The organism is Mycobacterium sp. NGS54 (assembly GCF_059812465.1).
Window position 1 is genome coordinate 168341 of record NZ_JCALCS010000008.1, and the last position, 227065, is coordinate 395405.

The 227065-nt window shown below is 67.5% G+C and carries 218 protein-coding genes and 2 pseudogenes (2 of these 220 cut by a window edge); 115 read left to right on the forward strand and 105 right to left on the reverse strand.

From position 1 onward, the window contains the following. The 5 genes from AC5Y5E_RS25435 to AC5Y5E_RS25455 form a co-directional block, all read left to right on the forward strand. Positions 1-492, forward strand: the 3' portion of a protein-coding gene (locus AC5Y5E_RS25435) for a sigma-70 family RNA polymerase sigma factor (protein WP_499905986.1). It extends 486 nt beyond the left edge of the window; 492 of the gene's 978 nt are visible here — the last part of the coding sequence; the start codon falls outside the window, past its left edge; the stop codon is at positions 490-492. Between the two features lie 11 nt (positions 493-503). Beyond that, a complete protein-coding gene (locus tag AC5Y5E_RS25440) occupies positions 504-1079 on the forward strand; it encodes a TIGR03086 family metal-binding protein (protein WP_499905987.1) in 576 nt (191 codons plus the stop codon). A gap of 94 nt (positions 1080-1173) precedes the next feature. Continuing rightward, complete coding sequence (locus tag AC5Y5E_RS25445; protein ID WP_499905988.1) at positions 1174-3009, forward strand: fatty acyl-AMP ligase; 1836 nt, start codon at positions 1174-1176, stop codon at positions 3007-3009. A gap of 16 nt (positions 3010-3025) precedes the next feature. Continuing rightward, on the forward strand, positions 3026-3700 hold the full coding sequence (locus tag AC5Y5E_RS25450; RefSeq protein WP_499905990.1) for a hypothetical protein: 675 nt from the start codon (positions 3026-3028) through the stop codon (positions 3698-3700). Positions 3701-3745: 45 nt separating this feature from the next. Then, the gene (locus AC5Y5E_RS25455; protein WP_499905991.1) at positions 3746-4114 is read left to right on the forward strand and encodes a SpoIIAA family protein; all 369 of its coding nucleotides are present in this window, start codon (positions 3746-3748) and stop codon (positions 4112-4114) included. A 17-nt stretch (positions 4115-4131) separates the two neighbouring features. On the opposite strand, the gene AC5Y5E_RS25460 is transcribed toward AC5Y5E_RS25455, so the two are convergent. Next, the gene (locus tag AC5Y5E_RS25460) at positions 4132-4611 is read right to left on the reverse strand and encodes an MPT63 family protein (protein ID WP_499905992.1); all 480 of its coding nucleotides are present in this window, start codon (positions 4609-4611) and stop codon (positions 4132-4134) included. Positions 4612-4771: 160 nt separating this feature from the next. On the opposite strand from AC5Y5E_RS25460, the gene AC5Y5E_RS25465 reads away from it, so the two are divergent. Next, on the forward strand, positions 4772-5533 hold the full coding sequence (locus tag AC5Y5E_RS25465; RefSeq protein ID WP_499905993.1) for a YqjF family protein: 762 nt from the start codon (positions 4772-4774) through the stop codon (positions 5531-5533). A gap of 7 nt (positions 5534-5540) precedes the next feature. On the opposite strand, the gene AC5Y5E_RS25470 is transcribed toward AC5Y5E_RS25465, so the two are convergent. Continuing rightward, entirely contained in the window at positions 5541-6308 is a 768-nt protein-coding gene (locus tag AC5Y5E_RS25470; RefSeq protein ID WP_499905995.1) for an SDR family oxidoreductase, read from the reverse strand. A gap of 59 nt (positions 6309-6367) precedes the next feature. On the opposite strand from AC5Y5E_RS25470, the gene AC5Y5E_RS25475 reads away from it, so the two are divergent. The 4 genes from AC5Y5E_RS25475 to AC5Y5E_RS25490 all read left to right on the forward strand — a co-directional run bounded on the left by AC5Y5E_RS25475 (position 6368) and on the right by AC5Y5E_RS25490 (position 10697). Further along, on the forward strand, positions 6368-6844 hold the full coding sequence (locus AC5Y5E_RS25475; protein ID WP_499905996.1) for a nuclear transport factor 2 family protein: 477 nt from the start codon (positions 6368-6370) through the stop codon (positions 6842-6844). Between the two features lie 84 nt (positions 6845-6928). Further along, positions 6929-7411: a nitroreductase family deazaflavin-dependent oxidoreductase gene (locus AC5Y5E_RS25480; RefSeq protein WP_499905998.1), complete on the forward strand. Its 483-nt coding sequence runs from the start codon at positions 6929-6931 to the stop codon at positions 7409-7411. A gap of 192 nt (positions 7412-7603) precedes the next feature. Further along, the gene (locus tag AC5Y5E_RS25485; protein WP_499906379.1) at positions 7604-10006 is read left to right on the forward strand and encodes a plasma-membrane proton-efflux P-type ATPase; all 2403 of its coding nucleotides are present in this window, start codon (positions 7604-7606) and stop codon (positions 10004-10006) included. Beyond that, positions 9927-10697, forward strand: a complete 771-nt coding sequence (locus AC5Y5E_RS25490; protein WP_499906000.1) for a class I SAM-dependent methyltransferase — start codon at positions 9927-9929, stop codon at positions 10695-10697. Before AC5Y5E_RS25485 ends, AC5Y5E_RS25490 begins: the two co-directional genes overlap by 80 nt. Positions 10698-11053: 356 nt before the next feature. Here AC5Y5E_RS25490 and AC5Y5E_RS25495 read toward each other — a convergent pair whose 3' ends face one another. The 5 genes from AC5Y5E_RS25495 to AC5Y5E_RS25515 are packed head-to-tail and all read right to left on the reverse strand — an operon-like array spanning position 11054 to position 14163. Continuing rightward, on the reverse strand, positions 11054-11521 hold the full coding sequence (locus AC5Y5E_RS25495) for an SRPBCC family protein (RefSeq protein ID WP_499906001.1): 468 nt from the start codon (positions 11519-11521) through the stop codon (positions 11054-11056). After that, positions 11518-11832, reverse strand: coding sequence for an ArsR/SmtB family transcription factor (locus AC5Y5E_RS25500; RefSeq protein ID WP_499906003.1), 315 nt, complete (start codon positions 11830-11832; stop codon positions 11518-11520). The genes AC5Y5E_RS25495 and AC5Y5E_RS25500 overlap by 4 nt, the downstream gene beginning before the upstream one ends. Then, entirely contained in the window at positions 11829-12386 is a 558-nt protein-coding gene (locus tag AC5Y5E_RS25505; RefSeq protein ID WP_499906005.1) for a TIGR03086 family metal-binding protein, read from the reverse strand. Before AC5Y5E_RS25505 ends, AC5Y5E_RS25500 begins: the two co-directional genes overlap by 4 nt. Positions 12387-12440: 54 nt before the next feature. Beyond that, positions 12441-13193 (reverse strand): DJ-1/PfpI family protein, encoded by a 753-nt coding sequence (locus tag AC5Y5E_RS25510; RefSeq protein WP_499906007.1) that lies wholly within the window; start codon positions 13191-13193, stop codon positions 12441-12443. A 19-nt stretch (positions 13194-13212) separates the two neighbouring features. Continuing rightward, positions 13213-14163: a GlxA family transcriptional regulator gene (locus AC5Y5E_RS25515; RefSeq protein WP_499906009.1), complete on the reverse strand. Its 951-nt coding sequence runs from the start codon at positions 14161-14163 to the stop codon at positions 13213-13215. A 110-nt stretch (positions 14164-14273) separates the two neighbouring features. On the opposite strand from AC5Y5E_RS25515, the gene tpx reads away from it, so the two are divergent. Then, entirely contained in the window at positions 14274-14768 is a 495-nt protein-coding gene (gene tpx / locus AC5Y5E_RS25520; RefSeq protein WP_499906010.1) for a thiol peroxidase, read from the forward strand. 4 nt (positions 14769-14772) lie between these two features. On the opposite strand, the gene AC5Y5E_RS25525 is transcribed toward tpx, so the two are convergent. The 5 genes from AC5Y5E_RS25525 to AC5Y5E_RS25545 are packed head-to-tail and all read right to left on the reverse strand — an operon-like array spanning position 14773 to position 21204. After that, the gene (locus tag AC5Y5E_RS25525; protein WP_499906011.1) at positions 14773-16386 is read right to left on the reverse strand and encodes an AMP-binding protein; all 1614 of its coding nucleotides are present in this window, start codon (positions 16384-16386) and stop codon (positions 14773-14775) included. Beyond that, complete coding sequence (locus AC5Y5E_RS25530) at positions 16383-17915, reverse strand: acyl-CoA synthetase (protein WP_499906013.1); 1533 nt, start codon at positions 17913-17915, stop codon at positions 16383-16385. The genes AC5Y5E_RS25525 and AC5Y5E_RS25530 overlap by 4 nt, the downstream gene beginning before the upstream one ends. An 8-nt stretch (positions 17916-17923) precedes the next feature. Further along, complete coding sequence (locus AC5Y5E_RS25535) at positions 17924-19015, reverse strand: acyl-CoA dehydrogenase family protein (RefSeq protein ID WP_499906014.1); 1092 nt, start codon at positions 19013-19015, stop codon at positions 17924-17926. Between the two features lies 1 nt (position 19016). Continuing rightward, positions 19017-20246 (reverse strand): acyl-CoA dehydrogenase family protein, encoded by a 1230-nt coding sequence (locus AC5Y5E_RS25540; protein ID WP_499906016.1) that lies wholly within the window; start codon positions 20244-20246, stop codon positions 19017-19019. Positions 20247-20262: 16 nt separating this feature from the next. Further along, positions 20263-21204 (reverse strand): enoyl-CoA hydratase, encoded by a 942-nt coding sequence (locus tag AC5Y5E_RS25545; protein WP_499906018.1) that lies wholly within the window; start codon positions 21202-21204, stop codon positions 20263-20265. Positions 21205-21427: 223 nt separating this feature from the next. On the opposite strand from AC5Y5E_RS25545, the gene AC5Y5E_RS25550 reads away from it, so the two are divergent. The 7 genes from AC5Y5E_RS25550 (at position 21428) to AC5Y5E_RS25580 (ending at position 30049) form a co-directional block, all read left to right on the forward strand. Then, entirely contained in the window at positions 21428-22537 is a 1110-nt protein-coding gene (locus AC5Y5E_RS25550; RefSeq protein ID WP_499906019.1) for an LLM class flavin-dependent oxidoreductase, read from the forward strand. Positions 22538-22539: 2 nt separating this feature from the next. Continuing rightward, entirely contained in the window at positions 22540-25098 is a 2559-nt protein-coding gene (locus AC5Y5E_RS25555; protein WP_499906021.1) for a 2Fe-2S iron-sulfur cluster-binding protein, read from the forward strand. 38 nt (positions 25099-25136) lie between these two features. After that, positions 25137-26207: an alpha/beta fold hydrolase gene (locus AC5Y5E_RS25560; protein WP_499906022.1), complete on the forward strand. Its 1071-nt coding sequence runs from the start codon at positions 25137-25139 to the stop codon at positions 26205-26207. Positions 26208-26217: 10 nt separating this feature from the next. Then, a complete protein-coding gene (locus AC5Y5E_RS25565; protein WP_499906024.1) occupies positions 26218-27291 on the forward strand; it encodes a 3,4-dihydroxy-2-butanone-4-phosphate synthase in 1074 nt (357 codons plus the stop codon). Then, complete coding sequence (locus tag AC5Y5E_RS25570) at positions 27288-28058, forward strand: SDR family oxidoreductase (protein ID WP_499906026.1); 771 nt, start codon at positions 27288-27290, stop codon at positions 28056-28058. The genes AC5Y5E_RS25565 and AC5Y5E_RS25570 overlap by 4 nt, the downstream gene beginning before the upstream one ends. Before the next feature lie 33 nt (positions 28059-28091). Next, positions 28092-28583 carry a pyridoxamine 5'-phosphate oxidase family protein gene (locus AC5Y5E_RS25575; protein ID WP_499906381.1) on the forward strand — a complete coding sequence of 164 codons (492 nt, stop codon included), beginning with the start codon at positions 28092-28094 and terminating at the stop codon, positions 28581-28583. Positions 28584-28684: 101 nt separating this feature from the next. Further along, on the forward strand, positions 28685-30049 hold the full coding sequence (locus AC5Y5E_RS25580) for an HNH endonuclease signature motif containing protein (RefSeq protein ID WP_499906028.1): 1365 nt from the start codon (positions 28685-28687) through the stop codon (positions 30047-30049). A gap of 2 nt (positions 30050-30051) precedes the next feature. Here AC5Y5E_RS25580 and AC5Y5E_RS25585 read toward each other — a convergent pair whose 3' ends face one another. Both AC5Y5E_RS25585 and AC5Y5E_RS25590 read right to left on the reverse strand, forming a co-directional pair. Beyond that, positions 30052-31266 carry a TetR/AcrR family transcriptional regulator gene (locus AC5Y5E_RS25585; RefSeq protein ID WP_499906383.1) on the reverse strand — a complete coding sequence of 405 codons (1215 nt, stop codon included), beginning with the start codon at positions 31264-31266 and terminating at the stop codon, positions 30052-30054. Between the two features lie 21 nt (positions 31267-31287). Beyond that, positions 31288-31680: a nuclear transport factor 2 family protein gene (locus AC5Y5E_RS25590; RefSeq protein ID WP_499906029.1), complete on the reverse strand. Its 393-nt coding sequence runs from the start codon at positions 31678-31680 to the stop codon at positions 31288-31290. A gap of 235 nt (positions 31681-31915) precedes the next feature. On the opposite strand from AC5Y5E_RS25590, the gene AC5Y5E_RS25595 reads away from it, so the two are divergent. Continuing rightward, positions 31916-32317: a hypothetical protein gene (locus tag AC5Y5E_RS25595; RefSeq protein ID WP_499906031.1), complete on the forward strand. Its 402-nt coding sequence runs from the start codon at positions 31916-31918 to the stop codon at positions 32315-32317. A gap of 4 nt (positions 32318-32321) precedes the next feature. Further along, complete coding sequence (locus tag AC5Y5E_RS25600; protein WP_499906032.1) at positions 32322-33845, forward strand: aldehyde dehydrogenase family protein; 1524 nt, start codon at positions 32322-32324, stop codon at positions 33843-33845. 3 nt (positions 33846-33848) lie between these two features. Here the strand turns inward: AC5Y5E_RS25600 and AC5Y5E_RS25605 are convergent, their stop codons facing one another. Beyond that, on the reverse strand, positions 33849-35054 hold the full coding sequence (locus tag AC5Y5E_RS25605) for a LuxR C-terminal-related transcriptional regulator (RefSeq protein WP_499906385.1): 1206 nt from the start codon (positions 35052-35054) through the stop codon (positions 33849-33851). A 125-nt stretch (positions 35055-35179) separates the two neighbouring features. On the opposite strand from AC5Y5E_RS25605, the gene AC5Y5E_RS25610 reads away from it, so the two are divergent. From AC5Y5E_RS25610 to AC5Y5E_RS25685, 16 genes and pseudogenes are all read left to right on the forward strand, one after another. Further along, positions 35180-36448, forward strand: coding sequence for a cytochrome P450 (locus AC5Y5E_RS25610; RefSeq protein WP_499906034.1), 1269 nt, complete (start codon positions 35180-35182; stop codon positions 36446-36448). A 15-nt stretch (positions 36449-36463) separates the two neighbouring features. After that, on the forward strand, positions 36464-36889 hold the full coding sequence (locus AC5Y5E_RS25615; RefSeq protein WP_499906036.1) for a nuclear transport factor 2 family protein: 426 nt from the start codon (positions 36464-36466) through the stop codon (positions 36887-36889). Between the two features lie 7 nt (positions 36890-36896). Further along, positions 36897-37091, forward strand: coding sequence for a ferredoxin (locus tag AC5Y5E_RS25620; protein WP_499906037.1), 195 nt, complete (start codon positions 36897-36899; stop codon positions 37089-37091). A 223-nt stretch (positions 37092-37314) separates the two neighbouring features. Then, the gene (locus AC5Y5E_RS25625; protein WP_499906387.1) at positions 37315-38088 is read left to right on the forward strand and encodes an MlaE family ABC transporter permease; all 774 of its coding nucleotides are present in this window, start codon (positions 37315-37317) and stop codon (positions 38086-38088) included. Between the two features lie 9 nt (positions 38089-38097). Further along, on the forward strand, positions 38098-38949 hold the full coding sequence (locus AC5Y5E_RS25630) for an ABC transporter permease (protein WP_499906038.1): 852 nt from the start codon (positions 38098-38100) through the stop codon (positions 38947-38949). Positions 38950-38955: 6 nt separating this feature from the next. After that, entirely contained in the window at positions 38956-40332 is a 1377-nt protein-coding gene (locus AC5Y5E_RS25635; protein ID WP_499906040.1) for an MCE family protein, read from the forward strand. Then, on the forward strand, positions 40329-41357 hold the full coding sequence (locus AC5Y5E_RS25640; protein ID WP_499906042.1) for a virulence factor Mce family protein: 1029 nt from the start codon (positions 40329-40331) through the stop codon (positions 41355-41357). The genes AC5Y5E_RS25635 and AC5Y5E_RS25640 overlap by 4 nt, the downstream gene beginning before the upstream one ends. Continuing rightward, on the forward strand, positions 41354-42625 hold the full coding sequence (locus AC5Y5E_RS25645) for a virulence factor Mce family protein (protein ID WP_499906043.1): 1272 nt from the start codon (positions 41354-41356) through the stop codon (positions 42623-42625). The genes AC5Y5E_RS25640 and AC5Y5E_RS25645 overlap by 4 nt, the downstream gene beginning before the upstream one ends. Next, positions 42622-43893, forward strand: coding sequence for a virulence factor Mce family protein (locus AC5Y5E_RS25650; RefSeq protein ID WP_499906045.1), 1272 nt, complete (start codon positions 42622-42624; stop codon positions 43891-43893). Before AC5Y5E_RS25645 ends, AC5Y5E_RS25650 begins: the two co-directional genes overlap by 4 nt. A 38-nt stretch (positions 43894-43931) precedes the next feature. Beyond that, positions 43932-45047, forward strand: a complete 1116-nt coding sequence (locus AC5Y5E_RS25655) for a virulence factor Mce family protein (protein ID WP_499906389.1) — start codon at positions 43932-43934, stop codon at positions 45045-45047. After that, positions 45048-46481 (forward strand): MCE family protein, encoded by a 1434-nt coding sequence (locus tag AC5Y5E_RS25660; protein WP_499906046.1) that lies wholly within the window; start codon positions 45048-45050, stop codon positions 46479-46481. Between the two features lie 37 nt (positions 46482-46518). Beyond that, positions 46519-47106 carry an Rv1363c family protein gene (locus AC5Y5E_RS25665; protein ID WP_499906048.1) on the forward strand — a complete coding sequence of 196 codons (588 nt, stop codon included), beginning with the start codon at positions 46519-46521 and terminating at the stop codon, positions 47104-47106. 110 nt (positions 47107-47216) lie between these two features. Beyond that, on the forward strand, positions 47217-47699 hold the full coding sequence (locus tag AC5Y5E_RS25670) for an Rv1363c family protein (RefSeq protein ID WP_499906391.1): 483 nt from the start codon (positions 47217-47219) through the stop codon (positions 47697-47699). A gap of 14 nt (positions 47700-47713) precedes the next feature. After that, positions 47714-48376 (forward strand): CAP domain-containing protein, encoded by a 663-nt coding sequence (locus AC5Y5E_RS25675; RefSeq protein ID WP_499906049.1) that lies wholly within the window; start codon positions 47714-47716, stop codon positions 48374-48376. A 122-nt stretch (positions 48377-48498) separates the two neighbouring features. After that, a pseudogene (locus tag AC5Y5E_RS25680) lies at positions 48499-48588 on the forward strand (DUF732 domain-containing protein); the annotation flags it as partial. 82 nt (positions 48589-48670) lie between these two features. Continuing rightward, the gene (locus AC5Y5E_RS25685) at positions 48671-48976 is read left to right on the forward strand and encodes a DUF4333 domain-containing protein (protein ID WP_499906051.1); all 306 of its coding nucleotides are present in this window, start codon (positions 48671-48673) and stop codon (positions 48974-48976) included. On the opposite strand, the gene AC5Y5E_RS25690 is transcribed toward AC5Y5E_RS25685, so the two are convergent. Continuing rightward, on the reverse strand, positions 48957-49925 hold the full coding sequence (locus AC5Y5E_RS25690; protein WP_499906052.1) for an NAD(P)H-dependent flavin oxidoreductase: 969 nt from the start codon (positions 49923-49925) through the stop codon (positions 48957-48959). The two genes, AC5Y5E_RS25685 and AC5Y5E_RS25690, sit on opposite strands and share 20 nt — an antisense overlap. Beyond that, positions 49925-50302 (reverse strand): NYN domain-containing protein, encoded by a 378-nt coding sequence (locus tag AC5Y5E_RS25695; RefSeq protein ID WP_499906054.1) that lies wholly within the window; start codon positions 50300-50302, stop codon positions 49925-49927. Before AC5Y5E_RS25695 ends, AC5Y5E_RS25690 begins: the two co-directional genes overlap by 1 nt. A gap of 188 nt (positions 50303-50490) precedes the next feature. On the opposite strand from AC5Y5E_RS25695, the gene AC5Y5E_RS25700 reads away from it, so the two are divergent. The 5 genes from AC5Y5E_RS25700 (at position 50491) to AC5Y5E_RS25720 (ending at position 59108) form a co-directional block, all read left to right on the forward strand. Further along, a complete protein-coding gene (locus AC5Y5E_RS25700; protein WP_499906055.1) occupies positions 50491-51675 on the forward strand; it encodes an acyl-CoA dehydrogenase family protein in 1185 nt (394 codons plus the stop codon). Between the two features lie 235 nt (positions 51676-51910). Next, complete coding sequence (locus AC5Y5E_RS25705; RefSeq protein WP_499906056.1) at positions 51911-53368, forward strand: condensation domain-containing protein; 1458 nt, start codon at positions 51911-51913, stop codon at positions 53366-53368. Positions 53369-53388: 20 nt separating this feature from the next. Next, positions 53389-54747: a hypothetical protein gene (locus AC5Y5E_RS25710; RefSeq protein WP_499906058.1), complete on the forward strand. Its 1359-nt coding sequence runs from the start codon at positions 53389-53391 to the stop codon at positions 54745-54747. Positions 54748-54766: 19 nt separating this feature from the next. Beyond that, positions 54767-56173, forward strand: a complete 1407-nt coding sequence (locus tag AC5Y5E_RS25715) for a hypothetical protein (RefSeq protein ID WP_499906060.1) — start codon at positions 54767-54769, stop codon at positions 56171-56173. A gap of 55 nt (positions 56174-56228) precedes the next feature. After that, on the forward strand, positions 56229-59108 hold the full coding sequence (locus AC5Y5E_RS25720) for an MMPL/RND family transporter (protein ID WP_499906062.1): 2880 nt from the start codon (positions 56229-56231) through the stop codon (positions 59106-59108). Here the strand turns inward: AC5Y5E_RS25720 and AC5Y5E_RS25725 are convergent. After that, a complete protein-coding gene (locus tag AC5Y5E_RS25725; RefSeq protein ID WP_499906063.1) occupies positions 59105-59782 on the reverse strand; it encodes a response regulator in 678 nt (225 codons plus the stop codon). The genes AC5Y5E_RS25720 and AC5Y5E_RS25725 overlap by 4 nt on opposite strands. Continuing rightward, positions 59764-61449 (reverse strand): sensor histidine kinase, encoded by a 1686-nt coding sequence (locus AC5Y5E_RS25730; RefSeq protein ID WP_499906065.1) that lies wholly within the window; start codon positions 61447-61449, stop codon positions 59764-59766. The genes AC5Y5E_RS25725 and AC5Y5E_RS25730 overlap by 19 nt, the downstream gene beginning before the upstream one ends. 105 nt (positions 61450-61554) lie before the next feature. On the opposite strand from AC5Y5E_RS25730, the gene AC5Y5E_RS25735 reads away from it, so the two are divergent. Then, positions 61555-62457 (forward strand): NAD-dependent epimerase/dehydratase family protein, encoded by a 903-nt coding sequence (locus AC5Y5E_RS25735; protein WP_499906066.1) that lies wholly within the window; start codon positions 61555-61557, stop codon positions 62455-62457. Between the two features lie 7 nt (positions 62458-62464). On the opposite strand, the gene AC5Y5E_RS25740 is transcribed toward AC5Y5E_RS25735, so the two are convergent. Then, positions 62465-63286, reverse strand: a complete 822-nt coding sequence (locus tag AC5Y5E_RS25740; RefSeq protein ID WP_499906067.1) for an alpha/beta fold hydrolase — start codon at positions 63284-63286, stop codon at positions 62465-62467. Between the two features lie 11 nt (positions 63287-63297). Further along, positions 63298-63876 (reverse strand): TetR/AcrR family transcriptional regulator, encoded by a 579-nt coding sequence (locus tag AC5Y5E_RS25745; RefSeq protein WP_499906069.1) that lies wholly within the window; start codon positions 63874-63876, stop codon positions 63298-63300. A gap of 81 nt (positions 63877-63957) precedes the next feature. Here AC5Y5E_RS25745 and AC5Y5E_RS25750 point away from each other — a divergent pair, with 81 nt between their 5' ends. Genes AC5Y5E_RS25750 through AC5Y5E_RS25765 form a run of 4 tightly spaced genes read left to right on the forward strand, consistent with a single transcriptional unit; the run spans position 63958 to position 66510 of the window. After that, the gene (locus AC5Y5E_RS25750) at positions 63958-64770 is read left to right on the forward strand and encodes a class I SAM-dependent methyltransferase (protein ID WP_499906071.1); all 813 of its coding nucleotides are present in this window, start codon (positions 63958-63960) and stop codon (positions 64768-64770) included. Beyond that, positions 64763-65617: a lysophospholipid acyltransferase family protein gene (locus AC5Y5E_RS25755; protein WP_499906073.1), complete on the forward strand. Its 855-nt coding sequence runs from the start codon at positions 64763-64765 to the stop codon at positions 65615-65617. The genes AC5Y5E_RS25750 and AC5Y5E_RS25755 overlap by 8 nt, the downstream gene beginning before the upstream one ends. A 31-nt stretch (positions 65618-65648) precedes the next feature. After that, entirely contained in the window at positions 65649-66095 is a 447-nt protein-coding gene (locus AC5Y5E_RS25760; protein ID WP_499906074.1) for a helix-turn-helix transcriptional regulator, read from the forward strand. A 4-nt stretch (positions 66096-66099) separates the two neighbouring features. After that, positions 66100-66510 carry a VOC family protein gene (locus AC5Y5E_RS25765; RefSeq protein ID WP_499906076.1) on the forward strand — a complete coding sequence of 137 codons (411 nt, stop codon included), beginning with the start codon at positions 66100-66102 and terminating at the stop codon, positions 66508-66510. 65 nt (positions 66511-66575) lie between these two features. Here the strand turns inward: AC5Y5E_RS25765 and AC5Y5E_RS25770 are convergent, their stop codons facing one another. The 4 genes from AC5Y5E_RS25770 to AC5Y5E_RS25785 all read right to left on the reverse strand — a co-directional run bounded on the left by AC5Y5E_RS25770 (position 66576) and on the right by AC5Y5E_RS25785 (position 69686). After that, positions 66576-66830 carry a hypothetical protein gene (locus tag AC5Y5E_RS25770; protein WP_499906077.1) on the reverse strand — a complete coding sequence of 85 codons (255 nt, stop codon included), beginning with the start codon at positions 66828-66830 and terminating at the stop codon, positions 66576-66578. A 96-nt stretch (positions 66831-66926) separates the two neighbouring features. Further along, a complete protein-coding gene (locus AC5Y5E_RS25775) occupies positions 66927-68342 on the reverse strand; it encodes an amino acid permease (RefSeq protein ID WP_499906079.1) in 1416 nt (471 codons plus the stop codon). A gap of 56 nt (positions 68343-68398) precedes the next feature. Continuing rightward, a complete protein-coding gene (locus AC5Y5E_RS25780; protein WP_499906080.1) occupies positions 68399-68668 on the reverse strand; it encodes an EF-Tu/IF-2/RF-3 family GTPase in 270 nt (89 codons plus the stop codon). Between the two features lie 4 nt (positions 68669-68672). Next, positions 68673-69686: an NADP-dependent oxidoreductase gene (locus tag AC5Y5E_RS25785; RefSeq protein ID WP_499906082.1), complete on the reverse strand. Its 1014-nt coding sequence runs from the start codon at positions 69684-69686 to the stop codon at positions 68673-68675. 77 nt (positions 69687-69763) lie between these two features. On the opposite strand from AC5Y5E_RS25785, the gene AC5Y5E_RS25790 reads away from it, so the two are divergent. From AC5Y5E_RS25790 to AC5Y5E_RS25800, 3 genes are all read left to right on the forward strand, one after another. Continuing rightward, complete coding sequence (locus AC5Y5E_RS25790) at positions 69764-70429, forward strand: hypothetical protein (RefSeq protein ID WP_499906084.1); 666 nt, start codon at positions 69764-69766, stop codon at positions 70427-70429. An 81-nt stretch (positions 70430-70510) separates the two neighbouring features. Further along, the gene (locus tag AC5Y5E_RS25795) at positions 70511-71182 is read left to right on the forward strand and encodes a hypothetical protein (RefSeq protein ID WP_499906085.1); all 672 of its coding nucleotides are present in this window, start codon (positions 70511-70513) and stop codon (positions 71180-71182) included. A gap of 29 nt (positions 71183-71211) precedes the next feature. Continuing rightward, complete coding sequence (locus AC5Y5E_RS25800; protein WP_499906087.1) at positions 71212-72057, forward strand: class I SAM-dependent methyltransferase; 846 nt, start codon at positions 71212-71214, stop codon at positions 72055-72057. 1 nt (position 72058) lies between these two features. On the opposite strand, the gene AC5Y5E_RS25805 is transcribed toward AC5Y5E_RS25800, so the two are convergent. Continuing rightward, positions 72059-72868, reverse strand: coding sequence for a glycoside hydrolase family 16 protein (locus AC5Y5E_RS25805; RefSeq protein WP_499906089.1), 810 nt, complete (start codon positions 72866-72868; stop codon positions 72059-72061). A 583-nt stretch (positions 72869-73451) separates the two neighbouring features. Here AC5Y5E_RS25805 and AC5Y5E_RS25810 point away from each other — a divergent pair. Then, entirely contained in the window at positions 73452-73652 is a 201-nt protein-coding gene (locus tag AC5Y5E_RS25810; RefSeq protein ID WP_499906091.1) for a hypothetical protein, read from the forward strand. 10 nt (positions 73653-73662) lie between these two features. On the opposite strand, the gene AC5Y5E_RS25815 is transcribed toward AC5Y5E_RS25810, so the two are convergent. Next, positions 73663-74304, reverse strand: coding sequence for a cutinase family protein (locus tag AC5Y5E_RS25815; RefSeq protein WP_499906393.1), 642 nt, complete (start codon positions 74302-74304; stop codon positions 73663-73665). Positions 74305-74407: 103 nt separating this feature from the next. Here AC5Y5E_RS25815 and AC5Y5E_RS25820 point away from each other — a divergent pair, with 103 nt between their 5' ends. Then, positions 74408-75082, forward strand: coding sequence for a class I SAM-dependent methyltransferase (locus tag AC5Y5E_RS25820; protein ID WP_499906092.1), 675 nt, complete (start codon positions 74408-74410; stop codon positions 75080-75082). Here the strand turns inward: AC5Y5E_RS25820 and mmpH are convergent. Genes mmpH through manT form a run of 3 tightly spaced genes read right to left on the reverse strand, consistent with a single transcriptional unit; the run spans position 75075 to position 78119 of the window. After that, a complete protein-coding gene (gene mmpH / locus AC5Y5E_RS25825; RefSeq protein ID WP_499906094.1) occupies positions 75075-76139 on the reverse strand; it encodes an MMP endo-(1,4)-3-O-methyl-alpha-D-mannosidase in 1065 nt (354 codons plus the stop codon). The two genes, AC5Y5E_RS25820 and mmpH, sit on opposite strands and share 8 nt — an antisense overlap. Beyond that, a complete protein-coding gene (locus AC5Y5E_RS25830; RefSeq protein ID WP_499906096.1) occupies positions 76126-76896 on the reverse strand; it encodes a class I SAM-dependent methyltransferase in 771 nt (256 codons plus the stop codon). The genes mmpH and AC5Y5E_RS25830 overlap by 14 nt, the downstream gene beginning before the upstream one ends. Continuing rightward, the gene (gene manT / locus AC5Y5E_RS25835) at positions 76890-78119 is read right to left on the reverse strand and encodes an MMP alpha-(1->4)-mannosyltransferase (RefSeq protein WP_499906097.1); all 1230 of its coding nucleotides are present in this window, start codon (positions 78117-78119) and stop codon (positions 76890-76892) included. Before manT ends, AC5Y5E_RS25830 begins: the two co-directional genes overlap by 7 nt. Positions 78120-78391: 272 nt before the next feature. Here manT and AC5Y5E_RS25840 point away from each other — a divergent pair, with 272 nt between their 5' ends. Beyond that, on the forward strand, positions 78392-79192 hold the full coding sequence (locus AC5Y5E_RS25840; protein ID WP_499906395.1) for a DUF1906 domain-containing protein: 801 nt from the start codon (positions 78392-78394) through the stop codon (positions 79190-79192). 7 nt (positions 79193-79199) lie between these two features. Here the strand turns inward: AC5Y5E_RS25840 and AC5Y5E_RS25845 are convergent, their stop codons facing one another. The 4 genes from AC5Y5E_RS25845 to AC5Y5E_RS25860 all read right to left on the reverse strand — a co-directional run bounded on the left by AC5Y5E_RS25845 (position 79200) and on the right by AC5Y5E_RS25860 (position 84285). Next, the gene (locus AC5Y5E_RS25845) at positions 79200-80078 is read right to left on the reverse strand and encodes an alpha/beta fold hydrolase (protein WP_499906099.1); all 879 of its coding nucleotides are present in this window, start codon (positions 80076-80078) and stop codon (positions 79200-79202) included. Positions 80079-80257: 179 nt separating this feature from the next. Continuing rightward, positions 80258-82441 (reverse strand): catalase/peroxidase HPI, encoded by a 2184-nt coding sequence (gene katG / locus AC5Y5E_RS25850; RefSeq protein WP_499906101.1) that lies wholly within the window; start codon positions 82439-82441, stop codon positions 80258-80260. Positions 82442-82489: 48 nt separating this feature from the next. Beyond that, positions 82490-82930, reverse strand: a complete 441-nt coding sequence (locus AC5Y5E_RS25855; RefSeq protein ID WP_499906397.1) for a Fur family transcriptional regulator — start codon at positions 82928-82930, stop codon at positions 82490-82492. A 125-nt stretch (positions 82931-83055) separates the two neighbouring features. After that, positions 83056-84285: a L,D-transpeptidase gene (locus AC5Y5E_RS25860; protein ID WP_499906399.1), complete on the reverse strand. Its 1230-nt coding sequence runs from the start codon at positions 84283-84285 to the stop codon at positions 83056-83058. A gap of 48 nt (positions 84286-84333) precedes the next feature. Between AC5Y5E_RS25860 and AC5Y5E_RS25865 the strand changes: the two genes are divergently transcribed. Both AC5Y5E_RS25865 and AC5Y5E_RS25870 read left to right on the forward strand, forming a co-directional pair. Further along, on the forward strand, positions 84334-85065 hold the full coding sequence (locus tag AC5Y5E_RS25865) for a hypothetical protein (protein ID WP_499906102.1): 732 nt from the start codon (positions 84334-84336) through the stop codon (positions 85063-85065). Positions 85066-85124: 59 nt separating this feature from the next. Further along, positions 85125-86654 (forward strand): FAD-dependent oxidoreductase, encoded by a 1530-nt coding sequence (locus AC5Y5E_RS25870; protein WP_499906104.1) that lies wholly within the window; start codon positions 85125-85127, stop codon positions 86652-86654. A gap of 29 nt (positions 86655-86683) precedes the next feature. On the opposite strand, the gene AC5Y5E_RS25875 is transcribed toward AC5Y5E_RS25870, so the two are convergent. After that, positions 86684-87676 (reverse strand): class I SAM-dependent methyltransferase, encoded by a 993-nt coding sequence (locus tag AC5Y5E_RS25875; protein WP_499906401.1) that lies wholly within the window; start codon positions 87674-87676, stop codon positions 86684-86686. 277 nt (positions 87677-87953) lie between these two features. On the opposite strand from AC5Y5E_RS25875, the gene AC5Y5E_RS25880 reads away from it, so the two are divergent. The 3 genes from AC5Y5E_RS25880 to AC5Y5E_RS25890 all read left to right on the forward strand — a co-directional run bounded on the left by AC5Y5E_RS25880 (position 87954) and on the right by AC5Y5E_RS25890 (position 90794). Then, positions 87954-89303, forward strand: coding sequence for a PPE family protein, SVP subgroup (locus AC5Y5E_RS25880; protein WP_499906106.1), 1350 nt, complete (start codon positions 87954-87956; stop codon positions 89301-89303). A 316-nt stretch (positions 89304-89619) separates the two neighbouring features. Next, positions 89620-89901, forward strand: coding sequence for a DUF732 domain-containing protein (locus tag AC5Y5E_RS25885; protein WP_499906108.1), 282 nt, complete (start codon positions 89620-89622; stop codon positions 89899-89901). Positions 89902-89993: 92 nt separating this feature from the next. Further along, positions 89994-90794: an MOSC domain-containing protein gene (locus tag AC5Y5E_RS25890; protein WP_499906403.1), complete on the forward strand. Its 801-nt coding sequence runs from the start codon at positions 89994-89996 to the stop codon at positions 90792-90794. 6 nt (positions 90795-90800) lie between these two features. On the opposite strand, the gene AC5Y5E_RS25895 is transcribed toward AC5Y5E_RS25890, so the two are convergent. From AC5Y5E_RS25895 to AC5Y5E_RS25930, 8 genes are all read right to left on the reverse strand, one after another. Further along, positions 90801-92069, reverse strand: coding sequence for a cytochrome P450 (locus AC5Y5E_RS25895; RefSeq protein ID WP_499906109.1), 1269 nt, complete (start codon positions 92067-92069; stop codon positions 90801-90803). Positions 92070-92084: 15 nt separating this feature from the next. After that, positions 92085-93470, reverse strand: a complete 1386-nt coding sequence (locus AC5Y5E_RS25900; RefSeq protein ID WP_499906110.1) for an NAD(P)/FAD-dependent oxidoreductase — start codon at positions 93468-93470, stop codon at positions 92085-92087. A 14-nt stretch (positions 93471-93484) separates the two neighbouring features. Further along, positions 93485-93700: a ferredoxin gene (locus AC5Y5E_RS25905; protein ID WP_499906112.1), complete on the reverse strand. Its 216-nt coding sequence runs from the start codon at positions 93698-93700 to the stop codon at positions 93485-93487. 109 nt (positions 93701-93809) lie between these two features. Beyond that, positions 93810-94058, reverse strand: coding sequence for a DUF6480 family protein (locus AC5Y5E_RS25910; protein ID WP_499906113.1), 249 nt, complete (start codon positions 94056-94058; stop codon positions 93810-93812). A 45-nt stretch (positions 94059-94103) separates the two neighbouring features. Next, a complete protein-coding gene (locus AC5Y5E_RS25915) occupies positions 94104-94658 on the reverse strand; it encodes a thioredoxin family protein (protein WP_499906115.1) in 555 nt (184 codons plus the stop codon). 21 nt (positions 94659-94679) lie between these two features. Then, a complete protein-coding gene (locus AC5Y5E_RS25920) occupies positions 94680-95309 on the reverse strand; it encodes a DUF1345 domain-containing protein (RefSeq protein ID WP_499906116.1) in 630 nt (209 codons plus the stop codon). A gap of 15 nt (positions 95310-95324) precedes the next feature. Continuing rightward, positions 95325-95996 (reverse strand): cutinase family protein, encoded by a 672-nt coding sequence (locus AC5Y5E_RS25925; protein WP_499906117.1) that lies wholly within the window; start codon positions 95994-95996, stop codon positions 95325-95327. A gap of 46 nt (positions 95997-96042) precedes the next feature. Continuing rightward, positions 96043-96810, reverse strand: coding sequence for a class I SAM-dependent methyltransferase (locus tag AC5Y5E_RS25930; RefSeq protein ID WP_499906119.1), 768 nt, complete (start codon positions 96808-96810; stop codon positions 96043-96045). 159 nt (positions 96811-96969) lie between these two features. On the opposite strand from AC5Y5E_RS25930, the gene AC5Y5E_RS25935 reads away from it, so the two are divergent. The 4 genes from AC5Y5E_RS25935 (at position 96970) to AC5Y5E_RS25950 (ending at position 101964) form a co-directional block, all read left to right on the forward strand. Continuing rightward, entirely contained in the window at positions 96970-98571 is a 1602-nt protein-coding gene (locus AC5Y5E_RS25935) for a PecA family PE domain-processing aspartic protease (protein ID WP_499906121.1), read from the forward strand. A 156-nt stretch (positions 98572-98727) separates the two neighbouring features. Beyond that, on the forward strand, positions 98728-99687 hold the full coding sequence (locus AC5Y5E_RS25940; RefSeq protein ID WP_499906123.1) for a DMT family transporter: 960 nt from the start codon (positions 98728-98730) through the stop codon (positions 99685-99687). A gap of 62 nt (positions 99688-99749) precedes the next feature. After that, positions 99750-100649, forward strand: coding sequence for a lytic transglycosylase domain-containing protein (locus tag AC5Y5E_RS25945; protein WP_499906125.1), 900 nt, complete (start codon positions 99750-99752; stop codon positions 100647-100649). Positions 100650-100713: 64 nt separating this feature from the next. Continuing rightward, a complete protein-coding gene (locus AC5Y5E_RS25950) occupies positions 100714-101964 on the forward strand; it encodes an HNH endonuclease signature motif containing protein (RefSeq protein ID WP_499906127.1) in 1251 nt (416 codons plus the stop codon). Positions 101965-102009: 45 nt separating this feature from the next. On the opposite strand, the gene AC5Y5E_RS25955 is transcribed toward AC5Y5E_RS25950, so the two are convergent. Then, the gene (locus tag AC5Y5E_RS25955; RefSeq protein ID WP_499906405.1) at positions 102010-103008 is read right to left on the reverse strand and encodes a GGDEF domain-containing protein; all 999 of its coding nucleotides are present in this window, start codon (positions 103006-103008) and stop codon (positions 102010-102012) included. 344 nt (positions 103009-103352) lie between these two features. Here AC5Y5E_RS25955 and AC5Y5E_RS25960 point away from each other — a divergent pair, with 344 nt between their 5' ends. After that, a complete protein-coding gene (locus AC5Y5E_RS25960) occupies positions 103353-104822 on the forward strand; it encodes an FAD-dependent monooxygenase (RefSeq protein ID WP_499906407.1) in 1470 nt (489 codons plus the stop codon). A 3-nt stretch (positions 104823-104825) separates the two neighbouring features. Here AC5Y5E_RS25960 and AC5Y5E_RS25965 read toward each other — a convergent pair whose 3' ends face one another. Then, positions 104826-105011 carry a hypothetical protein gene (locus AC5Y5E_RS25965; protein WP_499906129.1) on the reverse strand — a complete coding sequence of 62 codons (186 nt, stop codon included), beginning with the start codon at positions 105009-105011 and terminating at the stop codon, positions 104826-104828. A gap of 83 nt (positions 105012-105094) precedes the next feature. Between AC5Y5E_RS25965 and zwf the strand changes: the two genes are divergently transcribed. Then, positions 105095-106594, forward strand: coding sequence for a glucose-6-phosphate dehydrogenase (gene zwf / locus AC5Y5E_RS25970; protein WP_499906130.1), 1500 nt, complete (start codon positions 105095-105097; stop codon positions 106592-106594). On the opposite strand, the gene AC5Y5E_RS25975 is transcribed toward zwf, so the two are convergent. Next, the gene (locus AC5Y5E_RS25975) at positions 106591-107826 is read right to left on the reverse strand and encodes an esterase/lipase family protein (RefSeq protein ID WP_499906132.1); all 1236 of its coding nucleotides are present in this window, start codon (positions 107824-107826) and stop codon (positions 106591-106593) included. The two genes, zwf and AC5Y5E_RS25975, sit on opposite strands and share 4 nt — an antisense overlap. A gap of 78 nt (positions 107827-107904) precedes the next feature. On the opposite strand from AC5Y5E_RS25975, the gene AC5Y5E_RS25980 reads away from it, so the two are divergent. Both AC5Y5E_RS25980 and AC5Y5E_RS25985 read left to right on the forward strand, forming a co-directional pair. Continuing rightward, positions 107905-108783, forward strand: coding sequence for an HpcH/HpaI aldolase/citrate lyase family protein (locus tag AC5Y5E_RS25980; RefSeq protein ID WP_499906133.1), 879 nt, complete (start codon positions 107905-107907; stop codon positions 108781-108783). Between the two features lie 86 nt (positions 108784-108869). Then, complete coding sequence (locus tag AC5Y5E_RS25985) at positions 108870-109295, forward strand: hypothetical protein (RefSeq protein ID WP_499906134.1); 426 nt, start codon at positions 108870-108872, stop codon at positions 109293-109295. Positions 109296-109299: 4 nt separating this feature from the next. Here the strand turns inward: AC5Y5E_RS25985 and AC5Y5E_RS25990 are convergent, their stop codons facing one another. Beyond that, complete coding sequence (locus AC5Y5E_RS25990; RefSeq protein ID WP_499906136.1) at positions 109300-109890, reverse strand: cyclic nucleotide-binding domain-containing protein; 591 nt, start codon at positions 109888-109890, stop codon at positions 109300-109302. Positions 109891-110070: 180 nt separating this feature from the next. Here AC5Y5E_RS25990 and AC5Y5E_RS25995 point away from each other — a divergent pair, with 180 nt between their 5' ends. Next, a complete protein-coding gene (locus tag AC5Y5E_RS25995) occupies positions 110071-111306 on the forward strand; it encodes an osmoprotectant NAGGN system M42 family peptidase (RefSeq protein WP_499906137.1) in 1236 nt (411 codons plus the stop codon). 137 nt (positions 111307-111443) lie between these two features. On the opposite strand, the gene AC5Y5E_RS26000 is transcribed toward AC5Y5E_RS25995, so the two are convergent. Next, entirely contained in the window at positions 111444-112649 is a 1206-nt protein-coding gene (locus tag AC5Y5E_RS26000; RefSeq protein WP_499906139.1) for an FAD-dependent oxidoreductase, read from the reverse strand. A 280-nt stretch (positions 112650-112929) separates the two neighbouring features. Here AC5Y5E_RS26000 and AC5Y5E_RS26005 point away from each other — a divergent pair, with 280 nt between their 5' ends. After that, complete coding sequence (locus AC5Y5E_RS26005) at positions 112930-114291, forward strand: FAD-dependent oxidoreductase (RefSeq protein WP_499906141.1); 1362 nt, start codon at positions 112930-112932, stop codon at positions 114289-114291. Here the strand turns inward: AC5Y5E_RS26005 and AC5Y5E_RS26010 are convergent. From AC5Y5E_RS26010 to AC5Y5E_RS26045, 8 genes are all read right to left on the reverse strand, one after another. Further along, positions 114233-114547, reverse strand: a complete 315-nt coding sequence (locus AC5Y5E_RS26010) for a hypothetical protein (protein ID WP_499906143.1) — start codon at positions 114545-114547, stop codon at positions 114233-114235. The genes AC5Y5E_RS26005 and AC5Y5E_RS26010 overlap by 59 nt on opposite strands. 43 nt (positions 114548-114590) lie before the next feature. Further along, positions 114591-117353, reverse strand: a complete 2763-nt coding sequence (locus AC5Y5E_RS26015; protein WP_499906144.1) for a helix-turn-helix transcriptional regulator — start codon at positions 117351-117353, stop codon at positions 114591-114593. A gap of 117 nt (positions 117354-117470) precedes the next feature. Next, entirely contained in the window at positions 117471-118559 is a 1089-nt protein-coding gene (locus AC5Y5E_RS26020; protein WP_499906146.1) for a GGDEF domain-containing protein, read from the reverse strand. A gap of 247 nt (positions 118560-118806) precedes the next feature. Next, positions 118807-119289: an SRPBCC family protein gene (locus AC5Y5E_RS26025; protein ID WP_499906148.1), complete on the reverse strand. Its 483-nt coding sequence runs from the start codon at positions 119287-119289 to the stop codon at positions 118807-118809. Further along, a complete protein-coding gene (locus AC5Y5E_RS26030; RefSeq protein ID WP_499906150.1) occupies positions 119286-119984 on the reverse strand; it encodes a DUF899 domain-containing protein in 699 nt (232 codons plus the stop codon). The genes AC5Y5E_RS26025 and AC5Y5E_RS26030 overlap by 4 nt, the downstream gene beginning before the upstream one ends. 97 nt (positions 119985-120081) lie before the next feature. Further along, on the reverse strand, positions 120082-122844 hold the full coding sequence (locus tag AC5Y5E_RS26035) for an AAA family ATPase (protein ID WP_499906152.1): 2763 nt from the start codon (positions 122842-122844) through the stop codon (positions 120082-120084). A 137-nt stretch (positions 122845-122981) separates the two neighbouring features. Then, the gene (locus AC5Y5E_RS26040; RefSeq protein WP_499906154.1) at positions 122982-123827 is read right to left on the reverse strand and encodes an alpha/beta fold hydrolase; all 846 of its coding nucleotides are present in this window, start codon (positions 123825-123827) and stop codon (positions 122982-122984) included. Positions 123828-123928: 101 nt separating this feature from the next. Next, positions 123929-124378, reverse strand: coding sequence for a YybH family protein (locus AC5Y5E_RS26045; RefSeq protein WP_499906156.1), 450 nt, complete (start codon positions 124376-124378; stop codon positions 123929-123931). Between the two features lie 92 nt (positions 124379-124470). Here AC5Y5E_RS26045 and AC5Y5E_RS26050 point away from each other — a divergent pair, with 92 nt between their 5' ends. Beyond that, positions 124471-124860 (forward strand): hypothetical protein, encoded by a 390-nt coding sequence (locus AC5Y5E_RS26050; RefSeq protein ID WP_499906157.1) that lies wholly within the window; start codon positions 124471-124473, stop codon positions 124858-124860. Positions 124861-124986: 126 nt separating this feature from the next. Beyond that, a complete protein-coding gene (locus AC5Y5E_RS26055) occupies positions 124987-125217 on the forward strand; it encodes a DUF167 domain-containing protein (RefSeq protein WP_499906159.1) in 231 nt (76 codons plus the stop codon). A 65-nt stretch (positions 125218-125282) separates the two neighbouring features. Here AC5Y5E_RS26055 and AC5Y5E_RS26060 read toward each other — a convergent pair whose 3' ends face one another. Then, positions 125283-125486: a cold-shock protein gene (locus AC5Y5E_RS26060; RefSeq protein WP_499906161.1), complete on the reverse strand. Its 204-nt coding sequence runs from the start codon at positions 125484-125486 to the stop codon at positions 125283-125285. A gap of 111 nt (positions 125487-125597) precedes the next feature. After that, a complete protein-coding gene (locus tag AC5Y5E_RS26065) occupies positions 125598-126155 on the reverse strand; it encodes an FKBP-type peptidyl-prolyl cis-trans isomerase (RefSeq protein ID WP_499906162.1) in 558 nt (185 codons plus the stop codon). A 54-nt stretch (positions 126156-126209) separates the two neighbouring features. Here AC5Y5E_RS26065 and AC5Y5E_RS26070 point away from each other — a divergent pair, with 54 nt between their 5' ends. Continuing rightward, positions 126210-126395 carry a hypothetical protein gene (locus AC5Y5E_RS26070; protein ID WP_499906164.1) on the forward strand — a complete coding sequence of 62 codons (186 nt, stop codon included), beginning with the start codon at positions 126210-126212 and terminating at the stop codon, positions 126393-126395. On the opposite strand, the gene AC5Y5E_RS26075 is transcribed toward AC5Y5E_RS26070, so the two are convergent. Together AC5Y5E_RS26075 and AC5Y5E_RS26080 are read right to left on the reverse strand one after the other, a co-directional pair. Next, positions 126379-127578, reverse strand: coding sequence for a serine hydrolase domain-containing protein (locus tag AC5Y5E_RS26075; protein WP_499906165.1), 1200 nt, complete (start codon positions 127576-127578; stop codon positions 126379-126381). The genes AC5Y5E_RS26070 and AC5Y5E_RS26075 overlap by 17 nt on opposite strands. Continuing rightward, positions 127575-129041, reverse strand: coding sequence for a biotin carboxylase (locus tag AC5Y5E_RS26080; RefSeq protein ID WP_499906167.1), 1467 nt, complete (start codon positions 129039-129041; stop codon positions 127575-127577). The genes AC5Y5E_RS26075 and AC5Y5E_RS26080 overlap by 4 nt, the downstream gene beginning before the upstream one ends. Positions 129042-129317: 276 nt before the next feature. Between AC5Y5E_RS26080 and AC5Y5E_RS26085 the strand changes: the two genes are divergently transcribed. From AC5Y5E_RS26085 to AC5Y5E_RS26110, 6 genes are all read left to right on the forward strand, one after another. Then, positions 129318-130931 (forward strand): MFS transporter, encoded by a 1614-nt coding sequence (locus tag AC5Y5E_RS26085; RefSeq protein ID WP_499906168.1) that lies wholly within the window; start codon positions 129318-129320, stop codon positions 130929-130931. A gap of 119 nt (positions 130932-131050) precedes the next feature. Further along, positions 131051-131479 (forward strand): cellulose-binding domain-containing protein, encoded by a 429-nt coding sequence (locus AC5Y5E_RS26090; RefSeq protein ID WP_499906170.1) that lies wholly within the window; start codon positions 131051-131053, stop codon positions 131477-131479. Between the two features lie 154 nt (positions 131480-131633). Beyond that, entirely contained in the window at positions 131634-132884 is a 1251-nt protein-coding gene (locus AC5Y5E_RS26095) for a sensor domain-containing phosphodiesterase (RefSeq protein WP_499906409.1), read from the forward strand. Then, positions 132847-134130, forward strand: a complete 1284-nt coding sequence (locus AC5Y5E_RS26100; RefSeq protein WP_499906172.1) for a GGDEF domain-containing protein — start codon at positions 132847-132849, stop codon at positions 134128-134130. The genes AC5Y5E_RS26095 and AC5Y5E_RS26100 overlap by 38 nt, the downstream gene beginning before the upstream one ends. Positions 134131-134199: 69 nt before the next feature. Beyond that, entirely contained in the window at positions 134200-134622 is a 423-nt protein-coding gene (locus AC5Y5E_RS26105) for a nuclear transport factor 2 family protein (protein WP_499906174.1), read from the forward strand. Positions 134623-134836: 214 nt separating this feature from the next. Further along, positions 134837-135847: a zinc-binding dehydrogenase gene (locus tag AC5Y5E_RS26110; RefSeq protein ID WP_499906175.1), complete on the forward strand. Its 1011-nt coding sequence runs from the start codon at positions 134837-134839 to the stop codon at positions 135845-135847. Positions 135848-135858: 11 nt separating this feature from the next. Here AC5Y5E_RS26110 and AC5Y5E_RS26115 read toward each other — a convergent pair whose 3' ends face one another. Together AC5Y5E_RS26115 and AC5Y5E_RS26120 are read right to left on the reverse strand one after the other, a co-directional pair. Further along, positions 135859-136425 carry a dihydrofolate reductase family protein gene (locus AC5Y5E_RS26115; RefSeq protein WP_499906177.1) on the reverse strand — a complete coding sequence of 189 codons (567 nt, stop codon included), beginning with the start codon at positions 136423-136425 and terminating at the stop codon, positions 135859-135861. Positions 136426-136460: 35 nt separating this feature from the next. Continuing rightward, positions 136461-137279, reverse strand: coding sequence for an alpha/beta fold hydrolase (locus tag AC5Y5E_RS26120; protein WP_499906178.1), 819 nt, complete (start codon positions 137277-137279; stop codon positions 136461-136463). 385 nt (positions 137280-137664) lie between these two features. Here AC5Y5E_RS26120 and AC5Y5E_RS26125 point away from each other — a divergent pair, with 385 nt between their 5' ends. The 3 genes from AC5Y5E_RS26125 (at position 137665) to AC5Y5E_RS26135 (ending at position 140633) form a co-directional block, all read left to right on the forward strand. Further along, complete coding sequence (locus AC5Y5E_RS26125) at positions 137665-139938, forward strand: putative bifunctional diguanylate cyclase/phosphodiesterase (RefSeq protein WP_499906179.1); 2274 nt, start codon at positions 137665-137667, stop codon at positions 139936-139938. A 290-nt stretch (positions 139939-140228) separates the two neighbouring features. Continuing rightward, positions 140229-140474, forward strand: a complete 246-nt coding sequence (locus tag AC5Y5E_RS26130) for a hypothetical protein (protein ID WP_499906181.1) — start codon at positions 140229-140231, stop codon at positions 140472-140474. A gap of 18 nt (positions 140475-140492) precedes the next feature. Further along, positions 140493-140633 carry a hypothetical protein gene (locus AC5Y5E_RS26135; RefSeq protein ID WP_499906411.1) on the forward strand — a complete coding sequence of 47 codons (141 nt, stop codon included), beginning with the start codon at positions 140493-140495 and terminating at the stop codon, positions 140631-140633. A 313-nt stretch (positions 140634-140946) separates the two neighbouring features. On the opposite strand, the gene AC5Y5E_RS26140 is transcribed toward AC5Y5E_RS26135, so the two are convergent. Then, the gene (locus AC5Y5E_RS26140; RefSeq protein ID WP_499906182.1) at positions 140947-142107 is read right to left on the reverse strand and encodes a cytochrome P450; all 1161 of its coding nucleotides are present in this window, start codon (positions 142105-142107) and stop codon (positions 140947-140949) included. Positions 142108-142969: 862 nt separating this feature from the next. Between AC5Y5E_RS26140 and AC5Y5E_RS26145 the strand changes: the two genes are divergently transcribed. Further along, the gene (locus AC5Y5E_RS26145; protein ID WP_499906184.1) at positions 142970-143653 is read left to right on the forward strand and encodes a class I SAM-dependent methyltransferase; all 684 of its coding nucleotides are present in this window, start codon (positions 142970-142972) and stop codon (positions 143651-143653) included. A gap of 192 nt (positions 143654-143845) precedes the next feature. Here the strand turns inward: AC5Y5E_RS26145 and AC5Y5E_RS26150 are convergent, their stop codons facing one another. Then, entirely contained in the window at positions 143846-144439 is a 594-nt protein-coding gene (locus AC5Y5E_RS26150) for a helix-turn-helix domain-containing protein (protein ID WP_499906186.1), read from the reverse strand. Positions 144440-144519: 80 nt separating this feature from the next. Here AC5Y5E_RS26150 and AC5Y5E_RS26155 point away from each other — a divergent pair, with 80 nt between their 5' ends. Beyond that, positions 144520-145539, forward strand: a complete 1020-nt coding sequence (locus AC5Y5E_RS26155; RefSeq protein ID WP_499906188.1) for an NAD(P)/FAD-dependent oxidoreductase — start codon at positions 144520-144522, stop codon at positions 145537-145539. 257 nt (positions 145540-145796) lie between these two features. Here the strand turns inward: AC5Y5E_RS26155 and AC5Y5E_RS26160 are convergent, their stop codons facing one another. Continuing rightward, entirely contained in the window at positions 145797-147353 is a 1557-nt protein-coding gene (locus AC5Y5E_RS26160; protein ID WP_499906189.1) for a GMC family oxidoreductase, read from the reverse strand. 198 nt (positions 147354-147551) lie between these two features. Beyond that, the gene (locus AC5Y5E_RS26165) at positions 147552-147851 is read right to left on the reverse strand and encodes an SbtR family transcriptional regulator (RefSeq protein WP_499906191.1); all 300 of its coding nucleotides are present in this window, start codon (positions 147849-147851) and stop codon (positions 147552-147554) included. 6 nt (positions 147852-147857) lie between these two features. Between AC5Y5E_RS26165 and AC5Y5E_RS26170 the strand changes: the two genes are divergently transcribed. Both AC5Y5E_RS26170 and AC5Y5E_RS26175 read left to right on the forward strand, forming a co-directional pair. After that, positions 147858-148187 (forward strand): hypothetical protein, encoded by a 330-nt coding sequence (locus AC5Y5E_RS26170; RefSeq protein ID WP_499906193.1) that lies wholly within the window; start codon positions 147858-147860, stop codon positions 148185-148187. 192 nt (positions 148188-148379) lie between these two features. Continuing rightward, positions 148380-150611 carry a molybdopterin-dependent oxidoreductase gene (locus AC5Y5E_RS26175; protein ID WP_499906194.1) on the forward strand — a complete coding sequence of 744 codons (2232 nt, stop codon included), beginning with the start codon at positions 148380-148382 and terminating at the stop codon, positions 150609-150611. A gap of 35 nt (positions 150612-150646) precedes the next feature. Here AC5Y5E_RS26175 and AC5Y5E_RS26180 read toward each other — a convergent pair whose 3' ends face one another. Continuing rightward, entirely contained in the window at positions 150647-151270 is a 624-nt protein-coding gene (locus AC5Y5E_RS26180; protein ID WP_499906196.1) for a TetR/AcrR family transcriptional regulator, read from the reverse strand. 107 nt (positions 151271-151377) lie between these two features. Between AC5Y5E_RS26180 and AC5Y5E_RS26185 the strand changes: the two genes are divergently transcribed. Further along, a complete protein-coding gene (locus AC5Y5E_RS26185; RefSeq protein WP_499906198.1) occupies positions 151378-152241 on the forward strand; it encodes an SAM-dependent methyltransferase in 864 nt (287 codons plus the stop codon). Positions 152242-152269: 28 nt separating this feature from the next. Beyond that, positions 152270-152557, forward strand: coding sequence for a hypothetical protein (locus tag AC5Y5E_RS26190; RefSeq protein ID WP_499906200.1), 288 nt, complete (start codon positions 152270-152272; stop codon positions 152555-152557). A 12-nt stretch (positions 152558-152569) separates the two neighbouring features. Here the strand turns inward: AC5Y5E_RS26190 and AC5Y5E_RS26195 are convergent, their stop codons facing one another. The 3 genes and pseudogenes from AC5Y5E_RS26195 to AC5Y5E_RS26205 all read right to left on the reverse strand — a co-directional run bounded on the left by AC5Y5E_RS26195 (position 152570) and on the right by AC5Y5E_RS26205 (position 154484). Next, entirely contained in the window at positions 152570-153235 is a 666-nt protein-coding gene (locus AC5Y5E_RS26195; protein WP_499906201.1) for a nitroreductase family protein, read from the reverse strand. A gap of 23 nt (positions 153236-153258) precedes the next feature. Then, positions 153259-153972: pseudogene (locus AC5Y5E_RS26200) on the reverse strand (2OG-Fe(II) oxygenase). After that, positions 153972-154484 (reverse strand): methylated-DNA--[protein]-cysteine S-methyltransferase, encoded by a 513-nt coding sequence (locus AC5Y5E_RS26205; RefSeq protein WP_499906203.1) that lies wholly within the window; start codon positions 154482-154484, stop codon positions 153972-153974. Before AC5Y5E_RS26205 ends, AC5Y5E_RS26200 begins: the two are co-directional and overlap by 1 nt. 146 nt (positions 154485-154630) lie before the next feature. Between AC5Y5E_RS26205 and AC5Y5E_RS26210 the strand changes: the two genes are divergently transcribed. After that, complete coding sequence (locus tag AC5Y5E_RS26210; protein ID WP_499906205.1) at positions 154631-155137, forward strand: RNA polymerase sigma factor; 507 nt, start codon at positions 154631-154633, stop codon at positions 155135-155137. Beyond that, entirely contained in the window at positions 155134-155757 is a 624-nt protein-coding gene (locus AC5Y5E_RS26215) for a methylated-DNA--[protein]-cysteine S-methyltransferase (RefSeq protein ID WP_499906207.1), read from the forward strand. Before AC5Y5E_RS26210 ends, AC5Y5E_RS26215 begins: the two co-directional genes overlap by 4 nt. Before the next feature lie 49 nt (positions 155758-155806). Here AC5Y5E_RS26215 and AC5Y5E_RS26220 read toward each other — a convergent pair whose 3' ends face one another. Continuing rightward, positions 155807-157135, reverse strand: coding sequence for an aldehyde dehydrogenase family protein (locus tag AC5Y5E_RS26220; RefSeq protein ID WP_499906413.1), 1329 nt, complete (start codon positions 157133-157135; stop codon positions 155807-155809). A gap of 110 nt (positions 157136-157245) precedes the next feature. Here AC5Y5E_RS26220 and AC5Y5E_RS26225 point away from each other — a divergent pair, with 110 nt between their 5' ends. The 4 genes from AC5Y5E_RS26225 to AC5Y5E_RS26240 all read left to right on the forward strand — a co-directional run bounded on the left by AC5Y5E_RS26225 (position 157246) and on the right by AC5Y5E_RS26240 (position 162414). Next, on the forward strand, positions 157246-158175 hold the full coding sequence (locus AC5Y5E_RS26225) for an alpha/beta hydrolase (RefSeq protein ID WP_499906209.1): 930 nt from the start codon (positions 157246-157248) through the stop codon (positions 158173-158175). A 59-nt stretch (positions 158176-158234) separates the two neighbouring features. Further along, positions 158235-158849: a TetR family transcriptional regulator gene (locus AC5Y5E_RS26230; RefSeq protein ID WP_499906415.1), complete on the forward strand. Its 615-nt coding sequence runs from the start codon at positions 158235-158237 to the stop codon at positions 158847-158849. 242 nt (positions 158850-159091) lie between these two features. After that, on the forward strand, positions 159092-159523 hold the full coding sequence (locus AC5Y5E_RS26235) for an MmpS family transport accessory protein (protein ID WP_499906211.1): 432 nt from the start codon (positions 159092-159094) through the stop codon (positions 159521-159523). Continuing rightward, on the forward strand, positions 159520-162414 hold the full coding sequence (locus AC5Y5E_RS26240; RefSeq protein ID WP_499906213.1) for an MMPL/RND family transporter: 2895 nt from the start codon (positions 159520-159522) through the stop codon (positions 162412-162414). Before AC5Y5E_RS26235 ends, AC5Y5E_RS26240 begins: the two co-directional genes overlap by 4 nt. A 33-nt stretch (positions 162415-162447) precedes the next feature. Here AC5Y5E_RS26240 and AC5Y5E_RS26245 read toward each other — a convergent pair whose 3' ends face one another. The 6 genes from AC5Y5E_RS26245 to AC5Y5E_RS26270 all read right to left on the reverse strand — a co-directional run bounded on the left by AC5Y5E_RS26245 (position 162448) and on the right by AC5Y5E_RS26270 (position 167510). After that, on the reverse strand, positions 162448-163230 hold the full coding sequence (locus tag AC5Y5E_RS26245) for an SDR family oxidoreductase (RefSeq protein ID WP_499906215.1): 783 nt from the start codon (positions 163228-163230) through the stop codon (positions 162448-162450). An 82-nt stretch (positions 163231-163312) separates the two neighbouring features. Continuing rightward, positions 163313-163717: a DUF732 domain-containing protein gene (locus tag AC5Y5E_RS26250; protein WP_499906217.1), complete on the reverse strand. Its 405-nt coding sequence runs from the start codon at positions 163715-163717 to the stop codon at positions 163313-163315. 156 nt (positions 163718-163873) lie between these two features. Next, positions 163874-164761: a hypothetical protein gene (locus AC5Y5E_RS26255; RefSeq protein WP_499906219.1), complete on the reverse strand. Its 888-nt coding sequence runs from the start codon at positions 164759-164761 to the stop codon at positions 163874-163876. After that, a complete protein-coding gene (locus AC5Y5E_RS26260; protein ID WP_499906221.1) occupies positions 164758-166005 on the reverse strand; it encodes an acyl-CoA dehydrogenase family protein in 1248 nt (415 codons plus the stop codon). The genes AC5Y5E_RS26255 and AC5Y5E_RS26260 overlap by 4 nt, the downstream gene beginning before the upstream one ends. A gap of 91 nt (positions 166006-166096) precedes the next feature. Then, positions 166097-166462: a DUF1801 domain-containing protein gene (locus AC5Y5E_RS26265; protein ID WP_499906223.1), complete on the reverse strand. Its 366-nt coding sequence runs from the start codon at positions 166460-166462 to the stop codon at positions 166097-166099. A gap of 28 nt (positions 166463-166490) precedes the next feature. Continuing rightward, positions 166491-167510, reverse strand: coding sequence for a zinc-dependent alcohol dehydrogenase family protein (locus AC5Y5E_RS26270; protein ID WP_499906225.1), 1020 nt, complete (start codon positions 167508-167510; stop codon positions 166491-166493). A gap of 158 nt (positions 167511-167668) precedes the next feature. On the opposite strand from AC5Y5E_RS26270, the gene AC5Y5E_RS26275 reads away from it, so the two are divergent. Genes AC5Y5E_RS26275 through AC5Y5E_RS26285 form a run of 3 tightly spaced genes read left to right on the forward strand, consistent with a single transcriptional unit; the run spans position 167669 to position 170136 of the window. Further along, complete coding sequence (locus tag AC5Y5E_RS26275; RefSeq protein ID WP_499906227.1) at positions 167669-168475, forward strand: acyl-CoA thioesterase; 807 nt, start codon at positions 167669-167671, stop codon at positions 168473-168475. Positions 168476-168515: 40 nt separating this feature from the next. Continuing rightward, positions 168516-169034: a nuclear transport factor 2 family protein gene (locus AC5Y5E_RS26280; protein WP_499906228.1), complete on the forward strand. Its 519-nt coding sequence runs from the start codon at positions 168516-168518 to the stop codon at positions 169032-169034. Positions 169035-169041: 7 nt separating this feature from the next. Then, the gene (locus AC5Y5E_RS26285) at positions 169042-170136 is read left to right on the forward strand and encodes an NAD-dependent epimerase/dehydratase family protein (protein WP_499906230.1); all 1095 of its coding nucleotides are present in this window, start codon (positions 169042-169044) and stop codon (positions 170134-170136) included. Between the two features lie 35 nt (positions 170137-170171). Here AC5Y5E_RS26285 and AC5Y5E_RS26290 read toward each other — a convergent pair whose 3' ends face one another. Then, positions 170172-171143, reverse strand: a complete 972-nt coding sequence (locus AC5Y5E_RS26290; RefSeq protein WP_499906232.1) for an aldo/keto reductase — start codon at positions 171141-171143, stop codon at positions 170172-170174. A 45-nt stretch (positions 171144-171188) separates the two neighbouring features. On the opposite strand from AC5Y5E_RS26290, the gene AC5Y5E_RS26295 reads away from it, so the two are divergent. The 12 genes from AC5Y5E_RS26295 to AC5Y5E_RS26350 all read left to right on the forward strand — a co-directional run bounded on the left by AC5Y5E_RS26295 (position 171189) and on the right by AC5Y5E_RS26350 (position 184933). Continuing rightward, positions 171189-172538 (forward strand): acyltransferase family protein, encoded by a 1350-nt coding sequence (locus AC5Y5E_RS26295; protein WP_499906234.1) that lies wholly within the window; start codon positions 171189-171191, stop codon positions 172536-172538. Positions 172539-172691: 153 nt separating this feature from the next. Continuing rightward, positions 172692-173012 carry a hypothetical protein gene (locus tag AC5Y5E_RS26300; RefSeq protein ID WP_499906236.1) on the forward strand — a complete coding sequence of 107 codons (321 nt, stop codon included), beginning with the start codon at positions 172692-172694 and terminating at the stop codon, positions 173010-173012. A gap of 78 nt (positions 173013-173090) precedes the next feature. Then, positions 173091-173762: a TetR/AcrR family transcriptional regulator gene (locus tag AC5Y5E_RS26305; RefSeq protein ID WP_499906238.1), complete on the forward strand. Its 672-nt coding sequence runs from the start codon at positions 173091-173093 to the stop codon at positions 173760-173762. Between the two features lie 637 nt (positions 173763-174399). Next, positions 174400-175113, forward strand: coding sequence for an MlaE family ABC transporter permease (locus tag AC5Y5E_RS26310; RefSeq protein ID WP_369830390.1), 714 nt, complete (start codon positions 174400-174402; stop codon positions 175111-175113). Beyond that, positions 175113-175988 carry an ABC transporter permease gene (locus AC5Y5E_RS26315; RefSeq protein ID WP_499906240.1) on the forward strand — a complete coding sequence of 292 codons (876 nt, stop codon included), beginning with the start codon at positions 175113-175115 and terminating at the stop codon, positions 175986-175988. Before AC5Y5E_RS26310 ends, AC5Y5E_RS26315 begins: the two co-directional genes overlap by 1 nt. A gap of 5 nt (positions 175989-175993) precedes the next feature. After that, the gene (locus AC5Y5E_RS26320; protein WP_499906242.1) at positions 175994-177310 is read left to right on the forward strand and encodes an MCE family protein; all 1317 of its coding nucleotides are present in this window, start codon (positions 175994-175996) and stop codon (positions 177308-177310) included. Further along, entirely contained in the window at positions 177307-178347 is a 1041-nt protein-coding gene (locus AC5Y5E_RS26325) for a virulence factor Mce family protein (RefSeq protein WP_499906243.1), read from the forward strand. Before AC5Y5E_RS26320 ends, AC5Y5E_RS26325 begins: the two co-directional genes overlap by 4 nt. Further along, positions 178344-179903, forward strand: a complete 1560-nt coding sequence (locus AC5Y5E_RS26330; protein ID WP_499906245.1) for a virulence factor Mce family protein — start codon at positions 178344-178346, stop codon at positions 179901-179903. Before AC5Y5E_RS26325 ends, AC5Y5E_RS26330 begins: the two co-directional genes overlap by 4 nt. Beyond that, a complete protein-coding gene (locus AC5Y5E_RS26335) occupies positions 179900-181468 on the forward strand; it encodes a virulence factor Mce family protein (protein WP_499906247.1) in 1569 nt (522 codons plus the stop codon). Before AC5Y5E_RS26330 ends, AC5Y5E_RS26335 begins: the two co-directional genes overlap by 4 nt. Then, positions 181465-182643: a virulence factor Mce family protein gene (locus AC5Y5E_RS26340; RefSeq protein WP_499906249.1), complete on the forward strand. Its 1179-nt coding sequence runs from the start codon at positions 181465-181467 to the stop codon at positions 182641-182643. Before AC5Y5E_RS26335 ends, AC5Y5E_RS26340 begins: the two co-directional genes overlap by 4 nt. Continuing rightward, the gene (locus tag AC5Y5E_RS26345; protein WP_499906251.1) at positions 182637-184187 is read left to right on the forward strand and encodes a virulence factor Mce family protein; all 1551 of its coding nucleotides are present in this window, start codon (positions 182637-182639) and stop codon (positions 184185-184187) included. Before AC5Y5E_RS26340 ends, AC5Y5E_RS26345 begins: the two co-directional genes overlap by 7 nt. 254 nt (positions 184188-184441) lie before the next feature. Beyond that, positions 184442-184933: a type II toxin-antitoxin system Phd/YefM family antitoxin gene (locus AC5Y5E_RS26350; RefSeq protein WP_499906253.1), complete on the forward strand. Its 492-nt coding sequence runs from the start codon at positions 184442-184444 to the stop codon at positions 184931-184933. A gap of 22 nt (positions 184934-184955) precedes the next feature. Here the strand turns inward: AC5Y5E_RS26350 and AC5Y5E_RS26355 are convergent, their stop codons facing one another. Further along, positions 184956-185600 carry a TetR/AcrR family transcriptional regulator gene (locus AC5Y5E_RS26355; RefSeq protein WP_499906255.1) on the reverse strand — a complete coding sequence of 215 codons (645 nt, stop codon included), beginning with the start codon at positions 185598-185600 and terminating at the stop codon, positions 184956-184958. A gap of 108 nt (positions 185601-185708) precedes the next feature. On the opposite strand from AC5Y5E_RS26355, the gene AC5Y5E_RS26360 reads away from it, so the two are divergent. Genes AC5Y5E_RS26360 through mhpA form a run of 3 tightly spaced genes read left to right on the forward strand, consistent with a single transcriptional unit; the run spans position 185709 to position 189291 of the window. Continuing rightward, positions 185709-186836 (forward strand): VOC family protein, encoded by a 1128-nt coding sequence (locus AC5Y5E_RS26360; RefSeq protein WP_499906257.1) that lies wholly within the window; start codon positions 185709-185711, stop codon positions 186834-186836. Continuing rightward, a complete protein-coding gene (locus tag AC5Y5E_RS26365) occupies positions 186833-187768 on the forward strand; it encodes a fumarylacetoacetate hydrolase family protein (RefSeq protein WP_499906259.1) in 936 nt (311 codons plus the stop codon). Before AC5Y5E_RS26360 ends, AC5Y5E_RS26365 begins: the two co-directional genes overlap by 4 nt. After that, positions 187765-189291 (forward strand): bifunctional 3-(3-hydroxy-phenyl)propionate/3-hydroxycinnamic acid hydroxylase MhpA, encoded by a 1527-nt coding sequence (gene mhpA / locus AC5Y5E_RS26370; protein ID WP_499906261.1) that lies wholly within the window; start codon positions 187765-187767, stop codon positions 189289-189291. Before AC5Y5E_RS26365 ends, mhpA begins: the two co-directional genes overlap by 4 nt. A gap of 78 nt (positions 189292-189369) precedes the next feature. On the opposite strand, the gene AC5Y5E_RS26375 is transcribed toward mhpA, so the two are convergent. The 8 genes from AC5Y5E_RS26375 to AC5Y5E_RS26410 form a co-directional block, all read right to left on the reverse strand. After that, positions 189370-190254 (reverse strand): universal stress protein, encoded by an 885-nt coding sequence (locus AC5Y5E_RS26375; RefSeq protein WP_499906263.1) that lies wholly within the window; start codon positions 190252-190254, stop codon positions 189370-189372. 165 nt (positions 190255-190419) lie between these two features. Continuing rightward, positions 190420-191322 (reverse strand): formate/nitrite transporter family protein, encoded by a 903-nt coding sequence (locus tag AC5Y5E_RS26380; protein WP_499906265.1) that lies wholly within the window; start codon positions 191320-191322, stop codon positions 190420-190422. Next, complete coding sequence (locus tag AC5Y5E_RS26385) at positions 191319-191588, reverse strand: hypothetical protein (RefSeq protein ID WP_499906267.1); 270 nt, start codon at positions 191586-191588, stop codon at positions 191319-191321. Before AC5Y5E_RS26385 ends, AC5Y5E_RS26380 begins: the two co-directional genes overlap by 4 nt. Next, positions 191585-192208 (reverse strand): RNA polymerase sigma factor, encoded by a 624-nt coding sequence (locus tag AC5Y5E_RS26390; protein WP_499906269.1) that lies wholly within the window; start codon positions 192206-192208, stop codon positions 191585-191587. The genes AC5Y5E_RS26385 and AC5Y5E_RS26390 overlap by 4 nt, the downstream gene beginning before the upstream one ends. A 10-nt stretch (positions 192209-192218) precedes the next feature. Beyond that, positions 192219-193286 (reverse strand): acyl-CoA dehydrogenase family protein, encoded by a 1068-nt coding sequence (locus AC5Y5E_RS26395; RefSeq protein ID WP_499906271.1) that lies wholly within the window; start codon positions 193284-193286, stop codon positions 192219-192221. Then, positions 193283-193768 (reverse strand): cyanase, encoded by a 486-nt coding sequence (gene cynS, locus AC5Y5E_RS26400; protein ID WP_499906273.1) that lies wholly within the window; start codon positions 193766-193768, stop codon positions 193283-193285. Before cynS ends, AC5Y5E_RS26395 begins: the two co-directional genes overlap by 4 nt. 21 nt (positions 193769-193789) lie before the next feature. Next, positions 193790-194314 (reverse strand): OsmC family protein, encoded by a 525-nt coding sequence (locus AC5Y5E_RS26405; RefSeq protein WP_499906275.1) that lies wholly within the window; start codon positions 194312-194314, stop codon positions 193790-193792. A gap of 328 nt (positions 194315-194642) precedes the next feature. Next, a complete protein-coding gene (locus AC5Y5E_RS26410; RefSeq protein WP_499906277.1) occupies positions 194643-195479 on the reverse strand; it encodes a DUF3097 domain-containing protein in 837 nt (278 codons plus the stop codon). Between the two features lie 212 nt (positions 195480-195691). On the opposite strand from AC5Y5E_RS26410, the gene AC5Y5E_RS26415 reads away from it, so the two are divergent. Then, positions 195692-195979: a DUF3349 domain-containing protein gene (locus AC5Y5E_RS26415; protein ID WP_499906417.1), complete on the forward strand. Its 288-nt coding sequence runs from the start codon at positions 195692-195694 to the stop codon at positions 195977-195979. 4 nt (positions 195980-195983) lie between these two features. Here AC5Y5E_RS26415 and AC5Y5E_RS26420 read toward each other — a convergent pair whose 3' ends face one another. Genes AC5Y5E_RS26420 through AC5Y5E_RS26440 form a run of 5 tightly spaced genes read right to left on the reverse strand, consistent with a single transcriptional unit; the run spans position 195984 to position 201053 of the window. Continuing rightward, positions 195984-197054 carry an ABC transporter ATP-binding protein gene (locus AC5Y5E_RS26420; RefSeq protein WP_499906279.1) on the reverse strand — a complete coding sequence of 357 codons (1071 nt, stop codon included), beginning with the start codon at positions 197052-197054 and terminating at the stop codon, positions 195984-195986. A gap of 2 nt (positions 197055-197056) precedes the next feature. Then, entirely contained in the window at positions 197057-197899 is an 843-nt protein-coding gene (locus tag AC5Y5E_RS26425) for a carbohydrate ABC transporter permease (RefSeq protein WP_499906281.1), read from the reverse strand. Continuing rightward, positions 197886-198812 (reverse strand): carbohydrate ABC transporter permease, encoded by a 927-nt coding sequence (locus AC5Y5E_RS26430; RefSeq protein WP_499906283.1) that lies wholly within the window; start codon positions 198810-198812, stop codon positions 197886-197888. Before AC5Y5E_RS26430 ends, AC5Y5E_RS26425 begins: the two co-directional genes overlap by 14 nt. After that, the gene (locus AC5Y5E_RS26435) at positions 198809-200131 is read right to left on the reverse strand and encodes an ABC transporter substrate-binding protein (protein WP_499906285.1); all 1323 of its coding nucleotides are present in this window, start codon (positions 200129-200131) and stop codon (positions 198809-198811) included. Before AC5Y5E_RS26435 ends, AC5Y5E_RS26430 begins: the two co-directional genes overlap by 4 nt. Next, the gene (locus tag AC5Y5E_RS26440) at positions 200121-201053 is read right to left on the reverse strand and encodes a sigma-70 family RNA polymerase sigma factor (protein ID WP_499906287.1); all 933 of its coding nucleotides are present in this window, start codon (positions 201051-201053) and stop codon (positions 200121-200123) included. The genes AC5Y5E_RS26435 and AC5Y5E_RS26440 overlap by 11 nt, the downstream gene beginning before the upstream one ends. Positions 201054-201221: 168 nt before the next feature. Between AC5Y5E_RS26440 and AC5Y5E_RS26445 the strand changes: the two genes are divergently transcribed. After that, positions 201222-201572 carry a DoxX family protein gene (locus AC5Y5E_RS26445; protein ID WP_499906289.1) on the forward strand — a complete coding sequence of 117 codons (351 nt, stop codon included), beginning with the start codon at positions 201222-201224 and terminating at the stop codon, positions 201570-201572. A 6-nt stretch (positions 201573-201578) separates the two neighbouring features. On the opposite strand, the gene AC5Y5E_RS26450 is transcribed toward AC5Y5E_RS26445, so the two are convergent. The 3 genes from AC5Y5E_RS26450 to pncA all read right to left on the reverse strand — a co-directional run bounded on the left by AC5Y5E_RS26450 (position 201579) and on the right by pncA (position 203689). Continuing rightward, positions 201579-202217 carry a hypothetical protein gene (locus tag AC5Y5E_RS26450; protein ID WP_499906291.1) on the reverse strand — a complete coding sequence of 213 codons (639 nt, stop codon included), beginning with the start codon at positions 202215-202217 and terminating at the stop codon, positions 201579-201581. A 111-nt stretch (positions 202218-202328) separates the two neighbouring features. After that, positions 202329-203129: a ketosteroid isomerase family protein gene (locus AC5Y5E_RS26455; protein ID WP_499906293.1), complete on the reverse strand. Its 801-nt coding sequence runs from the start codon at positions 203127-203129 to the stop codon at positions 202329-202331. Beyond that, positions 203129-203689, reverse strand: coding sequence for a pyrazinamidase PncA (gene pncA, locus AC5Y5E_RS26460; RefSeq protein ID WP_499906295.1), 561 nt, complete (start codon positions 203687-203689; stop codon positions 203129-203131). The genes AC5Y5E_RS26455 and pncA overlap by 1 nt, the downstream gene beginning before the upstream one ends. Positions 203690-203785: 96 nt before the next feature. On the opposite strand from pncA, the gene AC5Y5E_RS26465 reads away from it, so the two are divergent. Beyond that, positions 203786-204772: a DoxX family membrane protein gene (locus tag AC5Y5E_RS26465; protein ID WP_499906297.1), complete on the forward strand. Its 987-nt coding sequence runs from the start codon at positions 203786-203788 to the stop codon at positions 204770-204772. Positions 204773-204780: 8 nt separating this feature from the next. On the opposite strand, the gene AC5Y5E_RS26470 is transcribed toward AC5Y5E_RS26465, so the two are convergent. From AC5Y5E_RS26470 to AC5Y5E_RS26490, 5 genes are read right to left on the reverse strand one after another with little or no spacing between them, the layout of a single operon-like run. Continuing rightward, positions 204781-205359 (reverse strand): ATPase, encoded by a 579-nt coding sequence (locus AC5Y5E_RS26470; protein ID WP_499906299.1) that lies wholly within the window; start codon positions 205357-205359, stop codon positions 204781-204783. Between the two features lie 12 nt (positions 205360-205371). Continuing rightward, entirely contained in the window at positions 205372-205761 is a 390-nt protein-coding gene (locus AC5Y5E_RS26475; protein ID WP_499883310.1) for a TA system antitoxin ParD family protein, read from the reverse strand. 48 nt (positions 205762-205809) lie between these two features. After that, positions 205810-206316: a gluconokinase gene (locus AC5Y5E_RS26480; protein ID WP_499906301.1), complete on the reverse strand. Its 507-nt coding sequence runs from the start codon at positions 206314-206316 to the stop codon at positions 205810-205812. After that, positions 206292-208289 carry a DUF7064 domain-containing protein gene (locus AC5Y5E_RS26485; protein ID WP_499906303.1) on the reverse strand — a complete coding sequence of 666 codons (1998 nt, stop codon included), beginning with the start codon at positions 208287-208289 and terminating at the stop codon, positions 206292-206294. The genes AC5Y5E_RS26480 and AC5Y5E_RS26485 overlap by 25 nt, the downstream gene beginning before the upstream one ends. 19 nt (positions 208290-208308) lie before the next feature. Then, complete coding sequence (locus AC5Y5E_RS26490; protein WP_499906305.1) at positions 208309-209814, reverse strand: carboxylesterase/lipase family protein; 1506 nt, start codon at positions 209812-209814, stop codon at positions 208309-208311. An 80-nt stretch (positions 209815-209894) separates the two neighbouring features. Between AC5Y5E_RS26490 and AC5Y5E_RS26495 the strand changes: the two genes are divergently transcribed. Continuing rightward, entirely contained in the window at positions 209895-210584 is a 690-nt protein-coding gene (locus AC5Y5E_RS26495; protein ID WP_499906307.1) for a hypothetical protein, read from the forward strand. Positions 210585-210624: 40 nt separating this feature from the next. After that, on the forward strand, positions 210625-211479 hold the full coding sequence (locus tag AC5Y5E_RS26500) for a hypothetical protein (RefSeq protein ID WP_499906308.1): 855 nt from the start codon (positions 210625-210627) through the stop codon (positions 211477-211479). A 106-nt stretch (positions 211480-211585) separates the two neighbouring features. Here AC5Y5E_RS26500 and AC5Y5E_RS26505 read toward each other — a convergent pair whose 3' ends face one another. Further along, positions 211586-212554 (reverse strand): SDR family NAD(P)-dependent oxidoreductase, encoded by a 969-nt coding sequence (locus AC5Y5E_RS26505; protein ID WP_499906310.1) that lies wholly within the window; start codon positions 212552-212554, stop codon positions 211586-211588. After that, positions 212551-213753 carry a cytochrome P450 gene (locus AC5Y5E_RS26510; protein ID WP_499906312.1) on the reverse strand — a complete coding sequence of 401 codons (1203 nt, stop codon included), beginning with the start codon at positions 213751-213753 and terminating at the stop codon, positions 212551-212553. The genes AC5Y5E_RS26505 and AC5Y5E_RS26510 overlap by 4 nt, the downstream gene beginning before the upstream one ends. 94 nt (positions 213754-213847) lie before the next feature. Here AC5Y5E_RS26510 and AC5Y5E_RS26515 point away from each other — a divergent pair, with 94 nt between their 5' ends. After that, positions 213848-214474, forward strand: a complete 627-nt coding sequence (locus tag AC5Y5E_RS26515) for a TetR/AcrR family transcriptional regulator (protein ID WP_499906314.1) — start codon at positions 213848-213850, stop codon at positions 214472-214474. A gap of 5 nt (positions 214475-214479) precedes the next feature. Here the strand turns inward: AC5Y5E_RS26515 and AC5Y5E_RS26520 are convergent, their stop codons facing one another. From AC5Y5E_RS26520 to AC5Y5E_RS26530, 3 genes are all read right to left on the reverse strand, one after another. Beyond that, positions 214480-215577 carry an NAD(P)H-dependent amine dehydrogenase family protein gene (locus tag AC5Y5E_RS26520; RefSeq protein ID WP_499906316.1) on the reverse strand — a complete coding sequence of 366 codons (1098 nt, stop codon included), beginning with the start codon at positions 215575-215577 and terminating at the stop codon, positions 214480-214482. A gap of 86 nt (positions 215578-215663) precedes the next feature. After that, the gene (locus AC5Y5E_RS26525; protein ID WP_499906318.1) at positions 215664-218246 is read right to left on the reverse strand and encodes a sugar epimerase family protein; all 2583 of its coding nucleotides are present in this window, start codon (positions 218244-218246) and stop codon (positions 215664-215666) included. Positions 218247-218249: 3 nt separating this feature from the next. Next, positions 218250-227065, reverse strand: partial view of a type I polyketide synthase gene (locus tag AC5Y5E_RS26530; RefSeq protein ID WP_499906320.1) — the 3' portion only. It continues 3649 nt past the right edge of the window; the window shows 8816 of its 12465 coding nt (coding positions 3650-12465); its start codon lies beyond the right edge, outside the window — the gene reads right to left on this strand; its stop codon occupies positions 218250-218252.

The following is a 227065-nucleotide window of genomic DNA, read 5'->3' on the forward strand; positions in this document are numbered from 1 at the left end:
GAAGTCGCCGAGATCTTGGAGACGTCCACGGCGGCGGTCAACAGCGCCTTGCAACGCGCCCGTGCTCGCCTGGCCGAGGCCGGCCCGACGCTGGACGAGCTCGGCGAACCCGCCGAACCCGAGCTGCGCGGCGTGCTCGACCGCTATATGGCCGCCTTCGAGCACGCCGACGTCGACGGGCTGGCCGAACTGCTCCGCGCCGACGTCGAGCTCGAAATGCCGCCCATCCCAACGTGGTTCACCGGGCGGGATGTGGTGCGCGACTTCCTGGCCCGGGTGGTGCTGTACACGCCGGATCAGTGGCGGCTGACCTACACCCGCGCGAACGGCGCGCCGGCGTTCGCCATGTACCGGCGCGGGTCTGACGGTTCTTTCCAGGCTCACGGCCTGGACGTGCTGTCGCTGGTCGACGGTCGCATCTCACGCATCGTCGCCTTCAACGACGCAACGCTGGTCGCCAAGTTCGGGCTGCCCGAGACGCTCGCGGGGTGAGGGCCCGGGCCGTGTCCGATGAACTGCCCGTCCTGGCCGAGGCGACCCGGTATCTGTTCGGCAACCTCCTCTTGGTTCGCGACGCCGACCTGTCGGCGCCGACGCCCTGCGCGGACTGGGACCTGCGTCGCCTGCTCTGGCACGTGCGCACCTCGCTGGCCGACGTCGCCGACGTGCTGGCGGCCCGCGACCCCGACCGGGGGTCCGAGCGGGCGGCCGCCGACGCGGATGCGTCCGACCCCGTCGGCGCGTTGCGGGTCGGCATCGTCGACCTTCTGCTCGCGTGCACCACGACACCGACCGCGGGCCGGCCGTGTGTGATCCGCGGCCACGCGATTCCCGTCAAAGTCGTTGTCTACGTGGGGGCGATCGAGATGGTGCTGCACGCGTGGGATATCGCCCAGGCGTGCAACACCGATCGGCCCATTCCCCCGGGAGTCGCCTCGGCGCTGCTGTGGGTTTCGCCACCCCTCGCCGAGGCGGGACTGGCCGGGCACGTGTTCGCCGCGCCGCTGGCGGCGCCCCCGAACGCCACCCCAAGTGACCAGCTACTCGCCCTGTTCGGCCGCCGAGCCGGCCCCGGTTAGACGCGAACGGGGTTCGCGGCGGCGCCGCGCGGCGCCCCGCGCGTGGCCGACCCGGCACCCCGGGTCCGCCCGGCCGGGCCCCTAGACTGCGCTTATGGATTGCGGTACCCGCCACGACGCCGCGGCTCCGAAAGGCCTGCTCCTGATAGAGGACTGCCTGGACGCCGACGGCGGCGTCGCGTTGCCGCCGGGCACGACCCTGATATCGCTCATCGATCGCAACATCGCCAATGTCGGTGACGCCGTGGCGTATCGCTACCTGGACTACGCCCGCTCCGAGGGCCACACCTTCGAAGTGACCTGGACCCAACTGGGGGTCCGGCTGCAGGCCATCGCCGCGCGGGTGCAGCAATTCGCCGCCGAGGGCGATCGGGTGGCGATCCTGGCGCCGCAGGGCATCGATTACGTCGCCGGCTTCTACGCCGCGATCAAAGCCGGCGCCATCGCGGTGCCGCTGTTCGCACCCGAGCTGCCGGGGCACGCCGAACGGCTGCAGACCGCGCTTCGCGACTCCCAACCCGCCGCGGTGCTCACGACGGCGGCGGCGAAAGAGGCGGTCGAGAACTTCCTGGAAAGCCTGCCGGACCTGCGCAAGCCGCAGTTGATCGTCATCGACGGGGTCCCCGATTCGGCGGGGGAGCTGTTCGTCCCCGTCGAGCTGGACATCGACCGCGTGTCGCACCTGCAGTACACCTCGGGTTCGACGCGGCCACCGGTCGGCGTGGAGATCACCCACCGGGCGGTCGGTACCAACCTCGTGCAGATGATCCTCTCGATCGACCTGCTGGACCGAAACACCCACGGCGTCAGTTGGTTACCGCTCTACCACGACATGGGTCTGTCGATGATCGGCTTTCCCGCGGTGTACGGCGGGCACTCGACACTGATGGCGCCGACCGCCTTCGTCCGCAGGCCGCTGCGCTGGATCCACGCCTTGTCCGCCGGGTCGAAGCAGGGCCGGGTGGTGACCGCGGCGCCGAACTTCGCCTACGAGTGGACCGCGCAGCGCGGCTTGCCCCCGCCCGGCGACGACGTCGACCTGCGCAACGTGGTGATGATCATCGGTTCCGAACCGGTCAGCATCGACGCGATCCGGACGTTCAACAAGGCCTTCGCCCCGTACGGATTGCCGCGCACGGCGTTCAAGCCCTCCTACGGCATCGCGGAGGCGACGCTGCTCATCGCCACCATCGATGCCTCCGCCGAGGCATCCGTCGCGTATCTCGACCGCGAACAATTGAGCGCCGGTCACGCGGTGCGCGTCGACGCGGACGCCCCGAACGCCGTGGCGCAGGTGTCCTGCGGCCGGGTCGCCCGCAGCCTGTGGGCGGTGATCGTCGACCCCGACAGCGGATCCGAGCTGCCCGACGGTGAGGTCGGCGAGGTCTGGCTGCAGGGCGACAACGTCGGTCGCGGCTACTGGGGGCAGCCCGAGGAAACCCAGCTGGCCTTCGGCGCCAAGCTGCAGTCGCAGCTGGCCGAGGGCAGCCACGCGGAGGGCTCGTCGGCCGGACGAACCTGGTTGCGGACGGGGGATCTGGCCGTCTACCTCGACGGCGAGATCTACGTGACCGGCCGCATCGCGGACCTGATCACCATCGCGGGGCGCAACCACTATCCGCAAGACATCGAGGCCACCGCCGCGGAAGCCTCGCCGATGGTGCGGCGCGGGTACGTCGGCGCGTTCGCCGTCCCGGCGGACGGCGAGCAACGCCTCGTCCTGATCGCCGAACGCGCCGCCGGCACCAGCCGCGACGATCCGCAGCCGGCGATCGAGGCGATCCAGGACGCGGTGACACACCGTCATGGCGTTTCGGTCTCCGACGTGCGTTTCCTGCCGGCCGGCGCCATCCCGCGCACCACCAGCGGAAAATTAGCCCGGCGGGCCTGCCGCGCCGAATACCTCGGCGGCACACTAGGCGTGCGCTAGCTGGCATCCTGGCGGTGTGGGTTTGCTAATCCGCCTGGCCGAGCTCCTGATCGTGATCCTGCCGCTGACGGGCATGGTCATCGCGGCGGTGCGGGCGTTCGGCGCCAACAGGCGCCGCACCGAACAGCGCCACGAACTCGATCGACCGGCCGAGGCCGCGAGCATGCCGGCCGACCGCATCGTCAATAACCAAGCGGCGCAATGGCGTTCGCTACGACGCATCATTGAGGAGCACGGCCGCACCGACGCCCGATGGCTAGAGTACGAACTCGACGTCGCCAAGCTCCTCGACTTCCCGCTGATGACCGACATGCGCGACCCGCTCACGGTCGGCTTCCACAAAGCCAAGCTGCGGGCGGACTTCTTACGCCCCGTCAAAGCCGAAGACCTGCTCGACGACCGGGAGGCGGCGAGGCTGTATCAAACCGCGGTCGAGGACTACGTGACCGCGTTCAACGTCGCCGAGGCCGAGGCCATGCGCAAACGCCGCAGCGACTTCTCCCGGGAAGCCCAGCAGCGGATCGCGCGCGCCCAGAGCCTGTTACGGGTGGCGTCGGACCCCGCCGCGGCGCCGCAGGAACGCCAGAAGGCGTTCGACCTGGCCCGCAAAGAGCTCGACGGCCTCCTCGTCTTGCCGTCCACGACGCAGGCCAGCATCGAGCGCGGCATCTCCGGTCAGCTGGAGGGATGACTTTCTGCTCTTATCGACGCGCGCGGCCGAGGCGATCATGACTGCATGATCGATCACGAGTTGGACAGCGAGCACAACATCCTGCTGGTGCACCCGGAATCCGCGCTCGACAAGGACGACTTCGTCGAGCTCGCCCAGGCCGTCGACCCCCAGATCGAAGCCAACGGCGACCTCTCCGGCCTGATCATCAGCGCGCCGTCGTTCCCGGGCTGGAACAGTTTCGGGGCGATGGTCACCCACTTCCGCTTCGTGCGGGATCACCAAAAGCACATCAAAAAGGTCGCGGTCGTCACCGACTCGCACGTCGCGGATGTCGCCGAGCACCTCGGCTCACACTTCGTCTCGGCCGAGATCCGGCATTTCCCCGCGGGGCAGGTCGAGCAAGCCCGACAGTGGATCATCGGCGGCGCGTAGGCCGCCGGTCTAACCTATTACGGACCCCAAACCAGCAGATCTTCCATGCCATTGTTCATCGCGACTATGGTCGGCGACGGGCCCGTGACGTCGAAATAGATTTTGCCGGTCGCTTGTGCGCCCTGCGGGATAGTCGCTCCGCTGATCGTATTCGGACCGGCGGCCTGCCACAGGACCCGATAGTTAACGCCGCTGGCGGTCCGCGCATTGAACTGCGAAATGGCGGGGGTGACCGGGCCGCTGATCGCCTTGACGGTCGCGGTGGCTTCCCAGAGCTGGCCCGCCACCGGATAGCTCGGAATGGTGTCGGTGCTGGATTTCAGGTCGCCGACCGTCCAGCCGAGCTGCACCTGCCCCACAGAGTCGGTCATCGTCAATTCGCTACCGAGTTTGCCGGTGACGGGGTAGGCCGACTTCGCAATCGGTGCACTGGTGAAAGCGATCGTCGCCATCCCAACGATTGCCACTGCGGTCGTTATCAGCGTGGTGATCTTCATTTGCGCTCCATTACCCATTTGGGCGACCGGCCATATGAAGTCGGCCGCGTAATGGACACTTTAGGCCGCAAATGACAAAATGCTTCCAGAAAATTGGTCGGCGGACCCGTCGTCGCCGATTCGGGCATTGCTGTCGGCGAACCCATGCAACGATGATCGAATGGCCGCCATACCGGACCTGCCGGACGCGCAATCAGGTCTCGTCGGGTACCCGATCGCGCCGCCCCCGTTGCCCGGGCCCGTCACCTTCGAGCAGCGCTGGGACGACCTCACCTTCATCCATTGGCCGGTGCGGCCCGAGAGCGTCGAACGCTTCTACCCGCCCGGAACCCGACCGGACGTCTTCGCTGGCGGGATGACCTACGTCGGGCTGATCCCGTTCATGTTGAGCAGTACCAAAGTCGGCACCGCGTTCCCGCTGCCGTATTTCGGCGGCTTCGCAGAAACTAACGTCCGGCTGTATTCGATCGACGACGCCGGGCGGCACGGCGTTTTGTTCCGATCGCTGGAGACCTCCCGCCTGGCCGTCGTGCCCGTGATCCGGGCGGCGCTCGGCGTGCCCTACGTCTGGTCGCGGATGCGGGTGAGGCGACGGGGCGAGCAGATCACCTACGACAGCGTGCGCCGCTGGCCGCGGCGCGGCCTGCGCAGCCGGCTGACGGTCACCGTCGGGGAGGCGGTCGAGCCGACGCCGCTGGAGGTGTGGCTGACCGCCCGCTGGGGCGCGCACACCCGCAAGGCCGGCCGGACCTGGTGGGTGCCGAACGAGCATGAGCCATGGCCGTTTCGGCGCGCCGAGATCGTCGAGCTCAGCGACGACCTGCTCGGCGCGAGCGGAGTGCGCCCCGCCGGGGAGCGCCTGCGCCCACTGTTTTCGCCCGGTGTGCGGACCCGGTTCGGTCGCCCGTTCGCCGTCGGCTGAGCCCGCCTCAGGGGCAGCAGTAGCCGCCGTCGATCACGACGTCCGAACCGGTCATGTAGCTGGACGCCTCGCTGGCCAGGTACAGGTACAGGCCGGCGAGTTCGTCGGGCCGGCCCAAGCGGCCCAGCGGTATTTTCGGTTCCCACAGCGCATGGAGCTCGGCGAAGGGCTGGACGAGCTCGGTGAGGATGTAACCCGGGCTGACGGCGTTGACCCGAATCTTGTGGGGGGCGAACTCGACGGCCATGGCCTTGGTCAGATGAATGACCGCCGCCTTGGAGGCGCAGTAGTGACCCACCAGCTGGGGGATATTGATGATGTGGCCCGACATCGACGCGGTGGTGATGATGGACCCGCCCCGCCCTTGGCGCACCATCGCGCGGGCCGCCGCCTGCGCGGTGAGGAAGACGCCGGTCACGTTGGTGTCCTGGATGCGCTGAAACTCTTCCAGCGGCATCTCCAGCATCGGGGTGAGGGTGATGATCCCGGCGTTGCAGACCGCGATGTCGATGCTGCCCAACTCCGAGGTCACCAGGTCGACCATGGCATCGACCTGGTCGGGCCGGGTCACGTCGCAACTGACGGGCACGGCCCGCCCGCCCGCGGCGGCGAGCTCTTCGGCGACTTCCTCCAAAGCGTCTGAATGCCGTGCCGCGATGGCCACTTCCGCGCCGGCCTGAACGTAGGCCATCGCCACCTCCCTGCCGATGCCGCTGGACGCCCCGGTCACCAGAGCCCTCTTGCCGCGCAAATCAAACAGGTCCAGCACACTCATCGCATATCCCCATTCGCCAACCGTCGCCTTCAACAAAAACACGTTCTAGTGTGTCCGGCATGGGCAAATTCAGCAGGGCCGAAATCGAGCAAGCTGTCGAAAATTACACAAAAGTCGCCGAGGGTTGCAGCGCCTCGGGCGACTGGCGCCCGTTCGCCGATCTCTTCACCGAGGACGTCGTCTACACCGAGCATCACTACGGCGTCTTCCACGGCCGCGAGGCGGTGCGCGACTGGATCGTCGCGGTGATGGCCCCGTTCCCGCACATGCGCTTCCCCAGCGACTGGATCGCCTATGACGACGACAACGACGCCGTTGTCATCATGATCAAGAACCTGCTCGACCACCCGACCGACCCGGACGGCGAGCCGTTCTGGTTCCCCAACTGGACGCGGCTCGTGTACGCCGGCAACGGCCTGTTCTCCAGCGAGGAAGACATCTACAACCCCAACCGCGATGCCCCCGGGGTGGTGGGGGCGTGGCTGCAGGCCGGCGGTCAGCTGGCCTCCACGGAGTTCCTGCAGCCCAACGCGTAGCGCGAGACGCACCTACTCACGACAATTGCAATATGCAATAATTGCAATTGTCTATTGTAGTGCGTGCGGTGGAGGTGGCCAATCATGAAGATCGTCAAGAATATTCAGTCACCTACGGGACTGACCCGGTTCCTTTTCCGGGTGCCGATCCACCTTTATCGGCTCGGGCTCGGGTGGCTGTTCGGCAGCCGCCTGCTTCTGCTCAACCACACCGGGCGCGTCTCGGGCAAGCCCCGCCAGACCGTCCTCGAGGTCGCCGAACGCGACGGCGACAACTATGTCGTCGCCTCGGGCTGGGGGCCTGGGGCCGCGTGGTACCGCAACATCCTGCGCAACCCCGACGTCAGCATCCAGGTGGGGACGCGAACGATCCCCGTCACCGCCACACCGCTCGACAGGGACGAAGGGGCGCGAGTCTTTGTCCGCTATGCGTCCAGACATCGCACGGCGGCCAAGTTGGTGCTCCCGCGCGTGCTCGGATTCTCCGTCGACGGATCGGACGCGGACTTCCGCGCCGTCGGCGAAAACCTGCCCTTCGTCCGGTTCGTCCCTCGGGCACAAGTTTGAGGTGAATCGCGACGTCGCCAGGACAGTCACGGCGACGTAGCGATCGAGCGGCGGTAATCAGCATGGCCTCGAACGGCTTTCACACATCGGGCGACGATCCGGCTCGCCAACTTCCGCACTTGGTACCAGAGTGGAATCGGCGTACCGGAGCCGAAGGAATTCGCCGTGCAGACCAATGAGGATTTGGCGAGCATGCCGCTGCCGCAGGCGTTGGGTGAACTAGGCAGCTCGGCGCAGGGATTGACGTCGGCGCAGGCGCGGTCGCGGCTGCAACGCTACGGGCCCAATGAGATCACTGAGCGCCACCGCAATCCGGTGCTGGAGTTCTTGGGTTATTTCTGGGCGCCGATCCCGTGGATGATCGAGGTCGCGCTGGCATTGTCGGTGGCCGCTCGGCATTGGACCGACGCGGTGATCATCGGGGTGCTCTTGGCGATGAACGGGCTGGTGGCTTTCTCCGAGGAGCACCAGGCGGCCAACGCGGTCGCCGCGCTCAAGCAGCGGCTGGCTACCTCGGCGCGGGTGTTGCGCGACGGCGCGTGGGTGACGGTCGCGGCACGCGAGTTGGTGCCCGGCGACGTGGTGCGAGTGCGGCTAGGTGATGTGGTGCCCGCCGATCTGCGGGTGCTCGACGACGTCACGCTCGAGGTCGATCAGTCAGCGCTGACCGGCGAGTCGCTGGCTGTGAGTCGCGGGCTGGGGGAGAGCCTGTATTCCGGCTCAGTGCTGGTGCGCGGTGAGGCCGACGCGCTGGTGTGTACCACCGGCGCGGCCTCGTACATGGGAAAGACCACTGCGCTGGTAGAGACCGCGGGGACGGTCAGCCATTTTCAGCGCGCGGTATTGCGCATTGCCAATTATCTGATCGTGATCGCGGTTTCGTTGGTGACGTTGGTGGTTACGGTCTCGCTGGTCCGGGGCAATCCCGTGCTGCAGACCCTCGAGTTCGCTCTGGTCGTCACGATCGCGTCGATCCCGGTGGCGCTGCCGGCGGTGCTGTCGGTGACCATGGCCATCGGCGCGCGCCAGCTGGCGCGCCAACAGGCCGTGGTCAGCCACCTGCCGGCGGTCGAGGAACTCGGCGGCATCGACCTGTTGTGCTCGGACAAAACCGGCACCCTGACCCAAAACCGTTTGGCGGTCGCCGCCCGCTGGGCCGTCCACGGTTCCTCCGACGACGAGCTGCTGACGGTCGCCGCATTGGCCTCGCGCGCCGAAGACAACGACCTCATCGACCTGGCGGTGATAGCGGCCGCGGGCCGACGACCGCCGGTGCAGGTGGAGGAATTCATTCCCTTCGACCCGGTAAGCAAACGAACCGAAGCGCTCGTGCGCGACGCCGACGATCAGACGTTTAGGGTCAGCAAGGGCGCCCCGCAGGTCATCGCCGCATTGTGCGACGACGTCGCGGCCTCCCAGGTCGCTGACGTCGTCGAACGGTTCGCCGGCCACGGGCACCGGTCCCTGGGTGTGGCCCGGACCGACGGCGACGGTTCCTGGCGGCTGATGGGTGTGCTCGCCTTGGCCGACCCGCCTCGCGAGGACTCCGCGGCCACCATCACCGCTGCGAAAGACCTCGGCATCGACGTCAAGATGGTCACCGGTGACCAGGTCGCCATCGGTCGCGAGATCGCCCGCCAGGTCGGCCTGGGTGAGCAGATACTCGACGCCGCCGTGCTCGACGACGGCGCTGACGACGGCGATTTGGGCACCCGGGTGGAGGCCACCGACGGGTTCGCGCAGGTGTTTCCCGAACACAAATACCGCATCGTGCGGCTGTTGCAGGCGCGCGGGCACATCGTCGGGATGACCGGTGACGGTGTCAACGACGCGCCTGCGCTCAAGCAGGCCGACGCCGGCATCGCGGTGGCCGGAGCCACCGACGCGGCCCGTGCCGCCGCCGACGTGGTGTTGATGGCACCGGGGTTGTCGGTGGTCGTGGCCGCGATCGGCCAGGCCCGTGAAATCTTCGCCCGGCTGACCAGCTATGCCACCTACCGCATCGCCGAAACCGTCCGGGTGCTGCTGCTGATCACCGTGGCGGTGGTGTTGATGAACTTCTTCCCGGTCACCGCCGCGATGATCGTGTTTCTAGCGGTACTCAACGACGGCGCGATCCTGTCCATCGCCTACGACCATGTGCGCGGATCGCCCAAGCCGGTGAAGTGGGACATGCGCAGGGTGCTCACCATCGCCACCGTGCTGGGCCTCATCGGCGTCGTTGCGACTTTCGTGCTTTTCTTCCTCGCCGACAAGGTGTTTGGGCTGAGCCACGACGTGATCCGCACCCTGATCTACCTCAAACTGTCGGTCGCCGGCCAGCTGACCATCTTCCTGACCCGCGCCCGGGGCCCGTTCTGGTCGCGGCCCGCACCCGCACCACTGATGCTCGGCGCGGTCGCGGTAGCGCAAGTCATCGCGACCCTGATCGCCGTCTACGGGGTGGCGATGACCCCAATCGGGTGGCGGTGGGCCGGCCTGGTGTGGGCGTACGCGGTGACATGGTTCCTATTAAATGACCGGATCAAGCTCGCTGCTTATTACTGGCTCGATCACAGCCGATCGCGTGAACCCGCAACACCCGATCGGGGTTGAGTTGACCGACTGGGAGCCAGCGAATCATCACCGCGGCGGGCTTTCGCCGCAAATCGCAGCGCGTGTCTACGACAGAATCGGACGGCTCCAAGACACCCAAAACGCGTTCGAACGATCCGCGCTTGACCGGCTGATAGCCACTGCGCGTTTCGAGACCGCCACCTCGGTCTTCGAATTGGGTCCTGGGACCGGAAGTTTGGCCCGGCGGCTGCTCAACGACCACCTCACGCCAACGTGCGCATACCTCGGCGTGGACGTCAGCTCGCGGATGGTCGAACTCGCCCGCCACCGCCTCGCCGCCTTCACCCATCGGGCCAAGGTCATTCACAGCGACGGAACCCTGCCGCTGCCCGCGCCTGACCGCTCGGCCGACAGGTTCATCGCTGCCTACGTCTTCGATTTGCTCCGACGCGACTACGCAGCACAGGTCGTCGATGAGGCCCACCGTCTGCTTGTCCCCGGCGGACTGGCCTGTCTGACGAGCCTGACGAATGGACGGTCGACCCGTTCACGACTGATATCGCGCGGCTGGCACGGAATTTCGCGAGTCGCCCCCCGGCTCGTTGGCGGATGTCGCCCCATCGATTTGCGACGCCTCTTCGATTCGGCCAGCTGGAATGTCGATGAGGACGTCGTCATCGAGTCCTGGGGCGTTCCCTCCCAGGTCCTTGTCGCCACCGCCCGCGGGTGAGCGCCCGTCTTGCGTCCGTTTATCGACACCTGAAACCTGCTGGGCTGCAACGAATGCCAGGGCCTCGTCCAGCAGCGACGGCCAGGCTTCCCAGGAGTCCGCGCCGATTGAGGCCCATTCGCGAAAGCGACGACCGGACGGCGCGAAGGACTCGGCCGCGCCGGATTGGACGAGTTGGTCGACCCTGGCCGTGGCCAACTTCACGACGAGCGCACTGCTGCGCCGGTCGAATGACGCGAAGAATCGGCCGCCGACCCGCAGGCAGGGGAGGCCCATCATGGTCGACCGCGTGACCGTGGCACCTGTCAACAACGGTTCGGCGACCGCCCAGAAGTCAGCCTCGGTTAGGTTGTCGGTCACCGGGTTAGCTCCTCGCGAGTTGGCACCCGACGGTCGGCCCATGGATCGGCGCCGACGTCTTGCCCCTCGGCGTCGCGGCGAAGCCGGTCGAGGTAGTGAGCCCAACCCCCGTCATGGGCGTCGGCGGCGCCATCCTCGAGACCGCGGTGCACCAGCTTGACAAGTGTTGTGCCATCGGGCTGCGCGATGAGGTCGATCTCGACGGTGGTTGAACCGGGCGGGATCCCGACGTCGGTCCGCTCCCATCCGTAGGTGAAGACGATCCGGCGTGGCGGCTCGACCTCGATGTAGCGACCGGACACCGTGTCACCGTTGGGATGCGTCCAGCGGACGACGCCGCCGGGGATGGCGTCCAGCAGCGCATCCTCGGCCATCCATCGCCCGAATTGCACCGGGTCGGTGAACAATTCGAAGACACGCTGGGGGCTGGCCCGCACCAGTAACTGCTGGACGACCAGCTTCATCGCGATTCGCTTTCCGCCACCGCGCGCAGCCGTTCCAGCGGCGCGGCCCAGAAGTCGTCGAGCAGCGCCGCCACCTCGGCGACCCGAGTCAGGTCGGCGCGATAGAGCCGCCGGGTCGCGTCGACACGGACGTCGATCAATCCGGCGTCCCGCAGGACCTTGAGGTGTTGGCTCGCAGCCGATTTCGACAGACCCGCGGCCTCGGCGAGCGCGGATGCGGGGCGCTCTTGATCCCACACCAAACGCAACATCGTCCTTCGGCCAGGATGCGCCAACGCCCTGATGGCAGCCTCCACAGCCGGCTCGGTCATGTCGTCCGGCCCATCGCCGCCAGCAACCGATCCTGTGACGACGCGCCCTCGCCGAGCATCACCTCGGGACCGACAATCCCGGCTTCCCGCCCGCGCCTTGGCATGTCGGGCAAGAACATCGCGGCGCACGCCTCCACCAACTCCGCATCGAGCCGGTCGTCCTGGCCCGTCGCGCGGGCCAGGTCCCAGGTGTGGATCAGAACATCCATAAACGTGCCGGCGACCGCCTCGGCCACCGACCACTCGAAGCCGAGCGGAGAGACACAAACGCGCTCCATCGCTCCAGGAGATTCCAAGGCGGTCAGGACGCGGTCCACACACGTCCGGTAATTCCTGTCTGACACGGCGAACGGGACTTTCGGCGCACCCGTCGCTGCGGCGAGCAGATATTCCGCGCCGCCGATCAGGTGATCGATCAATTGCCGCACCGACCACTCCGAACAGGGTGTCGGACAGCCCATTTGGTCGTCCCTGACCGCGTCCACGACCGCGCCGGCCCGATCGGTCGCAGCGCGGTACAGAAACAGGGGGTCGGGCGGACCGTTGTTAAGCATCTCCTAAATTTAGGAGTCGCTAAACAAGCCTGTCAAGGGGTAGCGGCATGACGCCTAGCCGGAGGGGACCGTAGCGGCGGGCGTGAGCCGCCTGCGCCGCCGCGACCGCACCGCGGCCAGCGCCTGCTCCCACGCCAGCATCGTGGTGGCCTTGAGGTTGGCCGGCTTGGCGCTGTCCTTCGAGAGCAGCGCCGTGGCGGCGGCTTTTGTGGTGGGCGACGCCTTCGACATGTGGCCGGAGTCGAACGGGGGTTGCGGGTCGTACTCGATCGCGAGCTGGATCGCCTTCGCGCGGCCCTCGCCGCCGATCTGGCCGGCCAGCCAGAACGCCAGGTCAAGCCCGGCGGACACGCCCGCGCTGGTGACGACGTCGCCCTCGTGCACCACCCGCTCGTCGGTGACCGGGATGGCGCCGAATCCCTTCAGCAATGGAATTGCCAGCCAGTGCGACGTCGCGCGCCGACCCTCGAGCAGGCCGGCGGCCGCGAGGATCACCGAGCCCGAACACACCGACGTCGTCCAGGTCGCGGTCCGGTGCGCGCGGCGCAGCCACTCGAGCAGCGCCTCGTCGCGTGCGTGCACCGGGGTGGACGGGCCGCCCGGTACCAGAATGATGTCGGGGGAAGGGGTTTCGGCCAGCGAGTGGGTGGCGCCGATGACCAGCACACCGGAGTCGGCGGTGATCGGTCCGGATTCGTGCCACACGAACCGCACCTCGGCGTCGGGCAGGTTGCGCAGCACCTCGTAGGGGCCGATCATGTCCAGCGCGGTGAATCCGGGATAGGCCACGAATGCGATCTGGGTCATCGCTTCTTTCCTCTCTTGTTTAGGCGAAAGCCTTGCGGTACTGATCCGGCGAGATGCCGATGCGCCGAATGAAGTTGCGCCGCATGGTTTCCGCGGTGCCGAAGCCGCACCGGGTGGCGATGGCCACGACGGTGTCGTCGGTCTCCTCCAACTGGCGGCGCGCGGCCTCGGTGCGGATGCGCTCGACGTACTGCCCGGGCGCCTCGCCCACCTCGTCGGTGAACACCCGGGTGAAATGGCGCGGGCTCATTGCGGCGCGGCGGGCCAGATCGCCGATGCTGTGCTGGCCGCCCGGTTCGGCGTCGATGGCCTCCTGCACCTGGCGGACCGAGGTGCGCTTGGCGCGCGGCATCCACACCGGGGCGGCGAATTGCGTCTGCCCGCCGGGGCGGCGCAAATACAGGACGAGCCAGCGGGCGACGGTCTGGGCGACCTCGGTGCCGTGGTCGTCCTCGACCAGCGAGAGCGCGAGGTCGATGCCGGCGGTGACGCCCGCGGCCGTCCATACCGTGTCCGAGCTACGGACGAAGATCGGGTCGGGGTCGACGTCGACGGCGGGGAACTCGCGGGCCAGTCGCCCGGCGAACGCCCAGTGCGTGGTCGCCCGCCGGCCATCCAACAGCCCCGCCTCGGCGGCGAGGAACGCGCCGGTGCAGACGGTGACGACGCGGCGCGCGTTTCCGGTCACCCGCTTGATCCAGCCCACCAACTCGGAATCGGATCGCGCCGCGTCGACCCCGCCGCCGCCGGGCAGCACCACCGTGTCGATCGGTTCGCTCGGGTCGGGCAGCCGGGTGGTGAGGAAGGCCAGGCCGGTGGCGGTGGTGACGGGCCGGCCGTCCACCGACGCCAGTTCGACGGCGTACCCGCCGGCGGTCAGCGTCGACGCACCGGTGAACACGTCGTGGGGTCCCACGACGTCGAGCGCCTGAACGCCCGGAAAGCCGACGATCACCACCCTGCGAGCCATGGATTCAGTCTCGGCCAGACCGGGTCATGGCGTCTACGCCAGGTATCCCACGAATTAGGACATGCCGACCTGACCCGAGGCGCCCCCACCGGGCTTGGCAGACTGTGCGCATGGCACAGATAACCTTGCGTGGAAACCCGATCAACACCGTCGGCGAGCTGCCGGCCGTCGGATCTTCGGCCCCGGCCTTCAATTTGGTCGGAACGGACTTGGGCGCGATCGGCAACGACCAGTACAGCGGTAAGCCCGTGGTGCTGAACATCTTTCCGTCCATCGACACCCCGGTGTGCGCGACCAGCGTGAGGACCTTCAACGAGCGCGCCGCCGCGACCGGCGCCTCGGTGCTGTGCGTGTCGAACGATCTGCCGTTCGCACAGGCGCGATTCTGCGGCGCGGAGGGCATCGAGAACGTCAAGACGGGCTCGGCGTTCCGGGACAACTTCGGCAAGGACTACGGCGTCAGCATCGTCGACGGCCCGATGGCCGGGCTGCTCGCGCGCGCGGTGGTCGTGATCGGCGCCGACGGCAACGTCGCGTACACCGAGCTGGTGCCGGAGATCGCGCAGGAGCCCGACTACGACGCGGCGCTGGCCGCGGTCGGCTGACTTTCTACAGTCCCAGCAACCGCACCGACTGCGTCCGCATGTCCACCTTGCGGACCTTTCCGGTGGCCGTCATCGGGAATCCGTCAACGATGTGGACATAGCGCGGGATTTTGTGATGCGCGAGTTTTCCGGCGCTGAATGCGCGCACCGCGCGCGCGTCCAGCGGCGGACGGTCCGGCCGCATCTTGATCCACGCGCAAAGCTCCTCGCCGAACGTGTCGTCGGGAACGCCGATCACCTGCACGTCGTCGACGTCGGGGTGGGTGTGCAGGAAGTCCTCGATTTCCCGGGGGTACAGGTTCTCCCCGCCGCGGATGACCATGTCCTTGATGCGCCCGACGATCACGCAGTACCCGTCGTCCCGCATCACCGCGAGATCGCCGGTGTGCATCCAGCCGTCGTCGTCGATGACCTCGCGCGTCCTCTCGTCGTCGTTCCAATAACCCAGCATCACCGAATAGCCGCGAGTGCACAGCTCGCCCGGCCGGCCGCGGCGCACGAGTCCGCCGGTGTCGGGGTCGGCGATCTTCACCTCGACGTGCGGGTGTGCGCGGCCGATCGTGGTGGTTCGCCGCCGCAGGTCGTCGTCGATCAGCGTCTGGCAGGACACCGGCGAGGTCTCGGTCATGCCGTAGGCGATCGACACCTGTGACATGTTCAGCTCGTCGACGCAGCGTTTCATGACCTCCGCCGGGCAGGAAGCACCTGCCATGATCCCGGTCCGTAACGACGACACGTCGCGCCGAGCGATGTCGGGATCCCCGAGGATCGCGATGAACATCGTGGGCACGCCGTAGAGCCCGGTGCAGCGCTCCGTTTCGATCGCCGCCAGCGTCGCGGCGGGATCGAACCCGGGGGCGGGTATCACCATGGTCGCGCCGTGGGACGTACAGCCCAGGTTGCCCATCACCATGCCGAAGCAGTGGTAGAACGGCACCGGGATGCACAAGCGGTCCCCGGGCCCGAGCCCGATGAGCTCGGTGACGAAGAAGCCGTTGTTGAGGATGTTGCGGTGCGAGAGCGTCGCGGCCTTGGGCGAACCGGTTGTGCCCGAGGTGTACTGGATGTTGATCGGGTCCACCGGACTCAGCGCGCCCATTCGGCGACGCAATTCGTCACCCGTTACCTGATCGGCGCGCCGCCGCAATCGCTCCCAGTCGTCCGTGCCCAGAAACACGGCGTCGACCAATTCGGGTACCTCGCAACGGACCTCGTCTACCATCTGGCGGTAGTCGGAGCTCCTGAAGGTAGCCGCGGACACCAACATCCGGGCGCCCGAATCGCGCAGCACATGAGACAACTCGTGCGTTCGATACGCGGGATTGACCGTGACCAGGATCGCGCCGATTTTGGCGGTGGCGTACTGCAGGATCGTCCACTCCGGGCAATTGGGGGACCAGATACCGACCCTGTCCCCGCGCCGGACGCCGGATGCCATCAATGCCCGCGCCAGACAATCGATCTCGGCGTTGAGTTCGGCATAGGTCCAGCGCCGGCCGCCGGTCACGTCGACGAGCGCGTCGAGATCGGGGTATGTCAGCGCGGTGCGCTCGAAGTTGGCCCCGACCGTCTCGTCTAGCAGGGGAGTGTCGACGGGTCCCGCGTCGTAGGAGTTCACGGCGCGTACTCGCGGCGCAGATCGGTCTTGAGCACCTTGCCGCTGCCGTTGCGCGGCAACGCATCCACGACGACGACGCGGCGGGGTCGCTTGTACGGGGCGAGGTGACCGCGGCAGTGCGCCTCGATCTCGTCGTCGGTCGGCGGATCCGTTGGGTCGCGCGGCACGATCACGGCCATCGGGGTCTCGCCCCATTTCGGGTCCGGGACGCCGATGACCGAAACCTCGGCGACCTTGACGTGCGCGGCCACGACGTTCTCCACCTCGGCGCTGTAGATGTTCTCGCCGCCGGAGATGATCATGTCTTTCTTGCGGTCCACGACGTAGATGTATCCGTCGGCGTCCCGCCGGACCAGGTCGCCGGAATGAAACCAGCCGCCGCGGAACGCCTCCGCGGTCTCGGCGGACCTGTTCCAGTACTCCTTCATCACCAGCGGTCCGAGATAGACGATCTCGCCGATTTCGCCCCGCGGGACGTCATTCATCTCGTCGTCGACGATGCGCACTTCGACGTTGAGCATCGGGGTGCCCACGGATCCGATCTTGCGAAGGGCGTCCTCGCCGCGCAGTAGGCAGGTGATGGGGCTGCACTCGGTCTGCCCGAAAGCCGCAACGACCTCGGCGCCCGGAAATGCGTCGAACATTTTGCGCAGCAACGTGGTTGACGCGGGCGCCGCGCCCCACCAAACCCGTCGCAGGCGGCTGAGGTCCAACGAGCCGAGACCCGGCCATGCGCAGACCAGCTGCCACTGCGCCGGCGTCATCCAGCAGGAGGTGACTTTCTGGTCGACGACCGTTCGCATGGCGGCCTCCGGGTCGAAGCCGCCCGACGGCGGGACGACGACCGTGCCGCCGGTCAGGAGCGTGGGGAACATCCCCGACACACCGGCGACGTGGAACAGCGGCGCGTGCGCCAGCCAGCAGTTGTCGTCCCCGCGCAGCCCGAGCGTGGCGATCACGCTCACGGCGTGCACGAACAGGTTGCGGTGGGTGATGACCGCGCCCTTCGGAAAGCCGGTGGTGCCCGAGGTGTACATGATGAACGCGGGGGCCTCGTCCGCAGCCGCGACGCCGGCGGCAGCACCGTCCGCCGCGGCGATTTCGTCCTCGAGACCCCCACCGATCGTGAGGACGGCCCGCACCGATGGCGCGTTGGCGCGGGCCCTCGCGACGGCCGCTGCGCACGGCGGGTCGACGACCACCGCAATCGAACCGCTGTCGGCGAGCACGTAGGCGATCTCGTCGGCGGCGAGCCGGAAGTTGACGGGCACCGCGACAGCCCCCAGACGCAGTGCGGCAAACCAGGCTTCGATCAGCTCAAGACGATTCAGTCCGACCACCGCGACCCGATCACCGTGCCGGACACCGTTCGCCGACAGCACGTTCGCCAGGCGGTCGACCCGCTCGTCGAGTTCGGCGAAGGTGCATCGCCGGCGCGGGTCGACGAATGCGAGGCTGCCGGGCCGGACGCGCGCGTGCCGGGCCAAGACGTCGCTGAGGGTGATGCCACCGCCGGCCCCGTGATCCATTGCGGTTCCTACAGGCCCACTCGGTCGGCGAGCAGCGCCCGGTGCCGCGCGCTGCTGCCGAAGATCGCTTGGGTGGTCTTGGCCCGGCGGAAGTACAGGTGCAGATCGTGTTCCCAGGTAAAGGCGATGCCGCCGTGGATTTGGATGGCGGTGCCGGCGCAGAGCACATAGGTGTCCGCGGCCTGCGCCTTGACCAGCGGAGCCGCGACGTGCAGCTCGTCACCGTGGGTGGCCGTCATCGCGGCGAACATCGTGGCCGCGCGAGTCGCATCGATTTCGATCAGCATGTCGGCGCAGGCGTGTTTGATCGCCTGGAATGATCCGATCGTGCGGTCGAATTGCTTTCGGCTGCGGGCGTATTCGACCGAGAGCTCGAGGCAGGCCTCGGCGCCACCGAGCATCTCGGCGGCCAGCAGCATCCGCGCCACGTCCAGGACCCGTTGGACGTCGTCGGGGGATCCCCCAGCCAAGGCTTCCGCCGGGGCCTGCGTCAGCCGGAGCCTGGCGACGGGACGGGTGATGTCGAACGAGGGCAGCGGGACGACCGTGACCCCGGGGGAGTCGGCGGTCACCACGTGCAGCACCACGGCACCGTCGGCGACCGCCGGAACCACGAACACGCCGGCCGCCTGCCCGTGCAGCACCGGGGCGCACTCCCCGCTGAGCACCGTACGACCGTCGAGTCGATGGGCCCGTACCGTCGCCTCCGCCGGCTCGAGGATGTTGTGGCTACCGGCCGCGAGCGTCCCGATCTTTTCGCCGGTGAGCAGACCGGTGAGCAGGCTCTTGCGCTGCTCCTCGTCGCCCAATGTCAGGATCGCGTCGATCGCAAACGTCGTGGCCGCGAAGGGGACGGGAGCCAGCGTCCGGCCGAGCTCGCCGAAGGCGATCGCGGTTTCGACCAGGGTCGCGCCGAGCCCGCCGTACTCCGGCGGCGTGTGCAGCGCGGGCAGCTCCATCTCGCCGCACAGCCGCCGCCAGAGCCTTCCGTCGTGACCGCCGGAGGCGGCCACGTCACGCAGGCGCCGCGGCTGATCGCGAAGCAATCCGCGCAGCGATGCCCGGAAGTCGTCCTGTTCGGTGCTGTAACGGAAATCCACGTCAGCGCACCGCCTCCCGGCGCGGTTCCCTCGGCAGCCCGAGGAGTTGCTCGCCGATCACGTTCCGCTGGATTTGCGAACTCCCGGCGTAGATGGTCGCGGCGCGCGCGTAGAGCAGCTCGTCCATCCAGCAGGAGGGCGAGTTGGGCGTGCCCGCTTCCGGCACCAGGCGCGCACCGCCGTTTCCGGGCCCCTCGGGGCCGACCGCATCCAGTCCCAGGATTTCGGCGGCAAGGTCGGTATAGCGCCGGAAGTACTCGCTCCAGATGACTTTGGTGATCGCGGCCTCGGCACCGGGCACCCGTCCGTTCAGCGACAGCGTCAATCCGCGGTAGCCGCGGTACCGCATGATCTGTATCCGGGAAAAGCACCACGCCAACCCATCTCGGATGAGCGGATCGGAGCTCAGTCCGCGTTCGCGGGCGAGTTCGCACAGCCGCTGAAGGTCGCGACCGAATTCGATGGCGGCGGTGGTGACTTGGGAGCCGCGTTCGAACCCCAGCAGCGTCATCGCGGTCGGCCATCCGTTTCCGGTCCCGCCCACGACATTGCCGGATGCGCACCGCGCGTCGGTGAAGAAGACCTCGCTGAAGGAGGAGTGTCGGGCCGCGTTGACAATCGGGCGTACTTCGACGCCGGGCTGTTCCATCGGCACCAGCAACAAGGACAGACCCTGGTGCTTGGGCGCGTCGGGATTCGTGCGCGCCAACACGAAGATCCAATTGGCGGTGTGACCGGCCGACGTCCAGATCTTCTGCCCGTTGATCACCCACTCGTCGCCGTCGAGCGCGGCCCTGGTTCGCACCGACGCCAGATCCGAGCCGGCCTCGGGCTCGGAGAATCCCTGGCACCAACGATCCTCACCGGTGAGGATGCGTGGCAAGAAATGCCGCTTTTGCGCCTCCGACCCCAGCGCGATCAGCGTGTTGCCCAGCAAATCGATTCCCAGGAGGTCGTTTTCGGCCCGCTCGGGAGCGCCGGCCCGGGCGAACTCCTCCGCGAGCACTACCTGTTCGAGGGGGGACAGACCGCATCCGCCGTATTCTTTCGGCCAGGAAACGGCGACCAGGCCGCGGGCGGCCAGAGTTTCGCGCCACCGCGACCCGAACGCGTCCCGCTCCTCCGGCGGCAATGCTCCGACCCCCGCCCAGCCGGCCGGGAGGTGTTGCGCCAGGAAGGCGCGGATCCGGTCGCGGAACGCTTCCGCTTCGAGCGGGTAGGTGATGTCCACTGCGGGGCGCCCGGACTCACGGGAGGTGCTTGGTCGCGGGCAGGATCGCCGGCGCGGTGCGCCAGTCGTCGAGCCCGTATTCGACCGTCCCGTAGGACAGCTTCCCGCCGGTGACCTCACCCCAGTGGGCGTGATTGAGCTGGTGGATCTTGAAGCAACCGTCGAGCGCCGTGGTGAAACCCATGGCGTCGACGGTTTGGTTGACCGATTCCTTGATGAGCAACGCGGCCATAGTCGGAACCTTGGCGATCCGGCGGGCGAATTCGATTGTGCTGGTGCCGAGTTGATCGGCGGCGAATACCTTGCTCACCATCCCCAGCGCGTGCGCTTCGTCCGCGCCGATGCAGTCGCCGGTGAGCAGAAGTTCCTTGGCTTTGCGGGGCCCGAACTCCCACGGATGCCCGAAGTACTCGACCCCGCACATGCCGAGGCGGGTGCCCACGACGTCGGCGAACACGGTGTCCTCGCTCGCGACGATCAGGTCGCAGCACCAAGCCAGCATCAAGCCCGCCGACAGGACGGTGCCGTGCACCTGAGCGATCGTGATCTTGCGCAGGTTCCGCCACCTCTTCGTGTTTTCGAAGTAGTAATGCCACTCCTGGCGATTGCGCGATTCGACGCCGCCGTAACTTCCCCCGTTGCACTGGTAGGTGGGGTGCTGATCCGGGCCCGGCGAGCGCTCGCGGACGTCGTCTGCGGACCCCAGGTCGTGTCCGGCGGAGAAGGCGGGGCCCGCCGCCCGCAGGATGACCACCCGGACCGCGTCGTCGGCTTCGGCAAGTTCGAAGGCGGCGCCCAGCTCCACCAGCATTCCGCGTGTCTGCGCGTTGCGTTGTTTCGGGCGATTCAGGGTGATTGCCGCGATCCGACCCTCATCGATCGTCTCGTACTCGATGAAGTCGAAATGCCGCGCGGAACTCTCCCGGCCATCGACCGGATGGAGTCCGGTGACGTTCATGGCGCCTCCTTTTACTGCTCACCGCGCGCTTGCGCGGGTGACCTGTGCGAGGTTACGCGGCGCCAAGCCCGGATGTCCATAGCCAATACGCGCTGTGAAAAAGATGATCGCGACAAAATCCCAAGCAAAATGGCTCTTGTGCGCAGCGAAGTATCTTGCTAGTACTGTGGTATACCTACTTAAGGCAGGCCCGCAGCCACTGCGAAGACCGGAAGGGTTGACCATGGAGATCGGAATATTCCTGATGCCGGCCCATCCACCGGAGCGCACGCTCTACGACGCCACGCAATGGGACCTCGACATCATCGAACTGGCGGACCAACTCGGCTACGTCGAAGCCTGGGTCGGCGAACACTTCACCGTGCCGTGGGAGCCGATCTGCGCGCCCGACCTGCTGCTGGCGCAGGCGCTGCTGCGCACGAAGTCCATCAAGCTCGCGCCCGGGGCGCATCTGCTGCCGTATCACCACCCGGTCGAATTGGCGCACCGTGTGGCCTACTTCGATCACCTCGCGCAGGGCCGATTCATGCTGGGCGTCGGCGCCAGCGGGATCCCGGGCGACTGGGCCCTGTACGACGTGGACGGGAAGAACGGCGAGCACCGGGAGATGACCCGCGAGGCGCTCGAGATCATGTTGCGCATCTGGACCGAGGACGAGCCCTGGGAACATCGCGGAAAGTACTGGAACGCCAACGGAATCGCGCCGATGTTCGAGGGCCTGATGAAGCGCCACATCAAGCCGTTTCAGAAGCCGCATCCTCCGATCGGGGTGACCGGGTTCAGCGCGGGCTCCGAGACCCTCAAGCTCGCGGGTGAGCGGGGTTACCTGCCGATGAGTCTCGACCTCAACACCGAATACGTTGCGACCCACTGGGATGCGGTGCTCGAGGGTGCCGAGCGCAGCGGTCGGACCCCGGATCGCCGCGATTGGCGTTTGGTGCGTGAAGTTTTCGTCGCCGAGACCGACGAGCAGGCGTTCCGTTACGCCGTCGACGGCACGATGGGGCGCGCCATGCGCGAATACGTGCTGCCGACGTTCCGCATGTTCGGCATGACCAAGTTCTACAAGCACAACCCGTCGGTGCCCGACGACGACGTGACGCCGGAGTACCTCGCCGAAAACACCTTCGTGGTCGGCTCGGTGGAGACGGTGGTCGACAAGCTCGAGGCCACCTACGACCAGGTGGGCGGATTCGGCCATCTCCTGGTTCTGGGATTCGACTACATCGACAACCCGGGGCCCTGGAAGGAGTCGCTGCGCCTGCTGGCCGAGGAAGTCATGCCCAGACTCAATGCACGCATCGCCAAGAAGCCCGTCATAGCGGTCGTCTGACGATGGCGGATTGTCAGGTCACCATCGACTATTCGGACGGAACGCGAAAGGCGATGCCGGTCCGGCCGGACCAGACGGTCCTGGATGCCGCCGAAGAACACGGTGTGGCCATCGTCAACGAATGCCAAAGCGGAATCTGCGGCACATGCGTCGCCACCTGCACCGCCGGCCAGTACGAGATGGGACGCACCGAGGGCCTGTCCGACGTGGAGCGCGAGGCCCGCAAGATCCTCACCTGCCAGACGTTCCCCACTTCGGATTGCCGCATCGAACTGCAGTATTCGGCCGACGACAACGCGGCGCTGCTCGTCACTTGTGACGGCGTGGTGACCGGGGTCGAGCTGGTTTCGCCGAGCACCGCCGTGCTGCGAGTGGATGTCGCTACCCACTCCTCGCCGACGGCCGCGCCGTTGACCTACAAGGCCGGGCAGTTCGCCCAGTTGCAGGTTCCGGGCACCACCACATGGCGCAACTACTCCTACGCACATCCCGCCGACGGCGGCGGCGAATTGGAGTTCATCATCCGGCTGCTGCCCGACGGGATGATGTCGAATTACCTGCGCGACCGCGCGAAGCCGGGCGACCATATTGCGCTGCGGTGCGGCAAAGGCAGCTTCTATCTGCGCCCGGTGGTCAGGCCGGTGATCCTGGTGGCCGGCGGCACGGGCCTGTCCGCCATCCTCGCGATGGCCCAGAGCCTGGCCGCCGACACCGCTCAGCCCGTCCGCCTGCTCTACGGCGTCACCTCCACCGAAGACCTGTGCAAGCTCGATGAACTCCACGAGCTCGGGCGCCGCGTCGCCGGCCTCGAGGTGGAGGTCATCGTCGCGCACCCGGACGCCGGATGGGATGGCCGGACGGGCCTGGTCACCGACCTGCTGGACGGGGCGATGCCGGCCGACGGTGACGCCGACGTGTATCTGTGCGGTCCGGCGCCGATGGTCGAGGCCGCCCGAACCTGGCTGGACGCCAACCGGTTTCATCGTGTCGGGTTGTACTACGAGAAGTTCGTCCCGAGCGGGGCGGCGCGGCGGCGCAATCCGGATCGGCTCGACACCGCGGCCCTCGACATCGCCGAGGTGCGCGGCCGCGGTCGCGGTACGGCGGTGGTGATCGGCGGGAGCATCGCGGGCATCGCCGCGGCCAAGGTGCTCACCGAGACCTTCGATCGGGTCATCGTTCTCGAGAAGGACGACCCGCATCGTCGGCGCGAAGGCAGACCGGGTGCGGCGCAGGGCTGGCATCTGCACCATCTACTGACCGCCGGGCAGATCGAGCTGGAGCGCTTCTTTCCCGGCATCGTCGACGACATGGTGCGCGAGGGCGCGTTCAAGGTCGACATGGCGGCCCAATACCGAATCCGGGTGGGTGGAAGCTGGAAGAAGCCCGGCACCAGCGACATCGAGATCGTCTGTGCCGGTAGACCGCTGCTGGAGTGGTGCGTACGGCGGCGCCTCGACGACGAGCCGCGGGTTGACTTCCGCTACGAGGCGGAGGTCGTCGACCTCGTCTTCGACCGCGCGAACAACGCCATCGTCGGGGTTGCCGTCAGCAAGGGCGCGGCGGGGGACGGCGACCTGGAAGTGGTGCCCGCCGAGTTCGTCGTCGACGCGTCGGGCAAGAACACCCGGGTGCCAGAGATATTGGAGCGCATCGGGATTGGGGCTCCGGAGGTAGAGCAGGACATCATCAACTGCTTCTATTCGACGATGCAGCACCGGGTTCCGCCCGACCGGCAGTGGCGGGACAAGGTCATGGTGATCTGCTATGCGTACCGTCCATTCGAGGACACGTACGCGGCGCAGTACTACACGGACAGCTCACGCACCATCCTGTCCACGTCGTTGGTGGCGTACAACTGCTATTCGCCGCCCCGCACCGCGCGGGAGTTCCGCGAATTCGCCGACCTGATGCCGTCACCGGTCATCGGGGAGAATATCGACGGGCTGGAGCCGGCCTCGCCGATCTACAACTTCCGCTATCCGAACATGCTCCGCCTGCACTACGAGAAGAAGCGCAACCTGCCGCGGGCGTTGCTGGCCGTGGGCGATTCCTACACCAGCGCCGATCCGGTATCCGGCCTGGGTATGAGCCTGGCGCTCAAGGAAGTTCGCGAGATGCAGGTGTTATTGGCAAAGTACGGTCCGGGCCACCCGGAGCTGCCGCGCCGCTACTACCGAGTGATCGCCAAGATGGCCGACACGGCCTGGTTCGTGATCCGCGAACAGAATCTGCGTTTCGACTGGATGAAGGATGTGGACAAGAAGCGGCCGTTCTATTTCCGGGCGCTTACCTGGTATATGGACCGGCTGGTCGAGCTGGTACACGACGATCTGGACGCCTATCGCGAGTTCCTCGCCGTCGTCCACCTCGTCAAGCCGCCGTCGGCGCTCATGAAGCCCGGGATCGCCGGCCGGGTGATCGGCAAGTGGGCGCGCACCAGATTGTCGGGGCAGAAGACGCTCATCGCCCGCAACTACGAAAATCACACGGTGCCGGTCGCCGATCCCGCGGAACGGCTGGTGGCCGTTGCCGGTTCGGCGCCGAGCCAAACGCTCTAGGTCAACCACTCCAGGCCTCGACCAGAAAGGCGAAGACGATGTCGCAGGTCCACCGATTCTTGGATTGTCGGGGCACTCGCATTCATGCCGTCGAAGACGGCCCCGAAAGCCCAGGAGCCCCGCTGGTCGTGCTGCTGCACGGGTTCCCGGAGTCCTGGTATTCCTGGCGCCATCAGATTCCCGCGTTGGCGGCCGCGGGCTACCGAGTGGTGGCGATCGACCAGCGCGGCTACGGCCGCTCGTCGAAGTATCGCGTCCAATCGGCCTACCGCATCAAGGAATTGGTCGGCGACGTCCTCGGCGTTGTCGATGCTTACGGTGCCGACAGGGCGATCGTGGTGGGTCACGACTGGGGCGCGCCGGTCGCGTGGACCTTCGCCTGGCTGCACCCGGACAGGTGCGCCGGTGTGGTCGGCATCAGCGTTCCGTTCGCCGGTCGGGGCGTGATCGGCCTGCCGGGCAGCCCCTTCGGCGAGCATCGCCCCAACGACTATCACCTCGAGCTCGCCGGCGAGGGCCGGGTTTGGTACCAGGACTACTTCTCGGCGCAGGACGGGATCATCGCCGAGATCGAGGAAGATGTGCGGGGATGGCTGCTCGGCCTGACCTATACGGTCTCCGGCGAGGGAATGATCGCGGCCACCAAGGCCGCGGTCGACGCGGGCGTCGACCTGGCATCCATGGACCCGATCGACGTGATCCGCGCCGGCCCGCTCTGCATGGCCGAAGGCGCGAAGCTCAAGGACGCCTTCGTCTACCCGGAGACGATGCCGGCGTGGCTCACCGACGCCGACCTCGATTTCTACGCAGGCGAATTCGAGCGTTCCGGCTTCGCGGGTCCGCTGAGCTTCTATCACAACATCGACAACGACTGGCACGACCTGGCCGACCAGGAAGGCAAGCCGCTCACGCCACCGGCGATGTTCATCGGCGGGCAATACGACGTCGGGACGACCTGGGGCGCCGAGGCCATCGAGCACGCACCCGAGGTCATGCCGAACTACCGCGGTACTCAGATGGTTCCCGACGTCGGGCACTGGATCCAACAGGAAGCGCCGGAGGAGACCAACCGGCTGCTGCTGGATTTCCTTGGCGGGCTGGGTCAGTGAGCGCGCGCCGATGAAGACCACCGACGTGCGGGTGCTGCGCGCGATCACCGCGACGGCGGCGGGTAGACCCGTTGTCGTCACCGGTGATTCGGACGGTGACGGCTATCTGGTCTTCGCCGCCGACGCCGCGACCTCGGCGCTGACGGCGTTCATGGTTCGCCATACCTGCGGATACGTGCGAGTCGCCCTGCCGGGGGACGAGTGCGAGCGGCTGAATCTCCCACCGATGTGCCACCGCGACAACGCGCTTCGCGTGTCGGTCGACGTTCGCGGGACCGGGACGGGGATCTCGGCGAGCGACCGCGCCCGCACCATCGCGGCGCTGGGGTCCGCGGGAACCGAGGCTTCGGACTTCCTCCGTCCGGGACATGTGGTTCCGCTGCGGGCCGGAACGGACGGAGTGCTCGGCCGGCGCGGGGCAGCCGAAGCCGCCGTCGACCTCGCCGCCCTCGCGGGACGTCGCCGCGCCGCCGCGCTGTGCGAGATCGTCTCGCGGCGCAACCCGACGCTGATGGCCCGCGGTGCCGAGCTGACCGAATTCGCCGTCGAACATGGGCTGGCTGTCGTGTCGATCGGTGAGCTCGTGGCGTATCGGCGCCGTACCGAGCCCCAGGTGGTCCGGCTGACGGAGACGGTGCTGCCGACGTGGGTAGGCGACTCACGCGTCATCGGCTTCCGCGGCGCGCACGACGGTGGCGAACATCTGGCGGTCATCGTCGGCTCGGCCGGCACCGGAGTGCCGGTGCCGCTTCACATTCACGTCGAGTGCCTGACCGGGGACGTGTTCGGCTCGAAGGCGTGCCGATGCGGAGGGGAACTCAACAGCGCGCTGAACATGATGTCGTCCCGAGGCAGCGGCCTGGTTCTCTATCTGCGTCCTTCGGGACAACCACGGGCCTGTGGCCTCTTTGCCGGACGCGACGCTGCCGTCGACCCGATGGCGGAGACGGTGGCGTGGATCCTGCGCGACCTTGGCGTGTATGCGCTCAAACTTTCCGACGACGTTCCCGGATTGGGGCTTGTCCTTTTCGGTGCCATTCGCGAGCGCGGCATAGGCGCTGAACCGTTGGCGGCGGCGGGTTGAACCACCCAGACCTGGCCGGCAAGGCCGCGATCGTCACCGGGGCCGGCGCCGGGATCGGCCTGGCGGTCGCACAGCGGCTCGCCGTCGAGGGATGTCGCGTGTTGTGCGCGGACATCGACGGTGCCGCGGCCGGTGCTACCGCACTCAAAATCGGTTGCGGCGCAATCGGTCACCGGGTCGACGTCAGCGACGAGCAACAGGTGATCGGCATGGTCGACGCATGCGTCGCGTCGTTCGGGGGCGTGGACAAGCTCGTCGCCAACGCCGGCGTGGTTCACATGGCTTCGCTGATCGAGACGACCGTCGCGGACTTCGATCGTGTCATCGCGGTCAACCTCCGCGGCGCCTGGCTGTGCACCAAGCATGCGGCGCCACGGATGATCGAGCGGGGAGGGGGAGCGATCGTCAACATGTCCTCGCTTGCCGGTCATGTCGCCGTGGGCGGCACGGGGGCGTACGGCATGTCCAAGGCCGGGATCAGCCACCTCAGCCGCATCACCGCCGCGGAGCTGCGCTCGTCCAACATCCGCGCCAACGCGTTGTTGCCCGCATTCGTCGACACCCCAATGCAGCAGACCGCGATGACGATGTTCGACGAGGCCCTCGGACAAGGCGGCGCCGGTGCGATGATCGCCCGCCTGCAGGGCCGCATGGCCACCCCGGAGGAGATGGCCGGAATCGTCGCCTTCCTGTTGTCCGACGACGCGTCGATGATCACCGGAACCACGCAGATCGCCGACGGTGGAACCATCGCCGCGCTGTGGTGAGCGCGCGCGGTGGTTCGTCGTAGGTTGGTGATCGTGACTGGTTGGAAAGAATTCACCGAAGCCGCGCCGCAAATCGCGGCCGTCTTCGCGCGCCGCCACGCTGATGCGGGCAACCTGTGCATGCTCGACACCCTGCGCTCGGACGGATTCCCGCGGATAAGCCCTGTCGAGCCAAGGTTCTTCGAAGATCAGCTGTGGATTTCTGGCATGCCCGGCACCACGAAGTTCAGGGACCTCGCGCGCGATCCGCGCTTCTGTCTACACACCGCGACCGTCGACACCGAGGTCAAAGACGGCGACGCGAAGTTGTGGGGCATCGTCGATGACGTGCAAGACAAGGCCCTGCATCAACGTTTCGCCGAGGACCTGTTCCGCCAAACCGGCTTCGACATCAGGGGGCAAGACTTCGATCACTGTTATCGCGCCGATTTGATTGGCGGTTCTGCGGTGCAGGTCGCTGATGGGCACCTGGACATCACAATCTGGAAGCCGGGCGAGCCGGAGCGCGTTGTGCGGAAGCACTAGCTGGGCCTCGACGCTAGATCTCTGTAATCCCTTGTGTCACTTTGGTTTCAGCGGTCACAAAGCGGCGATTCTTGTCGGTGGGTGTTTCTACGATTCGGGGTATGAGTTCGGGCAGTCGTGAGGAGATCGTCGAGGTTTTCGACGCGCTCGATGGTGCCCTGAAACAGTTGTGCGATTTGTCTTTTGATGTGCTCACCACCCCGGAGCGGTTGCGGGCCCTGGAGCGTCTGGAAGGCGCGGCGCGCCGGCTGCGCGCCCCCCAGCACGAGCTGATCAATCAGCTCGACGCGCAGGCCACTCCGGCAGAACTGGGCGGCAACCTGTGTTGCGCGCTGGCCGACCGGTTGCGGATCACCAAGGCCGAGGCCGGGCGGCGCATCGCCGAGGCCGAGGACCTCGGCGAGCGGCGGGCGCTGACCGGTGAGCCACTGGCCCCGCACCTAGGCGCGACGGCGGCCGCGCAGCGGGAGGGGTTGATCGGGGACGGGCATGTGCGGGTGATCCGCAGCTTTTTCGCCCACCTGCCCGCCGAGGTCGACCCGTCCACCTGGGAGGCCGCCGAGGCCGACCTGGCCGACAAGGCCAGCCACTACCGCCCCGACGAGTTGGCCAAATACGCCCGCCGGATCATGGAGTGGCTGCACCCGGACGGCCAGTTCAGCGACCAACAACGCGCGCGCAGGCGCGGCCTGATCCTCGGGGAGCAGGAATTCGACGGCATGTCACGCCTCAGCGGCCTGGTCACCCCGGAATTGCGCGCGGCGATCGAGGCCCTGTTGGCCAAGCTGGCCGCGCCCGGCGCGTGCAACCCCGACGACGAAACCCCGGTGATCGACGACACACCGGATGAGGACGCGGTGCGCCGCGATACCCGCTCCCAGGCCCAGCGCAACCATGACGCGTTCCTGGCCGCGCTGCGGACCCTGTTCTGCTCCGGGAAACTGGGCAGCCACAACGGACTGCCCGTGTCGATCGTCGCGATGACGACGCTCAAGGAGCTGGAGGCCGCCACCGGCAAGGCCCTCACCGGCGGCGGCACGCTGGTGCCGATGTCGGATGTGATTCGCTGGGCCGGCCACGCGCATCACTACCTCGCGATCTTCGACGAGGCCAAGCCGCTGGCGCTCTATCACACCAAACGCCTGGCCTCACCCGCCCAGCGGATCATGCTCTACGCGCGCGATCGCGGCTGCACCAAACCCGGCTGCGACGCCCCCGCGTATCACAGCCAGGTCCACCACGTCACCGGCTGGAAAACCACCCGCCGCACCGACATCGACGACCTCACCCTGGCCTGCGGCCCCGACAACCGCCTCGCTGAACAAGGATGGACCACCCGCACCAACACCCACGGCGAAACCGAATGGATACCGCCACCGCACTTAGATCGGGGACAACCCCGAACCAACCCCTACCACCACCCCGAACGATTCCACCGCAACTCCGACGACGACGAACCCATTTGACGTCAAGACGGCAGTGGCGCCCGGCTGGTCAGGATCGACAGTGCGATGGCGGTGATCTCGTCGGCGACCCCGGCGTATCGCGTCAGATGCCAAGTGCGAGCGACATCTTCGATGAAACTGATCGCCGCCGCGACCAACAGTCGGCCCTCGGCGGCGGTGGTCGCGGGCACCAGCTTGGTGACCTGCTCGATCCACACCGTCTCGCGATCGGACTGATTTCTCAGGTACCCGTCGCGCACCTCGCCAGAGGCGTGGGAGAGCTCGGTGACGGAAACGGCGACTAGGTCCGGCGCGTCCAAACTGATCCTGACATGGCCCTGGACCAGGCCGCGAAGGCGTAGTGCGGCTGCGGAATTCGCGCGCATCGCTCGGATGCACTCCAGGCTCAACCACTCGTCAAAGCGTCGGACCAAGGCGTCGAGGATCGCTTGCTTGGAGGAGAACGAACGGTACAGGCCGGGACCGGCGATTCCGGCCCCTTTGCCGATCTCGCTGGTGCTGACGGCAGGATAACCCCGCGCCCGGAACAGTCGCGCGCCCGCGGCCAGCAGGGTCTCGTAGCGGGAGAACAGCACGCCTTCGTCGTCGCCGCCGGCGGCCGCGGCCGGGAGGGGCGTCAGCTCGCAGGCCGGAGGTGTCCGCGCCGCTGCCATGCAGGCTTGGAACAGGCGCTCTTTGAGTTCGTCGGCCGGCAGGGTCAGGTTGTGCCTGCCCAAGCTGGTCAGGGTGCTTGACACCGCCCAGGCCCGCAGCTCCGAGTGTTGCGGGCTCAGACCGGGCACCTCGAGCAGGACGTTCTCGCGCATGCCGGCGACGATGGCGTTGATGCGGCGCCGCACCTCGGCGCGGTCGTCGTCGTTGAGGTAACGGGCCTCGCGCTGCCACAACACCGTCAGGGACCGGGATGCGACGGCCGCCGCGATGAGGTCGGGCAGATCGGCGCTCAGCGGCCTCGGCGCGGGTTCCGCCTCGCCATCGGTAAGACGACGCGCGCTCTGGTATTGGTCCTGGCCGGTTCGGATCGCTTCGGCCAGCAGTGCCTGCTTGTTGTCGTAGTGGCGATACAACGCGCGAGCGGTGACCCCCGCCGCCTCGGCGATGTCCTCCAGCTTGACCGAGTGAAAACCGCGGTCGATGAACAGCCCAACGGCCTGGTCCAGAATCTGCTGCTTACGGTCTTTCGGCCGGCGCCGCACGGGTCGGGCGGGGGACTGCATGGTCTCCATTGACTCGACCCCCTATAGCTTCATCCCGCTCTGGCCCTCGAAGTCCGCAAGGTCAAAGTAGTCGCTGAAGCGCGTGATCTTGCCATTCCTCACCTCGAACACGCCGGTCACCGGCAGCACGACCTTTCGGCCGTCGTTCATGGTGAAGTAGTCGATGCGCTCCACGAGTACCCGGCCGGGCTCGGCGGCCAGAGTGACGATGTCGAGCTTGGCGTCGGAGAACGCGTCCAAAAACGCCTGGAATGTCGCGCGGATGCCGGCAATGCCGACGATCGGCTCGACCGGCACATTGTGATAGACGGCGTCGTCGGCGAAGCCGCCGCAGATCGTTTCCAGGCTGCGCGCGGGCCAGGATCCCAGAAAGTCGCGGACGAGCTTCTCACTGGCTTCCTTGGTATCTGTCATCCGCAAACTCCCCTTCTGCTCGGATTAACAAAATACATCAATCCATACATGTGCGCCATTACATGCTGGTTTACCTCTCAATTGGCCCATTCAAGGCATAGCGTTTATGGACATAGCGATGTTTTCGGCGGGCTCGTCGCAGTGGTTCGCCACCCGTTCCTCCCTCCTTCGGGGCACCAAGACTTCCCATTTGGGGTCTGACCGTGGCGTCGCGGCGGTGCTTGCATTGCCAATCATGAGTTTGTTCAGCGACACCAGCGAGATCGACAAATACATCGGCGGAGTCTTTCGGGAGGCGGGAGACCACCCCCAGTCCGGGCCCAAGTTCCGCGCCGCCAACATCGTCATGCGGGTGATCTACACCGACCCCGACTATGAGCTCACCGTCGCCCTGCGCGAGGACTTCCAAGTCATCTGCGGCCCAAGCGATCTCACACCGGACGTCACCATGAGCATGCCGGCCGATGTCGCGGACCGGTTCTGGCGTGGGGACTACAACCTCACCATCGGCCTGGCAAAGGGCCAGGTGAGGGCAAAGGGCCCGATCGGCAAGATCCTGCGCCTCATTCCGCTGACCAAGCCCTTGTTCCCGATGTACCGCGCCAAGATTGCCGACAAAGATCGCGGGGTGGCCTGAATCCATGACCACCACCGCCGTCCCGCACCATCCGATGCTGATCGGCGGCGAACCGGTCGACTCCGCCGGGCGCATGCGCATCATCGACCCGGGCGACGAGCGTCTGGTTGCCACGGTCGCCAAAGGCGATGCGTCCCACGTCGACGCGGCGGTCGCGGCCGCCCAAGCCGCCTTCGAGCGCGGCTCGTGGTCCCGCGCGACCCCGCAGGACCGCGCCGCCGTGATGCGCCGAATCACCGCGGCGGCCCATCAAGCCAGCGACGACCTGATCGAGCTGGAGATGGCGTGCAACGGCGCCACCATTCGGCTGGCCACCGGGTTTCACATCGGCTACGCGCTGAGTCACTTCAGCTATTTCGCCGACCTCGCCGAGAACTATGCGTGGCAACGGGCCGCGCCGGTCGAGACGTTCCCGGTGCTCAGTCAAAGTGTGGTGCACCGCGAGCCGATCGGCGTCGTCGGCGCCATAACACCCTGGAATTTCCCGCTGCTGCTGACCATTTGGAAGATCGGCCCGGCGCTCGCGGCCGGCAACAGCGTCGTCGTCAAGCCGGACGAACACACCCCGCTTTCCATACTCGAGTTCGCCCGCATCGCCGAACGCAACGGCTTGCCGCCGGGGGTGCTCAACGTGGTGCCGGGGGAAGGGCACGAAGCGGGGGCCCGGTTGGCGTCGCATCCCGACGTCGGCAAGATCGCGTTCACCGGTTCCACCGCGGTCGGCCGCGAAATCATGCGGCTCGCGTCGGGCACCGTCAAACAGCTGACGCTGGAGCTCGGCGGCAAGGGGCCATCGCTGGTCCTCGACGATGCCGACCTCGATCTGGCCGTCGACGGCGTGCTCTACGGCTGTTTCGCCTACTCGGGTCAGATCTGTGAATCCGGCACTCGCGCATTGGTTCCCGCGGCGCTGCATGACGAGTTCGTCGATCGCCTCGTGGCGCGGGCGAAGACCATCGTCGTCGGACCCACTCGGGACTGGGACACCGACTTGGGTCCGGTGATCGACGCAGCGCAACGCACCCGCATCCTGCGGTACATCGACGAGGCGCGAGCCGCCGGAGCCAACGTGGCGCTCGGCGGAGAGGCGATCACGGGTGGATCCTTCGACCGGGGATTCTGGGTTGCGCCAACGATTCTCACCGGCGTTGCCAACGACATGACGATCGCCCGTGAGGAGGTCTTCGGCCCGGTGCTGGTAGTCATCCCGTATGACGGCGACGACCAGGCCGTCGCGATCGCCAACGATTCTGACTACGGCCTGGCGGCCAGCATCTGGACGTCCGACAACGCCAGGGGGTTGAGCATGGCCGAACGTATTCGGTCCGGCAGCGTGTGGATCAACGACGCGCACCAGATCAATTGCCGGCTGCCGTTCGGCGGCTACAAGCAGAGCGGAATCGGACGCGAACTGGGTCCCGACGCGCTCGACGCGTACACGGAGGTCAAGACGGTACATCTGGACCTCTCCGGCGGACGCGAGGCCAAGCCCTACGACGTCCTGCTCGGCAACGCCGACAACGCCTGAGCGTCAGGCCAACTCGGGCACGCTGGCCAGCCGCACATACGCCGAAGCCGCCTCCGCGCGATTGGTCGCGTTCAGCTTGCGCAACACCCGCTTGACATGCGACTTGACCGTGCCCGCCGAGATCACGAGCTCATCGGCGATCTGCTGATTGGTGCGCCCGGCCGCCATCAACCGAAGCACCTCGACCTCACGGCGGGTCAGCATGGTCATCACCCGGGTCTGCACCTCGGCCAACGACCGTGCGGCGGGGCTGCGTTCGACCGGCTCGATCTTGCGCAAGTCCAGATCGGCGTCCTGCAGCGCGCGGGCCGCCTCGTCCGCGGACGCCAGCGCGCGAAGAACCTCCGTGTGCTGGCGACGCATGCGCTCCAGTAAAACCGTGCGCTCGTAGGCATACCCGAACCCCTCGGCGAACGCCCACACCGTGTCGCGGTCGATTTCGTCGACGGTGCGCCCGGAATACAGGCGGTCGGCGTGCAGGAACCCGATCACCGTGCCCGTTGGCATTATTGGTGCCGCGACGTACGAATGCGTCAACGAAAAGTCGACGATCGGCCGGTTGACCCGTGGGTCGTTGCGGGCGTCGCGCACGATCGCCGGCGCGTGACGGCGGATCATCTGCGTCTCGATCAGCATGTGGTCCAGCAGCGGCGCCACCGACTGCGCGAAGGCGACCATCTCCTCCGCACCGGCGCTGTCCTCACCGAAATAGGCTGACTCCATGACCATTCGACCCTCGTGCACACGAAACAGCACGGCGCGGTCGAAGCCACACGACTCCACCATCTCGCGCGGTGCCCGGTCGACGATCGTCGCGACGTCGTCCACCGCGCGCAGCTTGCTCAAGGCCTCCTGCACCGCCAGCAGCGCGAAAGTCCGCCGCTTGGCCCCGTCTTCGATCAACTCCCGCTCGAGTGAGCACAGGTCCAGCAGCGATTCCAACGCGTTGAGCGCGCGCTCGTTGCCGTGCGCCTCGAGCGCGTTGCGCACCACGGTCGCCTTGCTGTCGATGGCCTCGGCCACCACCGCCAACGGATCATCGGTGGGGTCGACGCCGCAGTCCTGAAATGCGTCCCGGTAGCGGCGCGCTGCGCCGGTTTCCCGGACCGGACGCGACGCCCAACCCGGGTGGTCGCCGTCGGCCAGGGTGGCGTGCGGGACCGGATCCGGCGCGCCGTAGCGATCTTCGTCAGCGTTGACACCAATCACCCGGCTCACTTTCCTCCCAGAAGGTCGGCGCCGCGGCCGAAAAACGAAATTGCCCTCAAATGGGGGCAGGAGTCCTCCCCAACGGGGGATCGCTTTGCCGCCGCCACCGGCACAGGCTGGTCGACATGTCAACTGAGGCCATCACTGCGACCGGCGCGCAGGCCCTTCCGCCCGTCGAACTTCTGACCACACCCGAAGGTATCGCCAATCCGTATCCGCTGTATGACCAGCTGAGGAAGCTGTCACCCGTTGCGGGGTACCGAGATTGGCCGCCGGGGACCGTTCCCGGCGCCGACGAGCCCGTGACGGCGTGGGCGCTCTTCCGTTACGACCAGGTCTTCGAGGCCGCCAGAGACAGCACCACCTTCTCGTCGCGGGACCCGCTGCAAGAGGCCTCGTCGGCGCCCAGCCTGATGCTGGTCAACACCGACCCGCCCAAGCATGAAGTGGAGCGAAAGCTGGTCAGCCAGGCGTTCTCCCCGCGCCGCGTCAAACGGCTCGAGAGCTGGCTCAACGTGCTGGTCCCGCAGCTGCTCGACGCACTCGATACCGCTGCCGACGGGACCGTCGACGTCATGGAGTTCGCCGCCGAGGTCCCCACCCGGGCGATGGTTCGGCTGCTGGGATTGCCCGACGGTGACCACGTGCGCTTCCGCCGGTGGGCCAACGCGTTCATGCTGTCGTCGTCGCTGACTCCCGAGGAACGCATGGCGAGCAACGAGGAAATGGTGGCGACGTTCGCCACGCGGCTTGCCGAGCACACGGCGCGGCTGGCGCAGCGCTCGGCGGACGAAGACGTCGATGATGCCGAGGACCTCATTTCGGCGCTGTTGCGCGCCGAGGTGGACGGGCAGCGGCTCACCCCCGAGGAAATCGTGCGGTTCTGCGTCACGCTGGTGGTCGCGGGCAGCGAGACGACGACCTTCCTGATCGGCAATCTGTTGCACGCGCTGGCCCGAGAACCCGAGGTCCAGGCGCGCCTTCGCGCCGACCGCACGCTGCTGAACATCTTTGTCGAGGAGACACTTCGGCTCGACGGGCCGCCGCAACGCCTGTTTCGGATCGCCACGCGCGACGTGGAGGTCGACGGCAAGCTGATCCGCAAGGGGGAGTGGGTGGCGTTGTTCTTCGGCTCGGCCAATCGCGATCCCGCGGTGTTCCCCGACCCGGGCAGACTCGACATCGACCGGCCCAACATTCGCCAGCAGCTCTCTTTGGGTCACGGCCTGCACTTCTGCCTCGGCGCCTCGCTCGCCCGGTTAGAGGTGATGGCGGTGCTCAACGCGGTGCTCGATCGTTATCGGACGGTCGCGCTGGCCGACGATCCCGGCACCAAGCAGACGGCCAGCCTGCTGACCCACGCGTATGTCCGCCTGCCCCTTCACCTTTCGTAACCCAGCGGCGCAGCTATGAGCAAAGGCGGAATCACGACCACGCTGAGCGAAGCGCGCAACATCGAGGCGACCAAGGCCATCTATGCCGCGGTTCCGGCGGGCGACCTCGAGACCGCGCTCGCACACCTCGATCCTGACGTGCGCATCACCTACTACGGAACCGAAAAGATTCCGTACACAGGCGATTACCGAGGCATCACCGAGGCGATGACGTTCTTCGGCATCGTCGGGCAGCACATCGAGATCGTCGCGATGCAGCCGTGGAAGTTCATCGCACAGGGCGACGACCTCGCCGTCTGGGGCCGGCAACGCTTCCGGCGACTGGCCACCGGGCACGAATGGGAATCGGAGTTCGCACACATCATCACGCTGCGCGAGGGTCGCTGGCTGTACTTCCGCGATTTCATGAATTCGGCCCTGACCCTGCAGGCCTTCGAATGAGGGCCCGATGAAGGTGACAGCGGACCGCGAGATCTGCATGGCCACGGGCATGTGCGTGATGACCGCGGGCGCTTTCTTCGACCAGGACGACGACGGCATCGTGCTGATCGCCTCCGATGAGGTGCCGGACCGCGAGCGGCGCGCGGTGCACAACGCGGTCAATTTGTGTCCGTCTGGTGCGCTGCGGTTGGTGTCGGAGTGACCGGAACGCGGCGTGGCCCGTCGGGCGCCGCGGCGATACCACCAAAATACATCACTGCTAGCAAGTGGCGTTTGGCGTGGTTATTTACGACAGAGGCATCGTCGCTACAGCGTATCCGCTATGGACATGATGGGCTTGCGCCGCGTACCCTCGCTGATGTCACTCGTCCATTTCGACCTGTCCGGGGGGCCGGCGTGAGCAACTCCAGGTGGTGCGCAGCGCGATGGTGATGGTGGTCGATCAGGCGGCGAAGCCAGTCCGCGCGATGGGCGACTTCTTTGCGATGACACTGGACACGTTCGCGTCGATGTTCCGGCCGCCTTTCGCCTGGCGCGAGTACCTGCTGCAGTGCTGGTTCGTCGCCCGGGTGTCGACGCTGCCGGGGGTGTTGATGACGATCCCGTGGGCGGTGATTTCCGGGTTCCTCTTCAACGTCCTGCTGACCGACATCGGCGCAGCCGATTTCTCCGGCACCGGCTGCGCGATCTTCACCGTCGACCAGAGCGCCCCCATCGTCACGGTTTTGGTGGTTGCGGGCGCGGGTTCTACGGCGATGTGCGCGGATCTGGGCGCCCGAACCATCCGCGAGGAGCTCGACGCGCTGCGGGTCATGGGCATCAATCCGATTCAAGCGCTGGCGGTTCCCCGGGTGCTGGCGGCCACGACGATCTCACTCGCGCTGAGTTCGGTGGTGACCGCGACGGGTCTTATCGGCGCATTCTTTTGCTCCGTATTCCTGATGCACGTCTCGGCGGGCGCGTGGGTGACGGGTCTGACCACGCTCACCCACACGGTCGACGTCATGATCTCGATGATCAAGGCGACGCTGTTCGGCATGATGGCGGGACTGATCGCCTGCTACAAGGGGATGTCGGTGGGCGGTGGCCCCGCCGGCGTCGGCAGGGCGGTCAACGAAACCGTGGTCTTTGCCTTCATCGTCTTGTTCGTCATCAACATCATCGTCACCGCCGTCGGCATGCCGTTCATGGTGTCGTGAGGTGAACCGATGACGATCAGCCTCCCGAGCGGCCCCACCCGAATCCACCGCCTGGCGAACGGCGTTGCGGGCGAATGGAACCGCGTCGGCTCGCAGGTGCGGTTCTACGCCAGCACCGTGGCGGGGATTCCCGACGCCGTGGTGCACTACCGCGGCGAACTGCTGCGGGTGATCGCCCAAATGGGTTTGGGGGTAGGGACTCTCGCCGTGATCGGCGGGACGGTCGTGATCGTCGGGTTCTTGGCCATGACCACCGGCGCCATCGTGGCGGTGCAGGGCTACAACCAGTTCGCCTCCGTCGGCGTCGAAGCGCTAACCGGCTTCGCGTCCGCTTTCTTCAACACCCGGGAAATTCAGCCGGGAACCGTGATGGTCGCGCTGGCGGCCACCGTCGGCGCCGGCGCCACGGCGCAACTGGGCGCGATGCGGATCAACGAGGAAATCGATGCCCTCGAGGTGATCGGCATCCGCAGCATCAGCTATCTGGCGAGCACCCGGGTGCTGGCGGGCGTGGTCGTGGCGGTCCCGCTGTTTTGCGTCGGGCTGATGACGGCTTATCTGGCCGCTCGCGTCGGCACCACGGCCGTCTACGGGCAAGGGTCGGGCGTCTACGACCACTACTTCAACACGTTCCTCCGACCGACCGACGTGCTGTGGTCGTCGGTTGAAGTCGTCATCGTCGCACTGATGATCATGCTGGTTTGTACCTACCACGGGTACAACGCGCGGGGCGGGCCCGCCGGGGTGGGCGAGGCCGTCGGCCGCGCCGTGCGCGCCTCGATGGTCGTCGCGTCGATCGCGATCGTCGTCATGACGCTGGCGATCTATGGACAGTCCCCGAACTTCCACCTGGCGAGCTGAGTGGGCATGAGCCGAGGGCCCGGGAAACAGCGTCTGCACGACGCGTGGTGGACGCTGGTCCTGGTTGCGGCGATCGGCGTGGTCGTCCTCGTGACGGCGGTGTCCTTCAACGGGGCCCTCCGGTCCTACGTGCCGGTCACGCTGGCCGCCGAACGCTCGGGGCTCGTGATGGACACGGGTGCGAAGGTCATGATGCGCGGGGTGCAGGTCGGCCGGGTCAGCCAGATCGCAGACGACCAGAACGGCACCCGCCTGAAACTGGAGATCGACCCCGACCAGATCCGTTATATCCCAGCCAATGTCGAGGCGCAGATCAGTGCCACCACCGCGTTCGGCGCTAAGTTCGTCGAGCTGGTGATGCCGCAGGACCCGAGCCGTGGGCGCCTGGCCGCCGGGGCGGTATTGCATTCGAAGAACGTCAGCACCGAGATCAACACGGTCTTCGAAAACGTTGTCGACCTGCTCAACGTGATCGATCCGCTGAAGCTGAACGCGGTGCTCACCTCCGTGGCCGACGCCGTGCGCGGCCAAGGCGAGCGGATAGGCCAGGCCACGACCGACCTCAACCAGGTGCTGGCGGCCCTCAACGCGCGCAGCGATACCATCCGCCAGGACTGGCGATCGGTCAAGAACTTCGCGGAGACCTATGGCGCTGCCGCGCAAGACATCCTGACCATTCTCAACGCCGCCAGCACGACAAGCGCGACCGTCGTGAATCACACGAAGCAACTGGATGCATTGCTGCTCAACGTGATCGGGTTGTCCAACACGGGAACCAACCTGCTCGGTTACAGCCGGGACAATCTCGTCGCCTCCGTGAACACCCTCGAGCCGACGACCAACCTGCTGCTCAAATACAACCCCGAGTACACCTGCTTCCTGCAGGGCGCCAAGTGGTATCTCGACAACGGGGGCTATTCGGCGTGGGGCGGCGCCGATGGCCGGACGCTGCAGCTGGATGTGGCGCTGTTGCTGGGCAACGACCCCTACGTGTACCCCGACAACCTGCCGCTTGTCGCGGCCAGAGGCGGTCCCGGCGGGAAGCCGGGGTGCGGCTCGCTGCCGGACCCCGCCAAGAACTTCCCGGTGCGCGAGCTCGTCACCAACACCGGATGGGGAACCGGGCTCGACATCCGGCCCAACCCGGGCATCGGGCATCCGTGCTGGGCCGACTTCCTCCCGGTGACCCGCGCCGAGCCCAAGCCGCCCTCGATCCGCCAATGCATTCCCGGGCCGGCGATCGGGCCGAACCCCGGGGGCCCGCCCTACGGCGCGGCGCTGTACGGGCCGGGCGGTGTGCCGCTGTGGCCGGGGGTACCGCCGGCCCCGCCGCCGGAAACCGCTGCGCCTCAACCGGGCCCGCCGCCGGGAGAACGGCCGTGAAGGAGAACCTGAAGGGCGTCGTGGTGCGCCTCGGCTTCTTCCTGGCGGTATGCCTGCTCACCGCGTCCTTGCTGGTAGCCGTGTTCGGCGAGGCGCGGTTCTCCGACGGCAAGACGTACTACGCCGAGTTCACCAACGTGTCCAACCTGCGGGAGGGCAAGCTGGTCCGCATCGCCGGCGTCGAAGTCGGCAAGGTGGAAAAGATCTCCATCAACCCGGACGCGACGGTGCGCGTTGCGTTCACCGCCGACAATTCCGTCACCCTCACCCAGGGGACCCAGGCGGTGATCCGGTACGACAACCTGTTCGGCGACCGCTACCTCGCGCTGGAGGAAGGGGCCGGCGGGCTGGCCGCGCTCAGCCCCGGCCAGACGATTCCCCTGGCCCGGACCAAGCCGGCGCTGGATCTGGATGCCCTGATCGGCGGATTCAAGCCACTGTTTCGCGCGCTGAACCCCGACCAGGTCAACGCGCTCAGCGAGCAGTTGCTGCAGGCGTTTCAGGGGCAGGGCGCGACCATCGGGTCATTCCTGGAACAGGCGGCGGCCGTCACCAACACCCTGGCGGACCGAGACCAACTCATCGGGCAGGTCGTCACCAACCTCAACGTGGTACTGGGTTCGCTTGGGGGCCAGAGCGATCGGTTGGACAAGGCGGTGACGTCGCTGTCGGAGTTGGTGCACGGGCTCGCGGAGCGCAAGACCGACATCTCCAACGCGGTGGCCTACACGAACGCGGCCGCCGGCTCGGTCGCCGACCTACTGTCGCAGGCGCGCGCGCCGTTTTCGAAGGTCGTTCACGAGGCCGACCGCGTCGCGGACATCGCGCTCGCCGACCACGAATACCTCGACAATCTGCTCAACACTCTGCCGGACAAATATCAGGCGCTGGTCCGCCAGGGCATATACGGCGACTTCTTCGCCTTCTATCTCTGCGACATCGTGCTGAAGGTCAACGGCAAGGGCGGCCAGCCCGTCTATATCAAGGTCGCCGGCCAGGCCACCGGGCGGTGCGCGCCCAAATGAAATCATTCGCTGAACGCAACCCGATGATCATCGGCACCGTCGGCATCGTGGCGGTGGCCGGCGTGGTGCTGGGCGCGCTGGAATACCGGAAGCTGCCTTTTTTCGATCAGGGCAACAGCGTCTCCGCCTATTTCGCCGATGCCGGCGGCCTGCGGGCTGACAACACCGTCGAGGTCTCGGGTTACCCGGTGGGCAAAGTGTCCAGCATCGAACTCGACGGGCCTGGCGTCCTGGTGAAGTTCAAGGTGGACAACGACATTCGGCTCGGCGACCGCACCGAGGTGGCGATCAAGACCAAGGGGCTGCTGGGCAGCAAGTTCATCGACGTCATACCCCGGGGCGAGGGCCGGTTACACGGTCCCATTCCGATGGAGCGGACGATGTCGCCCTATCAGCTGCCCGACGCGCTCGGCGACCTGGCCAGCACGATCAGCGGATTGAACACCGACCGGCTGTCCTCCTCGCTGGACACGCTGGCGCGAACCTTTGCCGATACTCCGGCCGATTTCCGGAACGCGATGAAGGGCGTGGCCCGGCTCGCGCAATCCCTCGATGACCGTGACACCCAGCTGCGCAGCCTGCTCGACAACGCGGCCAAAGCGACTGGGGTGCTGGCCAAGCGCACCGATCAGATCGTGAGCCTGGTGCGCGACACCAACGCGCTGTTGGCGCAGCTGCGAACCCAGAGCGCCGCACTCGATCAGATCTGGTCGAATATCTCGGCGGCGTCGCGACAACTGCAGGGCTTCATCGCCGAGAACCGACAGCAGCTGCGCCCGGCGCTCGACAAGCTCAACGGGGTGCTGGCCATCGTCGAAAACCGCAAAGAGCGTGTGCAGAAGGCGATTCCGCTGATCAACAGCTACGTCATGTCGCTGGGCGAGTCGCTGTCGTCCGGGCCTTTTTTCAAGGCGTACGTGGTGAACCTGCTGCCGGGCCAGTTCGTCCAGCCGTTCATCGGTGCGGCGTTCTCCGACCTGGGGCTCGATCCAGCCACGTTGCTCCCGTCGCAGCTGACCGACCCGCAGACGGGTCAGCCCGGCACCCCGCCGCTGCCGATGCCGTACCCGCGGACGGGCCAGAGCGGCCCACCGCGGACGACCCTGCCCGACGCGATCACGGGCAACCCCGGCGATCATCCGTGCGGTTTCCCCAGCGTGCCGCTACCCGGTCCCGGTTGCTATCCCTACCGGGAGCCGCCGCCGGCCCCGCCGCCCGGGGGCCCCCCGCCCGGGCCGCCCGCGCAGCCACCGGGAGATCACCCGTGACCGCGAGACTTCGACGTGCCCGCTCGGTGTTGGCGACCGCGCTTGCCTTGGTGCTCGTCGCTGGCGTGATTGTCGCGATGCGAACCGCCGGAGAGACCCCCCGAATAACCGTGGTCGCCTACTTCGACAACAGCAACGGCGTCTTCGCCGGCGACGACGTGCGCATCCGGGGAGTGCCCGTGGGCAGGGTCCTCAAAATCGAACCGCAACCGCTGCGCTCGAAGATCTCGTTCTCGATCGACCGCAAATACAAGGTGCCCGCCGACGCCAAGGCCGCGATCCTCTCGCCCCAACTGGTGACGGGCCGGGCCATCCAGTTGACGCCGCCCTACGCCGGGGGTCCGGCGATGGTCGACGGCGCGGTCATTCCGCAGGACCGCACCGCGGTACCGGTCGAGTGGGACGACCTGCGGGCGCAACTCCAGCGGCTGACCGACCTGTTGAAACCCACTCAGCCGGGCGGCGTCAGCACGCTGGGTGCGCTCATCAACACCGCCGCCGACAACCTGCGCGGGCAGGGCGCCACCATCCGCGACACCGTCATCAAGTTGTCGCAGGCGGTGTCCGCGCTCGGCGACCACAGCAAGGACATCTTCTCCACGTTGAGGAACCTGTCGACATTGGTGACGGCGCTGCACGACAGCGCGGATCTGCTTGAGCAGTTGAATGGCAACCTGGCCGCGGTGTCGTCGGTGCTGGCCGACGACCCCAACAAGGTCGCCCACGCGACCGAGGACCTCAACGCGGTCGTGGCCGACGTGCAGGGCTTCGCCGCGGAGAACCGCGAGGCGGTCGGCACGGCATCGGACAAGCTCACGTCGATCAGCAAGGTGCTCGTCGCGAGCCTCGACGACATCAAGCAGACCCTGCACATCAGCCCAACGGTGCTGCAGAACTTCAGCAACATTTTCGAACCGGCCAACGGTGCCCTGACCGGAGCCCTGGCGGGGACCAACATGGCCAACCCGATCGCCTTCCTGTGCGGAGCGATCCAGGCCGCGTCGCGGTTGGGCGGCGAGCAAGCGGCGAAACTCTGCGCCCAGTACATGGCGCCGATCGTGAAGAACCGTCAGTACAACTTCCCCCCGATAGGGGAGAACCTCTTCGTCGGGGCACAGGCCAGGCCGAACGAGGTCACCTACAGCGAGGACTGGATGCGGCCCGACTTCGTTCCGCCGGCCGACGGGCCACCCCCACCGCCCCCCTCGACGGTCAGCACCGACCCCGCGGCCGGCCTGCGCGGCCTCATGATGCCGGGAGGTGGCTGATGGTGGGCGGCCGCCGGCGCCGGGCGACGAGCCTGGCGATGATCGTGGTCGTCGCGGGCCTGTCCGGCTGCGGCTGGCACGGGCTGAATTCGCTGCCGCTGCCCGGTACTCAGGGCAACGGGCCGGGGTCCTATGTGATCCAGGCGCAGATGCCGGATGTCAACAACATTCAGCAGAATTCGCGGGTGCGCGTCGCCGACGTGACGGTCGGCCATGTGACGAAAATCGAGCGCCAGGGCTGGCATGCTTTGGTGAGCATGCGCGTCGACGGCAACGTCAACTTACCCGCCAACGCGACGGCCAAGATCGGCACGACCAGCTTGCTGGGTTCTTACCACATCGAGCTCGGCCTGCCGAAAGGCGAAGCGCCGCAAGGCAAGCTGCGCGACGGATCGCTCATACCGCTGTCGCACGGGGGCGCCTACCCGAGCACCGAGCAGACGTTGGCGGCGCTGTCGCTGGTTCTCAACGGCGGCGGGCTGGGTCAGGTACAGGACATCACCGAAGCGTTGAGCACCGCGTTTCGCGGCCGCGAGCAAGACCTGCGCGGCCTGATCGGACAGCTGGACAAATTCACCGCGTACCTCAACGACCAGTCCGGCGACATCATCGCGGCCACCGACAGCCTCAACGGCCTGGTCGGTAGGTTCGCCGCCCAGCAACCGGTCCTGGATCGGGCCCTGGCGACCATCCCCGACGCGCTCGCGGTGCTCAACGACGAACGAGGCGAGCTCGTCGAGGCGGCCGATCAGCTGGGTAAGTTCAGCGCGCTGACCGTCGACTCGGTCAACCAGACAAAAGCGAACCTGGTCAAGGAATTACAACAGGTCGGGCCCGTCCTGGAATCGCTGGCCAACGCCGGTCCCAGCCTCACGCGATCGCTCAGCCTGCTGGCCACCTTCCCCTTCCCGAACGAGACGTTCGAGAATTTTCAGCGCGGCGACTACGCCAACCTGACCGCGATCGTCGACCTCACGCTCAGCCGAATCGATCAGGGATTGTTCACCGGCACGCGGTGGGAGTGCCATCTGACCCAGCTCGAGTTGCAGTGGGGCCGAACCATCGGCCAGTACCCCAGCCCGTGCACCGCGGGCTACCGGGGCACCCCGGGCAATCCGCTGGTCGTCCCCTATCGGCAGGACCAGGGGCCGTAGATGCATCTGCAGCGACGATTCGTCATTCAGCTGGCGGTCTTCACCGTGATCGCGGTGGGGGTGCTGGCAATCACGTTCCTGCACTTCGTGAAACTGCCGGCCATGCTGTTCGGCGTCGGCCGCTACACCGTGCGGATGGAGCTGCCGCAAGCCGCCGGACTGTACGACACCGGCAACGTCACCTATCGCGGTTTCGAAGTGGGCCGGGTCGAATCGGTGCGCCTGACCGACGCCGGCGTCGAAGCGACGCTGTCCCTGAAATCGGGCATCGACATCCCGTCGGACCTGAAAGCGGAAGTGCACAGCCACACGGCGATCGGCGAAACGTACGTCGAGTTGTTGCCCCGCAACGGCACGTCGCGGCCGCTGCGTGACGGCGACGTCATTCCGCTCGCCGATACCTCGGTGCCCCCCGACATCAACGCCCTGCTCGGTGCCGCGAACACCGCGCTCGGGGCGATCCCGCGCGACAACCTGCGGACCGTGATCGACGAGTCGTACACCGCGGTGGGCGGGCTTGGGCCGGAACTCTCCCGGCTCATCACGGGTTCGTCCAACCTCGCGATCGACGCGCGCAAGAACCTCGACCCGCTGGTCGCGCTGATCGACCAGGCGCAGCCGGTGCTCGATTCGCAGACTCACACATCGGACGCGATCACGGGGTGGGCAGCGCACTTGGCCACGGTCACAACGGAATTGCAGACGCATGACGCGGCCGTCGGCGGCGTCATCGACCGGGGCGGTCCGGCTTTGGGGGAGACGCGTCAACTGATCGAGCGCCTGCAACCGACGTTGCCGATCCTGCTGGCGAACCTGGTCAGCGTGGGCCAGGTCGCGTTGACCTACCAGAACGACATCGAACAACTGCTGGTGGTGTTCCCGATGGCCGTCGCCGCCGACCAGGCCGGCATTGTGGCCAACCTGAATACCAAGCAGGCATACCGCGGCCAGTACCTGAGCTTCAACCTCAACCTCAACCTGCCGCCGCCGTGCACGACGGGTTTCCTGCCCGCCCAGCAGCAGCGCATCCCCACGTTTGAGGACTACCCGGGCCGCCCGGCGGGCGACCTGTATTGCCGGGTGCCGCAGGACTCGTGGCTCAACGTTCGCGGCGCCCGCAACACTCCCTGCGAAACCGTGCCCGGCAAGCGGGCACCCACCGTGAAGATGTGCGAGAGCAACGAACAGTACGTTCCGCTCAACGACGGCAACAACTGGAAAGGCGACCCCAACGGGACGCTCTCCGGTCAGGACATCCCGCAACTGCCGCCCGCCGCGCCGCCGCCACCCGTCGCCGCCGCCCAGTACGACCCGGCGACCGGAACCTATACCGGACCCGACGGTCATCAGTACACCCGATCCGATCTGGCGCAAAACGCACCGAAAGACAAGACGTGGCAAGCGATGTTGCTGCCGCCGGGCAGCGGACAGTAACCGCGAACCACACGATCGCGATCGAATGGAGGACGGTATGCCGGTATCCGCGGATTCCGAAGTGGCAGAGGACGAGTCCATCGCCGATGCCGATGCCGATGGCGACGGCGCGGAGGCCGCGCCGTCGGCCGGGCTCGAACCCCGGTCCACACATCGGCGTGCGGCGACATTCGGCCTGGCGGTGGTGGTCACACTCGCCGCGATGGTCGGATGGTTTGGCGTTCGCGTCCACCATTCACAGCAGGTACAGGCTCAGCGAAGTCAATTTCTCCAGGTGGCAAGACGGGGCGCACTCAACTTGACGACGATTGACTGGCAGCGCGCCGACGCCGACGTTCACCGCATCCTGGACGGCGCGACCGGTGACTTCTACAACGACTTCGCCAAGCGCGCACAGCCTTTCATCGAGGTGCTCAAGCAGGCGAAAGCGACCACGGTGGGCACGATTACCGAGGCGGCCCTGGAGTCGCAAGCGAGGGATACGGCCCAGGCGCTGGTGGCGGTGTCCGTTCAGACGTCGACCGCGGGCGAACCGGACCAGGCCCCGCGCGCGTGGCGAATGCGCGTCTCCGTGCAAAGGGTCGGAGACCAAGTCAAAGTCTCCAACGTCGGGTTCGTGTCATGAGCGCGATCATGGCGGCCCGCGCGGACGAGCACGGCGACACCGACACGATAGCGGGAAAGCCAACTGAGCCAACGCAACCCGACGAGGGCGGGGCAACGGCGCGGCGCCGGATCCGGTGGTCGCGCGCAGTAGCGGGCGGGCTGCTGCCCGGGCTGGCGCTGGTACTGGCCTGCGCGGCAGGCTATTTGAAATGGCAGGACGGCTCGGTGGGCGACTCCGGCGCCGCCGGCGCGGAAGCGGTTCGAGCCGCCACCGATGGCACCGTCGCGCTGTTGTCGTACCGGCCTGACACCGTGCAGAAGGACCTCGAGGCCGCGAGTGCCAGGCTGACGGGTTCGTTCCTGGATGCCTACACGAAACTCACCCACGACGTGGTCATTCCGGGTGCAAAGCAGAAGCAGATCTCCGCGGTGGCCACCGTCCCGGCCGCCGCCTCGAAGTCGGCGACCGCCCGCCACGCCGTCGTGCTGCTCTTCGTTAACCAGACGATCATCGTCGGCCAGGACGCACCGACCAGCACCGCATCCAGCCTTCGGGTGACGCTCGACAAGATCGACGGGCGTTGGCTGATCTCGCAATTCGACCCGGTCTAGACAGGGAGATCGACATGCCGCATCGACTGCAAACCGTGTCCGCGCTGGCCGCGGTGTCCGCTGGCGCACTGCTGCCTTCGCCCGCCGCGCACGCCGACAACAAGCGGCTCAACGACGGCGTCGTCGCCAACGTGTACACCGTTCAACATCAGGCGGGCTGCACGAACGACGTGAAGATCAACCCGCAACTGCAACTGGCCGCCCAGTGGCACGCTCTCGACGTGCTGAACAACCGCAACCTGGACGGCGACGTCGGTTCCGATGGGTCCATGCCGCAGGATCGCGCGAACGCCGCGGGCTTCCAAGGCAAGGTCGCCGAAACCGTGGCCATCAACCCGGCCATCGCGATCAGCGGGATCGAGCTGCTCAACCAGTGGTACGACAACCCCGCCGATTTCGCGATCATGTCCAACTGCGCCAACACCCAGATCGGGGTGTGGTCGGAAAACAGCCGGGATCGCACCGTCGTGGTGGCCACCTACGGGCAGCCCAACCAACCGAACCCGGCACCAAAGGCGCCCCAGGCGGGACCGCCACCGGTGGTGGCACTGCAGCAGAACATACCCATCGACCCCAGCCCCGACTACGACGCCAGCGACGAGATCGAATACGGCATCAACTGGCTCCCATGGGTTTTGCGCGGCGTCTACCCACCGCCCGCGATGCCGCCGCAGTAGGGGGCTGCCGGCCATGAAGGGTCACGCCTGGCCCGCCGCCTTGATCGTCGTGGCCGCCGTAGGCGGGATCACACTGGCGCGGGTGCGGCGGGCACATGCCGCACCGGCGCCCGAGGTGGAATCTTGTCTCGTACGCGGTTAATCTGCTGTGCCCCGCGCAGATCTGGCAACTGCGGAATTCGGCCGCGCACTACCGGCCCCCGGCGGGGTAACGACCGCGGACCGCGTTTGCAACGCGCGTGTTAGCCTGACGATCCCATCGCGATCGTCAACCGTTGAAACGGCGGGTGAGCAATGACGAAACTTGTCGCGCGCGCGGCCGCGGGAATGTTCGCAACGGCGGTCGTGCTGACCGCGTGTCACGCGAAGTCGACGGTCAAGCCCGACGGCGCGGCGCAGTCCGTCGTCGACGTCGTCTCGAGCCAGACCGGCTTTCACCCGACCGACGTGCATTGCCCGTCGGGCGTGGAGGCCAAGGTCGGCCAGGAGTTCGACTGTCACTTCACCGGCCCGGAGGGCAAGCCGTACACCGCGCACATGCGCATCACCAAGGTCGACGGCGAGCGGGTCGAGTTCGACGTCAGAAGCCGTCCGTCGTAGCCGGTCCCAGTCGATCGGCCGTGGCGGCCAACACCTGGCGGCACCCGGCCCACATCCGCTTGATGATGTCGGCGGCCGGCGCGATGTCCTCGATCCGGCCGGCCACCTGACCGGTGTTGGCGACGCTGGCGTCCATGTCGCCGTCGAAGTAGAGCCGCTGCACGCGTTGCAGCGCCGCGCCGCCCTCCCCGAAAGACGTTGAAGAATCGATCTTTTCGGCGGCCGGGGTGCGGATCACCCGCATCATCCGTTTGCCGTCGAGGGGCAGCAGCACGGTCGCGGTGTCGTCGGCGCCAACGACCGCCCGCTTGAGGTTGGCGTGCACCGGCGACTCCGCCGAGGCCATCAGCCTCGTGCCCATCTGCACGCCGTCGGCGCCGAGGACCATTGCGGCGGCCATGGAGCGCGCGTCGCAGATCCCGCCCGCGGCCACGATGGGCACGTCGACGTGGGCCGCTACCAGAGGTAGCAGCACCATGGTCGAGGCGCCGAATCGATTCTTGAACCCGCCGCCCTCGACGCCCTCGACCACCAGCCCGTCCACGCCGGCATCGACGGCTTTCCTGGCGGCGGCCAGCGTGCCCACCACGTGGAACACCGTGATGCCCGCGTCGTGGAGGCGATCCGTGAACAGCGCCGGGTCGCCCGCCGAGGTGGTGACGAAGCGGATGTCGTTGGCGACCAAGAGATCCACGACGGCCGGATCGCGGTTGAACAGCAGTGCGATGTTGGCGCCCACCGCGCGATCGGTGAGCTCACGCACGCGTCGCACGTCGGCCCGGCCCTGGTCGGAGGTGGTCTCGATGATGCCCAGCGCGCCGGCGTTGGAGACCGCGGCGGCCAGCTGCGCGCCGGCGATGTAGGTCATGGGCGCCTGGACAATGGGGACGTCGATCCCCGCGAGTTCGCAGACCCGGTTCGGCGCGGGGTCACCGCCCTGAACGGCCATCAGCCGCGCGGGTCGATCAGGTCGCGGAAGCTCGCCGCGGGGTAGGCCGAGGCGCCCAGGGCCGCGATGCGATCGGTCAGCCCCTTGTCCGACGTCACCACCCGAATCTGCTCCGGCCGCGCGTCGGCCTGCACCAGCCGGACGATCTGATCGTCGGCCGAGTTCGCCGCCGCCTTCGGGGCATGGGCGACCTCGATCACCGATGACGTGATGGCGGTCGCCGGCGGTCGCTCGAACACCACGGTCACGTCCTCTCCTCGGACCGATGCCCATCGGTCGAGCCGTTCCACCAGCGCGACCATCGCCCGGCCGCGGTCCTTCCACCAACCGTCGGGGCGACTCCCGATCACGTTCATGCCGTCGACGATCCAGCGCACAGACACACCGTAGGGCACCGCGTTGAGTGTGCGCTCAGGGCGCCGACACGCCGACGCGAGCCGCCCCGGATACACGCGAAAAGCCGTCAGCGCGCACTAATTCCTGACTGCCCGCCCGCAAAGGCGCAGCAATGGTATTAACTACGGTCACTGATATCAGTTTTCTCCGACCGATGATGGGAACGACAATGACGTCGATAGCCGACACGGACGATCGGGTGGTCTCGCTGGCCCGTGGCATGCGCGACCTCGTGCGGGCCGAAGCCGCCGAGTCCGAGCGGGCGCGCACGCTCACCCCGGCGATCGTCGACGAGATGTGGGTCAGCGGGCTGATGTCCTCGTTCAACCCCGTCGAGGCCGGCGGCGTCGAACCCTCGTTCGCGGCGATGATCGAAACCTGGATCGAAATGGGTTGGCAGGACGGGTCGTTCGGGTGGATCGGCATCGCGAACCTGCCCTCGTCGTTCGCGGCCGCGGCGTACCTGCCCGACGAGGGTTTCGCCGAGGTGTTCACGGCCCACGACAACCGCGTCACCCTGGGCGGCCAGTTCTTTCCCAACGGGCAGGGGACCGTGGTCGACGGCGGCTACACCGTGAGCGGGTCGTGGAACTTCGGCTCGGGCATCGGCCACTCGCAGTACGTTGCGGCCGGGTTTTTTCCGATGGACAACGGCGAGATGCGTTGGATCAGCGAGGGCTTCCCGGAGATGCGCGTCGCCGTCATCCCACGCGAGCAGATCAGCTTCAACGACGGCTGGTTCGTGCAGGGGCTCAAGGGAACTGGCTCCTATGACTACAGCGCCGAGAACGTGTTCGTGCCCGACAGCCGCACCTTCGAGCTGTTCGTCCGCCACCCGTACCGGGGCACGTCACCGGCGACCCGGATGGGGCTGATGCCCGTGACGGCCGCCGGTCACGCCTCGTGGGCGTTGGGGGTCTCCAAGAGCATGCTCGACGACGTCCAGGAGCTGGCCGCCACGAAGTTCCGGATGAGCGACATGGCGGCGCTGGCCAGCCGCCCGACGTTCCAGAAGGGGCTGGCGCACCACCGGGCCGCCTGGCGCGCCGCCCGCCTGCTGGTGCTCGACGCGTTCACCACCGCCGAGGCCGCCGTCGCCGCGGGCGACGACCTGACGCCGGCCCTGCGGGCCGACATGCGGGTGGCCGCCGTCTACGCGACCGACACGGCCCGGGCCTGCGCCGAGTGGGCGCACCTGGTGGCGGGCACCAGCTCGATCCGCGAGGGCAGCCGCCTGGAGCGCGCCTTCCGCGACATCTACACCGGAACGCAGCACGCCTTCATCAGCGAGAAGGTGGCCATCGACGTGGCGCAGATCTGGCTGGGCATCATCGAAGATCAGCCGGGGCTGTAGCTCCCGACCTGACCTCTTAACGGGCCGCGCGCCCTGCTGAGCACAATGCGCAAAAGCACGTAATCGTCGCTTATTTCGACTATCGCCCACAACGGCGACAGGGGTCCCGCCGCGCCGTAAGTTCGGTTTCAGCAAACAACCGAATACGCCGCACGAATGCCGCGCAGAAACCCAATCCGCGCTAGCGCGAAGGGAATTCGCCGGAAATCCGCGGCATCACAAAGGGACGGGGAAAATGGTCACACTCGGCGGCATCAACGGATGGCAGCCCGGCGACGGCTCGGTTATCACGTGGACGGCTTCGCCCGCGGCGCGGGCGGCGGCCCGGGACGCGCGGCGCAGCGATCTGGCGCCGACCTACCAGCGCAGCCGCCACCTTCGTGCGGCCTACGAGGCAAAAGCGAAGGCCGTTCGGCTGCCCCGGTTGATGGTGGTGGCCTGGGACATGCCGGGTGTCTGCGACATCCGGACGATGACCGAGACGATCAATGCGCACGTCCGTCGCCACGACGCCTACCACGATTGGTTCGAATTTCGCGACGGCGTCCCGGTCCGCCGGATGATCGACGACCCCGCCGTCATCGACCTGGTGCCGACCGACTTCGGGCCGATGGACACCGAGCAAATACGGGCGCACGCCCTGACGACCACGCCGGAAACGCTTGAGTGGGACTGCTTCACGTTCGGCGTCATCCAGCACGCCGACTACTTCACGTTCTACGCCAGCATCGACCACCTGCACATCGACGGCATGTCCGCCGGCCTGATCTTCTTCGACATCAACCTGATGTACGAGCAGCTGTCCCAGGGCGGCGACGAAGCCACGGAGGCCCCCGTCCTCCCGGGCATCGCGAGCTACCGCAGCTACGCCGCGCGGCAGCGCGAGCAGGTGGCGAGCCTGACCGCGTCCTCCGCGGGGATCCGGGGCTGGATCGAGTTCGCGCAAGACACCCGTGGCGACTGGCCGAGCTTCCCGCTTCCGGTCGGCGACACCGAGGCCGGCAACAAGGGTGCCTTCCTGACGGTCGACCTGCTGGACGCCGCCGCGACGGAGTCCTTCGAATTCGCCTGCGACGCGGCCGGCGCCCGGTTCAGCGGGGGAGTGCTGGCGTGCGCGGCCCTGGCCGAGCACGAGTTCACCGGCACCGAGACCTACCACGGTTTCACGGCGTACGACACGCGGACGGCAGGTGTCGACGCGATGACCGTGGGTTGGTTCGCCAACCTGGTTCCGGTCACCGTGCCGATCGGCGCCACCACGTTCGCCGAGGCGGCGCGGGCGGCCCAGAAGTCATACGACGACGCCAAGCACCTCGCGGGGGTGCCGGTCGAACGAGCGCTGGAGCTGGCGACCCCGCTGGGGATCGCGCCGCCCACCGCGAGCGCAATGATGGTGTCTTTCATGGACTTTCGCAAGATCCCCGCCGCCACCCTGTTCGAGCAGACCAACTTCGGAACCTACGCCGACAGCCTGTCGCACGGCGGAATCAACCTGTGGATCAACCGGCAGACCGACAAGACCACCGCGACGATTTCCTTCCCGGACAACGCGACGGCCCGCAAGTCGGTGCATCGCTACCTCGCGGCACTGACCCAGGCGTTCGCGTACGCCGTCAACACCACCTCGGATTGGGTGGATGCCGTTGCGGAGCACGCCAATTCGAATCACGGCATCCCGGTAATCAGCCTCTAACACAGAAAGGACCAACCGAAATGAGCAACGTACTCGATCTGTTCGACCAGACCGTCTTCCGATTCGAGGAGGCGACCAACGTCACCAGCGTCGGGCAGTGCGTCTGGGTGTACAACCGCGCCGTCGACATCGACGGCCTGCGCCGGTTCCACCGTCACCTCCAGCGGGGGCGGCTGTCGCGCCGCATCGAACGCTCGGCCCTGCCGTTCGGCCGTCACCGTTGGGTGTCGCCCAGCGGCGAGTCCGAGCTCGAGATCGTCGCGACGCCGCGGCCGCGCGAAGAATTCGACGCCTGGCTACGCGAGCAGGCCGCCACGCCGCTGGATGCCCAGCGCGGGCCCGGCTGGCATCTCGCGGTGCTCCCGTTCACCGACGGCGGCGCCGGCGTCAGCCTGGTCGCCCTTCACAGCCTCGCCGACGGCATGGCGGGCTGCCTGGCGGTGGTGGAAGCGGCTTGCGGTTACGACAGCGCCATCGACTGGCCCGCCGCGGGGTCGCGCCGGAGGTGGCGGGCCCTGCGCGAGGACGCCCGCCAAGCCGCCCGCGACGTCCCGAACATCGGGCGCGCGATGGTCGCGGCGGCCGCCGCCGCACGACTCGCGCGGCGCCACCGCTCGGGCGCCGCACCGATCGCGCCGCCCGAACCGCCCGCCGGCGCGGACCAGCCGATCACCATCCCGACGGCGACGATCTTCATCGACGCCGACGAGTGGGACGCCCGCGCGGACGCCCTCGGCGGGACCAGCAACGCGCTGCTCGCCGGCCTCGCCGCCCGACTCGCCCAGCGGGTGGGACGGATCGGCGCGGACGGATCGGTCACCCTGTCGATCCCCGTCAGCGAGCGCACCGCGGACGACACCCGCGCCAACGCCGTCGCCAACGTCGACGTCACGGTCGACCCCGCGCCCGCCGCGACCGACCTGCGCGAGATCCGCGCGGCCATCAAGCACGCGCTGGTCCAGCGTCACGAGGCGCCCGACGAGCGGGAGGCGCTGCTGCCCCTCGTCCCGCTGTTGCCCAAGCGGCTGGCCAAGCGGTGCGTCGGGGTCGCCACCGGCAACGCGACCGGCGTCGTCTCGTCCAACATCGGCGCCGCCCCGGCGCAGGTGAACCGGCCCGACGGCACCGACGCGGACTTCGTCTGGGTGACATCGCTTTACCCGGGCATGACCGAGGCGACGCTGCATCGCGTCGGCGGCGTGCTGGCCCTGCTGTCGGCGCGGGTGAACGGGCAGGTCTTCGTCTCGGTGCAGGCGTACCAGCCGGGCCGGCCCAACTCGAAGGACCTGCTGCGCCAAGCCCTTTCGAGCGTCTTCGACGAGTTCTCGCTCAACCTCATCGAGGACTGGTCGCGTCCCCTCGCGGCCCAAGCGATCTGACCGATAAGGAGTGAAGACAATGAACAACACACTCGACCTGTTCGACCAGACCTTCTCCAGCCTGGACCGGGCGACCGGCGTCCTCGGCCAGCTGCAGTGCGTCTGGGTGTACGACCGGGAGATCGACGTCGACGGCCTGCGGCGATTTCACCGGAACCTGTTGCGGGGCCGGCTGTCGCGGCGCATCGAACGATCGGCCCTGCCGTTCGGCCGCGACCGCTGGGTCTCGACCAGCGGCCGGTCCCGGCTGGAGATCGTCGCCACACCAAGGCCGCGCGCCGAGTTCGACGCCTGGCTGCGCGGTCAGGCGGCGACGCCGCTGGATGCCGAGCGCGGACCCGAGTGGCACCTCGCGATGCTGCCGTTCACCGAGGGCGGCGCGGGCGTCAGCCTGGTCATCCCGCACGCCCTCACCGACGGCATCGGGCTGTGCGACGCGCTGGCGGACGCGGCTTGCGGCCGACCCGATCGCATCAGCTGGCCCGCCGCGGCGTCGCGCGGGCGGTGGCAGGCGCTGCGCGAGGACACCCGCCAAACCGCGCGCGACATCCCGGGCATCGCCCGGGCCCTGGCCGGCGTGGCGCGGCAGGCGCGGGCCGGCGCCGCGCAGGCCGGGCGGCCGCGGGTGCTCCCCGCCGGCCCGGACCGACCCGTCACGCTCCCAACGGAAACCGTCTTCGTCGACGCCGCCGAGTGGGACGCCCGCGCGGCATCGCTCGGCGGGACCAGCAACACCCTGCTCGCGGGGCTGGCCGCCCGGCTGGCCCGGCGCGCGGGACGCGTCACCGACGACGGCCGGGTCACCCTGTCGATCCCCGTCAACGAGCGCACCGCGGGCGACACCCGCGCCAACGCCGTCGCCAACGCCGACGTCGCCGTCGACCCCGCAGCGACCGACCTGCGTGAGATGCGGGCCGCGACCAAGCGCGCGCTGACGCGGCTTCGGGACACGCCCGACCAGCGGCGCGAACTGCTGCCCCTGGTTCCCCTCATGCCGCGGCGGCTGATCCGGCGCATCGTCGGCGTGGCGGCCGGGAGCCCCACCGCCGTCGTCGCCTCCAACATCGGCGACCTCCACCCGGCCGTGTGCCGCCCGGACGGCACGGACGCCGACCACTTCGCGATCAAGGCGCCCCACCCCGACGCGACCACGGCCGTCATGGACCGGTTCGGCGGAATGCTGTCCCTGGCGTCCGGACGGGCGAACGGGCAGGTCTTCGTCTCGGTCGTCGCGTATCAACCGGGCCGCCCAAACTCCAATGACGGTTTGCGCCAGGACCTTTCGGACGCGCTGAGCGACCTCTCGCTCGACGCCAGGATCGGCTTTGCGTGCCCCGCGACGGCGAGCACAACGCGCAAAACCGTGGAATCGCGGCTAATTCCGACTATTGCCGACAAGCGAGACGCGGCCGTCGGGGCGCCATAAATTCGGTTTAACCAGGCGAAAGTCATTCGCGGCCCGACGATGAGGGGGTTTCACCATGACCAACCAGTCCGCTACCGCCACGGCAGGCGCCGGCGTGTTTGGGGCGCTGGGCAGCTTCGCCGTGCGCGTGCCCTGGCTCGTGATCGCCGCCTGGGCCGCCGTGGTGGCCGTGCTGGCCGTGGCGTTCCCCCCGCTGACGAAGGTGGTCGAAGGCCAGACGGTGCAACCGCTGCCCCCCAAGGCGATGGCCGCGGCCGAGCAAATGGCAGAGGACTTCGGGGAATCCGCCCAGAACGTCCTGATCGTCGTGCTGACCGACAACCGGGGGCTGCAGCCGGCCGATGACGACGCCTACCGCCGGCTGGCCGCCACGCTGCGTGACGACACCCGCGACGTGACCGGCGTGCAGGACGTCATGACCACGCCCGCCCTGCGCCCGCTGATGGTCAGCGCGGACAACAAGGCGTACTACCTCGCGGTGATGCTGCGCGCGCCCGCCGGGTCTCCCGAGTCTTCGCGGGCGTACCAACGGATCACGGACAGCGTCAAGCGCTCCAGCGCGGGCACCCAGCTGACGGCGGACGTGACCGGGCAGGCCGCCATGGTCGGTGACATGTCGCTGGTCACCACCCGCGACTTGCACACCACGGAGATCGTCACCGCGTTGTTCGTGCTGATCATCCTGCTGGTGATCTACCGGCGGCCGGTGACCGTCCTGCTGCCGTTGATCACCATCGGCGTCTCGGTGGCGTCGGCCCAGGGCGTGGTGTCCGCGCTGGCGCAGGTCGGGCTCGGCATCTCCGCGCTGACGATCGGGTTGATGACGGCCATGATCTTCGGGGCCGGCACCGACTATGCCGTCTTCCTGATCAGCCGTTACCACGAGTACATCCGGTCCGGCGCCGACTCCGACCTGGCGGTGCGAAAGGCGCTGAGTTCCATCGGGGAGGTGATCGCCGGATCCGCGGCAACCGTGGCCGTCACCTTCCTCGGCATGGTCTTCACCCGCCTGCCCGCGTTCACGAGTATCGGCCCGGCGCTTGCCATTTCGATCGCGATCGCGTTCCTTGCCGCCGTCACGCTATTGCCCGCCATCCTGGTGCTGGCCGGCCGGCGCGGATGGGTGGCGCCGCGGCCGCCGCTGACCGGCCGCCTGTGGCGGCGTTCCGCGGTCCACCTGGTTCGACGGCCCAAAACGCATCTGCTGGTGAGCCTTTCGGTGTTGGTCGCACTGGCCGGCTGCGCGGCCTTTCTTCGCCCCACCTTCAACGACCGCCTGCAATTGCCGCAGTCGGCGCCGAGCAACGTCGGCTTCACCGCGATGGAGAACCACTTTTCAACCAGCGCGCTGCTGCCGCAATACATCTACATCCGCTCGCCGCGTGACCTGCGGACGTCGCGCTCCCTGGCCGACCTGGACCAGATGGCGCAGCGTGTGTCCCAGTTGCCCGACATCGCCGCGGTGCGCGGCATCACGCGGCCCGACGGCCAGCCGCTCGATCAGGCCAAGCTCAGCTCCCAGGCCGGGGCGGTGGGTTCCAAGCTCGAAGACGCCTCGACGCAGATCAGCGACCGGAGCGGCGACCTCGACGCGCTGACCCGCGGCGCCGACCAGCTGGCGGCAAGCCTGGCTCAGGTTCGCGACCAAATCCGCGGCGCCAGCGGGCCCATGGCCCAGCTCACCGCGACGCTGAACAACGCCCAGCAGCAGCTCGGCGCGGCGGCCAACCTCATGGACAACGTGCGCGGGCTCGCGAACGGCTCCGTGTCTACGCTCGCCAACGCCGTCGCCGCAACGGGTTTCGCCGCACCACCCGCGACCCAGGGCGTGCAGGCGGCCGTGCAGGGCATGACCGCGTTGTTGGCGACGGCATCCAACAGCCTGCGGGCCGCCGGCGGCAACACCGCCGGCATGGCGCAGAAGATCGCCCGCCTGCAGGCGGTCGCCGACCAGCTGGCCGACGGCAGCCGGCAGCTGGCCGACGGCGTGCGGACACTGGTCGACCAGACCAAGCGGATGGGCGCCGGGATGAACCAGGCGGCCGACCTGCTGCTGTCGATGAAGCGCGACGCGACGCAGCAGTCCATGGCGGGCATGTACATTCCGCCCCAGGTGCTCACCTCGAACGACTTCAAGAACGCCGCCAAGCTGTTCATCTCGCCCGACGGGCATTCGGCGCGCTACCTCGTCGAAACGAAATTCGACCCGTTCAGCACGGCCGCGATGGATCAGGTCGCGTCGATCCTCGACACGGCGCGCGGCGCACAGCCCAACACCTCGCTGGCGGACGCGTCGATATCGATGGTCGGGACGACCGCGATGTACAGCGCGATCCGCGGCTACTACGACCACGACGTCCGCCTAATCGTGATCATGACGCTGCTCATCGTCTTCGTCATCCTCATCCTGCTGCTGCGCGCGATCGTGGCGCCGCTGTACCTCATTGCATCCGTGGTGATCTCGTTCCTCTCGGCGGTGGGGGTCGGGGTGGTCTTCTTCCAGTTCGTGCTCCACCAGCCGATCTACTGGAACGTGCAGGCGACGGCGTTCATCGTGTTGGTCGCGGTCGGGGCGGACTACAACCTGCTGCTGATCACGCGAATTCGTGAGGAGTCGCGCACGGGCGTGCGCTCGGGCATCATCCGCGCGGTCCGCTCGACGGGCGGCGTCATCACCTCGGCCGGCATCATCTTCGCCGCGTCGATGTCCGGCCTGCTGTTCGGCAGCCTCTCGACCATGGTGCAGACCGGATTCATCATCGGCATGGGCATTTTGATCGACACCTTCGTGGTGCGCACCGTCACGGTGCCGGCCCTGGCCGCGATGATCGGAAAGGCCAACTGGTGGCCCGCCAAGAACCGCCGCGAGCAGACGCAGACTCGCATGAATTCGGCCGCGACAGTGCGAGTTTGCGTCTGCTCGGCCCGGGATTAGCGGCGAATGGGCCGCTTGTCCTTGGCCGCGAACTCCTGCTCCGGGCGTCCCGTGGTGCCGTACCGGAGCCCGACGGAGACGTCGCCGGTGGTGGCCAGGCCCGCCAGATACCGTTGGGCGGTTGCCCGCGATATCCCGATCGCGGCGGACACCTCGGCCGCCGACATCGGTTTCTCCGATGCCAGCAGGGCTTGCAGCACAAGCTGTTTGGTTGAGGACGCCGCGATGGTGGGGGGCACCGCTGGAGCGATCCGCGGGCGCAGCGCATCCAGTGCCGCGTCCACGTCGCTGGAGCTCAGGTTGGGGCTCGCCAGAATCTTGCGGTAGCGCGCGTAGCCGGCCAACCGCGCGGCCAGCTCGGTCGTCGCGAACGGCTTGACAAGATAGCTCAGCGCGCCCGCCGACATGGCGGCGCGGATGGTGGCCGCCTCGGTCGCGGCCGTCAACACCATGCTGTCCCCGGGCAATTCGCGGACGAAGTCGATTCCGGAGCCGTCGGGCAGGTACACGTCGACCAGCGCCAGGTCGACGGCGGGGGCGCCCCGCGCGGCCTCGAGCGTGTTCACGGTGGCGGCCACCGTGAAGCCGGGCAGCGTGTTGACGACCTCGGCGTGCAGATTGGCGACGCGGAAATCGTCGTCGACCACGAGCACCGTCAGGTCTGCGTCGCCCATTGCGCCTCCTCAACCATCACGCCCGGGAGCCGGGCGATGAATTCCGCGCCGCGCAGCGCCAGCTCCGGATTGCCGGGACTGGCCAACCACAGGTCGCCACCGAGGGCGCGGCTGATCTGCCGCGACAACGCCAGCCCGATGCCGCGCCCGCCCGGTATTCCGGAGTCCGGCTTGGTCGACGTGCCCTCGGTGAAAAGGTGCTCGATGAACTCGGGCGCGACGCCGTCGCCGCTGTCGGCGACCGTGATGTGCAGCGTCGTACCCTCTTGCAGCAGTTCGACTTCCACCTGCTTGGTGGTGTTGTCGCTCGTGCGGGCCGCGTCGATGGCGTTGTCGAGCAGGTTGCCGACAACGGTGGTGACGTCGACCGGCAGCACAAGCCGGCCGGACACCCACGTGTTTTCACCGATCGTCAGCGTCACGCCGGCTTCGCGGGCGGCGGCGCCCTTGGCCGCGAGGAACGCCTGCAGGTAGGCGTCGCGGATGGCGTCGATGCCGGGCAGCGCCGAGCCCAGCGGGCCCGACCCGAGGAGCTCTTCGAGATATTGCAGGCCCTCCTCGACGTGACCGCCGTGCAACAGCCCTGTCAGCAGGTGCAGGCGGTTGGCGAACTCATGGCGCTGCGCGCGCAACACCGTGCTCATCACCTGCACCGCGTCGAGCTGGCGGGTCAGCGACTCGACGTCGGTCCGGTCCCGCACCACCAAAACGGTTCCCAGCGGGCGTCCTTCGCGCGACACCGGCCGCGCCGAGACCACGACGATGCGCTCGCCGACCGTCGCCAGCGTTGGGGTCGCATCGGACGCGTCGAGCACGTCGAGCACCCGCGGGGTCAACCCGATCTGGTCGACGGGCCGGCCCGTTTCGTTGCCGATCTCGAGCAGCCGGCACGCCTCGTCGTTGACGAAGGTCGTCCTGCCGGCCGTGTCGGTCGCGAGCACACCCTCGCCGATGCCCTGCAACACCGCCGCCTGACTGCGCACCAGCTCGGTGATCTCGGCCGGCCGCAAACCCAGGGTCAGCCCTCGCCACCGGCGGGCCAATAGCACCGAACCGCCGACCGAGATCAGCAGCAGGGCACCAGCCATCGCGCCCAGCACGACCAGGTTCTTCGAAAACTGCTCGTCGAACGCCTTGGTGGAGAGGCCCACGATGACCACCCCCAGCACCCGATTGGAGCCTGGCTCGAACACCGGGACTTTCGCCACGATCGCGCGCCCGAGAACAGTGTCGTCATGCGACGTCATCTCATGTCCGGCCAGCGACGGGGCGATGTCGGCCTGGACAGGCAGACCCAACCTGTCGCGTTGGGGATCCGCGACCCTGATGCCGCTTGCGTTGGCGATGACGACGAACGCCACATGGGTGCGTTGTTGAACCCGGGTCGCAACGCCTTGGATCGGACCGGTGGCAAGCTCGCCGACCAGTTCCGGGCTCGGGGTCAGCGGCCCAGTGTCGTAACGAGCGATGTTGGTGATCACCGTGGGGGATGAGGCCACCACACGGGCGATATCCGTGGAGTGGACGTGGTATTGACTGTCCAGGCGCGCGCGGTTGAAAACGGCGAACAACACGAACGCGATGATCAACGTCAGCGTCACGACGACGAGCTGCAGCACCAACACCTGCGTGGCGAGTCGCAAGTCGATGCGACCCCGGGCGGCCATGGAAGGACCCTACCGCGCGGGTGAGCACAATGCGCGAAAGTCGGTGATCATGCCGACCCGGTACCCCGTGGGGTAGCAGCACCCGGCCCTTTCTACTATCAGCGCATGCGCGGATCCAAGATCCTGATCACCGGCCCGACCGGTCAACTGGCCACTCCCATCGCCCTGGCGCTCGCGCCCGACAACGAGGTGTGGGGCGTCGCCCGCTTCACCAATCCCGCGGCCCGGGAGGGCCTCGAAAAAGCGGGGGTCCGGTGCGAGACGGTCGATCTGGCAGCCGGCGACTTCACCGGTCTCCCAGACGATTTCGACTACGTCCTCAACCTGGCGGTGGCCAAGAGCGGGGACTGGGACACCGACCTCGGGGCCAACGCGGAGTCGGTCGGACTGTTGATGGCCCACTGCCGCGGGGCGAAGGCCTTCCTGCACTGCTCCTCGGCCGCCGTGTACGACCCGCCCGACGACGAGCCGCGCACCGAGCGAGCCGCCCTGGGCGACAACCACAAGTTCCTGTTCCCCACGTACTCGATCTCCAAGGTCGCGGGGGAGGTCGTCGCCCGGTCGATGGCGCGCATCCTCGACGTGCCCACCGTCATCGCCCGCCTCAACGTCCCATATGGGAACAACGGCGGATGGCCGTTCTACCACATGGAGATGATGCTGGCCGGCATCCCGATCCCGGTGCCGCCCGGCGGGCCGGCCCAATACAACCCGATCCACGAGGACGACATCATCGCGACGCTGCCGAAGCTGCTCGACGCGGCGTCGGTGCCGGCGACCACGGTCAACTGGTGCGGCGACCAGACCGTCAGCCTCCAGGAGTGGTGTGGCTACCTCGGCTCGCTGGTGGGCAAGGAGCCCGTCTTCACCGAGGACGCGCACGCGCTGCGGGGCAATCCCACCGACCTGACCCGCATGCACGCGCTCATCGGCGGCACGGCGGTCGACTGGCAGGACGGCATGCGCCGCCTGGCCGCGAAGTTCCACCCCGAGCTGGTCGACGCTTAGCCCACGATCAGAGGTGCTCCAAGAGCCGTTCGGCGAAGGCCCCCGGATGCTCGCGGTGCATGAAATGCCCGCCGGGGACCTCCTCGACGACGTACTCGCTCTCGAACATGCGCGCGGCGCCCCGGTAGTCGGAGGGCTCGGCGATCGGGTCGTCGAGTCCCGCGAAGACCACCGTCGGCACCTTGATCTTCGCCTTCAGTGACGCGCTGGGGATGGGGGAGAGCTTGCGGTAGTAGCCGAACGCCGCGTTCAGGCTCGCCGGGTTCGCGAAGCTGGCGCGGACGGCGTCGAACTCGCTCGGATCCGGGTTCCAGGTCGGCGACCAGCGCCGGCAAATGGCCGGCAGCGCGGCAAAGTCGTTGCGCGCGAAGCGTTTCGGCGCGCCCGGCAATTTGTACGCCGCGAAGTGACGGACGCCCCACAGCTTCTTAAGCGTCGGCTTGAGCGCCGCCGGGTGCGGAATGCCAACGACGAACAGCTTTTTGAGGCGATCCGGCCCGAGCGCGGCCGCGCCATAGGCCGCCGAGGCTCCCCAGTCGTGCCCGATGACGACGGCGTCGCGGGCGCCGAGCGCCTCGATCAGCGCGAGCGGATCGCGCGCCAGCGTTTCTTGGTCGGGGTCCCGGGCGGGGATCGCGCTGGGGTGGTACCCGCGCATATACGGGCTGACCGCGCGATAGCCCTGGGCGGCCAGCCGCGGGCGCAGATCGTCCCAGGTATGCGGGGTGTCCGGGAACCCGTGCAGCAAGAGGACGAGGGGCCCCGAGCCGTCCTCCAGATACGCGAACCTCAGCCCGTTGGCTTCGACGAAACGGATCTCATCGGCCATGGCCCGAAACACTACGCGCCGGTCGATTTCGGCGTGACGAGGCGGGACGCCGCCTCGACGGCGGCGGCGCGCCGGCGGGCGATCACCGCCGCGTCCGTGGCGGCCGCCGCGGGATCGGGCCAGTGCGCCCACGCCAGGGCGATCGCAAACAGAAGAACCAGCAGCTGCTGCGGATCCCACGTCGGGTCGACATGGCCATCGGCCTGCGCCTGCTCCAGGGCGGCGATGGCCCGCTCGGGCGGGTGCTCCTCGTCGAACTCCGGAATGTCCAGCGGGAAGCCCTCGAGCCGAGCCCAGGTGATCATCCGATCGTGCTCGGGCCGGTTCTGTGCCAGGTCGAAGATGCCGCCGACGAACTCGGGCACCGCGTCGGGGCGCAACTCCACGGCCCGGAAGAACTCGGCGCCGTCGGTGGCGACCACGTCGCGAAACAGGGTCTCCTTGTCGCCGAAATGCGCGTACAGCCGTTCCTTGCTCGCGCTCGCGGCGCGAGCGATGCGGTCGATGCGCGCCCCGGCCAGGCCGTACTGCGCGAACTCCGCGCGGGCGGCCGCGAGTATCTCGCCGCGAAGCTCTGTCTTCGATCTCACAGGAATATCATAAGCAGACGAACTGGTTCGTTTGTTATGGTGGCTCTAGAACGGGCTGACGAAACGAGAAGGAGAGCAGTGATGGCGACGACAGACGCGCTGGACCAGGCGATTGCGACGATGCCGCGGGGTGGCCCCGACGCGTCGTGGCTGGATCGCCGATTCCAGACAGACGCGCTGGAGTACCTCGACCGCGACGACGTCGCCGACGAGGTCAAGCAAAAGGTCATCAGCATGCTCGACCGGATGGGCACGCTGACCAATCAGCACGAGAAGAACGCGCGCACGGCCCTGAACGTCGTCGCCGACATCCCCAATCCGCGCATCCTGGAACTCGGCGCGGGCCACGGAAAGCTCTCGGCCCAGATCCTCAAGCTCCACCCGACGGCCACTGTCACCGTGAGCGACGTGAACCCGCACTCGGTGGCCAACATCGTGGCGGGCGAGCTGGGCAGCCACCCGCGGGCGCGCACCCAGGTGATTGACGCCACGGCGATCGACGCCGCCGACGACAGCTACGACCTGGTCGTGTTCGCGCTGGCGTTTCACCACCTCCCGCCGGCGGTCGCGGCCCGCGCCGTCGCCGAGGCCACCCGCGTGGCCAAGCGATTTCTCGTCATCGACCTGAAGCGGCGAAGCCCGTTGGGCACCTTGCTGTTTCCGGTCGTGACGCTGCCCCTAAACCTGGCGCTGATGCCCTGGTCGTGGATTCAGCCATCGCTACACGACGGGTTCATCAGCGCGCTGCGCGCCTACAGCCCGTCGGCGATGCAGGCGCTGGGCCGCGCCGCAAATCCCGAGATGAGCGTCGAGATGCTGCCAAGCCCGACGCGGTTCGGACCGCCCTCGCTCACCGTCGTGTTCACCCGCCCGAAAGCGGCCCGCCGTGGCTGACAACACCGACTTGGCCGCGATCGTCCAGCCGAGCGCGCGGGTGCGGACATTGCGTCGAGCCCTCGACGGGCTGAGCGACCGGCTGCGCCCGGTCGTCGACCTTTCCCGGCCCTACGTCGACGGCGTCGAAAACCTGCCCGCGGACGGGCGATTCCTGTTGGTGGGCAACCACACTCAGTTCGGCTCCGAGATCTTCTTGATCTCCGATACCGTGCGACGCACGATCGGGACCCGGGTGCGACCACTGGCCGAACGGGCCTTCGGGCGCATGCGTGGGCTGCGCGGCGACCTGATCGCGGCGTACGGCGCCGTGGTCGGCGCACCGGAGACCGCGCGCGAACTCATGCGCAACGACGAGACCATCCTGGTGTTCCCCGGCGGCGGCCGCGAGATCGCCAAGTTCAAGGGCGAGGAGTACCGGCTGCGCTGGCAGGGACGCGCGGGGTTCGCGCGGCTGTCGATCGAGAACGGCTACCCGATCGTGCCGGCCGGTCTCGTCGGCGGTGACGACGTCTATCGCAGCCTGACCACCCGCGACAGCGCCTACGGACGGTTCAGTGAGGCGTTGGGCCGCAGGCTGAATGGGCGCCCGGACATGGCGATGCCATTACTGCGCGGGATCGGGCCCACCCTGATTCCCCGGCCGCAGCGCATGTATCTGCGGTTCGGTTCGCCGATCGACACCAGCAGGCCGCTGGGAGTCACCGAGCAGGAGTGGGTGGAGATCGTCAAAGGCCAAACGCAACGGGCGCTGGAGGACATCCTGGGTGAGCTGCGGCGGCTGCGCGACGGCGATCCTTACCGCGGCCTCAACCCGCTGGCGTGGCACCGGGCGACGACGCCGTAGGCGCCTCGCGGATCGTGGCAGTATCGGCTGGGTGACCAGCAGCTCCGCCGAGCAGCGGCTGCGCGACCTCGCGCTGCTGCGTCGCGTCCGCGACCGCATCGACCGGGACTACGCGCAGCCGCTGGACGTCGAGGCGCTCGCCCGCGCGGTGCACATCTCCGCCGGGCACCTGAGCCGCGAATTTCGGCGCGCCTACGGCGAATCGCCGTACTCGTATCTGATGACGCGGCGCATCGAGCGCGCGATGGCGCTGCTGCGTCGGGGCGACATGAGCGTCACCGAGGTCTGCTTCGCGGTCGGCTGCTCGTCGCTGGGCACCTTCAGCACCCGGTTCACGGAGCTGGTCGGCATGCCGCCCAGCGCGTTTCGGCGCCAGGCGGCCGACACGACGGCGGGGATACCGCCGTGTGTCGCAAAGCAAGTCACCAGACCGATCAGGAATCGAGAAGCGTCCGCCGCCGGACCGCACCTAGCCTGACGACATGGACATCACGATTCATTCGAGCATGCTTCCGCACGACGACCCGGAAGCCTCCCTGGCCTTCTACCGCGACGCGCTGGGTTTCGAGGTTCGCCTCGACGTCGGCAAGGGCAAGATGCGCTGGATCACGGTGGGGCCGCCGAGCCAGCCCGACACGTCCGTCGTGCTGAGCCCGCCGGCCGCCAATCCGGGCATCACCGACGACGAGCGACGCACCATCGCCGAGATGATGGCCAAGGGGACCTACGCCATGCTCATGCTGGCCACCAAGGACCTCGACGGCGCGTTCGAGCGGCTGCAGGCCGCCGACGCCGAAATCGTCCAGGAGCCGACCGAGCAGCCATACGGGCTGCGCGACTGCGCGGTCCGCGACCCCGCGGGGAACCTGATCCGCATCCAGCAGGTGCGCTGAGCGCAGAAACGGGAAAAGTCCCGAACCTCAACCGGGTTCGGGACTTTCGACCGTTGTGTGGAGGCTCAAGATCCCCTGGTGTAGCGGGTCAGGAACCCGAAGGCGGCGATCCCCGCGACGGAGCCGACGACACCCAGCAGCAGAACCTGGAAAATCATCGAGCCGAACATCCAATCGAAGGTCACCGCCAGGTACAGCGCCCAGATCATGCGGAACAGGCTCAGCACCGCGACCACCGCGGCGCTGATGCCGAAGTACAGGCTGCGCTGGCGGTCGACGCGGTTGATCTGCTCTTCGATGCTGGTGGGGACAAGCTTCATTTCCGATTTCCTTTCACGTGGCGCCGCCGGGTTGGCGTCGTCGTTGTGACAAGTACAAAGGCCGAGATTCGCTACCGATCCCAAGAACGGCGGACGTCAGCCGACGGGTTTGTTCATCTCGGCCTCGAACCGCCGGTACGTCTCGGCGCGGCCGGGCCGGCGCCGCACGATCAGCCAACCGGCGGCGAGCACCACCAACCAGAGCGGAAACCACGCCAAGGCGATCGCGGTCTCACGTTCGGTGCACAGCGTCCAGATCACGAAGGCGAAAAAGCCCAGGATGGCCCAGCACATCACCACGCCGGCGGGCATCCGGTAGGCCGAATCGGCGTGCCGCTGCGGGTGCCGGCGCCGGTAGACGAGGTAGCTGAGGACGATCACCGCCCACACGACCATGAACAGCAGCGAGGCGACGGTGGTCACCAGTGTGAACGCGCCCATGACCGAACCGCCGACGTAGAGCAGCGGGATGGAGGTCAGCAGCAGCGCCGCGGTGAGAAAGAGGGCGACCGAGGGCACGCCGCCGCGGTTGAGCCGGCGGAAGGGCGACGGGGCGCTTCCGTTGTCCGCCAGGCCGAACAGCATGCGGCCGGTGGAGAAGACCCCGGAGTTGGCCGAGGAGGCGGCCGCCGTGGTGACCACGAAGTTGACGATCGACGCCGCGGCGCCGAGTCCGGCCAACGCGAACATGGTCACGAACGGGGACTGGCCGCCGGCGAAGTGTCGCCACGGGACGACGGTGAGGATCGCCAACAGCGCACCGATGTAGAAGATCGCCACCCGGATGGGGACCGCGTTGATGGCGCGGGGGAGGGTGCGGCGCGGGTCCGCCGTTTCGGCCGCCGCGGCGCCGACGAGTTCCACCCCCACGAACGCGAAGAATGCGATCTGGAACCCGCCGACCACCCCCATGAACCCCGTCGGGAAGAACCCGCCGTCGTTCCACAGGTTCTCGACCGTCGCCCGATTGCCTTGCGGCGAAACGAAATCCGTCGCCACGAGTACGACACCAACGACAATCAGGCATCCGATCGCCGCGACCTTGATCAGGGCGAACCAGAACTCCATCTCCCCGAAGTTGCGGACGCTGGAGAGGTTCAACACGAGGATCACGCAGCCGGTCACCAGCGGCGCCAGCCACAGGGGCACGTCGGGCCACCAGAACTTCGAGTAGCCGGCGATCGCGACGATCTCGGCGATGCCCGTGACGATCCAGGCGAACCAGTACGACCAGCCGACGAAAAAGCCCGCCGCGGGGCCCAACAGGTCGGCGGCGAAGTCGACGAACGACTTGTAGTTCAGGTTCGACAACAGTAATTCGCCCATCGCGCGCAGCACGAAGAACACGAAAAAGCCGATGATCGCGTACACCAGCAGCACCGCCGGGCCGGCCAGCGAGATCGTTTTTCCGCTCCCCATGAAGAGCCCGGTGCCGATCGCCCCGCCGATCGCGATCAACTGGATGTGGCGGTTGGCGAGACCCCGGCGCAGTTGCGGGGCGGCGGATGTCATGGCGAAGACATTAGAGGCGAGTCCGGCGGCCCGCGATACTTGTAGCCTGTCCCGGCTTAGGCCAAAAAGGCGCCCGACGAGGTGATCACGTCGCCGGCGGCGAGGTCGTTTTTGTTGAGCCTTTTGAAAAGCAATCCGACGTTGTCACCGGTTGTCGCGGTGTCGATTTTCTTGCGAAAAGCCTCGATGGCGTCTACCCGGACCGTCGGCCCGTCGTTGATCTGCACCTGGTCGCCGACGCGCAGCTCCCCATACTCCACGCGGCCGGTGGCGACCGCCCCGCGCCCGCGGATCACGAACACGCCCTGGACCGTCATGCGAAACATGTTGCTAATTCCACAGTTTCACGACGAGTTTCCCGACGTTCTTGCCGTCGAAGAGCATGTTGATCGCCGTCGGCAGCTGCTCGAAGCCCTCGACCACCGTCTCGAGCGGGGTGAGCTTGCCCGCGCCGATCAGGCCGGCGATCTCGGTGGCTGCCTCCGGCGCGCGCCCCAGGTGATCGAGGACGATGAAGCCCTGCAGCGTCACACGCTGGATGAGCAGGTTGCCGAAAGCGCGCGGTCCCGGCGGCGGATCTTCCGCGTTGTAGCCGGAGATCATGCCGCACAGCGCGACGCGGGCACCGATGTTGAGGCGTGCGAAGACCCCGTCCATGATGTCGCCGCCGACGTTTTCGAAGTCGACGTCGATGCCGTCGGGGGTCGCCGCGGCGAGCTGGGCGGCCCAGTCGTCGGCGCGGTAGTCGACCGCCGCGTCGAAGCCGAGTTGGTCGGTGAGCAGGGCGCACTTCTCGGGTCCGCCCGCGATGCCCACGACCCGTGCGCCGTCGACCTTGGCGAGCTGCCCGGCGATCGACCCGACCGCGCCCGCCGCGGCCGAGACCACCACCGTCTCGCCTGGCTTTGGCTTGCCGATGTCGCGGATGCCGACCCACGCGGTCAGCCCGGTCGTGCCGAGCGCACCGAGGTAGGCGCTCGGCGAAATGCCCTCGGCGAGCTCGACCGGCATCACGAGCGCCGTGTCCGAGAGGACCGCGTACTCCTGCCAGCCGAGGAGACCCTGCACGGTCTGCCCGACCGGGAAGCGCGCACTTTTCGACGCGACGACCTCGCCCAGGCCGCCCGCGCGCATCACCTCGCCGATGCCGACCGGCGGCAGGTAGGTCGGGGTGTCGTTGATCCACATGCGGTTTGTGGGGTCGAGCGATATCCAGTCGACGCGCACCAGCGCCTCGCCGTCGGCGAGCTCGGGCACGGCCTCCTCGCTCAGCTCGAAGGTGTCGGGGCCGATACGGCCGGTGGGGCGTTCGCGGAGCAGAAAGCGGCGGTTTCGATCGGGCATAAGCGCACCGTACTGGACCGGCGCCGCGACAACTACGCTCCAACAAAGGGGGCCGTCCGGACGGAGGTTTTTGCGCGGTGAAATCGGTGTCGCGAATTGCCCTGCTTCCCATCGCCGTCGTGCTGGCGGGTTTGTCGCCGTCCGTGACCGCCAACGCCGATCCGCCGCCCACGCAGCAGATCACCGTCATGGCCATCGGCCCCGGCGGCGAACCGATCAACGGCTATACGGAGACGCCCACGGAGGGCAGCGTCGTCACCGTCGAGTGCTCGGAACCCTCACGGTCGGCCGTGTCCGACAACGTCTACTCCTGCTCGCCGAGCGCGGCCGGCGCCGGGACCTGCTGGCCGTCGACCCCCGGATCGTTGTTGTGCGTGGATAACCCGTGGGGCAAGCGCCTGCATCGGGTGAGATATGCCGGTTCGCTGCCGCCGGTGCAGCCGACCGCAACCCCGGAGCCGTTCGCGCTGACGCTCGACGACGGCACCCATTGCCAGCTCCGCAACGGGGGCGCTTGGGGCGTGCGCGCCGACGGCTACGAGGGCGCCTACAGCTGCAGCGGCACCGGCGCGCACCTCGCGGTGCTATGGCGTCCCAGCCCGGGCGGGAGCCCGATCGACCGCTCGTCGCCGGCGTGGACGGTCAAGGTCGGTCAGCTCGGCACACCCGACGCCGCCCTTCCGCCGCCGCAGACCCGCGCGGTGACCGAGGCCTGGTTTGCGGGAGGCAGTGCCGGTCAGTAGGGCGGCGGCGCGGTTGCTATCCGTCCAGATCCCGGCGCTCTACCCTTCAACGAGGGGGTACTGGACGGAAGGTTGTGCGCGGTGAATGTGGTGACGCGAGGTGCCCTGATCGCAGTCCTGACGGCGGGGGGCCTGTCGCTGCCCGTGCCGGCGGCTGCCGCCCCGGCGCCCACCCAGCAGATCACCGTCGTGGCCGTCGGGCCCGGTGGACAGCCGATCAACGGCTACCGGGAGGCGCCCGGGGAGAGCAACGTCTTTACCGTCACCGACTGCACGACGCCGTCGCCGTCGGCGGTGGCCGGCGACGTCTACTACTGTTCACCGACCGCGGCCGGCGCCGGCACCTGCTGGCCGTCGACGCCCGGAACGATGCTGTGCGTTGACGATCCGTGGGACAAGCGCCTGCATCGGGTGAGCTATGACGGGCCGCTCCCGCCCGTGCAGCCGAACGCCACCCCGGACCCGTTCGCGCTGACGCTCGACGACGGCACGCGTTGCCTGCTCCGCAACGGCGGCGCCTGGGGCGGACGCGCCGACGGGTACGTCGGCGTCTATGGCTGTGGCATCGGCGGCGCCGACAACCCCGCGGTGTTGTGGCAGCCCAGCCAGGGCGCCGGGGCCTGCATCGACCGCTCCTCGGCGGTGTGGAAGGTCAAGGTCGGTGAGGTCGGCGAACCCGACAGCGTCTTCCCGCCGCCGCAGACCCACGCGGTGAGCGCCGTCTGGCTGGCGGGAGGCAAGGCCGGTCAGTAGCGCGAGGACGCGGCTGCTATAACGCACGTATGTCAGGCCCCACGCACTCGATCACCCACGTTTCGGACACGGCCCGCTGGACGGCTCTGCACCGGGCCACCGAATCCGCACGTCCCGACGCGCTTTTCAGCGACCCGCTCGCGGCGCGCCTCGCCGGTGAACACGGGCGCGCGATCGTCGCAGGAGTCCCCCGGTCGACCCGCAACGGGTGGTGGCTCGTCGCGCGGACCAAGATCATCGACGACGCCATCGCCGAGGCGATCGCCGCCGGCTGCGACCGGGTGCTGAACCTGGCTGCCGGCCTGGACACGCGCCCGTATCGGTTGGAGCTTCCGCCGGAGTTCACGTGGGTGGAGGCGGACCTGCCGAAGTTGCTCGAGGAAAAGACGCAGCTGCTCGCCGACCAGACACCGCGCTGCCGGTTGACCCGGGTCGCCGTCGACCTGGCCGACCCGCAGGCCCGCGACGCGTTCCTCGACGACGCGCTCAACGGCGCGACCAAGGCGCTGGTGCTGACCGAGGGCCTGTTGATGTACCTGGACGACAGTGACGTCGACGCGCTTTCGGCGGCGATCAAGCGGCCCGAGGTGGGCTGGTGGATGCTCGACTTCGCCGGCCCCGGCCTCAAAAGGCTGATGAACAAGAAGATGGCCGGCATGCTGCAAAACGCGCCGTTCAAATTCGCGCCCGAGAACGGGTTGGCCTACTTCGAAGACCTCGGCTGGCGCACGGTGCAGGTGCAAGCGCTGTATCTCGCCGCCCATCGGTTGCGCCGGTTACCGATGTTGATGCGCCCACTCACCTGGCTGCCCCAGCCTGACCCCCGACATCCCGGCGGCAGGGCGTGGAGTGCGGTCGCGCTGCTCACCCAGTGAGCTACCAGACGCGGATCCAGTCGACGAGCATGTCGGCGGGATAGCTGCCCGGGCCGGGATCGCCACCGCCCGAACCGGCGACCGCCAAGTTGAACACCGGGTACACGACGTAGCCGGGGTTGTTGAACGGCCAATCCGGAAGCGAGCTGGCGGGCACATCGAAGTAGGGCTGTGCGCCGTCGGAGTAGTCCCTCCAGAAGCGGATGCCGGTCGCGTCCCACTGGGTGCGCCAGGTGTGCCAGGCGCTGTCCATCGCGATGTTGTGGGTCTTCCATTCACCGCCGTTCGCCTTCGCGTGCACCGTGGTGGCCGATGGCCAGTTGCCGTTGCCGTACCACTCCATGACGTCGATTTCGCCCTGGTCGTCATTACCCAGCCAGTAGGCGGGCCAGGCGCCGGCGGTCAGGCAATTCAGCTTGATCCGGGCCTCCCACGTGTGCCCGACGCCGCCCCGCCACAGGCTTTGCACCTTGCCGCTGAAGTAAGTGGGACCGTCCTTCGCGGCGCGCAGGACGAGATTGGAATTGCCGTCGACGAACACGTTCTTGCGGTCGTCGCGGTACTGCCCGATGTGCTCGGGCAACTCCCAATACGTCGGGTCCTTGATCGTCTCGCGGGCTTTCGCGATCGCCCACTTCGACGGGTCGGGGGCCGAACCGGCCGGACCGTCGAATTCGTCCTGGAAGAGGTAGTTCACGGCAGGTGTGTCTGGTCGACTCGGAAAGGCGCAGGCCTCGGGGAGCGGCAGCGCGGCTGCCAGCACGCCGATCCCGGCCGTCAGCATCATCCGGCGACGGTCCATCTCTGGCATAAGCAAGGCACCATAGCAGCCGGTCCTGCCCTAGGTCGAAACGGAATTTCTGTCGGTGGCCGTCGCTAGCGTGTGGATCGCCGCCGGCCGCAAAACGGGCGACGGCCGGGCAGTGGATGTGATGGCGCCGAAATTCATGGCCAATTCTCATCTTCTGGCGTGGTTTGGTCACAGGATCGCCAGGGCATCCTGAATTACGAACCGATAAACACTGTTCGTGCTTTAGCGGATTGCTTGGGAGGAGTTGGAATCGTGGCGGAAGCGGCCGGAGCGACGGTCATTTTCCTTCAGTCCCATCCCGCATGGGCCGCGGCTCGGCGGCGGGATCGGGAGCGCCGCGACGCGATGCGTCGCCATCCTTCTTTTGTCGCGCGGCGGCGCGCAGCCGCAGCGGGTGGCCAGGTCACCCGCGACTTCAAGGTGTACTCGAGCACCGACACCCCGGCCTGAAACCCGCCGCTTTTAAACCCCGAAATGCGCGGCAATTGCGCGTTGGAGGGTTCGGCCATTATCCGAATTCCGTTGTAATGCAATCCATTAGCACCGGGTGCGCAACGGCCTGCCGCACGGCATAATTCTTCGCGTGGCCCAGACACGCAGGACGAAAGCACTCGCGAACCCCGCCCAGCCGCATGGCGCACTTCTGCACGAATTGGAGCGCTACATCGAGGCCCACAATCCGGGCGTGGCCGACGTCAATGTGGTCAGCGCGACGGACACGGGTCAGGCGGACGAGAGCCACAAGCCGGTACGCCACTGGTACCAGGTCACGTACGAAGCCTGAAATCGCGGGGTCAGAGCTTGCCCGCGACGAAATCGGCGGCCTGATTCGCCATGCCCGCGTCGATGTACGCGCTGGCGAGGTGTTGCGGCCAGTTCTCTTTCCAGGTGTTCGGGTCGGCCGGGTTGCAGATGGGGTCGGCGCCGTGGCACAACTCGATGGTTCGGTCGTTGTAGAGCGGGTTGAAGTTCGTGATCGGACCCACCCACTGGCTTCCGTTGCCGAACAACGCGACGGCGGCGATGTGCTGGTCGATGCCCGACGGCAGGGGGCTGTCGAAACCGAACGCGGAGATGGGCGCCGCGAGCACCACATCGGTGACGGCGGCCCCGAGCGAGTAGCCGCCCAGCACCAGCCGGGTGTTGGGGCAGTTGTTGACCATGTCCTGGATGTGATGGCTCATGTCGTTGGCGCCGATGTCGATCTGCGTGTCGGCGGGGTAATTCACGGCGTAGACGCCGATGTTCTTGGACACCTTGGATCGCAGCGCGCTGACGAACGCGTTGCCCAGCACCCCCGTGCCCGGCGACTCATACCGGCCGCGGGCGAAGACGACCTGCACCGCGGGACAGTTCGCGGCGGCGGCCTCGGGCGTCGCGGCCGGCACCACGGCGGCGGTCAAAGTCAGCGCGGCCGCGCCGACGACTACGGCCATCCCGATATCAAGCAACTTGCGGAAAGGCAAAGCACGCACAGCACGATCGTAGAGCGACCGCGCCGCCTGGGCATCGTGAATAGCGGTCGGATAGGTTCGCCTGATGAGCCACACCGAAGCCAGTCCCGCCGAGCGCCTTTTTGCGCTGGCCGAGCAGGTGCAGGGCTTCATGCCGCCCGACGAGGGCCGCGCGCTCTACGACGCCGCGCTGCAGTACCTCAACGGCGGCGTCGGCGTCGAGGTCGGCACGTACTGCGGCAAGTCCACCCTGTTGCTCGGCGCGGCGGCGCAACAGACCGGCAGCGTGCTCTACACCGTCGACCATCACCACGGCTCGGAGGAGCACCAAGCCGGCTGGGAGTACCACGACGCGTCGTTGGTCGACGACGTGACCGGGCAGTTCGACACGCTGCCGACGTTCCGTCGCACGCTGGACGCCGCCGGGCTCGACGACCATGTCGTCGCCGTCGTGGGGAAGTCACCGGTCGTGGCACGGGGGTGGCGCGCCCCGCTGCGAATGTTGTTCATCGACGGCGGTCACTCCGCGAAGGCCGCGAACGAGGACTTCGACGGCTGGGCGAAATGGGTGGACATCGGCGGGGCGCTGCTCATCCACGACGTGTTCCCCGACCCGCGCGACGGCGGCCGCCCGCCGTATCACATCTATTGCCGCGCCATGGATTCCGGTCAGTTCCGGGAGGTTTCGGCCACCGGGTCGCTACGGGTGCTCGAACGCACCGGCGGACGGCCGGGGGACGCCTTGGCCGGGGTCAGGTAACGACGCATTCGCAGTCGAAGTCGGTCTGCAGCCCCATGGGCAGCCCGTCGCCGCGGAAAATCCCGGCGCCCTCGGTGGTATCCGACAGCGCGTCGGCCGCCAGGATCATCGCTGCGCCGGTCCAGGTGGTGCGCTCCTCGGGCCACCGCTTGCCGTCGGCGAAAACCAGGCCCGTCCAATAGGACCCGTCCTCTTCGCGTAGGTGCTGCATCGCGGCGAACTGCCGGTGCGCAGCGGAGCGGTGGCCGATGGCGTCCAGGGCCATCACCAGTTCGCAGGTTTCGGCGCCCGTCACCCAGGGCCGATCGTCGACGCAGCGGATGCCGAGACCGCCGACCACAAAGTCGTCCCAGCGCTGCCTGATCCGCACGGCGGCCGCCGGGCCCCGCAGGGCACCGCCGAGAATCGGGTAGTACCAGTCCATCGAGTAACGGTCCTTTTCGGTGAACGCCTCCGGGTGCACCTCGATCGCGTGGCCCAGGCGCCCAACCGCCAGCTCCCACTCCGGCTGCGGGTCCCCGACCAGGGCGGCCAGTGCCAGCGCGCAGCGGATGCTGTGGAACACGCTGGCGCACCCGGTCAGCAGCGCTTCCGGGAGCGCTCCGGCTTCGCTTCGGGCCCAAGCGATCTCGCCGTAGCCGAACTGCAGATCGATGACGAAGTCGATCGCCTTGTGGACCACCGGCCACATCTCGGCGGCGAACGACCTGTCGCCGGTGATCAGCACGTGATGCCAGACGCCGGTCGCGATGTATGCGCAGAAGTTGCTGTCGCTGTTGGCGTCTTCGACGACCCCCGCGCGGGTTTGGATGGGCCACGAGCCGTCGGGCCGCTGCGTGCGACGGCTCCATTCGAACGCCGCCCGCGCCGGCTCCAGCAGCCCCGCCGCGGTGAGCGCCATCGCGCATTCCACGTGATCCCACGGGTCGGTGTGGCCGCCCGCGAACCAGGGGATTGCGCCGGACGGTTCCTGGTCGGCGGCTATCGACCGCGCGGTCTGCCGGCATTGGTCCGGGGTGAGGACACCCGGAATCGCCGGCGCGCTAACTCGACGCAACTGAATATCCCGGGGCTGCTTCGCTTTCCGCGGCCGGCCGCGCGTTGTAATACTTGGCGAAATACAGGACCACGCTCTTGCCGACGAGCGGGTTGAGCAGCGACTCGGCCAGCTGCGTCACCTTGGGCCGCTGCATCAGGTCCCACACCAGGAGCTTGTGGTAGGCGGCCACGGCCGGATGGTCGGAATTCGACACGCCCACTGCGCATTTGAGCCACCAGAACGGCGAGTGCAAAGCGTGCGCGTGATGGGCGTGGATCAACTCCATTCCGCCGCCCGCGATCTTGCCGCGCAACTCGCTTGCCCGGTAGATGCGGACATGGCCGCCCTCGTTGGCGTGGTATTCGTCGGAAAGCAGCCAGCAGAGCCGCTCCGGAAGCCAGCGTGGGACGCTGACCGCCAGCGTCCCACCGACTTTGAGGACCCTGACCAGCTCGGCGATGGCGGCGTCGTCCTGCGGGACGTGTTCGAGGATTTCCGAGGCGATGACGCAGTCGAACGTCTCGTCGGGATACGGCAGGCTCAGCGCGTCGCCGTGCACCACCTTCGCCGACGCCGCCTCGGGCGCCTCGCCGGTCTCGGCCATCGCCTGCAGGATCGTTTCGACCGAGCGCAGTTCGTCGGCATCGCGGTCGAACGCGACGACGTCGGCGCCGCGCCGATACGCCTCGAACGCGTGCCGGCCCGCCCCGCATCCCACGTCGATCACCTTGGTGGACGGCCCGATACCGAGCCGGTCGAAATCTATCGTCAGCATCGCGCGATCGCCCGCTCGTAGACCTGCACGGTTTGAGCGGCCACGGCTTCCCAACTGAACACGTTGATCGCGCGGTCCCGGCCGGCCTTGCCCATGGTGCGGCGCTTCTCCGGCGAGTCGAGCAGCTCGCCGAGCGCGCCGGTCAGGGCGTCGACGTCGGCCGGCGGCACCAGCTCGGCGCAGGCGCCGTCGGTCCCCAGGACTTCGGGCAGCGCGCCCACCCGGCTGGCCACGATCGGCGTGCCGCTTGCCATGGCTTCCACCGCCGGCAGCGAAAACCCTTCGTAAAGAGAGGGAATGCAGGCGACCTCGGCCGAGGCGAACAGCGCGGCGAGCGCCTCGTCGGAAAGCCCGCTGGTGATGTGGACGATGTCCGAGATCCCCAGCTCCGCAATGAGTTTGTGGGTGGGACCGTTGGGTTCGACTTTGGCGACGAGCCGCAACTCGACGTCGCGGCGCGTGCGCAGCCGGGCGACCGCGTGCAACAGGGTGCGCACGCCCTTCAGCGGGGTGTCGGCGCTGGCGATCGCGATGATGCGCCCCGATTGCCGGGGGCCCGATGCCGGCCGGAACAGCTCGGTGTTCACCCCCAGCGGCACGACGTGCAGTTGCTCGGGGGAGACGCCGAAGTCCGCGACGATGTCGGCGGCCGACGACGACGAGACCGTGAGCAGGTCGGGGATCCGGCGGGCCACCTGCTCCTGCATTTTGGAGAACCCGTACCAGCGGTGCACCAGCGGTTTGCGCCACCAGCGCGCGGCGGCGACGTCGAGCACGCGGTCGCGGGTGATGGGGTGGTGCACGGTGGCGACGACGGGCAGCCCCGCGTCCGCGATCGCCAGCAGGCCGGTGCCCAGGCTCTGGTTGTCGTGCACGAGGTCGAAATCGTGCGCGCGCTCGGCCAGCAGCCGGGCCACGCGCATGGTGAACGTTCGCGGTTCGGGAAAGCCCGCCGTCCACACGGTCAGCAGCTCCAGCAGGTCGATCGAGTCGCGGATCTCGCTGGGACGGGGCACCCGGAACGGGTCGGGCTCCCGATAGAGGTCCAGGCTGGGCACCTTGGTCAGGCGCACCCGCGGATCGAGCAGCTCGGGATAGGGCTGGCCGGAGAACACCTCGACGTCGTGGCCGAGCTCGACCAGGCCGCGGCTGAGATGGCGCACGTAGACGCCCTGTCCGCCGCAATGGTCCTTACTGCGATAGGACAGCAGGGCAATTCGCATACTCAACTCTTATCCGCCGAAGAAAAATAGCGGGCGGGCGGCCCCCAATCCATCGCGATCAACGGACTCCCGAGCTCCGTGACAGCAAACTGGACATGTGTCCAGACTATAGTTCGCCGACCTAATTGATGCAATCGAGGGCCGAACACCCCGCCGGGTTGCGCCCCGACGGCTTGCGCCGTGGACCCGGGCGCATATTTCGCGGATTGAACCTTCGGGCGCGCCCGCGCGGCGCGCCGCGCAATTCACCCAAGCCGAGCACGGGTTCTGAACTGGGTCCCGTTTGTTACCATCGCGCCGTGCACGGCGGATGGCGATCGGTCTCGCGACGCGACGCCCTCAAATACGCGTTCGCGCCGGCTCTGCTGAGCCTGGCCGCGCCGCTCGCGCAGCAGCAGGCGTCGGCGGCCAACCTACAGCTGATCGATTTCGCCGAGAAGAGGATTGCGCCCGACGAGATCAAGTCGGCCGGCTACGGCGGGGTGGTGAACTACGTGTCCGCGTCGCGGCCGGGCGCGAACTTCGAGGCCAAGCCGATCACGCGCGAGTACGCGGACGCGCTGCGCGCCGCGGGCCTTCAGATCGTCAGCAACTTCCAGTACGGCAAACCCGGCTGGCCCGACCCGTCGGATTACACCCGCGGGTACGACGGCGGGGTGGCCGACGCGCACACCGCCCAGCAACTGCACAACGCGGCGGGGGGGACGGCCTCGGCCCCGATCTTCTTCAGCGTCGACGACAACATCGACGAGAACACCTGGAATGGCTCTGCGGTGCAATGGTTTCGGGGCATCAACTCGGTATTGGGCGTGGGTCGCACCGGCATCTATGGGCATTCCCGGGCCTGCGGGTGGGCGATCCGTGACGGCGTCATCGGGAACTCGACCACCCCGGGCCACCGCTGGGCGTGGCAGACCAGGTCGTGGTCGAACGGGGAGCGCGAGCCGGCGGCGGTGCTCTATCAGGCCGTGGTCAACAGCCCGTCGAACCCGAGCCCGCTGCTGGGCGGGATCAACGTGGACATCGACGACGTCCTCGCGGCCGACTACGGCCAGTGGGACCTTTCCCGCTGATCCGGCTCTACATCCCCAGCCGAACCGAACTGTCGGTGGTCTCCTGCGGGGTGGTGGAGGCGATGAAGTCCTCCAGAATTTCCGCCACGGCCATTGGCGCTTCCACGTGAGGAAAGTGTCCGACACCCTCGAGCACCTCGAGGCGGCTGCCTTCCAGCGCGTCATGGGCGGCATAGGCATGCGCGACGGGAATGATCCCGTCGCGATCACCCCAGATCAACAAGGTGGGCAAGCCGGCCGCGACATGAAGTTTGTTGATCGCGCTGACGGCTTGACCGCGGTAGTCGACCACTGAGCGCAAGGTCCGCAAGAACGCCTGACGGGTCCGTGCGTCCGACAACGAGGAATACGCGTTCCACATCTCACCGGCCCTCGGCGCCTGAATGCCGGCCGAGGTCAGCCAGGAACGAACCTTGTTCCCCAGATTCAGCACCGGCTGCGGCGCGACGACCGGCAGCAAGAACTCAGCGCCCGGCGCGGACAAAATCCGAAGTAGGGGGCTCAGGTCGGGGCCAAGGCCACCGCTGCCGATGAGGGCAAGCCGCTCGCAATGGTCCCGGTGCTGGTGGGTGAACTGCATCGCGATGCCGCCGCCGAGCGACTGCCCAATCACCGTTGCCCGGTCCACCCCGAGTTCGTCGAGCAGGTCGCGCAGAAAGACGGCGAAGGCCCCCAGCGAGTAGTCCCCGCGCGGTTTCGCGGACATGCCGTGGCCGAGCAGATCTGGCGCGATGACGCGGTATTTCTTTGACAGCCGCGGAATGATCGCATGCCATGTCGCGGAACTGCCGGCCATCCCGTGTATCAGCAACAGGGCAGGGCCGTCGCCGGCATCACGGTAGGCGATCCGGTCTCCGTGAAGTTCGAGATATTGCAATTCGCTCATGTCAACCGTTTACCCAGCTTTGGTAGTCGGACGCATCGGCCTTTTAGCCACGGTACGCAACTTACGCCTTCGTAGGTTACCCGTGGGTAATAGTGTGGCTGGCCTCACTGCGCCCGAAATACCCGACGCCCCGCGAGTCGGTAGCTCGCGGGGCGCCGGGTGTTAACGGATTCCGGGCGTTACTTGAGGTCGAATCGGTCGGCGTTCATGACCTTCACCCAGGCCGCGACGAAGTCCTCGACGAACTTCCCCTGGTTGTCGTCCTGGGCGTAGACCTCGGACAGCGCGCGCAGCACCGAGTTCGACCCGAACACCAGGTCGTTGGCGGTGGCCGTCCACTTTTGCTGCCCCGTGGCGCGATCCACCACCTCGTAGACGTTCTCCGCCGTCTCCGATGCCTTCCACGCGTTGTCCATGTCGACCAGGTTGACGAAGAAGTCGTTGGTCAGGGTGCCGGGCCGGTCGGTGAACACGCCGTGCTTACTGCCGCCGTGGTTCGCGCCGAGGGCACGCAGCCCGCCGACGAGCACCGTCATTTCGGGCCCGGTCACGCCCAGCAGGTAGGCCCGCTCCACCAGCAACTGCTCCAGTGGCGCCTTCTCGCCGGCACGGATGTAGTTGCGGAACCCGTCGGCCCGCGGTTCGAGCACCGCGAACGACTCCACGTCGGTGCTCTCCTGCGAGGCGTCGGTGCGACCCGGCGCGAAGTGCACCGCGATCTCGTAGCCGGCGTCCTTGGCCGCCTTCTCCACGGCCGCCGAGCCGGCCAGCACGATCAGGTCCGCCAAGGAGATCTTCTTGCCGCCCGAAGCCGACGCGTTGAAGTCCTGCTGGATCTTCTCCAGCACGGGCAGCACCTTGTCCAGCTCGGAGGGCTCGTTGACCTCCCAGTTGCGCTGCGGCTCCAGGCGCAGCCGCGCCCCGTTGGCGCCGCCGCGCTTGTCGGTGTTGCGGTAGCTCGACGCCGCCGACCAGGCCGTCTTGACCAGTTGCGGCACCGACAGGCCGGAGTCGAGCACCTTGCTCTTCAGCCCGGCGACGTCCTTGTCGTCGACCAGCTCGTGGTCGACGGCGGGAACCGGGTCCTGCCACAGCTGCGGCTCGGCGACCCACGGCCCGAGGTAGCGGCTGATCGGCCCCATGTCGCGATGCAGCAGCTTGTACCAGGCCTTGGCGAACGCCTCGGTCAGCTCCTCGGGATGATCGAGCCAGCGCCGCGTGATGTCGCGGTAGATCGGGGACTCGCGCATCGAGATGTCGGTCACCAGCATCGTCGGGGCGCGGCCCGGGCCGCCGAACGGGTCGGGGATGGTGCCCGCACCGGCGCCGTCCTTGGCGACGAACTGCCAGGCGTCGCCGGGGCTCTTGGTCAGCTCCCACTCGTAGCCGTACAGGGTCTCCAGGAAGGTGTTGTCCCACTTGGTCGGGGTGGGCGTCCAGACCACCTCGAGGCCGCTGGTGATGGCGTCCTTGCCCACGCCGCTGCCGTACGAGCTCTTCCAGCCCAGCCCTTGCTGCTCGATCGGGGCGGCCTCCGGCTCGGGACCCACCAGATCGCCGCCACCGGCGCCGTGGGTCTTGCCGAAGCTGTGCCCACCCACGATGAGCGCGGCCGTCTCCTCGTCGTTCATCGCCATCCGGCCGAACGTCTCGCGGATGTCGATCGCCGCGGCGATCGGGTCCGGCTTGCCCTCGGGCCCTTCGGGATTCACGTAGATCAGGCCCATGGTGGTTGCGCCGTACGGCTGCGCGAGATCCCGCTTACCGGAGTAGCGCTTGTTGGTGCCCAGCCATTCGTCCTCCTCGCCCCAGAGGATCTCTTCGGGCTCCCAGACGTCCTCGCGGCCGAAGGCGAAGCCGAAGGTCTTGAAGCCCATCGACTCCAGGGCGCAGTTGCCGGCGAAGATGATCAGGTCGGCCCAGGAGATCTTGTTGCCGTACTTCTTCTTGACCGGCCACAGCAGCCGGCGGGCCTTGTCCAGGCTGACGTTGTCCGGCCAGCTGTTGAGCGGGGCGAAGCGCTGCATGCCCTGGCCACCACCGCCGCGGCCGTCGTGAATGCGGTAGGTACCCGCGGCGTGCCAGCTCATCCGGATGAACAGGCCGCCGTAGTGCCCGTAGTCGGCGGGCCACCAGTCCTGGGAGGTGGTCATCACCGAGATGACGTCCGCCTTCAACGCGTCGACGTCGAGCTTGGCGAATTCCGCGGCGTAGTCGAAGTCGTCGCCCAGCGGGTTGGACTGGGGGGAGTGCGGGTGCAGCGTCGACACGTCGATCTGGTTGGGCCACCAGTCCCGATTCGTCAGCGGCCCGTGCGATTTGGGCTCGGGCGCCGGGATTACCGGGTTTTCACTCTCAGACACAACATTCCTTTCGGTGTTAGGTGAATCGGGCTGCGATCACGGGAGTGATCAGGACTCTGCCGTCGAGCAGTCGGGGCACATGCCCCAATAGATGACTTCGGCCTCGTCGAGGACGAAGCCATCCAGAACGTTGTTGTCGTCCGACGGGGTCAGGCACGGCGCCTCGCCGACCGCGCAGTCGACATCGGTGATGATCCCGCAGGCGCGGCACACCACGTGGTGGTGGTTGTCGCCGACGCGGGATTCGTAGCGGGCGACCAGCCCCAATGGCTGGATGCGTCGTACCAGGCCCGCGGCGGTCAGCGCGCTGAGCACGTCGTACACGGCCTGGCGCGAAACGTCGGGCAACTCCCCGCGCACGGCGTTGAAGATCGTGTCGGTGTCGGCGTGCGGGTTGGCGTGCACCGCCTCGAGGACGGCGACCCGGGGGCGGGTCACGCGCAGGTCGGCCAGGCGCAGCCGCTCCGCGGAACTCGCCGATGAGGACATGTGGTCCATATCACTCCCTTATTTGGAATCAGTCAAGACTTTCCTGGGGGAGAGCTCGCGAATATCTGGTGAACCGTGCCCTTCCGCTGGGGGTGGAGGGACGAAGGATGTTGCAGCAGAAGGGGTTACGGGGACTTCAAGGCGCTGCCGCCGCGCCACTGGTCCCAGCTGAGCGTCCAGTCACCGTTCTGGGCCAGCGTCAACGGCGGCCCGCCGCTGTTGCGGACCTCGACGACGTCTCCGGGCACCGAGAAGTCGTAGAACCACTTAGCGTTGTCGGCGTTGAGGTTCAGGCACCCGTGCGAGGTGTCGCGGTGGCCCTGGGCCCACACCGTCGCGTCCAGCTCGTGCAGGTAGATGCCGTCGGTGCTGATCTTCGTCGCGTAGTTGATGGTCTCGCGATAGCCGAGGCGCGAGTTCTTGGGCAGGCCGAAGGTCGAGGAGTCCATCACGACGGGGTTGCCCTTGTCGATGACGGTGTAGATGCCCGACGGGGTCCACAGCGAGATGCTTCGGCCGCCGACGTCCTCGGTGCCGCCCATGCCCATGCTGGTGGGCATGGTGCGAACCAGCCTGCCGTTGTCGAAGACGCTGACTTGCTTGGTGGCGTCGTCGGCGATGGAGATGTGCGCGTCGCCGATCCGGAACGACACCCGCGTGTCGTCTTGCCCGAATAGCCCGTCGCCCAAGGCGATTCCATAGATCTTGGCTTCGGCGGTGACCGACGTTCCCGGGGCGTAGTAGTGCTCGGGTCGCCAATGCGCGTTTTGGCTGTCGACCCAGAACCACGAACCCTGCACCGGGGGATTGGTGGTCACGCTCAGCTGTCGCTCGGCGGCGGCCCGGTCCGCGATCTGCTCGTCGAAGTGGGCGACGACCACCATTCCGACGCCGTAGGTGCCGCCGTCGTGCAGCGCGGCCTCCGAGGTGGTGGTGAACGAGACCTTGGTCTGGTTGGACGGCTTTAGCGTCGAGAACGACGAAACCTGCGTGTTGTCAACGCCGTTCGAGCCCCGGCTGGTGACCGTCAGCGTGTAGGTGCGCCCGTAGCCCAGCGGCACGGTGGGCTTCCAGACCGTGTTGTCCGGGGTCATCACGCCGTCGATCGCCTTGCCGCTCTCGTTGACCATGCGGACACCCACCAGCGTCCCTCCGTCGGCCTTGACCAGCACGGGCGCGACAGGGTCGACGTCGTGTGCGCCCGAGGCGGGGATGAACTTGATCCGTGCCGGCTCAGGCGGTTTCGATGCGGCGCCGTGCTTCGCGCAGCCGCCGACAAGCGCGACGACAAGCAACACCGCCAGAAGGAAGAGGCGCAGCCATCGATTTGCCGAGCGGAGCGCGATCATGTGCATCAAATAGCCCAGGGCGTTCTCCCTGAAACGTCGGGGGATCATGGGGTCATGGCCGACGAACTCGACACTCTCTACTGGGTGGAGCCGGAGGCTTTCACCGTGCAACGCACCAAGTTGGCCGCCGCGGCGAAGAAGCGCGGTGACGAGGCGGCCGCCAAACGGATCTCCGCGGCGCGCAAGCCCACGACGGCGGCCTGGATCGTGAACCGGGTCGTGCTCGGCCAAAAGGACACCAAGAAACGCCTGGCCGACCTCGGTGACCGCCTGCGCGCCGCGCATGCCGCGATGGACGGCGAACGCATCCGGGCGTTGTCCGCCGAACAACACAAGCTGATCGAGGGGCTCGCCCGCGCCGCGTTCGAAGCGGCCGACGTCAAACGGCCGTCGGCGTCGGTGCGCGAGGACGTGACCGGCACCCTGCAAGCCGCGATCGCCGACCCCGAGGTCACCGAACGGCTCGGCCGGTTGGCCAAGCCCGAACGGTGGTCGGGTTTCGGCGGATTCGGTGACGCGGCGCCGGCGCCGCCCGCGAAGCAGACGGCGGCGGAGCGACGCCTGGAAAAGTTGAAGGCAGCCGTCGCGGACGCCGAAAGAGCCCAGGCCGCCGCCGACGACGCCCTGGCGCGGCGGCAAGCCGAACGCGACGAGGCGCGCGCGACCCTGCGCAAGGCCGAGCGCGAATTCAACAGGGCAGAGGCCGACTACGACAAGGCGAAGCGGGCCAGCCGCGCGGCCGCCGAATCGGTCAAAGAGGCGAAAGCGCAGCTCAAGAGGGCGTGAATGCGGTCCCGCCGGCGGCGACCAGTTTCCGTCGCCGCTGCGCGGGTATCAGCCCAGCCGTGACTTCTTTATGGCTGACCGACCGCGCCGAACCGCCTTGGGCCGCAAGCCGGCTTGATGACGGCCCACGTTCCGCCGACGTCATCGTCGTCGGTGCCGGGATCACCGGGCTGATGACCGCCGTTCTGCTGGCCCGCGCCGGCAAGGACGTGTTGGTGGTCGAGGCGCGCACCGTCGGTTCCTGCGCGACGGGAAACACCACCGCCAAGATCAGTCTGCTGCAGGGCAGCCAGCTGTCGAAGCTGCTGCCCAGGCACGGCCCGGACGTGGCCCGCGCCTACGTGTGCGGCAATCGCGAGGGCCAGGAGTGGGTGCTGCAGCACTGCGAGGCCAATGGCGTCGCCGTGCAGCGCGAGGACGCCTACACCTACGCCCAATCCGCGCGGGGCGTCCTGTCCGCGCGCGCGGAACTGGCGGCCTGCCAGGCGGTGGGCCTGGGCGCCGTGTGGGACGACGACGCGGACGTGCCGTTTCCGTATCACGGCGGCGTGCGGCTGCCCGACCAGGCCCAGTTCGACCCCATGCCGTTCCTGGACTCGCTGGCCACCGAGTTACTCGGCCGCGGTGGACGACTGGTCGAGCACACCCGAGTCCGGCGCGTGTCCTGGCGCGGCAAGGGGGTGCGCGTGCACGTCAACGACGCCGCGGGGCGGGACGTCGAGCTACGGGCCGGGCAGCTGGTGCTCGCCACCGGAATCCCGATCCTGGATCGCGGCGGGTATTTCGCGCGGCTGAAGCCGAGCCGGTCCTACTGCCTTGCGTTCAAGGTCCCCGGCAACATCACCCGGCCGATGATGATCTCCACCGATTCGCCGACGCGGTCGGTCCGCTATGCGCCCGTGGCGGACGGGGAGCGGCTGATCGTGGGCGGGGCCGGCCACACGGTGGGTCGCAAGAAGAGCCCGTCGAAATCCTTGGCCGAGCTCTCGTCGTGGGCGCAAAAGCACTACCCCGGGTCCGTGCAGACCCACTTCTGGTCGGCGCAGGACTACACGCCCATCGACTACCTGCCGTATGTGGGCCCCATCCTGCCGAACACCGAAGCCATCTTCGTCGCAACGGGATTCAACAAGTGGGGCATGACCAACGGCGCCGCGGCGGCGTTGGCGCTGTCCAGCCGCATCCTGGGCGGGCGGATGGACTGGTCGAGCGCGTTCGCCAGCTGGAGTCCGCACGAGCTGTCGGGCCTGCTGATGGCCCTGCAGGCCAACCTCGAGGTGGGCTTCGACCTGGCGAAGGGCTGGATCACCCCGGCGATGCGCACCGGCCGTCGCAGCCCGGTCAACGGCGAGGGCGGCGTGGTGAGCGGGCCGCCGTGGCATCTGGAGGCCCGCTGCCGCGTCGACGGAACCGAGCACCGCGTGTCGCCGGTGTGCCCGCACCTGGGTGGAATCGTCAACTGGAACGACGCCGACGAGGCGTGGGAGTGCCCGCTGCACGGGTCGCGATTCGCCCCCGACGGCACCTTGCTGGAAGGCCCGGCCACCCGGGACCTGACAGCTCAAACCCCCGCGCCGACCGTGTCCTGAGGGCGTGCAATTCGTTTGGCGAGAAGGATTCAGGCCGTCTTCCGGTAGACGAGCCAGCGCAACTCGATCGGGGATTCTTCGCGCGGGACGTCGAACACGTCGAGGCCGCTGGCCCAGCTCTCGAACCAGCCCGTCGGCGGCCAAGCGCCCTCGGGCAGGTGTGCCTTCTCGTAGTCGTAGGCCGAATCGTCGGCGATCAACTCGAAGGGCAGCCCGGCCGCCGCGTTCGTCAACTCGTCACGGGTGAAGATCATGGTGTTGCACTGCTGCCCGAGCTCGAGCGCGGCGTGGTCGGGGGTGTAGCCGGGCTTCGGCACGAACGCGTTGAACACCAGGCGTCCGCCGGGCGCCACCACATCGGCGGCGAGTTCGAACACGCCGCGCAACTCGTGGGGGGTCCGGAAGTCGGGCACCACCTCGGAGAGCACCATCAGCTGGTACTCGTCGTGCACGCCCTCCATCGCGGTGAAGACGTCGCTCTGCATGACGCGCACGCCGAGCGATTCGCCCTCCACCTCCGCGCGCATGAGGTCGGCGAACTTCGGCGCCATTTCGACCGCGTCCACCGGATGGCCACGCCGGGCCAGGGCGATGGCGTTGCGCCCCGTTCCGGCGCCGACGTCCAGCACCCGGCAGCTCGCCGGGTCGGCCGCTTCGCAGGCCAGCGCCAGCACGCGCGCGTCGGGCTCGTGGCCGAACAGCGGCGGCTGCCGGGTGGCAACCCAGTTGTCGTAATCGGCCTCGACCGTGCGCCATTCGGCCTTGACGCGGTAGTTCAGGCCCGTTCCGAAGGGAACCTGAAACGAGATGACGATCTCCGACCGCTGGGACGCCTTGAAAGCCTTCGCCAGCTCGGCCTCCAGCACCTGGTTGAGCTGACGAGCTTGTTCGGGCGTGTACGGCACACCCAGGGTCGCGCACAGGTTCGCGCACAGCTGCGAGTACTCGTCGATCATGCCGGGCACGGCGGGCACCGAAATTTGGCCCTCGGCCATCGATCGGCGGTAGAGCCGGCTGACCATCGCTTCGCGCAGCCTCGGCGTGTCGAATGGTTTGGGCTGCGGCGCGTCCACGAGACTCTTCTACACGACCCGATCCGGGGTCGCACAGGGGCGGCCGTCGGACACCACCCGTTAACACGTCCGTTTGGCGGGGTATCGGCTACATTCACGCGCCGGACATGTACTACTGAGGGACGTGCGATCCTTTGCCGGCCCGGTTTTGGCCGCGCCGCCCAACTAGTCGTCACCGAGGCCGCCAGCGCCCTGGCGGCGTTTTGACTCGATCGGAGGGAACGACATGGACTTCGCAGCGCTGCCGCCCGAGATCAACTCCACCCGGATGTACACCGGCCCAGGCTCGGGGCCGTTGCTGGCCGCCGCGTCGGCATGGGATGGGCTGGCCGCCGCCCTGCACGCGGCGGCGAGCTCCTACCAATCGGAGGTCGCGGCGCTGACCGCCGGCCCCTGGCTGGGCCCGGCCTCAGGGTTGATGGCCGCCGCGGCCGCCCCATACCTGGCGTGGACGAGAACCTCCGCCACGCAGGCCGAACAGGCCGCCACCCAGGCCAAAGCCGCGGCCGGCGCCTACGAGGCGGCCTTCGCCGAGACGATCCCGCCGCCGGTGGTCGCGGCCAACCGCAGCCTGCTGCTGGCGCTGGTCTCGACGAACATCTTCGGGCAGAACACCCCCGCCATCGCGACGACCGAGGCGCAGTACGCCGAGATGTGGGCCCAGGACGCCGCCGCCATGTACGGCTATGCCGCCGCGTCGGCGTTGGCGACGGCGCTGACGCCGTTCTCGCCGCCGCCGCGAAACACCAGTCCCGCCGGGCCGGCCGCCCAGGCCGCGGCGGTGGCGCAAGCCGGCGGCACCTCCGCGGGAAACGCGCAGAGCGCCGTGTCGAGCGTGCCGCAGGCGATCGCCGCAGTGCCCGCCGCGCTGAGCAGCCTCGCGGCCACCCCGGCCCAGTTCGGGCCCCTCGATCTGCTGGCCGTGCTGGCCAACCTGAGCGGGGTCTTCATCGACCCTGAATTGAGTGCGGCGGGCCTCGGGGTCGACACCGGAGTGGCGCTACCGGCGCTGCCGTTCGACGTTGCCGGTGCGCTGACCGGTTTCCACACCGACGACATCGTCAGCGGTTGGGCGGGGATCCAGGCGTGGCCGGGGACGGCGCCTGTGCCGCCGTCGCCGTTCCCGGTGATCACGAACCTGGCCGGCGGGTCAGCGGCCACCGCCGGCCTCGCCGAGGCGAAAACGATTGGGGCGCTGTCGGTTCCGCCCGCCTGGGCGGCCGAGACAACGATGATACGGCCCCTGGCGGTCGCATTGCCGGCCACCAGCATGGGCGCCGCCGCCGAGGCCTCCACCGGCAGCATGGGCAGCCTGTTCAGCCAGATGGCCCTGGCGGGCATGGCCGGGCGCGCGATGGCCGGCACCGGCGGCGCGGGCGCTGGCCCGGCCCGCCGGGAGCGGATCGGGGCGCCGACGACCACCGACAAGAAGGCGCCCCCGGAAGCCCCGGCCGGCGGACCGATCACGAGCGTGGCCGCCGAGCTCCGGGAACTTGCCTCGCTGCGTGACTCGGGAATCCTCACCGACGAGGAATTCACAGAACAGAAAAGAAAACTCCTGAATCAGATCCCCTAGCAAATTGTCGATCAGGGCAACAGTTGCCATTTGAAGGCTGCTGAAGCTACGCACCGGTTGGTTACGCGGTGTATTCGCCGGCGTTGCATTCCTGCCAACTCGCGATGCGCTTGTTGCCGCCTTCCGGGGCGTCGGCGGTCAGGGAACCGGCTCTGCTCGATCGCCATCACCTCGCAATTGGCTGCTCTCAAGTTTCGAAATCTTTGGTGATCGATTAGCGTGAACAGCCATATACTGACGACACCTTGGGCGCCGACAAGAAAAGGGGAACGAAATGTTTGCACCTCGATGGCTGGCCAAACTGACTATTCCTGTGATGGTCGGCGCCGCCCTGACAGCAAGCACCGCGATTGCATCGGCCGACTCCACGGACGACGCATACCTCGCGAAACTGAAAACCCTCGGATTCAGCTGGCCCTCGTCGGCCGACTCCGACATGATCGCGATGGGACACGCGGTCTGCGCCGACCGGATGGCCGGCAAGACGCCCGATGCGATCGCCACCGACCTGCACTCCAGCATGAGCGCGAAGGGCTTCTCGTTCGCCGACATGACCGGCTGGGTCAGCGCGGCGGAATCCACCTACTGCCCGGGCTAGTCGCCGCTGCGCGCCCCAGTACTGTCTCCCCTGACGGTGAATGACGTGTCTCTTGCGGGGGATAGGCAGTGGAAGATCTCGCTGCGGTGCACATGCGTGTGGAGAGTTTGCGCCGCTATCCGGTGAAGTCGATGCTCGGCGAAGCCGTGGACTCCCTGTTCGTCGACGAAGGCGGCGCCGAGGGCGACCGGCGGCTCGCGCTGATCGACGCCGAAACCGGCCATGTGGCCAGCGCCAAACAGGCGCGCCTGTGGCGTGGGCTGCTGAAATGCACGGCCCACGCCGACACCGGGCGCGTCAGGATCAGGCTGCCCGACGGGACCGACCTCACGGCCGACGACCCCGGAGTCGACGACGTGCTCTCGCGGCTGTTGGGCCGGACGGTGCGACTGGTCAGGCAGCGACCGCAGGGCGCGACGCTGGAACGCCCGGATCCCGAGCAGCTGCTCGAGCTCGGGTTGGGCGCCGAGGTCGGCGGCCGCATCCTGGAGATCGCCCAGGCGACCCCGGGCGACTCGTTCACCGACGAGGCCCCGCTGCACGCGATCACCACGGCCACCCTCGAGCACATCGGCGTGGAGGCGCTGCGCTACCGGCCGAACCTGGTGATCGCGACCCCGCCGGGCCACCCCCCGTATACCGAAAACGACTGGGCCGGAAGGGAACTCGTGGTGGGCGAGGCGCGGCTGCGCGCGCTGACGGCCACCTCACGGTGCGTGGTGCCGACACTCGAGCACGGTCCGTTGCCGCGGGCCCCGCACGCGCTTCGCACTCCCGCCGCCGAGAACCGTTGGGACACGGGCGGTCACGGGCCGCAGCCGTGCGCCGGGGCGTACCTGGAGGTGGTGGGGCAGGGCGTCATCCGGGTCGGTGACCGCGTCACCATCGCGTAACCAAGCTCAGTCGGCGATCGCGGCGAAATCCACCCAAAGGTGTCGCGGCCCGCGGAACACCTGATTGTGCCGATACGGCGGCGGGTCGACGACGAGCCTCGGAGACTCGACCCGGCGGAGAAACGTTTCCAGCGCCAGGTTGACCTCCAGGCGCGCCAGCGGGCCGCCCATGCAGGTGTGAATGCCGCTGCCCCAGCCGAAATGCTCGTTGTCCTCACGTAGCGGATCGAAACGATCGGGGTTGTCGAACCGGCGGGGATCCCGATTGGCCGCGGCGTAGACGAGGTGCACCGCCGACCCGGCCGGGATCACCGTCGCTCCGATCTCGATGTCGGCAGTGGCGCTGCGGCTGGGGAAGAACTGCACCGCGGACTGCAGGCGCTGTACCTCTTCGATGGCGCGCGGGATCAGCTCCGGGCGCTGCCGCATCAGATCCCAGGAACCGGGGTTGCGCAGCAGCGTCATCACACAGTTGGTGATGGTGTTGACGGTGGAGTCGTGCCCCGCGACCAACAGCAGCATGGCGTTCGACGTCGTCTCCCGCACCGTCATCGGACCGTCGGGCCCATCGTCGTGCAACAGCCTGGACAGCAGGCCCTCGCCGGGCGTTTCCGCGTAGCTCTGCACCAAGCCACCCAGGTAGTCCTGCAATGCCGCGGTGCTGGCGCGGCCTTTTTCGGCCAGCGCCCGGCCCTCGTCGGTGCCGCCCTCCGGGCCGAGATCCGTGCCCCTCATGAAGTCGAAGATCCAGGCGTGGAACATCGGCTCGTCCTCGACGGGCACGCCGAGGATCCTGCAGATGACGGCGACGGGTATCGGGTATGCGAAGTCCTCCACCACGTCCAGGCGGGTGCCGGCCCGGGCTTTGACCTTGTCCAGCGACTCGTTGGCCAGCTGCACGATGAACGGTTCCATGCCGGGAATCAGGTCGGGGGAGTGCGGCGGACCGAAGTGACGCATGACCTGCCGGCGGGCCCGGTCGTGATCGGGTGGGTCGGAGACGATGATGCTGGGCGCGCGGCCGTAGGCCTGCATGTGCTCGCTGCCGGGCTCGGGTTCGGGTTTGTCACCGCCCAAGCCCGCCGGGCTGCGGCTGATGTCGGAGCTGATCCGCGGGTCGTGTGCCAACGCGAGCAATTCGCGATAACCGGTTACGGCGTAGGTCTTTTCGGCGACCTTGGCCACCGGTGTGTCGCGCAATTGCTCGAAGTACGGGTACGGGTTCGGGCGGTTCTCGAACTTCATCGCCTCGGCCCAGGCGGTTTCGGCATTCATCGTCGGCTCCTGGGCTCAGCGGCTTCTGGGCCGGAATTCGGCGCCGCGCGAGGTTGGGTCGTGCCCGGTCAGCACCACGTCGGGAAGGGCGGTCGGTTCGCGGGGGTCGGGAAACCGGGCCGGCATCGGCTCCGAGATGGCCGCCCGGTCGTAGCCCGGCGGGGGCGGCGGGAACGGTGCGGATCGTTCGATCAGCGAGGCGTAATAGGGCAGCCATTTGCCGTGGTTGAACGTCACCGCCCCGACGACGCGGCCGCGGTGACCGTAGGCGGCCGCGAACCTGCGTTGCTCGACCGAGCCCTGGGTGAACACGATCTCCTCGCCGAAGGAGCACACCCCGACGCTCTTGATGTTGACGCCGAATTGGCCGGACCAGAACGACGGCAGCGGCAGGTGCGGCCGCCGGCCCATCTCCAGGGTGATCATGTTGTTGGCCGCCACCTCGGCACCGAAAACGGCGTTGTCCCAATGCTCTTGAGACATGAACTGGTACTCGTAGAGGACGTGCGGCGCGCGCGCCACATCGCCCGCCACGAAGATGTTGTCGGTCACCACACCGTTGATGTCGAAGGCGCGGCACCCGGCGTCGCAGGCCAGCCCCCAGAACCCGCTCGCCAGCTGCGCGCCATCGAGCCATTCCACGTTGCGGATCGAGCCCAGGCAGGCCACCACCACGTCGACGTCGAGCACGGTGCCGTCGGACAGCCGGGCCTTGCGAACATGGCCGCCGGCGTCACCGTCGAGGCCCTGCACCGCAACACCCGTTCGCAGATCGACGCCGGCGTCGATCTGCATCTGCGCGGCGATGTCGCCGATCACGCCACCCAGCGCGCCGGACAGCGGCGCCTTGCCGCGCTCGGCGACGGTCACTGGCAGGTCGAGATCGCGGCACACCGAAGCGATTTCGGAGCCCACGAAACCCGAACCCACGATCAGCACCCGGCGCGGTCGCTCCCGGAGCGCGGTGGCAAGCTTCGCCGCGTCGTCACACGTGCGCACGGTGAACACGCCGTCCAGGGCGGCCTCGTGCGGGTTGAACCACGGGCGTGCCCGGGTGCCGGTGGCGATCAGCAGCCGGTCGTAATCCACCCGGTCGCCGTCGGCCAGCAGCACCTGGCGGTTTGACCGGTCCAGCCCTACCGCCGCGACGCCGAGCCGCCATTGCGCGTCGACCGGACACAGGCGGGGCAGCTTCGTGTGGTCGGCGGGCACCCATCCCTTCAAGACCTGCTTGGACAGCGGCGGCCGGTCATAGGGTTCGTGCGGCTCGTCGCCGATGATGGTGAGCGGACCGCGAAAACCTTTCTCCCGCAACGTTTCCGCAGCGCGCAAACCGGCCAGCGACGCACCCACGATGACTATGCGCCCCTGCGTCTTGAAGGTTTCGACGAGCTGGCTCACGAGCGGGGTCGTGATCACCTGGTGTCCCGGTCCGCCGGCGGATCGACTTCCAGGATGATGGCCTGAACCGGACAGGACGCCGCGGCGCGCAACACGCGCTGGCGCTGCGAGTCGTCGGGGTTGGGGTCGTAGGCCAGGGCCTCCTCGCCGACAAGCTTCAGCACCTCGGGCGCTAGCGGAACGCACTGGGCATAGCCCTGGCATTTGTTCAGATCGACCACAAACCGCATGTCCCGAGCCTTCCGCCCGTCCGGCCACCGACCCTATGCGCGCGAGACTACTTGGGCGTGACGCGCCGCGACAGCCATCGCGAAATTTTTGCCCCGTTAGCCGGGAACCTCAGCCCGTCAGCCCGAGTATTTTCATGACGAGCAGCACCGCCACCGCGGCGAAGGCCACGACGAAGACGCAAACGGCGATGACCGTGAGGGCCGACCCGCGGGTGAATCGCCCGCGATTGGGTGGTTGGGCTTCGGCCACACCGGAGGTCTGCGGCGCGGCCGGCGGGGTTGCGCCCGGCGTGACGCCTCCGCCCGTCTCGAGGTCGGGGGTTTGTGCGGGATCGGGGTCGGGGGGTTGCGCGGTCATAACTGCTGTTGCGATACCCGCGCACAGAGCGCCCAAACGCGCGAATCAGGCTCCGCGCCACTTGATGCCGCACCCGATCGACGGCCGTTGATCGGCGTCGACCGGCCTGCCGGCGAGCACCGCTTCGACCGCCGCCCGGACGTCGGCGGCCGTCACCGGCTTGTTGTTTCCCGGCCGGGAGTCGTCGAGCTGTCCGCGGTAGACGAGGCGGCGGTCGCCGTCGAAGACGAAAGTGTCGGGCGTGCAGGCCGCTGAAAAGGCGCGCGCGACGTCCTGGCTCTCGTCGTAGAGGTAGGGGAACGTCCAGCCGTGGGCGCGGGCCTCGGCGGCCATCTGCTCGGGGCCGTCCTGCGGATAGGTGACCACGTCGTTGCTCGAGATGCCGACCATCGCGACGCCCTGGTCCGCGAGGTCACGGCCCAGCGCGGCGAGCCCGGCTGCGACGTGCTTGACGTACGGGCAGTGGTTGCAGATGAAGGTGACGACGAGCGCGGGGCCGGTGAGGTCGTCGAGGCTGACCGTATTGCCGGTGGCCGGGTCGGGCAGCGAGAACGGCGGCGCGGGGGTGCCGAGGGCGAGCATGGTGGACTCGATGGCCATGCCAGCCAGATTAGCCCGGCGTCACAGCTTGGAACCGAGCCCGGCGATCAAATTGATGGTGACCGCAAGGACAACGGCGCCAAGCAGATAGGACAGCAGCGCCTGGCGCAACACCGTCGAGCGGATGGACGTCAGCCCGATCTCGGTGTCGGATACCTGGTAGGTCATGCCGACGGTGAAGGCCAGATACGCGAAGTCGCTGAACCGGGGCGGCTCCGGGTCGTGAAAGTTGATCCCGCCCGGTTCGTCCGAGTAGTAGAGCCGCGCGTAGTGCACGGTGAACAACGTGTGCACCGCGAACCAGGACGCCGTGACCGCCAGGATTCCCAGCAGGGCGGCCGCGACGGCCGCGGCGCCGGAGCGCGACCCCGCCGCCACCACGTAGGCGACCCCGACCAGGCTCGCGAGGCTTGCCGACACGACGACGGTGTCGGCGATCCAGCGGGTGGGGTCCTCGCGGGTCACGTATTCGCGGGTTCGGTCGGCGTCCATTCGGCCCAGCAGCAGCCAGGTCCACACCACATACACGGCGGCGGTGACGACCCAGCCGACGAGGGCGAATCGCCAGCCGACGGTATTGCCCACCGCCAATGCGACGGCGGTCCCGAGCACCACGGCGATCAGGATCCGAACCGCGACGAGGGATCTCACGGGGCTCGGAGGCGGCTAGCCGTTCTGTGACCGGGCGGGCGCCTGACCGATCTTGCCGGCGGCGAACGTCGCGGCCTGGTTGACCATCCCGGAGTCGATGTACGACATGTGCGACAAGATGTTGCCGCCGGGGGAGCAGATCGGGTCGTCGGGGGCGCACAGGCTGATGGTCCGGCCGACGAGCGCCGGGCTGATCGTCGGAAGCGGCTGGCCTCCCCACAACATGCTGGAGAACCCGCTGGTCGGCTCGCCGAACAGGGCGACGGCGGCGACGTGATCGGCCACCGGGCCCGGCAACGTCTGGCTGGCGAGGTCGATCACCGTCGAGCCCTGCGAATATCCGCCGAGCACCATTTTCGTGTTGGGGCAGCTGGCGGCGACGTCCTGGATGTGCGCGCTCGCGTCGTTGGAGCCGGCCGTCGCGCTGTTGTGGTAGTCGTCGTTCGCCGGGTAATTGACGGCGTAGACGCTGACCGACCGCCCCCCGAGCTGCGCCGTGAGCGAGTCGACGAACGCCTGCCCCATGTTGCCGAGGCCGGGCTCCTGGTGGGTGCCGCGGGCGAAGACCACCGCGACGTCGGTGCAGGGATCGGCGGATGCGGCCGGAATGACGACGGGCACGCTGAGCGCGGCCCACGCCGTCACGGCCGAAACTCCAACGATGCGGGCAAGCCTGCGTGAATTCATTTCCAAATGCTGACATACCGCCGCCGATGGCAGCGCATGCGGTGTCTCAAAGCCCGACGCCGCGTGCGATCCGATCGGCGCGCCAGCAGCGCGCCTGCATCGGTATGTCGACCGCGTCGGCGCCGGGGAACCGCGCATCCAGGGCCGCCCGCGCCGCGGCCAGCCGCCGGGCGCGTTCGTCGGGGGACGCGACGATGACCCGGCTGTAGGTGCCCAGCATCGCGACGGCATCGTCGATCGTCATGGTTCGGGTGAACCGGAACGTCTCGCGGGCGAAGTTGCGGAACATCGCCGGCAGCGGAAGGACGAAGTCCAACCGCCGGCGCGCGCGGTCAGCCGCGTCGGCGGGCACCTCGTCGCCCGGCAGCCGGTCCAGCTCGCGCACCCAGCCCACCTCGCGGTCCCGGCTCGTCCAGATCAGGCCGAGCCGGCCGCCGTCGCGCAGCACCCGGCCGATCTCGGGCACGGCCCGCTCATGGTCCATCCAGTGCCACGCCGACGAGACGAACACCGCGTCCGCGGAGGCGTCGGGAAGCGGAATCTCCTCGCCGCGGCCCTCGAGGACGCGCACGCCGGGCGACCGGGCCGTCAGGACCCTTCGCATGCGCGCGTCGGGTTCGACGGCGATGACCTGCGCGGCCTTGTCCACCAGGGTGCGGGTGAACAGCCCGGTGCCCGCACCGAGGTCGACGGCCACCCCGCAACCCGGTGGAACCAGCCAGTCCACCGCCGGCCGCGGGGGTTGCGGCCGCAGCCCGTCGTAGTTTTCGGCAATCGATCCGAAGGACATCGCGCGCTGCTGACGGTCGGTCACGGCGCCACGGTAGTCGTGGCCGCCGTCACGCAAACGTTTGGTTAATCCCGAGAATTTTGGATCGGTTTTCCCTAGAGTCTGGCGTACCGGCTGGTGGCGTGAGGTGCCCGTTCCCGGTGAAGACGTGGTCGAGGGGCAGAACGGAAGGACACCCGGGGGATGAGTTTTCTGACGTCACCGCCAGAGATCATTTCGTCTCTGCTCCATTCGGGCGCCGGCCCGGGGCCGATGCTGGCCGCGTCCGCGGCGTGGGACGGGCTTGCCGCCGAATTGGGTACCGCGGCTCAGTCGTTCTCGTCGATCACCTCGGGGCTGGCCGCCGACGCCTGGCAGGGGCCCGCCTCGGCGGCGATGCTGTCGACCGCGGCCCAGTACGCCGGCACGCTTAACGCGGCGTCGATCCAAGCGCAAACGGCCGCCGCGCAGGCGCAAGTGGTCGCCAGCGAATTCGAGTCCGCCCTGGCCGCGACGGTGCATCCCGTGGTGGTCGCCGCGAACCGGAACCAGCTGGTCCAACTGGTGTTCTCGAACCTGTTCGGCCAGAACGCGCCCGCGATCGCCGCCGCCGAAGCCTCCTACGAGGAGATGTGGGCCCAGGACGTGTCGGCGATGGTCGGCTACCACGGCGGGGTTTCGGCCGCCGCGGCCCAACTGTCGTCGTGGGCGTCCGCGGTACAGGCGCTGCCGGCCCAGGCGTCCGCCGCAGTTTCCGGCACCCTCAACCCGGCCGCCGCCGCCCCGGCGGCGCTTGGCTTGCTGACCCCCGCGGCCAGCAATCCCATTGCGGGCCTGGTCGGACGCGCCGAAACCTACGCCGCCGACATCATCAATTTCCCGACCGACATCTTGTTCGGGCGCCAAATCATCCCCACCGGGCCGCAGTCGCTCGGCACCAGCGCGACAGTGAGCGGCGGCACCGCAACCGCCCCGCTGACGGTCTTCGGCGGGACCGAGCCGTTGGTGAACGCCTCGGTCGGCGCCGGGTCGCCGGCGCCGTTGCTGGTCGACACCGGATCCGAGGGCCTCGTCATACCCTTCACGAAGGTCGGCGGACTGTTGGGCGTCCTCCAGCTCGGCATCCCCATCGGGGGCGGCATCGGGGGTTACAGCGGCGGTCTGGATTACATTTACCTGACCTACAACGCGCCGGTGAATTTCGGCGGCGGGCTGATCACCGCGTCGACCCCGGTCAACGTCGAGTTCCTGGCTTTCCCGGTGTCCATCCAGTCCGCGATGACCAACGGGCTGACGTTCCAGTCGTTCTTCGCTTCCGACGGCGCGTCCGGCGTCTTGGGGGTCGGACCGAACGCGGGCGGCCCCGGTCCCAGCATTCCGCTCCAGGCGCTCCCGTCGCCCTACAACCAGGGTTTGCTGATCAACCAGACCACCGCCAATCCTTATCTGCAGTTCGGTAGCCCATCGACGGTCTCCACAACGCACACTGTGTTGGCGGATCTGCCGCAAATGCCGATCACCAACCTGCAAGTGCAGGTAAATGGCGGACCTCTGCAAACCGTTTCGTCGATCGTCGACTCCGGAGGCGTGGAGGGAACGCTGCCGTCGAGCCTTGGCGCGTTGCCCGGACAGACGATCAACGTCTACGACGCCAGCGGTATGCACCTGTTGTACTCGTACACCTACAACGGGGACTACTTCCCGACGCCGATCACGAGCGGGCTGATGAATACCGGAAACCTGATCTTCCAGGACCACCCGGTCTACATCGACTACGCCACGGGCGGCGCGACCGTTTACAACTGATCTGACGCTGACACCCTCGCCGTACGTCATGAACACCGGGGCGCCGCCCTTCCTCGAACACCCGGTGTACAGCTCGTATAGCCCCGGCGGCGTCGGGACGACGATCTTCTATCGGTGAGTCGCGCCCCCTCGACGGCGGAGTTTCACATCGCTTGAATGCCGGGTATGCACCCGGCCATGGGGTGGGTGGCGTCGCACGCGGTGGCGATCGCGTCGGCGTTGCTCGCCGCATTCTGGGCCGCGGTGGGCATCGTCGTTCGGCAACGAGTCGCCCAAGGCGTTCCCGACGACAAAGCCATGTCGGCCACGATGGCCACCACCCTGGTCCGCGAACCGTTGTGGTGGGCGGGCACGCTGGCCGCGGTCGCCGGTTACATCTTCCAGGCCCTGGCCCTGGCCAACGGCTCCTTGCTCTTGGTGCAACCGCTACTGGTGTCGTCGCTGCTGTTCGCGCTGCCGATGAGCGCGAGGATGTGTCACCAGCGGATCAGTTGGGCCGACTGGGGCTGGGCGATCCTGTTGACCGCCGCCCTGGCCGTGTTCGTGCTAGTCGGCCAGCCTCGCGAAGGCCATAACCGGGCGCCGGTGCCGGGGTGGACGATCGCGTTGCTGACGACCGTGCCGCTGGTGATCGGCTGCGTCGCCGCGGCCCGCCGCACCGCCGGCCGCCCCCGCGCCATGCTGCTGGCGGTCCCGGTGGCCGTCCTGCTGGGCATGATCGCGGTGCTGACCAAGATCTGCACGCACCGCTTCGCCGTGGGCGGCTGGCACGGGCTGCTGACCGTGCCCGCTCCCTATGTGCTGGTCGCGCTGGCCGCGTCGCTCACGGTGGTGCAGCAGGCGGCGTTTCACGCCGGCGCGTTGCAGGCGTCCGTACCGATCATGCTGGTCGGCGAACCGATCGTCGCGGTGGTGCTGGGTGTCGTGGTACTCGGGGAGCACCTGGCGGTCCGGGGGTCGGCGGCGCTGGTCCTTACCGTCGCGGTGGCGGCGATGGCGGCGGCCGCAATCGCGCTGGGCCGCGACGAAGCCGCCGGAGCCAGTTTGCCGGCCCGGCGGCAACCGCCGCTCGAGCCGGTGACGGCCGCCGGCGCGGGAATCGGCGATAGCGCATAGCTTCGGCCGGCGGTATCGCTACCGTTGTCCTACCCCGAGTCGGATCGAACGGGAGGCACACTGTGAGCGGTAAACCGCGCGCCACGCTGCTTGTCCTCGGCGCGATCCTGGTCGCCCTGGCATGGGCGCCGGCTCCAACGGCATGCGCCACGACCACGTTGCGGCCCGAGGCGCCGAGCATCCCCGCCGGCGCGCAGCCCCAGCTGGCGTCGGACCCCGCGCAGGTGGCCGACGACCTCGTCGCCGACGAGCACGCGCTGCGTGACGCGTCGACGGGGGAGGCCGCGCTGGTGGCGGCGGCGCACCGCGAGCAGGCGGCATATCGCGCTATCGGGCGCCACCCCGATTGGGACGCGACCATCCGACCGCGGATCCCGACGGCGCTGCTCGATGTCTACGACCGCAACGTCGACGCCCGCCGGCAACTCACCGCGATGACGGCCGTCCGGGACACGCTGCCCGCGTGGAGCATCGAGCCACCGGCCCCGGCCGACGAACTGCTGGGCTACTACCACCAGGCGGAGTCGGAATCCGGCGTCGGCTGGAACTACCTGGCCGCCATCAACCTCGTCGAAACCCGCCTCGGCAGCATCCATGGCTTGAGCACCGCCGGCGCGCAGGGGCCCATGCAGTTCCTGCCCGGCACGTTTGCCACCTACGGGCAGGGCGGCGACATCAACTCGCCCCACGACAGCATCGTGGCGGCGGGCCGCTACCTGGCCGCCAACGGTTTTTCCACCGACCGCGATCACGCGATCTACCGGTACAACCACGCAAACGAATACGTGCGCGCGGTCGATCAATACGCGGCCCTCATCGGGTCCGATCCCGCGACTTTTGTCGGCTACTACCGCTGGGACGTCTACTGCAACACCACCGCCGGCGACGTGCTGCTGCCCATCGGCTACGCCGCGTCGTCGCCGATCCCCGCTGCGGAGTACGTGGCCGGCCACCCGCAATGATGGGGATCCCGGCCCGGGTTTCGTAGCCGAAAACTTGTCGTACCCGGCTGCGAGGATGGGGTTTATGTCTTCAACCCCATCTGTTGGCGCTTGGGTGGTGAATACTCCGACGCGTCTTGACGTGCTGTTTGAGGAGTTGGCGGAGTTGTGCGGTCAACGCAATGCGATTGATGGGCGCATTGTGGAGATCGTCGCCGAGATCGATCGCGACGGATTGTGGGGTAATACCGGGGCGCGGTCGATACCGGCGTTGGTGGCCTGGAAGACCGGCTGTTCGCCGGCCAACGCGCACACGATCGCGACGGTGGCGGGCCGGGTGCAGGAGTTTCCGCGGTGCACCCGGGCCTTGCGCCAGGGGCGGTTGTCGCTGGATCAGGTCGGGGTGATCGCCGCCCGCGCGGGTGAGGGTTCGGATGAGCATTACGCGCAATTGGCCGCGGTGGCCACGGTCACTCAGCTGCGCACCGCGATCAAGCTTGAACCGCGCCCACAACCCGATCCTCGCCCCGAGGCGGGGCGCTCGATCACCAAGACTTCGAGCGAGGAGGGCAGCTGTTGGCGGATCAGCCTGCCCCGCGACGAGGCGGCGACGTTCGATGCGGCGTTGGCGTCGCATCGCGAGGCGCTGATTGCCCAGTGGAAGCGCGACCGCGGCGACGGCAAGGCCCCATCGGATGCGGCGCCGCCGTTGCCCGACACTGTTGATGCGTTTATGCGGCTGGTGGAGGCCGGCTGGGACGCCGACGCCACCCGCCGCCCGCATGGGCAGCACACCACGGTGGTGGTGCACCTCGATGTCGAGCGGCGTGCCGCCGCACTGCATCTGGGTCCGCTGCTGTCCGATGCCGAGCGCCAGTACCTGACCTGTGATGCCACCTGTGAGGTGTGGTTCGAACGCGACGGCGTGCCCATCGGCGCCGGGCGCACCACGCGCACGGTCAATCGGAGGCTGCGCCGCGCGCTCGAGCACCGCCATCCCACCTGCGCGGTGCCCGGCTGCGGTGCCACCCGCGGGTTACACGCCCATCACCTGAGGCACTGGGAAGACGGCGGGCCGACCGAGTTGGCCAACCTGGTGCTGTTATGCCCGTATCACCATCGGGCACACCACCGCGGGCTGATCACCATCACCGGACCCGCTGACCAGCTGAGCGTCACCGACGACACCGGCCGACCACTGAGCGCGGGATCACTCGCGCGTCCGCCGAACCGGCCGCCGCCCGCCGTCCCACCCTGCCGCGGACCGCTCGGGGAACGCGCCGACTGGTGGTGGTACGACCCCTTCGAGCCGCAGCCACCAGCGACAAACAACTGATCGGTTCCGTATCTGAGTCGAAACAGCTTGGCGCATAGACAATTTCTACAGCGCGTGGCGCAGATCGGGATCCCGGCGCTGCGGAGTCCTGTTCTGCTTGGCGGCGTACAGATTCGCGTCGGCGACCGCCCACAGCACGGCGACGTTGGCGCTCGCCCCGCCGGCCGATGCGGTCCCGACGCTCGTGCCCGGGGTCTGGAGCCGCACCGCGGCGACGAACCGCTCGGCCGCGCTCGGGGCCGGACCCGCGCGCTCGGCGATGCACGCGGCGAACTCGTCGCCGCCGAGCCGGGCCAGGACGGCGTAGCGGGGAGCCACTTTTTGCCATGCGGTCGCACGGCTGATCAGGTGCTGGTCGCCCGCGACGTGACCGTCGGTGTCGTTGATGCGTTTGAAGTTGTCGATGTCCAGCGCGACCACGGTGATGACGGTGGACGTCGAACGCGATCGCGCCAGCAGGTCGGCGGTCGCGATTTCCCAGCCAGCGCGATTGAGTAGACCCGTGAGGGGATCCGTGCACGCCGCCGCGACCAGTGTTCGCGTCACCAACCCGAACGACTCGGCGGCCCCGACGATCGCGATCACGAAGATGAGGTAGTCGAGGTAGAAGTTGGCCGTGTGCGAGAACGCGAGGCCGGCAACGCACGCCAGGGCGAGCACGCCGACCAGGACCATGCCGCGGCGTGGAGAGTAGAACGCGCGCAGGTACATCGCCAGGAACATCGGCGCGATCAGGCAGGCGAATTCGGCGGTGATCGCGATGTGGAAAGCCATCACGATCGGCGTCGCCGCGATGGCCGCGGCCGTCGCCGGCCCGGTTTTGTCGGGCCGGACCGCCAGCCAGGCCAGCGCCGCGATACCGAGGACGATCGCCACCATGCCCCCGACCGGATTGCCCCGCGGGCGGTCGGGGTGAAGCACAATCACAGTCGTGAACACCACGCCGTAGGCGTACAGGAATGTCGTGGTGCCCAAGTAGATCCGCAGCAAACGGACCTGGTGTTTGCCGTAAAAACCGCTTCCGGAGTCGGCGCGCAGTCGCAGTTTGTATCGGCGGGTGTGGCCGAGGGGGCCTGCACGGCGTAGACCCATCCCGTCACTCTCTGGTCAGATGCGCTGATGCGGACGCGCTGCCAAGTATTTCACCGCCATTTTGGGAGCGTGCAACCGCCATTCGTCTGAACCGTAGTTCAGATCTCAGAAGGCGGTTGGTGGTTTATCGAAAACCCACATCGGATGTAAAAGAAGGGGACGGCTTTTAATCCGTCCCACTTCAACATATTACGCACCCGGGGGCTTGCGGCAAGACCGGGGTCATGCCGCAAAATCGCTGGTCGAAGCGAAAGCGGAATGAAATCTGGGGGTTACAGGGGATGAGTGTGTTGCCGTTGGCCGAGCATGCGGTAGCGATCGCCGGGGGAGGCCCGACCGGGCTGATGCTGGCGGGCGAGTTGGCTTTGGCGGGCGTCGACGTTGCCATTGTCGAGCGGCGCGCCGGCCGGGAGCTGATCGGGGCGCGGGCGGGCGGATTGCATTCGCGCACGATCGAGGTCCTCGATCAGCGCGGGATCGCCGACCGTTTCCTTGTCGAAGGCCAGGTGGCGCAGGTAGCCGGGTTCGCGCAGATTCGGTTAGACATCAGCGACTTTCCCACCCGACACCCGTACGGGCTCGCGCTGTGGCAGATCCACATCGAGCGCATCCTGGCCGGCTGGGTCGACGAGCTGAAGGTGCCGATCTATCGCGGGCGTGAGGTGACCAGCGTCGCGCAGGACGACGCCGGCGTCGACGTCGTGCTGTCCGACGGCCAGTTTCTGCGCGCGGAATACGTCGTCGGGTGCGACGGGGGACGCAGTTCGGTGCGAAAATCGGCCGGCATCGACTTCCCGGGGTGGGACCCGACGATGAGCTACCTACTCGCCGAGGTCGACATGGACTTCGACGCCGGGGAAGCGCCGCGCTGGGGCATCCGCCACGACGCCCTCGGTGTCCATTCGCTCAGCCTGGTGGCGGACGGGGGCCCGATGCGGGTCATGGTGACCGAGCGGCAGGTCACGCCCGCCGGCGAACCCACCCTGCGCGACCTGAGCGAGGCGCTCGTCGCGGTCTACGGGACGGACTACGGGATCCGCAGTCCCGCATGGATTTCCAGGTTCACCGACGCCGCGCGGCAGGCGGCGACCTATCGCGACGGGCGGGTCCTGCTGGCGGGCGACGCCGCGCACGTGCACCACCCGATCGGCGGGCAGGGCCTCAACACCGGTATGCAGGACGCGGTGAACCTGGGCTGGAAGCTGGCCCAGGTGGCCAAGGGAACGGCCCCGGAAAGCCTGCTGGACACCTACCACACCGAACGCCACCCGGTCGGGGCGCGCGTGCTGCGCAACGCCATGGCCCAAATGGCGCTGCTTCGCCCCGACGACCGGACGAAGGCCTTGCGGGAGGTCATGTCCGATCTCCTCGGCATGGCCGAGCCCCGGCGACGATTCGGCGCGATGATGTCGGGGCTCGACATCCACTACGGCCTCGGCGAGGGGCACCCGCTGCTCGGCCGTCGGATGCCCGATCTCGACCTGGTCACCGCCGACGGCCCGGTGCGGACCTTCGCCCTGCTGCACGATGCGCGGGCCGTGCTGCTCAACCTCGCCGAGCCCGGCGCCTTGGACGTACCTGGGTGGTCGGACCGAGTCAAGTCGATCGACGCGAAAAGCGTTGGCGCATGGGAGCTTCCGGCGCTTGGCACCGTCACCGCCCCGGACGCGGTGCTGATTCGGCCCGACGGATACGTCGCCTGGGTGGGGGAACGACCCCTCGCCGACGCGCTCACCATGTGGTTCGGCCCGCCCGCGGCGGGCTAGGGATCAGTCTGGCGGCTCGTCCTGCGGGCCACCATCGGCAGCGTCTCGTTCGCGGTCGCTGGGCTTGCCCGGGACGCCCTCGGCCTCCCGCTCGTTGGCCACCTTCTCGTCGAGTTCGTCGACGATGTTCTCCAGCTCCTCGGCGTGGCTCAGCTGGTCTCGGTCGGGTCCGGTCATATCGCTTTCCATACCCCGCCGCGCGATCGGTAACCGCGCAGATCGATCTCAACGTGGGGCTGCAATGAGGGCGCGGCGATGGAAGGATCGCAAGAGTGGCCGACAAGAAACCGCAAACGATCTCTTATCCGGCGCCGGAGAAACGCCCGCGCCGCCACGACACAGAACGCCTCGATCCCCACGTCATCGTCCTGTTCGGCGCGACCGGGGATCTCGCCAAGCGCAAGCTGATCCCGGGCCTGGCCTACTTGGACCAGTCCGAGCTTGCCCCCGATATCCAAATCGTCGCGACGTCGCTGGAAGACTTCAGCGACGACGAATTCCGCGAGCTCGCCAAGAACGCGATCGAGGCGTTCGGCACGCACAAGCTCAACTCCGAGCAGTGGGACAACTTCGCGAAGATCATCCGCTACGTCCCGCAGAGCGCCGGGCCCGAAGCCCTCGCCGAAGCGGTCGCCGAGGCCGAAAACAACCTGGGGCCGAACGTGCGCCGACTGCACTACCTGTCGGTCCCGCCCAAAGCGGCGCGCAGTGTCATCACGATGCTGAGTGACGCCAAGCTCGTCGAGCGCTCCCGCGTGGTCATGGAGAAGCCGTTCGGAACCGACTTGGCCAGCGCCGTCGCCCTGAACGACTTCGTGCACGAAACGTTCGAGGAATCACAGATTTTCCGCATCGACCACTTCCTGGGCAAAGAGGCCGCCCAGAACATCCTGGCGTTCCGCTTCGCCAACGGCCTGTTCGAGCCGATCTGGAACCGCAACTTCATCGATCACATCCAGATCGACATCCCCGAGGCGCTTGGGCTGGATCAGCGGGCCAACTTTTACGAGGAAACCGGCGCCTACAAGGACATGGTGGTGACCCACCTGTTCCAGGTGATGGCCTTCGTGGTGATGGAGCCGCCGACGGCGCTCGAGCCGTTCGCCATCAGCGAGGAAAAGAACAAGGTGTTCCGGTCGATGCTGCCCGTCAAGCCTTCCAATGTGGTGCGCGGCCAGTACAACGGCTACCGCAACGAGAACGGGGTGGCGAGCGATTCCGACACCGAGACCTTCATCGCGCTCAAGGTGGGCATCGACAACTGGCGCTGGGCCGGCGTGCCGATCTACCTGCGCACCGGCAAGAAGATGGCCGAGGGCATCCGTATCATCTCGATCGCGTTCAAAGAGGCTCCGCGAACGATGTTTCCGCCCGGATCGGGGGTGGGGACACAGGGCCCCGACCACCTCACGTTCGACCTCGCCGACAACTCCAAGGTTTCACTGTCCTTCTACGGCAAGCGGCCCGGCCCGGGAATGAAGCTGGACAAGTTGTCCATGCAGTTTTCCTCGCAGGAGATCGACACCGTCGCCGACGTGCTCGAGGCCTACGAACGGCTGATCCTCGACGCGATGCGCGGCGATCACACGCTGTTCACCACCGCCGAGGGCATCGAATCTCTTTGGGAGCGTTCGGAGGAACTGCTCACCGAACCGCCCCCGGCCAAGATGTATCAGCCCGGAACGTGGGGCCCCAACGCCATCCACCAGTTGATCGCCCCCAACGCCTGGCGGTTGCCGTTCGAGCGGGAGTGGCGCGAATCCAAGGGCTAACCCGGGGAGTCCGGCCGCGGCTGAGCGAGCCAGTCGTGCAACTTCGCGTAGATGTCGGTGTGGTTGAGCAGATCGAAGTGGTGCAGGCCGGTGAGCGTGAGCCCGTGATCCGGGTCGAACGGAATCTGCCGGGACTTGCCCGCGCCGGACGCGCTGTGCGGGCGCACCAGGCGGTCGCCGAGCACGGCGCCCAACGCGCCCGGGCCCGCGCTGGTTGCCACGAAGTGGTAGGTGGCGTGGGAGAGGAAGGGCACTTCGTTGCACCGGTCACGCAGGAACTCGTCGGGGTCGCATTCGCGCCAGTCCTCGTCGAGCAGCGCGCCGTAGCGCAGGTCCTTGGTGCCCGAGCTGCGGGCGTTGAGAAACGAAGACAGGGCCCGGGTTTCGGGCAGCCGGGCCAACGCCCAGGACGCGGCGTTGACGCCCTTCTCCAGGTCGGCGCCCAGGTGTGGCGAGCCCAGGCAGACGACGTGGCCGACGGCGTCGGGCCAGCCGTGCTCATGCTGGGTGCCGTAGTGGCAGGCGCTGCGGATCACCAGGCCGCCCATCGAATGACCGATCAGCGCGATCTCCTCGACCGGGACCGGCCACAGCCCCCGCAGCCGATCCAGCAGGAAAGCGAGCGATTTCCCATTGTCGGAGATGTGCAGCCCGGTGTTGTACCGCAGGTAGACCGGGGTGAATCCCAGGTCGTCGCGCAGCCGCGCGCCGTAGGACTTCGCCTCCTCGCCGTCGCGCGGGCGGCGCCACCACGACATCTCGGTCATGCACCAGCCGTGCACGAACACCGCGATCCGGCCGGTTGCCCGGGGGAACGCCGCGCCGAGATCCGGGCCGGTCATCGCGACCGGCCTGCCGCGGTGGCGCACCCGCATGGTCAGCGCGAAGCCGTTTCCGCGGTCGGTCAGCTCGTCGCCGTAGATGCCGTTGAGCGCGGCGATGACGCCGGCGACCCTGGGGTTGGCTTCGACCGTCTCGTCCTCGTCGCTGCCGCGCGTCTCGGCGGCCAGCTCACCGGCGCCGCGCAAGGCGGCCCGAAGCGCGCGGTCGACGGCGTGATACGTCGCCGCGGCGGCCGTGTTGTGGACGACCTCCACGGGTTTCGACACCGGCCCGACGGCGCCGAAGACGCGCCGCGCGATGCCACTGTGCGTGTCGCGCACGAGCGTGGTGAGCACGCGGGTGCCCTCACCCGCGAGGTCCGCGAGTGACCGGATTTCGTGACGCTGCATGAGCTGCTCCTCCCTTTTCCCACCCCGGGGATTTCCCACTCTGGGCGGGGCTTATCCCAAAGGCCCTACTGTCGTGACATGCCACCGACGCTGCGCCCGCGCCGATCCGCCCTCTACCTGCCCGGCAACAACGCCAGAGCCCTGGAGAAGGGGAAGACGCTGCCGGCCGACGTCCTCATTTTCGACCTCGAGGACGCCGTGGGCCCCGATGCCAAGGCCGACTCGCGGGCGCGGGTGTGCGAAGCCATCTCGTCCGGGACCTACGGACCGCGCGAGATCGTGGCGCGCATCAACGGCTTGGGCACCGACTGGCACGAGGACGATTTGGCGGCGGTGGCCGGTTCGCCCGCCGACGGCGTGCTGGTGCCGAAGGTCGAGACCGGCGAAGAGGTCCGGGCGCTGACGGGGGCGCTGGACGAGCTCGGCGCGGCCGACTCGTTGCGGCTGTGGGTGATGATCGAAACGCCCCGGGCCATCCTGCGGGCGGAGGAGATCGCCTCGGCCAGCGACCGCTTGGCCGCAATGGTGGTGGGCACCAACGATCTGGTGAACGATCTGCACGGATTGCACCTGCCCGGTCGCGGGCCGGTGTTGACGGCGTTGTCGCTGGCCGTGTTGGGGGCGCGGGCCGCCGGAAAGGTCGTCCTGGACGGCGTCTTCAACGACATCACCGACGAGGCCGGCTTCCGCGCCGAGGCCCGGCAAGGCCGGGAGATGGGTTTCGACGGCAAGACCCTCATTCACCCGTCCCAGATCGGGCCGGCGAATGACGTGTTCGGCCCGTCGGACAGCGAGCTGGCCGACGCCCGCAAGATCGTCTCGGCCTATGAACAGGCCCAGGCCGCTGGGAACAGCGTCATAACGGTCGACGGCCGGATGATCGAGAGCCTGCACGTGCGCGACGCCCAGCGGATCCTCGCCCTTGGCGATCTGATCGCGAAAATGGAATCGGCATAACCCGATCCAGCTTTTGAGACGGCGCCGAAACGGAATTGCCGGTAAGGTGCCTGCAGCAAATACATCGTCGGGCAAAGGAGTGTCTGGTGCGGGTTAAACCAACGGCGCTCGCAGGAATAGTCGCCATCGCCGTCATCACGGCGGGCTGCTCGGACGGTAATTCTTCGTCGGCTTCGGCGTCGAGTGAGACGTCGAAGCCGGGCTCGCCGACGGCGGCGCCGTCGCAACCGACGACGCCCGCCACCTCCTCGGCGCCCGCCGCGCCGCTCGACCAATCGACCTGCCTGGACATCTCGTTCGCCAAGGACAATTTGATGGTGGCGGCGAAACCGGAAAGCGCGCGCAAAGCCGCCGACACGCTCGAGAAGTACAGCCCGCCGGATCCGGTGAAGGCGGCGATCGAGCACTTCGTCACCACCGTCGGCGCGCAACCCAGCGACCCCGACCTGAACGCCAACAGGGACCTGGTCACCGGTTGGATCAAGCAGATCTGCCCGAATGTGAATCCGTAGGCGGCTACCTTGTGCCGTTTCGCTGGATCCACTGGGTGAGAGCGTCCTCGAGCGCGGCCGAGACACGCACACCCGCGCCCTCCGCGGCCTGCTCGAACCGCTCGACCAACTCCGTCGGGACCAAAGCGTCCACCCTGCGGTGCGTGGGCTTCGGCTTCGGTGTCTGCTCGGGGACGGCGACGGGCGCGTGTCGCGCCACCGTCGCGTCCATGGTTTCGCGCAGTGCTGGAATCTCGTCGAGCAAACGGGCCAGGTCGTCGCGCTCGATGCGCAGGACCTCGGACGGCCCGGTCGTCGTGACCGTCGCGGAGCGCAGCTTCCCACGGCGGAGCGCAGATTCGCCGATCACTTCGCCCGGCCCTACCAGGGCAACGCGGTCCTGGCCGACGTAGACGCCGGCCTCACCGGTGAGCAGGATGTAGCAGGCGTCCGAAGGGGTCTGCTCATGAATGAGCGGCAACGGCGCGGACGTGGAGGTGTGATGTGCCGCCGAGACAATGCGCTGCAAATCACTATCCGAGAGTTTGTCGAATGTGGCGAATTCGCGGAGCCGGCGGATGTCTTTTTCCTCGTGTCCCTGCGCGTCCTCTTTCATGGCGGGCTCCTCATATGTATGTGACCCGGACATCGAGGAGCCTAACTCGATTTTGCAGCAACGACGGAAATAAATTTCCCCTGTTGCGCCACCCCGGCTGACGTCGCGGCTGCACCCTTCCGTCCCCGCGCGAACCGGTAGGTTGAACCCTGATTCCGAACGAACCGGGAAGGAGAAACCGTGCGCCAAACCGCGGCCATGGCGGAGGCCGACCGCGCGTGGATGATCGACACGCTGCTCGCACTGCTGCAGACCCCGAGTCCGGCGGGGCGCACGGATGCGGTCATGCAGCTCATCGGCGACATCTTCGACGACTTCGGGGTGCCGTTCACCCTGACGCGCCGCGGTGCGCTGACCGCCGAACTGCCGGGGGAGTCCGCGACCATCGACCGGGCGCTGGCGGTTCACGCGGACACCATCGGCTGCATGGTGCGCGACCTCAAGGACAACGGCCGCCTCGAGCTGATTCCGGTCGGCACCTTCTCGGCGCGATTCGCCACGGGCGCCCGCGTGCGGATTTTCAGCGACGACCCCGACGAGTTCATCACGGGAACGGTCTTGCCGCTCAAGGCAAGTGGGCACAGGTTCGGCGACGAGATCGACACCCAACCCACCGACTGGGAGAGCGTCGAGGTCCGCGTCGACCGCAAGGTGTCCTCGCGGGAAGACCTCGTCAAGCTGGGCGTGAACGTCGGCGACTTTGTCGCATTGATCGCCAGCCCCGAGCTCACCGCCGACGGCTTCATTGTTTCCCGTCACCTCGACGGCAAGGCCGGCGTCGCGATCGCGCTCGCACTGGCCAAGCACTTTTCGGAGAACAAGGTTGTGCTGCCGCACCGCACCACGATCATGGTCACCATCACCGAGGAGGTCGGCCACGGGGCCAGCCACGGCCTGCCCGCTGACGTCGCGGAGCTGATCTCGGTCGACAACGCTGTGTGCGCGCCCGGCCAGCACTCCATCGAGGATGGCGTGACGATTCCGATGGCCGACATGCACGGCCCGTTCGACTACCACCTGACCCGCAAGCTGTGCCGGCTCGCCGCGGAGCAAAAGATTCCCTTCGTACGGGACGTGTTTCGCTACTACCGCTCGGACGCCGCCGCCGCGATCGAAGCGGGCGCGGGCACCAGGGCCGCCCTGGTCGGCTTCGGGCTCGACGGCAGTCACGGTTGGGAGCGCACCCACATCGACTCGCTGGAGGCGGCCTACAACCTGCTGCACTGCTGGCTGCGGACCCCGCTGACCTTCGCCAAGTGGGACGCCAAGCCGTCGGGTCCGCTGCGGGACTTCCCGTCCTCCAAGCAGCCCGCGCCGACCGAGCAGTGGGTGCCGCTGGCCCGTGGCGAGCACGCCGAACCCGGCGATGCCTCGCCCGGCGCGCACTGGCCGCCCTCGGAGGGGCCCCAGGCCTGAGGCGCGCGTCGCGGCAACTCGTCGAGGTCCGCGACGGCGCGACCACTCACTGGCGCGAGTATTGGGACACCAGCCACGTCGCTCGGCAACTCGGCATAGACCTGGCGCACATGTTCGAACCGCTCGCGCGCTGACCCCTAGGACGCGTGTACGTCGGGCGTGCGTACGTGCTCCGGGCGGAAGCCGCGTCCGACGATGATCGGCGGGATGAACTGCAGGGGACCGCGACCGATGAAGCTGGGAATCTTGATCGGGGAAAGGTCGCCGGTCAAATTGGGTTCGACAGCTCGGTTCTGGATGAAGACCTGGCCGCCCTGGATGATTCGAGTGGGCAGCTCGCGGCGGCGCTGAACCTTGGCGAGATCCGCATCGGTCAATCGGTTTTCGCGAAGTGGGGCGCACAGAATATTCGCCGCGGCGACCGCATCGGCGACCGCGAGGTTGATGCCGACCCCTCCCGCCGGAGACATCGCGTGCGCCGCATCGCCGATGCACAAAAGCCCTGTGCGCCACCATTTCTCGAGCCGGTCAACCCGCACGTCGAGATGGCTGGTGTCGTCCCAGGAGTGCAGGTCGTTGACGTGTTCGCGCAGCTGCGGTAGCGCGGCGACCAGGCGTTCCTTGAACGCCTCCAGCGAACCGTCGCGCGGATCGGTTCCCTTGGGCATGAGATGGGCGACCTGCCAGTAGTCGCCGCGGTAGATCATGGCCATGAGCAGACCCCTACGGGCGACCCCGAAGAGCTCTTGCGGATCGCCGGGACGCCATTTCAGCCGGAACCACAACACGTCCATCGGGGAGTGCGCGGCGGCGAGGTTCAGGCCGGCGGCCTCCCGCACGGCGGACTTGCGTCCGTCCGCGCCGACCACCAGCTCGGCATGCACCTCCAGTTCCGGTGTGCGTACCCCGGTGACCCGGTCGCCGTCGAAGATGAGCTCCTTGACCTCGGCGTTGCGGATCAAGGTGAATTCCGGGTACGCGCTTGCCTTTTCGGCCAGGAAGTCGAGGAAGTCCCATTGCGGCATCAGCGCGATGTAGGGCTGGTTGAAACCCAGCCGTTTGAGCGCGCTGAAGTTACCGAAGGTGCGAAGTGTCCCGTCGGCGTCGAAGGCAACGCGGGTGATCTTGGTGTGGGGCAGGCGTAAGAACTCGTCGACGAACCCCAGCTCGTCCATGATCCGCAGGGTGGTCGGGTGCACGGTGTCGCCGCGGAAGTCGCGCAAGAAATCGTTGTGTTTTTCCAGCACGACGACCTGGACGCCGGCGCGGGCCAGCAGAAGGGCGTGGACGAGTCCGGCGGGACCGCCGCCGGCTACACAGACCTGGGTTCGCAGAGCGGTCATGCGCCGACCTTACCCGGGGACGCGGGCGGGTCGAGCGCGCAGCTTATCTAAGAAAGACGCGCCGCCCGGAGAAGCCGGATATCACCCTTGGGCCAAGGGGCGATCAATTGCGAGATGCCACGAATCACTATGTGGACAAATGTATTCGGCGTTTTCGGGCGCCGAGGGTACGCCGGCACTCCCGGCTTGACCTAAACGTAATCTAAGAATGTCCTTACAATTCCCTTAATCTTCGGGTAGCGTCGGTGGCAGTGGGTCGTCGAGCGATTGGGGGAGCGATGTGAACGGATTCGATGTCGTGGTGGTGGGTGCGCGCTGCGCCGGCTCGCCCCTGGCGACGATGCTCGCGCGCCGGGGATTGAGCGTCTGCCTGGTGGACCGTGCCCAATTTCCGTCGGAGACGCCGTCGACTCACATAGTCCAGTCCAGCGGCGTGCAGGTGCTGGAGCAGCTCGGCGTGCTGGACGGCGTCTTGGCGGCCGGCGCCGTGCCGCTCGACCGCATGACGATGGTGATCGATGACGCCGTGCGGATCGAGGCGACGGTCGACCCCGCGCTCAAGACTCCCCGCGGCCTGTGCGTCCGGCGGGTGACGCTGGATACGTTGCTGGTCGAGGCGGCGGCTGCGGCGGGCGCCGATGTCCGCACGGGCCTGCGCGTCACCAATCTCGTGACCGAAGACGGGCGCGTTACCGGTGTGGACACGGCCGCCGGCCCAATCCACGGGCAGCTGGTCGTCGGCGCCGACGGCCGCCACTCGACGATCGCCGCGCTGGCCGGGGCCCGCGAATACCACGTTGCCGAGCCCGGAAAGATGTTTGCCTGGGCATATTTCGAGCAGGTACGCGATCGGGAAGGGCACGCGCGGCTTGGGCGCCGCGGAGACCTGGCGTTCCTCGCCGGGCCCACCGACGGTGATCTCTACATGGCCGCGATCGGTATCGATATGGCGAAACAAGCCGAGTTTCATGCGAATCGTGACGCCAACTTCGCCGCCGGTCTGCGGACCTGGCCGGAACTCGCCGACGTAATCGGAGACGGGCGACGCGTCGGCCCGATCCGGGTAGTGACGAAGTGGCATGGGTATTTCCGGGAGACCGCCGGCCCCGGATGGGTCCTCGTCGGCGACGCGGGCCACTTCAAGGATCCATCGCCGGGGCAGGGCATCGGCGACGCGTTCCGCCAGGCCCGGCGGCTGGCCGATTCCATCGAGGCCGGGCTCGGCGACACGGCACCCGACGAGGCCATGCAGCGGTGGTGGCAGTGGCGCGACGATGACGCCTATGAAATGCATTGGCTCGCCCACGATTTTGGTACGCCGGGCGCTTCGACTCCGTTCAATACGCGCTTGATGAAGGATGTCGCCGCCGATCCCAAAGCCACACAGACGCTTCTTCGCGTCCTTAATCATGAGGTCCGCCCGTCACAGCTTTTCACGACGCGCCTTGTCGCCCGGGCCGCCGCTGGTGCACTGCGGGATAGGCCTGACCGGCTGATCGCAACGGTCAAGGAGATCGTCAACGCCGGGAGGCGGAACGCGCGCCGATCCCGGCAGGGCAGGATCGCCCGTGGGACTCGGAACTCTATATCTCGCTCGGTGAGCGAAAATCCTGCCCCTGCCACCAACCGACGGCGGCGCTGATCCGTTCCGGGGGAGCGTCGGCGTCGGCGCAGGTTTCGGCGACAACTTCGGCCGACGCGGCGGCAAACACGCCGAACGCGTAGTCGTCCGAGGGGACGGCCACGGCCATGAGCAATCGGACCTGTCCGCCGCGGGCCGAAATTGCCGCGGCGCGGTCGTTCAGGCGTTGAGCGGTTTCGCCGATCCAGTGCGCGGGCGCGCGCGGCCCATACCACTCGACAAGAAACGAGTGTGTTCCCGCGTCGATGCTCGCCACCCCGGCCACGCTATAGATGCGGGCGGCCGCTTACATCAGGGGTTTACCTACTCATATCGGATTCTGATTTACCAACTTGGAGGGCTTGGTAGAGCTCCGCGCGAGAGCGAATGCCGAGTTTGCGGTAGATGCGGCTGAGGTTGACCTCAACCGTTTTGGTGCTGATGAACAATGCGGCGGCGATGTCGCGGTTGATCATGCCCGAGGCAGCCAGCTCGGCGACGCGTTCTTCGCTCGCGGTCAGCCCCTGCTCGCGCCGCCTGCCTTGAACGCAGCGCGCCAATTCCGCTTCGGCGCGCGCGGCCCATGCCGCGGTGCCGAGGCGCTCAAAAGTCCGCAGGGCGTCGCTCACGGTCGCGGCACCGGCCTCGCGACGACGATGGCGACGTTGCAACTGACCCAGGAACAGCTGCGTGCGGGCGCGCTCGAACGGCATTGCCAGGCGTTGGTGCTCGCCCATAGCCCGCTCGACGGTTGTCAGCGCGGCGGCAACATCACCGCGTGCCGCCTGCAACATCGCACGACAACGCATCCCTACGGCCAGCGTCCACGCGCGATCAAGCCGGCGGCCGTTGCGCTCCAGGGCTTCAACCAATGGTTCGGCTTCGTCGATGCGGTTCAGTGCGATCATCGCCTCGACCGCCTCGGGAACGAACGACGACGAGATGATCTCACTTGTCTCCGGGAAGCTCCGCACCATCGGCAGCAATGGCTCGAGAGCGCCGAGTGCCGCTTGATAGTCACCGCGGGAGACCTCGACAAACCCGGCCAGCGTCGGAGGCCACTCGGCCAAACGCGTTGAGCCGCAGCGCTGGCCCGCCGCGATTGCCTCGCCCAGATCGCGATGGGCATCGTCGAGTCGGCCGACGTAGGCGGCGACCGCAGCGCGCAGCGTCAGCGCAATAAACAGCGGTAAGTCCCCGCCGAGTTGTGCCGCTCGTTCCATCGTCGCGTCGGCGGTACTGGCCGCGCTATCCAGTCTTCCGAGCCAGATGTCAAATAAAACAAGGTGAAAGGCGACGAAGATCAGCTCAGCTTCCTCGCCGAGGGCGAGACATTGCTGACCTAGCTCCGCAAGGTCCTCACGCGCCTGCTCGAGTTCCCCCGTCCATGCGCGCAAAAGTGTCATCTGCACGTGCGGCCGGAACGGGAAAGGAATGCGGGAGCTGGGCTCTGCCATCTCGACAGCGCGATCCAGGGCAGAGCGGTCGAAGCCCTGGCCGGCCATGAAGTCCATCACCGCCCGCATCGAGAGGGCCGGGCTCAGCAACGCACTGGCGCCGAGCCGCTCGACGTCGGCCACGGCCTGCTGAACACACGCATATGCGTGCTCGGGTCGCCCGGCGTTGAGGAGGGCGAACGACAAGCTGATCGAAATACCCACCCGTAAGCTGGCGTCACCGCCGCTGTCGCGTAACGCGGCCTCGAGTACCTCGGCCGCCTCGGGGAAGCTGTCGTCGTAGAGGCGCACCAAGCCCAGCTGATGCAAGGCCTCGGCACGGATCGGGCCAGCCGGCAGCGCGGCTAAGACCGCGTCGAGGATTTGCCGCGCGCGACCGGGGTCGCCCGCGTCGAAATAGTGGGTCGCACAACGGATCTGGCGTCGCGGGTCGTCGAACCCGAGACCGAGGGCAAGTTCGAGCAGTTCGGCGGCGGCCGCAGGTGCCCCCCTGTCGCGCGCGATGACGGCGGCCGCGTCGAGCGCGGCTACCGTCTCGGCCTCTCCGGACGTGTCGGCAAGGGCCAGATGGCGGGCGCGTAACTCGGGCTCGTCGACGAGTTCGGCCAGACGCCCATGCATTTCGCGGCGGCGCTGCGGCGGCGCCGCGCTGTAGACGCCGTGCGCCAGGATCGGATGGGTGAAGCGAAGCTGGTGTCCCTCGATGGCCACCACCGCCTGCACCTCGGCCTCTCCGAGCGACGCCACCACCTGATCGGGCGTCGAGCCGGTCGCGCGGGCCACCACCGGCACCGTCGGATGGGGCAGGCTGGCCATGGCGAGCAGCGCGTCTGGGGCGCCGGCCCGACCAATCCTCGACTCGACCAGGTCGTTGAGGCTGCCCGGCATGCTCAACTCGGAGGTGCGGCCGTGGGAGCCGAGTTCCCGGGCCAGTTCCAATGCGAAAAAGGGATTCCCGCTCGCGATCTCGTGGATACGCAGCAACGTAGGGCGAGCGATCGAGCGGCCCAGCCGCAGCGACAGGACCTGATGCAGCTCACCAACAGACAAGGGCCGCAGTCGGATTCGGTGCACCCCGTCCGGACTGGGCAGCTGCAGGCGCGAAGCGGCCTCGTCGGTCCGGGTCGTGCACAGTAAGGCCGCGCCGGCTGGAAGCCGCCGCGCGGCATAGGCCACCACATTCGCGCTGGAGGTATCCGCCCATTGCAGATCGTCGATCGCGATCACCACCGGACCTTCGGTAGCAAGCCGCCCAATAACCGTCACGAGGGCCGCCGCAACCGCCCGGGGATCGATGGTATGGGCCTCCATGCGGTGCCGCAGCAGCGCGCCGTCCAAGGCTTGCTGTTGCGGTTGCGGCAAGTCTGCCCAGATCGAGTCGTCGACATCGCCGAGAAGATCGGCCAACACGGTGTAGGCCAGCACCGATTCCGCGGCGGCCGCGCGACAGCTCAAGATCCGGAAGCGACTCACACGGGCTCGGTCTACCGTGTCCATCCAAAGCGTGGTCTTGCCGATCCCGGGATCGCCTTCAATGACAAGGGCACACGGCTGACGCGGCACGCGGTCGAGAAATTCGGCAACGACTCGTTCTTCAGCTCGCCGACCGACGACCTGCTCTGCCATATCGAATCCCCATGCCCGGGCGCGCCCCTCGTCGCAGGCACGATTGCGCCTTAGACAGGCTAAGACAGCGCGCGCCGTTTGGCGCAGCATCTAGATCGCGCTGCGGGGGACGCTGCGTCAGGACATCGTCGCCGGGGCGGGGGCGCGGTGGTGGCGGGCTTGGTTTCCGCCGCATCTCTTGGCTTCGTACATGGCGGTGTCGGCATCGGCGACCAGCTGGCGCAATGCCTGTTCCACGTCGTCGCAACCCACGCTGCGCAACGCCAGGGTGGCGGTGCCCACGCTGGCCGTTACCGACGCGGGAATCGCCGCAACCGCGTTGCAGAACTTGTGGCCCCATCCCTGCGGCCGTTGTGTCGTGACGATGTCCGCGATCAGGAATTCCTCCCCGCCGACGCGGCCGACGACCGCGCTGTCATGGCACACGGCGGTCAACGCCCGGGCCGCCGCGACGAGCGCCTCGTCGCCCGCGGCGTGCCCTCTGCTGTCGTTGACCGCCTTGAAGTGGTCGAGGTCGACCATGGCCACGGCCAGGAACATATGGTCGTGGCCGGCCAGCATCCGGCCGATGATGGCTCGGTCGCAGGCGCGCCGATTCAGCAGGCCGGTAAGCGGGTCGCGGTCGGCGCGCAACAGGTCGACGCCCAACGCCCGGATGACGATATGGATGGCGAAGGGGACGACCACGTTGAGTTCGAGCACGAGAAAGTAGCCGGTGAAGGCCAGCGTCGCCTCGCCGGCAGCGACCAGACGGGCCACCTCGACGGCGCCCGCCGCGCCGGCCAGCAAGAAATTCACGCCCATATATCGGGCGGTGTGGAAAAACGCGAGGTAGCCGCCCGACACGGCCAAGGCCGAGCAGGCCATTAGGGCGACGATCGGTTGGGTTTGCGTCAGGCAACCGATCACGATGCTCGCGCTGCCCGTCATCGCGAAAAAGATCGATTGGCGGCGCGTGGGCCAGCGGGTCAACCACAGCATCGCCATGACTAGCCCGATCACTCCGGCCACCACCGAGGCGGCGAGCGTAAGGCCCGGGAAAAACGGCTTAGTTCCCCACAGAATGTTTGCCGGCCACAATGCCAGCGAGGCCGAAACGCCGGCCAGGATGCGGCGGGTGGGGGTGCTTAACCCGTGCGCCTGCAGATAGCCGGTCAGCCAGTCGAAGTGGTCAGGCCGTCGCCACCACGCCGCCACCCAATTCATTGCGCGCCTTCCCGACTGCCGCATTCACCGACCCAACGTCGCTGAAGCCTGGCTTGGAGTTCTACCAAGGTAAACCGGATGGCACGAATTAAGAAGCCAATTCGGAAGGCCGGTTATCGAGCAAAACGCGCGCCTAAAACACGTGGTCTAGGCGAAAACGGCGGAATTCGATCTCCTCGTCTTTATTTGGTAGCAGCACAGGAAAATAGGTTTGTTCCCGTCGGTTTGGCGTACCACAGGGCTGCGCTCATTCGTCAGCCGCGACGGCCCGCTCCAGCGTCGCCAGCGAGGCGGCGAGGTAGTCCTCGCCGAAGATGGGTAGCTCGCCGACCTGTTCGCGGAATTCCTGCGACGTACCGCTCCAGTCGTAGGTGAGGGTGACGTCGGTGCCATCGCCGTTCGGGGCGAGGTCGTAACGCCAGAACCAGCCACCGGGATTGTGTTTGCCCGCGTCGTCGAGCTGGCCCGGCATCCACCCGATCGCGCGGTCCTTGTCGAACAAATTCACGAGGTTGTGGACCACGTAGTGACCGCCGGCCTGGGCGAGGAACATGTTCATCGCGAACATCTGCCCTTCGGCCGTGATCGGCCCGGCGTCCACCGCGTCGCGGACCCAGTCGGTGGGCTCGGTGGTGCAGTGGCGGGCGGGGTCGGCGAGGACGGCGAAAATCTCTTCGGGCCTCGCGGCGATGGTGCGGGTGGCAACGTGGCGTTCGGCGGTCGTGGTCATCCGTTGTCCTTACTTCCGTAGGCCCGGGCGATATCGGGGGAGTCGAGCCACCCCGAGTATGTCGGGCGGGACGGCCAGCCTTGGGGCGAATCGAGCCATTCCTCCTGACGGCCCCATGGCAGGATGTCGATCAGGCCGAACGAGTGGCTGAGCTGCTCGGTGCCCCGCCCGTTCGTATGCCAGGTGCGGTAGACGGTGGCGCCGTCACGCAGGAACACGTTGACCCCGAAGCCCCCGCCGGGCGGCGCGTCCATGTCGGCGCCGAACGAGCTCGCCGACGATGAATACCACTCCATCCGGTTACCGACCTTGCGCTTGTAGGCAAGCGCCTCGTCGATCGGTCCGTTGGTGACGATGACGAAGCGGGCGTCGTAGTTGTCGAGGAACTCGAGCCGGGTGAACTGCGACGTGAAGCCCGTGCATCCGCCGCACTGCCACTCCTCGCCGTCGGACCACATGTGGTGGTAGACGATGAGCTGCGACCGGCCACCGAACACATCCGCCAGCCGGACGGGTCCGTCGGCCCCGATCAGGGTGTAGTCCGGCAATTCGACCATGGGTAGCCGGCGCCGTTGGGCGGCGATCGCATCCAGCTCCCGGGTGGCGGCCTTCTCGCGCTTGCGCAGGTCGTCGAGCGCGGCGCGCCAGGTCTGCTGATCGACGATTGGCGGTAAAGGCGTATTGGTGGTGGGCATGGCATCCAACCTCTTCCTTGGGCGCTGTCGATTACTCCTATCTCATAGGTATGACTGGTGGCACGCCCGGAACTCATCGCGACGATCGGGGACTTATTCACCCATCGCGGATTTCCGATTTCCACGCTTGCAGCGCTTGGTACAGCTCCGCGCGGGATTTGATGTCGAGTTTGCGGTAGACGCGGCTGAGGTTGACCTCCACCGTCTTCGGACTGACGAACAGCGCGGCGGCGATGTCGCGGTTGATCATCCCGGACGCGGCGAGCTCTGCGACGCGCTCTTCGGTCGCGGTCAAACCCTGCCCACGCCGCCTGACCTGGACCCCGCGCGCCAATTCGGCCTCGGCGCGGCCGGCCCATGCCGGGCTGCCGAGTCGCTGGAAGGTCTCCAGCACCTCCTGCAGGGTCGCGGCGGCGGCGTCGCGACGTCGTTGCCGTCGTTGCAGCTGACCGAGCAATAGCTCGGTGCGGGCGCGCTCGAACGGCATCGGCAGGCGTTTGTGCTCGGCCATGGCGCGCTCGGCGGTCGACGTGGCCGCCCTCAGATCGCCGCGCCCGGCCTGCAACATGGCCCGTCCGCGGGCGCCGGTGGCGAGCATCCAGGGGCGATCGAGCCGCCGGCCGTTGCGCTCAAGGGCTTCGACCAACGGCTCGGCGTCGTCAAAGCGGCCCAGACCGATCAACGCCTCGATGGCATCGGGAAGAAAGGGCGCGACATAGATCTCGGTGCCCTCCGGCGCCTCGTGGAACGTATCCAGCAGCGGCTCAAGAGTTTTCAATGCGGCCTCGTAGTCTCCAACGGAGACATCAAGAAAGCCCAAGACGGTGATCGGCCACACCGTCACCAAGCCGGGGGAGTCGCACCGCGCGCCCACCGCGAGCGCCTCGGCGGCGTCGCCCCTGGCCTCATCCTCCGCTCCGATGTAGGCCGCGGTCGCGGCCCGCAGCATGAGGGCCACCGCGAGCGGTAAATCCCGGCCCAGCTGCAACGCGCGCTCCATGGCGTCATCGGCGATCAGAGTTGCTTCGGCGAAGTCGCCGCGCCAAATTTCACAGAGACCGCTGTGAAACGCAAACAGCAGCAAGTCGCTTTCCTCGCCGCGCTCGATGTGATCTCGCCGGATGGCCTGAAATTCCGCTCGCGCCTGGTCGAGGCGGCCGGTTGCGGCCAGCAGTATCGCGCTGTGCATCTTCGGGCGCAGCTGCGCGGAGACCGGGGCTCGGGAATCCTCCAACTCGAGTGCGCGTTGCAGGCGTGACTCGTCGAGGTCGCCGCCGAGCAGGAAACGCACCATTACCTGCATGCCCAGCGCCTGGCTGAGAAGGTCCGGGTCCCCATGCGCCTGGGCACTGGCGACGGCATCCTCGACGCTGCGAGCGGCGCGATCTCGTTGGCCGATGTTGAGCAGCGCGAAGGACAGCGGGACCAGGATCATCGTGCGCAACGCGAGGTCGTTCCCGACGTCGCCGAGCGCGCGGTCGAGCAGCTCGGCGGCTTCGCGCGAGCTGCCGTCGAGCAAGGTCCATTGCCCAAGCAGCCGCAACGCCGCCGCGCGCAGCCTTCCGGGCGCGGGCCGTTCGACGGTCTGCTCGAGCACCGCCCTGGCACGCTCGGCATCTCCGGCGTTGAAGTGGTATGCGGCCGACTGGATTCGGCGCTCCGGGGAATCCCCGCCGAGCCCGATCGCCAGCTCCAGTAGCTCGGCTGCGGCCGCCGGGGCGCCCCGGCTGCGCGCCAATTCCGCCGCGGCGTCCAGGGCTTCTATCGTTTCGGGTTCGCCAGTCGCGTCCGACAGGGCGAGGTGGCGTGCGCGCAACTCGGGCTCGTCGACGAGTTCGGCCAGGCGCCGGTGCATTTCGCGGCGGCGGCCGGGCGACGCGGCGCTGTAGACGCCGTGCGCCAGGATCGGATGGGTGAAGCGGAGCTGGTTGCCGTCGACGACTACCACCGCTTGGACCTCGGCCTCACCGAGCGACGCCACCACCTGATCCGGCGTCGCGTCGGTGGCGCGCGCCACCAGCGGCACCGTCGGATCGGGCAGGCTGGCCATCGCAAGCAGAACGTCCTCGGCACCAACCCGGCCGATCCGTGAACGGACCACCTCGTTGAGGCTGCTCGGCAAGCTCAATCCGGCAGTGCGGGCCTGAGCGCGGACTTCCCGAGCGAGTTCCAACGCGAAAAATGGATTACCACTGGCCATTTCGTGAATCCGCAACAACGTGGGGCGGGTGACCGAGCGACCCAGCCGAAGAAGCACGACCTGGTGCAATTCGCCAACCGTCAACGGCCGCAGCCGGATTCGACGCACACCGTCGGGGTTGGGCAGCTGCAGCCTTGCCGCCGCCTCCTGGGTGCGTGTCGTGCACAATATGGCCGCCCCGGCCGGAAGCCGTCGTGCGGCATACGACACCACGCTCGCGCTGGACGTGTCGACCCACTGCAGGTCGTCGATCGCGATCACCACCGAATTTTCGGCGGCGAGTCGGCCGATGATGGTCACAAACGCCGCTGCCACCGCCCCGGGATCGATGTTGTGGGCCTCAACCCGGCAACGCAACAGCGCGCCGTCCAGGGCCTCCTGCTGGGGAATCGGCAGGTCCGCCCAAACCGAGTCGTCCACGTCGCTCAGCAAGTCCGCCAGGACCGTGTAGGCCAGCACCGACTCGGCGGACGCGGCGCGACAGCTCAGCGTCCGTAGGCCACGGCTACGAGCCCGGTCCAGCGCGTCCAACCACAGGGTCGTCTTGCCGATACCCGGCTCGCCCTCGATGACGAGCGCGCATGGCTCATGCGGCAGACGATCGAGAAAGTCGACTAGGGCCTGTTCCTCAGCTCGCCTTCCGACGACCTGCTCTGCCATATCGGATCCCCACGCCCAAGCCGTCAGACCGATACGCCGGCACGCGCGCCGACTATCCCTTAGACAGGCTAAGACAGCGAGCGGAATTTAGCCCGTCTTATCGAAAAACATCATCGGGCCGATGGGGGATCGGGGCGCTAAGCCTTCACTGCCGCGATTGCCACTATCGCGTCGATCACCGCGCCCGGCTGATCGAGGGAGACAAAGGTTTTCGCGTCGGGTACCTCGATGAGTTTCGCGTTGCTGAACAACGCCGCGAGGCGCCGGCCCAGGCCCGGGGTGAAGCAGCGGTCCCGTTGGCCCCACACCAGCTTGACGGGCTTGGTGAACCGGGGCAGGCGGGTGGCCACCTCGGTGAGATCGAATCGGGCCACGCTACGCGCCAGCGCCGCGAGGTCGCGGCAGATACGCGAGTCCTTGAGGCAGGGTTGCAGCCAGGCGGCGGTGAGGTCCGGGTCGGGCTTGTTGATCAGCAGGCCGAAGCCGAGCGGCGACTGGCGTAACGCCCGCAGTTTCATCTGTGCGAATAGCGCCTTGATCGAGGCGGGGCCGCGAAGCAATCCGAATGCGAGGTCAAATGGGAAGGGCGGGCACTTCTCGAAGGCGTCGCAGTTGGTGAGCACCAGACGGCCGATTCGCTCCGGATGGGCGTCGACGACCAGTTGGCATATCCCGCCTCCGGTATCGCTACCGACCAGCGTCACGTCGGAAAGATCGAGGGCGACGAGCGCGTCGTTGACCAGCTCGGCGACGCCGGGCAGCGATAACGCGGTGGCGTCGTTGACCGGGATGCGGTGCGAGCCCAGGGGCCACGTGGGCACGATGCAACGGAACCCCCGACGCGCCAGGCCGTCGGCGACCTCGCGCCACAGCCGCCCGTCGACCAGGATGCCGTGAACGAACAGGACCGGCGCGTGCGGTGAGTCCTGCGGTCCGAATTCCTGGTATTCGATGGTGGCCTGCCGAAGTGCGAGTTGTGGCATGTCGTCGTTCCTCCTTGCGCGTTTCGTTCCGACCTTTGTCTGTCATCGCACTTCATGGGCGCTGCCAGGTCGACGCAACGGACTGCCAACTACTGCCAATCTCACGGCCGCAGGTGCAGCAGCCCGGCGCCGGTCGGCACATCCAGGGGCACCGACACGTGGTCGTGCGCGATGAACCACTGGCCGTCGAGCTTGCGGAAGCACGTCGTCGCTCTGACCCAGAAGCCGGGGGTCGTCGTTCCGCTCTTCAAGGTGCCGCTGAGCCGATTCAGGCTGTGTGCGAATGCGACGTCGTCGCCCACGGTGACCGTGAGGGTGCGAATCTCGTAGCCGAGTGGGTGCTCGTATGCCGCGAAGACACGCTCCCAATTTCGTCGTTTAGCTGGCGCCCCCACGTGTTGCAGGGGCGGTTCGAGGTCGAAGGACACCACGTCCGGCAAGTAGATCGACATCACGGCTTCGAGATCCGCGGCGCGGATCGCGCCGGCCAGCTGGTCGGTTCGCCGGCGAATGTCGGCTTCGTCATCCAAGTGTTGAGTAGCAACCGTCACAGCATTCACGCTAGCCGCGCCCGACGGACCTTGACCTCTATGCGCGGGCTCGGTTCGATGATGTGTATCGCCGAAAGGGGGAGGGCCCGCAAATGAAGATGTTGGTTCGCGACGCGCTGGTGGTCGTGACGGGGGCGTTGGGGTCGATGGCCGCCGTGACGATCATGACGCCTGCGGTGAGTTCGGCCCAATGCGCCGACGGCGAGTGGTGGGACGCGAAGGCCAACATGTGTCGACCCGCCGGGGCGCCGTTACCGCTTGGGTGCGACCCCGGACAGTGGTGGGACCCGACGGCCAACGTGTGCCGCCCGCTCGGTGTCGGCCCGCAACCCTTGGCATGCGATCCGGGCCAGTGGTGGGACCCGACGGCTAACGTGTGCAGGCCGCTCGGTGTCGGCCCGCAGCCACTGGCATGCGACAACGGCTGGTGGTGGGATCCGACCTCCAACGCGTGTCGCCCGCCGCTGGTGCCGCCCGGGTAATCGGCGGCGGCATGGGATGGCAGGCACGAGCTGCATCGGGCCGCCGAACGTGAAGCCACGGCGTAATTTTCGTTTTCTCGCCGTAGCTTCACGCTCGGCGCACGTCGGCCGGCTTCCGGCACGAGCATGAACGACTTCGTCGTCGTGAAGGTCAAGCCGGGCAGCCGAAAGGGACCGCTAGTCGAAGTCGGCCCTGATGGCGAGCTGACGATCTACGTCCGGGAGCGGGCGATGGAGGGCAAAGCAAACGAGGCGGTCGCCCGACTACTGGCCGAGCATCTTCAATTGCCAAGAAGCCGAGTCGAGTTGGTGTCCGGAATGACGTCACGGATCAAGCGTTTCCGGGTGACCAGTTGAGTGGATGAAACAAAGTGGGCTGGTGCGAATTACCGCACCAGCCCACTGTCAGGTATGTGAGTTCCCTAGACCGCTGTGACTCCTACTGCCTGGGGTCCTTTGGCGCCTTGCCCAACCTCGAACTGAACCCGCTGGTTCTCCTCGAGTGAGCGGTAGCCGCTGCCCTGGATCTCGGAGTAGTGGACGAAGAGATCCTTGTCGCCCTCGTCAGGGGTGATGAAGCCGAAGCCCTTGTCACCGTTGAACCATTTCACAGTTCCCTGTGCCATTTACTTACTTCTCTCATTTCAAATTGGATGTACCAAAAACATCCAAGCGGCCAGGGTAGCACGCGCTGGCCCGCATGTTGAAAACGATTCAGGCGCTGCAAAAATCAGCGCTCAGCCCGCGGCGCTGAGGATCTTGATCGCGAAGACGAGTGAGTCGCCCGGGCGGATGCCGGCGCTGGGCTGACCGTTCGGGTAGCCATCCGCGGAGGTCATCGCGACCGCAACGGTGGACCCGACTTTCTGTCCGGCAATAGCCTTTTGGAAGCCCGGCACGACTCCGGTCAGGGGGAAGTCAACCGCCGCGCCGCGTTCGTAGCTGCTGTCGAACACCGAGCCGTCACGTCCGTTGACGCCCATGTAGCAGACGGAGACCTTCGCCGTGCCCGGGACCACGGGCCCGTCGCCGGCGTGCAACGTCTGCACCTGGGTCTGCGTCACACTGAACGGCGCCGTCACGCTGATCCGCGGCGCGGTCGTATCGGTGGATCCGGTGACCGCAACGCTGCCGGTGGTCCCGGTCAGCGTCCATTCGGGTGTCCCGCCACTCTGCGGTGCGGCGGTCGGGCACGAGCCGGCCGCGGTTGCCGTGCCCGAGGTTGCCAGCGGTAGAACGAACGCCGCGACGCACGCCGCGAGCGTGATGGAGGAGTAGGACTTCACGGCCGTCACGCTACAGTCACGCGTGGCGTTCGTTGCCAGCCCACCCTGGTTTCGTTACGAACAGTGAACACCATCGTCTACTATCTTCAGAACGAAGGCGCCATGTACACCGCACCATCGCCTTTTGACGACCCAACCGCGCCGATCGACGTCGAAGCCCTGCGGGCATGGTGGGCGCGCCAACGTCACGACAAGCGCGTCGTCGCGCGGCGCAAACCAGAACGGATCGCGTTCACTCGTCAGCGATAGCCGCCTGGTGGGGGACGCCAGCCAGTTCGTCTGCCACGGCATCGAATGCCCGCAGCGTGTCCAGCATGTGTGGCTCGTGCGAGTGCTGCTGGGTGGATAGCTTGGCGGCGACCACCTCGGCGGCGCGGTTGACGTAGATCATCTGACCGCACATGCCCAGGCACAGCGCGACGTTGCTGCCGGGGTAGGGGAGCCACACCTGGTTCCGGTACATCCCGCCGGGCAAATCGGTGTCGTGATCGGGGCTGGCGGCGAATGCCTGACGCGAATCGGGCCCGCCGTCGAGGGTATCGGCGATCCACGATGCCGGCACCACTTGCTGGCCGGTCAACGAGACACCGTCCCGCAGAAGCAGCGACCCGAACCGGATCATGTCGGTAAGACAGGCGCTGATGCCACCGTCGAACAGTCCGGTGCCCGCCGCGTCCACGCCGATGGTGGCGTCGCGTTGGGCGCCGATGCGGCTCCACAACAATTCCGACATCAGCTCTGGCATCCGCTGGCCGCCGGCGACTTCGCAGATCCAGCCGAGCACGTCGGTTTCGCACGAGCGGTATTCGAAGGGGCCGCCGTGAGCCGACTTCCGCCGCAACGTCAGCAGGAACTCCTGCAGCGTGGACGGGGCGTCCGGACGACTTCTGGGCGCCCAACCCATCGCCTGGTCGAGCAGGTGTATCTCGGCGGCGGGGTCATCGTAGTTTTCGGAGAAGGCGATACCCGATCGCATGTCCAACAGATGGCGAACCGTCGCGCCGGCATATCCGCAATTAGCCAGCGCGGGAACGAAAGTGGTGACCGGCGCGTCAAGCTCGATCGCGCCGGCCGCGTGCAGCGCACCGACGACGGCGGCCACCAGCGACTTGCTAACCGAGAACAGTAGGTGTCGGGTGTCGGCGGCCATGCCGTCGAGGTATTCCTCGGCCACGAGCGACCCGCGGCACGCGACCGCCCACCCGTCGGTCGCGGTGGCGGCCATCACCGCGTCGACTGTGGTGGCGGCTCCGTTGGCACTGGTTACCGGGACGTCGCGCAGGGGAGCGGGGGACGGGGGGAGCTCCGCGGCCGGCCCCGTCCCGCGTGGGATCAGCGCGGTCGGGACGAAGTCTTCGACGTGCTGGAACGACCAACGCGAAAAGGGCGCCGAGAGCCAGTTGTCCAGTGAAATACCGGCCGGCGCGCTCACGCGCGCGCGACGAGTCGCGAGACGATCGGAGCGGCCGGCGTCAGGGGCGTCGAGACGAACTTCGACTTCATGCCTTTGACCCAGCGTTGGCAGCGCTCGCTGAGCTGATAGTCGTCCGTCTGCAGGTGTGAGCGGGTGACCAAAACGCCGAGTTGGGCGCCCTCGGAACGTAAGTCACCGGGAGCGGCGACCCGCATGTAAAAGGCCTCGGACCCGTCGAGCAGCGTGGCCCAGTCGTTGGCGGTCCGCGAAAAGGAGACCCGACCGTCGTCGTCGATGCGCCAGACCCCGGTGCGCGGCGTCGCGGTGAAGATCTCGATTTCGGGCGAGGTCTCGGTGAGGATCACCTGGCCCCAGACCTCGTCCTCGCCATAGCCGCGCTCCCAGCGCGAGTTGATCTCGTCGATGTCGAGCTCGTAATCCACGCCCATGTACTCGAGCAGGTGAAAAAGAAACAGCGGCATGTCGGCGTAAGCCTCGGTGGTCAAGTTCGTCATCGGGCTCGCGCCGCTGAGGCGCGGATTCACCTCGCCGAGGTAGAGCTCGTCCGAGTCGAGGTCATGCAGAAGGTCCACCTCGAAATAGCCGAGGTAACCCTCGCGGCGCATGACGTCGCCCAGCTTTGTCACCATTTCCCGTGCGGCGTGTGTCTGTGCGGGCGGCAGCACCTCGTGCCAGATGTCATTGCCGCACCAGCTGCCCCGGCTCGGCGTCAGCTCGGAATAACCGACGAGACTGGTCATCGCGGGCCCTACCACGGTGCCGTGGCGGGTCACGGCGCCCTCGAGGCACACCTCGACGTTGCGGATCCGCTTCATGACCTTGAGGTCCTGCCCGGCCAGGTCACCGGCATGCTCGTCCCAGTCGCGCTGACCGTGCACAAAGAACGTCCCGCTGCCGGCGTTGCCATACGCGATCGAGATGACAAGGTCGTCTCCCAACCCGGCGCCCTCCGCGAGCGCCAGCAATTCGTCATAGGAGCCGGCCCGGCCGATCGTGTTGGGCACGCTCGGCACCCCCGCCTCGTCGGCCAGGCGCGTCATGACGATCTTGGAGCCCAGGCGATTGCGCAATTCGATCGGCGGATGCATGACCTCGAGGCCCGCCGAGCGCGCGAGCGCCTGGATTTCCTCGTTCATCATCACAAAGCAGCACTTGCCGCCGGGGCCTTTGCCCGCGATGAACTCGAGCGTCTCGGGATCGGACAAGAGGTGGCTGCACACCTCGTCCATGGAGTCAAAATCACGGCGGTCGCGTCGTCGCGGCACGAAGACGCGTGAGTGCGTGCCCTCGAACGAGTCAAAGTAGGTCAGGTAGAAGAAGTTTCGTATCCAGCGGTCAACGCCCAGCAGGTTGAACGGCGTCGGTGAGATGAAGAACAGCGGCGTCTTGTTGGTGTGGAAGAACGCACGTATATCCGAGAGGCCGTGCAACTTGCGGGGCGGCGTCGGCTCGGCGTGCACGTCACGCCCCCCGCACTGTCGCGATTGCCCGCATCCAGTGCACGGACGGCGGGTACAAATGCGCTGTGGGCGGCACGACGCAGGCGAAATCACGCATCTCCATTGCACAAGTGTGCGCCCCGGGCGATGGCCGTGGAAAGTGGGGATGCGTAAACCCTTGGGGGAGATATCGGCCGGCGACACCGGCTGTAGACTTCAGGCGCCGCCATGACGCGTGAAAGGCGTTGACTGTATGTCAGACCACCTCGTTTCAGGTCGCCGGCAAATCGTTCGACGGTGATTCGAGAGCAAGAGCGGACCGACGGCGGGCACCCGTCTACCTGGGCACCGTTGCGCAATCGCGTGTTTCGCGCTTTGTTCATTGCGCAGTTCGTCTCCAACATCGGCACATGGATGCAGATTGTGGCGGCCCAGTGGTTCTTGGTGGAATCGCACAGCAGCGACGTCGTCGTCGCTCTGGTTCAAACGGCGAGTCTTGGGCCGACCCTATTGCTGGGGTTGTTCGCCGGAGCGCTCGCCGACCTCTTCGACCAGCGCCGTCTCCTCATGGTGCTGCAGTCCTATGCCGTCCTGGTGGCGCTGGCGTTGGCGGTGGTGACCTACCTCGGACGGCTGAGCCCGGCATGGTTGTTGGCGTTCACCGTGGCCATCGGTTGCGCCTCCGCACTGACCGCTCCGGCGTGGCAGGCGATCCAACCCGAGGTCGTCGCGCGTGAGCAGATATCGGCCTCCGCGACGCTAGGCAGCCTTTCCGTCAACATCGCCCGGGCGGTCGGGCCTGCGATCGGCGGCGTCGTTGTTGCGCTGGTGGGACCCGCCGCGGTGTTCGCGTTGAATGCCGTCTCGTTCGCAGGCATCATCGTCGCCCTGATGACCTGGCATCGGACCAGGCAGCTGGCACCCCTCGAGCGCGAACGACTCAGTCAGGCCGTCGTCAGCGGACTGCGATACGTCCGCCACGGGCCGATGTTTCGCAGGATCCTGCTTCGCGCAGCGCTTTTCCTCTTTCCCGCGTCGGCCCTGACCGCGCTCCTGCCGGTGGTCGCCGCGCAACGGTGGGAATCGGGACCCAGCGGTTACGGTGTCGCATTGGGGGCCATCGGGGTTGGCGCGGTCCTCGCCGTCGCGATAGCCGCCCCGCTGCACCGTAGGTTTTCGGATAACGTTCTGTTGGCGGCGTGTGCCGCCGTCTACGGTCTCGCTCCGTTGGCCGCGGTGTGGCTCCCGTTCGCCGCCGCGATGCCGTTTCTGGTGCTGTCGGGGACGGCGTGGCTGATCACACTCACCACGCTGAACGCCGCGGCACAGCTGTCATTGCCGCGATGGGTTCGAGCCCGTGCGCTGTCGATCTATCTCCTGGTCCTCACGGGGTCTCAAGCGATCGGTTCGTATGCCTGGGGGTTGGTCGCCACAAGCGAGGGGCTCGACGTCGCGATGATCGCCTCTGCCATCTTGTTGGGCGTGGTCGCCCTCAGCGTCGGGCCACTTCCGCTGCGCCCGGCGACCGGGAAGGTGAACGTCTTCGACGTTTCCTCGACCTTGCCGGTACCGACAATGGTGTCCGAACCGTCTGACGACGATGGGCCGGTGCTGGTAAGCGTTAGTTATCGAGTACCGGCTGAAAATCTCAAGGACTTCGTGACTGCGATGGGCGCGGTGAGGCGGTCACGCTTGCGCACGGGTGGCCACAGTTGGCAGCTGTATCAACGTGTGGGAGAACCGGACACGTTCATCGAACGGTTCACCGTGGCGTCGTGGACCGAATTCGCTCGTCAGCGCACGGAGCGCTGGTTGGCCTACGACTCACAGGGCACCGCGGAGGCGATCGGCTATACCGTCGACAAGAAGCGGCGTCCCGAGTACTACCTCGCGGTGCGCGTGCCTCGATGACTCCGCGGGTCGTCGGTGGTGCGGCTAACGTTTCACGACGGTTTCAGTTGAGCAAAGGTATTGCAGCGTAGCCGCGGTGCGCGAGCCCAGGTCGCCCGATTGGCTCTAGGTTGGCTGCTATGGCGGGACTGGACAGTTGCGTGAAGCGCTGGCGCGCAGCGCTTCACGTAAGCCTGTCTGCACTGCTGGTTGCGATCCTCGGACTCGGCGTCGCTCCCGTGGCGCAAGCGGCCGCGGCCGCGGCGACGTTGTCGGTGGAACATACGTGGCAGACCGGTTTCATCGCAAACTTCACCGTCACCAACGCGAGCCTGACGCCGTTGAGCGATTGGAGGCTTGAATTCGACATGCCGGCGGGACAATCCGTGTTGCATGCGTGGAACAGCACAGTTACCCAATCTGGCACCCACTTTGTCGTCACACCCGCGAATTGGAATCGCGTCATTGCTCCCGGCGGTTCAGCGACAGGTGGTTTCAGGGGAGTGCTGATCGGTTCCTACTCGCCGCCGTCGAATTGTGTGCTCAACCGGCAATACCCCTGCACCTAGAGTCGGCGGGCTTACTGGCAACCCGCCCGGGTGGGCCCCACTTTGAATCTCGCCCGCGCTGGGTCAGCGGTCGTTATCGTAAACCTCGCAAACCTCACACGCCGCTGGGATCGGGGTGAATGTGGAGAGCCTGGTTCAGACACTGGCCGCGTCAATGGATCCGGTGTCTTTGATGGAGCGTGTTGCCGAGCAGGCGTGTGCGTTTATGCAGAAAGCCGACGGAGCGGCCGTCACGCTGCTGCGCGCCTCCGATAACGCCTACGTGACCGTTTCCGGACACGGCGTGCTAGCCACTACGCCGGGTTTCGTAGTGCCCAAACGGAGCAGTATCCAGGGCGCCGCGGCGCGCGAAAACCACCCCAAGCTGATAGACGATGCCCAGGTGGACCGACGACTGTCCGCACGCGTTCGCGCGATGAACAAGCAGTGGGGGACCCGGTCGTGGGCGGCGATACCCCTGATGTACAACGACCACGCCATCGGTTCACTACTACTGGCCGCGACGGCACCCGGTGCGTTCACCGACAAAGATGTCGACGCGATGCTCGCCATCAGTGAGTTCGTTTCCGCCGTAATCGGCGCCCAGTCACAACTGTCAACCCTGCTGACCCACGTGATGACCGACAGCGAGGACCGCGGGCAACGCGCGCTCACGGCGCGATTCATCGCCTCGGTGATGGTGCCCGAGGCAGTCGAGACCGAGGGGTTGCGAGATCGACTCGACGCACTGTTGTCGCAGCCGAACGCTCTCAGCGCGGTGTTTCAACCCATCGTTCATCTGGCCAGCGGCACGACGATCGCCTACGAAGGGTTGATCCGCTTTCCCGCGTCGCCGGAGTTGACCCCGACGCAATGGTTCAACGTAGCCCGGCGCATGGGCCGAGGCATCGAATTGGAACGTGCCGCGTTGTGCACCGTCCTCAGCGCTGCTCGCGGCATCCCCAGCGATTGTCCGGTCGCGACCAACCTGAGCCCGAGCGCCGCGCTCGAGCCGGCGATTCAGGACATTCTGACGGCCCAGGACCGGACGTTGATCGTGGAGATCACCGAGCACGAACCGTTCCCCGATGACCTCGGCCCGGGCCTGCGGCATCTGCGCGACAGCGGGATACGCGTGGCGGTCGACGATGCCGGTGCCGGATATGCCAGCTTCACCCAACTGCTGCGGATACATCCAGACATCATCAAGATCGACGGCGAGTTGATCGTCGGCATCGAAGACGATCCCGCAAAACGTGCGTTGGCGATCGCACTGAACTCGCTGGCCTCCGAGCTGCACGCGAAATTGGTGGCCGAAGCTGTCGAGACACCCAGCCAGCTGCAGACGCTGATTCGTCTCGGCATCGAATACGGCCAAGGCATTTACCTTGGGGCACCTCAACCGGGCGCTCATACTCCGGTATAGCTGGCGGGCATCACCTGTAATATCGGTCGCTGATCTTCGCGCAGTAATGCGTTTGATTCGCGGCAATATTCTCAGGGCGGTCGAGGAGGCGTCTCCAGAGATGGCTTCGCTGGCCGAGTCCAGAAGTTTCGCGGTGTTTCGCGGTCTTGCCGGTGAATGGTGGAACTCGCCGGTCGACTACGCCGCACAGGTGCAGTACTTCGCCAAGCGGTCGATGGCAGAAGCCATCCGAGTCATGATCGGGGTGGGTAACGGGCTGACCGTCGTGACTGCCCTGGCGATTCTTCTGCCCTGGGCCGGCCCGGATCGCCTCGTATCTCGGGGTGTCGTGGCATCTTTCGCGGTCCTGGTGATGTTTTGGGTGATCCGGTGGTGTTTTCGACCATGGCCGTCACTTCCGATGTCGCGCGCGTTCGTCATCACCTGCGACATCGGGATCGCCACGCTGGCGTTGTACGAACCAACGTGGCTCGCGGGCCTGTACGGGTTCAACGCGTTTACACAACTCTCCGTCTATCTGCTGTTCTTCGACGGACCGAGATTCCTTGCACTGCATACCCTCTGGATCTTCGTGTCGACGGCCGTGTTTGCCGTGCGGGCGGCTGCGGAGGCACACTTTGACGCCGTCGTCTTCGCCGTTAGCATCCTGGCCGTGACGACTCCGGTCCTAGCCGCGCCCGTGGGGATCCAGTTCGGGATCCGGACGCTGCGCAACGACGCGAACGAGTCGGGCACCGATCCGCTGACCGGTCTGCTCAACCGGCGAGGCTTGCACCTTTACTTCGCCGACTTGTTGAGCGATCGTCACCCCTCGGGCGGGCAGTTGGCCGTGATGGTCGCCGACCTCGACCACTTCAAAGAAATCAATGACACCTTCGGCCATCCGATCGGCGATGACGTCTTGATCCGCACCGCTCGGCGGATCGAATCCGCCGTGCGGGGTAGGGCATTAGTGGCCCGAATCGGGGGAGAAGAATTCGTCGTCATCGATGTCACCGAGCCTGGCCAGACGCAACGAACCGCCGAACGAGTCAGGTCCGCGATCGCCGCAGCGGCCGATCACGCTCCAATCACCGCCAGCATCGGCGTCACCCATGTCGAGCTCGGCGTCTTCACCGCACCAGAGGCCGACCCGAGGGCCCTCCTCGACGCCAGCATTAGTCGAGCCGACCAAGCGATGCTCGATGCGAAACGCAAGGGCGGCAACGTCACAGTCCACACAACGCCCGTCGATCAAGACAATTGAGTCCGGCTTGGCAGCAGATGGCAGCGCAGCGGGTCGAGGTGGCAGTCCGTCGCGGGCATCGTGGGCCGCATGAACACGCGGTCCGAAGCAGAGCAGTTCGTCGCGCGGTTTGCCGACTTTTGGCGCAATCCATCATCACAGCGGTTGGGGGAATTGCTGCATCCAGATGTGGTGCTTGTGCAACCGCTCGCACCGCGCACGGTCGGCCTCGAGGCCGCACAAGCACAGTTCCACCGATTCTGCCGCAGCCTTCCCGGCCTGACTGCCGACGTGGACCACTGGAGCGGCGACAAGGACATCGTCTTCATCGAATTTCGACTCCGCGCCAGGCTCGGATGCGACGTACTCGAGTGGCCTAACGTCAACCGGCTTCGGCTGCGTGACGGCAAGGGGATTGAGCGCATCACCTACTTCGACGTTCTGGCCGTTCTACCAACGCTGCTGCGCCACCCGTTAGTGGCGTGGCGCTGGCACCGCTCCAAAGTGCGTTAGCGGTGCCTCACTTAACCTTGCGATAGATTGGCCCGCTACACGGTTCGCGAACGAAGAACGGCTTCCGGTGGCGCGCGGCATGAATGGCGCGTGCAGCGTCGCCCCTCTACGTTTACAGACACATACAGTTGCGCAAATCGGGGGAGGAACCATGAAAATGCGGGCGGCGCGCATGCACGGATACCACGAGCCATTTCGACTAGAGGAAGTCCCGGTGCCGGACCCCGCACCGGACGAGGTCCTCGTCAAGGTGGCGGCGTGCGGAATGTGCCGGAGCGACTATCAGCTCATCGACGGATACTTCGCCGCCGCCGCACCGATGGAGTTCCCCGCTATTCCGGGGCACGAGGTCGCCGGCCACGTGGCCGGACTGGGTTCCGCCGTACCCGCCGCGGCCGGTCTGTCCGACGGCGACCTGGTCGTGGTCAATCCCGGGTGGGGCGACGGTACGTGCCGGCAGTGTCACGAAGGCAACGAGCAGTTATGCAGCGGCACCGGCGGATGGATCGGGTTCGGGCCGCCGGGCGGCTTCGCCGAGTACGTCGCCGTGCCACACCGCCATCTCATTGCGGTGACGGCGGCTGACGGTCAGAAGCCGGAGATGTTCGCGCCACTGACCGACGCTGGTCTCACGCCGTACCGGGGTATGAAGAAGCTGCGGGATGCCGGCAAGCTCGGACCCGGCAGGACGGTGGTGGTCGCCGGCATCGGCGGGCTCGGCGGCTACGGGGTGCAGTACGCGAAGCTGCTCGGCGGCGGGGCGACGGTGGTCGCCTTCTCACGCACCGACGACAAGCTCGCGGTCGCCAAGGCCAACGGCGCAGACCACACCGTCAACACCCGTGGCAAGAGCGCCGAAGAGGTCAAGGCCGAGCTGACGAACCTCACCGGACGAGGCACCGTGGACGCGATCCTCGACTGCGCGGGCGCCGCGGAGTCGATCGGCTTGGACTTTTCGATCCTCGAGCCAGAGGGCGCGGTCGCTTCGGTGGGCCTGATGGGCACCAAGGTTGAGGTTCCACTGAACGTCATCGTCGGCACTGAATTGTCCTATTTCGGCTCGTTCTGGGGCAACTACAACGATCTGACCGAAGTCCTTGCGCTCGCCGCCGCCGGACAGATCACGCACACCATCACCACCGTGTCGCTCGACGACATCAACGACAAGCTCGAGGCGCTCGCCAGCGGAGACGTGGTTGGTCGCCAGGTAGTCGTCTTCGACTGAGAACGGCGTATTTACAGGTAACTCGCCTCGTAGCGCAGCAGGACCGTGCCGCCCGGGAAGGTGCGGTTCTCCAACAGTCGCAGCGAGATCCACGACGGGAGCGTCGGGAAGAACGGGGTGCCGCCGCCAACGGCGGTGGGCGCAACCACGATCCGATATTCGTCCACCAGACCGGCCTGAACGATCGGTGCAGCCAGCGTCGCGCCCGCCACCTCGAGCCTGCCGTCGGTTTCGGCCTTCAGTTTCGTCACCACCTCGACCGGATCGCCGCGTTCCAGGCGTGAGTTCCAGTCGACGGACTCCAGCGTGCCCGAGAACACCACCTTGGGCATGTCACGCCAGATCTGGGCGAAGTCAACGACCAAAGGGGAGGCGTCCGGGGCCTTGTCGGCGGTCGGCCAATATGCGGACATCAGTTCGTAGATCCGTCGGCCGTAGAACGCCAAGGCGGTCTCCCGCTCGAAGTCGTTCCAGTACTGGTGCAGTTCTTCGCTCGGATCGGTCCAGTCGATGTTGCCCCGGGCGTCGGCGATGTAGCCGTCCACCGACATGTTGAAGCCATAGATGAGTCTGCCCATGAACATCAAGACTGCACCGGTGCGCAAAACTCATCTCAGGAAGCGATGAACGCCAGCAGATCCGGGTTGAGGACGTCCGCGTGCGTGGTCGGCATGCCGTGCGGGTAGCCGGCATAGGTCTTCAACGCACCGTTCTGGAGTAGGTCGACCGCTCGGGGCACCGCGCTGGCGAACGGCACAATCTGATCGTCCTCGCCGTGCATCACCAGGACGGGCACGGTGATCGCCTTCAGCTCGTCGGAGTAGTCCTCGAGCCAGGACGCCACCGTCTCGTAGTGAGCCTGGGCGCTGCCGGACATGCCCTGTCGCCACCAGTTCGCGATGACCGCCTCGGACGGCTCCACCCCTGATCGGTTGAATCCGTAGAACGGACCTTCCGGCACCGCGCGAAAGAACTCCGATCGATTTCCCAAGACACCGGCCCGCACCGCGTCGAACCACTCCTGGGGTTGACCGCCCGGATTGTTCTCGGTCTGGAGCATGCTCGGTGTCGGGGAAGACACCAGCACCGCCTTGGCGACCCGCTCCTGGTGGCGCGCCACATAGCAAGCCACCTCGGCGCCGCCCGTCGAGTGCCCGATATGGACGGCCTCACGCAGGTCGAGCTGGTCGGTCAAGGCGGCCAGGTCGGCCACCCAGTGCTCGACGTCATTGCCGGTCCCGACCTGGTCGGACCGACCATGCCCGCGTCGGTCGTGAGCAATCACCCGATAGCCCTGATGCAGGAAGAACATCATTTGCGCGTCCCAGTCGTCGGCCGTCAGCGGCCAGCCGTGACTGAAAACGATCGGCTGGCCCGAGCCCCAGTCCTTATAGAAGATTTCGACACCGTCCGTTGTGGTGATGGTAGGCATAGTCGTCCCCTCGCAGTCGCCCCTCGCGGGCGCTTCCCGCGATCCAGAGTTAGTCAACCGCAAGTCACGAGTTTTTTCCTGCGAGCTCCATAGCAAGTTGACAGATACGGGCTGTCGCGTGTCTCAACTCTCGTGCTGCGCAGAAGGTGAAGGTGGCCAGCATCAGCGCCAGCACGGAAATGCATTGCTAGGCAACGTAATGGTAAATGCGGCGTACATTACCGGTAACCACCATATCCATTTCGCCGTATGGCTCCTGCGATTTTTTGCCGTTAGGCCATCTCTCGGTTAAATGTCGAGGTTGGCTCGGTAAGCGATAATGGTCCAGCGGACAACCTGTTCTGCAAGGATTGAACGTCAACGCCGCGGGTCGGAGGGGAAAGCGTTGTCGTTTCAGAGTCGTCGCTTGCAATTGGGACTATCTGCCGTCGCCGTCGCTGCGGCAGTCTCGAATGCGCTCGCCCCGTGGGGAGTGGCGATCGCGCAACGCGTGCAGTTCGTCCTCGAAGCGACGCTGTGTATGGGCGCATTACTCGTTGGGCTTGCCGTCGTGGTGCGGGTGACAGGCCCCTCACGGCGGTGGCGAATAGTCCTTCTGACGGCGATAGCCACGTTTCTGACCGCCGAATCTCTCTCGCAACTCGGCGGTGCCGCCCACCCCGGCGGAACCGCACCGCAGCCTGCCGTGGTCGCCTACTTTGTCGCCGGACTCTTGTTCGTCGTCGCGACGCTCCTGCTGGTGCGCGCCGACCATGATCACGACGTCCGCACCCCGGCGCGCAATTGGCCGGGGGTCGTCACAACGGTTCTCGACGGACTAGTCAGCGCATTAGCGTTCTGCCACCTGGTGTACGTCGCCCGATTGGGCGCCATGGACGGCGCCGCGCTGCCCCGGTCGACCAACACGGCGGTCGTTTGGGGAATCACCGCTGTGGAGCTCATCGCAGTGGTGGGCGCGGTCCTCATTGCGATGTGGTACCCGCCGTACCGGCCGGGAAGGGCGAACTACATGCTCCTTGCGGCCGCGGTGATCAGCCTCGCCTCCTCCGACAGGCTGCTCGCCTACCTGCGGAGCGTCGGTGTGACGACGCTGGATCTGTGGGTCGGCGTCGGATTCATCCTCGCTCCGCTGTTGATTGCATGGAGCCTGCTCGTCCTGCCTCCGCGGCCCCGCCCGCACGACGACGAACAGCCAACCAACTGGGCACGGCTGACCCTGCCCTATGCGGGGTTCATGGGCAGCACGGCCCTACTCACGTTTCAAGAGCTGGTTGGACGAGGAATCGACCCGCTCTTCGCCAGCACCTACTTGGCGATGGCGTTGCTTGTCGCGACCCGCTACCTGGTGGCTATGCGGGTGCAGCGCATGCTGACCGCACAGCTTGTCGCCGCCAAGCGCCGGCTTGCCTATCAGGCCCACCACGATGCACTTACCGGCCTGCCGAATCGATTGCTGTTGGCCGAACGGCTGGACGAAGCCATCGGCGGCGGCCCGTTCATCTTGATCTTCGTCGACATCGATGACTTCAAAGAGGTCAATGACCGGTTCGGGCATGCGGCCGGCGACGAGTTGTTGTGCGCGATCAGTGCGCGTCTGCAAGATTGCCTCGGCCAGTCCGACATGCTGGCGCGGATCGGGGGAGACGAGTTCGCCATCCTCACTGCCGGTGCTGTCGACGAACCCGAGTTGGTCGCCGACCAGCTCCGACTGGCTCTGCGAAGTCCGTTCTCGGTACATGGGACATCGCTGCGGGTGCGTGCGAGCATGGGGCTGGTAAGCCCCCGCTACGACGAGCACCCTAAGACTTCGGACGATCTGCTCCGGCAGGCCGACATCTCGATGTACACCGGAAAGCGGTTGGGCAAAGACACTGCTGTGGTGTACCGCCCGGCATTCAGCGGTTCGGAAAACTTTGCGACGGCGCTGCGACACGCGAATGGCGCTATCCCGCAGGGCTTTCAACTCAAGTATCAGCCCGTGGTGGCCCTGCCAGACGGCACGCCGGTCGCGGTCGAGGCACTTGCGCGGTGGACGACGCCCAGAGGGGTACAGATTCGTCCCCAGACCTTCGTCTCGCTTGCCGAAGCCAACGGCATGGGGGCACAACTCGACGCCCTGGTGCTCGATCGGGCCTGCGCGCAGATCCAAAGCGCGGGCCTCGATCTGGACCTTCACGTCAACATCGGCGCCGCGCGACTCGGCAGCGTTGATTTCGAACATGCCGTCAGCCGCACGCTCGCACGGCATGGGTTGCCGCCGCATCGTCTCGTCCTGGAGATCACCGAGACAGTCCCGATCGTCGATCTCGCCGAGGGAGCGGCCGCCATCAGACGATTGAACGAACTAGGCGTCGGGGTGGCGTTGGACGATTTCGGCGCGGGTTTCAACTCCCTGGCCTATCTGCACGAGCTACCGGTGCAAATCGTCAAGCTCGACCGTGGCCTGGCAGCGGGCGTCCAGCCGGGACGAAACCTCACGCTGTACCGGTCCGTCATCGGCTTATGCGAAGCGCTGGGTCTCAAGGTGATCGCAGAAGGGATCGAAACCGATGAGCAGGCGGAGACCGTCTTCACGGCGGGCTGCGGATTGGCACAGGGTCACTTGTTCGGGGCAGCCTCCGGGCTGACCGATATCATCTCTTCTTCCATGAGGAGGTGAGCGTCGCAGCGGCTCGATCCGCCGGAACTCGCGTGCTTCTTGCCGACAACACTCCGTATTCAATCCGCATGTGCCGCAACCGATCTATGCGTTGGCTCGCCGTGTCCACCCATGGGCAAGATCACGACGCGGCCTCCCACCGCTTTCAGCGCCTCCACAACTCTGTGCTGTGACCGTTAAGGATCGTTACCGCAATCGTGATTTGCGCACTCTTATCATTCGATTAACGAGAAGCGTGAAGCTCTCGACCCAAACACGCCAATCGGCGTCCGCGAGCCTGGGGGGCTGATATGACGATCGCAATCGCCGCGCACGAGCCGGTCGAGAGCGACGCGGCCGACGCGCGCCACGACCTCAGTTCGGCGGTCGCAAGACTCAACGCAATGGCATGGCTAGGGGACACCGTTCTCGCCGAATTGAAGCCGCGCAGGCGAGTCACGGAAGAAGAGATCGTGCGCGCGGCGATCACGGTGATCTTGGTAGCCCTCGTGGCGGTGATGGCCGTCGCCGCGGGCGCGATCTTATCAATGGGCTAGCAAGCGACAGAGGTTGAGATCGGCGGCGAGAACGCCCGGGTACTTGCCGAGCAGACCGCAGCGGTCAACCCAGGCCGACTCGGCAAGAGCGTCGGGTTCCTGAGCTTCGACGAAATGCGTCGCGTTGATGCGGCCCTACGCGTCGTCCTCGATCTATGAGCACTGCACCGTCACCATCCTGAGGTAACCGGACGGCTTACTCCGCTCATCGAGGGCCCGAAGACCGTCGACCTAGGGAGAAAACGGCGACCGGCTACTGGTAACCCTTCATATTCAATTCCTGCATATTCCTCGAAACGCTTCTCCGGCAGGGGGAGCGGCGCGGCGAAACGGAAGGCTTCATTACGGTCGGCTACCGCCGCGCTCACGGCCGCGGGCGCGGCGGCCGTAACTGGACTGTGTGTCGCGCGGTGCTGAGCTGAAACTGGCGACCAGCGCGGCATCCACGGCAATTGCCCGCCCGCGGTCTGACTTAATGCCAGCGCAGCGGCAAACTCGACAGCCGGACCGCATCTTCGAGGATAACCGGCGGCACGGACTCAGCGTCTAACCCGAACGCGGGGATAGTGCGTAACCATTCGCCGACCAACACAGTCAACGCTGTTTTCGCCAGACTGACGGCCACACAGCGGTGCGGGCCCCCGCCGAACGCCCAGTAGTCCGCCCGCGACCCGTTGCCGTCCGCCATGTCTTCTTGGATGGCCGCCCCTACGCACAGCCCGACCCGGGCCCCTGCCGGTATCTCGACACCCGCCACGGTGACGTTCTGAGCGGCCCTGCGGATAATCACCGGGGCCGGCGGCTCGCGGCGCAGCACGTCGTCGACGAATCCCTCAATCCCTGCGGGGTTTTCGCGGAGCGAAGCGCATAGCCGCGGGTCGCGGGCAAGGTCAAGAAATACGAAACCCACCGCGCTCCTAAACGGTGTAATGCCCGCAGCGATCAGCATCTCAACTACCGCGCACGCGTCAGCTTCGTCGAACGCATCGTCACCGGCAACCAGCCGGGAAATAACACCCGCAATATCAGGGCTGGCGCGGCGCTGCGCGAAAGCCCCCGCCAGATAGGCGATCATCTCAAATTTTTGCGCCAAATCCTCGAAACGGACACCGTTGACCGCGGGCAGAGGCGCCCGCTGGATCGCCCAAAGCGCTTTCTCCCAGCGCAGCAACCTATCCCCGTCTCGCGGCGGCAACCCCAACACTGTGAGAAGAACCTGAGCCGCGAATGGCTCCGCAACATCGGCGATCACCTCACAACTACCCCGCGGGGCGACCGCTTCGACCACCGCCGCGGCCTGATCTTGCAACGCGGGTTGCATCTGTTTCACCGCGCGGGCATTCAACAACGGCTGCAAGATCGCGCGCCAACGCGCATGGTCCGGCCGATCCAAAGCGTTAAGCGAAAACACTTCCGGGTTACGCAGCGCTGCGAGCACGTCATCGGCCCGTGTGAGGCAATAGCCACTCATAAACGCGCTGTCCTCGATAAACACGACCGGCCCGCGCTTGCGCAGCGCGTCCCAAAGCTCGCTGCGATCCTCTGTGAAGAAATCAGGCAGCAACTTGTCACCGCCCCTTCCGCGCCAGCGGATATTCGCCGCACGGCGGCCCTGATTTATGCCACCCAACATACCGGACGCCTCAATAACATCTTGATCCGCGCCAACGGGAGGGGCGGTGGCCGACGGGAGGTCAGGCAACTATTCATCTGATGCAATATGCTGTGGTTTACTTGACATAATGTCGCTTATCGGTAAATAAGCCACCAGGGAACTTCGAGACGGCGCGCCTGTACTCACGATTAAGCCTTGAGCGTCCCGCACCCGACGCTGCTCGCCATCGCCGGGACGCCGCATCGTGCACGCAGGTTCTCGGCACGTCGGCCAGGGCCGATGGCTCAATCCGACGGAACTGAGCCAACCTCCAGCGCTCCGCCGAGGCCGGGATCGGTCACCCGGAAATCCCTCCGTCCCCTTCTCGCCATAATCGCAGGAATACGTCACTGTGACGAAATGATCTGTGGCGCAGCGTTATTAACATACCGCGCTTACACGCGGCCGAACGTCGCCGAGGACCTTCGTTGGTACGAAGCCGCTGACGAACCCGACCATTCGGCGCCCACACTCAACGCCCTCGCATCGACAACATTCGCCGTCCTGCTAGCGGAGACCGCACACCTCCGTCGTCGGCACGCCGGAGCCCGCTCCCCATTATCAAGATTTCCTGCTCACACCATCCCCGCGGCAACGAAGCGCACGCCCGCTCAGCGACGGACAATACGTCACTGTGACGAATTATGCTGTCGCACAGGCTCTTTGGTGTGGATTAGCATCTGACGAAATTCCGCGGGTTGGAAACTAATAAGAACCTTCGAGCGGCCGTGTGGGCACCTCGATAGATCCGGATTAGCCTGCAATCCAAGAGATCTGTGAGACCGCACCGATGTACATGAATGGTTTGAACCCTGCGTGCTATGCGTGCGTATATCAGTGTATGGCTATTGAACTGATCGATTGGGATGGCGCCTACCGCGAAGAAGGCATCTTCGTGGGACCACCCCCATGGAACATCGGCGAGCCTCAACCTGCTTTCATGCGGCTGATCAACGAAGGACGCATCCACGGCGACGTCCTGGACGCCGGCTGCGGGCACGCGGAGTTGTCGTTGATGCTGGCCGCCGAGGGTCACACCGTGGTCGGGGTGGACCTGAGCCGGGCTGCGATTGACACGGCCACGGGAACGGCGAAATCCCGCGGCATCGTCAATGCGACGTTTCTGTGCGCCGACATCACGTCCCTGACCGGATTCGACGACCGCTTCTCAACGCTGATGGATAGCACACTGTTTCATTCGTTGCCGGTCGAAAGCCGTGACGCTTATCTCCGTGCGATGTACCGCGCCGCCGGTCCCGGAGCGTCCTTCTTTGTCCTTGTCTTCGCCCACGGTGCTTTCCCTGAAGATTTCACGGTGCCGATCAACGCCGTCACCGAGGATGAGTTGCGCGCCGCCGTGTCGAAGTATTGGGCCGTCGATGAGATAGAGCCCGCCTCCATCCACGCGCTGGCCGGACAGGTGCATGGTGATGGTGAGGTGGTGCCGATGCCGCGACTGGCCACCGACGAAAAGGGTAGGTTGATCTTTCCCGCATACCTGCTGTCGGCGCACAAATCAGCTTGATCGCCCCACAGAACCTGCAACTCGTTATCTCCGCGCTGCCACACCCGCAGTGCCCCAACGCCGTAACGTTTCGCAGCCTGGACAACTTTTCAGTTACCGGTCGCGTCCGTAAGGCGGTGTAAAAGCCGGGTTTGGTTCGTCGCTCCGCTGTCAGCATACCGGCGGTGGAACTTGGCGGCAGGATTCATTAGGTCATTGCTGACGGTGTCTCGATGTGGGCTGGGCGCGAAGGTGGGCGCGTTCGCCCTGGTTGCCGAAGAGGCTGAGGAACTCAACTGCTGCGGTGTCAGCAGATCCGAACCAATGGGGTATTCGGGTGTCGAACTCGGCTGCTTCGCCGGGAAGGAGCACGATGTCGTGGTCTGCAAGTACGAGCCGTAGTTTTCCGTCGAGGACGTAGATCCAGTCGTAGCCCTCGTGGGTCTGTGGGTCGGGGTCTTTCCGTGGGCCGGCCGGGATCACGATCTTGTAGGCGTGGATGCCGCCGGGGCGACGTGTCAGCGGTAGGTAGGTCATGCCGTGGCGGGTGACCGGCTGTAGGTGGATGCGGGGGTCGCCGGTGGGGGGCGCGGCGACGAGCTCGTCGAGTGTGACGCCGTACGCCCTGGCCAGAAGGAGTAGCAGTTCGAGTGTCGGGCGGCGGGCACCGGACTCCAGTCGCGACAGGGTGCTCACCGAGATGCCGGTCGCCTCCGACAGCTCGGCCAGCGTGGATCTGTGCTGTTGGCGCAGCTCGCGTAGGCGGGGTCCGGCGGCGGCCAGGGCACGGTCCACAGGCTCGTCCATGACCGTGAGTTTGCCATACCGGCAACAATCTTTGCAGAGCGAGCCGCTGTGCCAGCATGCTGGTCGCGGAGGTGGTCAGGATGGCCGAGAAACTGCAGAACGACTACGAGATCGTGGTCATCGGAGGTGGCGCTGCCGGGCTGAACGGGGCGCTGGTGTTGGCCCGTGCGAGGCGGTCGGTGGTGGTGATTGACGCGGGCGCACCACGAAATGCGCCCGCCGCGGGCGCGCACGGGATGCTCGGTCTGGACGGGATCGCGCCGAAAGAGCTGCTGGAGCGTGGCCGGGCGGAGGTGCATCGCTACGGCGGGCGCGTGGTGCCCGGGGAGGTTGTCCGCGCCGGTCATGACGGGGCCGGTTTCACGGTGACGCTCGGCGATGGCCGGACCGTCGGCGCCCGGCGGTTGCTGGTGACCACTGGACTGGTCGACGAACTGCCGCACCTACCGGGACTGCGGGAACGGTGGGGCAAGGACGTATTGCACTGCCCGTACTGCCACGGTTGGGAGGTCCGTGATCAGGCCATCGGCATTCTTGCCAGCGGCCCGATGGCGGTACACCAGGCGCTGCTGTTCCGGCAGTGGAGCGACGACGTCACGTTCTTCGCCCACACCACCACGGCGCCGGAGGGCGAGCAGGCCGAGCAGCTAGCTGCTCGCGGCATCGAGGTCGTGCCCGGCAAGGTGGCATCCCTGGATATCGCGGATAACCGGCTTGTCGGGGTGCGGCTCGGTGACGGCACCGCAGTCCATCGCGACGTGCTGGTCGTCGCGCCCCGGGTGAGGGCTCGCGCAGGGTTCCTAGAGCCGCTCGGGCTGCAGGCGGTGGAGCACTCGGCCGGTTTCGGCCAGTACATCCCCTGTGACGTGACCGGCCGCACCGACGTCCCTGGGGTATGGGTCGCAGGCAATGTCACCGACCTCATGGCACAGGTCGGTGCCGCCGCGGCCGCGGGCGCCGGCGCGGCGGCGCAGATCAACGCCGACCTCGTCACCGAAGACACCGACCAGGCCGTGCAGGCTCGCCGCGACCCGTTCTCCGCAGAATCAGAAGCCCAGCTGTGCGAGCAAGTTATGGGCGACCGACGCCACGGCCTGTGAACCACATCAAGCTCGGAGGACGCACGGACGCATCAATGCACAGCTCGCGGACGATGGAAGTCGCGAACGCGCCGACGATGGCCCGCTGATGCTGCGTGGCACCGGCTTCATCATCCGGCGCTGCGGTCGAATCGCCGCCCGGCACAGCGCAAAGCAAGGCCATGGCAATACCCGGCCCTGCCAGCGCGGCTTTGCAAGCACTCGACGCCCGCATGCCGCCTCCTCTCAGTGCGTCGTTTGCCGGTTGAAAGGAGCCTTCAGAATTGGTGCTGGGTCCGGATGAACTGCGCTGCCCGTTCGCCGATGACCACGCACGGAGCCATGGTGTTGGCGGAAGTGATCCGCGGCATGATGGACGCGTCGGCTATACGAAGGTTGTCGATGCCGTAGACCTTCAGATGGCCGTCGACGACGGACATTTCGTCGCGGCCCATCTTGGCTGTCCCTGACTCATGCCAATAGGTTGTCACGGCGTCGCGAAGATAGGTCTCCAGTGCGGCACCCGACAAGTCACCGGGCATGACTTCGCGCGCGACAAAGGGACGAAGCCCGGTGGAGTTGCCGATTTCACGAAGAGTTTCCACGCAAGCGATCGCCGTTTTGAGATCGTCAGGGTGCGACAGTGCGTTGGCTTCGATCCGGATAGGGTCGGTGGCACCTGGGCCCGATAACCGCAACCGACCACGGCTCTTCGGGTGTGTCGGCGCACCGAACAAAATCCAACTGTTCTGCGGGAGACCGTATTTCGCGACATTCTCAGGACTGGCTTTCGGGAACGGGCCCAAGCAAGCGAACAAGTCTGGCCCCGCAATGTCTGCTGTCAATCCGGAGTCCCAGAACAGGGTGGCTCCGACCTGAGTACTGCCGCCGACGCCTTCGGGAAACTCCCATACGCAGTCGAAGCCGAAGTGGTCTTGGAAATTCTGGCCCACGCCGGGCAAGTGTTGCCGGACCGGGACGCCCACGCGACGCAGTTCGTCCTGATCACCTATGCCGGACTGCATCAGCACCTTGGGGGTGTGAATGGCGCCAAGTGACAGCACAATTTCTGTATCGGCGTGCACATGGTGGGTGGCCCCAGCATGCTGGACTTCAACACCGGTGGCCCGGTTACCGTCGAAGATCACTCGCGTCACCAGTGCGTCTGGCAATACGGTCAGGTTGGGCTTGTCTAAGCAGGGACCGACATAGGTGCGAAATACAGATATGCGCTTTCCGTTGCGCCAACGCAAGTCAGTGATCGCCGCACCACGATAATCTTCCATCAGGTGGCCGTTCGGACTTTGATACGTCGGAATCCCGAGTGCTTTAGCCGCTTCCAACGTCGCCGGGGCCAACGGATGGGCATCGGGGGCCGGTTGCACGAATAGGAGTCCGTCCCGGCCTCGGTGCGAAGACTCTCCGGTCCCGCGCCAATCCTCGATGCTGCGGTACAGATCAAGGACCCGCTGGTATCCCCACGCCGGTTCCCCCGATTCGGACGCAAAGTAGTCCCAGTCACTACGGTGTCCACGCGCCCAAATCATCAGGTTGGTGCTTGACCCGCCACCAAGCACCTTGCCCATCGAAAACGCCAGGGAACGCCCGTGGATCCGTGCATCAGGCTCGGCCGCGAACGCCCAGTCGCGCTCACTTCCCAGATTGAGCGGCCACTGGTTGGCCTCCGTCACGCTGTCAATATCATCGGTACCGCCGGCCTCCAGAAGCAACACCTTCACCTCTGGGTTCTCGGCAAGCCGACGCGCGACCACCGACCCCGACGTCCCGGCACCACAAACGACGATGTCATACCGCGGCTCCAACGCGCCTTTCACGACTGCCCCCTCACGCTGGGTATAGTGATGTATATTCAGCTTATACGCAGATATCCCCGAAATGGTTCAATGGCCAGGAAATTCACAGGAGAACCCGCGCTTCGCGAGACTTCGGTAAAGCCGCCGAGTGATCGCATAGGCGCTCGTTACGCGAGCGCTCAACAGCCCGGCCGTGATCCGTTACTGCGATGCGAACGATCACTGGGCACGGCCTGCCTGACCATCGTCTTCCACGGCGGGGCGGAGCCCGCGCAGCACGGTGTCGAGGTGTCGTCGCCAGAGGTCGTCAGCACCACCGGCAGCGGAGATGCCGCGTAGGGCCCAAATGGTCGCCGTCACGTCTGCGGATGTCACGTCTCGCCGGATCGCCCCGGATCGCTGGCCGCGCGCGAGCAGGGCGGCCGACTGCTGCCGGAGTTCCTCGACGAGGGCCTTTGGTGCGAGGTCGCCCCATCGGTAGGCCGACAACCCGCTCTTGCGAACGAGTTCGGCGCCCACGGTGCAGTGGTGCAACCGGCAACATCCAAGCCGAGCGCGTCGGCGGCTTCCCCGGCGCCGCAGGCCGGGGCATCCCAACCTGCAGCCGCGGGCGAACGGCTGGACGGGAGTTCATGTGTCGAAATCACGCAGGCGAACGTCGATCTAGCCACGGCGACCAACGCCGACGCCGCCCGCAAGGCCGGGGACGCTTTCGAGAAATACGACCTGCCCGCGCCGGTCAAGGAGGCCGTAGAGCATTTTGTCGGCACGCGCGGTGCACAGTTCGATGACCCGCAGTACGACAAGTACAACAACGCCATCGAAGGCTGGATCAAACAGGTTTGTCCGCTCTAGAACCAACTGAATTCCTTTGGGGCAGTCTCGTAAATGCCTCACACGCTTGCGTGGATATCGCAAGGTGGAACGCGAAATCCACGCGGCGCTGTTGCGGCTGTTGACTGCGATCTGACGGGCATGCCGATCGCATCACGCGGGTCTTAGCAACCCAAGGTTTACGTGCCGGTACCGCCGGTGGAAAATGCGGGGATGGCTGATACCCGGACCGCCCTGAGGATCTGTCCCTTCTGCGAGGCCACCTGCGGCCTGACGCTGACGATCTCCGAGGGCCGGGTGACCGCCGCCCGCGGCGATCGCGATGACGTCTTCAGCGCGGGTTTCATCTGCCCGAAGGGCGCGAGCTTCGGCGAACTCGACAACGACCCAGACCGGTTGACCAAGCCCCTAATCCGGCGCGACGGCGTACTGACCGAGGCCACCTGGGACGAGGCGTATGCCGTCGTCGCGGAGCGCCTGGGCGAGGTGATCCGCGAGCATGGCGGCTCGTCCGTCGGCGTGTACTTCGGCAATCCCAACGCGCACACCGTCGCGGGCAGCCTTTACGCGCCGCTGGTCATCCGTGCGCTGGGCACCCGGCAGATCTACAGCGCGAGCACACTCGACCAGATGCCGAAGCACGTCGCGCTCGGCCTGATGTTCGGCAGCCCTGTGGCATTCACGGTGCCGGATCTCGACCGTACCGACTATCTGGTCATCATCGGCGCAAATCCCTTGGTGTCCAACGGCAGTGTGACCACCGCCGCCGACTTCCCCGGAAAGCTGCGGGCGTTGCGCAAACGCGGCGGCAAGCTCGTCGTCATCGATCCGGCCCGCACGCGCACGGCCGACCTGGCTGACCGCCACCTCGCACCGCGGCCCGGCACCGACGCCGCATTATTGTTCGCCATCGTGCACGTGCTGTTCGAAAAGGGCCTCGTCGAACCGGACCTTGGAGGAATCGCTGAGCACGTCAACGGTGTCGACGAGGTCCGCATGCTGGCCGATGAATTCTCACCGGAGGCCGTCGCTCTTCACTGCGGCGTGTCGGCCGAGGAGATCCGCACCTTGGCGTGCGAGATCGCGGCGGCACCCACGGCCGCCGTGTATGGCCGAATCGGTACCTCCACAGTGGAATTCGGCACGGTCGCCAGCTGGTTGATCGACGTGATCAACGTCCTGACCGGAAACCTCGACCGGCCGGGCGGGGTGATGTTCCCGCTCGGCGCGACGGCCGCCGCTCCCCGTCCCGCCAAGCCGGGCCGAGGATTTAAGACCGGACGCTGGCACAGCCGAGTCTCGGGCTACCCCGAAGCCCTGTCCGAATTTCCCGCCGCCGCGCTCGCCGAGGAGATCGAAACGCCAGGCGAGGGTCAGATCAAGGCGATGATCACGATCGCCGGCAACCCGGTGCTGTCGGCCCCGGACGGCGATCGGCTCGACCGCGCTCTCGACGGCCTCGGCTTCATGCTCAGCATCGACCCCTACCTCAACGAGACCACCCGTCACGCCGACGTCATCCTGCCGCCGCCCCCGCCCGCACAGGGCGCACACTACGACTTCGCGCTCAACAACCTCGCGGTCCGCAACAACGTGCGCTACTCGCCGCCCGCTCTGCCGCTGGACGCACGGCCCGGCGAGCCGGAGATCCTGGCGCGCATCGCGTTGATCTTGTACGGGCTGGGATGGGACGGCGATGTCAGCCTGGTTGACGATCAGGTGATTGCGATGACGTTGGCCAAGGAGACCGCCGACCCCGACTCACCAGTCGCCGGCCGCGCGGTTTACGAATTGACCGCTCTGCTTGTCCGGGGCGCCGGTTATGAACGACGCCTGGACATGATGCTTCGGGTTGGGCCCTACGGCGACGCGTTCGGCGCCAACCCCGACGGCCTCACCCTGCAGCGGCTCAAGGCCGCGCCGCACGGCATCGACCTGGGGCCGCTGCAGCCTCGGCTGCCCGGGGTGCTCCGGACACCAACGGGGCGAGTCGAACTCGCGCCCGAGCCGCTGGTCGCCGACGTGGGGCGACTGCGTGACTCCGTCGGCCGGGTAGAAGACCGGTTCATGCTGATCGGCAGGCGCCATCTGCGCTCCAATAACAGCTGGATGCACAACGTGCCCGCGCTATCCGGCGGCACCAACCGCTGCACTTTGCAGATCCACCCCGCCGACGCCGCCGATCTCGGGCTCACCGACATGGCCGTCATCAAGGGGCCTGGCGGCGAGCTCCTGGCCCCGGTCGAGATGACCGACGGTATGCGGCGCGGTGTGGTCTCGCTGCCTCACGGATGGGGCCACGATCGCGGCGGCACCGGTCAGGAGCTCGCGGCCAGCCACCCGGGTGTCAACGTCAATCAACTCAACGACGGCACTCATCTGGACGCGCTGTCGGGCACCGCTGTGCTCAACGGCATCCCGGTCGACATCGCACCCGCCGGCTGAGGGTATCGACCAAATCGCCGCGGCTTAAGGGCCGCCTAGCAATCCGTATGCCACTCCCCTCGCGTGGCCGTTTGGGGCAGTTTCGTCAGTGCCTCAAACGCTTCCGTGAAGATTGCGGCGATGGCGCGGTCGTCGGCGGTGGCGATCGGCTCCTTGTCGAGGAGTGCCCGCAGCACGCCGATTCCGAGGAGCAGGGCGACGACCATGTCAGCACGAAGTCGTGGCTCGTTCGACTTGATTCTGCGGGAAAGGTTGCGCGTGAGCCCGGTTTCGAGCTGTTCGTTGAGGCGCGCGACGACGGCGGGGTCGCCGCTGGAGCGCAGCAGCGCGAACAACGGGGCGTCGACGTCACGGCGAGCGCGCAGCACGCGTTCGATCAGGGCGGCGGCCACCACATCGTCGGCCGCACGCCGCACCGCGTCAACGTTGTCGGAGACATCGGTGGCTTCGGCGAAAAGCTGCTCCTTCGAACCGAAATACCGCTTGATGAGCATCACGTCGACACCGGCCTGGGCCGCGATCGATCGCAGCGACGTTGCCCGATACCCGTGGCGCAGGAACTGTTCTCGTGCCGCCGCCAGCAGGCGCGCCTGGGTGGCAGCGGCGTTTCGCCGCGGCGGGTTCGCATCCGGGCCGTCGTGGTCGACCGTGGGCTTCATCGTGCCTCCGTCCGAAATTTATCTACAACTGTAGACATACGGCACCCCGCCGGTCTAGACTCGGTTATGTCTACAATTGTAGACAATTGCGTCAGGAGTGGGATTCTATGACCGAGCAAGCGCAAACGCATTCGGCCCCAACCGGCATCGGGGCGACTTCTATTGGCGTGGCGATGCTGCGTGCCCGCGAAAGCGCGCGCACCGACCGGTTATTCGACGATCCGTATGCCCGCGCGTTCGTTGACCACGCCGATCGGCAGGGGTCCGTCTGGAACAGCGAGGGTGCGGCCCGGAATTTCTTCCAGCTGATGGCCGAGCAAGTCGCCGCGCGCACCAGGTTCTTCGATCAGGCGTTGCTCGAGGCCGCCCGCGCCGGTGCCACCCAGGTCGTCCTGCTCGCGTGCGGCATGGATAGCCGGGCGTTCCGTCTGACATGGCCGGCCGGCACCGAGGTCTACGAGGCCGATCAGTCCGAGGTGCTGGTCTTCAAGTCCGCTGTGCTGCAAGACCTCCGCGCACAGCCGCGCTGTCACCGTGTCGAAGTCGCAGTGGATTTGCGAACGGATTGGCCGGCACGGCTGATCGAGGCGGGCTTCGACCCCGGGAAGCGCACGGCCTGGCTCGCCGAGGGCATCCTCTACGCCCTCGAAGCCGATGCGGCCGATGCGTTCCTCGATCGGATCACCTCGTGCTCCGCTAGGGGAAGCACCATGGCGTTGGATCACAACGAGGATTCCCCACTGCTCCGCACCGCGCGAGCGGCGATCTCACCCGACCTCGTCTCGATGTGGAAGGGCGGCCCGTCCGGCGATCTGGGTGCCTGGTTGGATCGACGCGGCTGGCGCGCCGAAATCCGTGACATCGCACGGGTTGCCGCCGAATACGGCCGCCCCGTCCCGCCGGCATTCGATCCACGCACCGACGAAGCAAGCCACGCCTGGGTGCTAACCGCTCACAAGACCGCAAACTGAACGACACGCATAGTCAGGAGGATTCATCATGACCGGAATTATGCTCGTCAAACAGCGAGTCACCAGCGTAGAGCAGTGGAACACTGTGTTCCGCGATCCGGAGCTGGACACGGTGCGCCGCGAGCACGGCTTGGTGGTGACCGGTACGTACGTCGACGCCGACGGCGCCGACACCGTCATCGTTGTCATGGACATGCACGACGCGGACGCGGCGCGCCATTTCGCAACGTCGCCGGAACTGGCGGCGGCTCGCGAACGGGCCGGCGCGGTGGGGGCCCCCGATGGCGTCTGGTATGGGGCGCAACAGATCCGGTGAGTCGTGGTCGACCTAACTGGTGAATGGTTCCCCGCCGAAGCGCTCGCGGGTGGCGAACTCCGGTACCGGCCGTCGCCGCAGCTTCATCACCCGGCGAACCGGTTTACCCAGCGGGACCACCGCGGCGATGGCGTATGAGTCCGGCACGCCGAGAAGCTCTTTGACGCGCGGCTCCTCGGCGACGGCCATCGTGGTCAACACGCCGCCGTAGCCCTCGTTGCGCGCGGCCAGCAGCACGTTCCACACGAACGGGTAGACCGAGGCTCCGGGCACCACGCCGATGCGATCGAGGTTCTGATCGGTGGCGGCAACGACGGCGAGGTCCAGACAGATCACGAGCACCACCGGAGCGTCCCGAAGCGGGGCCGACATCTGCGCGGGCGGCGCCGTCGCCTCGATCGTCGACGTGTCGACGGCGGTCGGCTGCAACGGGTTCCACGGCGTCTCACCGTTGGCGAGTTGCGCGGTGTACCGGCGCGCTGCGGGAAGTCCGAGGTCGGCCAGTGCCGCCCGGGTGTCCTTGGCTCGCACCACGATGACGCGCACGCCCTGCCGATTGCCGCCGGAGGGCGCGAAGCGCGCGTTGTCGAGAATCCGTGCCAGCACGTCGTCGGGAAGCGGGTCGTCGGTGTATTCCCGCACGGCGGGCGTCGAGCGCATGACGTCGTAAAGGTCCATGCCCGCCATCGTGCCGCACGCGGTCAGGCGGCGTCGTGGAAGATCAACCCGAGCGTGCAACGGTGACCGGTGCGGACCACCGACACCCCGTGTCGCACGGGTGCGGCCGACCATCCCCGCGTCGAGCGGACGGGCCGCTCCCTGGTGGTGAAGATGTAGCCGTGCCCGTGCGGCAGTGTGGTGGCGGTTCCGCGCGACTGGGCTCAGGGCCGCTGCTCGACGAGCAGGAATTCGCCGCCGGTGTGCGCCACACCCGGCTCGTTGAGGTTGATGACGACCTGCAGCGGAAACACGAGGTCCCCGTACAGGTCTCGATGCAGCGCGTTCCAGTCGCCCGGGCCGTATTTGAGCAGCAACGCGGTGGGTTTGGTCTGGCCGGCGCGGTGGCACATGTCCAGCCATTCGTCGAGCGTCTCGGGCCAGGGCGGGTCGCGTTTCAGCTTCGTCCACCAGTCGCGGGCGATCGGCAATAACCGGGGGTAAATCGCCTGCTTCAGCTCGTCGATGGGGCTCGGGTAGGGCCGTTTGAAATAGCGGTACTCGCCTTCCCCATACCGGTGGCGTCCCATATCGACGGTGGCGCGAAAGAGGCTGTCGTCGGGGTATAGATCAAGCATCGCCGCGCACTCCCCGGGAGTGAGCAGCCGGGGAAGCAGTGCGCCGCCAACATCGTTCACATCGGCCGTGACCGCGTCCCAGTCCGCGGCGTTCACCCTCCGATCCCACTTCGACGGCATCAGAACAATCTGCCGGCCGCCGCGGGCACCGGCGTCTCCAGGTCTAGCAGGAATCGTTTGCGCTTCAAACCGCCAGCGTAACCCGTTAGCGCCCCATCCTTTCCGACGACGCGATGGCACGGGACGATGATGCTCAGCGGATTGCGCCCCGCCGCCTGACCCACTTCATAGGCCGTGTAGCCGTCGGCCAGCGTCGCGGCCAGCTCGCCGTAGGTGGTGGTCTCGCCGTAGCCGACGCCGGGCAACAGATCCCAGACTCGCCGCTGGCGCGGCTCGCCGCCCAGGTCGATCGCGACGTCGAACTGCGTGCGCTCGGCGTTGAAGTACTCGTTCAGCTGCTCGGCGGCGTCCCGGAAAAGGTCATCGGAAACCGGCTCCACGCACCGACCCAGAGAGTCAGCGGTTGGCGGGTGCCAATGATGCGGGAAAAACACGCCTGTGAGCGTGTCGCCGTCGGCGACCAGTGTCAGCTCACCAAGCGGGCTGTCGATCACCGCGTGTCGTGTGTGCATCGTTCAACCTCCTTTCCCGGTAGACGACCAGCGCCTCCAAGGCGTGAGATCGCACCTTGCGATGTGCAGCTGGGGCTCACATTCGGCGCCGCGCCGACGTCTTCACAATGAGAGTCGCGGATTGTCACGAAGGAAACGGCGCCAGGATGACTGTCGATCGGCACGTCAAACAGCCTTTCGAGGCGGTCGTGGCTCGACACGGCGCCACGGTGTGGCGGGTCGTTCGCGCGGTGATCGGCCACGTCGATGCCGACGACGCGTGGTCGGACACGTTCCTGGCCGCGTTGAAGGCCTACCCGCAGCTGCCGGCCGACGCAAACGTCGAAGCATGGCTGGTAACCATCGCACACCGGAAAGCCATCGACATCGTGCGCGGGGCCGCGCGGCGGGCCGACCCCGTCGCCGATCCCCCCGACTCCCCCGCTCGCGAGCGGGCCGACGCACGCGATCTCGACCTGGACGCCGCGGTGGGCGCGCTGCCACCCAAGCAGCGCCAGGCCGTCGCCTACCACTATCTGGCCGGCCTGCCCTACGCCGAGATCGCGGTGATTCTCGACAGCAGCGTCGACGCCGCCCGCCGGGCCGCCGCCGACGGCATCGCCACCCTCCGCCGCACCTATCCCCTCATCGATACGACAAGGAATCACCAATGACCACAACAGATCTCACCGAACACTACCCGGTCGACGGCGATCGGCTGCGGCGCCTACACGATCGCCTGGAAAGAGACGCCCAGGCCGGCGATCTGCTCGACATCGCCTACCGCACGGTGGACTCCGCCGTCGGGCCACTGCTGTTGGCGGCCACCCCCCTGGGACTGCTGCGGGTGGCGTTCGCCAACGAAGACCGCGACAGCGTGCTGCAGAACCTCTCGGAGCGCATCAGCCCGCGTGTGCTCGAATCGCGCCCGCGGCTGGATCCGATGGTGCAACAGCTCGACGAATACTTCACCGGCCGCCGTCACAGCTTTGACGTCGCGCTGGATTGGTCGCTTTCGCAGGGTTTTCGGCGCACCGTGCTGGAACACCTCAACGCCGACGTCGGCTACGGCGTCACCGCGAGCTACGCCGCCCTGGCCCGGCTGTCCGGCTCCCCCAAGGCCGTACGCGCCGTCGGCACCGCGTGCGCGACCAACCCGATCCCCATCTTCGTGCCGTGTCACCGGGTGATCCGTTCCGACGGTACCGTGGGCGCCTACCGCGGCGGCCCGGCCGCCAAGCGCGTCCTGCTCGACCTAGAGCGGAACCAACTCGGGCCGCGAAAACGCAACTAGCGAAACCCTTCTCGAGTGCAGGCGTCGGCAGTTGTACTCTCGTGGCGGATCAGAGCGGCGACCAGTGCACCACCTTCACGGTGGTCATCTCGTCGAGAAGCTCGGGACCGAAGCCGAACCCGGTGCCGCCGGCCCCGGGGGCACCGCCGAACACGTTGTTGATCTTGACGGTTCCCACCGGGAGGCTGCGCCACGCCTCCTGCGCGTGCGCCATGTCGCCGGTCAGCACCGTGGCGGCCAGGCCAAAGCGGTCGTCGGCGGCCTCGGCCAGTGCGGCGGCGAAGTCCGGCACCATTCGCACCGGCGCGATCGGACCGAACGTTTCCTCGCGCAGCACCAGCATGTCGGTCGTGCAGTCCGTCAGCACCGTCGGCGGATAGAACGAACCCGGCCCCGGCCGCGGTTCGCCGCCCGCCAGAAGGTGGGCACCGCACCGCACCGCGTCCTCGACGTGGGCGTGCACGTACTCGCGGTGGCGCTCGTCGACCAACGGCCCGATCCGATCGGCCCACGACAGGGCCTCGTCGACCAACGCATCGACGAACGCCTCGGCGATCGGCTGGACGACGTAGACCCTTTCCACCGACACGCAGATCTGACCGGCGTTGGCGAAGGCACCGAGCGCGGCCTGGCCGGCCGCCCACCGGGGGTCGACGTCCGCGTCGACGATGAGCGCGTCGTTTCCGCCGTTCTGCAGCAGCGCCTTGGCGCCGCGTTCCACGCATGCCCGGGCGATCTCCCGGCCGGTCGCGCTGCGGCCGACGTGCGCGACCATGTCGACGCGTTCCGATTCGGGCAATCGCGCACCGACGGTTTCGTCGCCGTCGACGATTTCCAGCACGCCGTCGGGCAACCGGGTGGCCAACAGCTCAGCGAACCGCCGGCCGGTCCGCGGGCAACGCTCGCTGGGCTTGTGGACCACGGTGTTTCCGGTGACGAGCGCCGCGCCGAGCAGACCGGCGGCCGCCGCGACGGGATCGTTCCACGGCGTCAACACCGCGACAACACCAAGCGGCTGCGCAACCATCAGATCGGTCGCCGACCATTCGCCCTGCAGGCTGCGCCCGCGATGCAACGGGCCGAGTTGGGCATACTGCAACAGCGTGGCCACTCCGGCCTGCACGCCGCCCCGGGCGTCGTCGCGCAGTTTTCCCGTTTCGCGCTCGTTCAGTTCGGCGAGTTCGTCTATGGCGCCGCGGACGTCGGCGGCGGCCGCCGCGATCGCCTCGGCGCGGTTGGCGGGCGCGGTGCGCGCCCAGTCGGTCGCGGCATCCGCCGCGCGCCCGACGGCGTCGTCGCAGTCCGACGGCTCCGTGATGGGAATTTGCGTCACTTGGTCGCCGGTGCGCGGGTCCAGAACGTTGATGACCTTGGTCATGGTCGAAGCCACGACCCCGTTTACCCTCTCGGCGCGCGGGCCAATCAGTTGATGACGATGGACGATATCGGCGTCGTGTATGGTCGGCGCACCGGAGCGGAGGGCACGCGATGGCAAACACACACGCCGGCAACGCCTTCACGTCGCGGCACGCGTTGGATCCCGGACTGCGCAAGGCGGCCCACTTCTTGCCGCGCGGATACGCCCTGCACCGCGGCTACCGGGTCCAGCGCGCGGTGATGAACCTGATGGGCAACGCGGGGCGGTTGCGGAGCGTCCCGGTGGCCGCGGTCGACGAGCACGTCACGGTTCGCCTGCACCTACCCGTCAGCCGTAGCCACCCGGCGGCGGCGATGCTGTGGATCCACGGCGGCGGCACGATCATGGGACACGCCGCCCAGGACGACAAGTTTCTGCGCAAGCTGTCGCATCTCACCGGTGTCGCGGTGGCCGCGGTGGAACACCGGCTGGCGCCGGAGCACCCCTATCCGATCCCGGTCGAGGACTGCTACGCGGCGCTGCGGTGGCTGGCGCACCAACCGTGGGTCGATCCGGACCGCGTCGCGGTCGGCGGGGCCAGTGCCGGTGGACATTTCGCGGCCGCGGTGGCACAGCGGGCGCACGATCGCGGCGACGTCAACGTCGCGTTCCAGATGCTGGTCTACCCGATGCTCGACGACCGCACCGGCGCCGATCACGACGGCCAGAAGCGCCTGATGTGGACCGAAACCGACAACCAGCTGGCGTGGCGGTGGTACCTCAACGGCGTGGATCCTCGAGAGGCGGCGCCCGCGCGTCGGGAAGATCTGTCGGGCCTGCCGCCGGCCTGGATCGGCGTCGGGACGCTGGACCTGTTCTATCGGGAGTGCGTGGACTACGCGCGGCGCCTGCGGGAGGCAGGCGTGCCCGTGCACGAAGAGATCGTTCCGGGCGCGTTTCATGCGTTCGACCAGATCGCGGACAAAGCGCCGATTTCGGTGAAATTCTTCGCCAGTCAGTGCGCTCACCTGCGTGAAGCCCTCGCCTCCCGGACTTCGTGACGGGCGTCGTCCGCGGCGATCCGGGTGCAAAGTTTGCGTATCGTGCAACTATGAGTGTCATGGGCAATTGCCACCCGATGGGTCTGCGCGAGCGGCGTCGCCGCCAGACGAGCGCGGACATCCGCGACGCCGCCGTGCGCCTGACCACCAACCGCGGTTTCGACAAGGTGACCATCGAGGAGATCTGCGTCGAGGCGGGAATCTCCACGCGGACGTTCTTCAACTACTTCCCCACCAAGGAATCCGCGATCGCCTACGGCCCCTCCGACATACCCGCCGAGCTGGCCGAAGATTTCGTCGCGGCCGGACCCGCCTCGTATCGGGTGGTCCTGGCGGAACTGATCACGCTGGCGGCGCACCATCTGCGCGACGTGCCCCCGCGACGCGAACAGGCGGTCGGCATGCTCGAGCTTGCCAAGACCAGCCCCGCAGTCATGGCCGCGTTCCTGGCCGAGCTGGAGCGGTTCCAGAACCAGCTGACCGACATCGTCGCCCGCCGGCAGGTGATGCGCCCGGACGACGAGATACCCGCGTTGATCGCCGCGCTGGCGCTGACGGCCGTGCGTTCGGGCATCGAACGCTGGGCCAGTGGCGAGCCGAAGGATTCAGACGACACGCCGATGCCGTACGTCGAAAGCGCTGCCGAGCTGGTCAACAGCATCTTCGCGACGTGACCGTCGAATAGTTACCTAGATCACCTTTGTTTGCACGGTCTGCAAATTATGCAGGCGATGTATTATGCTTTGGTGGCGTCAGGCGGGGGTTCGGCGATGCAGGGGCAGATTTCCCAGGGGCCGACGGCCCAAACCGGGCGGATCACGGCTGCTCTTGAACTGCGTTGTGGCGCAACGTAATGCGGCGACCACCTAGCGGGCGACGCGGCACCATCGGTTGACCAGGAGAGGAATCCACACAGGTGCAGCTATCCAGGGTCGTGCGCAACGCGTGGTTGCCGCTGTTGATCGTGGCGGTGGTGGTGATCGGCGGCTTCGCCGTGGTGCGGGTCAAGTCATTCTTCGCCGCCGAGAACGCCACCATGGTGAGCCCGCGGCAGGAGGATTCCAAGCCGTTCAAGCCCAAGGTCGTCAAGTACGAGATCTTCGGTTCGGCCAGTCACGCCAACGTCAACTACCTGGATCTGTCCGCCGACCCGAAACGGATCGACGACGCGCCACTGCCCTGGACCCTGGTCCTGAGCACGACCGCCCCGTCGGTCTTCCCCAACCTCTCGGCACAAAGCGACGGTGACCGCCTCGGTTGTCGCATCACGATCGACGACGAAGTGAAGGACGAGAAGATAACCGACGGCGTGCACGCCCTGACCTTTTGCTTGGTGAAATCCGCATGAGCGCAAGCGCTGAACACCCGACCGACACCCTCCCGATCACCAGACACGCCGTGCGCCCGGCGATCCCGCGAATCATCCGAACGTTCGCCGTTCCCATCATCCTGGGCTGGATCGCGATCATCGCGGTGCTCAACACGATCGTTCCGCAGCTGGACGAGGTCGGGAAGCTGCGCTCGGTCTCGATGAGCCCGGACGACGCGCAATCGGTCATCGCGACGAAACACATGGGTGACGTCTTCCGCGAATACAAGTCCAACAGCTCCGTCATGATCGTGCTGGAGGGCCAAAATCCGTTAGGCGCCGACGCCCACGCCTACTACGACCAGATGGTCAAAAAGCTCGATGCCGACACCAAACACGTCGAGCACGTCCAGGACATGTGGAGCGATCCACTGAGCGGCGCCGGTGTCCAGAGCAACGACGGCAAGGCCGCCTACGTCCAGGTCTACCTCGCCGGCAACCAGGGCGAGGCCCTGGCCAACGAGTCCGTCGAGGCCGTGCAAAGCATCGTCAAAAGCATCCCCGCGCCGAACGGGGTCAAGGCCTACGTCACCGGACCCGCCGCCGTGCAAGCCGATCAGCACATCGCCGGTGACCGCAGCCTGCAGGTGATCACCACCGTCACGTTCATCGTGATCATCGCGATGCTGCTGTTGGTCTACCGGTCCATCATCACGGTTCTGCTGACGTTGGTGATGGTCGTGCTCGAACTGTCCGCCGCGCGCGGCATGGTGGCCTTCCTCGGCTACTACAACATCATCGGGCTCTCCACCTTCGCCACCAACCTGTTGGTGACGCTGGCGATCGCGGCCGCGACCGACTATGCGATCTTCCTGATCGGGCGATATCAGGAAGCCCGGTCGGTCGGTGAATCGCGAGAAGACGCCTACTACACCATGTTTGGCGGCACCGCACACGTGGTGCTCGGGTCGGGCCTGACCATCGCGGGCGCGACGTTCTGCCTGCACTTCACCAACCTGCCGTACTTCCAGACGCTGGGCATCCCATTGGCCATCGGCATGGTGGTCGTGGTCGCGGCCGCGTTGACCCTTGGCCCCGCGGTGATCTCGGTGGCAGCGCGATTCCGCCAGACGCTCGAGCCCAAGCGGGCGCAGCGGACCCGCGGCTGGCGCAAGGTCGGCGCCGTCGTCGTCCGGTGGCCCGGCCCCGTGCTGATCGTGACGATCGCGATCGCGCTCGTCGGCCTGCTGACGCTGCCCGGATACCGAACCAACTACAACGACCGCAAGTACCTGCCCGCCGACCTGCCGGCGAACGCCGGTTACGCGGCCGCGGACCGGCACTTCTCGAACGCGCGGATGAATCCCGAGCTCCTGATGATCGAAAGCGACCACGATCTGCGCAATTCCGCCGACTTCCTGGTCATCGACAAGGTCGCCAAGGCGATCTTCCGGGTGCCCGGAATCTCTCGTGTGCAGGCGATTACGCGTCCGCAGGGCACGCCGATCGAGCACACCTCGATCCCGTTCCAGATCAGCATGCAGGGCGTCACCCAGCAGATGAATCAGAAGTACCAAGCGGACCAGATGGCCGACATGCTGCACCAGGCCGACATGATGCAGACCACCATCGACAGCATGGAAAAGATGCAGAGCATCACCGCGCAGATGGCCAACGACATGCATCTGATGGTCAAGAAGATGCACGAGATGACCATTGACATCGACGAATTGCGCCAGCACATGGCCGATTTCGAGGATTTCTTCCGGCCGATCCGCAGCTACTTCTACTGGGAAAAGCACTGCTACGACATCCCGGTGTGCTGGTCGCTCCGGTCCGTGTTCGACGCCCTCGACGGCATCGACACGATGACCGACGACATCGAGAGCCTGCTGCCCATCATGGATCATCTCGACACCCTGATGCCCCAGATGGTGGCGCTGATGCCCTCCATGATCGAGAACATGCGGGCGATGAAAACGACCATGCTGACCATGTATTCGACCCAGAAGGGCCTGCAGGATCAGCAGAACGAGGCTCAGAAGAACTCGAACGCGATGGGCAAGGCGTTCGACGCGTCCAAGAACGACGACTCGTTCTACCTGCCCCCGGAAACGTTCAACAACGCCGAATTCAAGAAGGGCATGAAGAACTTCCTTTCGCCCGACGGCCACGCCGTGCGGTTCATCATCAGCCACGACGGCGATCCGATGACGCCAGAGGGCATCTCGCACATCGACGCGATCAAGAAGGCCGCTTACGAATCGCTGAAGGGCACGCCGCTGGAGGGCTCCAAGATCTACCTCGGCGGCACCGCGGCAACCTACAAGGACATGCAGGACGGAAGCAACTACGACCTGCTGATCGCCGGAATCGCCTCGCTGTGCCTGATTTTCATCATCATGCTGATCATCACGCGCAGCGTCGTCGGCTCGGCCGTGATCGTCGGCACCGTCTTGATCTCCCTGGGGGCGTCCTTCGGCCTGTCCGTGCTCATCTGGCAACACCTGATCGGCATCGAACTGCACTGGATGGTCCTGGCGATGTCGGTCATCATCCTGCTGGCCGTCGGCGCCGACTACAACCTGCTACTGGTGTCCCGCTTCAAGGAGGAGATCCACGCCGGGCTGAACACCGGCATCATCCGGGCAATGGGCGGAACCGGATCCGTGGTCACCTCGGCGGGGCTGGTGTTCGCCTTCACGATGATGACGATGGCCGTCAGTGAGCTCACGGTCATCGGCCAGGTCGGCACCACCATCGGCCTGGGGCTGTTGTTCGACACGTTGATCGTGCGGTCGCTGATGACACCGTCGATCGCGGCGCTGTTGGGCAAGTGGTTCTGGTGGCCGCAGCGCGTGCGGCAACGGCCGATCCCTTCACCCTGGCCCACACCGGACAAGAAGGCCGAATCCCTGGCGACGGTCTAGGACCGCTGCGCCAGTTTCGACGTGGCTAACGCGCTACGTCACCCACTCGGGCTGCTGGCTGGCGTCGACCGCCGAGAAGTCCTTGTGCGCAAGGCCGGCGGTGGTGCCGCCGTCCACGACGAACTCGGAGCCGGTCGAATAACTGGACTCGTCGCTGGCCAAATAGACGACGAGGTTGGAGACCTCTTTCGGCTGGGCGATCCTGCCCAGCGCGGTGTGGAAGATGTCTTCGGGGACCCACTCGGTCATCGGCGTCTTGATCAGCCCGGGATGGATCGAGTTCACCCGGATGCCGCTCGGGCCCAACTCCAGCGCAGTCGACTTCGTCAGGCCCCGCACCGCGAATTTGGTTGCGGTGTACCCGTGGCACGCGATGGTCCCGGCCATCCCCTCGATGGACGAGATGTTGATGATCGATCCCCGTCCCGCGTCTTTCATCGGTTTGGCCACGGCGCGGATGCCGAGGAAGACCCCGGTCAGGTTGACGTCGAGGATCTTGTGCCACTCGGAGAGTTCGTAGTCCTCGATGGTGCCGATGTTGAGGATGCCGGCGTTGTTCACCAGCACGTCGACCCCGCCGAACTCGGTCACGGCGGTGGCCACCGCGGCTTCCCAGTGTTCGGGCTTGGTGACGTCCAGGTGCACGTAGCGAACGGCGTCACCGAGCTCGGCCGCGACGGCCTTGCCCTCGTCGTCCAGGATGTCGCCGAACACCACCTTGGCGCCCTCGGCCACCAGGGTGCGCACATGCGATGCGCCCATCCCCCGCGCGCCGCCACTGACGAGCGCGACCTTTCCCGCCAACCGTTCTGCCACTGCGCGTCTCCTGTCGTATCGGTGCGTCGCTTGCACCATACATATGCGCGCAATCGTATGACCAGGACTTCGCCGAGGGCCCTTACTTGCTTGGCTTGCTAGCCGGGTGCTTTCCGGGGCAGTAGTCCGCGGTGGCCGCACCGACGAACATCTCCGCTTGTGACTGGCTCAACCGGTGCGCGCCCGTCAGCTGGTCGATCTCATCCTTTTGGCTGTACCCGGCATTGAGGTCTTTGCACATGACCTGGGCCGCCTTCACGTCCATTGCCGGGCCACCAAGGTCGACGCCATGCGCCTGCAGGTAATTCGTGAAGTCCTCGTCGGTCTGGTCTGCGCGCGCGACGGTGGCCGGCATCAGCATGACCGCCGCCAGCACGCCGAACGCGCACGCAGAAATCTTGCTAAGCATTCCGTGCTGCTTCATCGTTCCCCCATTACTTTCAAGGCTCGACACTGGTTCGGGATTGACCCAAACCGCCAAAATCACACATCGGACTATTTCTAACATTCACCGTGTCTAACGTCGATGATTGCCAATGGCAACGATCATTGCCTGCCAGGTCACGTGCGTCAAGGGCCGAGGCACGCCGCGGCCGTCGCGGAGGAAAGCTTTACCGGCCGTTGGCCGTTAATTCCGGCTGAATTAAATCCCGCGGGGGGTCACAGTCTCGAAGATCGCCGCGGCGGACGTGATGGCCTTGTCCGCGTTTCCTTCGTCGTGCAGGAGCATGCGCACACCGATGCGTCCGGGCCCGCCTCCTGAACCGGCGTGCGCCGTGCCCTCCACGCGGAACGGGCCCACCTTCCCGCGTGACATGAACATCACGTGCCAGCTGACGACCTGAACCTTCCTGATGCCGGCGATCGCGGCGGCCAGGTCGGTCGCCGCGGTCTCGAGGACGACGTGTTGCGGCCCGATGTGCAGTGCGGCATCCGGCGACGCGAGCTCGGCGCTCAGCGCGGGCAGCACCCAGTGGCCGTCGTCGCGCTTGCTGGCACCGAAGGCCTGCCACAGCGGAGGCAGATCGGGCGAGTCCTCGATCACCAGCTCGGTGCCCGAAACATCCATCTTGTCAAGGCCTTCCGGCGGCACGCCGATGACGGCCCCCTGCCCCTCGTTGAAGGCGATCACCCGGTCGGGGTTGTCGGCGTCGACGATCTTGCACCGCCCGTAACCCATGGTCCGGCCCTGGTGCACGATGCCGGACCCGACGATCTCGATCCGCGTGACGTCGTAGCCGGGGTCGATGATCTGCACTGACGCGATGACCGGGTTGGGCACCGCGACCATGTCGGTCTGGCATCCCTCCGGGGAGGAGATCGCCAGCGGCGCCACCATCAGTCCACCGGCCTCGTTGCGCATGTCGCGGCGGATGGTGACGGTGTCGTCGGTCTCGCCGACGTTCATCGCCGAGTGGTTGCGGCCGATGTAGCGGTAGCTGAGCAGCCCGGTCCAGCGCCGGAACAACTCGTCGCGGTAGGCGGCGGTGTCGTCGGCCAGCTCTCGGATGTCGCGAAGTCGGTCGCTCACTGGTGGTTCCCCTTTGCGGCTTTGCCTCGGCGCACCTGGTTGAACGGGACACCGCGGTCGGCGGCGTACTCGCGCGGAAAGTTCAGGACCCGTTCGCCGATCACGTTGCGCGACATCTCCGTCGTGCCGCCCCCGATGCTGGCGATCTGACGGCCCAGGTATCGCGTGCCGATGCCGAGCAGGCCCGCGCCGTCCTCGACCACTCCCGCCGACCCGGCGATCGCGAGGGCGGTGTCGTTCTCGACGTCGTGCACCTCGGCCATGTCGAGCCGGATGATCGATCCCGCGGCGGGCGGCAGGGATCCGTCGACGACGGCGTGGTAGACGTGCTCGCTGAGTTGCCCGTGTACCGCCCGGTGGACCAGGACGCGGCCGACCATCTCGCGGACGCGTTCGCTCTCCCCTTGCTCGATGCCGTCGACCAATGCCATCAGGTCGATCGAAATGTCCTCGGCCTCAGCGATTCCGGGTCCGCTGGTGTACTCCGAGCCGTCGCCCATGGTGCGGCGCTCGTGGTAGAGCTGTCGTGACGCGACGTCCCACCCTTTGCCCGGTTCTCCGACGACGGCGTCGTCGCCGACGTCCACGTCGTCGAAAAACTCCTCGCAGAACTCGACCGATCCGTTGACCTGACGGATGCGGTTGATCGTCACCCCGGGGTGTCGAAGCGGCAGCAGGAACATCGTGAGGCCGTTGTGTTTGGGTGCGTCCCAGTCGGTTCGGGCCAGGCACAGGCCGTAGTCGGCGGCGAACGCCCAGGTGCTCCACGTCTTGGCGCCGTTGATGACCCAACGCCCGTCGCGGCGGTCGGCGCGGGTGATGACGCCCGCGAGGTCCGAACCGCCGCTGGGTTCGGAGAGCAGCTGGACGAGCACTTCGTCGCCGCGCAGCGCCGCACCGATGTGGGTGCGCTTCTGGTCCTCGGTGCCCATGTCCAGGATCGTCGCGCAGCAAATCGCGAACGACGGGACGTTGAGCAGCAAGGGCGTCTCGTAGGCCGCCGCCTCGGCGTCGAACGCCTTCTTGTACTCGTAGCCCAGCCCGAGGCCGCCATACTCGCGGGGAAAGCAGATCCCGGCGAACCCGCCGTCGTACAACTTGCGTTGCAGTTCGCGGGCGCGCCGCCACGACGCAAGTTCGTCGCGCTCGAGGACCATGGCGTCGGCGGAATCCAGCCGCGGCAGATTCTCGGCCAGCCAGGCCCTGGCCCGGCCGCGGAACTCCTCGACCGACTCCGGGCTCACCGAATTCGCCTGTGCCTCATCGCCGATGGCCTCCTTGACCTTGTGCTGGGCGACTGTACAGCACCGCCCTGCGGGTGTACAGGCCGGGACACTAGGACGCGTTCAGCCTCACCGCGGCGCGAACGAGCGCCTGGAACGCGTCCTCGTCGACCTTGTCGCCCTCGTGGAAATCGATGGCTCGCCTCGTGTTGCCGTCGAGGCTGGAGTTGAAGAGGCCCGACGGGTCGTCGAGCGAGGCGCCCTTGGCGAACGTCACCTTGACCGCGCTCTTGTACGTCTCGCCGGTGCAGATCATCCCGTCGTGGTACCAGACCGGCACGCCCCTCCACTTCCACTCCTCGACCACGTCCGGGTCGGCCTGTTTGATCAATTCCCTGATGCGCGAGAGCATTTCGCCGCGCCAATCGCCCAGTTCCTTGATCCTGGCGTCGATGAGCTGCGAGGGAGAGTCCGTCATGGTCGTCGTTGCCTTCCCGATGGTTGCGTCAGGGGATGGTTATCGCGATCTTGCCGACGTGCTCGCCGGCACGCAGCACGGCCACTGCCTCGTCCAATTTCCCCCAGTCGAAGACGTGGCTGATGTGGGGCTTGATCCCGGTCGCCGATATTAAATCGCACAGGTCCCGGTGTGCGCGCACGCTGCCCACCGTGATCCCGATGATCCGCAGGTTGTTGAGCATCACTTCCGCCACCGAGATGGGTGCCGTGTCGAAGCCGCTGAGTACGCCGACCACGGTGATGGTGCCGCCAGGTCGCGCCGAGTGCACCGACTGCGCCAGTGTGGCGGGGCCGCCCAGATCGACGACCAGGTCGGCGCCCTTGCCGCCCGTCAGCCGCTTCACCTCGGTCTCCCAGGCCGGGGTCGCCCGGTAGTTGATGAGATGCGTTGCGCCCAAATCCGATCCGATTTTCAGCTTGTCGTCGGACGACGACGTCAAGATCACCGTGGCGCCCAGCGCGCGGGCCAGCTGCACGGTGAACAGCGATACCCCGCCGGTTCCCTCGGTCACCACGACGTCGCCGTCGCCGATGTGGGCTTCCGTCAGGGCGCTCCAGGCCGTCACACCGGCGCACGGCAGGGTGGCCGCTTCGATATCGCTGAGGTGCTCGGGCGTGCGAACCAGGCCCGAGGCGTCGGCGACCCGGTACTGCTGCAACCACCCGTCCTCGCTGTCGCCGGGCAGCTCCCGTTTGGCCTCCGGCGTGGGCGGCCCGTCCGGCCAACCGGGGTGAAACGCGCCCATGACGCGGTCCCCCAGTTGAAGTCCGTCCACCCCGGGTCCGACCGCCACCACCTCTCCGGCGCCGTCGCTCATCGGCACGCGCGGCCACGGGCCCGGGAGTAGCCCCATGAGGTTGACGTTGTCGTGAAAGTTCAGGCTCGACGCGCGGACCCTGACCAGTGCCTGGCCCGGACCGGGTTCGTCGACGGGCCTGTCCACGGTCTCGAGGGGCGCGCCGGGCCCCGGCATCACCACTGCGCGCTGACGGTCCGGAATGCTCATGCGATGAGCGCCTCCTCACGTTTTGGCGTCATAACGACGCGACCGGCGGCCCCAGCCTTGACCCCAATCCGGCGGTCAGGCCCGTCGGGAAGTAGTCTGCCGACGACTCGCATCGGTGTGCGACCACTGCCCGATGCTATGGCGATCAAGGAATCGGCGTGACCGGCACACACCCTTTTGACAGTGCGCTAACCCTCGACGTGATCGATGCCGACCTCAGGCGGGGCGCGACCCATCCGGAGTGGGCCAACATGGTGGGCCCGTTCGGCGGAATCACCGCGGCCGCCATCGTGCGGGCGATCGACACCCACCCCGACCGCATCGGAGAACCGTTGGCGTTGACCGTCAACTACGCCGCACCGGTGGTCGACGGCGACTTCGACCTGTCGCTTCGGGTCGTGCGCACAAACCGCACCAATCAGCACTGGAACGTCGAGCTTCGCCAGGACGGCGAGGCCAAGGCCACGGCGACGGCGGTGTTCGCGACGGCCCGCGAGACCTGGGCCGACACCGAAGCCCGCCCACCGGGCGCGCCACCGCCGGAAGAGGTCGCTCCCGGGGGCATGGCTGACGTCATTCGCTGGGCACAGCTCTATGACATGCGGTTCGTCGAAGGCCCGATGCCCCGCGCCGGCGCGCAACCCAGCCCATCGTCGACGACCACCCTGTGGGTGCGCGACAAAGCGCAACGCCCCGTCGACTATCCGGGGCTCACGGCGCTCTGCGACGTCTTCTACCCCAGGGTCTACTTGCGCCGCGGTGTTGTGCCGGCGGGCACGATCTCGTTGACCACCTATTTCCTCGCCGATCAGCGCCAGCTTGACGCCGTGGGAGGCGACTTCGTCTTGGCCACCGCCCACGCCAACCGCTTCTCCGGCGGCTACTTCGACCAGAGCGCAAAGGTATGGACCCGGGATGGTGTACTGCTGGCCACCACGCACCAGATCGTCTACTTCAAGGGTTGAGGGGTTACAGTTTCGGGGTGAACTGTCACGCTGGGCCGCGATGACGGAGCGGACCGCCGAAGACAACGCCACCGCGCTGCTGGCGATCGAGGCCATCAAACAGCTCAAGGCCCGCTACTGCCGGTACCTCGACGCCAAGGACTGGGCGGCTTGGCGGGCGCTGTTCGCCGACGACTTCGTCAGCGACACGTCCGCGGCGGGCGGCAAGCTGATCGTCGGTGCGGACGACTTCGTGGCGTTCACCCGCAAGGGCATCGGACGTCCCGCGCAGGCGACGGCGCACCAGGTGCACGCGCCCGAGATCGAGCTGACCTCGGCGACGACCGCGCGCGGGGTGTGGGCGCTGCAGGATGTGGTCCGCTTCGGGCCGGGGGTGAGCCTGGTCGGGTACGGTCATTACCACGAGACCTACGAGAGGATCGACGGGCGCTGGATTATCAAGAGCTCCAAGCTGACTCGGCTGCGGGAAGACGTCGTCACCCCGCTGTTCTCGATCTTTATCTCGGACCGCATCCGGCGGGCAGCCACCAAGCTCGCCGGCCGATTGATGGAGCAGTGATACGCCGATGAGTGTTGGCACGATTCTGATCACCGGCGCGTTCGGCCAGGTCGGCAGGCGATGCGCGCAAATCCTGCTCGACCGGGGACGCACCGTCGTCGCCACCGACCTGCGGACCGACAAGACCCTGGCCGCCGCCTCCGAGTTGTCCCAGGGCGGCGGGCGACTGATCGAGGCCTACATCGACCTGCTGGACGCCGAGGCGGTCGGCGACCTGGTCGCGATCCATCGGCCCGAAGCGATCATTCACCTCGCCGCCGTCATCTCGCCGCCGTCGTATCGGAATCCCGCACTGGCCCGACGGGTCAACGTGGGGGGCACCGAGAACCTGCTGGCGGCCGCCGCCCGACTGCCCGATCCCCCGCTGTTCCTGATGGCGTCGAGCGCCGCGGTCTACGGGTCCCGCAACCCGTACCGCCATCCCGAGCGGATCACCCCGGACACGCCGGTGTCGCCGATCGACCAGTACGGCGAGGACAAGGTGCTGGCCGAGGCGGCGATCCGGGCCAGCGGCCTGCCGTACGCGATGTTCAGGTTGGGCGGGGTGATTTCGCCGGACACCCAGGCGGGCATCAGTGGCGACCACCTGACCCTGATGCGGTCGATGCCCGGCGACAACCGCATCCACACGGTGGACGCGCGCGACGTGGCGCTGGCATTCGTCAACGCGGTCGACCGCAAGGCCACGATCGACGGCAAGGTGCTGCTGATCGGCGGCAACGAATCGTATGTGCTGCTGCAGCGCGACCTCGAGGACGACCTGATGACCGCCGCCGGCCTGGGCCGGCTCGGCCCCTCGGCGAGCCTGCCCGGCGACCCCGGCGACGACCGCGGGTGGAGTTTCACCGGGTGGTTTGACACCACGGAAGCCCAAGCGCTGCTTGACTTCCAAGAGCACGACTGGCATCAGACCACAGCGTGGGTCGCCGAATCCCAGGGCCGCATGCGCCTCGTCCTGTGCGCGCTTGGCCCGATCCTGCGACCGGTGCTGCGCGCCCTCCTTCAGCTGCAGCGCCGGGCCGAGGGCCGGGGTCCGTACGCGGACCCGTGGGCGCTGATCGAGAAGAAGTACGGCCCGGCGGCGCTGGCCGCCTCGGAGTAGCGCGAACGGCTAGCTGCGCGGAGCGGACAGCGCAGCTACCGGTCGATCCAGCCCATCTGCGCCTCGGCGTGGTGGCCACCGACCGGCGGGGTGAGTCGGTCGATTCTCGCGAGTTGGTCGGGCGCGAGCTCGACGGCGTCGGCGGCGGCGTTCTCCTCGAGCCGGTTGACGCGTTTTGTCCCCGGAATCGGCACGATGTCAGGCCCTTTCGCGAGCAGCCAGGCCAACGCCACCTGCGCTGGGGTGGCGCCCACATCGGCGGCGATGTCGCGCAGCTCGTCCGCGCTGCGCAGGTTGTGCTGGAAATTCTCGTCGAAAAACCGGGGGTTGGTCTTGCGGTAGTCGCTGTCGGGAAGCTCCCCGTTCGAGCGGATGGCGCCGGTGAGAAACCCGCGGCCCAGCGGCGAGTAGGCGACGAACCCGATGCCCAGTTCACGTAGCACGTCGAGCACTCCGTCCTCGGGATCGCGGGTCCATACCGAGTATTCGGACTGCACGGCGGTGATGGGATGCACGGCCTGCGCACGGCGGATGGTGTTGACTCCCACTTCGGAAAGACCGATGTGCCGGATCTTTCCGGCCGCCACCAGCTCGGCGAGGGCTCCGATCGTGTCCTCGATCGGGGTGTCGCGATCGAGGCGGTGTTGGTAGTAGAGGTCGATGCGGTCGGTCGCGAGCCGCTTCAGGGAACCTTCGACGGCGATGCGGATGTTGGCGGGGCTGCTGTCGAGGCCGTTCCGGCCGGTGTGGGAGATCAGGCCGAACTTCGTTGCGAGAACCACCCGATCGCGCCGGCCCTGAAGGGCGCGAGCGACGAGTTCCTCGTTGACGTAAGGGCCGTAGACCTCGGCGGTGTCGATCAGCGTGACGCCGAGGTCGATGGCGCGGTGGATGGTGCGAATGGATTCGGCGTCATCGGTGCCGGCACCGGCATACGCGACGGACATGCCCATCGCGCCCAGGCCGAGGCGTCCGACTTCGAGTTCGGCGAGATGAGCCCGTTTCATCGCCCCATTGTGCGCCGGGCGACTCCCGGCCGTGGGACAGGTACCGTGGCGCTCGTGCAAGACACCGCGCGACCGGACCGCAATCTCGCGGCCGACTTCTATCGCGTGTCCGGTGTGGTGCTCATCGTGCTGGGGCATTGGTTGGCCGGCTCGGTGACCTATCACGACGGATCTTTCGGCCGGCAGAACCCGCTCGTCGACATACCTTGGACCCAGTGGCTGACCTGGCCCTTCCAGGCCGTCCCGACGTTTTTTCTGGTCGCCGGCTACGCGGGCGCGTTGTCCTGGACGCATCGGCACGAGACCGACGGCGTGTCGCGTCAGGCCTGGCTTCGGCACCGCCTGGCCCGGGTGCTGGGCCCGACGGCGGTTTACGTCGCGCTGATCTCGGCGGTGGTGGCCGCGCTCGACGTCGGCCACGTGGCCGGCACGACGCTGGAATACGCGGGCTGGGCGGTCGCCATGCATCTGTGGTTCCTGGCCGTGTACCTGATCGTGGTGTCGCTGACCCCGATTGCGGTTGCGGCACATCGGCGTTGGGGACTCCTGGTGCCGGCGGCGCTGGCGCTGGGGGTGGTGGCGGTGGACGCCCTTTCGATCGGTGCCCACGTGCACAATCTTGGCTGGGTCAACTACCTGCTGTGCTGGGGCACCTTCTACCAGCTCGGGATCGCTTGGCGCGGAGGGCTACTGGGCGGTCGCCGACCAGTGCTGCTGGCCGCCTCCTCGGCGATCGCGCTGGCGCTGCTAATCGGGCTGGGGATGTATCCGGTCAGCATGATCGGCGTTCCCGGGCAGACGATCGATAACACGACGCCGCCCACCGCGGCGCTGCTGGCGTTCGGATGCGCCCAGGGCGGACTGGCGATAACGCTGGCCCCCGCACTGAATCGGGCGCTCCGTGCCGACCGGATCAAGCGGGCGCTGGCCATCGGGAACAACAACGTGATGGCGCTGTACCTCTGGCACATGATCCCGGTCGTGATCGTCGCGATCGTCGCGTATCCGGCGGGCCTGCTGCCGCAACCGCCGGAGGGTAGCGGAGCGTGGTGGCTGGCCCGGCTGGAATGGGTGGTCGTCCTCGGCGTGGTGACGGCGGTCGAACTGGTGTTGTTGTGGTCGCTGCGACGCCTTTTTGCGGCCCCGCTGCCCATGGTCGGTACGCCTATCACGGAACTCTGGGGTGAAGTGTTCATGCTGGTGGGCGCGGCGCTGGCGGCCGCTGGCCTCCATTTCTTCGCCTACGCCGGCTTCGCGCCGGACGGTCACCTACCTTGGGTGACCGCGTTAGTCTTTGCCGCCGGAGTGGTGCTGGTGGCGCTTCGCCCCGCGAAGGCCGAGCGCGCGGCCGATCCGGCGCCCCCGGCCGAAGGGACTCGAGCGCGCCGGCGTTGACGGCCTCGCCCGTTTGGCAAGCGACTTACGACCTCATGAGAGGGGCCGTAATGCCCTGGTCGGAGGTAGTATTCGGGAGCAACGTCTCCGGCAGGTTCGGAACGTTTGAGCGCCCGGACCGCAAGGAGACACCCTCGGTAAGGGAGTATGCAGATGTTAGACAGCCTCGCGGTCACCAACAACCACGGCCCTCAACGGCGCACCCGGGAATCGGATGCCGAACTACTGCAGGAATCCGGTGTGCACAAGCTCGTCGTTCTCGACCGCGACGGCAACTGCCTGGCATTCGTATTGGCTTGGGACGGCTTCGAATACGACGAGGAAACGGACGCCTATGTGTGCGTCGCCGATCGGGATGGCAGGGAACTGCTGACCGTGTACACCGCGGGTGAGATCAACTCGGCCCCCGGCGAGAACATGTACGCCGTGACGGCGCCGGATGGATCCGGCTCGGGACACCGCGGCCCCCGCTGACCAAACCGTTATCTGTATTCGCGTCGCCGGCCGCTATGATAGACCGTTCGTACGGTTAGTTATGCCGAAGGGTTCAAGATGCCCAGGTCGCCTGGCAGGCGCAGCGAGATTCTGGACGCGTTCGTCCGCTATGTCGCCGAACGTGGTTATGACAGAACGAATATCGGCGACATCGCCGACGAGCTCGGCATGTCGAAGGGCACGATCGTCCATCACTTCGGCACCAAAGCCCAGATGTTGCGCGAGCTCGAAGAGACCCATCTGGCCCTCCAACTCGATGTGCTGCGGATGGCATGGGACCGCCTGGCCGCGCCGCACGAGCGCATCGCCGCGATCATCTACGCCTCCGCACTGCTGCAGGTGAGCGCCCGCCACGCGACCGTTGCGAGCCAGCGCGAGGTGGTCCAGCTCTCCGACGACCCGGCGATGCAGCACGTGCGCAAGCTGCGCGATCAATTGCAAACACACGCGGTTGACGAAATCCGCAACGGGATAGACGTCGGCGTGTTCCGAAGCGTGGACATCGAATTGGCGGCGCTGCAGCTGTGGGGATCGCTGGAGTGGATGTGGGTGTGGTTCGATCCCGCCGATTCCCGGACACCCGAGCAAGTCGGCGCGGCTTTCGTCGACGTGTTCCTCGGCGGGCTCCTGCTCGACCGCATCGGGCTCGGCAAGTGGACGAATCCTTCCACCGGCGTCGTCTCGGTGGTGCGCGAGTGCCTCGCCGCGGTCACGGCCGGCGGACGCTGACGGCGGATCGGCGGAACATCTTGCGCGGGAGCCGAATTCGCCGGTAGGCGGCGCTGAGCCGCCCTGCGCGCGCCAGGCACCGTGAAGCGCAAAAGCCCTGGTAAAACCGCACGTTCCGCGGATCGACCACCACGTTTTGGACGAAATCGGCCGAGATTTGCAATTTATTGACCGCACGTACGGTCTAATGCGATAGTTGCAGCGTGGCGCAAACGATGGCGGCGTGGGGCCGACGGGCGGGGACCGGGGCCACCGCCTGGGAGGACCACGTTGTCGGCCCGCACTTGCAACCGCGTGATGCGCGACGCGCGGGGTCGCGCAGAGCACCGTTGGGCAAAGTCGCGACGCGCGGCAGCCGGCAAGTGTCGGTACTCGAGCCGCCGCCTAAATGCTCTCTGCTGCCCCGGTTTTCGGGGCAGCGTCACCCTATGGGCGGGGTTACGGATCGGAACCACGCCCGGCGCCTGCGCCTGTCCCCCGCGCCGCCGCATGGCTCACGTGAACGGCCGGCAGACGGATCGCGGTCCGATACGCATTCGCCTCGGGGTCCGCGCCGATGACCACGACACACTCGTTTGCCGGCAAAGTGGGCCAACGAATCCGGCCGGGCACGGAAGTGGCCGGTGGGTTCTTCCGGATGTGCGTGCTGACCGGTAAAGCCCTGAGGCAACCGTTCGAGTGGCGCGAGTTCATCTGGACCGGCTGGTTCCTCATGCGGGTATCGCTGCTGCCCACCATCGCGGTGTCGATCCCGGAAACCGTGCTGCTCATCTTCACGCTCAACCTGCTGCTCGCCGAGATCGGCGCCGCCGACGTGTCCGGTGCCGGCGCCGCGATCGGCGCGGTCACCCAACTCGGCCCGATCGTGACCGTGCTGGTGGTCGCCGGCGCCGGGGGCACCGCCATCTGCGCCGACCTGGGCGCCCGCACCATCCGCGAGGAGATCGACGCCCTCGAGGTGCTCGGCATCGACCCGATCCACCGGCTGGTGGTGCCGCGCGTCGTCGCCTCGACGATGGTCGCGGTGCTGCTCAATGGCCTCGTGGTCGCCGTCGGCCTGGGCGGCGGCTATCTGTTCAGCGTTTACCTGCAGAACGTCTCGAGCGGCGCCTACCTCTCCACGCTGACGGCGCTGACCGGCCTGCCCGAGGTGGTGATCGCGTTCATCAAGGCCGCGACGTTCGGGCTGATCGCCGGCCTCGTCGGCTGTTATCGCGGGCTCATCGTCCGTGGCGGGTCCAAGGGTCTGGGCACCGCCGTCAACGAGACCGTCGTGCTGTGCTTCATCGCGCTGTTCGCGGTCAACGCGGCGCTGACCACCATCGGCGTCCGGTTCGGAACGGGGCGCTGATGACCGCCACTTCAGCCGCGCCGTCCACACTGCGGGTCCGCTTCACGCGGGACAGCCTCAGTCGGTACGGGGAGGCCCCGGCCCGGGTACTGGTCGAGATCGGACAGATGGTCTGGTTCGCGATGACCGCCGTCGGCCAGATCCCCTTCGCCATGCGCCGCTACCGCAAAGAGATGTTGCGGATGGTCGCCCAGATGGGGATGGGCACCGGCGCGATGGCCGTGGTCGGCGGCACCGCCGCCATCGTCGGCTTCATCACCCTGTCCGCGGGGTCGCTGGTCGCCATCCAGGGCTACGCGACGCTGGGCAACATCGGTGTCGAGGCGTTCACCGGGTTCTTGGCCGCCCTGGTCAACGTGCGGTTTGTGGCGCCGGTGGCCGCCGGTCAGGCGCTGGCCGCGACGGTCGGCGCCGGCGCCACCGCGGAACTGGGCGCGATGCGCATCAGCGAGGAGATCGACGCGCTGGAGGTGATGAGCATCCGGTCGGTCGCGTTCCTGGCGTCCACCCGGGTGGTGGCGGGCCTGATCGTCATCATCCCGCTCTACGGGTTGGCGATCACCCTGGCCTTCGTGTCCCAGCAGGTCACGACGGTTTTCTTCTACGGGCAGTCCGCCGGCACGTACAACCACTACTTCCACACGTTCCTGCGTCTCAACGACGTCGGCTGGTCGTTCGCGGAGGTGATCCTGGTCGCGGTGGTCGTGATGACCACGCACTGCTACTACGGCTACACCGCCAGCGGCGGTCCGGTCGGCGTCGGTGAAGCCGTCGGCCGGTCGATGCGGCTGTCGTTGATCACGATCGTTGTCGTCGTCGTGCTGACCGCGATGGCGGTCTACGGCAAAAGCCCGAACTTCAACCTCACGGTGTAGCCGCCATGACAACCCCGACGCCGCAGATCAAGGATCATCCGCCACGGACCCCCCCGTACAAGACCGCGGCCGCGGTGTTCCTGGTGGTCGCCGCGGTGGTGTTGTCGTTCGTGTGGCTGCAGTTCCGGGGCCGGCTCACGCCGAAGACGCCACTGACGATGGTGGCCCCCCGGTCGGGTTTGGTGATGGATCCGAATTCGAAGGTGACCTACAACGGGGTGGAAATCGGCCGGGTGGCCAGCATTTCGCAGATCCAGCGCGACGGCGTGCCGGCGGCCAGGTTCGTCTTGGACGTCGAACCCAAGTACATCGACCTGATCCCGGCCAACGTGGAGGCCAACATCAAGGCGACCACGGTGTTCGGCAACAAATATGTGTCGTTGACCTCTCCGAAAAACCCGACACCGCAACGTGTTACGACGCAACAGGTGATCGAGGCGCGGTCGGTGACGACGGAGTTCAACACGTTGTTCGGGACGATCACCTCGATCGCCGACAAGGTGGACCCGGTCAAGGTGAACCTCACGCTGGCCGCGGCCGCGCAGGCATTGACCGGGCTGGGTGACAAGTTCGGGCAATCCATCGTCAACGGCAACGCCATCCTCGACGACATCAATCCGCAGATGCCGCAGATCCGCCACGACATTGCGCGGTTGGCCGCCCTGGGCGACACCTACGCCAACGCCGCGCCGGATCTGTTGGACTCCCTCAACCACGCGGTGGTCACGGCGCGCACGCTGCACCGCCAGGAGGCCGACCTGGACGCCGCCTTGCTGGCCGCGGCGGGGCTGGGCAACACCGGTGAGGACATCTTCCGACGGGGCGGCCCGTACTTTCAGCGGGGCGTCGCCGATCTGGTGCCCACCGCCCAGCTGCTCGACACCTACAGTCCCGAATTCTTCTGCACCATCCGCAATTACTACGACGAAGAACCCGCGGCATTCGCGACGACGGGCGGCGGCAACGGCTACGCGCTGAGAACCATGACCGAGCTGACGTCGGGCCTGGGCGCCATCCTGACGCTGCCGGGACTGGCGGGCACCGTGCTCACCCAGGGACTGTTAGGCCTCGCCGGGCTGGTGGGCGGCGCGCCGAATCCCTATGTGTTCCCGGACAATCTGCCGCGAGTGAACGCGCGCGGCGGCCCCGGGGGTGCGCCGGGCTGTTGGCAGGCCATCACCCATGACCTGTGGCCCGCGCCCGAGCTGGTGCTGGACACCGGCGCCAGTCTGGCGCCATACAACCACCTGGATACCGGCTCCCCGTACGCCATCGAGTACGTCTGGGGCCGCCAAGTCGGGGACAACACGATCAACCCATGAAAATCACCGGCTCCGCGATCAAGCTCGCCATCGTCTCGTTGGTGCTGTCACTGATCACCGTCTCGATCGTGGTGGTGTTCGCCCAGCTGCGCTTCAATCGCACCAACAGCTATACCGCCGAGTTCAGCAACGCCAGCGGCCTCAAGGACGGCCAGTTCGTCCGCGCCTCGGGAGTGGAGGTCGGCAAGGTCAAGAAGGTGCGGCTGGTCGACGGCGGCCGCAAGGCGCAGGTGGACTTCGCCGTCGACCGCTCGATACCGCTCTACCAGTCGACGACGGCCCAGATCCGCTACCTCGACCTGTTCGCCAACCGCTTCCTGGAACTGAAACGCGGCGAAGGGACGGGCGCCGACCGCGTGCTGCCGCCGGGCGGATTCATCCCGCTGTCCCGAACGTCACCGGCATTGGATCTCGACGCCCTGATCGGGGGCTTCAAACCCCTGTTCCGGGCGCTGGATCCGGAAAAGGTCAACACCATCGCATCGGCGATCATCACGGTGTTCCAGGGTCAGGGCGGCACCATCAACGACATCCTCGACCAGACCGCGCAGCTGACCTCACACCTGGCTGAACGCGACGAGGCGATCGGCGAGGTGGTCAAGAACCTGAATGTGGTGCTGGACACCACGGTTCGGCATCGCAAGGAGTTCGACCAGACCGTCGACAACTTCGAACGGTTGATCACCGGGCTGGAAAACCACGCGGACCCGTTGGCCGCCGGCACCGCGAACATCAGCAACGCCGCCGGCACGGTGGCCAACCTGCTGGCCGACAACCGCGCCCTGCTGCACAAGGAGATCGACTACCTTCAGGCGCTCCAGGGCCCGCTCGTCGACCAGAGGGATCAGCTCAGCGACCTGATCCACAAGACGCCGACCGCGCTCAACCTGATCGGACGCAGCATCGGCCTGTACGGCGACTGGGTGAACTTCTACCTCTGCGACCTGACGATCAAGTGGAACGGACTGCAGGCCGGCGGCCCGGTCCGGACGGTCAGGATCTGGCAGCAGCCCACCGGCAGGTGCTCGCCGCAATGAGAACGCTTACCGAATTCAACCGCAGCCGTGTGGGTCTCATGGGCATCACGGTGTTGATTCTCGGCGTCATCGTGGGCCAAAGCTTCACCAGCGTGCCGATGATCTTCGCCAGTCCGAGCTTCTACGGTCAGTTCACCGACACCGGCCAACTGAACAAGGGCGACAAGGTGCGCATCTCCGGCGTGAATGTCGGCAAGGTGGAGTCCTTCGACATCGACGGCGACCACGTCCTGATCAAGTTCAACATCGGCGCGAACACCATCGGCACCGAGAGCCGGCTCGCGATCAAGACCGACACCATCCTGGGTAAGAAAGTCCTCGAGATCGAGCCGCGCGGAAACCAGGTATTGCGGCCGGGCAGCGTCTTGCCGCTGAGCCAGAGCACCACGCCCTATCAGCTCTACGACGCGAACTTCGACATCACCAGGGCCGCCGCCGGCTGGGACATCGACACCGTCAAGCGCTCGCTGAACGTCTTAACCGAGACCATCGACCAGACCTACCCACACCTGAGCGCCACGCTCGACGGTTTGACCAAATTCTCCGACACCATCGGCAAGCGCGACGAACAGATCAAGCACCTGCTCGCGCAGGCCCACCAGGTGGCCGGCGTGCTCGGTGACCGCAGCGAGCAGATCAACCGGTTACTGGTCAACGCGAAGACGCTGCTGGTCGCGTTCAACGAACGCGGCCGGGCCATCGACGCGCTGCTGCAAAACGTTTCCGCCTTCTCGACGCAGGTGCAGGGGTTCATCAACGACAACCCAAGCCTCAACCCCGCGCTGGAGCAGTTGCACGCCATCACCGATGTGCTGGTGGCGCGCAAGGACGACCTGGCCCAAACCCTCACCTACGTCAGCCAATTCGCCGCATCGCTGGGGGAATCCGTCGCATCGGGACCGTACTTCAAGATCGTCCTGTCCAACCTGCTGCCGTACTGGATCCTGCAGCCGTTCGTCGATGCCGCCTTCAAGAAGCGCGGTATCGACCCCGAGGACTTCTGGCGCAGCGCCGGGCTGCCCGAATTCCGCTGGCCCGACCCGAACGGCACGCGGTTCCCGAACGGGGCGCCACCGCCGGCACCTCCGGTGCTTGAGGGCACGCCGGATCATCCGGGACCGGCCGTCCCGCCGGGCACAGCGTGCTCCTATACCCCACCGGCCGACGCGCTGCCACGGCCGTGGAACCCGTTGCCGTGCACGGGCGTAAACGTCGGCCCGTTCGGCGGCAGCTTCCCGGCGCCGATCGACGTGCAGGGCTCGCCGCCCAACCCGAACGGCCTGCCCCCGACGCCGGGGATCGCGATCGCCGGGCGTCCGGGTGAACCGCCCCCGGACGTGCCGGGCACGCCGGTGCCGCTGCCGACCCAGGCGCCGCCGGGTGCGCGCACCGAGAACCTGCAACCGGCGGGCCCGCCACCGCCGCCGTCGACCTTCGCGCCCGGCCTGCCGCCGGGGCCGCCCGCGCCTCCCGGACCCGGAAACCAGCTGCCGGCCCCGTTCATCAACCCCGGCGGCACGGGTGGCAGCGGCATCACGGGAGGTAGCCAGAATTGAGTGCCGTCAACACATTTCGTAACCTGCGGGGCCGCCGGGTCATCGGGGCGCTGGTGGTGGCGCTGGCCCTGCTCGCCGGGTACCTGGGTTTGCAGCTCTACAACAAGCTGACCACCAACACCGTCGTCGCGTACTTCCCCCAGGCGAATGCGCTCTACGCCGGGGATAAGGTCCAGATCATGGGCGTCCGCGTCGGCGCGGTCGACAAGATCGAGCCGGCCGGCGACAAGATGCGGGTGACGTTCCACTACGACAATAAATACAAGGTGCCCGCCAATGCGTCCGCCGTGATCGTGAACCCAACCCTGGTGGCGTCGCGCAACATTCAGTTGGAGCCGCCCTACAAAGGCGGCCCGGTGATGGGCGACAACGCGGTCATCCCCATCGAACGCACGCAGGTCCCTACGGAGTGGGACCAACTGAGCCAGAGCGTCGCCAACGTCATCAACAAGTTGGGCCCGACACCCGAGCAGCCAAAGGGCCCGTTCGGTGACGCCATCGAGTCGTTCGCCGACGGGCTGGCCGGCAAGGGCAAGCAGATCAACGCCACGCTGAACAGCCTGTCGCGGGCGTTGACCGCCCTCAACGAGGGCCGCGGCGACTTCTTCGCGGTGGTGCACAGCCTGGCGCAGTTCGTCAACGCCCTGCACAAAGACGACCAGCAGTTCGTCGCGCTGAACCAGAACCTGGCCCAGTTCACCGACAAGCTGACCGGAACCGATCGTGAACTAGCCACTGCGCTAAAGCAATTCGACTCCCTGCTCTCCACGCTGCGACCGTTCCTGGACAAGAACCGCGGCGTGCTTACCACCGATGTCAACAACCTCGCCACCCTGACCAACACGCTGGTCCAGCCCGATCCGCTGAACGGTCTGGAGACGGCTCTGCACGTTCTGCCGACGCTGGAGACGAACCTCAGCCAGATCTACCACCCGTCGCACGGCGCGGTCATGTCCATCCCGGCGATCCCGAACTTCGCGAACCCAATGCAGTTCGTCTGCAGCATGATTCAGGCCGGCAGCCGGCTGGGTTACCAGGATTCCGCCGAACTGTGCGCGCAATACCTGGCGCCGGTCCTCGACGCGATCAAGTTCAACTACCTGCCCTTCGGGCTGAACCTGTTCAGCACCGCCGAGACGCTGCCCAAGGAAGTCGCCTACTCGGAACCCCGGCTGCAGCCACCGAACGGGTACAAGGACACGACCGTGCCCGGGATCTGGGTGCCCGATACCCCGTTGTCGCACCGCAACACCCAGCCCGGCTGGGTCGTCGCCCCGGGTATGCAGGGGCAGCAGGTGGGGCCGATCACCGCCGGCCTATTGACCCCCGACTCGCTCGCCGAACTGATGGGCGGTCCGGACATCGCACCCCCGCAGTCGGGGCTGCAAACGCCGCCGGGACCGCCGAACGCCTACGACGAAAACCCCGTGCTGCCACCCATCGGCGTGCGCGCCCCGCAGGTGCCGATCCCGCCGCCGGCGCCCGGGCCCGGCGTGATCCCCGGACCGGTGGCACCGACACCCCCGCCCGCACAGGCGGCCGCATCGGCGGGACTGGGATCGTGAACGCGCTGCGCGCCTTCGGCATTCGCGTCGGGCACCGGGCGCGCCAAGCGGTGGCCCTGCTGGTCGCCGCCGCGGCACTGACGTCGTGCGCGAAGTGGCACGGAATCGCGAATGTGCCGATGCCCGGCGGTCCCGGCAGCGGGCCCGGCTCCTACGTCATCTACGTCCAGATGCCCGACACGCTGGCCCTGAACGACAACAGCCGGGTGCGGGTGGCCGACGTCTTCGTCGGCACGGTGCGCGCGATCGCTTTGAAGAACTGGGTCGCCACGCTGACGCTGCGGGTGGACAAGAGCGTCAAGTTGCCCCGGAACGCCACCGCCAAGATCGGGCAGACCAGCCTGCTGGGTTCTCAACACATCGAGCTGGCCGCGCCGCCCAACCCGTCGCCGGAACCGCTGAAGCCGGGCGACACCATCCCGCTGCAAAACGCGTCCGCGTACCCCACCACCGAACAGACGCTGGCCAGTCTCGCCATGATCCTGCGCGGGGGCGGCATCCCGAACCTGGAAACGCTGCAGGACGAGGTCTACAACATCGTGCACGGGCGGGCCGACCAGATCCACGCCTTCCTCGGCAAGCTGGACACGTTCACCGCCCGGCTCAACGAGCAGACCGATGACATCACCCGAGCCATCGACTCCACCAACCGGCTGCTGGCCTACGTGGGTCCCCGCTCGGACGTCATCGATCGGGTCCTCACCGAATTCCCGCCCCTGCTCAAGCATTTCGCCGACAAACAAAACCTTTTGATCAACGCGGTCGACGCGACGGGGCGGCTCAGCCAGGTTGCTGACCAATACCTGTCCGCCTCCCGGGGCGACCTGCACCAGGACCTGCTGGCGCTGCAATGCCCGTTGCGGGAACTGGGCCGTGCCGCGCCGTATCTGATCCGTGCGCTCAAGCTGATCCTCGTCCGCCCGTTCGACGTCGACGCCGTGCCGAAGGCGTTCCGCGGCGACTACTTCAACCTGTCGCTGACGCTCGACCTGACCATGAGCTCCGTCGACAACGCGATCCTGACCGGGACGGGATTCTCCGGCGCGCTGCGCGCGCTCGAGCAATCGTGGGGCCGCGACCCCGAAACGATGATCCCCGACGTCCGCTACACGCCGAACCCGAACGACGCCCCGGGCGGGCCGCTGGTGGAAAGGGCGGACAGAGGCCAATGCTGACCCCCTTCATCAAGCGTCAGCTGATCCTGTTCGCCATCCTGAGCTTCGTCACCGCGGTCGTGCTGGGCGGGTACTACCTGCAGATCCCCACCGCGGCGGGGATCGGCCAGTACACCCTGCAGGCGGACCTGCCGGCGTCGGGCGGTCTGTACAAGACGGCCAACGTGGCTTATCGCGGCGAAACGATCGGCAGGGTCATCGATGTCCAGCCGACCCAGTCGGGCGCGCGGGTGACCATGAGCATCGCCAACCGCTTCAAGATCCCGATTGACGCGACGGCCAACGTGCACTCGGTGTCGGCGGTCGGTGAGCAGTACATCGACCTGGTGTCGCCCGGCAACCCGGGCAAGTACTTCCAGCCCGGGCAGACCATCACCAAGGGCACCGTGCCCACCGACATCGGTCCGGCGCTGGACGCCGCGAACCGCGGGCTCGCCGCGCTGCCCAAGGAGAAGATCTCCTCGTTGCTCGACGAAACCGCCCAAGCCGTAGGCGGATTGGGGCCCGCGCTGCAACGGCTGGTCGACGCGACCCAGGCGCTCGCCGGGGATTTCAAGACCAACATCGGTGACGTCAACGACATCATCCAAAACTCTGGGCCGATCATCGACAGCCAGGTCAACTCGGGTGACTCGATCGAGCGGTGGTCGCACAACCTCGACATCCTGGCCGCGCAGAGCGCGGAAAACGACCAGCATGTGCGAAGCATCCTGACACAGGGCGCGCCGACCGCCGATCAGGTCAACGCGGTGTTCGGCGACGTCCGCGAATCGCTGCCGCAGACGCTGGCGAATCTCGAGATCGTGCTCGACATGCTCAAGCGCTACCACAAGGGCGTCGAGCAGTTGCTGGTGTCCTACCCGCAGGGCGCCTCGGAGGGCCAGACGGTGACGACGCCCTTCCCGGGCTATGCGTCGCTCGGCACCTCGCTGACGATCAACCAGCCGCCGCCGTGCCTGACCGGGTTCCTCCCCGCACCGCAATGGCGATCGCCGGCGGACACCAGCCTGGCGCCGATGCCGTCCGGAACCTATTGCAAGATCCCGCAGGACGCCCCGGCCAACGCCGTCCGCGGGGCGCGCAACCTCCCCTGTGTCGATGTCCCCGGCAAACGCGCCGCGACGCCGCGGGAATGCCGCGACTCCAGACCGTACGTCCCGGCGGGCACCAACCCGTGGTACGGCGATCCGAACCAGATCCTGACCTGTCCCGCGCCCGCGGCGCGCTGCGATCAGCCGGTCAAGCCGGGCCAGGTGATACCCGCGCCGTCCGTCAACAACGGCATGAACCCGGCGCCCTCCGACCGGGTGCCCGGGACACCGCCCCCGGTCAGCGACCCGTTGCAACGCCCGGGGTCGGGGGCCGTCCAGTGCAATGGGCAGCAGCCGAACCCCTGCGTGTACACCCCGGGCGGCCCTCCCGCGGCCGTTTACAGCCCGCAGAGCGGCGAACTGGTCGGGCCCGACGGCGTCAAGTACGCCGTCGAAAATTCCACCAAAACCGGGGACGACGGGTGGAAGGACATGCTGGCGCCGCCCCGCTGATGCGGATCCTGGTGAATCTGGCTGGCCTGCGGCGCTTTTGGATTTGGCCTCAACTCTTGGAGGGGGTGGAACTTCGCCCTCCCCCGCATGCCCGCGCGCGTTCACGCGACGCCGCGCCACAAGGCTCTCCCTCCCCGGCCGACACGCCTGACCAGGCCATTGACACTGACCGCACGTACAGTCATATACTTGGGGATCGTCGGGTTGGCGGATCGCAACGCTCCCGGTCGGTGAACTACGGAGATCGGAGCGAAATGCCGGAAGTGATTGGCCTGGGCCAACTCCGGAGCGACGCGTGTGCGTATCTCGAACGGGTTGCCACCGGAGAGCCCCTCGACGTCGTCCGTCGCGGCAAGCTGGTGGCGCGGATCCTGCCGGTGGGCGACTGGCGGGTGGCTCCGATCCCGGCGCGATCCGTCAAAGCCCCGCCATCCGACGCGGGCGGCTGGGTCGGGCTCGAGGAACTGCGGACCCGCGCCGGGCAGTGCTTCGACCGGGTTGCGGCCGGCGAGACGGTCTATGTCGTCCGTGGCGGCCGGATATTGGCGCGGATCGTGTCCGCCGGCGACGCGGCCCCGTTTCCCCGCGATGCCGGTCGCCGGATCGAACTCGACGAACTGCGCAAGCGCGCGGGGCGCTATTTCGACAAGGTCGCGGCGGGCCAGACCATCGAGGTCATCCGCGGCGGCAAGCTGGTGGCGCACATCGTGTCGGCCACCGGGAACGACGCCCGAAAAGGGGCCTGACGGCCACCGACACCCGAAACCGCTAGGACTGGACGACAGAGTCGTCGGGCAGCGGACGTTGACATACCGCGCGCGCCTCCTCGGCGCTGAGCCCGAACAGACGCAGGACGCTTTCGGTGACGCTGTCGGCGGCCGCCTCGTCGTCGCGATCCGGGTTGTCGCGCAACAGCTTTCCCAGCCCTAGCAGGGCACCGCCCGCCATGAAGAGCGCGAGTTCGGGGTCGTCGACCGTGAACCTGCCCGTGTCGACGCCGGCCTTGATGTCACGCAGCGCCCGTGGGGCCAGGCCTCGATCGGAGGACAGCAGCGTTAGCCCGTTGGCCAGCAGGATGTCGCTCTCCCGCGGGCGTCGACGGAACAGCCGGCCGATCAACCGGAAGCTGGTGGCGAAGGTTTCCGCCGGGTCGTCGATCGACTCGGTCAACCGGTCCAGCATCGCTCCGTGCGCGTCAAGGACGTCGGCGACCGCGGCCTCGAACAGCTGCTCCTTGCTGTCGAAGTGGTTGTAAAAAGAGCCCATCCCCACGTCGGCCGCCTGGGTGATCTCCAGGACGGGCACGTTGAGTCTTCCTTCGGCGATCAGCCGCTGGGCCGCACCGATCAGCGCCGCCCTGGTGCGCTGCTTGCGTCGTTCCAGGCGGCTGGGCGGGTCGGGGTCTTCAGGCATCGCGCTCACCTTTCGTAGTATGCATCACTTTTGAGGATTTCGTCAGATAGGGCTTGACGGTGCGTCGCGAGTATGTGACGATTTCGTCAGTTACCTTGGAGATGGCCCATGAACACGACACCCGCCCACCGGGACCTGCACAGCGAGCAGGGAGCGCTGCCCGGCGAACATCCCGGACGCTGCCGCAATCCGGTGATCAAGGTCGCCGACCTCGCCTGGCTCGAGCTCGAAAAGCCCGACCTCACCCGCGCCGAGGCGTTCGCCCGCGCCTTCGGCTTCCAAACCGCGCTGCCGCACCCCGACGAGCTGCACCTGCGCGGGACGCAGGCCGGCGCGCCGTGCGTGCTTCTGCGCCGCGGGCCGCGCAGCCGATTCACCGGCGTGGCGTTCCGCGCCTGCGACGAAGCCGATGTGCTGCGCCTGGCCGACAAGGCCGGCGCCCCGGTGCGGCGGCTGCCGGAGAGCATCGGCGGAGTGGCGGCCGACCTCGTCGACCCCAGCGGCGTGCCGGTCCGCGTCGTCGCCGGCATGCACGAGCTGCCCGAGCTGCCCGGCCAGCGACCCCACACGTTCAACTTCGGATCCGACGCGCCACGGACCAACGCCACCCAACGCCCCCCACGCGTGCCCGCCAGGGTGCAGCGGCTGGGCCACCTGGTGGTCCAGTCGACGAAGTACCTCGAGGCGCTGGACTGGTACCTGTACAACCTGGGGCTGATAGTCAGCGACTTCATGTTCTTCCCGGGCCAGCGCGACCGCGGCCCGACCATGAGCTTCATCCGGTGCGATCGAGGATCGACTCCGGCCGATCACCACACGCTGGCGATGGCCCTGGGGCCGGCCAACCGTTACGTGCACTCGGCATACCAGGTCAGCGACCTGGACGCGCTGGCCGCCGGCGGCGAATACCTCAAGGACCGAGGCTATTTCCGCTCGTGGGGAATCGGCAGGCACATCCAGGGCAGCCAAATCTTCGACTACTGGCGCGATCCCGACGGTTTCCTGGTCGAGCACTTCGCCGACGGCGACCTGTTCGACAACACCCTCGAACCGGGATGGGCGCCCTTCAGCGCGTCCGGACTGGCCCAGTGGGGGCCGCCCGCGACCAGGGACTTCCTCGGAACAGACCTGAAATCGGTTCCCCGCGAGCTGGTTTCGATCATCAGCGCGTTGCGCGCACGCAATGAATTCGATGTCAACCGCGTTGCCGGCCTACTGAAAGTACCCACCTCATGACCGTTTCCGTGCTGCACACCTTCGACGCTTGGTTTCTCAAGACCCCCGACGGCGCCGTCAAGATCGACACCGCCGCCACCACCACCGGGGCCCTCCTGGCCGACCGCGACGGGCTCGCCGCCGCCGCGGGCGGCGAGCCCGTCGCGGTGGACAGCCTGGCATTGGTCTCCCCGGTCACCCGGCCGTGCCGGGTGATCGCACAGATGACCAACTTCGCGTCACACGTCAAAGACGCCGGGATGGACCCGACATCCATTCCGCTGACGTTCTTCCGCAAGGCGTCGGCGTCGATCACCGGTCCGTTCGACGAGATCGTCAAACCCGCGCACGTCAGGTTCCTCGACTACGAAGTGGAGATCGGGCTGGTCATCGGTCGCGAAGTCCCCATCGGCACAACGATTTCCGAAGCCAACCTCGCCGAATTCATCGCCGGGCTGGTCGTGACGAACGACGTTTCGGCGCGCGACATCCAGCTTCCCCAAACCCAGTTCTACGAGGCCAAGTCCTATCCGACGTTCACGCCGGTCGGTCCGGAGCTGGTGCTGCTGACGGCCGAGGAGCTCGACCGTTTCGGTGATCTGCGGCTGCGGCTGAGCGTCAACGGGCAGGAACGGCAAAACGCGCTCGTCGACGGCGACATGCTCTATCGGCCGCTGGAAGCGCTGCAATCGCTCACCCAGTTTCAGGAACTGGCTCCCGGCGACCTGGTGCTCACCGGAACCCCGGTCGGCACCGCGCTCAGCGCGCCGCCCAAGCCGGTGCAGATGATCTCGAACCTGTTGCCGCCTGCGGTGAAATGGAAGATGTTCTTCAAAGGTCAGGCCGGCAACCGCAACTACCTCAACGACGGCGACGTCGTGGAGGCGTCGGTGGCCACCGACGACGGGGCCATCGATCTCGGCACGCAACGCACCGAAGTCCGGTTCAAGTGAGCGAGAACGCCGTTCCGCACGTTCCGGTGGTGATCGTCGGCGCCGGACCGACCGGTGTCACGGCGGCCACCCTGCTGGCACAGCACGGGGTGGACAGTCTGATCCTCGACCGCTGGCCCGACGTGTACCCGCAGCCGCGCGCCGTGCACCTGGACGACGAGATCTATCGCGTCATCGCGCGACTCGGCATGGCCGACGAGTTCGCGGCGATCTCGCGGCCCACCCTCGGTTTGCGGTTGGTGGACAACCGGTTCCGGGTGCTCGGCGAGTTCCACCGCGAGCCCAGCCAGAGTCGGAACGGGTTTCCCCAGGCCAACATGTTCGACCAACCCGAGTTCGAGGTGTTGCTCCGCGCGAACCTCAAGCGGTATCCGAACGCCGAGTTGCGCGGCAACGCCGAGGTCACCGCCGTAAGCGGCACCGGACGAGGCGCCCGGGTCACCTTCAGCGACCGAACCGATGGCCGGGTGCACCATATCGACGCCGACTATGTGTTGGGCTGTGACGGCGCCAACAGCATCGTGCGCACCGAAATGGACTCGACCATGCGGAATTTGAAGTTCGAGCAGCGGTGGCTGGTGGTCGACATCGCCAGCGACTCCGACCTGCGGCAGTGGGACGGGGTGCACCAGGTCTGCGACCCGGTGCGCGCCGGAACCTACATGCGCATCGGACCCGGCCGCTATCGGTGGGAGTTCCGGTTGCTGGACGGCGAAACCTCCGACCAGTTCGGCACCTTGGCGGCGTTGCGACCGTTGATCGCGCCCTGGGTCGCCGAGGTTGCCGACTCGGAGATGACGCTGCTGCGCGTCACCGAGTACACGTTCCGCGCGCAAATCGCCGATCGGTGGCGCCGCGGCAACGTCTTCATCCTCGGTGACGCCGCGCACCTCACTCCCCCATTCATCGGGCAGGGCTTGTGCGCCGGAATGCGGGACGCGGCCAACCTGGCCTGGAAGCTCGCCGGGGTCCGCAACGGCACGCTCGACGCGAGCGTTCTCGATTCCTATGAGCAGGAACGCAAGCCGCACGCCCGGCACATGATTCGGCTCGCGCTGGGCGTCGGGTGGGCGATGAGCGGCGGCGGGCGGCTGGGCAGCGCGGCGCGCCGTTTGGTGCTGCCCGGGCTGCGGCTGATCCCCGGCCTGCGCGACAAGGTGATCGACTCGACGACACCGGCGCTGCGGGCCTCCGCGCTGGTGTTCAAACCGCGCCGACCGCGCCCGCTGGCCGGCACGCTGTGCCCGAACCCCTTGCTGCCCAACGGTCGGCGGCTCGACGACGTCGTCGGCACCGGTTTCGCGTTGATCACCGCAAGCCAGCCCAGCGCCGGCGACGAGGCCCTCTTTCGGCGCCGCGGCGTCGCCGTCGTGGCCGCCGAACCCGGCAGCGCGCTCGAAACGTGGCTGCGCGGTGGCCGCGCCACCGCGGCGTTGGTGCGCCCCGACCGGACGGTCATGCGCGCGGGTCGCGACCTCCCCGCGCTATGCGGATGGGCGGCCACCGTCCTGCACGCGCGCTGAACCGCTGAACCGCCGAGCAGACGCAGAATCGCCCGGCTTCAGCGTGCGATTCTGCGTCTGCTCGCGGGGGGAAAGGCGCTAGGCCACCGGCGCCGGCCTGGCGACGATCACCGGAATTCGGACCGAATGCAGCAGCGTGTTGCTGACGGAGCCCAGCAGCATGCCCGTGAGACCACCCCGGCCGTGGCTGCCGACCACGATTAGTTGGGCCGATTCGGCCGCCTCGATGAGGTGGTGCGCCGGCCGGTCGCGCACGATCACTCGGCGCACCGTCACGTCCGGGTAGCGTTCGCCCCAGCCCGCCAGGGCTTCGCCGAGGCTGCGCTGCCCCTCCTCCTCCACGGTCGCCCAATCCAAGAACGGCACCTCGGTCGTGACGTCACTCCACGCGTGCAACGCGACCAGGTCGACGCCCCGACGGGAGGCCTCGTCGAACGCCAGCTCGGTCGCGTGTTCGGACGTCGGCGAGCCGTCGATTCCGACCAGGACCGGAGCGTTCTGGTCCGGCAGATCCTCGTCACGGATGACCGCCACCGGACACGTCGCGTGCCGCGCCACGGTCGAGCTGACCGAACCGAGCACGCCGCGGGCCAACAAGCCCCGCCCGGAGGTGCCCACGACGACCATTTCCGCCTCGTCGGACATCTCGATCAGGGTCGGCGCCGGGGTCGAGTACACCAATTCCCGGCCGATGGCGACCTTTCCGTCCTCCGGCATCGCATCCTCGGCGATCTTCATGGCGTGCATGATGGCCTTCTTGCCGTCGTCCTCCAGCCGTACCGCCAGCGATTCCGGGTACGGAACCGGCGGCCAGGTCGCGGTGGGGGTGGCCACCGCGTGGACGACGGTCAGTGGAACGTTCCGCATTGCCGCCTCGCGTGCCGCCCAGCACGCGGCGGCATTCGATGCGGGCGAGCCGTCGACCGCGACGACGACGCCCAGGCGTTTCACGGATTCAGACACTTTGTTCTCCCTTCGTCACCAGCGACGCTATCGGGAGGCGGGGGTCTCGGTCGTGAGGCTTTAGTCCTCAACCTCCGGGGACATAGGGCTGTCCCCGGAACCCGTTGGGGCCGTTGAGTTCCCCGAGATGTAACCGCTGCGTCACTCGCCAGTCGCCGGAGACGTTCAGGTCTGGCGCCGCTGCAGCTGCGCGATGACCCAAAAGGGTAACGCCACGAAGACAGTGCCGCCGATCAGATTGCCCACAGTGGTGACGCCGATGTTGGTGAGCAAGCCATCGTGGCCGAAGCCCCAGCTGATCCCGGCGCGCGGTGCGGCGTGATGAAACAGGTTGAGCAACAAGGGAAGCCCAAGAAATCCGACATTCGCGATCACGTGCTGGGTGCCGCCGATCACAAAGGCGAAGGGCCCGTAGAACGCGAATGCCATCCGCGCCACGTCGCTGCGGGCCTTGAAGAACATGCACATCGCGGTCTGCAGGAACCAGGTGCACACCACTGCCAGCAACAGCGCGGTGCCGACCGGCTGGCCGGCCTTCAGGGCGCCGACGGTTGCCGCCCGCTCGGCGAAGGCACCCAGATACGGGCCTCCGGCGGCACCGCAGAGCGTGACGAACACAAACGCACCGGCAATATTGCCGATGAGGCCGACGGCAACCAGCCACGCGTAGCCACCGACGCTCATGGTGTGCTTGAGCACGGCAAGCAACCCCGCGGCCATGTCCGCGGTGATCAGCGACATACCCGACACCAGGATCAGCACGAAGGACATGCCGAACGCCAAGCCCATCAGCAGGCTCGCGACCCCCGGGGTCTTCACGCCGGTGCTCACGACCAGTGCGAGCAGCACCCCGAAGGCCACCATCGCGCCGCCGACCACGGAACGCATCAAGAACGCCCACGGATGCGCGGCCTTCTCCACCGCCATGGCGGCCACCCGGTCCACCATGGCGCCCACGCTCAGCGGCTCGAATGGGTCCTCGGCGGTGACCCTGGAAGCCAAGGGAACCAGGGTGTTTTCCGTCGGCACTTGCCTGTCCAGTTGCGGCACTTGCGCGTTGATCGTCATGCGTGTCGGCCCTTTCTGAAGTCGTTGATCGCGTTGATAACCCCGGAAATGTCCTCGTCGCTGAGCTTCTCCCCGTCAAACACGTGGTTGAGCAGGATCTTGAGGTCGAGCATTTGTTGCAGATAGACGAGGCACGGCGGGCACTCCTCGAGATGCTTGGCGACCACCGCTCCCCACTGCTTCGGGTCGGCATCGACGAGGTCGTCGACGAGCCGAACGAAGTCGACGCAGTCGATGGCGGGGACCATGTTGTCGTAGACGGTCATCGTTGATACCGCTTTTCCAATTCGTTTCGGAGATTTCCCCGGGCGCGGTAGAGCAAAGCGCGCTGCGCCTCGGCGGACAGCTCAAGGATTTCGGCCGCCTCGTCGGCCGACGTGCCGACGAGATCTCGCAAGATGATCAGCTGACGTTGGCGCTCCGGCAACGCAACCAGCGCCGCCCGCACGAATCCGACGAGCTCGCTCGCCACGGTTTGGTCCTCGGGGAGAAAGCGTCGCGACGGCGGGACACTCCAGTGCCCGGCATCGCGGTGCCCCGCAGGGTGCATGCGGCCCGACAGCGGGTCGTCGGCCTCCGCGGTGGCGAGCACCTCGTGGTCGCGAATCCGGGACTCGCGCCGGCGGTGCCGCCACGCGGTGTTCCTGACAATGCCGAACAACCACGTGCTCACCGAGGAACGTCCCTCGAACGAATCCGATGACTGCAGCACCTGGACCCAGGCCTCCTGCACCGCTTCTTCGGCCACGCCGGTCGAATTAACCATGGTGCGAGCGAAATTCACCATCGGCACGTGGAAGTCGCGCACCAAGCTGGCCAGCGGAACGCCGCCCACCAGGTGTTCGGATTCGGCGCCCTCCGGTGGCACCGCCACCGGAGTCACCATCGACCCACGCTCAGGCGCATCCGGCGAGTTCCCAGCGCAGTTGCGCTTCCGACGGAGATTGAACGGGGATGAACGCCGCCTCGCGGTACCGCCGACTCGCCGACGTCCTGCTCGCGTACCCCTTGCCTCCAGCGGTCCGGATCTCCAAATCGGCGCTGGCGCTGGACAGTTCCGCAGCGGTGAGCCGCAGCGAAAGCAACTCTTTCTTGCCCGGCGCCCTCGTCCCGCCGACGGCTGCGGCCAGCCGCGCCAACGTCGACTCCGCCGAGGCGAGGTTGCCGGCGATCCGGTCCACATCGGCGGCAAAGACCGCATTGACGCCCGTCAGGCCGAGTCTGCTTTGTTCCACGGTGGTTCTCGTCAGCCCCAGACACATGGCCGATTGCAGGACAAGGAAAGTCGGGCGCACCGCCCTCAGAAACCGGTCGAAGTCTCGCGATAGCACCTGCTCCGCCGCTACGTACGCCCCTTGCAGCTTCAGGTACGACGAGGCGGTGCTGCCCATTGCCAACAAGTCGAAGTGATCGCCCACGACGACGCCCGGCGTAGTCAACGGCACTGCCACGATCAGCTTTTCACCGGATTCGGTGCGGGCCGCGGTGACCATTATCGAGTCGGCAAAGAGGTTGCTGGCCCACCTGATCGGGCCAGACACCTCGTAGCCGTCGTCGACCGGTGTGGCGGTCAATTCAAGGCTCCCGCATCCCGCGGCTTCCTTGAACGCCGCAGCCATGCCGGTGACCCCGAGCGTGGTTCCGGCGAGCAACGGCTCTGCGGCCGCCGTGCCGAAAGGTGTTGCGGCGCTGAGCAGGTACTCGACCGTCATCCGGTGGGCCCATAACGAGAACCCCGTGCTCATGCACTCCCCGGAGACCCGCCGGATGACGTCGGCCATGTCGGGGAGCCTGCCGTCGGCGTTACCCGGTGCGCCAATGCCCAGGAGTCCGGCCGCGCCCAGCGCGGCGAAGCTGCGCCGCGAGTGGTGCTCACCGCGGTCCAGCGCCCCGGCGTGGGCCCGGATGTCCTCTAACAATTCGAGATCCAATTGGCCGGCCTCGGGATCCATGGTCGCCGTCATTTCATTACCTCCTGGGCCTGCTGGGCAGCGTGCCGCCACGCGTAATCGAGGAACTTTCCGTCGAACGTGACGACCACCCTGTCGCCGGCTGGGTGGGGGCGTCGTTCAACGGTCATCTGGAAGTTGATAGCGCTCATGATGCCGTCACCGAACTCCTCGTGGATGAGTTCTTTGATGGCCGGACCGTATACCGCCAGTGCCTCATGAAAGCGGTAGATCGTGGGATCGTTCACCATGGCCGGATCGGATCCTCGATACGGCATCAGCTGCAGAACCGCGATCGCCTCATCGTCGAGGTCGAGAAGCGCTGCGACGGTTGCTGCGTCGCCGGCCGAAAGCGGATGCTGGCCGAGCAGGGCAGCAATGGCCCACAACGGGTCCTTGCCGATCGATTCGGCGATCTTCGCCCAGCTCAAACCGTGTTTGACGCGAGCCAGCCGGATGACCTGCGCGAGGTCGCTTTTCGTCAGTGTTGTTGCCACAGTTAGTGTCCCCCACCATGCCTATTCGGTAACCGGGGTCGATACGACGCTTACCGGGTTTTGGAACGTGTTGACCACGGGCGACCAGGCGATCGCGTTGTCGTGGATCTCCTTGAGGGTCGCGTCGTCGGCATCGCCGGCAAGGGTTACCTTGCAGCGCACCGCGCTGAAACCAAGGCGTTTGCCCTCGGGTGTGTCGCCCACCCCCCACACCGCGGAGATGTCGATGTCTCCTTCCATCTCGACCTCGATCTTGGTGAGGGTCACGCCCCGGTGGGTGGCGTTGGCCAGCAGGCCGACCGAGACGCAAGACCCCAAGGCCGCCAGGGCGGTTTCGGAGGGATTGGGCGCCGAGTCGTCACCCAGAAGCGCGGGCGGCTCGCCCACCAGCATCGGCGCTAGGTCGCGCACGTAGGTCATGTTGCGAAACCCTGCCTCACAAACCGTCGTGGCTTGCAGCGTCTTCTTTCCCGTGTCGGGGTTCGCCTTGGCGTTGCACGACAGCCGGTCGAGCCCTTCCGCATCGATGACGAGTGCGTCGGTCATGCACTTCCTCCGTTTCCTGCTGATTATTGGTTCTTCACGGATTTAGTTCTCATCCACGACCGATGCGTGACGGCGGGTGAGATTGTTTTACGTTGACGACACAAGACATCACTTGCCCGAAACATCACGGGCCCCGCGCCATTACGGGCATGTTCCGGTGTTGCTCGGGTGAGCAGACTCCGCAGGATGTAGTGGCATTCGTTTGACCGCGAGCGCTACCGCAGGGGTAGCTACCGTGATGTGGCCGCCGCGACAATTGAGCGGTCGCCGGCGGTGAGTCGCCTCAGCAGGCGAATAAAATCCAGTCGATCTTTTTAGTACGCGAGATTCAGGGGGAAGGCGGTTCTGTCACGAAGTCGATGAGTTCCTCGACGCGGCCGATGAGCGCCGGTTCCAGGTCGTTCCAGTCGCGCACGCTCGAGCGTATGCGGCGCCACGCCCGGGCGATATCGGCCTGGTTGGCGTGCGGCAGGCCCAGCGCCTCGCAGGCACCGTGCTTCCACTCGACGTGCCGCGGGACCTCCGGCCAGGCCGCCAGGCCGAGGCGCTGCGGTTTCACGGCCTGCCAGATGTCGACGTAGGGGTGGCCGACGACCAGGGTGTCTCGCCCGCCCGGTCCGCGGCGCACCGCCTCGGCGATCCGCGTCTCCTTCGAACCCGCGACGAGGTGGTCGACGAGGACGCCCAGCCGGCGCCCCGGGCCGGGCCCGAACTCCGCCACGATGTCCACCAGATCGTCTATGCCACCGAGGTGCTCGACGACGACACCCTCGATGCGCAGATCGTCGCCCCATACCTGTGCGATCAGTTCGGCGTCATGGCGGCCCTCGACGTAGATCCGGCCCGCCCGGGCAACGCGGGCTCGCGCGCCGGGCACCGCGACTGAGCCGGACGCCGTCCTGCCCGCGGTGGCGGGTGCCGCGCGGCGCGGCGCGGTGAGGATCACCGGGCGCCCCTCGAGCAAAAAGCCCGGGCCGAGCGGAAAGCCGCGGGTGTGACCGTGCCGGTCCTCCAGGTCGACGCGGCCGTATTCCACTCGCACCACCGCTCCGACGTAGCCGGTTTCGGCATCCTCGACGACCAGCCCGAGATCGGCCGGGTGCTCGGTCGAGCGGGGCTTGCGCCGGCCCGCGGCGAGGACATCAGTTCCATAGCGATCAACCACCCGGCCATCCTAGGAAGCGTTGCGGCCAAACAGGGTTGCGGCGCGCCACCCTGTCGAAATTGGTAAACCGCTAAGGGTTCGGCCGCAAGTCTGAAAAATCCATAAATTAGTCGTAAGTAACTGCGTGGTATTACCGGGCTGATGGCGTTGCCGCTGCTAGGTTGCTAAGTGCCGCTAATGCACAGCGTGTGGCGGTGAGCGAGGTGGACGTCATGGACCTGTCCCATTGGGTTTCGAGCATCGTCGCTTTTTTGCGCGCCGGGTACCCCACCGGCATGCCGGCGACCGGTTTCGCGCCGCTGGCGGCTTTGTCGCACCGGCGCGTATCGAACGACGAGATCAACACCATCACAAGAGAACTCATCATGCGCAGATGTGCGCCGATCAGCAGCGCCGATGTCGGGGTGGCGATCACCCACGTCACCAACGCGATGCCCTCCGACGATGACATCGCGCGCGTGCAACGTCGGCTGCACGCGATCGGGTGCGCGAGCGCATAGCTGCTCAACAAATTCTGCGGCCATCGGTGCCGAAGAAGTGCAAGTGCCCGGGTTCGGGATGCAGGCGCACCCGGCTGCCCTTCTCCGGCGGTTGACGCCCGTCGGCGCGCGCGACGACGGGTTGGCTGATCACCTTGCCCGACCCCGTGATTCGGCCGTAGAGATAGGCATCGGCCCCCAGCTCCTCGACCACGTCGACTTCCATCTCGACGCCGAGGCCGCCCAGTTCGAAGTGTTCGGGGCGGACCCCGACGACGACCTCGCCTGCGGTACCGTCGATCTCACGCGGCACCGGGATCGGCCAGTCCCCCAGCGACACCGAAGAGTCCACGATCGGCAGGGTGAACAGGTTCATCGCCGGGGACCCGATGAACCCCGCGACGAATACGTTTTGAGGGTTGCGGTAGAGCTCGCGCGGCGTCGCAAACTGTTGCAGCACCCCGTCGCAGAGCACGGCGACCCGGTCCCCCATGGTCATCGCCTCGACCTGGTCATGGGTGACGTACACGGTGGTGGTGCCGAGCCGTCGCTGCAGCGCGGCGATCTGGTTGCGGGTCTGCACGCGCAACTTGGCGTCGAGATTGCTCAAAGGCTCGTCCATCAGGAAAACCTGCGGGCGCCGCACGATCGCTCGCCCCATGGCCACCCGCTGACGCTGCCCGCCGGACAGGTCTTTGGGCTTGCGATCCAGATAGGGCTGCAAGTCAAGCAGTTTCGCCGCGGCCAGAACCTGTTCGCGAATCTCGGCTTTCGGGGTCTTGGCGATCTTCAACGCGAAGCCCATGTTCTGCGCCACGGTCATGTGCGGGTAGAGCGCGTAATTCTGAAACACCATGGCCACATCGCGATCCTTGGGGTCGACGTCGGTGACGTCGCGGTCCCCGATCCGGATGCGCCCGGCGTCCAGCGTCTCCAGTCCGGCCACCATCCGCAGCGAGGTCGTCTTGCCACAGCCGGACGGTCCGACCAGGACGACGAATTCGCCGTCCCCGACGTCGAGATCGAGGCTGTCCAGCGCGGGCCGATCCGCACCCGGATAGCGCCGCGTCGCCCGCTCGAAACTGACCGATGCCATGGCTATCCGTTCATTCCGGTGACGGCGATGCCGCGGACGAAGGAGCGCTGGGCGAAGGCGTAGATGACGACCAACGGCACCATGATCAGCATGGAGGTGGCCATGATCACCGGCCAGCGGGCGACATATTCGCCGCGCAGCCTGACTAGGCCGAGCGTCAGCGTCGCCAGGCTGTTGCGCTGAATCATCAACAGCGGCCACAGGAAGTCATTCCAGACGTTGACCCAGGTGAGCACCGCGAGCACCAGCACCGCCGGCCGGGCGTGCGGCAACAGGATGCGCCAGTAGATCTGCCACGGGGAACAACCGTCCAGGATCGCCGCCTCCTCGAGCTCGGTCGGCAGCGTGCGGAAGAACTGCCGCATGAGATAGGTGCCGAAGGCGCTGCCGAACAGACCCGGCACGATCATCGCCCACGGGGTGTCCACCCAGCCCAGGGTTCGCATCAGGATGAACTGCGGGATCACCGTCACCGTCAGCGGCACCATCAGCGTGCCCAGGTACAACACGAACAACGTCTCCCGGCCCCGAAACTGCAGTCGCGCGAACGCATATCCCGCCAGCGAGCAGAAGAAGACCTGCCCGGCCGTGACGCACCCGGCGTACAGCACGGTGTTGAAAAACATGCGCCAGAACGGCATCAGCGAGAACACCTCGGTGTAGTTGGACCACCGCGGATGCGCCGGCAAGAGCCGTGGCTCGGTCACCTCGCCCTCCCTTTTCAGCGAGCCGGACACCGCCCAGGCGATCGGGAACAGCCAGCACCACGCGATCGCGATCAGCGCGGTGTACACCAGCACGGCGCGAAAGACGTTGCGCTTGAACACCCGCTCAGCCAAGACCACCGGAAGCCTCCAAAGAACGCTGCCGCGTGAGGCGCAACTGCACCACGGTCAGCACCAGCAAGATCGCGAACATCACCCAGGCCAGCGCCGACGCGTAGCCGAATTCCAGGAAGGAGAACGCATGCTGGAACAGCATGATGCCCAGCACATAGGTCGCGCTTTCGGGCCCGCCGTTCGCGCCGTTGAGGACGTAGACCATGTCGAACGCCTGGAACGCGTGGATGATCGAGATCACCACCACGAACGACATCGCCCCGCGGATCAGCGGCACCGTGATGAACGCGAATTGCCGTATCTCGCCCGCGCCGTCGATCCTGGCCGCCTCGTAGAGGCTTTCGGGAACCCCCTGCATCGCCGCGAGCAGGATGACGGTGGCGAACGGAACGCTGCGCCAGACGCTGACGATGCACAACGAAACCATGGCCCACTTGGGGTCGACCAGCCACGGGACCGGCCCGATCCCGACCCAGCCGAGCATGATGTTGAGCAGCCCGTTGTCGGTGTTGAAGACGAACTGCCACACGACCGCCATCACCACCGACGAGATGGCCAGCGGCAGGAAGACGATCGTGCGAAAAACGCCGATGCCCTTGACTTTCCGATTCAGCACACCGGCCACGACGAGGCTGATCAGGATGGTCGGCACGACGGTGCCAAGGGTGAAGATCACGGTGTTGCGGATCGCGATCAAAAACAACGGGTCAGAGGTGAACAGCTCTTCAAAATTCTTCAGGCCCACGAACTTCGGTGGCCTGAAGACGTCCCACCGCTGGAAGCTCATGTAGAGCGAGAATCCGAGCGGAAACAGCATGAACACCGCGACCGCGGCCAAATTGGGTGCGACGAACAGGCGACCGGCGCGGGCGCGTCGCCGGGACGGACCGGACACCGTGGGCGTGTCAACCGATGTCATGGCGTGCGCAGCACCTCGTCGAGCGCGGGCGACAGCGCGGTCAGCGACGTCGCCGGGCGGGATCCGCGCAGCACGGGTCCGAAGCTACGGTCCATCAGGGCGACGATCTTTTCCCACGCCGGGGTGACCGGCATCCCGTCCGACGACGCCGGTCCCTGGGTGAGCACGTCGAGGTTGCCGATCCTGTGGTGCGATTCGGCAAATCCGACCGAGTTGAGCGCGGAGCGCAGCACCGGCACGAACAGGGTGGATTCACCGGTCAGCGCCTGGCCGACGGGGCCGGTCGCGAACTTCACAAATTCCCACGCCTGCTCCTTGCGTTGACTGCTCGCCGAGATGGCCAGCCCGGTGGAACCGATGTTGGAGCGGGCGGCCTGTCCCGTTCGGCGGGGTCCCACCGGCAACGGCGCGACATCGAAATCCAGGCCGTCGGCTCGAATGAACGTCTGGTATCGCCAGTGGCCACCGAGCGCCATCGCCGCCTTGCCCGCCGCGAACAGATCGGGCGTGGACATCGACTGCACCTCGGATGCGTTGGGCGCCACCCTGTGCTTGTTGGCCAGGTCGGCGTAGAACTGCACCGCCTCGATGAAGGCGTCGTCGCCGAAGTTGAAGTGGACGGGGTTCGTCAGCGGGGTGGACCACGGCACCCCGTTGTTCATGGCGAAAAGCCCGGCCGAGTAGTACGAAACAAACATGTTGACGAAGCCCCATTGAGTGGTGCGCCCCGATCCGTTTCTCTTGGTCAGGGCGCGGGCGTTGTCGAGGAATTCCGCGAAAGTCCACGGCCGCTCCCACGTTCCGGGCGGCGACGCGACGCCGGCCTCGGCGAAAAGCCGTCTGTTGTAAAACAGGAAGTTTCCGGACCATTGCTCCGGGAGTGCGTACTGGCCCCCGTTGAACGCGAAGGTGTCGTACAGCGACTCGATGCCGTCTGACTTCAGTTCCGCCGCGAAGGCCTGATCGCGACCCAGCATGGTGTTGAGGTCCAGCAAGACCCCGCGGTCGGCCAGCTCGGCGTAGGTCAATTCCCACGCCATGAGCACATCCGGGCATTTGCCGCCGGCGCAGAACGTCGACAACTGCTGCATCACGCCCGGCGCGGATAACACCGCCCGGACCTTGATGTCGGGATGGCGGCGCTGGAATTCCTCGACGATGCGCATCCTGCGATCCCGCTCGTCGGGATTGGCGGCGAAGAAGAAGGTCAGCGCGTCGTCGTCGGGAGCGCAGCCGACGGTCCAGGGCGCCAGCGACGCCGCGGTGAGCGCGCCGGCGCCGCGTAGCACTCCTCGTCGCCCGAACGGCTTATCGAGCATGGTGCTCCCGATCTTGCCCGGTAACGGGGAGCGTGAGAACGGCCCGGCGCAGCCGGTCGGGATCGCCGGTGATGTCGATGGTGTGGATGCGGTCGTCGGGGCCGATGGCGATCCGCAGCATGGCCTGCGCGCGCCCGCGCGGCGCGAGCACGACGCCGGGGACGCCGTCGATGAGCAGCACCACACCGGACCGCGCGCGCCGGGTGAAGCGTCGGGTCTCCTCGGCCACTTCCCGCGCCCCGCGCACCTCGGTCGGCACGTCGGCGGGGACCAGCGCCGGGTCGACCCGGCGCACCACGTCGGGAGCCAGCAGCTCGAGCAGGGTGGCGATATCGCCGCCGCGGGACGCTGCCAGAAACGCCTCGACGACCTCGAGGTGCCTGGCCGCGCGGGCCGGTTCGACCGCCGGACGGGCGTGCAGGCGCCCGCGGGCCCGGCTTGCGAGTTTCTTCGCCGCGGCCGGCGACCGGTCCAGCAGGGCGGCGACCTTCTCGAACGGCATGGCGAAGACGTCGTGCAGCACGAACGCCACCCGCTCCGCGGGTGAGAGCCGGTCGAGCACGACCAGCAGCGCGCTGCCGACCGAGTCCGCCAGCAGCGCGCCCTCGTCAGCCGGCGCCGACGCGGTCCCTACGAGGCGGTCCAGCTCGGTGGGATCGCCGAGCGGTTGCTCGGCGCGGCGCCCCCGCGCCCGGAGCTGGTCGATGGCGGCGTGGGCGGTGATGGTGGTGAACCAGCCGGTGAGGTTGTCGATGTCCGCGAGGGCTTCGAATCCGCTGCGGCTGGCCTTCAGCCACGCCGACTGGACCGCGTCGTCGGCGTCGGCCGCCGACCCGAGCAGCTGAAACGCGACCGACCTCAGGTGTCGTCGGTCCGCGTCGAACCGTTGCGCGATATCCGCCAGATCCTTCGGTGCGCTCATGGGTCACCTTTTCCGCACGGGAGTCGTCAAGAAGGTGACCGCATCCATCGAACTCTCTGTCGCAAAGGAGACCAGCACCATGACCCTACCGATTGTGCGCCGCACCGCGCGCTGCGGCCATCCGGCTCGCCGCTGCGGAAACACCTGTCGGACAAGGGATTGACGAAAATGCATGCCGCCTACATCGCCGTCACGCTGACAACCGCCGTCGTCACCGCCGCCGTAGCCGTGGCCGACCTGATCCCCGCTGGATTCGTCCTGGCGAACTCGGCCGAGGTGGGGGTGCCGCGCTCGTGGTTGCCGCCCCTGGCGGCGGTGAAGCTGGCCGGGGCCGCCGGACTCGTTGTCGGGCTGGTGGGCTTGCGCCCGTTGGGAATTGCGGCCGCCGCCGGCCTGGTCATGTTCTTCGTCGGCGCCGTGGTTACTCACCTGCGGGCACGCGTCTTCTACAACATCGCGTTTCCCGGTGCCTACCTGTGCCTGTCGGCGGCCACACTGGCGTTGACGGTCGCGCGCTGAACCCTGCTAGGCGGGCAACCGGTCCTTGATGAGCTGGTCCTGTTTGCGGGCCATGTCCAGCACGACGTCGCGCGGGGCGGGATCGTTCGGCGCGCTGTCGAATTCCAGGTCGACGCCCACCCTTCCCTCGGCGAACGTCACATACGTCACCGATTTGGAGTTGTCGGGGGACGTCCCCACCGCGATCAGGCCGTTAGTCCCGACCTCGAATGGCTGGGGGGTCCCGGTGACGTATTTGCCGTACGACGACGCGCGCTCTTTGGCCTGCTGTGCGGCGGTCGTCGGGTCGGTGAAGACCACGACGAGGTCGTCGATGCTCCGCGTCCGATCGGGGTTGGCGTACGTTACGCCGGCTCCGGCGATGCCGCCGGGGTTCTGCACGGGCGGCGCCGTGGTCGCGGTGTCGGGCCCGATGTCGCTCGCCTGCAACAGCAGGTAGGTGTAGTCGCCCAGCGGGGCAACCCCGGACGGCGGCGCGCTGGACGTGGTGGTCGATGCCGCCGAACTCGACGGCGTCGTGGTGGACGACGCCGGCTTGGACGAGCTCGACGAGGAAGACGACGTCGTGGTCACCGTGCAGGCCGTTCCTACCGTCAGGACGGCGGTGAACGCCACGCCCACTCCGAAGATCCGCAGCACACCCATCGCCCGCCTCCATTCAGTGACAGCTATTTCTACGGCAGTATCACTTGCCTGACAAGACATAGAAACATCCGGCACTGGCTAACTTCTCTCCGCCGGGAACAATTGGTGCCCTCAGGCGGGGAAGTACCGGATCCGGTCGATCGCGTTTCCCGGCCAGGCCACGTCGACGAGCACGATGCCGCGCCCATGAACCGAGCTGACCGAAACCGCGACGGTGGTCCTCGCGCCGATCACCTTGGCCCAGCCGGCCCCGTCGAGCTGTTCGACGAGTTCGGCGACATCGAGCCGGTCGTTGTCGCCCAAAGTTATTGCGGCCGTTGGCGATAGTGAGCGCAGGGCGGTGGATGTCTCTTTCCGGGCGACGGCGCCGAGGAAGGCCTCCGCGACACGCTTGCGCCGCGCACCGACGCGCCGAAATCCGGCAAGAAAGCCGGTGGTCCCCCGGAATCCCTGATTGGCCAGCAAGTCGCGCGACAGTTGCACGGCCGGCGACGCCGCCCGCGTCCCGGCCCGCAGGAACTGCAGCATCATGGCGGGCAGCTCCCAGTAGGCCCGCAAATGGGCGATCTTCCAGCGGCCGTTGTCTTCTCGGAGGTCGTAACGCAGGACGGCGGGTATGTACATCGTCACCCTCGAGCCCATCGACACCTCGAGCTCGAGGTCGCGCAGCACGGCGGTGCCGACGACGATGTCGACGTCGCGGTGGAACTTGATGTCGCGGGGCCCGATGAAGGTGTCGTAGAAGCGGCCGATCTGCGAATGCCCGACGTGCGGGCGCGATCCCACCGGGTCTTCGATGCGTCCGTCGCCGGTGAACAGCCCCACCCATCCGGCGCGGTCGTGCGCCGCGGCGGCCTGCGGCGAGCGCTCCACGGCGGCGAGCAGGCGCTCGCGATCCAGGGGCACCACCATCACGGGCCGCCGACCAGCTCGATGCCCAGAGTTCGCATCTCCGCCAACGCTTCGGCGGCCGAATCCGCCGCGACGGCCGCGGTCAGGTCCACCAGCACCCGGGTGGTCAGGCCGGCCCTCGCAGCGTCCTCGGCGGTCCGCCGCACGCAGTGGTCGGTGGCGATGCCGACCACGTCGACCTCGTCGACGCCGCGCCGGCGCAGCCACTCGAGCAGCGGGGTCCCGTCGGCGTCGGCGCCCTCGAAGCCGCTGTACGCCGCGGCGTAGTCGCCCTTGCGGAACACCGCCTCGATGCGGCCGGTGTCGAGGCCGGGGTGAAAATCCGCGCCGCGGCTGTCCGCGACGCAGTGCGGGGGCCAGGTCGACCGGTAGTCGGGGTGCTCGGAGAAGTGCTCGCCGGGGTCGACGTGGAAGTCCGCGGTCGCGACGACGTGGTCGTAACCGGGGTTGCCGGCGAGATAATCGGAGATGGCGGAAGCCAGCGCCGCACCGCCATTCACCGCCAGCGAGCCGCCCTCGCAGAAGTCGTTTTGCACGTCGACGACGATCAACGCCCGCACGCGCTCCACCATATCGCCGGACCCGTGGGAGGCGCGGCGAGCAGGGGCGATAGCCCCGGCGGTTTGCGTGCCGGGCGGCCGGGTAACCCAGCTGCCATGTTGATCCGCAGAATCGCGAGGCCCCTGCTGTCGGCGGTGTTCATCGGCCAGGGAATCGACTCGCTGCTCAATCCCAAGCCGGCGGCCGAAGCCGCGGCGCCGGCGGTCGACGGTCTTCGCGCCCTGCCGGATCCGGTGGGGAGCAGCATTCCCAGCGACCCGCAGACGTTCGCTCAGATCAATGCGGCCGTCCAGATCGGCGGCGGCTTGCTGCTCGCCATCGGCAAGGCGCCGCGCGTCGCCTCGGCGGCGCTCGCCTTCACGGTGCTACCGGCCAACCTCGGCGCGCACATGTTCTGGAGCGAGAGCGACCCGCAGCTGAAAGCCCAGAAGCGCAAGGACTTTCTGACCGACCTCAGCCTGGTGGGCGGACTGATGATCGCGTCCGCCGACACGGCCGGCAAGCCGTCGTTGGGCTGGCGGGGACGCCGGGCCGCGGAACGGCTCTCCGAGCGGGTGTCGTCGGCGCTGCCCGGATCTGACGACGGCGAACTGACCGAGCTCGGGGAGAAGATCGTGCACGGCCTGCAGGTCGGCGCCGAACGCGGGCGGGAACTGGCCAGCACCGCCGCCGAAAGGAGCGCCCCCTACGCCGAGGCCGCCCTCGAACGCGGCCGCGAACTCGCCAGCACCGCCGCCGAAAGGAGCGCCCCCTACGCCGAGGCCGCCCTCGAACGCGGCCGCGAACTCGCCAGCACCGCCGCGGAAAAGGGCGCCCCACTGGCCAAGAAGGCGCGCAAACGCGGCGAGGAACTCGCCAGCACGGCCGCCGAAAAAGGCGCACCGTTGGCGAAGAAGGCGCGCAAGCGCGGCGAGGAGCTCGCCGACACGGCGCGGGACCGCGGCGTGGAGCTCGCCGAGATCGCGCGCCTGCGCGGCATCGAGTTGGCCAACACGGCGGCCGCGCGGGGCAGCGAACTGGCCGACACCGCCCGCGACCGGGTGGGCGACGTTCCGACCCGGCGGCGCCGGCGCCCCTGGTAAGCGCGTATTCAGCTCGGCCAGCGCGCCGACAGTTCCTTTGGCGCCCATTCCGGCCAGTCGGGCGATCCGACGAGCGCGCCACCGCTCAGTTGGGCGACGATGCGCGGCCCACGCAGGCGACTGTTGTCGTAGACCGTTGCGATGTCGGATAACGCGACGGCGTCCGCGACGAGCGCCCCCAACCGGCGGTGCCGCTGACGGATTTTGTCCTCGGGCACGCGGTGGCCGCCGGCCAGCACGCGGTGCCGGACCCGCTCGACCGCAAGGTCTTCCGGGACGAGCAGCGCGTGCAGGACGACGGTGAAACCCTCGCCGCGCGCGCGGCGGATCAGGTCCAGCTTCGAGGGATGCGAAAAGACCGTCTCCGCAATGAAAGACCGGCCCAGCTCGATCAACTTGGCGCGCGTGTCGGCGGCGATTTCCGCGGCCTCATACGAGTGCGACGCCGGGTCCTCGGGCCAGCGTTGACGAGCTATCTCGTCGGCGTTCACGACGAAGCTTCGGGGCAACAGCGGCGAGAGGGTGAAGGCGATGAACGTCGACTTGCCGGCGCCGTTCGGCCCGACCACCAGGTCCAGGCGGTTCATCGACCCGCGCGGTCAGCGCTTGCCCGAAAGCACCACCTCGGTGCCATCGGGCCGGTACTCGACGATGTCGCCGGCGTCGTTGAGGGCCACCGTGGTGATCCCCTGCCCGGCCAGGGCCGCCCCGTAATTGGTGCGCGCCAGGCTTTCCTCGATGGCGGCCGAGATCTCGGCGTTGAACACGACACCCTCCTCGACGGTGAGTTCGCCGAGCGCCAAGTGACCCGCCAACGCCGCTTCCACCCGCCGCCGAGAGCTGGTGTGCTGACTGGATACCGCGCGGCCGACCCGCGCCCAGTGGTCGAGTTGCTGCTTGGCCGACCGGCTCTGGCGGGCGCCCTCGGACGCCGCACTGTCCATCAGGTCGGCGGCAACCCGCGTGACGCGATCGAGAGCCTCTGCCATGACCTTCCTCCGCTCCTGCAGCATTCCGCTACAGACTGTAGCACAATGCTACATCATGAATGCACCGACGATCGCGTCGACGGGTTGGCCGGCGCCCAGGGTGACGCCCGCCTCGTCGGCGCCGAGGGGCTCCAACGCGTCGAACTGGGATCGCAGCAACGCGGCCGGCATGAAATGGCCCGACCGCCCGGCCAGCCGGCCCCCGATCAGTTCCGGTGAACCGGCGAGATGCAAGAACTCGGCCTCGGGGCAGTGGGCCCGGAGCTGGTCGCGGTATTTGCGTTTGAGCGCCGAGCAACTCGCCACGCCCCCGTCGCGGTGGCCGGCCAACCACTGCCCGACCCGTTCGAGCCAGGGGTAGCGGTCGTCGTCGTCGAGCGGTTCACCGGCGGTCATCTTGGCGATGTTCGCCGGCGGGTGCAGGGTGTCGGCGTCCACGAACGGCACCCCCAACCGTCGCGCCAGCGCCGTCCCCACCGTCGACTTGCCCGATCCCGAGACGCCCATCACCACGACGGGTGGCCCGGCCGCTAATCCGCGAGGTTGCGGTTCCATTCCACCCAACCGACACCGCTGCGGCCGTCCGCGGTTTTGACGCTGACCCACGCGCGCGGGAACTGGCTCACGCGCCCGTCCTTGGCGACCATGCGTACCGGGGCGTGGCCGCGCACCGCGATGTCCGCGGTAATGTCACCGGGGTTGAGGTCCACGGTCGCGTTCAGCGGTAACCCGTTGTCGCCGAACGATTCCCGCGACGCGACGGCGTCCAGTTCGGTGACGTTGCCGGTGGCGTCCTGCACGTAGCCGATGCCGAACGTCGGCGCGCCCGGGATGCGGATGTTCACGCCGTGCAGGTGGGTGCCGTCGTCGAGGTGCAGCGCGCTCCAGATCCAGTCCATGCTCCACCAGTCGCGCACTCCCCACGAGTGGTCGCGCTGCCCGGGAACCGAATCGACACGGTAGGTGGTGTCGCCGATCGTGACGGTTCCCGAGACGGTGCAAGGGATTTCGTAGCGCGTCGTCACCCGGTACTTGTACGGTGCGCCGTCGGTGGCCCACTCCAAGTTCATCGTCATTTCGACCGGAGTGCCCGGCTCGCCGCGCAACAAGGCCGACGGGTCCGGGTAGGCCTGGGCCTGCCCGCGCACGTCGACCCGATAGGCCTGAAGTGGGACGCGGGCGGAGTGGTCCAACTCGAAGGCGTCGGTGCGCAACGCCCACGGGTCCGCCGGCAGCGGGATCTCGGCGTCGACGGCGACGGTCGCCATGTCGGTGCCGCACAGCAGAACGTGCACCAATGCGGTCTGCTGGTTGGCGATCAGGCCGAGGCGAAACCAGCCGCCCAATCCCTGTGCCGCGTCGGCGAAGTCGGCGTACCAGCTCTCGCTCCACAACGGCTCATCCGTCGGGGCGTGGGCGAGCTCATCGTCGTCCGACGGCCGCAGCGGCTCCGGCTTTGCCGCGGCGGGCAGCGTGGCCAGCGCGTCGGTGTCGAGCACGTGTTCGCAATTGCGTTGCAGCATCGTCATGAACATCCGGTCGCCGCGGTCGGTGCGCTCCACCAGCATCGACGAAATGATCGCCATCATCACGCCGAAAAAGCTTTGGCGCCGGACACCTTCGCGGACGTCGGCCAGGCTGACCGGGGCCTCCGGGCCCAGCGCGTCGTGATAGGCGCGCAGCAGTTCGTCGTAATGGTCCCGCCGGTCCTGCCCGCGCAACGCGCAACCGAGGAAGTACGCCAGGTCCGTGAACGCCGGACCCCAGGAAACCGTCTGCCAATCGACCACGGTCAGCGCGCGGTCGGCCCCTTCGGTACCGAACAGCATGTTGTCCAGCCGGTAGTCGCCGTGCACCAGGCCCCGGATCCGGCCCGGCTCCGACTCGGCCGCGATGTAACCGTCGAACGCGGCGACCAGGCGCTCGCACACGACGCGGTGCTCGGGCGCGATCTGGTCGCCATACCGGTCGACAAAGCCGGCGTACAGCGACGCTATCATCGCCTGGTTCAAAGGCGTTTCGCGATTCAGCCACGGCGCGTCGGCCAGCGACGGGTCCCCCAGCAGCGGGCCGTGCAGGCGCCCCAATTCGACGACGCCGATGCGGGCCTGTTCCGGTGTGGCACCGGCGATTTCGTCGCCCACGACCGCGGGCCCGGCGTCGCCGAGCAACAGATCGAACACGCCCGTGGCGGTGTCGACGGCCGCGTGGTAGCACGGCGCGATCGGGCCGCCCAGGCGCGGCGCGATGTCGCCGTAGAAGCGGACTTCGCGCTCGTAGAGGCCCAGGGCCGAGCCCGTCTGCCGGCTCACCGGATCGGAGGCCGCGACCTTCAGCACCACCGACTCCGGTCCTCCGGCACCGGCGTCGACGTAGGTGAGCCGCACGCGGTAGCACTCGCTCATCTGTCCGGTGCCGATGCGCTCCACGGCGAAGTCGGCAATGGGTCCGGAGCCGATCGCGGCGGCCAGCCAGGAGGCGGTGAGGTTATCGGGTCGCTCGATGACTTGCTCGGTGTCGGCGTGCATGAGGGTCTAGCGTGCCAGGTCAACGCGCAAGTGAGAAGCCGTCCCAGGCGATCCGGCGGTGCGGGTGCGGATCGAACTCGATCCGGCTCTTGCGGTCGAACACCATCACGGCGCGGTCGTCGCGGGTGTAGACGGGCCAGTCGTCGCCCGGCGAACCCGTGCGACTGAAGGACCGCCACCGCCGCTGCACATGGTTACTGACCCGCAGCGCCGCGCGCCGGTCGGCGGCGGCGGTCAGCAGCGCACCGAACCGGGTGCGATAGACGTCGAACACGGCCAGTAGCTCGGTGGCATGCGTGGCGCCCAAGCCCGACCAGCGCAGCGTCCGCGGGGCGTAGTCGTAGCGGTAGAGGTAGGTGGGCGCGTGGTTGCCGTGGGCCTCGGCGATCTGCCAGGCCGCCGAGCTGAACGCGAAGTCGCCGCCGAGCTGAATGCAGGCCGAGGGCGCCGGGTAGTCGGGGTATGCGGCGGTAATCCGCTCGCGGGCAGCCGGTTCCGTGTCGGCGAGCAGCTCTTCGATCATCGATTCGTTCGTCGGCAGCATCTTGAGGAAGCGGGTGAACAGGCGGCCCTCCTCCGCGTTGGTGCCCACGATGAGCGGCACCTTGTGCGCCCGGCCTGACCGCATCGCCTCGACGGGGTCGGCGGGCAGGACGTCGTCGCCGACGACGGGACCGATCGGGAAGGCGCCCAGTCGGTTCTCCATGCCCTGATCGATCAGCCGGTGCTGCGTTTCCACCAGTTGCGCCGCGGACGCCCGCATCAACGCGTGCGCGCCGTCTTGCGGGCGCACGCCGAGCAGCCCGGCGAAGCGCTTGGCGAACTCGACGGCGATCTCCCGCGACCGCACCAGACCGGACGCCGGGCTTTCCGAGATCGCCTGTGCGAAGAGGCCTTCGGCGGCGGGCACGGCCAGCAACGTGGAGGTGATGCAGGCGCCCGCGCTCTCGCCGAAGATCGTGACATTGCCAGGGTCTCCGCCGAATTCGGCGATGTTGTCCCGGACCCACTGCAGCGCCAGCACCAGGTCGCGCAGGTACAGGTTGCTGTCGATTTTCGTGTCGCGCGTCGACAGCGACGACAGGTCGAGGCACCCCAGCACGCCCAGGCGGTAGTTGACCGACACGTACACGCAACCGCGGCGCGCCAGCGCGGCGCCGTCGTACAGCGGGGTGGCCGAGCTGCCCATGATGTAGCCGCCGCCGTGGATGAACACCATCACCGGCAGCGGCTCGTCCGCCGCGACCTCGGGCGTGACGACGTTGAGGGTGAGGCAGTCCTCGCTCATCGGCTGGTAGCGGCCGACGCCGAGCATGGTGTAGCGGCGCTGCTGCGGCGCGCAGTTGCCGAAGCCGTGGCAGTGCCGCACGCCCGACCACGGCGGCGCCGGCTGCGGCGCCCGGAATCGCAGCCCGCCCACCGGCGGGCGGGCGTAAGGGATGGACCGCCACCGGTTTACGCCATCGCGGGTGAACCCTTCGACGATGCCGGCGGTGGTGCGGGCGCGAATGGTGCGCTCATGCATACCAGTGACGGTAGCCGACACAACGGCGGTCGTGCGCGGCTAGCGATCGAATCGCGGGGCGTGGCGGCTAGCCTGGCGGGATGCGGATCGCCGCGCTGGTCGCCGTGCCATTGCTGGTCGCCGGATGCTCGCATCCTGGCGGCGACTCGGGGCAGCCGCAGACCACCACGCAGCCCTCGGCGAGGACTTCCGCGACCACATCCGTCGGACCGTCCGGCAGCAAACCCCCGGCGCCGTCCGGAGCGCCCGGGGACGGGGCCGCGATCTCCGACGTCATCGCCTGGATCGAGGCAGCTCACCCAGCCGATCCCGGCCGCTACCACAGCGCCGTCCGCGAGGGCGCCACCACGCCGCTCGGCAACGACATCGCCCTGACCGTGCAGGCGGGCAAAGTGTCGTGCATGACCGATTCCAAGCACACCGGCGCCGCGCTGGCGTGCCTGGTCGCCCTGACCAATCCCCCGCCCCGCCCGGACACGGCCTACGGCGACTGGAAGGGCGGCTGGGTGGACTTCGACGGAACGACCCTCCAGGTCGGGTCGGCACGCGCGGATCCGGGTCCGTTCCTCAACGGCAACGGGCCCGAACTGGCGAACGGGGATTCGCTGTCATTCGGCGACTACCGCTGCCGCGCCGACGATTCGGGCCTGCTCTGCGTGAACTACGCCCATCAGTCGGCGGTGCGATTCGCCGCCGCCGGCATCCAGCCGTTCGGGTGCCTGAAGTCGGTGCCACCGCCGGACGGGGTCGGCGCCGCGTTCGGCTGCTGAATTTGCTGCAACCGCTATTTCGGCGTGGGACCATGTGCCGATGGACACCGACGATCCCGAAAAGCGCATCGCTGACCTGGAGCGTCAGCTCGCGGAGCAAAAGCGCATCGCTGAGCTGGAACGTCAACTGGCCGAGGCCAAGGCGGCCGCTGAGCCGAACCGCGTCGAGGGGCCGTCGCCGTCGTTCTTCACCGTGCAGACGGGTGCGGGCCGGGGTGCCGACGACCGCGCCCGCCAGTACGCGGAGTCGTTGTGGGAGGGTTTGCGCTCCGGTGGGGCGGCGGGCCCCGGCGGGCCTTCCGGGTCCGAGATGGCTCAGCATCGGGCGGCATTCATGCAAGCCGCGGCCCAGGCCGGCCTGTCGCAGGAACAGATCGACAACATCTTCAAACACGGCAAAGCGACGTTCAAGGTGGGGCACTCGGTGGTGTATTCCGGGCAGGGCACCGCACCGGAATACAGCGCGCCGGCCTTCATGGGACCGCCGCCCGGGTTTTCGCAACCGGTCGGCTCAAAGCGCCAGGCGGCGCAGGGCCGCCGGCGGCCGTGGGGCCTGCGCGGGTGGCCCGACCGCATCGGCGCGATCCTCGGCACCCTCGGCCTCTGCGTCGGCGCCGCCGCCTCCCTGACCGCACTGATGCCGTCGAGCGCGCTGTGGACGAGCCCCTTCGTCTGCGACCGCGGATACCAGCTGGCGTACGACACCACCGACTACAGCTACAAACCCGGGCAGTCGGGGACCAGCGTGAGCTTCGAATGCGTGGGCGCCGCCGGCTCGTATGAGCCCAGTTGGATCGCGATCGATGCTTTCCAGACCATGTTGGCCGCGGTGGTGCTGGGCGCCGCCGTGGGCATCGGTTTCCTGATCTGGCGCGGCATCTTCAAGTCCCGGTGACGGCTTTATGCCCGCCGACCTCAGCGCGAGTGTGCATTTCGCGACGCGACACGCCGATGAAGCGTCGTGCATTGCACGCTCGGCGGCCAGGTTACCTAGGTGACCGTCAGCCCGGTCGGTCACCGACGGCCGCGAACAACTCCGTCATCTCGTCGGCCGGTCCGCCCGGAACGGTATAGCCCGCCTCGTCCCGAATCTCGTCGAGGTGATCGCGCACATCCTCGACGGACAGCGCGGGCCGGTGGAAACCCTTTGTCCTGCCGATGAAGAACCGGGCGACGTGCCCGCCGCCGACCGTGTAGATCTCGCCGGAAACCGGGCACTCGCGGTGCGTCAGGAAGGCCGCCACCGGAGCCACCAGGGCCGGGTCGAGCTTCTGAAGGTGTTGGCCCACAAGGTCATCCAACACCGCCTGTGCCACCTGGTCGTCCTGCTGTCGGGTCGCGTGCTCGACCTCGCGCGCCAGCATCCGGGTGTAGGCAATCGGCGCGATGGCGTTGACCTTGATGTCGTGGGCAGCCCCCTCGGCCGCCAGTACCCGGGTAAAACCGATCAATCCGGTTTTGGCCGCGCCGTAGTTGCTCATGCGTTCGGCGCCAAGGATTCCGGCCGCCGAGCAAGTGTTCAGTATCCGGCCGTACCGCCGTTCTCGCATCACCGCCCACGCGGGTCGCGTCACGTGGAACGCGCCCTTCAGGTGCACGTCGATGAGCGGCTCGAGCCGGTCGGCGGTCATGTCCGCGAACGGCGCGTCGCCGACGATCCCGGCGTTGTTGATCACGATGTCCACCCGCTCCCAGGTGCGCAGGGCGGTGTCGATGATCGCCTGTCCGCCTTCGGGAGTCGTCACGCTGTGGATGTCGGCGACGGCCTCGCCACCCCGCTCGCGGACCTCGTCGACGACGGCATGTGCGGCCTGCCCGTCGGCGCCATCCCCGGTCACCGAGCCGCCGATGTCGTTGACGACGACGCGCGCGCCGCGGGATGCCAGCAGCAGGGCGTATTGCCTGCCCAGGCCGCCGCCGGCGCCTGTGATGACGGCGACCTGCTCGTCGAACCGCAGCTCGTTGGTCACCAGCTGACCGGAAGTTCTTTCATCCCGTAGATGTCGGCTTCCTTGAACTTCAGCTCATCCGGGGGTACCGCCAACTTCAGCCCGGGCAGGCGCCGCGCCAGCGTGGCGAACGCGACCTGCATTTCGACGCGGGCAAGGTTTTGCCCGATGCATTGATGCGCGCCGTAGCCAAATCCGATGTGTCCGCGGGTATTCCGATCGGCGTCGAACGTCTCGGGGTTGTCGACGAAATCGCTATCCCAATTTCCCGCGGGCAGGTTCATCAAGACCATGTCTCCCGCGCGGATCGACTGACCACCGAGGGTCATGTCTTCGGTCGCCACCCGGTCGACTTGGCTGTGCACGATGCTGAGATAGCGCATGAGCTCTTCGACGATGTTCGCGACGACGGCACGATCGTCTGTCTCGCCGAGCCGTGCGAAGACCTCGGGATGCTCAAGCAGCGCAACAGTTCCCAACGAAATCATGTTGGCACTGGTTTCGTGGCCGGCCAGCATCATGACCACACCCGTCATAGCCGCGGTCTCGCGGGTGAGTTGGCCGGTCGCGACGTAGTTGGTGACCAGGCGGCCGATGAGGTCATCGCTGGAATCGTCCGCCCTGCGATCCACGAGTTCCTCGATGTAGGCATACATCGCCCCGAAGGATTGGGCCCGCTGCTCATCGGTCGTCGTCCACTCCAGCCCAAGCGTGGAATGGTGCTGGAAGAACCCCAAGTCCTCGGATGGCACACCCAACAGCAGCGCTATCACCAGTGAGGGCACCGGCAGACCGAAGTCACGCACCAGGTCGGCTGGCTGGCCCTTGGCGATCATGTCGTCGAGGTGTTGGTCCACCAATTCCTGAATCTGCGGTCGCATCCTCTCGCAACGCCGAAAGGTGAAATCACTGGTCAGCATGCGCCGCAACCGATGGTGCTCCGGGTCGTCGACCCGCGCGAACATCACGGGAACGGTATTGTCCGGGCTCGCCGGTTTCATCGAGGCCGGAATCGTATCCGCGGACAGGCGCGGATCGAGCAGTGCCGCCCGGATGTCCCGGTAGCGGCTCACCACCCAGGCCGGCTGGCCGTGGTAGATCGCACGACGCAATCCCGGCTCGTTGCGCCACTCGGTGAACTCGGGTGGCGGCGCGAGTGGGCAATGGGCAGCACGCCGCGCTGGGATGACGGGAAGGTCCGTCTCGGAAATCATTGACATATCAGCGGTTCCGCCTTAAGTGTCAGTTATCTGCCAGTTACATGGAGAGTAGGACCCGGGTAGTTGGCAGTCAACCGTCAGTTAGGCTGTGCAGATGACCGCGGTCGAGGACCGGCCGTTGCGGGCGGACGCCGCCCGCAACGTCGCGCGCATCCTGCGCGCCGCGCGGACCGTCTACGGCGAGCTGGGGCCCGACGCGCCCATGGAAGCCGTCGCCCGACGTGCCGGGGTCGGCGAACGAACGCTCTACCGCCGGTTCCCGGCCAAGGCGGACCTGCTGCGGGCCGCCCTGGATCAGAGCGTCGCGGAGGATCTCACGCCCGCGATCGAGGACGCGCGACGCGCGGACGACCCGCTGCAGGGCCTGAGCCAATTGATCGAAGCGGCAATCGGACTCGGTGCCCGTGAGCGTCACCTGCTGACCGCCGCGCACCGGGCCGGGTCGCTCACCCCCGACATTTCGGACTCGCTGAACCAAGCCCTCTACGAGCTTGCCCGCCGAGGTCAGCGGGCCGGGCTCGTCCGCGCCGATCTGGTCGCCGAGGACCTTCCGCGCATGATCGCGATGCTGTATGCGGTGCTGCCGACAATGGACCCGGACAGCGACGGCTGGCGACGCTACGTGGCCCTGATCCTCGGTGCGATATCTACCACCGGGCCAGAACCGCTACCGGCGGGCGCTGCCCTGCGCATCTCGGAGCCCAGTAGCTGGCGAATCTAAGCGGATCAGCCGCCGATCAGCGCGGGGTCAGTCCACATCACGCCGCGCATCGTCGCGGACAGCGGGATGTCCTCCACAGCGACGAGTCCCTGGGGCGCGCGGCACACCCAATCGATCGCGTTGACCGCCCGGGCCGCCGTCGAGATGCAGCCGGCATCAGTCGCATCGAACACGGGATGGGACAGGTGGGTGTTGATTTCCACCCGAGGTTCGCCCTCCACAACGACGCGGTGCACGCCGGTATGTCCGTCGGGCGGGAACTCCCAATCGGGCGCCGCGGCCGGGGTAAGCCTGGTCACATGCTCGAGGGTGATCACCGGTTTGCCGTCAAGGACACCCTCGGTGGCAAAACGCACGGCGGCCATCTGACCCGGTTCCACCGTCATCATCGTGCAATCGATGCGCTCCGGCGTGTACCAGGGGTCGACGCGCTGCCGAACGTCGTCGAGTTTGATGTCGAGGTTGTCCGCAAGGCTGCGTACCTGACCGCCCCACATCGACACGATAACCCCGGGCGAGAACATCATCGCCGGCTCGTCGTCCGCGGTCGTTCCGAAACCCATTGCGGCCCCAGTGAACTCGGCATCGTCGTAATTTCCGTAGTCGAAAATCTCCTGCACGGTGATCGACGAGACGCGGGTGGTGAGGCTGACCGCGGAATGGACCAATGTATCGCCGGAGAAGCCCGGGTCGATGCCGTTGACGTACAGCGAGGAATTGCCGGCCGCACAGGCGCGCTCCAGCGGCACCCGCAACCAGTCATCGGCGTGCCGGGGTGCGACGAGCCAGACCATCGAGGTGCCGACGACGTTGCTGCCGGCCGCGAGAAACTTGGCCATCTGTTCGATGGCCTGCATCGGCCGGGTCTCTCCTTGCGCCGTGTAGACGACGCAGTCGGCACCGAGGGCGACGAGGGCGTCGATGTCGTCGGTCGCGATGACGCCGGTCGGTTCGTGCGAACCGCAAAGCTCGCCCGCATACCGGCCGATCTTCTCGGCGCCGGCGGCGTGCACGCCGACGAGTTCCAGATCAGGTCGGCCGATGATCGCTTTCAAGGAATGCCGTCCCACGTTGCCAGTCGAGAATTGAATCACTTTGCGCACGATCAGTCCGATCCTTCCGACGAGGGGTGCTGACTGATCGTGCCGTGTTCAGAACCTTTGTCAACCCCGGAGAGTCGGGAAGGCGGTTAGGCGTCTTCGGGGTGCGTGTCTAGCACGTGAATTTCGCCGGACGTCCCGTCGACCTCGATGAGGGCGCCGGGCGGCAAAGCCTTGGTGGCTCCCTGGACGTCCACCACACAAGGGAACCCGAACTCGCGCGCCACCACGGCGGCGTGCGACATGGGGCCACCGAGTTCGGTCACCACGGCCGCGGCGTAGCAGAAGGCGGCGGTGTAGCCGACGTCGGTGACCTCGGCGACGAGGATCTCGCCCGGCTGCAGGTCGTCGATCGTCTCGGGCCGCACGATCCGCACTCGCCCACGGACCCGCCCCCCGCAGACCCCGACGCCGCGCAGGGTGTCCCCGCCGGCCAGCGTCTCCGGCGCCGCCGTGGTTGGCTGCCAGCTGCCGCTGAACACCGTCGGCGGAACGACGGCGGCCAGCCTGCGTCGTTCGGCTCGACGCCGCGCCACCAGGTCCCCGACATCCGGCGGCAGCGCGTCAAGTTCGTCGACCAGAAGATAGAACACATCGTCGGCGGTCTGCAGAATTCCGGTGGCGACCAACCGGCGCCCGCACTCGCGCATCAGGTTGCGCAGCACCCAGTTGGCCCGCACCACTTTGTCGCGACGGACTTCGCGATCGCGAAGTTGGTGTCCCGCCAGGCGGGCGATCGGCTTGGCCCGCAGCGGAATCCGGGCGGGCGCTGGCTGCGGTGTGGGAGCCGCGCCCATCGCCCTGGCCACCATGCGGACGAGCAACTCGGGATCGTCGGCGTAGCTGGTCGACAGCATCTCGAGCTCAGCCGGGCCGCGATGCCCGATCAGCGCCAGCTCGGCCAGCACCGCGGCGTGAAACTCCGGCGCCTCGACGGCCAGCTTGCCCAGCCGCTCCCCCGGCTCGGCCAGCAGCGCCGCCACTTTGGGGTCGCGCTGTGCGGCGAGGACCAACCGTTGCATTGCCTCGACCGATCGCGCACTGACCAATTCCGGACCCGCAGGCGCGGCGGTGTCTCGCCCGCACAAACCGCGCAACAACACGTTGAACGCGGCGCACAGCATGAACGACGCCGAGGCCAGCACCCAGCCGTGCACCACATCGTCGCGCGCCAGCGCGATCAGGCTCAGCAGCCGGCGATCGTCGAGCCGGGCGATGTCGCCGTCGGCCAGGCGTTCCAGGCGATCGACATCGGCAACGAACTCGTCGGTGTCGGCGGCCGACCCGGCGGACAGGCCGAGCAGGTTGACGCCGAACACCCCGATGTTGCGAACGGTCCGCAGTTGCCTTCGGAGACGGCCGGTTTCGGAGCGTGGACGCTCCGCACCGAAGATCGGCAGCGACGCCATGCTGGGGCCGAAGAACCCGCTGTTGCTGACAATCGTCGCGGGCTTGGCGAAGGGCACCGTTTCGGCCATGAAATGCGCCGAGGTGATGGCGCCGTAGAGCCGGTTGGCGAACACCGCGACCGTGCGCATCGCGATTTCGCGCTGGATGATGCCCCCGGGCCGCAGCCGCTCGGCGATGGCCACGCCGCCGGCGCGCAGCCCGCGAACCGTGACCGAGGCCGACGCCGGGGAGAAGGGCCCGGGCAGTGCCTCCGACAAGTTGGTGGCCAGAAAAGTGGGAAAGCGTGGGTCGATCGGGGTGTCGAACTCACCGTTATCCCCCGCCGGGCCGGCCCAATCGGGTTTCACGCCGTCCTCGCTGGGCGCGTCGACGGCGGGCAGGTCTCCGATGCTGGTCATCCGCCAGGGCAGCGACAGAACCCGCTTGCCCACCGTGACCCGGCCGCGTACCGCGACGGCGAAATCCTCGACACATTCGCCGGAGTTCCATGCCGGCCGGAATTCCCATTGTTCGCGCAACCGCGCGGTATCCATGAACGGGGCGTCCTGCACCATCCGCAGTTCGGCCGGTCGTATGCCCAACGGCACGATCGGGCGTCCCAGCGCGGCGGCCACGCGCCGCAAGGTCAGCTCGCCCGGGGCGGCGAGATTGACGGGGCCGCTGCCGATTTCGGTGTCCACGATCGCCCGGTCGAACAGCCGGAGCGCGTCGTCGAGGTGGACCACCTGCAGGCGACGATCGGCCGCCCGTCCGGGAAACGCCGGTGATGCCAACAGCCGGCGCACCCAGTTGTCGACACCGCGGCCGAGAATCAGCGCGGAGCGGATGGCGACCCATTCCAGGCCTGAATCCTCGAGCATCTGCTCGACGCGGGCCTGGTGCCGGCCGTCGGCGCTGACGGGAGTTCTCGCGTCGTGTTCGGTTTTCGGGGCTTCTCCCCCGCCGTAGACCTGTGCCGACGACGGGAAAACGATGCGCCGGGTACCTGTTTCGGCCATCTCCTCGAGGACGTTGAGCGTTCCCCCGACGTTGACCTGCTCGCTGCCGCGTGTCCATGCGCAGTGCGCGACGACGTCGGCGCCGGCGAGGGCACGGCTCACCGCTCCCGCGTCCCGGATGTCCGCCGCGACGAATTCGGCCGCGGTCGGCCAGCTTTCGGGTCGGTGCCGCGCGATACCGGCAACCTCGTGGCCCTGTCCGAGCAACCGGGCGGCGAGGCCGCGGCCGAGCACGCCGCTGGCCCCCGTGATCGCGATTCTCACTGGCTACTCGTCGTCGTCATCGTCGCTCAAAGCGGCGTTGACCAGAGCGTCCAGGTCCATGTCGGCGATGTCCTTTTCGGTCGTCGCCGCGGGGGCCGCCTGGCCGCCGCTGTCGGCCTCGTTGGCCAACGCGAGCAGCAATTCCAGCACTCCCGCCTGGCGCAGGCGCTTGACCGGGATGGACGCGACGACCCGCTGGATCTCGGCCTCGCCGGGCGCGGCGGCCGGGGCAGTTTGCTCCGAGGCGCCGACGAGCTCGCGGTAGATGTAGCCGGCCAGCGCGGCGGAGTTCGGGTAGTCGAAGATCAGGGTCGGCGAAAGGGCCAGCCCGGTGGCGGATTTGAGCCGGTTGCGCATCTCAACGGCGGTCAGCGAGTCGAAGCCCAACTCTTGGAACGCCCGGTCCGGATCGATGGATTCGGGGCTGGAGTTGCCCAGCACCGTGGCGATGTTGGAGCGCACCAGGTCCAGCACCACCGCCTGCTGTTCGTCCTCGGGCAGTCCCTCCAGGCGTTGCAGCAGGGCCGATTTCGACTTCGCCGCGGCCAGCGAGTCGTCGACCTGACGCCGGCTCGGCGCGTTGATCAAATCGATGAACATGGGGGGCAGCGTGCCGTTGTCGAATTTGACGCGCAGCGCGGCGAGGTCGATGTGGGCCGGCAGCATGAACGGCTCGTCGACGATCAGGGCGGTGTCCATCAGGTCCAGCGCCTCGTCGGAGGACATCGCGACGATTCCGTCCCGGCCGAACCGGGCGCGGTCGGCGGCGCCCAGCGCGCCGGTCATCGCGCTGGCCTGATCCCACAGGCCCCATGCCAGCGATATCGCCGGCAGCCCCAGGTTGCGCCGGTGCACGGCCAACCCGTCCAGGAACGAGTTGGCCGCCGCGTAGTTGGCCTGGCCCGACGCTCCGGCCAGCCCGGCCATCGACGAGAACATCACAAACGCGGCCACGTCGAGCTCTCGGGTGAGCTCGTGCAGGTTCCACGCCGCGTCGACCTTGGCGCGCAACACGGCGTCGATGCGTTCGGGCGTCAACGACGAGATCACCGCGTCGTCGAGTACGCCGGCCGCGTGGATGACGCCGGACAGCGGTCGCTGCACCGGGATTTCGGCGAGCACCTTGGCGACGGCCTCGCGGTCCGCCGCGTCGCAGGCGACCACCTGCACCTGGGCGCCGGCCGCGGACAGCTCGGTCACCAACTCGGCCGCGCCCGGCGCGTCCAGGCCGCGCCGGCTTATCAGCGCCAGGTGCCGCGCGCCGTGCCGGGTCACGACGTGGCGCGCCAACGCCGAACCGGCCATGCCGGTCGCGCCGGTGATCAACACCGTGCCCGTCATCCAGGCGTCGGGCATGGTCATCACGACCTTGCCGACGTGGCGGGCCTGGCTCAGGTAGCGCAACGCGGCCGGGGCGCGCCGCACGTCAAACCGGGTGGCCGGCAACGGTTGTAGCACGTCGTCGCCGAACAGGGCGGCCAACTCGTCGAGCAGTTGCGCGATGCGCTCGGGTCCGGCCTCGAAGAGGTCGAAGGCGCGGTAGCGCACGCCGGGGTGCTCGCGGGCGACGACCTCGGGGTCACGGACGTCGGTCTTGCCCATCTCCAGGAATATGCCGCCGGGGGCGACCAGCCGCAGGGAGGCGTCGACGAAATCGCCGGACAGCGAGTCGAGCACGATGTCCATCCCCGCCACGCCGGTCCTGGCGGTGACCGTCCGGAACTTCTCCTCGAACTCCAGGCTGCGCGAGTCGCCGATGTGGTCTTCGTCAAAGCCCATCGCCCGCAGCGTGTCCCACTTGCCACGGCTGGCCGTCGCGAACACTTCGAGCCCGAGGTGGCGGGCCAGCTGCACTGCGGCCATGCCCACCCCGCCGGCGGCGGCGTGCACGAGCACCCGCTGACCGGGCCGGGCGCCCGCGAGGTCGACCAGCGCGTAGCGCGCCGTGGCGAACACCACCGACGTCGTCGCGGCCGCGGTGTGTGACCAGCCGGCCGGCACCCTGGCCAGCAGCCGCTGGTCGGTGGTGGCGATCGTCCCGGTGCCGTCCGGGAACAGGCCCATGACGCGATCGCCGACGGCGAAACGGTCAACGTCCGAAGCAATCTCGACCACGACACCGGAGGCCTCGATGCCCATTACGGCGTCCGGGTCGGGGTAGAGGCCCAGCGCGATCATCACGTCGCGGAAGTTGGCGGCGAGGGCCGACACGGCGACCCGCACCTGACCGGGGCCCAGCGGCGCAACGTGCTTAGAGGCGTCGGGGATCCGCTCCAGGCGCAGGTTCTCGATGGTGCCGTAGCTGCTCATGCCCAGCCGCCACGGACCGTCGTCGGGTGGCACCAAAAGGCCGCCGACGGCGCGGCTGCCGTGCACCCGCGCGGTGTAGACGGTCCCATCGCGCAGCAACACCTGAGGCTCGGCCGGCGCCAAAACCGCGGCTATCGCGTCGTCGTCCAGTGGCGCGTCCGTGTCCACGAGCACGATTCGGCCGGGATGCTCCGTCTGAGCCGAGCGCACCAGGCCCCACACCGCCGCGCCCGCCAGATCGGTGACGTCCTCCCCGGGCAACGCCATGGCGCCCCGGGTGGACACCACCAGCGTTCCCGCCCCCTCGCGGGCCAACCACGACTGCAGCACCGGCAGCACCGCGCGGGTGGCCGCATGCACCTCCGTGACGACGTCCCCGGCCACCGGCGCCGATTCGAACAGCACCGCCGCGGCCTCGGAATCCGTTGTCCCCCAATCCGACACCGACACCGGCTGCACCGCGGCCAACGGCTGGGCGGACCAGACCACCTCGAAGAGCCGGTCCGGTCCCGAACTCGACACCGCCGCCAGCAGCTGCCGGTCGGTCACCGGCCGGGCCACCATCGAGGCCACCGAGAGCACCGGCAGCCCCAGGCCGTCGGCCAATTCGATCGATACGGCCGATTCGCCCACCGGCACGATTCGCGCGCGTACCGCCGCCGCGCCCGCGGCGTGCAGGGACACCCGCTGCCAGGAGAACGGCACCAGCATCGAACCTTCGGCGAGCTCGTCGGTGTCCGATGCCAGGATCACGGCGTGCAACGCCGCGTCGAGAATCGCGGGGTGGACACCGAACCCGGCGGCCGACACCCCGGCGTCCTCGGGCAGCGCGACTTCGGCGAACACTTCGTCGCCGCGGCGCCACATCGACGTCAGGCCGCGGAACGCGGGCCCGTACCCGTACCCACGCGCGGCAAGCCGCTCGTACCCGTCGCCGATATCCACCGGGACCGCACCCACCGGCGGCCACGCCGACAGGTCCCCGCCCGGTTGCACGGACCCGGCGCGCAGCACGCCCTCGGCGTGCAACGACCAGCCGGACCCGGACTCGGCGCGGGAGAAGACGGATACCGGGCGGGCGCCCGAATCGTCGGCCCCCCCGACCACGACCTGAACCGCGACCGATCCGCCGGCCGGCAACACCAGGGGCGCCGCCAGATTCAGCTCGTCGACGATGCCGCAGCCCACCTGGTCGCCGGCCCGGATCGCCAACTCGACGAATCCCGCGCCGGGGAACAGCACGACGCCGCCCACGGCGTGGTCGGCCAGCCAGCCCTGCGCACTCGGCGACAGCCTGCCGGTCAACACGACGCCGCCGGAGGCCGGCAGGTCCACCACCGCGCCCAGCAGGGCGTGTTCGCCGGCCGCCAGCCCCAGCCCGGCCGCGTCCGCCGGGCTGCCGTCGCCGGAGAGCCAAAAGCGGCGCCGTTCAAAGGCATACGTGGGCAGCTCGACGAGGTCGGCGGTCCCGAGCGCACCGCGCCAGTCCACCTCCATCCCGGTGACGAAGCCCTGCGCGACGGCGTTGAGCAGCGTCACCGGCTCCGGGCGGTCCCTGCGCAGCGCCGGCATGGTGGTCACCGCGGCATCGGGCAGCGACTCCTCGATCGAGGCGGTCAGCCCGCCGCTCGGCCCGACTTCGAGGAAGCGGGTGCCGCCGGCCGAATGCGCGAAGCGCATGCTGTCGGCGAATCGCACGGCTTCGCGGACGTGCCGCTTCCAATACGCCACCGACCCGAAGTCGTCGCCCGCCGGTTGCCCGGTCAGGTTCGACACGATCGGGATCGTGGGCTTGGAGACGACGAGACCTCCTGCGACGGTGCCGAATTCGTCGATCATCGGATCCATCAACGAGGAGTGGAACGCGTGGGACACGGCGAGTCGGTGGACGCGGCGGCCGTCGGCGCGCAACCGGTCGGCGATCGCGGTCACCGGGCCGTCGGGGCCGGAAATCACCACGGAAGCGGGCCCGTTGATCGCAGCGATGCCGACCTCGGGCGTCAGCAGCGGTCGCACCTCGTCCTCGGTGGCCTGCACGGCGATCATCGCCCCGCCGGCCGGCAGCGCCTGCATGAACCGGCCCCGGGCGGCGACCAGCACCGACGCGTTCTGTAGCGACAGCACGCCGGCGACGTGTGCGGCGGTGATCTCGCCGACCGAGTGACCCATCACGAAATCGGGCCGCACCCCCCAGGACTCGAGCAGCCGGAACAGCGCGACTTCCACCGCGAACAGGGCCGGCTGCGCGAATTCGGTGGTGTTCAGCAGGTTTTCGTCCTGGCCCCACATGACGTCGCGCAGGGGTCGCAGCAGGTGCTGGTCCAATTCGCCCAGCACCGCGTCGAACGCCTCGGCGAACACCGGGTATGCCGCGTGCAAACCCCTTCCCATGCCGAGCATTTGGGAGCCCTGGCCGGGGAAGACGAAGACGGTCTTGCCCGGGGTCGCCGTACCCCGCACGACCGAGGCAACCTCACCGGCGGCCAACTCGTCGAGGCCGGCCAACAGTTGTTCGCGGTCGGCACCGACGACGACGGCTCGGTGCTCGAAGTTCGAGCGGCCCGCCAGCGTCCACCCCACATCGGCGACGTCGAGTTCGTCGTGGGCGCGGACGTGGGTCGCGAGCCGGGAAGCCTGTGCTGCCAGGGCCGCCGCCGATTTCGAGGACACCACCCACGGCAGCACCGGCACCGTGGAGCGCTCCGCGACGCGCTCCGACCCGGCGGGCGCGGCCTCGATGATCAGGTGCGCGTTGGTGCCGCTGATGCCGAACGAGGAGACCCCGGCGCGGCGCGCTCGGGTCGCCGGCCAGGGCCGGGCTTCGGTCAGCAACGACACCGATCCCAGCGACCAATCCACATGCGGGCTGGGCTCGTCGACGTGCAACGTGGCCGGCAACGTCTCGTGGCGCATCGCCAAGATCATCTTGATCACACCGGCGACGCCGGCCGCGGCCTGCGTGTGACCCATGTTGGACTTGATCGACCCCAGCCATAGCGGCTCGGCGCGGCCTTGCCCGTAGGTCGCCAACAACGCTTGGGCCTCAATCGGATCGCCCAACATCGTTCCGGTGCCGTGGCCCTCGACCGCGTCGACCTCGGCCGCGGACAGCCCGGCGTTGGCCAGCGCCGCCCGCACCACCCGCTGCTGTGACGGGCCGTTGGGCGCGGTCAGGCCGTTCGAGGCGCCGTCCTGATTGATCGCCGAACCCCGCACCACCGCCAGCACCCGGTGCCCGAGCCGCTGGGCGTCCGACAGACGCTCCACCACGAGCATGCCGCCGCCTTCGGAGAATCCGGTGCCGTCGGCGGCGCCGGCGTAGGCCTTGCACCGGCCGTCCGCGGACAACCCGCGCATGCGGCTGAATTCGACGAAGATGTCCGGTGTGGCGTTGACCGTGACGCCGCCGGCCAGGGCCAGATCGGATTCACCCGAGCGCAGCGACTGCACCGCCATGTGCAGGGCCACCAACGACGACGAGCACGCCGTGTCCACCGACACCGCAGGGCCCTCCAGCCCCAGCGCATACGAGATCCGGCCCGACGCCACGCTCGACGACTGCCCGGTCAGCCGGAAGCCCTCGGCGGCCGGCGGGGCCCCGATGCCGTAGCCCTGCGTGTACACCCCGGCGAACACGCCGGTCGCGCTGCCCCGCAGCCCGCCGGGTTCGATTCCGGCGCGCTCCAACGCTTCCCAGGACAGCTCGAGGAACAGGCGCTGCTGCGGGTCCATGGCCAGCGCCTCGCTCGGTGTGATGCCGAAGAAGGCGGGGTCGAAGTCGACGACGCCGTCGACGAAGCCGCCGGTGCGGGTGTAACACGTGCCCGGAACGTCGGGATCGGGGTGATACAGCGCGGCCAGATTCCAGCCGCGATCGGTCGGGAATTCGGTGAGCACGTCGCGGCCGGCGGTCAGCATCTCCCACAGGTCCTCGGGGGAATTCACCCCGCCGGGATAGCGGCACGACATGCCGACGATCACGATCGGATCGTCGTCGGTGGCGCGGACGACCGGGGCGTGCGTGATCTCTTGCGGCACTCCGGCGAGTTCGGTGCGCATGTAGCTCGCAAGGCCGTTGGGTGTCGGGTAGTCGAAGATCAGCGTGGGCGAAAGCGCCAGTCCGGTGGCGGTTTTGAGGCGGTTGCGCATTTCGACCGCGGTCAGCGAGTCGAAGCCCAGCTCCTGGAACGCCTTGTCCGGGTCGATCGCCTCGGCGGTGGTGTTGCCCAGCACGGTGGCGATGTGCGAGCGCACCAGGTCCAGCAGCACGGCGTGCTGCTCGGCTTCGGGCAGCCCGTGCAGGCGATGTGCCAGAGCCGATTTCGACTTCGCGGCGGCCAGCGAGTCGTCGACGCGGCGGCGGGCCGGCGTGTTGACCAGGTCGCTGAACATCGGCGGCACCGCGAGGGCGTGGGCGCGCAGCGCGCCGAGATCGATGCGGGCGGGGGCCAGGAACGGCTCGTCGACGATCAGCGCGGTGTCGAACAATTCCATCGCCTCGGCCGAGGACAACGCCAGGATGCCGTCGCGGCCCAGCCGGGCGAGGTCGGCGGCGTCGAGCCCACCGGTCATGGCGCTGGCCTGATCCCACAGCCCCCAGGCCAGCGAGGTCGCTGGCAGCCCGTGCGCCCGCCGATGCGCGGCCAGGCCGTCCAGGAACGAGTTGGCCGCCGCGTAGTTGCCCTGGCCCGACGAGCCCACCAGCCCGGCCATCGAGGAGAACATCACGAACGCCGACAGATCCCGGTCGCGGGTCAATTCGTGCAGGTTCCACGCCGCATCGACCTTGGCCCGCAACACCGCATCGACGCGCTCGGGCGTCAGTGACGTGACCATCGCGTCGTCCAGCACGCCCGCGGCGTGAACGACACCCGACAGCTCCGGCAGATCGGCGAGCACCGCCGCGAGGGCCGCACGGTCGGCCGCATCGCACGCGACCACCCGCACCCGGGCGCCCGCCGCCTCCAACTCGGCGACCAATTCGGCCGAACCCGGCGCGCCGGGGCCGCGCCGGCTCAGCAGCGCCAGGTCCCGGACGCCGTGCTGCGCCACCAGGTGACGGGCCAGCGTCGCGCCCGCCATGCCGGTGCCGCCGGTGATCAGGACGGTGCCGGACGCCAGCCCGGCCGGCAGTCTCATGACGACCTTGCCGACGTGGCGGGCCTGGCTCAAATACCGCAACGCGGTGCGCGCGCGGCGCACGTCAAACGTCGTCACCGGCAACGGTTTCAGCACCCCGGCCTCGAACAGCCCGGCGAGCTCCAGCATCCACTCATGCATCCGGGGGCGGCCCGGCTCGAACAGGTCGAAGGCGCGGTAGCGCACACCCGGATATGACTGGGCGATCGCGCCGGGGTCGCGGATGTCGGTCTTGCCCATCTCCAGGAACACGCCGCCGGGGGCGACCAGGCGCAGTGAGGCATCGACGAATTCGCCGGCCAGCGAGTCCAACACCACGTCCATGCCGCGGCTACCGGTCACCGCCCGGAACTTCTCCTCGAAGTCCAGGCTGCGCGAGTCCGCGATGTGGTCGTCGTCAAAGCCCATGGCCCGCAGGGTGTCCCACTTGCCGCGGCTGGCGGTGCCGAACACCTCCAGGCCCAGGTGCCGGGCCAGCTGAACCGCGGCCATCCCGACGCCGCCGGCGGCGGCGTGCACCAACACCCGCTGTCCCGGTTTGACGTCGGCCAGGTGGATGAACGCCATGTACGCGGTGGTGAAGACGGCGGAGATGGCGGCGGCCTCGGTGTAGGACCAGTCTTCGGGCTTGCGCACCAGCAGGCGCACGTCGCCGGCGACCAGCGTGCCGCTGCCGTCGGGGAAGAACCCGTACACCGAATCGCCGACCGCGAATTCGGTGACCCCCGGACCGATTTCGACTACCACGCCGGCGCCCTCGCCGCCGAGCAGCGCGTCGTGGGTGAACATGCCCAGGGTGATCATGACGTCACGGAAGTTCGCGGCGATCGCGCGCAGGGCCACCCGCACCTGGCCCGGCTCCAGCGGCGCGTCGGCGTTGGGCACCGGCTCCAAGCGAAGGTTCTCGAACGTGCCCGCGCTGCTGATGCCCAGCCGCCACGGTCCGTCGGCCGGGGGCACCAGGAGGCCGTCGACCGCGCGGCTGCCCTGCACCCGCGGGTGGTAAAACTTGCCGCCGCGCACCAACAGCTGCGGTTCGCCGGCCGCGAGAACGGTGGCCATCGCGCCGTCATCAAGGGGCGCATCGGAATCCACGAGCACGATCCGGCCGGGGTGCTCGGTCTGCGCCGACCGTGCCAGCCCCCACACCGCCGCGCCGGCCAGATCGGTGACGTCCTCCCCCGGCAATGCCACCGCGCCGCGGGTGGCCACCACCAGCACGCCGGAGTCGTGGTCGGCCAGCCACGACTGCACCGCGGCCAGCGCCTGGTGCGTGCGCTCATAGGTTTGGGCCACCGGGTTGTGCTCGGCGGCAAGTGATTCGAACAGCTGATACGCCGGTTGCTCGGCATTGGCCGCCGCGGTTGCCG

Excerpts from the sequence above, each read along its gene's own strand:
- AC5Y5E_RS25445 (WP_499905988.1), top strand. The coding sequence starts at position 1,174 with ATGGATTGCGGTACCCGCCACGACGCCGCGGCTCCGAAAGGCCTGCTC.
- AC5Y5E_RS25455 (WP_499905991.1), top strand. The coding sequence starts at position 3,746 with ATGATCGATCACGAGTTGGACAGCGAGCACAACATCCTGCTGGTGCAC.
- AC5Y5E_RS25460 (WP_499905992.1), bottom strand. The coding sequence starts at position 4,611 with ATGAAGATCACCACGCTGATAACGACCGCAGTGGCAATCGTTGGGATG.
- AC5Y5E_RS25465 (WP_499905993.1), top strand. The coding sequence starts at position 4,772 with ATGGCCGCCATACCGGACCTGCCGGACGCGCAATCAGGTCTCGTCGGG.
- AC5Y5E_RS25470 (WP_499905995.1), bottom strand. The coding sequence starts at position 6,308 with ATGAGTGTGCTGGACCTGTTTGATTTGCGCGGCAAGAGGGCTCTGGTG.
- AC5Y5E_RS25475 (WP_499905996.1), top strand. The coding sequence starts at position 6,368 with ATGGGCAAATTCAGCAGGGCCGAAATCGAGCAAGCTGTCGAAAATTAC.
- AC5Y5E_RS25480 (WP_499905998.1), top strand. The coding sequence starts at position 6,929 with ATGAAGATCGTCAAGAATATTCAGTCACCTACGGGACTGACCCGGTTC.
- AC5Y5E_RS25485 (WP_499906379.1), top strand. The coding sequence starts at position 7,604 with ATGCCGCTGCCGCAGGCGTTGGGTGAACTAGGCAGCTCGGCGCAGGGA.
- AC5Y5E_RS25490 (WP_499906000.1), top strand. The coding sequence starts at position 9,927 with ATGACCGGATCAAGCTCGCTGCTTATTACTGGCTCGATCACAGCCGAT.
- AC5Y5E_RS25495 (WP_499906001.1), bottom strand. The coding sequence starts at position 11,521 with ATGAAGCTGGTCGTCCAGCAGTTACTGGTGCGGGCCAGCCCCCAGCGT.
- AC5Y5E_RS25500 (WP_499906003.1), bottom strand. The coding sequence starts at position 11,832 with ATGACCGAGCCGGCTGTGGAGGCTGCCATCAGGGCGTTGGCGCATCCT.
- AC5Y5E_RS25505 (WP_499906005.1), bottom strand. The coding sequence starts at position 12,386 with ATGCTTAACAACGGTCCGCCCGACCCCCTGTTTCTGTACCGCGCTGCG.
- AC5Y5E_RS25510 (WP_499906007.1), bottom strand. The coding sequence starts at position 13,193 with ATGACCCAGATCGCATTCGTGGCCTATCCCGGATTCACCGCGCTGGAC.
- AC5Y5E_RS25515 (WP_499906009.1), bottom strand. The coding sequence starts at position 14,163 with ATGGCTCGCAGGGTGGTGATCGTCGGCTTTCCGGGCGTTCAGGCGCTC.
- tpx (WP_499906010.1), top strand. The coding sequence starts at position 14,274 with ATGGCACAGATAACCTTGCGTGGAAACCCGATCAACACCGTCGGCGAG.
- AC5Y5E_RS25530 (WP_499906013.1), bottom strand. The coding sequence starts at position 17,915 with ATGGATCACGGGGCCGGCGGTGGCATCACCCTCAGCGACGTCTTGGCC.
- AC5Y5E_RS25545 (WP_499906018.1), bottom strand. The coding sequence starts at position 21,204 with ATGAACGTCACCGGACTCCATCCGGTCGATGGCCGGGAGAGTTCCGCG.
- AC5Y5E_RS25550 (WP_499906019.1), top strand. The coding sequence starts at position 21,428 with ATGGAGATCGGAATATTCCTGATGCCGGCCCATCCACCGGAGCGCACG.
- AC5Y5E_RS25555 (WP_499906021.1), top strand. The coding sequence starts at position 22,540 with ATGGCGGATTGTCAGGTCACCATCGACTATTCGGACGGAACGCGAAAG.
- AC5Y5E_RS25560 (WP_499906022.1), top strand. The coding sequence starts at position 25,137 with ATGTCGCAGGTCCACCGATTCTTGGATTGTCGGGGCACTCGCATTCAT.
- AC5Y5E_RS25565 (WP_499906024.1), top strand. The coding sequence starts at position 26,218 with ATGAAGACCACCGACGTGCGGGTGCTGCGCGCGATCACCGCGACGGCG.
- AC5Y5E_RS25580 (WP_499906028.1), top strand. The coding sequence starts at position 28,685 with ATGAGTTCGGGCAGTCGTGAGGAGATCGTCGAGGTTTTCGACGCGCTC.
- AC5Y5E_RS25585 (WP_499906383.1), bottom strand. The coding sequence starts at position 31,266 with ATGCAGTCCCCCGCCCGACCCGTGCGGCGCCGGCCGAAAGACCGTAAG.
- AC5Y5E_RS25590 (WP_499906029.1), bottom strand. The coding sequence starts at position 31,680 with ATGACAGATACCAAGGAAGCCAGTGAGAAGCTCGTCCGCGACTTTCTG.
- AC5Y5E_RS25595 (WP_499906031.1), top strand. The coding sequence starts at position 31,916 with ATGAGTTTGTTCAGCGACACCAGCGAGATCGACAAATACATCGGCGGA.
- AC5Y5E_RS25600 (WP_499906032.1), top strand. The coding sequence starts at position 32,322 with ATGACCACCACCGCCGTCCCGCACCATCCGATGCTGATCGGCGGCGAA.
- AC5Y5E_RS25610 (WP_499906034.1), top strand. The coding sequence starts at position 35,180 with ATGTCAACTGAGGCCATCACTGCGACCGGCGCGCAGGCCCTTCCGCCC.
- AC5Y5E_RS25615 (WP_499906036.1), top strand. The coding sequence starts at position 36,464 with ATGAGCAAAGGCGGAATCACGACCACGCTGAGCGAAGCGCGCAACATC.
- AC5Y5E_RS25620 (WP_499906037.1), top strand. The coding sequence starts at position 36,897 with ATGAAGGTGACAGCGGACCGCGAGATCTGCATGGCCACGGGCATGTGC.
- AC5Y5E_RS25625 (WP_499906387.1), top strand. The coding sequence starts at position 37,315 with ATGGTGATGGTGGTCGATCAGGCGGCGAAGCCAGTCCGCGCGATGGGC.
- AC5Y5E_RS25630 (WP_499906038.1), top strand. The coding sequence starts at position 38,098 with ATGACGATCAGCCTCCCGAGCGGCCCCACCCGAATCCACCGCCTGGCG.
- AC5Y5E_RS25635 (WP_499906040.1), top strand. The coding sequence starts at position 38,956 with ATGAGCCGAGGGCCCGGGAAACAGCGTCTGCACGACGCGTGGTGGACG.
- AC5Y5E_RS25645 (WP_499906043.1), top strand. The coding sequence starts at position 41,354 with ATGAAATCATTCGCTGAACGCAACCCGATGATCATCGGCACCGTCGGC.
- AC5Y5E_RS25655 (WP_499906389.1), top strand. The coding sequence starts at position 43,932 with ATGATCGTGGTCGTCGCGGGCCTGTCCGGCTGCGGCTGGCACGGGCTG.
- AC5Y5E_RS25660 (WP_499906046.1), top strand. The coding sequence starts at position 45,048 with ATGCATCTGCAGCGACGATTCGTCATTCAGCTGGCGGTCTTCACCGTG.
- AC5Y5E_RS25665 (WP_499906048.1), top strand. The coding sequence starts at position 46,519 with ATGCCGGTATCCGCGGATTCCGAAGTGGCAGAGGACGAGTCCATCGCC.
- AC5Y5E_RS25675 (WP_499906049.1), top strand. The coding sequence starts at position 47,714 with ATGCCGCATCGACTGCAAACCGTGTCCGCGCTGGCCGCGGTGTCCGCT.
- AC5Y5E_RS25685 (WP_499906051.1), top strand. The coding sequence starts at position 48,671 with ATGACGAAACTTGTCGCGCGCGCGGCCGCGGGAATGTTCGCAACGGCG.
- AC5Y5E_RS25690 (WP_499906052.1), bottom strand. The coding sequence starts at position 49,925 with ATGGCCGTTCAGGGCGGTGACCCCGCGCCGAACCGGGTCTGCGAACTC.
- AC5Y5E_RS25700 (WP_499906055.1), top strand. The coding sequence starts at position 50,491 with ATGACGTCGATAGCCGACACGGACGATCGGGTGGTCTCGCTGGCCCGT.
- AC5Y5E_RS25705 (WP_499906056.1), top strand. The coding sequence starts at position 51,911 with ATGGTCACACTCGGCGGCATCAACGGATGGCAGCCCGGCGACGGCTCG.
- AC5Y5E_RS25710 (WP_499906058.1), top strand. The coding sequence starts at position 53,389 with ATGAGCAACGTACTCGATCTGTTCGACCAGACCGTCTTCCGATTCGAG.
- AC5Y5E_RS25715 (WP_499906060.1), top strand. The coding sequence starts at position 54,767 with ATGAACAACACACTCGACCTGTTCGACCAGACCTTCTCCAGCCTGGAC.
- AC5Y5E_RS25720 (WP_499906062.1), top strand. The coding sequence starts at position 56,229 with ATGACCAACCAGTCCGCTACCGCCACGGCAGGCGCCGGCGTGTTTGGG.
- AC5Y5E_RS25725 (WP_499906063.1), bottom strand. The coding sequence starts at position 59,782 with ATGGGCGACGCAGACCTGACGGTGCTCGTGGTCGACGACGATTTCCGC.
- AC5Y5E_RS25730 (WP_499906065.1), bottom strand. The coding sequence starts at position 61,449 with ATGGCCGCCCGGGGTCGCATCGACTTGCGACTCGCCACGCAGGTGTTG.
- AC5Y5E_RS25735 (WP_499906066.1), top strand. The coding sequence starts at position 61,555 with ATGCGCGGATCCAAGATCCTGATCACCGGCCCGACCGGTCAACTGGCC.
- AC5Y5E_RS25740 (WP_499906067.1), bottom strand. The coding sequence starts at position 63,286 with ATGGCCGATGAGATCCGTTTCGTCGAAGCCAACGGGCTGAGGTTCGCG.
- AC5Y5E_RS25750 (WP_499906071.1), top strand. The coding sequence starts at position 63,958 with ATGGCGACGACAGACGCGCTGGACCAGGCGATTGCGACGATGCCGCGG.
- AC5Y5E_RS25765 (WP_499906076.1), top strand. The coding sequence starts at position 66,100 with ATGGACATCACGATTCATTCGAGCATGCTTCCGCACGACGACCCGGAA.
- AC5Y5E_RS25770 (WP_499906077.1), bottom strand. The coding sequence starts at position 66,830 with ATGAAGCTTGTCCCCACCAGCATCGAAGAGCAGATCAACCGCGTCGAC.
- AC5Y5E_RS25775 (WP_499906079.1), bottom strand. The coding sequence starts at position 68,342 with ATGACATCCGCCGCCCCGCAACTGCGCCGGGGTCTCGCCAACCGCCAC.
- AC5Y5E_RS25780 (WP_499906080.1), bottom strand. The coding sequence starts at position 68,668 with ATGTTTCGCATGACGGTCCAGGGCGTGTTCGTGATCCGCGGGCGCGGG.
- AC5Y5E_RS25785 (WP_499906082.1), bottom strand. The coding sequence starts at position 69,686 with ATGCCCGATCGAAACCGCCGCTTTCTGCTCCGCGAACGCCCCACCGGC.
- AC5Y5E_RS25800 (WP_499906087.1), top strand. The coding sequence starts at position 71,212 with ATGTCAGGCCCCACGCACTCGATCACCCACGTTTCGGACACGGCCCGC.
- AC5Y5E_RS25805 (WP_499906089.1), bottom strand. The coding sequence starts at position 72,868 with ATGCCAGAGATGGACCGTCGCCGGATGATGCTGACGGCCGGGATCGGC.
- AC5Y5E_RS25815 (WP_499906393.1), bottom strand. The coding sequence starts at position 74,304 with ATGGCCGTAGTCGTCGGCGCGGCCGCGCTGACTTTGACCGCCGCCGTG.
- AC5Y5E_RS25820 (WP_499906092.1), top strand. The coding sequence starts at position 74,408 with ATGAGCCACACCGAAGCCAGTCCCGCCGAGCGCCTTTTTGCGCTGGCC.
- AC5Y5E_RS25830 (WP_499906096.1), bottom strand. The coding sequence starts at position 76,896 with ATGCTGACGATAGATTTCGACCGGCTCGGTATCGGGCCGTCCACCAAG.
- manT (WP_499906097.1), bottom strand. The coding sequence starts at position 78,119 with ATGCGAATTGCCCTGCTGTCCTATCGCAGTAAGGACCATTGCGGCGGA.
- AC5Y5E_RS25845 (WP_499906099.1), bottom strand. The coding sequence starts at position 80,078 with ATGAGCGAATTGCAATATCTCGAACTTCACGGAGACCGGATCGCCTAC.
- AC5Y5E_RS25855 (WP_499906397.1), bottom strand. The coding sequence starts at position 82,930 with ATGTCCTCATCGGCGAGTTCCGCGGAGCGGCTGCGCCTGGCCGACCTG.
- AC5Y5E_RS25860 (WP_499906399.1), bottom strand. The coding sequence starts at position 84,285 with ATGCACATGATCGCGCTCCGCTCGGCAAATCGATGGCTGCGCCTCTTC.
- AC5Y5E_RS25865 (WP_499906102.1), top strand. The coding sequence starts at position 84,334 with ATGGCCGACGAACTCGACACTCTCTACTGGGTGGAGCCGGAGGCTTTC.
- AC5Y5E_RS25875 (WP_499906401.1), bottom strand. The coding sequence starts at position 87,676 with ATGGTCAGCCGGCTCTACCGCCGATCGATGGCCGAGGGCCAAATTTCG.
- AC5Y5E_RS25880 (WP_499906106.1), top strand. The coding sequence starts at position 87,954 with ATGGACTTCGCAGCGCTGCCGCCCGAGATCAACTCCACCCGGATGTAC.
- AC5Y5E_RS25885 (WP_499906108.1), top strand. The coding sequence starts at position 89,620 with ATGGTCGGCGCCGCCCTGACAGCAAGCACCGCGATTGCATCGGCCGAC.
- AC5Y5E_RS25890 (WP_499906403.1), top strand. The coding sequence starts at position 89,994 with ATGCGTGTGGAGAGTTTGCGCCGCTATCCGGTGAAGTCGATGCTCGGC.
- AC5Y5E_RS25895 (WP_499906109.1), bottom strand. The coding sequence starts at position 92,069 with ATGAATGCCGAAACCGCCTGGGCCGAGGCGATGAAGTTCGAGAACCGC.
- AC5Y5E_RS25905 (WP_499906112.1), bottom strand. The coding sequence starts at position 93,700 with ATGCGGTTTGTGGTCGATCTGAACAAATGCCAGGGCTATGCCCAGTGC.
- AC5Y5E_RS25910 (WP_499906113.1), bottom strand. The coding sequence starts at position 94,058 with ATGACCGCGCAACCCCCCGACCCCGATCCCGCACAAACCCCCGACCTC.
- AC5Y5E_RS25915 (WP_499906115.1), bottom strand. The coding sequence starts at position 94,658 with ATGGCCATCGAGTCCACCATGCTCGCCCTCGGCACCCCCGCGCCGCCG.
- AC5Y5E_RS25925 (WP_499906117.1), bottom strand. The coding sequence starts at position 95,996 with ATGAATTCACGCAGGCTTGCCCGCATCGTTGGAGTTTCGGCCGTGACG.
- AC5Y5E_RS25935 (WP_499906121.1), top strand. The coding sequence starts at position 96,970 with ATGAGTTTTCTGACGTCACCGCCAGAGATCATTTCGTCTCTGCTCCAT.
- AC5Y5E_RS25940 (WP_499906123.1), top strand. The coding sequence starts at position 98,728 with ATGCCGGGTATGCACCCGGCCATGGGGTGGGTGGCGTCGCACGCGGTG.
- AC5Y5E_RS25950 (WP_499906127.1), top strand. The coding sequence starts at position 100,714 with ATGTCTTCAACCCCATCTGTTGGCGCTTGGGTGGTGAATACTCCGACG.
- AC5Y5E_RS25965 (WP_499906129.1), bottom strand. The coding sequence starts at position 105,011 with ATGGAAAGCGATATGACCGGACCCGACCGAGACCAGCTGAGCCACGCC.
- AC5Y5E_RS25975 (WP_499906132.1), bottom strand. The coding sequence starts at position 107,826 with ATGCAGCGTCACGAAATCCGGTCACTCGCGGACCTCGCGGGTGAGGGC.
- AC5Y5E_RS25980 (WP_499906133.1), top strand. The coding sequence starts at position 107,905 with ATGCCACCGACGCTGCGCCCGCGCCGATCCGCCCTCTACCTGCCCGGC.
- AC5Y5E_RS25990 (WP_499906136.1), bottom strand. The coding sequence starts at position 109,890 with ATGAAAGAGGACGCGCAGGGACACGAGGAAAAAGACATCCGCCGGCTC.
- AC5Y5E_RS26000 (WP_499906139.1), bottom strand. The coding sequence starts at position 112,649 with ATGACCGCTCTGCGAACCCAGGTCTGTGTAGCCGGCGGCGGTCCCGCC.
- AC5Y5E_RS26015 (WP_499906144.1), bottom strand. The coding sequence starts at position 117,353 with ATGGCAGAGCAGGTCGTCGGTCGGCGAGCTGAAGAACGAGTCGTTGCC.
- AC5Y5E_RS26020 (WP_499906146.1), bottom strand. The coding sequence starts at position 118,559 with ATGAATTGGGTGGCGGCGTGGTGGCGACGGCCTGACCACTTCGACTGG.
- AC5Y5E_RS26025 (WP_499906148.1), bottom strand. The coding sequence starts at position 119,289 with ATGACCACGACCGCCGAACGCCACGTTGCCACCCGCACCATCGCCGCG.
- AC5Y5E_RS26030 (WP_499906150.1), bottom strand. The coding sequence starts at position 119,984 with ATGCCCACCACCAATACGCCTTTACCGCCAATCGTCGATCAGCAGACC.
- AC5Y5E_RS26035 (WP_499906152.1), bottom strand. The coding sequence starts at position 122,844 with ATGGCAGAGCAGGTCGTCGGAAGGCGAGCTGAGGAACAGGCCCTAGTC.
- AC5Y5E_RS26040 (WP_499906154.1), bottom strand. The coding sequence starts at position 123,827 with ATGCCACAACTCGCACTTCGGCAGGCCACCATCGAATACCAGGAATTC.
- AC5Y5E_RS26050 (WP_499906157.1), top strand. The coding sequence starts at position 124,471 with ATGAAGATGTTGGTTCGCGACGCGCTGGTGGTCGTGACGGGGGCGTTG.
- AC5Y5E_RS26055 (WP_499906159.1), top strand. The coding sequence starts at position 124,987 with ATGAACGACTTCGTCGTCGTGAAGGTCAAGCCGGGCAGCCGAAAGGGA.
- AC5Y5E_RS26060 (WP_499906161.1), bottom strand. The coding sequence starts at position 125,486 with ATGGCACAGGGAACTGTGAAATGGTTCAACGGTGACAAGGGCTTCGGC.
- AC5Y5E_RS26090 (WP_499906170.1), top strand. The coding sequence starts at position 131,051 with ATGGCGGGACTGGACAGTTGCGTGAAGCGCTGGCGCGCAGCGCTTCAC.
- AC5Y5E_RS26095 (WP_499906409.1), top strand. The coding sequence starts at position 131,634 with ATGGATCCGGTGTCTTTGATGGAGCGTGTTGCCGAGCAGGCGTGTGCG.
- AC5Y5E_RS26105 (WP_499906174.1), top strand. The coding sequence starts at position 134,200 with ATGAACACGCGGTCCGAAGCAGAGCAGTTCGTCGCGCGGTTTGCCGAC.
- AC5Y5E_RS26115 (WP_499906177.1), bottom strand. The coding sequence starts at position 136,425 with ATGGGCAGACTCATCTATGGCTTCAACATGTCGGTGGACGGCTACATC.
- AC5Y5E_RS26120 (WP_499906178.1), bottom strand. The coding sequence starts at position 137,279 with ATGCCTACCATCACCACAACGGACGGTGTCGAAATCTTCTATAAGGAC.
- AC5Y5E_RS26130 (WP_499906181.1), top strand. The coding sequence starts at position 140,229 with ATGACGATCGCAATCGCCGCGCACGAGCCGGTCGAGAGCGACGCGGCC.
- AC5Y5E_RS26140 (WP_499906182.1), bottom strand. The coding sequence starts at position 142,107 with ATGTTGGGTGGCATAAATCAGGGCCGCCGTGCGGCGAATATCCGCTGG.
- AC5Y5E_RS26145 (WP_499906184.1), top strand. The coding sequence starts at position 142,970 with ATGGCTATTGAACTGATCGATTGGGATGGCGCCTACCGCGAAGAAGGC.
- AC5Y5E_RS26150 (WP_499906186.1), bottom strand. The coding sequence starts at position 144,439 with ATGGACGAGCCTGTGGACCGTGCCCTGGCCGCCGCCGGACCCCGCCTA.
- AC5Y5E_RS26155 (WP_499906188.1), top strand. The coding sequence starts at position 144,520 with ATGGCCGAGAAACTGCAGAACGACTACGAGATCGTGGTCATCGGAGGT.
- AC5Y5E_RS26175 (WP_499906194.1), top strand. The coding sequence starts at position 148,380 with ATGGCTGATACCCGGACCGCCCTGAGGATCTGTCCCTTCTGCGAGGCC.
- AC5Y5E_RS26180 (WP_499906196.1), bottom strand. The coding sequence starts at position 151,270 with ATGAAGCCCACGGTCGACCACGACGGCCCGGATGCGAACCCGCCGCGG.
- AC5Y5E_RS26185 (WP_499906198.1), top strand. The coding sequence starts at position 151,378 with ATGACCGAGCAAGCGCAAACGCATTCGGCCCCAACCGGCATCGGGGCG.
- AC5Y5E_RS26190 (WP_499906200.1), top strand. The coding sequence starts at position 152,270 with ATGACCGGAATTATGCTCGTCAAACAGCGAGTCACCAGCGTAGAGCAG.
- AC5Y5E_RS26195 (WP_499906201.1), bottom strand. The coding sequence starts at position 153,235 with ATGGACCTTTACGACGTCATGCGCTCGACGCCCGCCGTGCGGGAATAC.
- AC5Y5E_RS26205 (WP_499906203.1), bottom strand. The coding sequence starts at position 154,484 with ATGCACACACGACACGCGGTGATCGACAGCCCGCTTGGTGAGCTGACA.
- AC5Y5E_RS26210 (WP_499906205.1), top strand. The coding sequence starts at position 154,631 with ATGACTGTCGATCGGCACGTCAAACAGCCTTTCGAGGCGGTCGTGGCT.
- AC5Y5E_RS26215 (WP_499906207.1), top strand. The coding sequence starts at position 155,134 with ATGACCACAACAGATCTCACCGAACACTACCCGGTCGACGGCGATCGG.
- AC5Y5E_RS26220 (WP_499906413.1), bottom strand. The coding sequence starts at position 157,135 with ATGACCAAGGTCATCAACGTTCTGGACCCGCGCACCGGCGACCAAGTG.
- AC5Y5E_RS26225 (WP_499906209.1), top strand. The coding sequence starts at position 157,246 with ATGGCAAACACACACGCCGGCAACGCCTTCACGTCGCGGCACGCGTTG.
- AC5Y5E_RS26230 (WP_499906415.1), top strand. The coding sequence starts at position 158,235 with ATGGGCAATTGCCACCCGATGGGTCTGCGCGAGCGGCGTCGCCGCCAG.
- AC5Y5E_RS26240 (WP_499906213.1), top strand. The coding sequence starts at position 159,520 with ATGAGCGCAAGCGCTGAACACCCGACCGACACCCTCCCGATCACCAGA.
- AC5Y5E_RS26265 (WP_499906223.1), bottom strand. The coding sequence starts at position 166,462 with ATGACGGACTCTCCCTCGCAGCTCATCGACGCCAGGATCAAGGAACTG.
- AC5Y5E_RS26270 (WP_499906225.1), bottom strand. The coding sequence starts at position 167,510 with ATGAGCATTCCGGACCGTCAGCGCGCAGTGGTGATGCCGGGGCCCGGC.
- AC5Y5E_RS26280 (WP_499906228.1), top strand. The coding sequence starts at position 168,516 with ATGACGGAGCGGACCGCCGAAGACAACGCCACCGCGCTGCTGGCGATC.
- AC5Y5E_RS26285 (WP_499906230.1), top strand. The coding sequence starts at position 169,042 with ATGAGTGTTGGCACGATTCTGATCACCGGCGCGTTCGGCCAGGTCGGC.
- AC5Y5E_RS26290 (WP_499906232.1), bottom strand. The coding sequence starts at position 171,143 with ATGAAACGGGCTCATCTCGCCGAACTCGAAGTCGGACGCCTCGGCCTG.
- AC5Y5E_RS26300 (WP_499906236.1), top strand. The coding sequence starts at position 172,692 with ATGTTAGACAGCCTCGCGGTCACCAACAACCACGGCCCTCAACGGCGC.
- AC5Y5E_RS26305 (WP_499906238.1), top strand. The coding sequence starts at position 173,091 with ATGCCCAGGTCGCCTGGCAGGCGCAGCGAGATTCTGGACGCGTTCGTC.
- AC5Y5E_RS26310 (WP_369830390.1), top strand. The coding sequence starts at position 174,400 with ATGTGCGTGCTGACCGGTAAAGCCCTGAGGCAACCGTTCGAGTGGCGC.
- AC5Y5E_RS26315 (WP_499906240.1), top strand. The coding sequence starts at position 175,113 with ATGACCGCCACTTCAGCCGCGCCGTCCACACTGCGGGTCCGCTTCACG.
- AC5Y5E_RS26320 (WP_499906242.1), top strand. The coding sequence starts at position 175,994 with ATGACAACCCCGACGCCGCAGATCAAGGATCATCCGCCACGGACCCCC.
- AC5Y5E_RS26325 (WP_499906243.1), top strand. The coding sequence starts at position 177,307 with ATGAAAATCACCGGCTCCGCGATCAAGCTCGCCATCGTCTCGTTGGTG.
- AC5Y5E_RS26330 (WP_499906245.1), top strand. The coding sequence starts at position 178,344 with ATGAGAACGCTTACCGAATTCAACCGCAGCCGTGTGGGTCTCATGGGC.
- AC5Y5E_RS26345 (WP_499906251.1), top strand. The coding sequence starts at position 182,637 with ATGCTGACCCCCTTCATCAAGCGTCAGCTGATCCTGTTCGCCATCCTG.
- AC5Y5E_RS26350 (WP_499906253.1), top strand. The coding sequence starts at position 184,442 with ATGCCGGAAGTGATTGGCCTGGGCCAACTCCGGAGCGACGCGTGTGCG.
- AC5Y5E_RS26355 (WP_499906255.1), bottom strand. The coding sequence starts at position 185,600 with ATGCCTGAAGACCCCGACCCGCCCAGCCGCCTGGAACGACGCAAGCAG.
- AC5Y5E_RS26360 (WP_499906257.1), top strand. The coding sequence starts at position 185,709 with ATGAACACGACACCCGCCCACCGGGACCTGCACAGCGAGCAGGGAGCG.
- AC5Y5E_RS26365 (WP_499906259.1), top strand. The coding sequence starts at position 186,833 with ATGACCGTTTCCGTGCTGCACACCTTCGACGCTTGGTTTCTCAAGACC.
- AC5Y5E_RS26380 (WP_499906265.1), bottom strand. The coding sequence starts at position 191,322 with ATGACGATCAACGCGCAAGTGCCGCAACTGGACAGGCAAGTGCCGACG.
- AC5Y5E_RS26385 (WP_499906267.1), bottom strand. The coding sequence starts at position 191,588 with ATGACCGTCTACGACAACATGGTCCCCGCCATCGACTGCGTCGACTTC.
- AC5Y5E_RS26390 (WP_499906269.1), bottom strand. The coding sequence starts at position 192,208 with ATGGTGACTCCGGTGGCGGTGCCACCGGAGGGCGCCGAATCCGAACAC.
- AC5Y5E_RS26395 (WP_499906271.1), bottom strand. The coding sequence starts at position 193,286 with ATGACGGCGACCATGGATCCCGAGGCCGGCCAATTGGATCTCGAATTG.
- AC5Y5E_RS26405 (WP_499906275.1), bottom strand. The coding sequence starts at position 194,314 with ATGACCGACGCACTCGTCATCGATGCGGAAGGGCTCGACCGGCTGTCG.
- AC5Y5E_RS26415 (WP_499906417.1), top strand. The coding sequence starts at position 195,692 with ATGGACCTGTCCCATTGGGTTTCGAGCATCGTCGCTTTTTTGCGCGCC.
- AC5Y5E_RS26420 (WP_499906279.1), bottom strand. The coding sequence starts at position 197,054 with ATGGCATCGGTCAGTTTCGAGCGGGCGACGCGGCGCTATCCGGGTGCG.
- AC5Y5E_RS26430 (WP_499906283.1), bottom strand. The coding sequence starts at position 198,812 with ATGACATCGGTTGACACGCCCACGGTGTCCGGTCCGTCCCGGCGACGC.
- AC5Y5E_RS26435 (WP_499906285.1), bottom strand. The coding sequence starts at position 200,131 with ATGCTCGATAAGCCGTTCGGGCGACGAGGAGTGCTACGCGGCGCCGGC.
- AC5Y5E_RS26440 (WP_499906287.1), bottom strand. The coding sequence starts at position 201,053 with ATGAGCGCACCGAAGGATCTGGCGGATATCGCGCAACGGTTCGACGCG.
- AC5Y5E_RS26445 (WP_499906289.1), top strand. The coding sequence starts at position 201,222 with ATGCATGCCGCCTACATCGCCGTCACGCTGACAACCGCCGTCGTCACC.
- AC5Y5E_RS26450 (WP_499906291.1), bottom strand. The coding sequence starts at position 202,217 with ATGGGTGTGCTGCGGATCTTCGGAGTGGGCGTGGCGTTCACCGCCGTC.
- AC5Y5E_RS26455 (WP_499906293.1), bottom strand. The coding sequence starts at position 203,129 with ATGGTGGTGCCCCTGGATCGCGAGCGCCTGCTCGCCGCCGTGGAGCGC.
- AC5Y5E_RS26465 (WP_499906297.1), top strand. The coding sequence starts at position 203,786 with ATGTTGATCCGCAGAATCGCGAGGCCCCTGCTGTCGGCGGTGTTCATC.
- AC5Y5E_RS26470 (WP_499906299.1), bottom strand. The coding sequence starts at position 205,359 with ATGAACCGCCTGGACCTGGTGGTCGGGCCGAACGGCGCCGGCAAGTCG.
- AC5Y5E_RS26475 (WP_499883310.1), bottom strand. The coding sequence starts at position 205,761 with ATGGCAGAGGCTCTCGATCGCGTCACGCGGGTTGCCGCCGACCTGATG.
- AC5Y5E_RS26480 (WP_499906301.1), bottom strand. The coding sequence starts at position 206,316 with ATGGAACCGCAACCTCGCGGATTAGCGGCCGGGCCACCCGTCGTGGTG.
- AC5Y5E_RS26485 (WP_499906303.1), bottom strand. The coding sequence starts at position 208,289 with ATGCACGCCGACACCGAGCAAGTCATCGAGCGACCCGATAACCTCACC.
- AC5Y5E_RS26490 (WP_499906305.1), bottom strand. The coding sequence starts at position 209,814 with ATGCATGAGCGCACCATTCGCGCCCGCACCACCGCCGGCATCGTCGAA.
- AC5Y5E_RS26495 (WP_499906307.1), top strand. The coding sequence starts at position 209,895 with ATGCGGATCGCCGCGCTGGTCGCCGTGCCATTGCTGGTCGCCGGATGC.
- AC5Y5E_RS26500 (WP_499906308.1), top strand. The coding sequence starts at position 210,625 with ATGGACACCGACGATCCCGAAAAGCGCATCGCTGACCTGGAGCGTCAG.
- AC5Y5E_RS26510 (WP_499906312.1), bottom strand. The coding sequence starts at position 213,753 with ATGTCAATGATTTCCGAGACGGACCTTCCCGTCATCCCAGCGCGGCGT.
- AC5Y5E_RS26515 (WP_499906314.1), top strand. The coding sequence starts at position 213,848 with ATGACCGCGGTCGAGGACCGGCCGTTGCGGGCGGACGCCGCCCGCAAC.